We start from the raw sequence: 227,561 nt of genomic DNA, 5'->3' as shown, positions 1-227,561 counted from the left end.
TCGGGCGAATTTCAAAGATGCGTTTGGGGCGCGGGCTGGCGACCACGCGGCGGTATTTGTCGCCGTCGGGCGCGATGGCCCAGCCTTTCTCGGCGGCGAGTTTCTCGGCTTCGGCTTTGGCGTACACCGGGCCGATGGGCTTGGTGGGGTTCTGGAAGGCCGGGTCCTTGGCGTCCACTTCCACTTGGGTGAGCAGGGTGGCGAATGGTACTTCAAAATCCAGCAGGTTGCCCAGTTCCTGTTCGATGATGTAGCCGATCATGCCCTCGGTCTCGGCGCCCAGCACGTCCAGCGGGTAAGGCGAGACGCTGGTGTAGGCCGCTGCCTGCAATGACAGCAGGCCGACTTGCGGGCCATTGCCGTGGGCGATCACCAGTTCGTTGCCGGGGTGGATCTTGGCGATCTGTTCGGTGGCGATACGGATGTTGGCCCGTTGATTGTCTGCGGTCATGGGTTCACCACGACGCAGGAGGGCGTTGCCGCCCAGGGCTACGACGATGCGCATACAGAATGTCCTTTCAGGGAACGCATGAACACCTCGGTCAATGTGGGAGCTGGCTTGCCTGCGATGAGGGCCTGGCAGGCGACCTGCTGTTGCCAGACCCACCGCTATCGCAGGCAAGCCAGCTCCCACACTGACGGTGTTCACACCGTGGAAATTAAATGTCTGCCAACGCCGACACCAGAATCGCCTTGATGGTATGCATGCGGTTTTCCGCTTGCTCGAAGGCGATATTGGCCGGCGACTCGAACACCTCTTCGGTCACTTCCACGCCATTGGCCAGGTGCGGATAGCGCGCCGCAATGTCCTTGCCGACCTTGGTTTCACTGTTGTGGAACGCCGGCAGGCAATGCATGAATTTCACCCGAGGGTTGCCCGAGGCTTTCATCATCTTGGCGTTGACCTGGTACGGCAGCAGTTGCTCGATGCGCTCGTCCCACGCTTCCACCGGTTCGCCCATGGACACCCAGATATCGGTGTGGATGAAGTCCACGCCCTTCACGGCCTCTGCAGGGTCTTCGGTGATGGTGATGCGTGCGCCGCTTTCCTCGGCAAAGGCCTGGCACTCTTTGATGAAATCTTCATGGGGCCACAGCGCTTTCGGCGCGCCGATGCGCACGTCCATGCCGAGCTTGGCGCCGATCATCAGCAGCGAGTTGCCCATGTTGTAGCGGGCGTCCCCCAGGTACGCGTAGCTGATGTCATGCAGCGGCTTGTCGCTGTGTTCGCGCATGGTCAGGGTGTCGGCGATCATCTGGGTCGGGTGGAATTCGGCGGTGAGGCCGTTGAACACCGGCACGCCCGCGAACTTGGCCAGTTCTTCGACGATTTCCTGTTCAAAGCCACGGTATTCAATGGCATCGAACATCCGGCCCAGTACGCGGGCGGTGTCTTTCATGCTTTCTTTGTGGCCGATCTGCGACGACACCGGGTCGATATAGGTGACGTGGGCGCCTTGGTCATGGGCCGCGACTTCAAAGGCACAACGGGTGCGGGTCGAGGTTTTTTCGAAGATCAGCGCGATGTTCTTGCCCTGCAGGTGCGGACGCTCGGTGCCGGTGTATTTGGCGCGTTTGAGGTCGCGGGACAGGTCCAGCAGGTAATGCAGCTCGCGGGTGGTGTGGTGCATCAGCGACAGCAGGCTGCGGTTGCGCATATTGAAAGCCATGATGGAATCTCCTTAGTAGTCGATAGGGTCGCGGATGATCGGGCAGGTCATGCAGTGGCCGCCGCCACGGCCACGGCCGAGTTCACCGGCGCTGATGGTGATCACTTCCACACCGGCCTTGCGCAGTAAGGTGTTGGTGTAGGTGTTGCGGTCGTAGCCAATCACCACGCCCGGTTCCACGGCCACCACGTTGTTGCCGTCATCCCATTGCTCGCGTTCGGCGGCGAAGCTGTTGCCGCCGGTCTCGACCACGCGCAGGGCCTTGAGGTTGAGGGCTGCGGCCACGGTTTCGAGGAAGTTGGTTTTCTCGCGCTGGATGTCGATGCCGTGGGGCTTGCTCTCGTCAGGGCGCAGAGTGAACGGCACGATCTGATTGACCACTTCGGGGAAGACGGTGACCAGGTCGCGGTCGCAGAAGCTGAACACGGTGTCCAGGTGCATCGCCGCGCGGGATTTGGGCAGGCCGGCAACGATGACGCGTTCCACGGCTTTGTTCTGGAACAGGTTGCGCGCCAGTTGGCCGATGGCCTGGTGGGATGAGCGCTCGCCCATGCCGATCAACACCACGCCGTTGCCAATCGGCATCACGTCGCCGCCTTCGAGCGTCGCGGCGCCATGTTCCTGGTCGGGGTCGCCGTACCAGATCTGGAAGTCCGCGTTGGTGAACTCAGGGTGGAATTTATAGATGGCGCTGGTCAGCAGGGTTTCCTGACGTCGCGCCGGCCAGTACATCGGGTTGAGCGTCACGCCGCCGTAGATCCAGCAGGTGGTGTCGCGAGTGAACTGGGTGTTGGGCAGTGGCGGCAGGATGAAACTGGCGTGGCCGAGAAAATCGCGGAACATCTCGATGGTCTTGCCACCGAAGCTGCTCGGCAGGTCGTCGGCCGATACGCCGCCAATCAGGTATTCGCTGATTTTGCGCGGCTCCAGGCTGCGCAGCCACGAGCCGACTTCGTCGACCAGGCCCAGGCCTACGGTGTTGGCGGTGATCTTGCGCTCCAGGATCCAGTCCAGCGCTTCGGGGTTGGCGACGATGTCGGTGAGCAGGTTGTGCATTTCCAGCACATCAATGTCCCGCTCGCGCATCTTGGTGACGAAGTCGAAGTGGTCGCGCTTGGCCTGGGCCACCCACAGCACGTCATCGAACAGCAGTTCGTCGCAGTTGTTGGGGGTCAGCCGCTGGTGGGCCAAGCCTGGGGAGCACACCATGACTTTGCGCAGTTTGCCGGCTTCGGAATGTACGCCGTACTTCACTTTTTCCGTGGTCATTACAGATCCTCCAGTGAACAACAATTACAGGGTCAGGAAGCCGTCGTAGAGCCCATAGGCCGCCACCAGGGCGCCAATGACCACTGCGGCGAAAATCAGCTTCTCGACGGGGGTGAAAATCGGTTTGCCCAGTTCACGCTTGGCCTTGGCGAACAGGATCGCGCCGGGGGCGTAGAGCAGGGCGGAGAGCAGCAGGTATTTGGTGCCGCCGGCATACAGCAGCCAGATCGCATAGATCAGGGCGATGGCGCCGATGAACAGGTCTTTCTTGCGCTCTTTGAGGGCGTTCTCGTAGGTCTCGCCGCGCACCGCCAGCAGCAGGGCGTAGGCCGCCGACCACAGGTAAGGCACCAGAATCATCGAGGTGGCGAGGTAGATCAGCGACAGGTAGGTGCTGGCGGAAAACAGTGTGATCACCAGGAATATCTGCACCATTGCGTTGGTCAGCCACAGCGCGTTGACCGGCACATGGTTGGCGTTTTCCTTGCGCAGGAACTCCGGCATGGTGTGGTCTTTGGCGGCGGCGAACATGATCTCCGCACACAGCAGCACCCAGGACAGCAGCGCGCCGAGCAGCGAGATGATCAAGCCCACGCTGATCAGCACCGCGCCCCAGTGGCCCACCACATGCTCCAGCACGGCGGCCATCGATGGGTTCTGCAGCTTGGCCAGTTCCGGTTGGGTCATGATCCCCAGGGACAGCACGTTCACCAGCATCAGGAACAGCAGCACGGTGATAAAGCCGATCACGGTGGCTTTGCCCACGTCGCTGCGTTTTTCGGCACGGGACGAGAAGATGCTCGCGCCTTCGATGCCGATAAATACCCACACGGTGACCAGCATCATGTTGCGCACCTGGTTCATCACGCTGCCCAGGTCAGGGTTTTTCACGCCCCAGATGTCAGCGGTGAAGATGTCCAGCTTGAATGCGAACAGCGCGATGAGCACGAACAGCAGCAGCGGCACCACCTTGGCGACGGTGGTCACCAGGTTGATGAACGCGGCTTCCTTGATCCCGCGCAGCACCAGGAAATGCACGGCCCACAACAGCACTGACGCAGCGATCACCGCCGTAGGCGTATTGCCTTCGCCAAAGACCGGGAAGAAGTAGCCCAGGGTGCTGAACAGCAAGACGAAGTAGCCGACGTTGCCCAGCCAGGCGCTGATCCAGTAACCCCAGGCAGATGAAAAGCCCATGTAGTCGCCGAAACCGGCCTTGGCGTAGGCGTATACCCCGCCGTCGAGGTCGGGTTTGCGGTTGGCGAGGGTCTGGAACACGAAGGCGAGGGTCAACATACCGATGGCGGTAATCACCCAGCCAATCAACACCGCACCGACATCGGCGCTGGCGGCCATGTTTTGTGGCAATGAAAAGATGCCGCCGCCAATCATCGAGCCGACGACAAGTGCGACCAGGGCGCCTAATCGAAGTTTTCCGGGAGTTTCAGACATTGCATGACTCCAATGCAGGAGAAGAGAGACCACAGAATAATTCCGTGCGCTAATCAAACAGCTGACTCAGATCACTTCATTGGCACATTCCATTGTGAATTAACGACTTAGGGTGAGATTTTGCGGGCGAAGAAATCCCGCAAAGGCGCTTGCTAGAGCGTTATCTGCTTTGTGGTTAATCATTTGGTCGAGGGCATGGGTGTTGACGCTAGTTCTTATTTGCGGATGTGCAAATTTTTTGTACGTTGTTTGACTATCGCTTCATAATTAACGTATTTAAATTCTAAATAAGCCTAAACTTCGTGCCTTTACATATCCTTATGTTATGACAACGTCATTAATCTGAATTACGTGTGTGCGCAGTTGTCGCCCAACCGTTTATTTTGAGGAACCTGCATGTCCCAACCCGCCCAGAAACTTCGGCTCAGTGCCCTGATCGCCCTGGTGGTGGGCTCGATGATTGGCGGTGGGATTTTTTCATTGCCGCAGAACATGGCCGCCCGTGCCGAGGTGGGCGCCATACTGATCGGCTGGGCAATCACCGCTATCGGCATGCTGACCTTGGCCTTTGTGTTCCAGACGTTGGCGAACCGTAAGCCCGAACTGGATTCCGGGGTGTATGCGTACGCCAAGGCAGGGTTCGGCGACTACATGGGTTTTTCGTCCGCCTGGGGTTACTGGATCAGTGCGTGGATGGGCAACGTCGGTTATTTCGTCTTGTTGTTCAGCACCCTCGGCTACTTTTTTCCGGCGTTCGGCCAGGGCAATACCCCGCTGGCCATTGGCTGCGCGTCGCTGTTGCTGTGGGCCGTGCATTTTCTGGTGATGCGCGGCATCAAAGAGGCGGCGTTTATCAACCAGGTGACGACGGTGGCGAAGATTGTGCCGCTGCTGATGTTTATCGTGATCGCTGCGGTTGCATTCAAGGCGGATATCTTCACCCGCGATATCTGGGGCCTGGGCAACCCGCAGATGGGCAGCGTGGTCGAGCAGGTGCGCCACATGATGCTGGTCACGGTGTTTGTCTTTATCGGCATCGAAGGCGCCAGTGTTTATTCGGCACGGGCACAGAAACGCTCGGACGTGGGGCGCGCCACGGTGATTGGCTTCGTGGGCGTGCTGGCCTTGCTGGTGCTGGTGAACGTGCTGTCCCTGGGCATCATGAGCCAGCCGGAGCTGGCGCAGTTGCAGAACCCGTCCCTGGCCGGTGTGTTGGAGCATGTCGTCGGGCCTTGGGGCGCGGTATTGATCAGTATCGGCCTGGCGGTTTCGCTGCTCGGGGCGTTGCTCTCCTGGGCCTTGCTGTGCGCGGAAATCCTCTATGCCACCGCTCAGGACAAGACCATGCCGGCCTTCCTGAAGAAGGAAAACGCCAATCAGGTGCCGGTCAATGCCTTATGGCTGACCAACGTGATGATCCAGGCATTCCTGGTGATCACGCTGTTTTCAGCCAGCACCTACACCACCCTGATCTACTTGGCGTCGTCGATGATCCTGGTGCCTTACCTGTGGTCGGCGGCCTATGCGGTGCTGTTGAGCGCGCGCGGCGAAACCTATGCCGGCTGGCAGCGCCGGCGCATGAAAGATCTGCTGGTGGGGCTGATTGCCCTCGGTTACGCGATCTGGCTGCTGTATGCGGGGGGCTTGAAGTACTTGCTGCTGTCGGCGCTGTTGTACGCACCGGGCGTGATCCTGTTTGCCCTGGCCAAGCGCGAGCAGGGCCAACCCTTGTTTACCACCGTGGAAAAAGGCATTTTCAGCGGCGTGATCGCGGGCGCCGGGTTGGCCGCGTATGGGCTGTATAGCGGGGTATTGTCACTGTGAGGTTGGCGTATCAACCGCCCTACGACTGGGCGGCGATGCTGGGGTTTTTATCGGTGCGAGCGATTACCGGCTTGGAAACCGTGGTCGCTGGCGTGTATCGACGCAGCATCAGTGTGGCAGGGATACATGGCTGGATCAGTGTCGAACCGGGGGCGGGAGACTGGCTGGAGGTGACGGTCGACTTTCCCGAGCCTGGCGCCATGCCTGAGATCGAGCGGCGCTTGCGCAGGATGTTTGATCTGGATGTCGTGCCTGAGGTGATCAACGCGCAATTGTCGCAAGACCCCCTGATGGCGCAACTGGTTGCGGCCCGCCCTGGCCTGCGGTTGCCTGGCACCTGGGATGGGTTGGAACTGGCGATTCGTGCAGTGCTGGGCCAGCAGATCACCGTGGTGGCGGCGATTCGTCTGGCGGGCAAGCTGGTGGCGCAGTATGGCCAGGCGCTGCCAACCCCGCACGCCGGTATTACCCACCTGTTCCCGACACCTGAAGTGCTGGCGGCGGCGGACCTGGCTACCCTGGGCATGCCCAAGGCGCGGGGGCGTACCTTGTCCGGTGTGGCCCAGGCGCTGTTGGATGATCCTCAGCTTTTCCAGCCCAAGGCCAGCCTCAAGGACGGCGTGGCACGGCTGGTGGCATTGCCGGGGATCGGAGAGTGGACCGGGCAGTACATCGCCATGCGCCAGTTGCGCGAGGCGGATGCGTTTGCGACGGGGGACATCGGGCTGATCAATGCTTTGGCGGCTTTGGAAGGTGGGCCGGTGTCGGCCCGGCAGTTATTGGCGCGGGCCGAGGCTTGGCGGCCGTTGAGGGCGTATGCGGCGCAGCATTTGTGGACGTCGTTGAACCGCAATGATTAGCGGCGCCTGTCTAGGCCTCTTCGCGAGCAAGCCCGCTCCCACATTTTGATCGCATTTCAAAGCATTTACTCGGTCAAGTGTGGGAGCGGGCTTGCTCGCGAAAGCGAATGTGAAGTCACCACTGAGGCCGGTGCGAGCCCAGTTCCACCGCCGGCAAATCCCACTGCAGCGGCGTGCCACTGATACTCAGCGGCGCGAGTAGCCGATGGGCCTGGCCCCAGGCTGTCTGCTCCACGACCAGGCCTTGGTCATTAATGTCTTCCTCGCGCAATGCCGCTTGCTGTGCCACTGGCCCGGCCTCCACCAGCAACTTCGCCGTACGCGCCAACGACAAACGCGCCGATCCGCCGCCTCCGGATTCGAGGCGCTCGGTCAACGCCCGGATCGCACTGGCGGCCATCAAGTAGCCGGTGGCGTGATCCAGCGCTTGTACCGGTAGCGGCAGTGGTTTATCCGTCTGTTTCCAGGCCATGCCGGCCTCGGCAATCCCGCTGCCCATCTGCACCAGGCTGTCAAAGCCACGACGATTACGCCATGGGCCGCTCCAGCCGTAGGCGTTGAGGCTGATATCGATGAGGCCGGGGGCGATGTGTTGCCGTTCGCCAAGGGTATAACCCAGTTGTTCCAGGGCATCGGCGCGGTAGCCGTGGAACAGGATGTCGGCGTCCTTGAGCAACGCTTCGAACACCTGCCGGCCTTCCTGGCTCTTTAGGTCAAGGCGGGCGCAGCGTTTGCCCAGCGTCATCTCCGGCACCACGCCAGGTTCGTTCCAGGTAGGCGAGTCGATGCGCAGTACGTCGGCGCCCAAGCCCGCGAGGAAACGACTGGCCACCGGGCCGGCTAGCACCCGGGTCAAATCCAGCACCTTGATGCCGGCCAGTGGGCGCGCTGCGGAACCAAGCCAGGGTTTGTCGATGCCGGGTTCGAAGACCTGGCGTTGGATCAACGCCTCGGCGTTCACTGCCAAGCCTTGAGGATGCTGCTGCCAGGCTTGCCAGCTACGCATCTGCGCCGCACAACCGCCCGCATCGACAATCGCCTGTTCCAGTTCGGCGGCTTTCCAGGTTGCGACTTTGCTCGCCATGGCTGCGCGATCAGCGGCAGGCCCCAGTACCCGCTCGGCCGCTGCACGATGATGGGGCGCGTTGGTGTGCAAGCGAATCCAGCCATCGGCGCTGGCGTAGTCACCCGCTACCGGGTCCCACAAAGGCGGCACTTGCCAACCCACGGGGCGAATCGACGAGGAGAACCACAACGAGGCCAGGCGCCGATCCACGCTGACGCTGGGCAGGCGCCCGGTTTGTTGCTCAATCAACTGCGCGACGGCCTGGCCAGCGGCGCCGATGCTGGCGGCCGCCAGGTCAGTCACGGCAAAGGTCGAAGGCAGGGCGCCGGCCTGGGTCTGGGGCAATGGGGCGTGCGGTAAAGCGAGCGCGGCTTGGATGGGAGTCAGCAGGTCAGTCATCAAAGGCCCTCCGTAAGAGAAGGGCCACTATAGAAGATCATCCCACCGGTGTGGCAACCCCAGGGATCAAGGGCAGTTCGATGCTGGCGATAAAACCGCCCTCGGGATGGTTGGCCAGGATCAGGTTGCCGCCATGGCGCTCGGCGGCGCGACGGGCGATGGCCAGGCCCAGGCCATGGCCTTGGGCGGTTTGGCCGGGCGCACGGTAGAACGGCTCGCCCAATTGGCTCAGGTGCTCGGCTTCAACGCCGGGGCCGTGGTCGCGTACGCTGATCAGAATGCGTCCGCCTTGATGCTGGGCCTGCAATTCAATCGGCTCGCCCGCCGGGTTGAAGCGCTGGGCATTGCGCAGCAGGTTGTCCACGGCGCGTTCGATCATGGTCGGCCAGCCTTTGAGCTGCAGATCATTGGCAGTCGTCAGTTGCACCACTTGCTCGGGGGCACTGAGTTGGGCGTCCTTTTGCAGCGTTTTAAGCAACGGGTTGAGGTCGATGTCTTCGGCGCTGGCGTTGTCGGCGTCGACCCGTGCCAATACCAAAATTTCGCTGATCAAGGCTTCCAGGCGATCGCATTCGCGAGTCAGGCGCGGCCAGAGTTTTTCCCGTTCTTCGGGGCTGGCGCGTTCGGCCAGGGCCAGGGCGATACGCAAGCGCGCCAGGGGCGAGCGCAGTTCGTGGGAGACGTCGCGCAGCAACTGGCGCTGGCTGCCGATCAGGCTTTGCAAGCGCGCGCCCATGCGGTTGAAGTCGTTGGCCAGCACGCCGAACTCGTCACGCCGGTTGGCCAGTTGCGCCAGGCTGTTCTGTTGATAGGTGGTTTGCCCCAGGTCATGCACCGCCCCGCGCAGACGGCTGAGCGGGCGGGTAATGGACAGGGTCACCAGCAGGCTGAACAGGGTCAGTACCACCAGGGTAATCGCCAATGCACTGAGCGGCCACAGCAGGCTGCTGCGGTGCCAGGCGTCCAGCTCCGGGTGAGGAATACGGTAAATCAGCAGATAGGTATCGCCGGTTTTGGCGCTGGTGTACTCGGCGGTCAGGCGCCGCCAGGGCAGGTGGCCGTCCTGGCTGTCGTTCTGGCGGGCTTCGAACGCGGCGGCGCGGCGCGGGAAGGTGCCGCGCACCACCGGGTCGCCGCTTTCGTTAAGCACTTGCACGTCGATGTGGTACTGGCGTTTGCGCTGCTGCAACAAGTCCTGGGCGGCATCTTCGCCCTGGGTTTCGTAAAGCTGCGTCCACTCCTGGGCCAGGTTGTTGAGCCCAGGGTGGCGGCTGAGAATCCAGGCGTCCTGGTTGAGCATGTGCCCAAGCAGGATCGATAAACCGGCCACCAGGGCGATGGCCAGCCAGAAACTCGCCAGGATACGCCAGAACAATGAACGCACAGGAAACCCTCAAACAGGAAAAGCCCAGCGGCGTGAACCACTGGGCTGGGGGTGAAGCTAGGCCATTATTGCGCTTTTTGCGCTTGCTGGGCTTTCCAGGCCTGGAACTCTTTCCATTCGGCGCGGCGCTCGGCTTGCTTCTTGACGATATCGTCGTACTTCTTCTGCTGGTCGGGCTTGAGCACGGCACGGATATCGGCCTGGGTTTTCTGCTTGCCGGCGGCGATTTCGTCCTGCATCGCCTTCTGGTCAGCGGCCGGGAGTTTGTCCAGGTACTTTTGGGTCAGGTCTTTGCGGGCGTGCCATTGGTCACCCATCAGCTTGCGGATCTGTTCGCGCTGTTCCTTGCTCAAGTCCAGCTGGCTGAACGGGCCGCCTTTGCCACGCGGGCCGTGTTCACCGTGGCCTGGGCCACCCATCATGCGGCTTTCAGGCCCACCCATCGGGCCTGGGCCTTCCGGCATTGCCATGGCAACGGTGGGCAGGGCGGTGGCGAACATCAAAGCGATAAGGGTCTTGCGCATGGTGATTCTCCTGTCTCTATTCCGGTGAGTCCGGATGTGAGTAGGTTACGCAGAGCAAGGTCAGCGGCGGTCAGGGGAGGGTAAAGCTTCGGTAAAGACGGGTTTGATAGGAACTGACAAAACCCTTGAGGCTGATGAGAACAATGGTGGGGAGTTGGCTTGCCTGCGATAGCCATAGGTATCTACACAACTGTGCAGTTCGCCGCAGCCGCTGGTAACCACGATGCGAAGCGAGTCGCTCTTGATCTTGATCTGCTTTTGATCTTAGGCGCCCCGTCAAACCACGCTGGCCGGAATTCGACAGGGATTTGGGGGGTAAACCGGCAGGGATGCCGGTTTAGCCGCCCCGCGCCATGGATGGCGCGTGGCGGCGGCCCCCCAAATCACTGGCGGATTACGGGCACACCGAGCCTAAGCGAGGTGCCGAGTGGTGGGGCAAGAGCGTTTTGCTTACTTTTGCGCTGTTCAAAAGTGAGCCGCCGTCAGGGCGGAACCCTAAGTGGCCGTTACCTAAATAACGGATATGTACTCAGTCTGATCTCAGATCCCGGTCGGCTGTCAGGCCGCCTTCGCAGGCAAGCCAGCTCCCACATTTGAATCGCGGCGCGTTAGTTAGATCGGCGCCGGCTGTCAGGCCGTCACGGGAGCAAGCTCCCTCGCCACAGGTTCAGCGTCGCACCACAGTTGTGTAGATACCTATGCTGCGATAGCGGTGTGTCAGTCACGTTTATGCTAACTGGCCCACCGCTATCGCAGGCAAGCCAGCTCCCACAGGGTTGAGTGTGGTGTTTAGAGGCTGTAGTAATAGCCACGACTGCGCAACGCCACGATCCGTGGCCGGCCATCGGGGTGTGGGCCGATCTTTTTGCGCAGGTTGCTGACGTGCATGTCCAGGCTGCGGTCATACAGGGTCAGCTTGCGGCCCAGGGCGATCTGCGCCAGTTCCTGTTTGTCCAGGGGCTCGCCGGGTTGGCGCAGCAGGGCTTCGAGCAGGCGGCTTTCGGAGACGGTAAGGGCGAACTCTTGTTCATCGATGCTGACCACACCGCGCACCGGGCTGAAGCACAGGTCGCCCAGTTCCAGCTGGGTGGACACCGCGGCGGGGTGGCTGCGGCGTAATACGGCGCGTAGGCGCGCCGTCAGCTCGCGGGGGTCGCAGGGCTTGGCCAGGTAGTCGTCGGCGCCCAGTTCCAGGCCGAGGATGCGGTCCAGGGGTTCGCCCCGGGCCGAGAGCATCAGCACCGGCAGCTCCGGGTGGTCGTTGCGCAATTGCTTGAGCAGCTCCAGGCCGCTGCCGTCGGGCAGCATCACGTCGAGCACAACGGCCGCAGGCGCACTGTCGGCCAAGGCTTTACGGGCGCTCAAGCCGTCGTGGCAGGCGCGCACCTGGAAACCTTCCTGGCTCAACCAACTGGTCAGCAGCTCACAGAGCTCCTGGTCATCATCTATCAGTAACAGCTCGCTCATGACTCACTCAATTTAGCCATTGTCGGCGGCGAAGGCCCCACCGGTGACGCCGTGAGCCATTATGAGTACGCCGATACGATTAGGTTCGACGCAGCCGGGCTTAAGGCAAGACTTGCTTGAACGGCTTGATCACCACATCGGTGTAGACCCCTGCTGCAACGTAAGGGTCTGCCTTGGCCCAGGCCTCGGCGTCGGCCAGGGAGGCGAACTCGGCCACGATCAGGCTGCCGGTGAAACCGGCGTCGCCCGGGTCATTGCTGTCGACGGCCGGGTGCGGGCCGGCCAGTACGATGCGGCCTTGGGCTTGCAGCTGTTTGAGGCGCTCGACATGGGCCGGGCGTACGCTCAGGCGTTTTTCCAGGGAGTTGGCAACGTCGGTGGCAATGATGGCGTAGAGCATGTCAGTCCTCGGTTTTTGGTGTGGTAGCTGCGGTGTCATGCAGGTGACGCGACAGGTAGATACCCTGGCCGATCAAAAACAATACGGTCATGCCCAGGCTGCCGAACACTTTGAAGTCGACCCAGTAGTCCTGGAAGGTAAACGCCACGAACAGGTTGGCGGCGCCGCAGAACAGGAAAAACACGATCCAGGCCACGTTCAGGCGTACCCACACCGGCTCCGGCAAGGTCAGCGCATGGCCCATGATCCGCTTGATCAGCAGGCGGTCACCAATGAAGTGGCTGCCGATGAACACCAGGGCGAACAGCCAGTTCACCACCGGGGCTTTCCATTTAAGGAAGGTTTCGCTGTGGAAAGCCAGGGTCAGGCCGCCGAAGACCAGGCAGGCGATAAGGGTGAGCCATTGGCTTTTTTCCAGCTTGCGCTGGGAGATGAAGATGGCGCCGTAGACCACGATGGAGCTGACGATCAGTACGGCAGTGGCACTGTAGATGCCCCCGAACGATAGCTCGTGGCCGGCGATTTCGATGACCCTGGGGTCGAGTTTGGTAACGATGAAAAACAGCAACAGCGGGATGAAGTCGATGAATTGTTTCACAGTAAGAGCCAGAAGCTGGATGTGGCGGCATAATAACAAACATCCTTGGTTGCGATAGCGCCAGCTGACTTGAGGTTACACACTCCCGTGAATGTTGATTTGCACTGCCACAGCACGGCCTCCGACGGCGCCCTGGCGCCCGCGGTACTGGTTGCGCGTGCGTTTGAAAAAGGCGTGCGAGTCCTGGCATTGACCGACCACGACACCCTCGAAGGCCTCGATGAAGCCCGCCAGGCCGCGCAGTCCCTGGGCATGCAGTTGGTCAATGGCGTGGAATTGTCCTGCACCTGGGGCGGCGCCACCATCCATGTGCTGGGCTACGGTTTTGATCAAAAGGCCCCACCCTTGGTGGCGGCGATTGCCCAATTGCACGATGGCCGCTGGCTGCGGTCCGAAGAAATAAGCCGCAAGCTCAGCCTTAAAGGCATGCCGGGTGCCCTAGACGGCGCCCGTGCTATCCAGCAAGAGCTGGGCGACAGCGGCAACGCACCGGCCCGTCCGCACTTTGCCGACTGGATGGTGCGTGAAGGCTATGTGAAGGATCGTGCCGAAGCCTTTCGCAAATGGCTGGGCGCCGGCAAGTTGGGCGACGTGAAGCTGCATTGGCCGACCCTGGAAGACACCGTCCAGACCCTGCGGGCCTCCGGGGCCTGGGTCAGCCTGGCGCATCCCTGGCATTACGATTTCACCCGCAGCAAGCGCCGCAAGCTGATCAGCGACTATATTGGAGCGGGTGGCCACGCCATCGAGGTGGTCAACGGGCATCAACCCGCCGAACAGGTCGGCAGCCTGGCGATCCTTGCCCGCGAATTTGGTCTGCTGGTCAGTGCCGGCAGTGACTTTCATGGCCCAGGCGGTTGGTCCGAGATTGGCGAGTATCGCCAGGTTCCGGAAGATCTGCCGCTGTTGTGGGGGCGATTCAAGCATGACCCCATTATTGCCACCGTCTGAACAGGTAGAGTACGTGAGCCAATTCTTCCAGATTCATCCGGAAAACCCTCAGGCGCGCCTGATCAAGCAGGCCGTGGAGATCATCCGTGCCGGTGGGGTAGTGATCTACCCGACGGATTCTTCATACGCCATTGGCTGCCAGATCGGCGACAAGGGCGCGGTCGAGCGGGTAAGGCGCTTGCGCCAGCTGGACGACAAGCACAACTTTGCGCTGATCTGCAGCGACTTGTCCCAGCTCGGGCTGTTCGCCAAGGTCGACACCGGCACCTTTCGTCTGCTCAAGGCCCACACGCCGGGGCCCTACACGTTCATTCTCAACGCCACCCGCGAAGTGCCGCGCCTGTTGCTGCACCCCAAGAAGCGCACCATCGGCCTGCGCGTGCCGGAACACCCGATTGCCCTGGCGCTGCTGGCCGAGTTGGGCGAACCGCTGATGAGCGTGTCGTTGATCCTGCCCGGCGAAACCGAGCCGTTGTACGACCCTTACGAAATGCGCCGATTGCTGGAAAAACACGTCGACCTGATCATCGACGGCGGCTACGGCGGCAATAAGGCCTCCACGGTGATCAACCTGGCCGACGGTGAGCCAGAAGTGGTGCGTGTGGGTTGTGGCGACCCGGCTCCGTTCATGGTCGAGGCCTGAATGTCGGCCGTGGAAACCGCTGATCCCCAGGCCGGCGCCCAGCAGGAACTGCCGTTTGCCATGGTGTACGGCCAGGCGGTCATGGAAATGCCCCTGGACTTGTACATCCCGCCGGACGCCCTCGAGGTATTCCTTGAAGCCTTCGAAGGCCCGCTGGACTTGCTGCTGTACCTGATCCGCAAGCAGAACATCAATATCCTCGACATCCCGGTGGCGGAAATCACCCGCCAGTACATGGGCTATGTCGAGCTGATGCAGTCGGTGCGCCTGGAACTGGCCGCCGAGTACTTGGTGATGGCGGCCATGCTTGCCGAGATCAAGTCGCGCATGCTGTTGCCGCGCTCGGAGACGGTGGAAGCCGAAGAGGATGACCCGCGCGCCGAACTGATCCGCCGCCTGCAGGAGTACGAACGCTTCAAGGCTGCCGCCGAAGGCATCGACGGCCTGAGCCGTGTGGGCCGTGATGTGGTGGTGCCCAAGCTCGACGCCCCCGAGGCACGCGCGCGCAAATTGCTGCCAGACGTGAGCCTGGAAGAATTGCTGATGTCCATGGCCGAGGTGCTACGCCGTGGCGATATGTTTGAGAGCCACCAGGTCAGCCGTGAAGCGCTGTCTACCCGCGAGCGCATGAGCGATGTGCTGGAACGCCTCAAGGGCGGTGGGTTTGTGCCCTTTGTCGAGTTGTTCACCGCCGAAGAAGGGCGCCTGGGCGTGGTGGTGACCTTTATGGCGATCCTTGAGCTGGTCAAGGAGTCCTTGGTCGAGCTGGTACAGAATGAGCCTTTTGCGGCTATCCACGTGCGGGCGCGAGCCGAATAACGAGCTGAATCGATGAATCTGACTGAACCCCGCGAACTGGCCCCTTTGCTGGAGGCCTTTCTCCTGGCCTCGGGTAAACCGCAATCTTTGGAGCGCCTGTTCGAGCTTTTTGAAGAAGCCGAACGCCCGGAGCCGCCGGTCTTCAAGAAGGCCTTGGAGATCCTGCGCAAGTCCTGCGAGGGCCGTGCCTTTGAACTGCGCGAAGTGGCGTCGGGTTACCGCCTGCAGATCCGTGAGAAGTTTTCGCCGTGGGTCGGGCGGTTGTGGGAAGAGCGCCCGCAGCGCTATTCCCGGGCGATGCTGGAGACCATGGCGCTGATCGCCTATCGCCAGCCCATCACCCGCGGCGAGATCGAAGACGTGCGTGGCGTGGCGGTGAACAGCCATATCGTCAAGACCCTGCTGGAGCGCGAGTGGATCCGCATCGTCGGCTACCGCGACGTGCCGGGCAAACCGGCCATGTTCGCCACCACCAAGGTGTTCCTCGATCACTTCAACCTGAAAAACCTCGACGATCTGCCGCCCCTGGCCGAACTGCGCGAAATGGAAGCCGAGCCGGTGCTCGACTTCGACGACGCGCCGGTGCCGCAAAGCCTGCAGGAACTGGCCGACGCCAGCGCCGAGCCGGAGGAGCCCAAGGACGAGACCAGTTTCCATACGCTGTTGCTGGAACTGGACGACATGGAGCAGGGGATCAAGACCGACTTCGACGATTTGCTGCGTGATGGTGCTGCAGAGCCGCAAACCCAGGTGAACGTTGAATCCGAGCCAGAGGTCCAAACCGAGGAAGATATTCTCGGCGTGGCCGAGGCCCGGGAGAAACTCCTGGCCGCTGTCGCCGCTCTTGAACCGCCGCCTTTGAGCGACGAAGAAGAGGAAGCTCGGGCGCTGGCCGAGGCCATCGAAAACGAACGCCGCCAATTCGAAGACTGACCCGGTATTTCCAAACACCGCAATACCCCATGTGGGAGCGGGCTTGCTCGCGAATGTTGAACCACTGCATTCGCGAGCAAGCCCGCTCCCACATTTAATCAGCGTCGCCTGGGGAAATGTATGAGTTCGACCAAAGACCCGTGCATCAGCATCTGTAAATTCAACGACGACATCTGCGTCGGCTGTGGCCGCAGCAAGCGTGAAATCCGTGCCTGGAAGAAACTCGACAAAGCCGACAAACGCACGGTTCTGGCCGAAGCCGAGCTGCGATTGCTGGCCCTTGGGGCCACCGGTCGGCGGAAAAGCAAATGAGCTGGGCGTTATCGGCTAGTCTGTGATGCGCAACACGCGCCATGCGCGTATGATTCGCGACCCCTTGCCGACCTATTCGGCCAAGGCCCCGCTTTCAATACCCTCAGGCCACGCCTGAATCGACCCACCGGGAGGTGCTTACGATGAATGACCAAGACCAGAAAGACCAGGAAATCGGCCCAGCAGGCGAAAAACTGCAAAAAGTGCTGGCGCGTATCGGCGTGGGCTCGCGCCGCGACGTGGAAGCCTGGATCACCCAGAAGCGCATCAAGGTCAACGGCGTCGAGGCTACCCTCGGCCAGCGTGTCGACCTGCACGATGCAATCACCATTGATGGCAAGGTCATCAAGCGTGAAGAGGCCGCCGAATCGGTGCGCCGCGTGATCATGTACAACAAGCCCGACGGCGAGATCTGCACCCGTGACGACCCCGAAGGCCGTCCGACCGTGTTCGACAAGATGCCCAAGCCTAAAGAAGGCCGCTGGATCAACATCGGCCGCCTGGACATCAACACCACCGGCTTGCTGATGTTCACCACTGACGGTGAGTTGGCCAACCGCCTGATGCACCCGTCCTACGAGATGGACCGTGAATACGCCGTGCGTGTACGCGGTGAAGTCGATGACGAGATGATCGAACGCCTCAAGGCGGGCGTGGTGCTGGAAGACGGCCCGGCCAAGTTCACCGACATCAAGCAGGCGCCGGGTGGCGAAGGTTTCAACCACTGGTACCACTGCGTGGTGATGGAAGGCCGTAACCGTGAAGTGCGTCGTCTGTGGGAATCCCAGGGGCTGGTGGTCAGCCGCCTCAAGCGCGTACGTTTCGGCCCGGTGTTCCTGAACTCCGACCTGCCGATGGGCCGCTGGCGCGAAATGAGCCAGTACGAAGTCGATATCCTCAGCGCCGAAGTGGGCCTGACGCCGGTTGCCATGCCGCAGATGAACGCCAAGAGCAAAGACAAGCTTGAGCGTATGCAGCGTAAATCGTCGCGCCCAGTGCCGCGTACCGAACGTGTTGCCCGCACCCTGCGCCCTGCGCTGGATGCACCGGCCACCGGCGGTCGTATCTCGCGTCAGCCGCACATTGAAGGCGAGCGCCGTCCCACCGCGCCAGCGCGTCAGGAAGGCGAGCGTGCGCCACGTACGCCACGCCCTGCGCCGGCGGGTGGTCGCAGCAACCGTGGTGAATCGGATCGCCCGGCCGACAACGCCAGCACCAAGCGTCCAGCCAAGCCAGCGGCGAACAAGCGCCCTGGCCCGAAACTGGTCGCGGACGAGCCGTCGGGCAAGCGCCGTGGCGCACCGGCCGGTTCCGGCCAGCGCCCTGGTTTTGGTCGCAAGAAGCCGCAGTGATGCGTTAAACGCTGCACAAAAACGCCAACCTTAGGGTTGGCGTTTTTTTTATCTCAACTGTGGTAACCCAATTCAATGTGGGAGCGGGCTTGCTCGCGAAGGCGGTGTATCAGTTGACGCGTGCATCGACTGACCCACCGCCTTCGCGAGCAAGCCCGCTCCCACATTTGAAGCTTCATTTGTTTCGAAAGGGGGCTTAAAAGGCAAAGGCGCCATCAAACACCGGCTTGTCATCCAGCGCCAACACCCCGCTGGCGAAGATCAGGTCCAGGTGATGACTGCCTTTCTGCCCGCCACCCAAGCCCAGGTGCAACCCGCAATGGCGCTCTTCAAACCCGGCATTGCGCGCATACAGGTCCTTGACCCCTTCATTGGTACCAATCCCCAATTCCTCTACGCGACGGTTGGACGGGTTGGCATTCAGGTACTTGTTGAAATCATCCGCCAGCCCCGGCACCTCACTGGCCACGCTGCAAACGGTGGAGTTTTCGATCCATAACTCCAGCGGTGATTGCAGCACGCCGTATTTGCGCGCAAAGGGGATGGTGCTGAGGAAGGTGCCGACAAACCGTACCTGGCCGTTGATGGCTTCGCTGTGGGTGGCGATTTCGCCGGGGGCCAGGTCGTGGTTGCCGACGCCGTTGATATTGGTCCACTTCTTGATGCTGCTCATCGGCGCTTCCAGGCGCGAACCGTGTTTGTCGGTAAAGCTCAGCACGTTGGCCTGGGCCATGCGCCGGATCAGCGTGGCGTTGAGGTCGGCGATGCGTTGGGGCTCGACGCTGAAGGTGTCGTAGAAATAGTCGCCGTAATCCTTGAACAGCAGGGATTTCTTCCAGTGTTCGGCCATCACGCCTTGCAGGGCGCGGATAAAGTCCGGGCCTTCGGCGCGTGGGTTGGGCAGCGTGGAGGAATCGTAGAGAAACAGGTACAGGTCACAGGTTTGAATGGCCTGTGCCAAGGTTTCGCTGGGCGCCAGGTCCAGGCGTTGCAGTTGGAAGTTGAAGCGGGCGGCGCTGCCGTGGGTGATCGCCTGGGCGATGGCGTCATAGCGCTCGGTATGGCCCAGCAACACGGTGGGACGGTTCAGGCCGCTGAGGGCCGGGTGGTGCGCAAGGTAGTAGAGAAAGTGTTCGACGGCGCGGGCCTTGTCCATGACGGGTGTCCTTCTGTGCCTTGGGTAAGGGGGCAGGCGCCGTGCACAGCGCCTGCCGGATGCCTGCCGGGTATTAGAAAGGCCACATCGCGGTGCCAAAAGGCACAACGGCATCGGCTTGCATCATTTCAACGGCGGCCTCATGGGTCGGCGCTTCAAACCAATCGTCGAGTTGCAGTTCGGTTTCCAGGTCGTTTTCCAGTGCTTGCATGGTGTATCTCCTAGAGGACGTTGATTGAGAACGGCTCACCCACGGGCTTCGCGGGCAAGTGCAAAGAACCTAGAAGAGAGTGTTTCGAAATGCAAAAAATTTATTGACACGGTTTCATTTGGATTTTTTCTTCTGTTTTTTGATGGATTTTTTTATTCAGGCAAAACAGTGCATTGGCTGAAGCGATTCTTCAGATGCTGCCTGCCGACAGAATTCCGTTGAGGGCTGCCGAAGTCTGGATGTAACGCAGGTTTTCCGGGGTGTAACGACAGCTTTACGAAAATGTCCTGGCTTTGTTGAGGCTTGCGCTGATGTAAGCATTAGCTGACAGAATCGCCTGTGCACTTTCCCGGTGCGTGCCGAAGCTGTCGAGCGGTGTACAATGCGCCGCGTTTTACTGTGACCCCCCTTGCGTACCCACGCAAAAGGCCAAGACCTCAGGGTTTGATCCCCCTGATCACTCCGCCTGGCCACGAGCCGGACGGGTTCGATTTCGTCACAGATAAAAACAAACAGGTGACGCATGACCATTAGAAAGACGCTGTACTCCTGGTGCCTGCGCTGGGGTTTGAGCGGCGCTGCTTGAGTCGGTAATTCAAGGCAGCAACCTGCATTCACCTCTTCAAACCTTGCGTGAGACCCTTTTCATGAGTGGACCCCATTCTTCTTCAGGCGAGCTGAAACGCGGCCTGAAAAACCGGCATATCCAGTTGATCGCCCTCGGTGGCGCTATCGGCACCGGCCTGTTCCTGGGCTCGGCCGGGGTGCTCAAATCAGCCGGCCCGTCGATGATCCTGGGCTATGCCATCTGCGGCTTTATCGCCTTCATGATCATGCGCCAGCTTGGCGAAATGATTGTCGAGGAGCCGGTTGCCGGCTCTTTCAGCCACTTTGCCCACAAGTACTGGGGCGGTTTCGCCGGCTTCCTGTCGGGCTGGAACTGCTGGATTCTGTACATTCTGGTGGGTATGTCGGAGCTGACGGCCGTCGGCAAGTACGTGCACTACTGGTGGCCGGAGATTCCGACCTGGGTCTCGGCGGCGGCGTTCTTCGTGCTGATCAACGCGATCAACCTGGCCAACGTCAAAGTTTTCGGTGAAGCCGAGTTCTGGTTTGCCATCATCAAGGTGGTGGCGATCGTCGGCATGATTGCCCTGGGCAGTTACCTGCTGGTCAGCGGCAGCGGCGGCCCGCAAGCCTCGGTCAGCAACCTGTGGGAGCATGGTGGTTTCTTCCCCCATGGCGTCGGCGGTTTGGTGATGGCCATGGCGATCATCATGTTCTCCTTCGGCGGCTTGGAAATGCTCGGTTTTACCGCCGCTGAAGCCGATCAACCACGCACCGTGATCCCCAAGGCGATCAATCAGGTGATCTACCGCATCCTGATTTTCTACATCGGTGCCCTGGTGGTACTGCTGTCGCTCACACCGTGGGACAGCCTCTTGGCGACCCTCAACGCCTCCGGCGATGCCTACAGTGGCAGCCCGTTCGTGCAGGTGTTCTCGATGCTGGGCAGTAACACCGCCGCGCATATCCTCAACTTCGTGGTGCTGACGGCCGCGCTGTCGGTGTACAACAGCGGTACCTACTGCAACAGCCGCATGCTCTTGGGCATGGCCGAGCAGGGCGACGCGCCCAAGGCCCTGGCGAAGATCGACAAGCGCGGCGTGCCGGTGCGTTCGATCCTGGCCTCGGCGGCGATCACCCTGGTGGCGGTGCTGATGAACTACCTGATGCCCCATGACGCGCTGGAACTGTTGATGTCGCTGGTGGTGGCCACGCTGGTGATCAACTGGGCGATGATCAGCTTCTCCCACTTCAAGTTCCGCCAGCACATGAACCGCATCGGCCAGGTGCCGCTGTTCAAGGCGCTGTGGTACCCGTATGGCAATATCATCTGTGTCGCGTTTGTGGTGTTTATCCTTGGCACCATGTTGATGATTCCAGGCATTGACCGCTCGGTGTACGCGATCCCGGTGTGGGTGGCGTTCATGGGTGTGTGTTATTGGGTCAAGAACAAGCGTGCGCAGCAGCCCGTCGCAGTCCAAGCCTTGACGGTGAAGTAAGGCCATATACTGCGCTAAATGTGGGAGCGGGCTTGTGTGGGAGCTGGCTTGCCTGCGATAGCATCACCGCGGTGTACCTGTTACACCTCGGTGCCTGCATCGCGGGCAAGCCCGACTCCCACACAAGCCCGCTCCCACATTTTTTACCGCGCTCGGCTTGAGGGGGCGTATCTCTAACTCTCCTAACAAGGCTTGCGCTTTCCATGCTGGTGATTTCCAACAACGTACACTTGCCCGATGCCGAGATCGAGCTGACCGCCATTCGTGCCCAAGGTGCCGGTGGGCAGAACGTCAATAAAGTGTCGAGTGCGGTGCACCTGCGGTTTGATATTCCGGCCTCGTCGTTGCCAGAGTTCTACAAGGAGCGTTTGCTGGCGCTGCGCGACAGCCGGATCACCAGCGAAGGCGTGCTGGTGCTCAAGGCCCAGCAATATCGCACCCAGGAGCAGAACCGCGCCGATGCGCTGGAGCGCCTGGTGGAGTTGATCCAGAGCGCCACCAAGGTCGAGAAAAAAAGGCGTCCGACCAAGCCCACCCTGGGCTCGAAGAAACGCCGCCTGGAGTCCAAGACCAAGCGCGGCAGCATCAAGGCCGGGCGCGGCAAGGTCGACTTCTAGGCGTCGCGTGTTTCGCGGGCCTTGGGCGCCTGCCGGTACAGGTAGACGCTCAGCAGCAAACCGGCGAAAGCGGCGAGGGCGGCGAACAGGAAGATCGAGGCAAAGCCAAAACCTGCCGCCACGGCGCCCGCCAGTGGCCCGGTGATGCCCAGGGACAAATCGATAAACAGCGAATAGGCGCCCACCGCCGAGCCACGGCTGGAGGCCGGCACCAGGTTGACCGCCTCTACCCCCAACGCCGGGAACACCAGGGAAAAGCCGAAACCGCTCAACGCCGCACCCGCCAACGCCAGTTGAGCATCCGGCGCCAGCCACAGCAACAGCAGGCCCAGCACTTCCACCGACAGGCAAGCGATGGCGACGCGAAAACCGCCGATGCGGTTGATCAAGTTGCCAAACAGCAAACGCGCGCCGATAAAACTGGCACCGAACAGGCTCAAGGCCCACACCGCGTTATCCCAGTGCTGGGTGCTGTAATACAGCGTGATAAAGGTGGCGATGGTGCCAAAGCCGATTGAACCCAGCGCCAGCGCGCAACCATGGGGCAGCACGCGGCCCAGCACATTCATGAACGGCAAACGGATGCCGGGCACAATCGGCGCCGCTTGTTTTTTCCAGGCCAACAGCACGCCCAGCACGGCCAATAGAATGATGCTGACGCCCATGCTCCACAGCCCGAACTGGCTGACCAGCAGCACCCCCAAAGGCGCTCCGACCGCCAGCGCGCCGTAGCTGGCGATGCCGTTCCAGGAAATAACCTTGGCCGTGTTCGCCGCGCCGACACGGCCAATGCCCCAGCCAATCGCGCCCGAACCCACCAGGCTTTCAGCGCTGCCCAGCACCAGCCGACCGACCAGCAGGCAGCCAAGGCTCAGAGCCGGCAGGCTGGAAAACCACGCTGCAAACAACATGAACACGCCACTCAAACCGCAGCCCACCAGGCCAATCAGCACGGCGCGCTTGCTGCCCAAGTTGTCGATGATTTTGCCAGCATAGGGGCGGCTCAGCAGGGTAGCCAGGTATTGCACGCTGATCACCAGCCCGGCGATAACGGCGCCATAGCCCAGCTGGCTATGCACATAACCCGGCAATACGGCCAGGGGGATGCCGATATTCAGGTAGCCGATAAAGGTAAACAGCACGATGGAAACGACTTGCAGCGTGACCGCCATGGGGCGCTGGGTATCTGGCATGGGAGAGATCCACTGTCGCAGCAGGTAAAGATAGGCTGCTAATGATACCGGCGCGCAGGCCGGGCAGGGCGGCAAAAATGTAAAACGTCAGATCTAAAGCCGATCAAGCGTGGGCGGGGGCCAGCAATTGGGTGGTCACCAGGGCCGCCAGGGCGTTTTCCTGAGTGCCAAAGCGCTTGAGCAGTGCCGCTTGCTTGTCGGCACTGAGGCGGTTCCAGACTTCGACCATCTGCAAGGCAGCGTCGAGTACAGCGGTGTCCGGCGTGTCGGAAGGGGAAGTGGTCATAGTGAAGGTCTCGGATGATTCAGGCAGTGTGGAAAGCGCTCAAAGGCGCGCTTTCCACACGGTCTGGTACGGCGTCAGTCCCGGCTTTCGCGCTCGACTGGTTTTGCTTCTTTGGCCTCAGGCTGCTTCTCGCTGGCCTGCTGCGGTGTTGGCTGCTCAGTTGGGTGCAGGCTTGGGAAGGGGAGATTAGGTATCTCGTGCATCGTGGTCGCTCCTCGCAAGGTCTGTTTTTTCAATCGCAGGTGATTCCGCGCTCTCAAAAAGCCTTGGCAGGATACAGCACCGTAAATGACAAAAAGACTTTTATCTCGATTGTCCCGCCCATTTTTCTCCTAAAAGACTGTAGGAGCGAGCTTGCTCGGGAAAAGCGTCAACGATAACTCGGTGCGTCAGGTAGCCAGCGGTGTCTGTGCGAGCTTCGCGAGCGAGCTCGCTCCTACAAGGGATTTAGAACGGCACCTTGCCGAGGATCATGTCGCGGTACATCACAAAATCCCCCAGCAAGCTGTAAAACGGGTGCTGAAAGGTGGCGGGGCGGTTCTTTTCGAAGAAGAAGTGGCCTATCCAGGCAAAGCTGTAGCCCGCGAGCGGCAAGGCCAGTAGCAGGACCAATGAGCCTCTGCCGATGGCATAGGCGAGAATGCCGATCACCAGGGTGGTGCCGATAAAGTGCAGGCGCCGACAGGTGCTGTTGCCATGCTCGGCCAGGTAGTACGGGTAGAACTCGGCAAAACTATTGAATTTCTTGATGTTTTCCACGGTCACCGGCCCTCTGGTTGTTGTGCCGCCAACGGGTGCGCGGCGGGGAGCTTATTTGAGTCTAGAGTGAACAGTGCTAACAGCCAGTGACAATAGATGCCACTTTAGTATCCTTGGCTTCCTGGCTGCCGTTTGAGCCTGCTTTCAATAAGAAGACGCCATGAGCGAACGAACAACTTCTGCAAGCTGGGCGATGGGCATCGTCAAGGCGCTGGAAATGGATGGCCTGGATTGCAGGGCCTTGTTCAAGCAGTTGGGCCTGGATTATGCGTCCCTCACTGACCCCGATGCGCGCTTCCCGCAAGACGCCATGACCCGCCTGTGGCAGCGTGCGGTGGAGGTGTCGGGCAACCCGGCGATTGGCTTGAACATGGGCAAGGTGGTACGGCCTGCCTCGTTTCATGTTGCCGGTTATGCGTTGATGTCCAGTAACACCCTGGCCGAAGGCTTTATGCGCTTGGTGCGCTACCAGCGCATCATCGCCGAAAGCGCTGACTTGAGTTTCCGACTTTTACCCGAAGGCTATGCGTTGATTCTGACGGTGCATGGCGATCATCTGCCGCCCACCCGTCAAAGCGCCGAGGCCTCGCTGGCCAGCGCTCTGGCCCTGTGCGGCTGGCTTACCGGGCGCACCCTGCAACCGCGCAAAGTGCTGCTGCAAGGCGACCAGCCGGCGGACTTGGCGCCCTACCAACACGCCTTCCACGCGCCTTTGCAATTCAATGCACCCTATGACGCGTTGATTTTCGAGCAGGCCGACATGGAGGCGCCGCTGCCCACAGCCAATGAAGCCATGGCGCTGCTGCATGATCGCTTTGCCGGAGAATACCTGGCGCGTTTTTCCGAAAGCCGCGTGACCCACAAGGCGCGTCAGGTGCTGTGCCGTCTGCTGCCCCAGGGCGAACCCAAGCGAGAAGCGGTGGCCCAGACGTTGCACCTGTCCCAGCGCACCCTGCAGCGGCGGCTACAGGAGGAGGGCACCAGCTTCCAGGCCTTGCTCGATGACACCCGGCGCGAACTGGCCGAGCAGTACCTGGCACAACCCAACATGACCCTGCTGGAAATCGCCTACCTGTTGGGCTTTGCCGACCCGAGTAACTTTTTCCGCGCCTTTCGCCGCTGGTTCGATGCCACGCCCGGCGAATACCGGGCGCGGTTGCAGCAAATGTCGACCGTCAGTGACGCCAGAACGCCGGAATGCACAACACAAACACGGTGATGATCTCCAGGCGTCCCAGCAACATGCCCAGGGACAGGATCCACTTGGCGGCATCCGGCAGGGTGGCGAAATTGCCGGCCGGGCCGATGGTTTCGCCCAGGCCGGGGCCCACGCCGGATACGGTACTGGCGGCACCGGTCAATGCGGTCATCCAGTCCACGCCCAGCAGTGACAGGGCCAGGGCGATCATGCAGATGGTGATGGCGAAGAAAAACGAAAAGGTCAGAATCGAGCGCACGATCTCTTCATCGAGGCGATGGCCGTTGTACTTCTGCTTGATCACCGCGCGTGGATGAATCAACTGATTCAAGTTGGCCTTGAGCAGGATATAGGCCACCTGGAAACGGAAGATTTTGATACCGCCCGCGGTGGAGCCCGAGCAGCCGCCGATAAAGCCCAGGTAGAAAAACAGCATCAGTGAGAAGTTGCCCCACAGGCTGTAGTCCCCCAGTGCAAAGCCGGTGGTGGTCACCACCGATGTCACGTTCAGCGCCACATGACGCAAGGCATCGAGCCAATGCAGGTTGGTGGTCCACCAGTACCAGGTGCCGAGTACCAGCCAGGTCACCAGCAACAGGCCGAGCAGGCCTTGCACTTGCTGGTCCTTGATCAGCGCCCGACGGTTGCCGCGCAAGGTGGCCACGTACAGGGCGAACGGCAAGCTGCCGAGGATCATCACCACCACCGCGACCCAGTGCACCGCCGGTTGTTTCCAATGGGCCAGGGACTCGTCCGAAGTGGAAAACCCACCGGTGGAGATCGCCGACATGGCATGGTTGATCGAATCGAACACGCCCATTCCGGCCCACCAGAAGGCCAGGCTGCCGAAGATGGTGATGCCCACATACGCCGCCACGATCAAGCGCGCCACCATATGCGAGCGAGGCATGACCTTTTCCGAGCGGTCCGAAGATTCGGTCTGGAACAGGCGCATGCCACCAATGCGCAGCAGCGGCAGGATCGCCACCGCCATGCCGATAAAGCCGATACCGCCGAGCCAGTGCAAAAGCGAACGCCACATCAAAATGCCTGGCGACATGCTGTCCAGGCCGCTCAGCACGGTGGACCCGGTGGCGGTGATGCCGGACATGCTTTCAAAGAACGAGTCGGTGTAGCTGATGTGCTGGGTCAGCAAAAAGGGCAGGGCGGCGAAGATGCACACCACTACCCAACTGCTGACCGTAAGCAGGTACATGTCCCTGGGGCGCAGGTGCACGTGCTCGGGGCGGCCAGGGATGACCAGCGCCAATCCGGCGATAAAGGTGATCAGGCTGGCCCACAGGAACGAGGGGAGGTCGCTGGTGCGTTCGAAGATCACCAGGGTCGCCATCGGGATCACCATGGCGACCGCAAGGGTGATCAGGAAGATGCCGATGATGAAACCGATGATACGCAGGGTCGGCAACGCCATGAAGTTCGCTCGGGTGATTGGGCAGAGGCGCCATTCTACCTGCGGTGCAGGTCTTGTAAACCAAGGGCTGCGGTGGCTTGGTGTCTACACAACTTCGCAGCGACGCTGAAGCTGTGGCGAGGGGGCTTGCTCCCGTGACTGGCGCAGATTTCCTGACACATCACGATCCAACTGTGGGAGCTGGCTTGCCTGCGATGGCGGCCTGACAGCCGATGCTTATCTACCTGACACACCACGATCCAACTGTGGGAGCGGGCTTGCTCGCGAAGGCGGCCTAGCAGTCAGCACAGTTGGATTGTGTACATATCCATTGCTGCGGTAACGGCCACCTAGGGTTCCGCTCTGACAGCGGGTCACTTTTGGAAGGACCCAAAAGTAACCAAAAGGTCCTCGCCCCACCACTCGGCACCTCGCCTAGGCTCGGTGTGCCCGTAATCCGCCAGTGATTTGGGGGGGCCGCCGCCACGCGCCATCCATGGCGCGGGGCGGCTAAACCGGCATCCCTGCCGGTTTACCCCCCAAATCCCTGTCGAATTCCGGCCAGCGTGGTTTGACGGGGCGCTTAAGATCAAAAGCAGATCAAGATCAAGAGCGGCTCGCTTCGCATCGTGGAGTGTGTGGCCGGGCGCGGTCAACTGTGGGAGCAGCAGTTATTGCGCGCATAAAAAAGGCGACCCGCAGGTCGCCTCTTTCAACTGCGCTTGATCAGAACTCGTGATCAGCACTGTCCGGGTTCAGGTCGCTGATGCCCAGCTTGCCGGCAGCGGCTTCGATCGAACCGGTCTGCTTGACCAGGGCGGCGATCGAGTCACGCACGATCTGGTTGCCCTTTTCATTGTCCGCGGCGATCAACTGGTCGTAGTGCTCGCCGTTGTTGGCGTGGTCAACCATCACCTGGATCTTCGCTTCGGTGGCCGCCAGGTCAGCCTTGAGGGCTGCATCGGCTGCCGGGTCGGCCTTGGCCACCAGGGACGACAGGCTGGCGCCGGTCAGCTTGGTGCCGTCAACACGGGTGTATTCGCCCAGGTAAACGTTACGGATGCCCTTGGCGTCGTAGAAGTGCGAGTAATGGGTGTTGTCGCTGAAGCAGTCTTGCTCGTCTTCCGGCGAGTTGGCTTCCAGGGACACTTTCATGCGCTCCCCGGCGAGCTCGCCCAAAGACAGGCTGCCCATGCCGAACAGCATTTTACGCAGGCCGTCGGTGCCCGGTTCCGACTCCAGGGTGGCGCGGTAGTTGTCTTCGACGTTGGGCTTCCAGTTGTCGACCATTTCCTGCAGGTCGCTGACCAGCAGTTGGGTGACGGCACGCAGGTAAGTGCGGCGGCGCTCGTTGTGGCCGCCGGTTGCACCGTCACCGGTCATGTAGTCCGACGCCGGACGGTTGCCCGCGCCTGGGCCGGTGCCGTTGAGGTCCTGGCCCCACAGCAGGAATTCGATGGCGTGGTAGCCGGTGGCGACGTTCGCTTCGGAACCGCCCAGCTCATTGAGGCTGGCGAGTTTTTCCGGGGTGATGTCCTTGACGTCGACCTTGTCTTCGCCCACCTGAATCTCGTTATTGGCGATGATGTTGGCGTTGGCACCGGGGTTACCCAGCGCGTGCTCGTAGGACTTGTCGACGTAGTCGATCAGGCCTTCGTCCAGGGGCCAGGCGTTAACTTGGCCTTCCCAGTCGTCGATGATGGTGTTGCCGAAGCGGAATACTTCGCTCTGCAGGTAGGGTACGCGCGCGGCGATCCAGGCGGTACGGGCCGCTTTCAGGGTTTCGTCGTTCGGGTTGGCGAGGAGGGTGTCGATTGCAGTCTGCAGGGTTTTTGCGGTGGATTCGGCGTCGCTGTACACCGCAAACACCATGTCTGCGTAGTGCGCGACCACGGCCTTGGCGGCCGCTTCGTCGACCTGGCCTGCCGGGGCAGCCGCCGGTGCGGTAGTGCTGGCGGCAGCGGGTGCCTGGGGCGCGGCGGCCTTGTCTTTACCTTCGCCGCAACCGGCGAGAGAAATGGCAATGGCCAGCAGACTGGCGGTGGCCAGGGGCATACGAATCATGGCGAACATCCTGCTTCGGTTGTTGATAGGGCGCGCGGGGAGCGCAAACGCTGCGACATAATGCGAAAGATTTGCATTTTGTGTAAAGGCTTATACGCGGGAAATATTGAGTATCGAAGTGTAAATTCAAAGGCTCACGGCGTTATTGCGCTCTGACTGCTTCAAATAAGCCGTCAACTCCCGGGCCTGCAGCGGTTTGCTGTAGTGATAACCCTGCCCCTCATGGCACCCCTCGGAGATGACGTAGGCCTCCTGTTCGGCAGTCTCCACCCCTTCGGCAATCACCTGCATGCCCAGGCTTTTGCCCAGTTGGATAATGGCGCGCACGATGGTTGCGTCATCGTCGTCGTCCTGCAGGTCCTGGACGAAGCTCTTGTCGATCTTGATCTTGTCCAGGGGCAGGCTCTTGAGATAACTCAAGGAGGAATAGCCGGTGCCGAAGTCATCAATGGCGATCAGTGCCCCGGAGCGACGCAGACTCAGCAGATGCTGGGCGGCGGTGCTGATGTCTTCCATCAGGCCGGTCTCGGTCACTTCCAGCTCCAGGCTGCGCGGTGGCAGGCGATAGATCTGCATCAGGTTGTTGACCACCCGCGGCAACTCGGTGTGGTGCAGTTGCACGGTGGACAGGTTGACGGCCATGCGCAGCGCCGTGAAACCCTGATCATGCCATTCGCGCAATTGCCGGCACGCCTGGTCCAGCACCCATTCGCCAATGGGAATGATGGTGCCGTTCTGTTCCGCCAGCGGGATAAACAAGTCCGGCGGTACCAGCCCGTGCTCAGGGTGCTGCCAGCGCAGCAGGGCTTCCACGCCCACCACCTGATGGTCGCGGTAGCTGATTTGCGGTTGGTACACCAGGTGCAACTGCTCACGGCTTAGGGCATCGCGCAGGTCTTTCTCCAGTTCACGGCGCCGGCGCATTTCGCTGTCGACGCTGGCGATATAAAACTGGTAACGGTTGCGCGAGCGGCTCTTGGCCAGGGTCATGGTTTGCTCGGCTTTTTGCAGCAACTTCTCGGTGCTGTCGCCATCCTCCGGGAACAGCGTAATGCCAATGGTGGCGCGTAGGCGGATCAGGTCGTGGTCGAGGGCGAATTCAGCCTCCAGGTCATCGAGAATGCTTTGCGCCAGTTCGGCGGCTTCGTAGGGCTGGTCGATATCGGCTTGCACCAGGGCGAACTGGTCACCGCCCAGACGGGCGAGCGTACCCAGGCGGCCGCTGTGGGCGCGCAGACGGTCGGCCAGGGCCAGCAGCAGTTTGTCGCCGGCCTGGTAGGTAAACTGCTCGTTGACGCTCTTGAAGTCATCCAGGCCCACGCACAACACCGCGACACGGCGTTGCCGGCGGCCAGCGTCCGTGAGGATCTTGTCCAGTTGCGCCTGCAACTTCTGGCGGTTCGGCAGGCCGGTCAGGAAGTCGTATTGGGCCATGCGCAACAGGCTCGATTCGGCTTCATGGCGCAGGTGGGTATTGCGCTCGATGGATTCGAGCAATTGGTTGGCGGTGTTTATCCACTGCCCCAGTTCGTTGCGTTCGTGGCCCTTGAGCTGAGGGATCTTGTGCTCGCTGGGGCGGTCCGGGTTGATCGAGGTCAGGTGCTCGATCATCCGCGACAACGGCTTGGTCAGCATCCAGTGATACACCAGGTACAGCACCAGCCCCATGGCCAAGGCGCGCAATACGCCCGAGATAAAGATGATGACCGAACTGACCAGGAAACTTCGGCCATAGGTGGCGGTGTCGAGGGTGATACTCAGGTCGCCGTAATATTCGCTGTAGGGGCCCTTGCCCACCAACGCAGTGGTAAAGGAGCGTTCCTGACCAAGAATCAGGTCGGTCAACCAGCGGCTGGGGGACTGCTGTAAAGGGCGGCTTTTTTCCGCCAGCATGGTCTCGTTGGGGTGGCCGATAGAGGCCATGCGCACAGCGTCGTCCTGGAACAGACCTTCGATCACCTGCATGCCCATCTCGCGATCCAGGCTGTACACGGCCTGGGTCGAGGGGTCGCGAAACATGTCGAGGATGCGCTGGGCATCGCCCGCGACGGCCTGGCGCGTCTTGTAGGCATCAAAAACGATCTGCGCCACGCTCAGCGCCACACCCACGATCAAGGCCGACAGCAGCACAACCCGTAGCAACTTCACCGACAAGCTGTTCTTGAGTTCCAGCTTCAAAGGGGCATTCCTTGTCTCATGCGGGTGGCCGTCAATATGCCATGAGTATTGGCAATCTGGTGATGGCAGTCAAAGGGACATTGGGGCTTGGGATAAATTGAGGGTGTTGCTGAATAAAGGTGCCGCGGTGACAACTTATGGTGGGGCTTTCACAGGCGGGCAAAAGGGCACGACGTGCGCAACAGGCTTGGCAGGGGAGAAGGCGGAGCAGATCCGCCTTCCAGTTCGACGACCTTCTTAATAATTGCACTTACCCTCTGACTGGTGTGCGTCCCCGGCGACCTTTGCGTCCTTGCCGACCGTGTCTACGAGCTTGTTCGCCAAGTCCAGAGCGCCTTTTGCCACATCCAGGCCCTTGTCGAGAAGGCCCGATATCATCGGGATTGCGCCTGCTGCCATCGAAATAGGATCCATCGTCATTCTCCACATTCATTCAGGAGGGTTATTCCTCCTGACGGTTGTGTGGTCAATTGTTACGGTTGAGTTCCGGTATCTCTGGGCTGTCTGTCTGGCGTGCATAAAAAAGCCCGGCGATTGCCGGGCTCAAGTTCAGCGAATGCCCTGAGACGGTACGCCAGTCGATCGCTGGCGATTGATGTCAGTATCAGGCGAGGCCAGTGCCCCTGTTTGTCTCAAGGCGCTGCTTCGCTGAGGGCGGTTTACTTCCGAATACTAGTCCATAACTTGTGCCAGCTACCATTCGGCAACCAAGTACCATTACCGATGAGCGTATTCAAACCGTCCACTTTTTCCATTTCACTCAGCGCCCCGGTATTACTCAATACGCCGGTAACACCAAATAGCAGGGTGTTAAAGTCTTGGAATAGTTCGATGCTCGGTGTTTCCTTGAGGACCCCAGTGTATTGATAAGGCTCTATCAGGCGCAGCTTAGATATAGGATCCATATTCTCCGGCAGCTCGCCAAGGCCGGCTCGCATTATTTTTTGCGCCGGCGAAACAGCTGCCGTGCGTCGAAAGACGTTCTTGCCGACAGTGCGTGTCGTATTCCCCAGGTAGTTGGAAAGTCTTGCAAATCTCTGTGGCATATTCTTGATCAGTGCCGTAGCTCCAGAGGCAATACCGAAGAATAGTGAGGCCCAGGCCAGTCCTTGGGACCATTCCGGATGGCTCTCGGCAATAACTACTGCGGTGACCGCCAATACTGCTGAAGTAAGAGCGGCCAAGGCCGCTGCTACTATCAGCGACGCCGGGGCCGTCATAATTGCGGTGAGCACCCCTATACCGCTAAATATTATGGTGGAAATCACCTTACCACTCTCACCAAGGCTGAGAGGCTCGGGCAGATTGTCTCCCCAAATGTTCCTCAGTGCCCGGCTAACCGAGAAGTGACCGCTGGGGTCATGAAAGTTGATCGGGTCGTTACCGACACAATAGCCGTAGGCGTGTGGGCCACCGATGCCAAATGGGCTGCTGGTGTCTGGGGCGTGGAACTGTCGTATCTGGGGCAGGTAGACGCGTTCGCCCAAGGGGATTTGGCCGTTCGTGGCGTCATCGTATTCTCCTTGGTAGCCCAATAAGGAGTGGGTATCTTCGAAGAAGTGTTCGCCGAACGCGGTATAGGCATGAAACTTTGTGGTTTCAGCCACTGCGTCGTAGGTGACACACACCGTGCCATTAAGGTCTCGCCATTCGTACAGGATCCTGTCCACCCCTGAAATCCTGGTTTGTTGGGCGATGCAACTGGCGCTGCCGGGCTGCAATTGCCGGAAATTGCTGTCATTCTCAATGGCATATTCGCCGTTGAGCTGGCTCTCTCTATAGATGAGCTGACGTTGGTCCGGCCCCTCACCGACTGTCATCAGGCTATCATCGGGGGCGTAGCTGTATAGCTTGCTCCCTATCTGCGTCAAGTGCCCCAACCAGTCATAATGGTATTTTCTGCCTTTTTGATCTTGAGAGATGCGGCCGGCGGCGTCATAGGTCAAAGTGGCCGATTTTGTGTAGTCCGCATGCGTGTTCTCGATCTTTTCCAGGCGAACCCCCATTGAGCTGTCGTAGGTATAGGTCGCGATATTGCGCGCGCCAGCGAAGGTGCTGACACACCGGCTGACATTGCCAAGTGCGTCGTAGGTGAACTCTTCTTTGTCTATGAGTTTTCCTTTCGGGTTTTGTGGCCTCCATACCCCTGTTGTCGTGCATGACTTAAGCCTCCCAGCAGCTGTGTAGGTGAAGCTGCGTGAGCCCAGGACGTCGCTGTCTCCTTTCAACTGAACCTGTTTGAACCGGCCGTCACTATAATAAGATGTCATTATTTTAAGGATGATGGAGGTATTGACGGGGTGAAACTCGCGCATGATTTCACGCTGCTGAGCGTCGTATTCATATTTGAGATCAACGTGTTTCGCTGCGTCGGTCTTAACCTCTAGACGTTCATTCTCTGCGAGCCCTTGGTCATTGTATGTGTAGGAGGTGACGAACTCTTTTTTGCTAAAGGTACGCTGTCCACCTGAGTTGTATAGGAACTTCGTTGTCGCGCCGAATACGTCGGTATCAGTGAGTAAACGCCCTGCGGGCGAGTAACTGCAGGATACTTCTTTGGTTTTGCCAGACTGCGTCTGAGCGTGTTGTTGCGTCACGCGCAGTTGGCTGTCATGGTGGTGTTTCAGAATACGCTCTCCCTCACTGGCGGTGGAGATGTTTTGCCTGGCATGGGCATAGCTGAACGTTTTCTGTTTGCTGCCGTCTTCGTTAGTGATTTTGCTCAGCTTATTGCCCAGTTCCGGGATGTACTCATGTTTGAGGACGTGGCCGTCCGCTGTTTTTGTCGAGGCAGGGACCGTGCTGGCGCCAATATAGGTATAGGTTTCGGTCGCGTCGCCCCGGGTCAAGCTAGTGACGCGGCCCCACGCATCAAACGTACGCTTACCCAGCGAGCGTCTTTGCAGGCCAAGCAGGGAGAAACTGATGTCTATGGTTTCAGGTTCGTTGCTCGGAGAAAGAGCGGGGTAGGTGTAATGGTAGGTGTAGGCAAGGTTTAAAAGGGGTAGCAAGCCTTTATCGTCTTCAACGTGGGCCTCCGTGAGTACGCGTCCGAAAGAATCGCGGGTATAGGTGATGGTGGTGACCCCGAACTCGCCATCGGTTTGCAACTGCTCAAGGAGTCGCTCCTCTGTGTAGGTAGCGGTTTGAGTCTGATAGACCGCGCCATTCTGATCGCGAAACTCAACTTTCTTGATTGTTTCGTCCTCGTTGTAGGTGGTTATCTTTCTATGTTTATCAGTGGGTGTTCCGCTCCACTCTGTGCGTGTCATCGCGATGGGGTCGTAGTGGTTAAAGTCTCGCCGGCCGCTGCTATAGTTTCGCTGCTCGACTTCACCCCAACCATCATAGACCACCTCACTCCACTCACTGAACTGCGTGCCGTCTGCGTGGTAATCATATTGGGTGCTGCGCTTCTCCCTTCCGTAAATGTCGTAGCTGACCTCCTTGAGCAGGCGTTGAGTGCCTGGTTCGGGGTAGTCGTACTCTCTGAGGAGTCGGTCCTGCCCATCGTATACTTCTAAGCGAACCTGCCCGTTAGCTTCAGTGATCATGACTTGGCCTGGGGCAGGGTAGGTATAGGCCGTGATTTGCTTATACGTTGGGCTCTGCGCACATAAGGTGAGGGTCGCTAACCTTCCGAACGCGTCGTAAGTGTACTCGGCCCGATTACCGTCCGTGTCTACCTGGCGTATAAGTCGCCCGCTAAGCACGCTTTGAGTGCTTGAGGAAACGCGCGTCTGGGCGTCGATACGCTCGGTGGTTGTGGTGGTTAGCTCGGTATTGTTTATGCCTCCAAGAGCGTAATTGAAGTTTCTATCGGGTAAGCGGAATACGTCTTCTTCGTCCTGAGTGATTTTTTCTGGTTTTCCCTTTCGAAAGCTGTTCTCTTGGTAATACTTAATGTGTTGCCTGGTGATGCGCTGCTTCAGACGTTTATAGGGCGAAAAGATTTGAGTTAATTGGCTAAGTTTTTGCTCGCTCATGCCATTTATTGGAGCATAAGTGAAATATTTGATGCTCTTATATCCGCGAGGTGAACTCAATGAGATCTGAGTTTCTTTATGGAGTAGAGGAGCTTGGCCATTGATAGGAGGGTCGTAAACATATGTGGTTTTTTTCCCCGGTTGTGTGTTCTCGATCAGGGCGGCATGTTGATTAAATCGATTTTTAATTTCTACCTTTCGGCTCTTGGTGTTGTGGCGGTACGTAATAGTTCGGTCGTTTTTTATAGCGGTTGAGTCAGCAGAAATTGTGTGGCTTGTGGTGATAATGAAAGGTACGTTGCGGCTGGATCTTGTCACGGTTTCCAATAAGATTTCATTGGTGTTGTAGTCGTATTTGTATTCTGTTATCGCTTCGTGAAATTCGGTGGTTATGTAGTAATCAAACCTGTCTGAGCGGTCGTATTCATAACGGTGAACAAATGGTAGGACGCCATTACTAGGGTAGATGTAATGTTCGTTCACACATGGCAGTTTTGTTAATTTCGGATTGTCCGGAAAACTCAAACCATTGTCGTTATACAACAACACTTCGACGAGGCCGTCCCAATTGGTGAATTTGTTCAGTAACCAACCAGCGGTCTCATGGTCCAGATACTCAAGCTTGGTTTGGATATCGTCGGCGAGCACTACGGATGTGAGGGCGTAGTCCTCAATGTTCAGTTGATAACGCAGTTTTTCAGCGGGGTGGGTCGGCCAGTAGGTCATGGTGACGGGGGTTATCGCTGGTTGGTCGGTGTCATTGGCGAGTGTGTATTCTATTTCGATCAGGGGGTCTCCCTCGCCGTCACCGTCGCGAATACTTTGTAATTTTGTCTGGTAATAGGTTTTACCCTCTATGATATGAGGTGTGGCTATCCAGTTAAAATGCAGCTTGTTGTAACCATCGTCGGTCAGCCACTCTGGAAAATAAAATAATGTGTCTTCCAATTTTGATAGGAGCTCTACTCTACCTCCGCGCCGGACCTTTAGTTTTCCATCATTATCCCATTCAGCGTCGATCGTAGGGGTGTTCAAGTTTTTGCCCTTTTTCAGGGACAGTGTTTCTCCACTATGGAGCGTCAGCCTTTCATATTCCTCACTGTAGAGGGTCGGGCTGAATTCCCAGCCGTCGCCCAGGGCGGCTTGGTTGTTGGTCAGAGGGCTATAGAATAGGTTCATTTCGAATACGGGGCCATTGCCTGAGTTACCGATAATTGCAGGCATCTTTATATAAGCTTCAAACAACCCGGTACGGGTGTTCACCATATTGGATTTTTGTGTGGTTGCATTAAAGATTGGCTCGCTTTCGTAGTCGGCCGGGTCTTTGCCCATTGGGTTGTGCGCCATGGTTAATCTCCTTATAACGTGATAGTCCTGACCGTTCAGAACGGGGTATGGAGATATGAGCGTATGGAAAAATCAACCGGTTAGAACCTGTGAGTTCTGACAGTTGTTTATAATGATTGGCTATGGCTTGGGTTGTTTGTAAGTATATGTAGGGAGGTGACTAGGCATAAAAAAACCGAAATCCAAAAAGGACTTCGGTTTTTTGAACGGATCACGGATTATTTGATAATCACTCAAATGACCAGCAGTGCGGCAAGCGTTGCTTAGGCAGTGAAGGTCTTGCCTTCGAACTGCTCAGCCACGAACTTCCAGTTGACCAGATTCCAGAACGCTTCCACATACTTTGGACGCACGTTGCGGTAGTCGATGTAGTAGGCGTGTTCCCAGACGTCGCAGGTCAGCAGCGGGGTGTCGCCGTTGGTCAGCGGGTTGCCGGCGCCGATGGTGCTGGCCAGGGCCAGGGAACCGTCAGCCTTTTTCACCAGCCAGCCCCAACCGGAACCGAAGGTGCCGACCGAAGTCTTGGTGAACTCTTCCTTGAACTTGTCGAACGAGCCGAACGCAGCGTTGATGGCTTCAGCCAGTGCGCCGGTGGGTTGGCCGCCGGCGTTTGGCGCCAGGCAGTTCCAGTAGAAGGTGTGGTTCCAGACTTGAGCGGCGTTGTTGAAGATGCCGCCCGAGGAAGACTTGACGATCTCTTCCAGGGTCTTGCCTTCGAACTCGGTGCCAGGCACCAGGTTGTTCAGGTTCACGACATAGGTGTTGTGGTGCTTGTCGTGGTGGTATTCCAAGGTTTCCTTGGAAATGTGCGGCTGCAGGGCATCGTGTGCGTAGGGCAGCGGCGGCAATTCGAAAGCCATGATGATTCTCCTAATCAGGTCAGTTGCGGTGAGCGCAAGGCCGATCACGGGCGGCCAAACATGCGCCGGGGAGTTTGTACTCTTTGCGGCGCAGGGGTCCGATCATAGCACCGGGGGTGCGGCATAACCACGCAACAACTGTGTGGGATAGAGGTTCCAGCGCGTTTTGGAATATTGCTCAGGCGCTGATCAGTTGATAGGCCACCGAGAACATCATCGCGGCCACCAGCAGGTCCAGCAGGCGCCAGGTGGCCGGGCGTGCCAGCCAGGGTGCCAGCCATGCCGCACCCAGCGCCAGGGTGGCGAACCACAGGAACGAAGCACTGGCCGCACCGGCTACGTAGGCACCCGGTTCGGTTTGTTGCGCGCCCAGGGAGCCGATCAACAGGACCGTGTCCAGGTAGACATGGGGGTTGAGCAAGGTCACCGCCAGGGCGCTCAGCAATACGGCGCGCAATGAGCGCGTCTTGAGGCTGTCGCTTTGGTCCAGGCTCTGTTTCGAGCAGGCCCTGCGCAACGCGCATGCGCCGTACCACAGCAGGAACGCAGCGCCGCCCCAGCGTGCCACCGCCAGCAGTATCGGGCTCTGCGCCAGCACGGTGGCCAGCCCGAATACCCCAGCGGCCACTAGCAGTGCGTCGCAGATCACACACAGCGCCGCCACGGGTAAGTGATGTTCACGGCGCAGGCTTTGCGCGAGTACGAATGCATTTTGGCTGCCGATTGCCATGATCAACCCGAGGGCCACCAGCAAACCGTTCATATAGCTTTGCCACATAGAGGGAGATCCTTGTTGATGCTCAAACGATGCTGGCTATGGTGACGCTTGAGGTTGTATAAGAAAAAACAATATTGCTGATCGCTCATTAGAGAAACTGATGTTCGACTATAAATTGCTTTCCGCCCTGGCGGCGGTGGTGGAACAAGCCGGCTTTGAGCGCGGTGCCCAGGTGTTGGGGCTGTCGCAGTCCGCCATCTCCCAACGCATCAAGCTATTGGAGGCGCGCGTCGGCCAGCCGGTGTTGATACGCGCCTCGCCGCCAACGCCCACCGATATCGGCCGGCGCCTGCTCAACCACGTGCAGCAGGTGCGTTTGCTGGAGCGTGACCTGCAAAGCCAGGTGCCGGCCCTGGACGAGGAGGGCATGCCCGAGCGCCTGCGCATTGCCCTGAATGCCGACAGCCTCGCCACTTGGTGGGCCGAGGCAGTCAGCGACTTCTGCGCCGAACAGCATTTGCTGTTGGACCTGGTGGTCGAAGACCAGACCGTGGGCCTCAAACGCATGCGCGCCGGTGAAGTGGCGGCCTGCATTTGCGCCAGCGAGCGCCCCGTGGCCGGTGCCCGCAGCCTGTTGCTGGGCGCCATGCGTTATCGGGCGCTGGCCAGCCCGGCCTTTCTGGCGCGGCATTTTCCTGGAGGTGTGCGGGCCGACCAATTGGCGCGCACGCCTGCGCTGGTGTTCGGCCCGGATGATTTCCTGCAGCACCGCTACCTGGCGTCCTTGGGCGTGGACGGTGGTTTCGAACACCATCTATGCCCGTCATCCGAAGGCTTTATCCGCCTGACAGAAGCTGGCCTGGGCTGGGGCCTGGTGCCTGAATTACAGGTGCGTGACCAGTTGGAAACCGGCGTATTGGTCGAGTTATTGCCAGATAAGCCCATCGATGTGCCGCTGTACTGGCATCATTGGCGCAGTGGCGGGCAACTGTTGGGCTTGTTGACCGACCATCTGGCCGATGTGTGTGGCCATTGGTTGGTGCCGTTGGAGTGATGGCGCGCGTCAAGGCAACAGCGATGAAAAACGAAAGAACACGGAGTACGACATGAAAATTCTGGTCACCGGCGCAAGCGGCTTCATCGGCGGGCGCTTTGCGCGCTTCGCCCTTGAGCAGGGCCTGGACGTGCGGGTCAACGGGCGGCGCGCCGAGGGTGTGGAGCACCTGGTACGGCGCGGTGCCGAGTTTATCCAGGGTGACTTGAATGACGCCGACCTGGTGCGCGACCTGTGCCGCGATGTCGAAGCCGTGGTGCATTGCGCCGGCGCCGTTGGGCTGTGGGGCAAGTACCAGGACTTCCACCAGAACAATGTGCTGGTCACCGAAAACGTCGTCGAGGCCTGCCTGAAACAGCGCGTCGGGCGCCTGGTGCACCTGTCGTCGCCGTCGATCTACTTTGACGGTCGCGACCATCTGGGGCTCACCGAAGAACAAGTGCCCAAGCGTTTCAAGCATCCCTATGCCGCCACCAAATACCTGGCTGAGCAGAAGGTCTTTGGCGCCCAAGAGTTCGGCCTGCAAGTGATAGCCCTGCGCCCACGGTTTGTTACCGGGGCCGGCGATATGAGCATCTTCCCGCGCCTGCTGAAAATGCAGCGCAAGAACCGCCTGGCGATCGTCGGCGACGGCTTGAACAAAGTCGACTTCACCAGTGTGCACAACCTTAACGAGGCGCTGCTCAGCAGTTTGCTCGCCACCGGCTCGGCGCTGGGCAAGGCCTACAACATCAGCAACGGCGCACCGGTGCCGATCTGGGATGTGGTGAACTACGTGATGCGGCAAATGGAGCTGCCCCAGGTGACCCGTTACCGCTCCTACGGTGTGTCTTACAGCGTGGCGGCCTTGAATGAAGCCTTCTGCGCGATGTGGCCGGGGCGGCCGGAACCGGCATTGTCGCGCCTGGGCATGCAGGTGATGAACAAAGATTTCACCCTCGACATCAGCCGCGCCAGGCATTATCTCGACTACGAGCCCAAGGTCAGCCTGTGGGCCGCGCTCGACGAGTTCTGCAGCTGGTGGAAAGCCCAGGACCCGGGCCGCCAATAAGCTCATAACCAGCAACACTTCGGGAACCCAATTCCAGGTTCCGAGTCGATCCATGCGCCGGGAGTGCGGTTTATACTCCTGCCGCTCGGCTTTGCAGCCAGCCATCTCATTGATTCAGGGTAGATTCATGCGTAACGATGCTAAAGACGACTTCGACAACGTTCCCAGCCTGCGGGCCGATATTGGGGATGACGATGATTTCGTGCCGACCGCCGCGACGTCGGTGCGTTCGCGAACGACGCCCGTGGTCAAGGTCAAGAGCGCCAGCACCGGCCCGTTGTGGGCACTGGTCGGCGCGCTGTTGATCGCCTTCGCGGGCCTGGCCTGGTGGAGCTTCCAGCAGATCTCCCTGATGGGCCAGCAGTTGGTCGCCACCCAGGAGAGTTTTGCCCGCATCAGCGAAGAAGCGGCCGGGCGCCTGCAGGCGATTTCCGGCAAGGTCGTGGCCAGCGAAGCCAATGTGAACAACGGCAGCGAAGCCTTGAAACTACAGATCAAGCAGCTGGAAGCCCAGTTGCAGGAGCAGGGCAAGCAACAGTTGGGCGTCGCGGGGCAGGCCACCGAACTGGACAGCCGCCTGGCGCAGATGAGTGCCAGCACCACCGAACTGACAGCGGCCAACACCAAGCTGCAAGGCCAGGTGCAGGCCCTCACTGACGCGGTCGCCAGCCTTACGGCAGCGCAGGCCGAGGTCAAGGGCCTGACCACCGATGTGGCCGCCTTGAAGAAACAAGGCAACCCAAGCGCGGCCATCGCCCGTCTCGAGCAGGACCTGCTGGTACTCAAGAGCGCCCAGGAAAACCAGCCGGCCAACGTCGACGCACCGACCAACAAGGAATTCGACGTGTTCCGCATCCAGACCACGCGCAATATCACCACCTTGCAAAGCCAGGTGCAGAACTTGAATCAGCGCCTCAATGCGCCGGCTGCGGCCACCCCACTGGGCCAATGACCGCAAATCGCCTTGTGTAGGAGCGAGCTTGCTCGCGAAAAACGTTAACGATCACGCGGGTTTCCTGGATAAGCGTGGCGCTTGTTGGCTTTTCGCGAGCAAGCTCGCTCCTACATTAGGATTAGGGTGTTGATTGTCACCACTTGGTGACATTTACCATCCCTTTCGTTACTTGCCCATCCCACGCCCTTGTTTAGACTCCGGTCATCCCAAAAAAACAATAAGGGCCACCGATGACCACCCATCCACTGCCTGCCAGCAGTTGGCTGAATGCACCTGCCCATCACGCTTGGCTCGCCGCCGAAGGCCAGCGGCTGCTGGCGTTCGCCAAGGCATCGCGCCTGCCGGACGGTTTCGGCAACCTTGACGATAAAGGCCAGTTGCCGGCCAATGCCCGCGCCGAAACCATGAACACCGCGCGCATGACCCACAGCTTTGCCATGGCCCATGCCATGGGGTTGCCGGGTTATGCCGAGTTGGTGGCGCACGGTGTGGCGGCGCTCAGCGGCCCGCTGCGCGACAGCGAGCACGGTGGCTGGTTCGCCGCGCCCCGCGCGGCTGATGGCAACACCGGCAAGGCCGCCTACCTGCACGCCTTCGTGGCCCTCGCGGCCAGCTCTGCCGTGGTGGCCGGCGCGCCGGGTGCACAAACATTAATGAACGACGCCATCCATATCATCGACCAGTTCTTCTGGAGCGAAGAGGAGGGCGTCATGCTCGAATCCTTCGCCCAAGACTGGGGCGGCGTCGAAGCCTATCGTGGCGCCAACAGCAACATGCACGCCACCGAAGCCTTCCTGGCGTTGGCCGATGTCAGCGGTGATACACGCTGGCTGGACCGAGCGCTGCGCATTGTCGAGCGAGTGATCCACACCCACGCCGCCGGCAACCAGTTCATGGTGATCGAGCATTTCGACGCGCAATGGAAGCCCTTGCTCGGTTACAACCAAGACAACCCCGCCGATGGCTTTCGCCCTTACGGCATCACACCCGGGCATGGTTTTGAATGGGCGCGGTTGCTGCTGCACCTGGAAGCTGCACGCCTCAAGGCCAAGCTGGCCACGCCGGACTGGCTGGTGAGCGACGCCAAAGGCCTGTTCGCCAGTGCCTGCGAGTACGCCTGGGCGGTGGATGGTGCGCCGGGCCTTGTCTACACTTTGGATTGGAACCAGCGCCCGGTGGTATGCGAGCGCCTGCACTGGACCCATGCTGAAGCCAGCGCCGCCGCTCAGGCGCTGCTCAAACGTAGCGGCGAGCTGCATTACGAAACCTGGTACCGGCGCTTCTGGGAATTTTGCGAAACCCACTTCATCGACCGGCTCCAGGGCAGTTGGCATCACGAACTCAGCCCGCACAACCAACCCAGCAGTAAAATCTGGGGCGGCAAACCTGACCTGTACCATGCCTGGCAAGCGGTCGTGCTGCCTGCATTGCCCTTGGCACCCAGCCTGGCCAGTGCATTGGGCAGCGGATGCTATGTCACCAAGTGGTGACATTTGTGCGTCCCTTTGTTACCTGCGCCCTGAAAATCCATGTTTAAACTCCGTGCAGCGCAAGCTCTAGACTTGCATGCATAACAACAAAAAAAGGTACTCAGATGAACGCGATTAATCGCCTCGCCGTCGCTATTTCCATTGCCTCGTTGTTCCCCCTCAGTGCATTTGCCGCCGACTCCAAAGGTACGGTGGAAGTGGTGCATTGGTGGACCTCCGGCGGTGAAAAAGCGGCTGTGGATGTCCTGAAGGCCCAAGTTGAGAAAGACGGCTTCACCTGGAAAGACGGTGCTGTAGCAGGCGGCGGTGGCGCCACTGCCATGACCGTGCTCAAAAGCCGCGCGGTCGCCGGCAACCCGCCAGGCGTTGCCCAGATCAAAGGCCCTGACATCCAGGAGTGGGCGTCGACTGGCCTGCTCGACACCGACGTGCTCAAAGACGTCGCCAAAGAAGAAAAATGGGATTCGCTGCTCGACAAGAAAGTCTCCGACACCGTGAAATACGACGGTGACTACGTCGCCGTGCCGGTGAATATCCACCGCGTGAACTGGCTGTGGATCAACCCGGAAGTCTTCAAGAAAGCCGGCATCACCAAGAACCCAACCACCCTCGAAGAATTCTACGCAGCGGGCGACAAGCTCAAGGCTGCAGGCTTCATTGCGCTCGCCCACGGCGGTCAGCCTTGGCAGGACAGCACCGTGTTCGAAGCGGTGGTGCTCTCCGTGATGGGCGCCGATGGCTACAAGAAAGCCCTGGTCGACCTGGATAACGGCGCATTGACTGGCCCGGAAATGGTCAAGGCCCTCACCGAGCTGAAGAAAGTCGCGACCTACATGGACGTCGACGGCAAGGGCCAGGACTGGAACCTGGAAGCGGGCAAGGTCATCAATGGCAAGGCCGGCATGCAGATCATGGGTGACTGGGCCAAGTCCGAATGGACCGCCGCCAAGAAAGTCGCCGGCAAGGATTATGAGTGCGTAGCGTTCCCGGGCACCGACAAAGCCTTCACCTACAACATCGACTCCCTGGCGGTGTTCAAGCAGAAAGACAAAGGCACTGCCGCGGGCCAGCAGGACATCGCCAAAGTGGTGCTGGGTGAAAACTTCCAGAAGGTGTTCAGCATTAACAAGGGCTCGATCCCTGTGCGTAACGACATGCTGACCAAGATGGAATCCTACGGCTTTGATTCTTGCGCCCAGACCGCCGCCAAGGACTTTTTGGCCGACGCCAAGACTGGCGGCCTGCAGCCAAGCATGGCCCACAACATGGCCACGACCCTGGCGGTACAGGGTGCGTTCTTTGATGTCGTGACCAACTTCATCAACGACCCGAAAGCCGACCCGGCCGACACGGCCAAGAAGCTTGGCGCGGCGATCAAGTCGGCCAAGTAACAGCTGTGGAGCGGGCTTATGTGGGAGCGGGCTTGCTCGCGAAAGCGGTGTATCAGACAGCATGTTTGGTGACTGACCTGCTGCATTCGCGAGCAAGCCCGCTCCCACACGAGCCGCGTACCAGACGGTTCTGCTGCTAGTCCTTTTTCCCTGTACTGGATTTTCCCATGAGTTCTGTTGCTGTGTTCAGCAAGGCCTCGCCATTCGATGTGCTGCAGCGCTGGCTCCCTAAACTGGTGCTGGCGCCGAGCATGTTCATCGTGCTGGTGGGCTTTTATGGCTACATCCTGTGGACGTTCGTGCTGTCGTTCACCACCTCGACGTTCCTGCCCAGCTACAAATGGGCGGGCCTGGCGCAGTATCAGCGGCTGTTCGATAACGACCGCTGGTGGGTGGCGAGCAAGAACCTGGCCGTGTTCGGCGGCATGTTCATCGGCATCACCCTGGTGATCGGTGTGCTGCTGGCGATTTTCCTCGACCAGAAAATCCGCCGCGAAGGCTTTATCCGCACCATTTACCTGTACCCGATGGCGCTCTCCATGATCGTCACCGGTACCGCCTGGAAATGGCTGCTCAACCCGGGCATGGGCCTGGACAAACTCCTGCGGGACTGGGGCTGGGAAGGCTTCCGTCTCGACTGGCTGATCGACCCGGACCGCGTGGTCTACTGCCTGGTGATCGCTGCTGTGTGGCAAGCCTCGGGCTTTATCATGGCGATGTTCCTCGCCGGCCTGCGCGGCGTTGATCAGTCGATCATTCGTGCTGCGCAGATCGACGGCGCGAGCTTGCCGCGCATCTACTGGAGCGTGGTGCTGCCCAGCCTGCGTCCGGTGTTCTTCAGTGCGGTGATGATCCTGGCGCACATTGCGATCAAGAGCTTCGACCTGGTGGCGGCAATGACCGCAGGCGGCCCGGGCTACTCGTCCGACCTGCCGGCGATGTTCATGTACTCGTTTACCTTCAGTCGTGGCCAGATGGGCATGGGCTCGGCCAGTGCAATCCTGATGCTCGGTGCGATCCTCGCGATCATCGTGCCGTACCTGTATTCCGAGCTGAGGACCAAGCGCAATGACTAGTCTCGCCGCCAAACCTGCCATCAGCCTGAGCCGCATCGCGATCTACGCGGTGCTGATCCTGGCGGTGCTGCTGTACCTGGTGCCGCTGGTGGTGATGCTGCTCACCAGCTTCAAAACCCCGGAAGACATCAGCACCGGTAACCTGCTGAGCTGGCCCACCGTGGTCAGCGGCATCGGCTGGGTCAAGGCCTGGGCCACCGTGGATGGCTACTTCTGGAACTCGATCAAGATCACCGTTCCTGCTGTGCTGATCTCTACCGCCATCGGCGCCTTGAACGGCTACGTGTTGTCGTTCTGGCGCTTTCGCGGTTCGCAGTTGTTCTTCGGCCTGCTGCTGTTCGGCTGCTTCCTGCCGTTCCAGACCGTGCTGCTGCCCGCGTCGTTCACCCTCGGGAAGATGGGCCTGGCCAGCACCACCACCGGCCTGGTGTTTATCCACGTGGTCTACGGCCTGGCGTTCACCACGCTGTTCTTCCGTAACTACTACGTGAGCATCCCGGATGCGCTGATCAAGGCCGCACGCCTGGACGGAGCGGGGTTCTTCACCATCTTCCGCCGGATCATCCTGCCGATGTCGACGCCGATCATCATGGTCTGCCTGATCTGGCAGTTCACCCAGATCTGGAACGACTTCCTGTTCGGCGTGGTGTTCTCCAGCGGCGACTCCCAGCCCATCACGGTGGCGCTGAACAACCTGGTCAACACCAGCACCGGGGCCAAGGAATATAACGTGGATATGGCGGCGGCGATGATCGCCGGGCTGCCGACCCTGCTGGTCTATGTGATCGCAGGCAAGTATTTCGTGCGCGGCCTCACGGCCGGCGCGGTCAAGGGGTAATCATGGCTACGCTTGAACTTCGCAATGTAAACAAGACCTATGGCGCCGGCCTGCCCGACACCTTGAAGAACATCGAACTGTCGATCAAGGAAGGCGAGTTCCTGATCCTGGTCGGCCCGTCGGGCTGTGGTAAATCCACGCTGATGAACTGCATCGCCGGCCTTGAGACCATCACCGGCGGCGCGATCATGATCGGTGATCAAGACGTGAGCGGCATGAGCCCCAAGGACCGTGACATCGCCATGGTGTTCCAGTCCTACGCGTTGTACCCGACCATGAGCGTGCGCGAGAACATCGAGTTCGGCCTCAAGATCCGCAAGATGCCGCAAGCCGACATCGACGCCGAAGTGGCGCGCGTGGCCAAGCTGCTGCAAATCGAGCACTTGCTCAACCGCAAGCCGGGCCAGTTGTCCGGTGGCCAGCAACAGCGTGTGGCCATGGGCCGTGCCTTGGCGCGTCGGCCGAAGATCTACCTGTTCGACGAACCACTGTCTAACCTTGACGCCAAGCTGCGCGTCGAGATGCGTACCGAAATGAAGCTGATGCACCAGCGTCTGAAAACCACCACCGTCTACGTGACCCACGACCAGATCGAAGCGATGACCCTGGGCGACAAAGTGGCGGTGATGAAGGACGGGATCATCCAGCAATTCGGCACGCCGAAGGAAATTTACAACGACCCTGCCAACCTGTTTGTGGCAAGCTTTATCGGTTCACCACCGATGAACTTCGTTCCCATGCGCCTAAAACGCCAGAACGGTGATCTGGTGGCGGTGCTCGACAGCGGCCAGGCCCGTTGCGAGTTGGCGCTGGGCATGAATGACGCCGGGCTGGAAGACCGCGATGTGATCCTGGGCCTGCGCCCGGAGCAGATCGTGCTGGCAGCGGGCGAGGGTAATGGCTCGTCGAGCATTCGTGCCGAAGTGCAGGTGACTGAGCCGACCGGCCCGGACACCCTGGTGTTTGTGCAGCTCAACGACACCAAGGTCTGCTGCCGTTTGGCGCCGGACGTGGCACCGCAAGTGGGCGAGACCCTGACCTTGCAGTTCGACCCGGCCAAGGTATTGCTGTTTGACGCCAAGACCGGCGAGCGATTGGGCACGGCGGCTTCATTGCCGGCACAGGGGCATGCCGACAATGTGACCCAGTTCAAGGGTCGCTAAAGCATCGTGTAGGAGCGAGCTTGCTCGCGAAGGTCGTTAACGATAACGCGGGCATCCTGGATGAGCGCAGTGACCTTGAGTTTTTCGCGAGCAAGCTCGCTCCTACAGTAATGTGGTTAATGGTTAACTCGTTGTTTTAGCTAAAAAAATGTAACCCGCGTTAGATAAAAACAGTTTAATAACAATAAAGACGAGGATGTAGGGATGAAAAAGCAACACAACAACACCCGGCTGATCTGCCAACTGTCAGCGGCAGCAGCCCTTGTATTGTCCGCCAATGCGATGGCGGCCGATGCATTCAGCGCCGATTCCAAGTGGATGACCGGCGATTGGGGCGGCGAGCGTACCAAGCTGATCGAGCAAGGTATCGACATCAAGGCCGACTACGTGGGCGAGATGGGCTACAACGCCCACGGCGGCTACAACGACGACAAGACCGGTCGTTACTCCGACCAGTTCGGTCTGGGCGTGGCGCTGGACCTGCAAAAACTGTGGGGCTGGGATAACACTCAGGCCAAGATCCAGTTGACCAATCGTAATGGCCAGAACATCTCCAATGACCGCATTGGCGATCCGCGTGCCGGCACCTTGAGTTCCTCGCAAGAAGTGTATGGCCGTGGCCACATGGTGCGCCTGACCCAGTTCTGGATTCAGCACCAGATGTTCGACAACAAGTTGGACGTGAAGCTGGGTTACTTCGGTGAAGGCGAAGACTTCAACACCTTCCCTTGCGACTTCCAGAACCTGTCGTTCTGCGGTTCCCAGGTCGGTAACTACGTCAATACCTGGTACAACTGGCCGGTCGCCCAGGCCGCTATCCGCGTGAAGTACAACATCACGCCTGAGCTGTATGCGCAAATCGGTGCCTACAACCAGAACCCTTCGCAGCTGGAGCACGGCAACGGCTTCAAACTCAGCGGCAGTGGTACCAAGGGCACCGTGATCCCGGTGGAATTGGTCTGGTCGCCGAAGGTTAATAACCTGCCGGGCGAATACCGTGTGGGCTTCTATAAAAGTGCTGCCGATGCTCCGGATGTACGTGAAGACGTCAACGGTAACGATGCGGTCCTCAGCGGCGCCGACTTCCGTACCCGCAGCAGCAAGAAAGGTTACTGGTTCGTTGCGCAACAGCAACTCACCACCCATAACGGCGACGCTTCCCGTGGTCTGAACATCGCCGCCAACGCGACCTTCCATGACAAGGAAACCAACCTGGTCGACAACTACCAGTCGTTGATGCTGGTGTACAAAGGCCCATTCGATGCGCGTCCAAAAGATGACGTCGGCATTGGCGTCGCTCGCCTGCATGTCAACAATGATGTGAAGAAGAACTCTGAGCTGCTCAACGACGCCAGGGGCGTGAGCGACTACGACAATCCGCTGTACACGCCGATTCGTGAGACTGAGTACAACGTCGAACTCAACTACGGTTTCCACGTCACCAACTGGCTGACTGTGCGTCCGAACCTGCAGTACGTTGTCCAGCCTGGCGGCGTGGATAAAGTCGACAACGCGCTGGTTGCGGGCCTGAAAATTCAGTCTACGTTCTAACGCTGTTGCGATAAGCTCCTCTCTCTGTGCGCATTTGCGGGTAGCCATGGCTATCCGCTTTTTTTTGCGTGGCACTGTGATATTCGGGACCTGGGCACATGCACGAGCAACCGCTGCAACGCTTTTTCAAATCCCTGCGCGAGCGTCCGGTGTTCGCCTGGGAGCGCTTTCAGATGCGCGACGTGTTGGTGATCGACCATCCGCTGTGCCAGGCGGTGTTCAGTCGCCAGGGCGCACAACTGTTGCACTTTCAGCCCACCGGCCAGAAGCCCTGGCTGTGGTGCGCAGCCAAGTGGCCGCAGGTCGGCGCCATTCGTGGCGGCGTGCCGGTGTGCTGGCCGTGGTATGGCCGCCACCCCAGCGAAAATGCCTGGCCTTCCCACGGTTGGGCCCGCTTGATCGACTGGAAACTGCTCGACAGCAGCACCGATGACGACGGCGTGCGCCTGCACTGGCAATTGCAACTGTGCGACTGGCAGGTGGACTTGCACGCGCACCTGGGCGACACCCTGGAACTGCGCCTGAGCACCGAGCATCACGACGAGTTGCCGTGCCAGTTGAGCCATGCATTGCACGCTTACTGGCGTATTGGTCACGTTGATGAGGTAGCGCTGTCTGGGCTTGAAGGGGCGCAAGGTTATGACCAGCTCAATCGCCAGGTTTGCCAGCAGGAAGGCGAATTGCGGGTCGATGGTGGATGCCAGCGGGTGTTCCAGCATGAGGGTGAACTGCAGCTCAAGGACCACGCCTGGCAGCGTGAACTGTGCATCGACACGGGCGACACTGCCGACACCGTGGTGTGGCACCCGGGGAGCCGACCGCTGTTGGGCGTGAGCTTTAACGAAGCGTCGGGGTTTGTGTGTGTGGAGGCGGCGATGGCGGCGGCGAGCCTGGCGCCGGGGGAGAGGGCGCATCTGAGTTTGCAGGCGCGGGCGGCAGTTTAGTGGTGTAGCTGATGGCCCCTTCGCGAGCAAGCCCGCTCCCACATTAGACTGAGTTCCACTTATGGAATGCAGTCGAGTGTGGGAGCGGGCTTGCTCGCGAAGAGACTGGAACGGCTGGCATAGAGCCCGACTATTTAGTTGAACTCATCCCCCACCGGATACCGACTGTCATTCAAGCTCTCTTTAATCTTGCGCAAATGCGGCTGGAAATCCACCCCACGACGCAAGGTCATGCCGGTCGCCAGCACATCCAGCACGGTCAACTGAATGATCCGAGAAGTCATCGGCATGTAGATATCGGTGTCTTCCGGCAACGGGATGTTCAGGCTCACCGTACTGGCCTTGGCCAGTGGCGAGTTCTCGGCGGTCACGCCCAGCACCGACGCACCGTTTTCCCGAGCGATACGCGCCACTTCCACCAGCTCGCGGGTACGGCCAGTGTAGGAAATGATCACGAACAACTCGCCGGTGTGCGCCACCGAGGCGATCATGCGTTGCATCAGCACGTCGGCGTGGGCGGTCACTGCCAGGTTGAAGCGGAAGAACTTGTGCAGCGCGTCCATGGCCACGGGAGCCGAAGCGCCCAGGCCAAAGAAGTGGATTTGCCGCGCCTGGATCAACAAGTCCACGGCCTTGCTGATCAGCGCCGGGTCCAGGGCCTGGCAGGCGCTGTCCAGAGAGGCAATGGCGCTGCCAAAGATCTTCTGGGTGTAGGCCTCGGGGTTATCATCGGCCTCTACGGCGCGGCTGACATACGCGGCGCCACTGGCCAGGCTTTGCGCCAACTGCAATTTAAGTTCAGGGTAGCCGCTGACACCGAACGAACGGCAGAAACGGTTGACCGTCGGTTCACTGACCGAGGCGGCCTGGGCGAGGGCGGCGATCGAGAAGCGTGTGGCCTGCTGCGGGTTGAGCAGGATCACTTCAGCGACTTTGCGCTCGGCCTTGTTCAATTCTTCGAGGCGGTTCCGGATCTGTTCCAGAAGATTTCGCACGCGGTCCATTCAGTCTTTCCTTCGGGCGACGATGCAAATAAAAAGGCGGTAACCAATCGATGAGTGGCTTTTCGCGGTGGCCTATCCTACTGAGGGTAGCTGAACACCACCACTCGCAATGCGTATTTCCGGAAAATGTTGTGGTTATTACTACATTTTTCCTTGAGTGATGCCTTGAAAAAAGGTATTTGTAGCTTAACTTGATAAAAGAACAAACATCATGCCTTCGATAACCGTGGAACCCTGCACCTTTGCCCTGTTTGGCGCCTTGGGTGATCTGGCGCTGCGCAAGTTATTTCCTGCCCTTTATCAACTCGATGGCGCCGGGTTGCTGCACGACGACACGCGCATCCTGGCCCTGGCCCGTGAAGCAGGCTCCGAGCAGCAACACCTGGCCCACATCGAAAAAGAATTGCGTAAATACGTCGGCAAAGAGCTCGACGAAGCCGTGGCCCAGCGTTTCCTCGCACGCCTGGCTTATGTGCATGTCGACTTCATGAAAGCCGACGACTACGTCGCCCTGGCCGAAAAAGCCGGCAGCGATCAACGCCTGATTGCCTACTTCGCCACCCCGGCGGCGGTGTACGGCGCGATCTGCGAAAACCTGTCAAAGGTCGGCCTGGCGGAAAATACCCGCGTGGTGCTGGAAAAACCCATCGGTTCGGACTTGGAGTCGTCGCGCAAGGTCAATGACGCCGTGGCGCAGTTTTTCCCGGAAAACCGCACCTACCGCATCGACCACTACCTGGGCAAAGAGACGGTGCAGAACCTGATCGCCCTGCGCTTCGCCAACAGCCTGTTTGAAACCCAGTGGAACCAGAACTACATCTCCCACGTGGAAATCACCGTGGCCGAGCAGGTTGGCATCGAAGGCCGTTGGGGCTATTTCGACAAGGCCGGCCAGCTGCGCGACATGATCCAGAACCACCTGTTGCAACTGCTTTGCCTGATTGCCATGGACCCGCCGGCCGACCTGTCCGCCGACAGCATCCGTGACGAGAAGGTCAAGGTGCTCAAGGCCCTGGCGCCAATCAGCCCCGAGGGCCTCACCACTCAAGTGGTGCGCGGTCAGTACATCGCCGGCTACAGCGCCGGTAAAGCCGTGCCGGGTTACCTGGAAGAAGACAATTCCAACACCCAGAGCGACACCGAGACGTTCGTTGCCCTGCGTGCCGATATCCGTAACTGGCGCTGGGCCGGCGTGCCGTTCTACCTGCGTACTGGCAAGCGCATGCCGCAAAAGCTGTCGCAGATTGTCATCCACTTCAAGGAACCGTCCCACTATATCTTCGCCCCCGAGCAGCGCCTGCAGATCAGCAACAAGCTGATCATCCGCCTGCAGCCGGACGAAGGCATTTCCTTGCGCGTGATGACCAAGGAGCAGGGCCTGGACAAAGGCATGCAACTGCGCAGCGGGCCACTGCAACTGAATTTTTCCGACACCTATCGCAGCGCACGCATCCCTGATGCCTACGAGCGGTTGTTGCTGGAAGTGATGCGCGGCAATCAGAACCTGTTTGTTCGCAAAGATGAAATCGAAGCCGCGTGGAAGTGGTGTGACCAGTTGATCGCCGGGTGGAAAAAATCCGGTGATGCGCCCAAGCCGTATGCGGCGGGGTCCTGGGGGCCGATGAGCTCCATTGCACTGATCACGCGGGATGGGAGGTCGTGGTATGGCGATATCTGAATTGAAACTGCCTCAGGGCGTCACTGCCCATGAGTACCGTACGCCTGCGCTGCTGGCCGATGGCCTGGCCAATGACGTGGCCGAGCAACTGCGCGGGGCCATCAGTGCCCGTGGCGAGGCGACGTTGGTGGTGTCCGGTGGCCGCAGCCCCGTGGCGTTTTTCCAGAACCTGGCCAAGCAGGGCCTGGACTGGTCCAAGGTCACCATCACCCTGGCCGATGAACGCTGGGTGCCGGTCGAACACGCCGACAGCAATGCTGGCCTGTTGAAGCAACACTTGCTGCAAGGTCCGGCGGCCAAGGCGAAGTTCTTGAGCCTGTACAGCCCTGCCGCCAACCTAGAAGACGCTGCCGAGCAGGCCGATCGCCTGCTGGGCGAGTTGCCAGCCATTGATGTGCTGGTGCTGGGCATGGGCGATGACGGTCACACCGCATCGCTGTTCCCCAACAGCCCCAACCTGAGTGAAGCGCTGAAGGCCGACGGTACCCGCCGTTGCTGGCCGATGCTGGCGCCCACTGTGCCGCACCAGCGCCTGACCATGAGTCGTGCGTTGCTGGCCACGGCCGACTACACCGTGCTGTCGATTTCCGGCAGTTCGAAATTGACGACCTTGAGCGCCGCCCTGGCCAGCGACGATGTTGCTGCCATGCCGATTCGCGCGTTTTTGCAACCTACTCTAGAGATTTACTGGTGCCCATGAGCCAAGGATCAGCCGCTATGAAAAGCCCTCAACCGACCGTGTCCATGGCGGATAAAGTTGCCTTGATCGACAGCCTCTGCGCCAAGGCGCGGATCCTGCCGGTGATCACCATCGCCCGCGAGCAGGACATCCTGCCGTTGGCCGACGCCCTGGCAGCCGGCGGTTTGACCGCGCTGGAAGTGACCCTGCGTTCCGAGTTCGGCCTTAAAGCCATTCAGGTCTTGCGCGAGCAGCGCCCTGAGCTGTGCACCGGTGCCGGTACCGTGCTTGATCGTCACATGCTCGAAGCGGCAGAAGTGGCAGGCTCGCAATTTATCGTCACCCCCGGCATCACCCGTGACTTGCTGGAAGCCTCGGTGCACAGCCCGATCCCGCTGCTGCCGGGCATCAGCAATGCCTCCGGCATCATGGAAGGCTACGGCCTGGGTTATCGCCGCTTCAAACTGTTCCCGGCTGAAGTCAGCGGTGGCGTTGCGGCCATCAAGGCCCTTGGCGGCCCGTTCGGCGAAGTCAAATTCTGCCCGACTGGCGGTGTTGGCCCGGCCAATATCAAGAGCTACATGGCGTTGAAGAACGTGATGTGCGTGGGCGGCAGCTGGATGCTGGATCCGGAGTGGGTCAAGAACGGCGACTGGGCGCGTATCCAGGAAGTCACTGCCCAGGCGCTGGCGCTGCTGGACTGAACTGATTTATCGAATCGTTGTTGCTGTGCTTAACGGCATTTTTGCGGCGCACTTGGTCGGTGTGCCGCTTTTTTTTGCCTGATGAAAACCCCAAGCCCACCCTGGATCCAAATGTGGGAGCGGGCTTGCTCGCGAATGCGGCGGGTCAGTCAACGCATCTAGTGACGGGTATCGCGCTTTCGCGAACAAGCCCGCTCCCACAGTTTTAAACGGTGTTTAGTTGGGTGATCGCGTGGACCAGCGCATTGATGTCCGCCGCCGACGTCACCAGCCCTGGCGTCACCCGAATACAGGTGCCAAACGCCGCGCCCGTGCGCGTAGTGGTGAACAGACCGTGCTCCTTGAGCAACCGGTCCACCATCACCTGCTGATCGCGCCCGATGAACTTGAAGGCGGTGATCCCGCAATACAGTCGCGGGTCATCCGAAGTCAGCACTTCAATCCCCGGCAACGGCCGCACCTGGTTCACCCACAGGTTGCGCAGGTGATTGACGCGTGCGCCCTTGGCCGCAGCGCCACCCAATTGTCGATGCTCTTCAAACACCAGGGGCAAAGTCATCAGTGCGGGGAAGTTCGGCGTGCTGTAGGACGTACGGGCTCGCACATCGGTGGCCGGGTAGTGGAATTCACCCATGTCCGGGTCGATATCGGCCAGGCGCTCCGGTGCGATGTACAAAAAGCCCAGGGTCAGCGGTGCGCCGATCCATTTGTGCAGGTTGAAGCCTGCGAACTGAATGCCCAGTTCGGCCAGGTTGAATTCGAGCTGGCCCAAGGCGTGGGCGCCGTCGAGGATCACGTCGATTGCGCGTTCGCGCGCGGCCTTGGCAATGGCCGCAACCGGCATGACCAGGCCCGTACGGTGGGTCACATGGGTCAAGGCCATTAATCTAAGACGTGGGTACTGCACAAACGCATCGTGATAAGTCTGCACCAGGCTGTCGAAACTGGCCGGGTGGGTGTGGGCCACCTCTATCACTTCCACGCCGCGAGTCGCTGCCAACCAGCGCATGGCGCCTTTGACCGTGTCGTACTCCAGGTCGCTGATCAGCACCTGGTCGCCCGGTTGCAGGCGGTTGTAGTTGCGGATCAGCGACTGCAAGGCTTCGGTGGCGTTACGGGTGAACGCGACCGACTCCGGGTCGACATCAATCAACCCGGCCAACTGGCGGCGTATCTCGATGTTTTCGCCCTGCTCAAAACGCTGGCGCACATGCACCGCGTTGCTGCGGTTGATAAAGCTGATGTGCTCAAGATATTGGGCCTGCACCGCCCGACTCATGCGCCCGAAGTAGCCGTTTTCCAGGTTGATCGGGCCGGGCTCGCACTCGTAACGCTGAGCGATGGCGTGCCAGTGCGGTTCGTTATCAGCATTCCTTGGCATGGCGAATCTCTTTAGTGGCGGGGGGCGGGTTTACCGTGTTTGGCGCGCAGCGGTTCGAGCAATTCGGACAGGCCGTTGTGGTCTATTTCCTGCATCAAGGCCAGCAAACCACCCAGTTCACCGTGGGGGAAACCTTCACGGGCGAACCAATTCAGGTAGGGTCCAGGCAGGTCGGCAATGATCCGGCCTTTGTATTTGCCGAAGGGCATTTGGCGGGTGATGAGCAGTTCGAGTTTTTCGGGATTCATGAGCGTCGCAGGGTTGAGGCCAGGCTTTCGAAAATACAGGCATTCTGCATGAAGGCCAAATGACAGATCATGCAAATAACCAAGATGCAGATGGTTCAATAATTCGTAACTTATTGAAATTAAACATAAAAATAATTTTTGAAAACCTGGCACGGGCGCTGCAATAACCAAGGCAACCTTCTAACCCGTACAAGGAATTGAAAAATGACTGATATCAACAAAGAATCGATCTCCGTACTGAACGACCTGATCGAGACCAGCATCGACGGCCAAAAGGGTTTCAAGGAATGCGCTGAAGACATCAAGCATCCAGAACTCAAGGCACTGTTTGCCAAGCGTGCCGTTGATTGCGGTACCGCTGCCGAAGAACTGAAAACGGCTGTGCGTGCCTTGGGTGGCGATCCAGAGAAGTCTGGCAGTGTTGCCGGCGCCCTGCACCGTGGCTGGGTCGACGTGAAGTCGATGGTCACCGGCAAGGACGAAGAGGCCGTGTTGAACGAAGCCGAGCGCGGTGAAGACCACGCCCTGAAGGCTTACAAGGAAGCGATCGAGAAGATCAACAAGCACAACCTGGTAGGCATTCGTGATTTGGTTGAGCGTCAGTACCACGGTGTACAACGCAACCACGACCAGGTAAAAGCCCTACGTAACCAGGCTCGCGCTCAGTCGTAAGACCTGTGGGAGCGGGCTTGCTCGCGAAAGCGGTGGATCAGTCACTGTTGTATTGACTGACACACCGCATTCGCGAGCAAGCCCGCTCCCACATTTGTTTTATGCAAAGGCTGGATCAGCCAATGCTGATCGGCGGAAGCTCGGTCAAGGTCACCACTTGCTGCTTACGTGGCGCCAGAATCTCCGCCTCGCCATCCACCACCAACTCATCACGCTGGTTGAACACCCGAGTGGCAATGCGCACGCGAAACTTCGGCAATTTCTCGAGGATTTCCAAGCGCACGGTCAGGGTGTCGCCGATCTTCACTGGCTTCTGGAAGGTCATCTGCTGGCCGATGTAAATCGTGCCCGGCCCAGGCAGCTCGCAGGCCACCGCCGCGCTGATCAGCGCACCGCTGAACATGCCGTGGGCAATCCGCTCCTTGAACATGGTCGCCTTGGCGTATTCAGCGTCCAGGTGCACCGGGTTGTGGTCACCCGACATGGCGGCGAACAGCTGGATATCGCGCTCTTCGACGGTTTTGCTGAAGCTGGCAGTCTGGCCCACTTCAAGCGCTTCGTACGGGGTGTTGGTTACCTGGGTCATCTGAAGGTGCATCCTGTGGCTTAACGGTAATTAATCGGCTGATTTTAAAGCAAAAACTATTCGCAGCGGGTGGGCCTGCGCAACGCCAGCGCCTGGTCGAGCCAGGCCAGCAGGTCGGCGGTGACTTCATCCCGGTTGGTTTCGTTGAACACTTCATGGCGCGCCTGCGGGTAGAGCGTCAATTGCACGTCCTGGCAGCCAGCTTCACGCAGTGCGTGGGCCAGATCCTTGAGACGCTTGCCTTCACTCACCGGATCACAATCGCCGCCCATCACCAGGATCGGCAGGCCGGGGTCGATCTGCGCCAGGTTGGAGACTTTGCTGATCTGCTGCAAGCCGCCCAACAGGTCGATCCACAATTGATTGGTGCAACGAAAGCCACAGAGTGGGTCGTTGATGTAGTTGTCCACTTCAACCGGGTCGCGGCTGAGCCAGTCAAAGGCGGTGCGATTGGGTTTGAAGGCTTTGTTGAATGAGCCGAACGACAGGAAGTCGATCAACGCGCTGCGTCCTCGCTGGCCTTGGCGTGCTCGCTCGATGCGCGCAATGATTTGCGCTGCACGGTAGAGGGCCACCGGCTGGAAATTCGAACCGCTGAGTATTGCGCCATGCAAGCTGGCGCTGTGATGCAGCAAATACGCCTGGGAGATATAGCTGCCCATGCTGTGGCCCAGCAAGATGATCGGCAGCCCGGGATGCTGTTGGCCAATGTGCTGATTGAGGCTGGCCAGGTCGCCCACCACTTTGTTCCAGCCATCCGTCTCAGCATACAGCCCAACGGTGCCGGCCTCTGCAGTGCGGCCATGCCCACGCTGGTCCAGCGCATACGCACCCAGGCCTGCTGCACACAATGCCTGCGCCAGGCGCGCATAGCGACCGCCGTGCTCGGCCATGCCATGGGAAATCATCACCACGGCCCTGGGCGGGCCGTCGGGCAGCCATTGGTTGACGTACAGACGGGTGTGGTCGTTCGCGGTCAGCCAGAAGGTGCTGTGGTTCATGGCGGCTTCCTTTGCTCAGGGTGGTTGCATTGTATAGCTCATCCGGCGTGGGGCGGGGTATCTGCCTACGCGTTAGGTACAAGATTCATACAATCAATGACACAGTCCAGCGTCTTGCCTGTTTGGCCATAGCTGCTAACTTCCCCAAAGCTCCGCTTCTTATTGCTGCACACCTGCATGGCAGCGGCCGGACACACTCAGGTATAGAGGACAAGAATAATGCAACCTGATTTCTGGAATGACAAACGCGCGGCGGGCGTCCCCAATGCCATCGACCTCAGCACCTACAAGTCGGTGATCGAGGTTTTCGAGCGTTCCTGCAAGACCTTCGCCGACCGTCCGGCATTCAGCAGCATGGGCATTACCCTCACCTACGCCGAGCTTGAACGCCAGAGTGCGGCGTTTGCCGGTTACCTGCAGCAGCACACCGACCTCAAGCCCGGCGAGCGCATCGCGGTGCAACTGCCCAACGTGCTGCATTACCCGGTGGCGGTATTCGGCGCACTGCGCGCCGGGCTGATCGTGGTCAACACCAACCCGCTGTATACCCCGCGCGAGATGCGCCATCAGTTCAAGGACGCCGGTGTGCGCGCGCTGGTCTATCTCAACCTGTTCGGTTCGCGGGTGCAGGAGGTGTGCGCTGATACCGAGATCGACTACCTGATCGAAGCCAGGATGGGCGATTTCATGCCCGCCGCCAAAGGCTGGCTGGTCAACACCGTGGTCGACAAAGTCAAGAAGATGGTTCCGGCCTACCACCTGCCGCGGGCAGTGTCGTTCAAGCGCGCCCTGCGCATGGGCGCGGGCCTTGGAGTGACGCGCCACCCGGTGACCCTGGACGATATCGCCGTGCTGCAATACACCGGCGGCACCACCGGCCTGGCCAAGGGCGCGATGCTCACCCACGGCAACCTGGTGGCGAATATGCAGCAGGTGCGGGCGTGCATGTCGCAACTGGGCGACGACGGCCATCCGCTGGTCAAGGAAGGGCAGGAGGTGATGATTGCACCGCTGCCGCTGTACCACATCTATGCATTCACGGCCAATTGCATGTGCATGATGGTCTCCGGCAACCACAACGTGCTGATCACCAACCCACGGGACATCGGCGGGTTTATCAAGGAGCTCAAGCAGTGGAAGTTCTCCGGCCTGTTGGGCCTGAACACACTGTTTGTGGCGCTGATGGACCACCCGGATTTCAAGACCCTGGATTTCTCCCACCTGAAGATCACCAACTCCGGCGGCACCGCCTTGGTCAAGGCTACGGCGGAACGCTGGAAGGCGCTGACTGGCTGCGCCATCGGTGAAGGCTATGGCCTCACCGAAACCTCGCCAGTGGCCAGCACCAACCCCTACGGCGGCCTGTCGCGCCTGGGTACCGTGGGCATCCCGGTGCCGGGTACGGCGATGAAAGTCGTGGATGACCTGGGGCAAGAACTACCCTTGGGCGAGCGTGGCGAGTTGTGCATCCAGGGCCCGCAAGTGATGAAGGGCTACTGGCAGCAACCGGCCGCCACCGCCGAAACCCTGGACGCCGATGGCTGGTTGAAGACCGGTGACATTGCGGTGATCGACACCGATGGCTACATCAGCATTGTGGATCGCAAGAAGGATTTGATCATCGTCTCGGGTTTCAACGTGTACCCCAACGAAATCGAAGACGTGATCATGGCCCACCCGGCCGTGGCCAACTGCGCCGTGATCGGCGTGCCGGACGAGCGCACAGGGGAGGCGGTGAAGCTGTTCGTGGTGGCACGGGCCCAGGGGGTGAGCCTTGAGGAACTGAAAGCGTACTGCAAGGCCAACTTCACCGGGTACAAGGTGCCCAAGCATATTGTGTTGAGGGAGTCGTTGCCGATGACACCGGTGGGCAAGATCCTGCGCCGGGAACTGCGCGACATCGCTTGAATTGAAACCGGGTACAAAAAATGTGGGAGCTGGTTTGCCTGCGAAGGCGGCCTAACAGTCAACACAGTTGGACCGGGTACATATCCGTTATTTAGGTAACGGCCACTTAGGGTTCCGCCCTGACGGCGGGTCACTTTGGAAAAGCCGGAATGCCGGCCCAGCCCAAAGTAACCAAAGGGCTCTTGCCCCACCACTCGGCACCTCGCTTAGGCTCGGTGTGCCCGTAATCCGCCAGTGATTTGGGGGGCCGCCGCCACGCGCCATCCATGGCGCGGGGCGGCTAAACCGGCATCCCTGCCGGTTTACCCCCCAAATCCCTGTCGAATTCCGGCCAGCGTGGTTTGACGGGGCGCCTAAGATCAAAAGCAGATCAAGATCAAGAGCGGCTCGCTTCGCATCGTGGTTACCGTTGGCTGCTACAGCCTACAAAGTTATGTAGATACCTATGCTGCGATAGCAGTGTTTCAGTCACGTGTTGAATTGACTGAGCCACCGCTATCGCAGGCAAGCCAGCTCCCACATCGTCATTCTGCACCCTTGAGAGCTTGTTCTAGAGCCATTCCTGGTGTTATAGAATTTTTGCTCTAAAAGTGACCATTGGATATTCTTGAGTCATGTTTATGACTGTAGGGCCCTCTTTTGGCTCTAGGCGGCCCTTGGCAAAGCTGCTACTCTCGGCGCGCTTTGTGACTTCTAGGCCTGCTTGAAAGCGCCAGACTCACCTAAAAACATACACCAATAATAATCGCATCAAATGCGATGATGAATTCGCGTCGCTGAGGAGTGGGCTTCCATGAATGAAGACTTTTGGAAGGATAAGTACCCCGCCGGGATTGCTGCACAGATCAATCCAGACGAGTATCCGAATATTCAGGCGGTACTGAAGCAGTCCTGCCAGCGCTTCGCTAACAAACCGGCTTTCAGCAACCTGGGCAAGACCATCACCTACGGTGAACTGTACGAATTGTCCGGCGCATTCGCCGCCTATCTGCAACAGCATACCGACTTGAAGCCTGGCGATCGAATCGCCGTGCAACTGCCCAACGTTCTGCAATACCCGGTCGCTGTATTCGGTGCGATCCGCGCCGGCCTGATCGTGGTCAACACCAACCCGCTGTACACCGCGCGGGAAATGGAACACCAATTCAATGATTCTGGGGCCAAGGCCCTGGTTTGCCTGGCCAACATGGCGCACCTGGCTGAAAAAGTCGTGCCCAAGACCGCCGTCAAGCACGTGATCGTCACCGAAGTCGCCGACCTGCTCTCGCCGTTCAAGCGCGTGCTGATCAACAGCGTGATCAAGTACGTGAAGAAAATGGTCCCGGCCTATCACTTGCCTCAGGCCATCAAGTTCAACGACGTGCTCGCCAAGGGCCATGGCCAGCCGGTCAACGATGCCAGCCCGGCCAGCGGCGATGTGGCCGTGTTGCAATACACTGGCGGTACCACCGGCGTGGCCAAGGGCGCGATGCTGACCCACCGCAATCTTGTGGCCAACATGCTGCAATGCAAGGCGCTGATGGGCTCCAACCTCAACGAAGGCTGCGAGATCCTGATCACGCCGCTGCCGCTGTACCACATCTATGCCTTCACCTTTCATTGCATGGCGATGATGCTGATCGGCAACCACAACATCCTGATCAGCAACCCGCGCGACCTGCCGGCGATGGTCAAGGAACTGTCGAAGTGGAAGTTCAGCGGCTTCGTCGGCCTCAACACCCTGTTTGTGGCGCTGTGCAACAACGAAGGTTTCCGCAAGCTGGACTTCTCTGCGCTGAAGGTCACCCTGTCGGGGGGCATGGCGTTGCAACTGGCAGCGGCGGAGCGTTGGAAGGCGGTGACCGGCTGCGCGATCTGCGAAGGCTACGGCATGACCGAAACCAGCCCGGTGGCCACGGTCAACCCGATCCAGCACATCCAGATCGGCACCATTGGCATTCCGGTGCCTTCCACCGCGTGTAAAGTCATCGCCGACGACGGCACCGAGCTTGCACTGGGTGAAACCGGCGAGCTGTGTGTGAAAGGTCCACAAGTGATGAAGGGCTACTGGCAGCGCCAGGACGCCACCGACGAGATGCTCGACAGCGAAGGCTGGCTGAAAACCGGCGACATCGCGATCATCCAGCCAGACGGCTACATGCGTATCGTCGACCGCAAGAAGGACATGATTCTGGTCTCCGGTTTCAACGTCTACCCCAACGAGCTGGAAGACGTGCTCGCGGGCCTGCCGGGCGTGCTGCAGTGTGCGGCCATCGGCGTACCGGATGAAAAATCCGGTGAGCACATCAAGCTGTTCATCGTGGTCAAGCCTGGGGCTACGCTCACCAAGGACCAGGTGATGGAACACATGCGCGCCAACGTCACCGGCTACAAGGTGCCCAAGGCCGTGGAGTTCCGTGATGCGTTGCCGACTACCAACGTGGGCAAGATCTTGCGGCGTGAATTGCGGGATGAAGAGCTGAAGAAACTCGGTCTTAAAAAGTAACCCATAAAAAACCCCGCTGATGCGGGGTTTTTTATGTGGGCGCGGTCGTCACCTTCTGTAGGAGCGAGCAAGCTCGCTCCTACAAAAGGCCTGTCAGGGCAGCCCGCACGGTTTTTACAGGGCGAACTGGGCGAAGCTCACACCCGCACCGGCGGGGCGTACGTCCTTCAAGAACGAATCCTTGTCGGCACTCAGCTCCAGGGTAATCTCAGGCTTGCGCTTGCCCGCATTGCGCACCACCAGCCCTTCGAGTTTTTCACGCAGGAACACGGTCGGCACCTTCAGGTGCAGCAACTGGTCGGTGTCGGCGTTGTGCATCAACAGGTGGATCCACTCGTACTGGCCCACGGCAATGCGCCCCACCGGCAGGTCGAACCACCAGATGTTGCGTTTGCGGTCCAGGTCGGTGAAGTGGCAGTTGTTGACGCCGAGTACGGCACCGCCCAGTTCCTGGTTTCTGCGGGCAATGGCCTGTGCTTTATTGAGTTTCATAACCTTCCTACGGGATCTGTTATTCAGCGTTGCAGCCTGAATGTGCCGGGCATTCTCGTGGGTTGGCTGCAAAACATAAAGCCAAACCTGCCGCATTCGATGAAATGCTTGCGCAAAAATAATTGAAACTCTGCCGTTGCGCTTCAGGTCAACCGCTACGTAGTGACCAAAAACCATTTGATTGTTATCAGGAGTAATACCATGAGCAGCACTTCCGATAAGGTAAAGGGCTTGGCGAACGAAGCTGTGGGTAACATCAAGCAAGGCGTCGGTAAAGTCACAGACAACGACAAACTGCGTGCTGAAGGCGTGATTCAAGAGAAAAAAGGCGAAGCGCAGCAGGCAGTGGGCAAGACCAAGGACGCAGTGAAAAAAGCCACTGAGTAACACGTCCTGGCTGGCTGAACCCAGCAGCCCGACGGCCATCCACGGATGGCCGTTTTTGTATCCGGTGGTGCAACTAAACTTTCGAAATTGTTTCAAAGTCGCCAAATGGGCTACTTTGATGTAGAAAACGGCCCCTGAGTCGCCCACGAACTCAACCTCTTTGCGGCGAAAGGAGACGCTATGCTTTTTCCGGTACTCGATGGTCTCAAGCTGCACAAGGTGCTGGTACGCACCATCAAGGAATTCGTCGATGACGAAATGCCTACCTACGCCTCGGCACTGGCCTACCAGATGCTGTTCTCGTTGTTTCCGTTCCTGCTATTTCTCATTGCCCTGATCGGCTTCCTGCACCTGCCGGACTTCTTCAGTTGGCTGCGCCTGCAATCGGAGCTGGTGTTGCCCCCCCAGGCGCTGGAGCAGGTCAACCCGGTGATCGATCAGTTGCAGCAGTCCAAGGGTGGCTTGCTCTCGGTGGGTATCGTCATCGCGCTGTGGACGGCCTCTGCGGGCGTGCGCCTGATGATGAGCGCCATGAACGCCGCCTACGACGTGGTTGAAGGCCGGCCGATCTGGAAGCGTTTCCCGCTGTCGATCTTCTACACCGTGGGCATCGCCGGCATGCTGCTGGCCGCCGCCGCGCTGATGGTGCTGGGCCCGCAGGTCATGGAGTGGCTGGCCGGGCAGATCGGCATGCAGGAATTCGTGGTCACGCTGTGGACTATCCTGCGCTGGCCGCTGATTGTGATCTTGCTGATGTTCGCCGTGGCCCTCATGTACTACGTGATGCCGGACGTCGAGCAGGAATTTCGCTTTATCACCCCCGGCTCCGTCTTGGCCGTGGTGGTATGGATCGTCGCCTCACTGGGCTTTGGCTACTACGTCAAGACCTTCGCGGACTACAACGCCATGTATGGCAGCATCGGCGCGATCATTGTCTTGCTCCTGTATTTCTACATCTCTGCCGCCGTACTGCTGCTGGGCGCAGAGATGAACGCCGTGATCGAACACATGTCCGCCGAGGGCAAAGACCCCGGTGAGAAGGAAATAGGCGAGCCGGGCCACACCGATGAAAAACAACACGTCTCTGGCCTAGGCCGGGACCACTCCAAGCCCATGACCGAGCCTGAGCAATGATCCGTGAAATCCTGAAAATGGGCGACGAGCGCCTGCTGCGTATCGCCCCGCCGGTACCGCCGGAAATGTTCGACAGCCCGCAGCTGTGGCAACTGATCGACGATATGTTCCAGACCATGGAGCACGTGGGCGGCGTTGGCCTGGCCGCGCCGCAGATTGGCGTGGACCTGCAACTGGTGATCTTCGGTTTCGAAGCCAGCGAACGCTACCCGGACGCGCCGCCGGTGCCGCAGACCATCCTGATCAACCCGCTGATCACACCGCTCAGCCCGGTACTGGAAGAGGGCTATGAAGGTTGCCTGTCGGTGCCCGGCCTGCGCGGCGCCGTGAACCGTTACCAGCAGATCCGCTACGAAGGGTTCGACCCCAAAGGCGAGCCGATCGTACGCTTTGCCGACGGTTTCCATGCGCGGGTGGTACAGCATGAGTGCGATCATTTGATCGGCCGGCTGTACCCGTCGCGGATTACCGATTTCAGCAAATTCGGGTTTATTGAAGTGATGTTCCCGGAGCTGGACCCAACGGCTGACGAATAGCCCCGGCCATAACGCCGATCAACAAGGTGGGAGCGGGCTTGCTCGCGAATGCGCAGTGTCAGTCACTGAGGATATCGACTGGCCCACCGCCTTCGCGAGCAAGCCCGCTGCCACATTGGGATCAGTGTTTATTCAGGACTTGGGGGTGAGCCCCATCGCAATCATCGGCTTATTGCGCTTGTAGCGCACCAGCCGTTCACTCAACGATTGCGGCAAAACCGTGTCCTGGCTGAACCCCATCCCCTGATACAACCGTTCCAGGTCCGGATGGCACAGCAACCAAACCGTCCCCTCAATACCCGCCACGGCCTCGCCGATCAATCGAGCCGCCAGCCCCTGGCCACGATGAGTCGGCGCCACAAACACCCCCGTCAGCCACTGCCCGCCCACCACCGGGCTCAAGCACAAGCCGGCCACGATCTCGCCATCTCGCACTACCCACAAACGGCCGCCCTTGAGCGCCTTCATCGATGAATTGTGGCTGCGGTAAAACTTGTTCAGCAGTGGCCACAGAGGCTCGGCCAGCGGTTCGATGTGCAATGGGGGCATGGGGTTCAGACAAGCGTTATCCAGGGCAGGGGATTATAAGCGCCTTCTGCCGGGCAATAGGTGGTATACCCAGTGCTACGTCCCCTGTTAGTGGAGCACGCATCATGGCCAAAGGTATGGATTCAAAGAAAGCCGCGAAGAAAAAACCGGCAAAGACTGCGGATGAAAAACGCGCGAACAAGAAGACCAAAAAATCCGAAGCAGGCCTGTTCGGTCACTGAGTTACAAGCTTAGAACCCAACGATCTGCAAGATTTTCCCGCCTCATTGCACAGAGCAGGAAACACCTGCTCTGAGCTGCCGATGACCCATTACCTTGATCCGACCCAGCGCCGGGAAATCGAAGCCCTGGCGACGACCTTTGTGGCAAGAACCGAGTGGCCGACCTGGCTGCTGTTGATCGGCGTATATGCCGGCTGGTTCGCGGTGATCCTTGGCAGCTGGTGGCTGGGCCTGTGGCTGAGCATGTTGCTGCTGATTCCGCTGGTGACCCTGTGGCTATCGGTGCAGCACGAATTGCTCCACGGCCACCCGACTCGTTCGTTATGGCTGAATAAACTCCTCGGCTATGCCCCGTTCGCGGTGTGGTATCCCTACACGCTGTACCGCGACAGCCACCTGTTGCACCATAACGACCACGACCTGACTCTACCGGGCATCGACCCGGAAAGCCGCTACCTCAATCAGCAGCAATGGAACAACAGCTCGCTGTTCGAACGTGGCCTGCATTGGCTGACCAAGACCGTGCTTGGCCGCTTCCTGCTGGCAGCGCCGTTGGCGATTGGCCGGTTGGCACGTCACGAATTTCAACGCCTGCCCCAGGTATGGCCGATGTGGCTGGCCCACGGCGCCGTCACGGTGTTGATGCTGAGTTTCATCGCCTACTACAGCGCGCTTGCGGTGTGGCATTACCTGCTGCTGGTCAGCGTGCCAGCATTGTCCCTGGCCTCGGTCCGTTCCTACTATGAGCACCGCCCCCATCCCCGGCCGGAACAGCGCACAGTGCTCAACGAAGCGTCCTGGCCCTGGGCCTGGCTGTTTCTCAACAACAATCTGCACCTGGTACACCACGATCTGCCAAAGTTGCCGTGGTACCTGCTGCCCAGGGTGTACCGTGCCCGGCGCGAGCAGTGGTTGGCGCGCAGCGGTGGTTTCCTGGTGCAGGGCTACGGCCAGTTGATCAGCCGTCACGGACTCAAGGCCATCGACAGTCCCCGGCACCCGTTTGCCTGAGAGGCGACCATGAGTGAGCATTACGCTGACCTGCGCATGTACGTTGCGCCCCAGCCCATCCAGCAGGCCAATCAACGCTGGCTGGCGCGCATCCTTGAGCGCCTGAAGCTGCATCGTCTTGACGCCGACCACCTCGACTTGCCCGGCCTGTGGCTTTCGCCGCAATTGCTCGTCAGCCAAACCTGCGGCTACCCGCTGATGACCCAATTGCGCGGCCAGGTACGCATCATTGGGCGCCCCCGTTACGAGTTGGTCCACAGCAGCCACGGCGAACATTGCAGCCTGCTGTTGACCCGCGCTGACAACCCGCGTAACCGCCTGACGCAGTTCTACCAGAGCCGCGGCGTGATCAACGGTCACGACTCCAACAGCGGCATGAGCCTGCTGCGTCACTGCGTGGCGCCGTTGCAGCGCGACGGGCGGTTCTTCGCCAGCGTCGGCATCAGCGGCGCCCACCGCGAGAGCTTGCGCTGGCTGCGTGAAGACCGCGCCGACCTCGCTGCCATCGACAGCGTCACCTACGACTACCTCGCCCGATTCGCCCCCGAAGAGGTCGCGGGCCTGCGTGTCATCACCCGCAGCGCGCCGAGCCCGACTTTGCCCTACATAGGCGCGCTGGGCTTGAGCGACGTGCAGGTGGCGCAGATTCGTGAGGCGATGAACCTGGCGTTGCAGGACCTGCCGCAGGTGACGCAAACCTTGGGTGTGCAAACCGTGCTCCCTGCCAGCGAAGACGACTATCAGGTGGTGTTGGATTACCAACGGCAGGCCGTCAGCGCCGGCTACCCGAAACTTCAATAAAGTTATATAAAAATGAATTTTAAATATTATTAAAGCATAAGCAGCCTTGCTAGGATGGCTCCACCGGAACACCGGACATACCGCGCAACCTACTCAGAAGGAGCCACTATGTCCGGCGCCGATAGTGCTCACAGCGATTACGTGGGCTCACTGTTTCGCATTCATTACCCTTGGCTGTGCAGCCGCTTGCACCGCTACCTCAACTCCCGTGCCCACGCCGAAGACATCGCCGTCGACGCGTTTGTCCAGCTTCTGAGTGCACCTGAGGTAGCGCCGATACGACAGCCCCGCGCATTGCTTACCACCATTGCCCAGCGCCTGGTGTACCAGGTGTGGCGTCGGCGTGATCTGGAGCGTACCTACCTCGCTGCGCTGGATGACGATGCAGCCTGCGCCGAGGACCGCGCCCAGGTACTCGAAGCCCTGCAAGCCATCGATCTATTGCTCGAGCGCTTGCCGGCCAAAGTCAAGACGACGTTCCTGTTGTCCCGCGTCAATGGCCTGACGTACCCCCAGATCGCCGCCGAACTGGGGATTTCCCAGCGCTCGGTCAGTGACTATATGGCCCGCGCTGTTACCGGCCTTGAATCCCACACCGATCAAATGTGGGAGCTGGCTTGCCTGCGATAGCGGTGAGCCAGCCAACACCTCTGACCCTGACAGGCCGCCATCGCAGGCACGCCAGCTTCCACGCTTACTGTGCTCACTTTGAATCTGATCGAACCACCAAGAGGCAACTTATGAAAGCAATCAAACACCTGCTGGGCAGTTCGCTGCTGGCATTGGCGGTATTGGCGCAGCCCACCTCAGCGGCCGAACCTTCCACGTTGCGCATTGGCTACCAGAAAAGCTCGGTCAGCATGGTGCTCGCCCGTGAGCACAAGCTTTTTGAAGCGGCGCTGCCCGGCACCCAGGTGCAGTGGACCGAATTTCTCGGCGGCCCGCCGCTGATCGAAGCGCTTAACGCCGGCAGCCTGGACATCGGCAATATTGGCGACATCCCGCCGATCTTCGCCCAGGCGGCCGGGATCGACTTGCAGTATTTCGCCGTCGAGCCTAACGAAGGCAAGGCCGAAGCAGTGCTGGTGCCCAAGGCCAGTACGGTGCAGACCGTGGCCGAACTCAAGGGCAAACGCGTGGCGTTGCTCAAAGGCTCCAGTGCGCACAACTTGTTCCTCAAGAGCCTGCTGCGCGCCGGGTTGCAGTGGAAGGATGTGAACGTGGTGTACCTGTCGCCTTCCGACGGCCGTGCCGCGTTCGAACAAGGCAAGGTGGATGCCTGGGTGGTGTGGGACCCGTACTACTCGGCCGCCGTGATCGACGGCTCGGCACGCGTGCTGGGGGATGGGCAAGGGTTGAACTCTGCGGGCAGTTTCTTCGTGGTCAACCACCCGTTTGCCAAGCAGCACCCCGAGGCCATCGCCACGATTATCCAGACACTAGGCAAGGCCCAGCGCCTGTCGCTGGATCAGCCCGACACGAGCATCGCGCTGATGGCCGGCACTTTGGGGCTGCAACCGGCGGTGGTCAAAAGCTACTTCGAACATCGCTCCCCTGAACCGATCCGCCCCTTGGAGGCCATCGACATTGCCAACCAGCAACGCACCGCCGACCTGTTTTTTGCCAACGGCCTGATCCCTAAAAAAGTCGATGTGCAGCAGGTGGTCTTTAAGCCTCTTGATCTTCCATGAGCCAGAGCCCTGAAACGATGCCATCAGCCGACGCTCAACGCGGCGATTCAAGCCGCGCGAGCGGGCGAGCAGGGGGCACCCTTCATTGACGAGTACCCGGAATGTCAAAGGTGTATGCAAACTCAATGGGCGCTTCTGACGTTTCGACAGTGAAGTTAACTGTGCCAGTGAATATTCCTGAAGCTTTATTGTAATAAACAGCGTAGGTACCGCTGTCTGAGTTATAGAATTTTCCAGCGGGTGATTCGATTTTGGCGTAGAACGTGTAGGGGATGGAGCCGTCACCTGTAAACGTGCCCTTTGAGTCTCCTTCTTTGGCCTCCACCACTAAAAGGACTCTTAGTTTTATGCCGTCTGGTTTATCAAGGGATGCGTTTAACTGTAAGTTTGGGCCTACTTCATAAAGAATGACCGTTTCAGCCTTGAAGGCAAATTCTACAGGTCGTGTAACTTCAAGAGATCCCGTTGTGTAATTTTTTAACATGATTAAGTTCTCTCTGTGAGAGTGAGTATCGGAATGCAGCGTTTTCTGCAGGCGAGACGTGATTATGCGCTGGCGTGATAGTATTTCAACTGTCAGGTCTGACAGTGTCGCTGACCACTTGTGTGGCTTATTGTAGGGGGTTTTAATTGCTGTTACTGAGCAGGCTTATTGCTAGTTGCTATAATGACACGGCAGGAAAAACTATTAGTTGCGGGATGTTGTATCAGTAGCGTCGGTCGGTCAGTCAGTCAGTTCGACGCTGCAATTGCAATAACCGAACACTGCGCTGATCCCATGTGAAAAAAGATTCAACTGTGGGAGCGGGCTTGCTCGCGAATGCGGTGCTTCAGCCAACTTATCAGTGACTGACACTCTGCTTTCGCGAGCAAACCCGCTCCCACCGTTGCTCTGCGGTGTGGCTCAGATCGCGGCCAAGGTTTCTTTGAGTGTCTGGGCTGGCGAAGCAGTGGCCTTCGCCGCTGCCTGCTGCTGTTGCTGCTCCTTCAAGCGCTCGGCCACTTGTTTGGCGATGGCGTCTTGTTGTTCCTGGGGCAGCGCCTGCACTTGCTCTTCGGTCAGCCCTTGTTCCTTGAGCAACTGTTCACGAATACGTTCGGCCGGGGATTTGCTCATGTATTCGGTGAACTCGGCACGCGCCCCGTTAGTCGTGGCCTGTAACTGCACGCGAGTCTTGGCGAAGGCTTCGTCGATGCGATCGCTGGCCTTGTCCAATTCCCTCTGCGCGGCCGGCACTGTGACGCTGTGTTGCGCAGCCTGCAAAGCGCCGCTGTACAGCGCACTGGCGGCGGCGTTGGCGGGGTCCATGTCGGGTCGCGTGATCTGTTGCACGTTCGACGCCGCTTGAGTGTTGTTAACCAGCATGATCGGTCACCTATGAAAACAGACGGTGCGACAGCTGGAGCAAATACTGTGCCGGGTGCCGTACCCCAGTGTTACTGGGGCAGGAGTCGTCGGCGCGGCAAGCCTTCTCCTTGTGCGGCCAACCGTTGCCGTCAGTGAGCGATGTTCTCCAGCGCCAGGTTGCGCGTGCGTGGCCCGAACCAACTGATGGTAATCATCACGATCAACATGCTGCTGGCGATAAACGCCAACACACCCGGCGTGCCCAGGTGTTCGAGGATAAAACCGATCAACAAACTGCTGAACACCGTGGATAAACGGCTGAACGAATAACAGAACCCCACCGCCCGTGCACGGATATTGGTGGGGAACAATTCGCTCTGGTAGGAGTGATAACTGAAGCTCAGCCAGGCGTTGCAGAAGGTGATCATCACCCCGCAGAAAATCAGCCCTAACGCGGTGGTTTGCAGGGCAAACAGGCTGCCGAAGATCACCGCCCCCATGGCCGAGCCGACAATCTGCCATTTGTTCTCAAAGCGGTTGGCCACTTTGACGAACAACAGCGGGCCCAGCGGGTAGGCGAGGGTGATGATGAAGGCGTAGAGCAGGCTGTGGGTCACGCTGACCCCCTGGCCCGAGAGCAAGGCCGGCAGCCAGTTGCCAAAGCCGAAGAAGCCGATGGCCTGGAATACATGAAACACGATCAGCATCAAGGCGCGGCGGCGGTAGGGCGGCTGCCAGATATCGGCGAAACGGCCACTGCCTTGCACGCTGATCGCTTCGGGCTCCGGCATCTCCAGCGGCTTGCCGTGATCCTTTTGGCAGCGTGCCTCCAGGTTGTTCAGGATCGTGTCGGCTTCTTCAAAGCGGCCCTGTTGTGCAAGCCAGCGCGGTGACTCCGGCAGGCGCTTGCGCAGTTGCCAGATAAACAGCGCAAACACCGCACTTGAGAGCACCACCCAGCGCCAGCCCGCGATACCGAACGGCGCCTGTGGCACCAACCACCACGACATCAAGGCCACGGCCGGCACCGACAGAAACTGGATAAAAAACGCAAAGGCAAACGCCGAACTGCGCATGCGCTTGGGCACCAGTTCCGAAAGGTAGGCGTCGATGGTCACCAGTTCGATACCTAGGCCAATGCCCACCAGAAAGCGCATGCAAATGATGCCCACGGCCGAGGTTTGAATGCCCATCAACACCGTGGCCACGGTGTACCAGACCAACGCAAAGGTGAAAATCGCGCGGCGCCCGAAGCGGTCGGCGATGGGGCTGAGCAGGCTGGCCCCAAGGAACAGGCCCAGGAATGTGGCCGAGGCGAAAGCGGCCTGGTCCGAGAAGCCGAACACACCTTCGCTGCCGGTATGAAAAATCCCGTCGCTGATCAGGCCAGGGCTGATATAGGCGGTCTGGAACAGGTCATACAGCTCGAAAAAACCGCCGATGGAGAGTAATGCCACCAAGCGCCAAATAGTGGCGACGGCGGGCAGGCGGTCGATGCGGGCGCTGATGTGGGCGGCATGGGTGGGGTCTGAAACGCAGGCGGCGAGTGTGGGCATGAATGACCTTCAGTTAGCGGCAAGTTGTAGGCTTTAAGCCACACCGCTTTTGTTTGGGGGTGCTTAAAGCGCGCAACTGCTTTTCTAATTATGGCCGTCGAGAGCGAAGGTCTTGAAACCGGCGTGTTGGCTGAGGCGCTGGTAATACGCCGCGATGGCGGGGTAGGGTGGCCGCTCCATGGGGGTCATCTGCCATCGATGCACAGAAAGGCCTATCAAGATGTCAGCGAGGGTGAACTCTTCGCCGGCGACGTAGGCGCAGGTTTTGGTCAACTGTTGTTCCAGCAAGGCCATCTTGTCATTCCAGGCCTGCACACCCGCCTGGATGCGTTGCGGGTCCTGATAGTCCGGGTTTTGACGCACCAGTGCGTGGAACGCATAGCCCCACGAAGGGTTGAGTTCGGTGGCTTGCCAGTCCATCCACTGTTCGACCCGTGCACGCAAGGCAGGCTCAACGGGTAGCAAGTCATGGCGCTGATAGAGGCCGACAAGGTAGCGGCAAATGGTATTGGACTCCCACAGCACGCCATGGTCGTCGATCAGCACCGGCACCTGGGCGTTGGGGTTCAAGGCGAGGAAATCGGGGGATTGGGTAGGCTTGAAACCGATGCCCCAGTCTTCGCGCACATAGTCGATGCCCAGTTCCTGACAGGTCCACAGTACTTTGCGCACGTTGATGGAGGAGGTACGGCCCAGGATTTTCAGTGAATGGCCCATGGTGCTTCCCTGAAGATGAAGAGATGACAAGGGCAATTTAGCAGGCGTCGCGGGCTACGACGAGTGTTTGGGTGGTTAGGATTAACGTATCGCTCGCGGGAGTCGAGAAGGCGTTTCAAGAACGTGCAGGCTTTGAATGTTAAAGCCCGCACGTAGCAGCAGGATCATTCTTCACTAAAGTTGTTCACGTTGAAAGTACCCACAAATTCACTTCCCCGAGAGATGAAGGAGAAGTTTCCTGTGAGGTGCTGGGCTTGTCTTATAAGTGTAATGTTGAAGGTTCCGCTTTCGGCATCATAATAGATACCTTCATCACCTATGTAATGGTCGAAATAGGCGAAAGGAATTTTTCCGGGTATAGGGCCAAGTTCCCCTGTGCTCTCGCCATCCGGTGCTGGCAGTGCCAGTCCGACCTGCAGAATTTCATTTTCCTTGTCCTTGATAGAGCAACGGCCCATCACGAGAAGGGTTTGTGTTCTATCGTACAAAAAGATTTGGGTGGCAGCGAACTCGCCATAGGGAGATTTGCTAAGAGTGAAGCTCGCTGTTGATCTGTGACGTTTTCTTTTTTTAGCGTCCATAGTGCAGGCCTCTTTTGACGTAGTAAGGACCACTATTGAGTGCAAGCGGTCATTCGATTAAATGACAACCTTTCAAAGGCGTCTACTGGTAGATCTCACAGTTGTTATGCTGTATTTCAAGGAATAGGGTGAAGGGTTTTGACGCTGCGAGCCGTGATGGCTAACGCGTTAAATTAAGAAGGCTTGCTGCCGATTTCGTAGTCTCAGTCACTGGAAACATCGACTGACGGACGGCGATCGGGAGCAAGCCCCTCCCACTCCATGGCCGATTGAGGTCTTAACAGCGTGGTGTGTGTTGGTCCATGGCCTTGCCCACCAGCAATACGCTCAGCTCGCTCAATTGATGAATGGCCAGGGCTACATCGCGGTGTTTGCCAGTGAGGTCATCGGATAGGTCGAGCAGGAGGGTGCTGACAGAGCAGACGGTTTCGTAGCTGTTGGCCAGTAGGGTTTCGGTGGAGATATCGGGTATGAGCGTGAAGAGGGTGGTTGGCGGCGTATCGATTTGTTTGATCATTAGAGCATCCTGGAATGGGCTGCCGCCGCATCGCTACTAAACGATGGAGGCAACTGTACGCAGGTTAGTAGACCGGTGGACACTCAAAGCCGGCGCACCCGAAAGTGCCCTACGCACAGCCGCCATTAACGCGGGCAGACTTATGCACTTAGAGTGACCGAACTCGGGCTACTAAACCCGATCACCGAGAAATTCAGCGACCGTCAAACTTTAGAGACCGCCACCGAGGCGCACAAGCCGGCGGATTCTGACGTAAGCGTAGGCAGCGGAGCAAGGCGCTTGCTGCAATGTCAGGCACTTCCTACAGGCGTCCCACAGCGCTCTGACTGCTCTTACACGATTACGTAGGAATTCTGAGTTTCAGGTGGTTCAGTTAAAGATTGATTGACTGACCCACCGCCTTCGCGAGCAAGCTCGCCCCCACATTGATTGGGTTTCTTCAGGTGAATCAGGTCAGGCGCCCTGAACATCCCGCGCATCTCGCGCCCGGAACCGTGCGAGCGAATTCGGCCACTGCGGTGGCCTGCGGGGCAGACGACAGGGGCAATTTACCAGACGTTTGGGAGCTGTAGCGAGGTTGGGCAGAGATCAGAAAAGGCAAGCACTTGCCTGACCAGGCGCAGTGCTGCCTTCAGGTGGATGGTTGTGTGGGCGCTTATTGAGGAGCATTGAAATTATTGATGTAGTACACGCCACGTTCGACGGTAATAATGTCGGTTGGGTCGTCGGCGTTGGTGGCTTCGAAGGCAAATTTTGCATCAAGGATATTGTTTTCGTTGTTGACGATTTCAAATGTCCCCGAGGTGGCCGGATATTGATAAGAACCCCCATTAGGATTAGGCACGTTATAAATAACTTGAACATTCCCCTCCTGTTTTGAATCAAGTTTATAGGTGCCTACTGCGAAGTTCTTATCTATTTCAAATGCGATAAAATGGCTGTCCTGTATGAACGCCAGTGTGGTGTTTTTTGTGCCAGGGAAGGTATTCAAGTGGAGAATGTTGTGAGAATCAAAGCTCTGGTTAGCCTCTTTTAAGAAGCCAGTGATTTTGTTGGGCGAATTCATGATGAGTCTCCTTGAGAATTAATGAGCATGCCGGGGGGCTGCGCCTAATATTTAGGCGGTGTACACAGTTCGCGTCTACTGTCATTTATGACAGTTTTCTGTGTCGGCCGATGAGTGGTTGCGTACATTGACAACCGCCTGTTGAAAGGGAAATGGCGATTTCAGGTGGTTTAGTTAAAGATTGATTAACTGACCCACCGCCTTCGCGAGCAAGCCCGCTCCCACAGGGAATCTGTGCCAGGCGCTGATTCTGCGGACACTACATTGATTGTGTTTGGCTCGACGATCAGGTGCTCTCGCGCACCTGCAACTCAAACCCCATATCCACCACCGGCTTGGCCACCTTGTTGCCCGCCATGATCGTCAGCAGATGCTCCGCCGCTCGGCGCCCGATGGCTTCCCGTGGCGTGCTGATGCTGCTCAGGCGCGGCACCATGAAGGAAGAGGCGGGCAGGTCGTTGAAGCCCAGCACGGCTACACGTTCCGGTACCTTGATGCCGTGGCGCAGGGCTTCGAGCAGGGCGCCCTGGGCCAGGTCGTCGTTGCCGAAGAAGATCGCGTCCACATCCGGGTGGGCGGCCAGCAGTTGCAAAAACATTTCGCCACCCAGGCCCACGGAGGAAGGGCGTGGTGTCAGCAGCTCCAGCGCCGGGTCGTACATGCCTGCTTGCTGCAAGGCGCGGCGGAAGCCTTCGCCACGCAGCAAAGTACGTTGGTCCAGTTGTGCGCCGATATAGGCCAGGCGCTTGCGACCCCGGGACAGCAAGTGCGCGGCCGCGGTCTCGCCGGCGGCCAGTTGCGAGAAGCCCACGCAGTTCACCCCGGCATTGGGGTCCAGATCCATCATGTACACGCAGGGCACATTGCTGGCCTCGACCATTCGTCGCGCGCTTTCGGTGCGGTCAAAGCCGGTCAGCAACAACCCTCGTGGCTGGTAGGCCATGTAGTTGCGCAACAGGTCTTCTTCTTCATCGCGTGAATAATGGGAGTTGCCGATCAGTACTTCAAAGCCCTTGGGCCGCAGTACCTGATGGATAGCTTCCAGGGTTTCGATAAACAGCAGGTTGGACAGTGACGGCACCAGCACCACCACCGAATGGCTCTGCGCCGAGGCCAGGGCGCGGGCGGCGGGGTTGACCACGTAGCTCAGTTCGGCGGCGGCCTGTTGCACTTTTTCCACCAGTTCGGTGGCCACCGTGCTGATACCGCGCAGGGCGCGGGAGGCGGTGATCGGGCTGACGCCAGCAAGGCGCGCCACTTCATTGAGGGTAGGGCGGCCCGTTGTGCGGGTATTTTTATCGTTCTTGGAGGTCATCAGGCGGCTTGCCAAACAAAAATCGAGGCACTAAGGTAGCGCTGTCTCCAAAGGGCTGCAAATTATTGAACCTAGGGTTGCCTGATCCGGTTCGAATGATTGGAGCGGATGCACGCGTCACTCCATAAAAATGACAAGTCGGCGCGGGAAAAGCCTGTTTTTGCACTAGCCTTACGCTATGCAAAGGTAGCGCTATCTGCGTCCTGAGGTGTTTCATGAGTCAACCTGTTACCGCCCTGGTCATCATGGGTGTTTCCGGCTGTGGCAAGTCCAGCGTCAGCCAAGCCCTGTGCGCCCTCAACGGCGCCACTGCCATTGAAGGCGACAGCTTTCACCCTGCCGCGAACATCGAAAAGATGAGCGCCGGCCACCCCCTCAACGACGACGACCGCGCCGGCTGGCTCGACATCCTGTGCGATGAACTGCGCCGCGCGTTGAAAGCCGGCGAGCATCCCGTACTGACCTGTTCGGCCCTGAAGAAAAAATACCGTGACCACCTGCGCGAAGCCGCGCCGGGCCTGGGGTTTGTCTTCCTGGAGCTGACCCGCGAAGTCGCCGCCGACCGCGTGTCTCACCGCCCCGGCCATTTCATGCCGGCCAGCCTGATCGACAGCCAGTTCGCCACCCTTGAATCGCCCAAGGGCGAGCCGCTGACCCTGGCGCTCAACGCCAGTGAAGACAGCGTGAAGGAGCTGGCCGAGCAGACCGATACCTGGTGGCGCAAGCACGGCTTTGAACCTACTCATTAATTTTTTGCCGGAAAGATAGCGCTATCCCCGGCAGGAAGTTCAACACCCGCTTTAATAACAACAACAAACAGGAGAGACCCCCCATGTTTGGCATGTCCCACGAGTCTTACCTGCTGCTAGATGCAGTAGTCACTATCATCGGGTTGATCGTACTGATCACCAAGTTCAAGGTGCACCCGTTCATTGCACTGATCATCGCGGCCGGTTTCCTCGGCCTGACCTCGGGCATGCCCGTGGACAAGATCATCAAGGCGTTCCAGGACGGTTTCGGCGGGGTGCTCGGCTTTGTCGGCATCATCCTCGCGCTGGGCACGATGCTCGGCAAGATGATGGCCGAGTCCGGCGGTGCCGATCAGATCGCCCAGACCCTGATCCGCGCCTTCGGCAAAGAGAAGGTCCAGTGGGCGATGATGTTCGCCGCGTTCCTGGTGGGCATCCCGCTGTTCTTCGAGATCGGCTTTGTGTTGCTGATCCCGCTGGTGTTTATCGTCGCCCGGCGTACCGGCGTGTCGCTGATCAAGATCGGTATTCCGCTGCTCGCTGGCCTCTCGGCGGTGCACGGCCTGGTGCCACCGCACCCAGGCCCGCTGCTGGCCATCGGCGTGTTCGGTGCCGATATCGGCAAGACCATCCTGTACGGCCTGATCGTCGCGCTGCCGACCGCCATCATCGCCGGCCCGATCTTCGGTACGTTTATCGCCAAGTACATCCCCGGTAACCCGTCCCAGGAACTGGTGGACCAACTGGCCCGTGAGACCGATAACAAGTCGCTGCCAAGCTTCAGCATCACCCTGATCACCGTGCTGCTGCCGGTGTTTCTGATGCTGCTCAAAACCTTTGCCGACATCGCGTTTGCCGAAGGCAACGTGGTGCGCAACTGGATGGACATGATCGGCCACCCGATCACCGCGCTGTTGCTGGCCTTGCTGTTGTCGCTGTACACCTTTGGCCATCGCCAGGGCATCCACTCCAAGCAGATCCTCAAGCTGCTCGACGCCAGCCTGGCGCCGACCGCCGCGATCATCCTGATCATCGGTGCCGGTGGTGGCTTCAAGCAGATGCTGGTGACCAGCGGTGTGGGTGACGTGATCGGCCATATGGCGGTGAACGCGCAGATCAACCCGATCCTGCTGGCGTGGCTGGTGGCGGCGGTGATTCGGATTGCCACCGGTTCCGCCACGGTCGCGACCATTACTGGCGCAGGCATTGTGGTGCCGGTGGTGGGCATGATCCCTGGGGTTAACCGTGAGTTGCTGGTGCTGGCGACGGGCGCGGGTTCGTTGATCCTGTCTCACGTCAACGATGCGGGGTTCTGGCTGGTCAAGCAGTACTTCAACATGACCGTGGCCGAGACGTTCAAGACCTGGACGGCGATGGAGACCATTCTGTCGATCGTGGCGCTGATCTTCATCATGTTGCTGTCGTTGGTGGTGTAAGCCACACCCCAAAGCAAGAGTGGGAGCTGATCAAATGTGGGAGCTGGCTTGCCTGCGATAGCGGTAGTGAATCCAACACTGCCATCGCAGGCAAGCCAGCTCCCACATTGATTGGGTTTCTTCAGGTAAGGCAGGTCAGGCTTTGCTGACCAACCCATCCGCCCTGAACATCCCGCGAATCCCGCGCACGGCCTGGCGAATCCGGTCCTGGTTCTCGATCAGCGCAAAGCGCACATGATCGTCGCCATACTCACCAAAGCCGATCCCCGGCGACACACACACCTTCGCTTCCAATAGCAGTTTCTTGGCAAACTCCAGCGAGCCCATGGCCGCGTACTGCTCGGGAATCTTGGCCCAGACATACATCGACGCCTTCGGGTTCTCCACCATCCAGCCCAGCTCATGCAGGCCTTTGACCAGCACATTGCGGCGCTGGCGGTACTGCTCGGCGATGTCTTTGACGCACTGTTGGTCGCCTTCCAGCGCCGCAATTGCCGCCACTTGCAGCGGGGTGAAGGTGCCATAGTCGTGGTAGCTCTTGATGCGCGCCAGGGCATTGACCAGTTCCGGGTTACCCACCATGAAGCCGATGCGCCAGCCGGCCATGTTGTAGCTCTTGGACAGGGTGAAAAACTCCACCGCAATGTCCTTGGCGCCGGGTACTTGCATGATCGACGGGGCTTTCCAGCCGTCGTAGACGATGTCGGCGTAGGCCAGGTCGTGCACCACCAGTACGTCGTACTGCTTGGCCAGGGCGATCACCCGTTCGAAGAAGTCCAGTTCCACGCACTGCGCGGTGGGGTTGGACGGGAAGCCGAGGATCATCATCTTCGGCTTGGGGATCGAGCCGCGAATCGCGCGCTCCAGCTCAGCGAAGAAATCCACGCCGGGTATCAGCGGCACCGAACGCACCTGGGCGCCGGCAATCACTGCGCCGTAGATATGAATCGGGTAGCTGGGGTTGGGTACCAGCACGGTATCGCCTTGGTCCAGGGTGGCCAGCATCAAGTGCGCCAGGCCTTCCTTGGAACCGATGGTCACGATGGCTTCGGACTCGGGGTCGATATCCACCGCGTAACGGTCCTTGTACCAGCGCGAGATTGCCCGACGCAGGCGCGGAATGCCTTTGGAGGTGGAGTAGCCGTGGGTGTCGTCACGCTGGGCCACGGTGACCATTTTCTCCACGATATGAGCAGGCGTGGCGCCGTCAGGGTTACCCATGCTCAAGTCGATGATGTCTTCGCCGCGCCGACGCGCAGCCATCTTCAGCTCGGCAGTGATATTGAAAACATAGGGGGGGAGTCGATCTATGCGCGCAAAGCGGCGCGGCGAACCTTGGTCTGCCATTGTTGCCTCGAGGTACGTAAGCGCCCGGAACCGTCCGAGCGACGTCGGCCACTGCGGTGGCCTGCGGGGCAGACAATACGGGCGATGATGGCCCGTTGTCCAGATGCGTAGGAAATTTTTCTACATGGAGTACAACGCGGATATGCCCCTATACTCGATGCGGGTTTGTTCCCTCATAAGAAGGAGACTGTTCGTATGGATCAGCAGACAAAAAAACCGTTGGAGCCACGCCTGGAAGCCGGCAAGGCCCTGGTGATCGCCGGGGTGCAAGGGCGATATTCGAAGGCCACCGTGGGCGATATCCCACGGCTGTGGGAGTTGTTCGATACCTGCATCAAGGACATCAAGAAGCGCGTCGGCGGTGTGACCTACGGGGTGTGCCATAACCCGCATCACGGCGAATTCGATTACCTGGCAGGTGTTGAAGTCCCGGCTAAAAAGGACGTGCCGAGCAATTTCGAGTACATCGAAATCCCGCCGCTCAACTATGCCGTGTTCCCCCACTACGGGCCGGTGCAGGCGCTTGAGCAAACCTACGAGCGCATCATGTTCGAGTGGCTGCCGCACTCGGGCTATAAGGTCATGGGCGCGGATTTCGAGCGCTACAGCGCGGATTTCGATGCCAGGAAGGGCACGGGGACGGTGGAAATCTGGCTGCCGATCGGGGAGCGGGGCTGACACTGCACCGGATGTCACGTAAACAGAACATGTTTACGTGACACTGCCGCTATGGATCAAACCTGAAACTCAACCGGCGCTCATACCCCACGCGGCCCTTGTACGCTTCACCGCGATCCACCCATCCCGCCCCCAGGTACAACCCCATCGCCGCCAGGTTGTGGGCATCCACCGACAACTCCAACCCCATGATCTGCGGCCATGCCTCGCGCGCCACGGCGGGCAACGCCTGCAAACACGCCTTGCCGTAACCACGCCCCTGCTGATGCCGGTCTACCTGTAGCGCGTGGAGGGTGGCGCTGTGTTCATCGGCCCAATGAGGCAGGCACGGTGGGCGCTTGAGCAGCAGGAACGCCACGGGAAGGTCATCGGCCAACAGCGCAAAGCCCTTGACCCCAGGGCTCGGGTTGGTGAGCAGGGTATTGAGGGCGCAATACATATCACCGCAAAACGGCAGTTGTTCAGGGTGAACTTCGATGGCGCCGACGTGCTGTTGTTGCACAGCGTTCAGCGCCTCGTAGGCGACAAGGCGGGTTTGCATCGGGCTGTCCGAACGGCTGCAAGGGAGGTGGCAGTTTATCGGGTTTGGGCCACGGGAAATTATTTTTCAGGAGGATGTCGATTTCCCTCGAGGCCATTCGACTAAGGGTGTCTTCCGTGATTTTCCACCCCAAGGAGTCATCGCCATGAGCACTGCCATCAAGAGCCTGATCGAGCAATGGAAACACGCCGTTTTCAGCCGCGATATCGACCAGATTGTCAGCTTTTACGCCGACGATATCGTCTCGTTCGACGCCGTAACCGCCCTGCAATTCAAAGGCAAGGCGGCCTACCGCGCGCACTGGGAAGCGTGCATGGAGCACTGCCCCGGGCCCGGCATATTCGAGTTTCATGAACTGCATGTCGTCGAAGCGCCAGACAGCGCATTCGCCCATTGGCTGGCCCACTGCGGCGGTGCCGGGCCGGACGGTGAGGTGAAGGCTTGCTGGATGCGCGTGACCGCCGGCTACCAGCGTATCAATGGCCAATGGAAGGTGGTGCACGAGCACTGGTCGGCACCGTTTGATATGCACAGCGGCACGGCGTTGTTCGACCTGAAACCTTGAGCATCGCGAACTATAGTCAGTAGTCCGAAAACGGAGAACGCCATGAAATACCTGTGCCTTATCTACAGCGACGAACAGGTGTTGCACACCTCGCCCGACAGCCCCCATGACTCGGAATGTCTGGCCTACGCCGAGTCCATCCAGGCCAGCGGGCGCATGCTGGCCGCCGAGCCGCTGGAGTCGGTGACCACCGCCACTACCGTGCGCATGCGCAACGGCAAGCTGTCGATCACCGACGGGCCGTTTGCCGAAACCAAGGAGCAGCTCGCCGGGTTCTACCTGATCGATGCCAAGGACCTCAATGAAGCGCTCCAGGTGGCGGGCGGCATTCCGGCTGCCCGGGTCGGCAGTGTGGAAGTGCGCCCCGTGCGCCAATTGGATCTCTCAACACAATAATCAAAAGCCTTGAGGAGGTTTCCCCGTGAACACTCAACCCGCTGAATTTGAACTGTCCAGCAGGCCCACGAGGCCATGGGGCTTTCATGATGGCTGGGGCCGGAGCCTGGAGCGCCTGGTGAAGTGGGTGACCGAGGACATGGCCGATTGACCGCGCAGATCGACGCCATTTACCGCAGCGAATCACGCCGCGTGCTCGCGACGTTGATTCGCGTGCTGGGGGATTTCGACCTGGCCGAGGAGGCGCTGCACGAAGCATTTTTTGTCGCCGTGCAGCGCTGGCCCGGGGATGGCGTGCCGGATAATCCTCGTGCGTGGCTGGTGTCCACGGGCCGCTTCAAGGCCATCGACCGCTTGCGGCGTCAGTCGCGGTTCACCCCGTTATTGGAGGCGCAGGCCGACGCGCTGGAGGCCGCGCCGTGGAGTGATGAAGACGTGGAAGACGACCGCCTGCGCCTGGTATTCACGTGCTGCCACCCAGCGTTGGCAGCCGACGCCCAGGTTGCGCTGACCTTGCGCGAGATCTGCGACCTGAGCACCGAGGCCATCGCCCACGCTTTTCTTGCCACGCCCACCACCATTGCCCAACGCATCGTGCGCGCCAAGGGCAAGATCCGTGAGGCGAAAATCCCCTATCAAGTGCCGTCCCGAGCCAAATTGCCCGAGCGGTTGGACAGTGTGCTGCGGGTGATTTACCTGGTGTTCAACGAGGGCTATTCGGCCTCAGCGGGTGCCGACCTCACCCGTAAAGAGCTGACCCTGGAGGCCATTCGCCTGGGCCGTTTGCTGCTGGAGCTGCTGCCCGAGCCGGAAGTCATGGGCTTGCTGGCGTTGATGCTGCTGCACGAGTCGCGCCGGCCCGCCCGTACTTCTGCCAGCGGCGAACTGGTGCTGTTGGACGCTCAGGATCGTACGCTTTGGGACAGCGCCTTGATCGCTGAAGGCTGCGCACTGGTGGAGCAGGCGCTCACCACGCGGCGCTTTGGACCGTATTGCCTGCAGGCGGCGATTGCCGCCGTACACGCCGAGGCGCCCAGCGCGGGGCAAACCGATTGGCGGCAGATTGTCGGGCTCTACGATGTATTGCTCAGGGCTGTGCCGTCGCCGGTGATCGAGTTGAACCGTGCGGTGGCGGTAGCGATGGAGCAGGGGCCCTTGGCGGGGTTGGCGCTGGTAGACAACCTTTTGCAGCGCGGTGAGTTGCAGGACTACCACTTGGCGCATTCGGCGCGTGGGGAGTTTTGCCGGCAGTTGGGGCGGTTTGACGAAGCCCGCAGCGCGTACGAAAAAGCCTTGGCCCGGACCCAACAGGCGCCAGAAAAACGCTTCATCACGGGACGCCTCGCCGAACTCAATTCCCCCAGACAGTGACGATCCAACTGGGGGAGGGCGTAAGCCTAATACCTGTAGGAGCGAGCGTGCTCGCGAAAAACTCACCGACGCCGCGTTTCTTCAGGAAGCACGCGTTATCGTTGACGTTCTTCGCGAGCACGCTCGCTCCTACAGGCTCATTCCAGCATCTTCTCCAGCAACCAGCTCCCCGCAGGCCCCGGCGGCTGTTGCCGCGACCAAAGCGCATCCACCGCCACTGAACGCGGCCAACTGCGCACCTTGAGTTCAACCAACTGGTTGCCGCCAAAGCGCTCCACCAGCCAGCGCGGTATGGGTGCCCAACCAAAACCCAGCTGCGCCATTTCCATCAGCATCAGGTAACTGGGCGCCGACCAGACGCGTTGCGTGCCGCGGTTTTCATTGGGGTTGATGATGCTCGCCAAGCGCAACTCCCGGTGTTGTTGCAGGGTGTACGGGGCAACTTTTTCCAGGCTCGCCAACGGGTGTTTAGGCGAGACGAACAGCGCGATCTCCGTGCGTTCCTCCACGGGGGAAAACGTCAGGTCCGGCGGGTAGACTTCCTGTTGCTCGATAAACGCGATCTGCGCCCGGCCACTTTGCACCAGCGCGATCAGGTCTTCGCATTCCGCGATCAGGCATTCCAGCTCAAGGTCCGGGTAGCGTTGTTCGAAGGCGGTGAGGGCGACCTCGAACCGATCGGATTGGTAAGTATCGGACATGGCGATACTCAGCTTCGGCTCCAGGCCTTGCGATAACTGACTGGCCGCCAGCTCCAGGCGGCTACTGGCTTCCAGCACTTGCTCCGCCCGTTGCAGCAAAACATGCCCCGCAGGCGTGAGGGTCGGTTTGCGGCTGCTGCGGTCAAACAGCACCACGTCCAGGTCGATCTCAAGGCTGGCCACCGCCGCGCTCACGGTGGACTGGCTCTTGCCCAGCTTGCGCGCCGCCGCGGAAAACGAGCCTTGGGTGGCCGCCTGGACAAACGCCTGGAGCACTTCATGGGAGGCCATGACTATCGCCTTGATCGATGGTTAATGGTTATGAAGTATCGAGACAAAGCCTGATCATGGCAACCATCGTCACTCACGGAGCCGGATCATGACCCCTACCAAATCCCTTACTGAACGCGTTTTTCAAGCCCTTGGTTTCGAAGGGTTGGCCTTGTTGATCTGCACGCCACTGCTGGTGTGGATCACCGGCCGGCCGGCGCTGGAGATGGGCGCAGTGACCTTGGGCATCAGCCTGTTGGCACTGAGCTGGAACGTGGTGTTCAACAGCCTGTTCGACCGCCTTAAAACCCGCCTGCAACTGGCCAACGGCGGTTGGACCCGTGTGCTGCATGCGCTGCTGTTTGAAGGCGGCCTGATCCTCTTGGCGGTGCCGTTGATTGCCGCCTTGATGAAGATCAGCCTGCTGGAAGCCTTCATCCTCGACATTGGCGTGTTGCTGTTCTTCCTGCCGTACACCTACGTGTACCACTGGGGTTATGACGTGTTGCGCGAGAAATTCGCCGGTAAAACCCCAGTCACCCTGTAGGAGCGAGCTTGCTCGCGAAGATCGCCAACGATAACGCGGGACCTCTGGAAACACGCGGCGCTCTTGAGTTTTTCGCGAGCAAGCTCGCTCCTACAGAGGGGAAGCCGTTTAGAGGAACATCCCGCCCGACGCCTCGATCCGCTGGCCGGTGATCCAGTGGCTGCCCTCGGCCAGCAAGATCGAAATCGCGCCGCCAATGTCGTCCGGCAAGCCAGCGCGGCCCAGGGCGGTGTTGTTGGCCACCATCGTATTCACGTCGGTGTTATCGCGTACCGCGCCGCCGCCGAAGTCGGTGGCAATCGCACCCGGTGCCAGGGTGTTCACGGTAATCCCCCGTGGGCCGAGCTCTTTAGCCTGGTAGCGCGACAACACTTCCACCGCGCCTTTCATGGACGCGTAGGCCGCATAACCCGGCAGGCTGAAGCGTGCCAGGCCGCTGGAAATATTGATGATGCGCCCGCCGTCGTTGATCAACGGCAGCAGTTTTTGCGTGAGAAAAAACGGCGCCTTCACGTGGATCGCCACCAACTGGTCGAACTGGGCTTCGGTGGTCTCGACAAAGCTTGCGTGGGTGCCGACTCCGGCGTTGTTGATCAGGAAATCGAAGCGATCCACGGCGAACACATCCTTGAGCAACGTACCGATCTGGCCAACGAACGCATCGAAGGTCGCGCTCTGGCTTACATCCAATTGCAGCATGGCTGCGCGGCCGCCCAAGGCCTCTACTTGAGCAACCACGGCTTGGGCTTCGGCCGCTGCGCTGTGGTAGGTGCCGATGATGTCGATGCCTTGCGCAGCCAGGTGCAGGGCAGCGCTTTTGCCCAGGCCACGGCTGGCGCCGGTGATGAGTGCGATTTTACGGGTCATGGGGCAGTCCTCGAATGGGGTTAGTGGGACTGAGTGTATTTGTCCGGCCATTACGTGATAAACAGCGCTATAACGGAATCACTGGCCGGATAAGGCGAACAATCCATGAACAAGCTAGAGCTACTGCGTACCTTTGTGCGGGTGACGGAATTGTCGAGTTTCACGAAGGCCGGTGAAAGCCTCGGCCTGCCGCGCTCCACCGTGTCCGAGCATGTGCAGGCGCTGGAAGAACTGCTGGGTGCGCGGCTGTTGCAACGCACCACACGCAAGGTGCAAGCGACCCAGGATGGTCGTGTGCTGTACGAACGCAGCAAGGACCTGCTGGCGCACATGGAGGAATTGGAGGGCTTGTTTCGCCAGGATGAAACCCAACTGGCCGGGCGCATACGGGTGGACATGCCCAATGTCATGGCGCGAGGTTTGATTTTGCCGAACCTGCCCACCTTCATGGCGCGCCACCCGCTGATCGACATGGAGATCAGTTGTTCGGACCGCCAAGTGGACCTGATTGCCGAAGGGTTCGACTGCGTGGTGCGCGTCGGCGCCCAGCCCGATCAAACCGTGGTAGCGCGTCGGGTGTGCAGCATGCCGATGGTCAACTGCGCGAGCGCGGCGTACCTGCAACGGTATGGCGTGCCCAAAACCCTGGCAGACCTGGCGCATCACCAGTTGGTGCATTACGTGCGGCCACTGGGCGCACGCTCGGCCGGGTTCGAGTACCTGGTGGGCAACAAGGTGCAGCGGTTACCGATGGCAGGCCGAGTGACGGTCAACAGCACCGACGCCTATCAGTCGGCATGCCTGGGCGGGTTTGGCATCACCCAGGTGCCGCAGCTCGGGATACGCGACTTGTTGGCCAGCGGCGAGTTGGTGGCGGTGTTGCCCGACTACCAGGCGCCGCCCCTGGATGTGTCGTTGCTGTACGCCGGCCAGCGGCATTTGCCATTACGAGTGCGGGTGTTCATGGACTGGTTGGCCGCCACCCTGCACGCCCATCTCTAGCGGCGTGCCGACAACTGCTGCGGTGCCAGGAACGCGTCGTGGAAGTAATCCCGGAACGCTTGCATCGCTGGGGTAAACGCACGCTCGCGGTGCCAGGCCAGGCCGACGCTCATGGGCGTGACCGGGTCGGTGACGGTCAGGGTTTCGATGCGCTTGCCTTCCAGGGACCAGGGCCGGTGCACCAGGTCTGACAGGATCGCCACGCCGCTGCCGTTGGCAACCATGCTGCGCACCGCTTCCACCGAACTGGTGCGCAGCCGCACCTTGGGCGTTTGCCCGGCCTGTTCCCAGTAGCGCATGGCGCTGTGTTCGGCTTCATCGACGGTGAGCAAAATGTAGGGTTCTTGGGCCACGTCGGCCAGGCTCACGGCATCGCGTTCGCACAACGGGTGATGGCTGGGCAACCACAGGCGGCGCTCGGAGTTGAATAGAATTTCCGAGACGATATCTGCGTGGGTGAGGTTGGCGGTGAGCACCACGGCCATGTCGAACTGGCCATCGAGCAGGCCCTGTTCGATGGCCTGGCGTTCCTGTTCGAACACCTCGATGGTCACGTCCGGATGCCAGTGCTCCATGCGCTGTAAATGGTGCGGCAGGAAATAACCCAACACCGTGTAACTGGCCGCCACCCGCAGCACGCCGCTGGCGCGGTAGTCCGGCAACGGGCTGTTGAGGGCGTCCTCCACGCTGCGCACGATCACATAGGCACGGTTGAGAAAATGCCGCCCGGCGTCGGTGAGGTTCATGCCCTGGGCCGAGCGCACGAACAACTGCGCGCCGAGCATGGCTTCCAGCTCCTTGATCGCCGTGGTCACCGCTGATTGGGAGATGTTCAGGTGAATCGCCGCCTGAGAAATCTGGCCGATCTCGGCGGTGGCGACGAAGTAGCGAACCTGGCGCAAGGTAAGGGACATGAGCGATATCTGATTTTCAGAAGATGGGCCATCTGATAATAGATCTTCCCAAGGGGTCAAGCCCCAGCCTACTTTGCGGGCATCACCTTTGGCGGAGCGACCTCGATGCAGGCAGTGGATTTCAATTCAGACATGGGCGAAGGCTTTGGCCCCTGGACCATCGGCGACGGCGTCGACGCAGAGCTGATGGCCTACATCAGCTCGGCCAATATCGCCACCGGCTTTCACGCCGGCGACCCCGGCACCATGCGCCGCACCGTCGAGCGCGCCAAGCAACTGGGTGTGGCGATTGGCGCGCACCCAGGCTTTCGTGACCTGGTGGGTTTCGGTCGCCGGCATATCAACGCACCAGCCCAGGAACTGGTGGACGACATGCTCTACCAGCTCGGAGCCCTGCGTGAAATGGCCCGTGCCCAAGGCGTGACCCTGCAACATATCAAGCCTCACGGCGCGCTCTACATGCACCTGGCCCGCGATGAAGAGGCCGCCCGGCTGTTGGTGCAAAACCTGCAAATCATCGAGCCCACATTGTTGCTGTACTGCATGCCCAACTCGGTGGTCTGGCGCATTGCCAAGGAACTGGGGCAGCCGGTGGTGCGCGAGTTCTATGCCGACCGTGAATACGACCTGAGCGGCTCCATCGTGTTTACTCGCAACGTGCGGGCGCTGGACCCCGCCACGGTTGCAGCGCGGGTCTTGCGCGCCTGCCAGACCGGCCTGGTGCGTACCGTCGAAGGCGAAGACCTGGCGATTGAATTCGATTCCATCTGCCTGCACAGCGACACCCCCGGCGCCCTGGAACTGGTGGAGGCCACCCGTGCAGCCCTGGACCAGGCGTGCATCGACGTCAGAACACCCCAATAAGATCCAACCCTTACTTTTTTGCCTGCCTTTCTACAATGATTCCAAGAGGAACAGACATGGCTGAAACGTCCCCCATCCGCTACAGCTTCGGCGGTGATGAACACCTGTTTGCCGAGGTCAGCGACAGCATGTCCCTGGAGGCTTTTTTCAAGGGCATGGCGGTGACCCGCGCCGTGGAGCGCCTGGCGCTGGAAGGCGTACTGGATGTGTGCCTGGCCAATGCATCGTTCCAGATTCGCTTCGACCCCGACCGCATCGCCCCTCACGCGCTGCTCGACGCCGTGCAAAGCGCTGAAGCCCAGGCCGTGGCCGAGCGCACCTTGCGCACGCGCATCATCGAAATCCCGGTGCTCTATAACGACCCCTGGACTCACGAAACCCTGATGCGCTTTCGTGACCGCCACCAAGACCCCAGCGGCACCGACCTGGAATACGCCGCACGCATCAATGGCCTGGCCGACGTAAACGCGTTCATCGCCGCCCACAGTGGCGCGCCGTGGTTTGTGTCGATGGTCGGCTTTGTCGCGGGCTTGCCGTTCATGTTCCAGATGGTCGAACGCGAGCGGCAATTGCAGGTACCCAAATACCTGCGGCCACGCACCGACACACCGAAACTGACCCTGGGCCACGGCGGCTGCTTTGGCTGTATCTACTCGGTGCGAGGGGCGGGTGGTTACCAGATGTTCGGCGTTACCCCGGCACCGATCTACGACCCGGCGCAGCAGTTGGCGTACCTCAAGGCGCACATGGTGTTCTTCCGCCCTGGGGATATCGTGCAGTTCAAGCCGATAGACCGCGAGGCTTATGACCGGGCCGTCGCCGAGGTGGACGCCGGGCGTTTCGATTTACGCATTCGCCCGGTGGAATTTTCCCTGGATGCCTTTCTCGCCGACCCCATCGGCTATCCGAAAACCCTGCAGGAGGCGCTGGCATGATCAAGGTCCTCAAACCTGGCCTCGCCACCTCCGTGCAGGACCTGGGCCGTGAAGGCTATTACCACTTGGGCATCCCACCGTCGGGGGCGCTGGACCAATACGCGTTGAGTGCGGCCAACCACCTGGTGGGCAATCCCGTGGGTGCGGCGGGCCTGGAATGCACGTTGATCGGGCCGCAGCTGCAGTTCCAGCAGGACGCGCTGGTGGCCTTGAGCGGCGCCTTGATGTCGCCGCGCCTGGACGGCGAAGTGGTGCACCAGGACACCGCCTTTGCCGTGCGCGCCGGGCAGGTGCTGCGGTTCGAGTTTCCCAAGGCCGGCGCACGTACTTATCTTGCCGTCGCCGGCGGTATCGATGTGCCGTTGGTGCTCGGCAGCCGCTCCACCTACACCCTCGGCGCCCTCGGCGGGTTTAATGGCCGGCGCTTGCAGGAGGGCGATCAATTGCCGATCGGCACCGCCAGCGGTGCGGGGCGTGCGGGCAACAGCTTGCCGATGGCGTTGCGGCGTTCGGTCGGCGGCGACGTGACGTTGCGGGTGGTGCCGGGGCTGTATTACGAGCGCTTGACTGACGAAGCCAAAAGCAGCTTTTTTGCCGAACCGTGGACGGTGGGCTCCGAGGCCGATCGCATTGGCTATCGCTTCAAGGGCGGCAGCGCGTTGAGCTTCCAGCCACGGGAACAGCCGTTTGGCGCGGGCTCCGATCCATCCAACATCGTCGACAGTTGCTACCCGATTGGCTCGATTCAGGTACCGGCGGGGCTCGAACCGATTGTGCTGCACCGCGATGCGGTATCGGGCGGTGGCTACGCGATGATTGGCACGGTGATCAGCGCCGACCTGGACTTGATTGGGCAAATGCAGCCTAACCAGCGGGCGGGGTTTGTGGCGGTGAGTCTGGAGGAAGCTTTGGAGGCGCGGCGGGTGTACAAGAAGCGGCTCAAAGCGATGGCTGGACTCTTCAATCACTGAACATACGCATAACCCCTGTGGGAGCAGGCAAGCCAGCTCCCACAGTTGGGCTTATTTCAATTTGAGAATTTGCGAAAGGCCCAGCGCCCGGCGATCAGGGTGAAGGTTGCGACCAATGCCACCAATATCCAGAAGCCTTCCGGGTCTTGAGACAGGGGCACCCCCCCCACATTCATGCCAAAAAAGCCGGCAATGATGTTGATCGGCAGCGCCAGTACCGTCACCACCGTGAGGGTAAACAGCGTGCGGTTGCTCTGCTCATTGAGGTTGGCGGCGATCTCTTCCTGCAACAGCTTGATGCGCTCGCCCAGGGCGGTCAGGTCGTTGATGATCAGCGCAAACTCCTCGGTGGATTTGCGTAACTCCTTCACGTCTTCCTTTTGCAGCCATTGCGGCGGGCGATTGAGCAGGCGCAGCAGCGAGCCCGGTTCCAGCGCCAGCAGGCGTTGCAGGCGCACCAGCACGCGGCGGGCGGCGCCCAGTTCGGCACGGTTGGTGGACAGGCGCGAAGACAACAGCTGATCTTCGATATGGTCGACGCTGATACTGGTCTTGCGCACGATCTGCGTCAGCACTTCGCCTTGGTCGCGCAGCAGGTGCACCAACAGCTCCAAGGGAGAACGAAAGTGTTCGCCGGCCTTCACCGACGAGCGCAATTTGTCCACCGAGTGCAAAGGCTGCAGGCGCGCACTCACCAGCAAGCGGCTGCGGGCGCACACCCACAGCGTGGAAATATCCGACGACACCATGCTGCTGAAGTTGAACACCACATCGTTGACCACAGCCAGCAAGGCCGAGTCCACATGCTCGATGCGTGTGGAGCGCGAGCCCTCGTGCAGGGCTTCAAAAAACTCTTCCGGCAGCGACAAATGCGCCTGCATCCAGCGCTCGCAGGCGGCGTGCGCCAGGTTCAGGTGCAGCCACAGGAATTCTTCCGGGTCTGGCGGTTGCTGCAAGGCGGCGAGGGCGGTGGCGGAATCAATTTGTTGGCCTTTTTCGCCGGGGCGAAAGCGGAAACCGTAAAGCAGGCCAAACAGATCGGAATCCTGGTGGGCGTGGTCGATGCTGTGGTTCATGGCGACTCGCAGAGAAAGGGCCTGTAGGACGTTTCACAGGTTCCTAGGCGAATCATTGCAAGGCGGTATGACGGTTATGTGACGGTTTGAGGCGCGCATAAAAAAACGCGCCACCCGAAGGTGGCGCGTTTTTTGGGGATGCAACTCAGGTGTCTTGCTTGTTTTCCAGCACGGCACCGGTTTTGGCATCGAGCTTCACTTCAAAGCGCTTGCCGGTGGTATCGGTCAGGTCCACTTCGTAGACATACTGGTCGGCGACGCCGTGTTTGGTGTCCAGCTCAGTGTCAGTGATCGAAGCACCAGGGTGAGTTGCCACGGCTGCTGCGTTGAGCTTGTCGAAAGACATCACGGCGCCAGACTTGAGCAGGGCTTCGATATGATCCGGACGAACATCCGCCTGGGCCAAACCGGCAGTCAGGGTCAGGGCGGTGGCAGCGAACAGGGCAGTCAAAGTTTTCATGGTGTGTCCTCTTGGGTGAGCTGTTTAAGTGGCGCCAGATTAACCGGCGCAACTTAACTCATCCTTAATGGCTCACTGACACCAACGCCTTTAGTACTTATGGTCGTTGAGCAGGTCTTGCACGCTGGACGACGGCCAGCGCTTGTAGAACTTCAGCAGCTCGGCGGCGCGGTTGGTGAAGATGCCGTCGACGCCGGCTTTCATGACTTTCTCGAAGTCCACCGGCTCATCCACGGTATACACATGCACCAGCAGCCCTTTGTCGTGGGTCAGCTTGTTCATTTCCGGTTTCACCAGGTCGGTGTAGCTCTGGTCGCCGTGGTCGGTCAACTCTGCCGAGGGGCCGGTGCCGATGGCGCCGAGGCTTTTGGCTTCATCGACCCACTTTTCGAATTCGGCGGCGTCTTTGGGCTCTTGCTTGGCGTAGTAGGCGGCCTTGGTGGTTTCGCCAGACTCGGCGAAGGTCACTTTGGATTTGGGCTCGATACTGCCTTCACCCACCCACAACAGCAGGATTTTCGGGGTATTGGGCATTTCCTTCTGCAGCTCTTTGAGGCTGGCGGTTTCGAAGGTTTGCAGCACCACGCGGCCTTTGCCCTGGCCGACACCGGTATTGCTCTTGCCCAGCTTGGAACCGGCGGAGCTCAGCCAGCCTTTGTCCAGCAGCTTGTTTTTCAGGTCGGCTTCGATACCCGGGAACTGCTTGGGCTCTTTGGTCTCGATGTACAGGCCGGGTTTGTGCGAGGGGTTGCCTTCGGCGATCTTGATGATGTCGTCCAGGCTCTGAATCTTCAGGCCAACGAAACCAGGGCGCGCGCGGTCCGGGTAGGCGGCGTTGAACCAGCTGCCGGCGTCGAGGGTTTGCAGTTCTTTCCAGGTGAACTCGTTGGCGGGCGCGTCTTTGCGCTCGGGGAACTTGGTGGCGACGTCGGTGGTGCGCTGCAGGTTGTTGTCGTGCAGGGCGAACAGCACGCCATCTTTGCTGCGTTGCAGGTCCAGTTCCAGGTAGTCGGCGCCCAGGTCGCGTGCAACCTTGTAGGCCGCGGCGGTGGATTCAGGCGCGTCATAGGAAGCGCCACGGTGAGCGATCACGGCGGGATAGGGGATGCCTTCGTTTGTCGCCAATTCGGCCGGGCTGACCGGCTCGGCGGCCTGTGCCTGGCCAAGGCCGAGCATCAGCGCCAGCAGCAAGGCGCTTTTGGAAAACGTGACAGGCATATGCGAAGTCCTTTCGTGGAGGTAACTTTGAGAAGGTGTCCTTTTTAACAATTGATTGCGAACGGCGCTATCACCAAACCGACATTAACGTGCGCACCGGCCAATTTTGTGGACTTTTTTGCAGGGCGTTGCAGTATTCTTACGGGTAGCTGCCCCGTCAGAGGGCGGTATTTTTTGCCACGCGTGTAAACCATCTTTCCAGTCCCTGTGGGACTTTTCAGTGAGGTTTACCATGCGCATCACTTCCGAGCTTATCTGCCAGGCCGCCGACCAACTCCAGGGATTTGTCGGCCTCAACCGCAAGACCGGCCAGTACATCGTACGTTTCAGCGAAGACTCATTCGGCATGGACGTGGCTGATGACGGCATCATCCCTACAGCCGAGTTCGTCTGGCTGCCGGCCGCCGACCACACCATGACTCTGTGCCGAGCGCGCCTGCAGTTGTTGCTCGACCAGAATATCGACGACCGCATCAACATCACCGAGCCGCTACGCGTGTATATGCGCCGGGTAGAGATCCCGCAGATCAGCGCGTTGCGTAGTTTGGTGAGCTAGTCGTCCGTCATTTTGCAAGCGATGACGAGCAAATGTGGGAGCTGGCTTGCCTGCGATGGCGGCCTGCCAGCCGACACTTATCTACCTGACACCCCGCGGTCAAAACTGTGGGAGCGGGCTTGCTCGCGAAGGCGGTCTGGCAGTCAACACAGTTGGACCGGGTACATATCCGTTATTTAGGTAACGGCCACCTAGGGTTCCGCCCTGACGGCGGCTCACTTTCGAAAAGCGCGAAAGTAAGCAAAGCGCTCTTGCCCCACCACTCGGCACCTCGCTTAGGCTCGGTGTGCCCGTAATCCGCCAGTGATTTGGGGGGCCGCCGCCACGCGCCATCCATGGCGCGGGGCGGCTAAACCGGCATCCCTGCCGGTTTACCCCCCCAAATCCCTGTCGAATTCCGGCCAGCGTGGTTTAACGGGGCGCCTGAGATCAAGATCACAAGCAGATCAAGAGCAAGATCAAGAGCGGCTCGCTTCGCATCGTGGTTACCGTTGGCTGCTACAACCTACAAGATTGTGTAGATACCTGTGGTCATCGCAGGCAAGCCAGTTCACACAAGGGGCAGTATTTCAAGTGGGGAAGGTGTAGGCCCGCTCTACCTTGCACACTCGCGTGTGAAACGCCGCATACCAAGTGGCCCGCCCTTGCTCGCGCACCTGCCGATGCTCGGCCTGCTGTTTCCAGGCCAGGATCGCCGCCTCGCTGGTCCAATAGGACACGGTGATTCCCAGCCCATCCTCCCGCGCTGATTCCACCCCCAGAAACCCCGGTTGTTGCCTGGCCAGTTCCAGCATACGTGTGGCGGCTTCGCCATAACCCTGATCGCCATCCGTACGCAGCGAGCTAAAAATCACCGCGTAATACGGTGGGGCGGGTGTCTTGGCGATCATGCCGATACGTCCTGGCAGGCGTTGAGCAGCGCAATCGCCAGCGGCGGCGTGATGCCCTTGAGCGCGGCGCGTTCGGGCTGGAACAGGGTGGCGACGAAGAACGGGTGGTCGAGCAGTTCCACCGCGCGCAGGTCGCCCGCCGAATCGTGGCCGGTGGGGATCAGGTTGGCTTGCAGCAGGGCGTCGGCGAAGGTGGGGTTGATGCCGTAGCGGCAGCGGTATCCTTCGTGGATAGCCAGGCTGCCGTAGGCCTGGGCAATGCGCGTGTATGGGGCCAGGCGCACGGTGTCGCTCACTTCCACCAGGGAGCAGTCCAGCGGCGTGATGACGGCGCGCTCAGCATCCGGTACTAATTCGCCGTGCTGGGCATCGGCCCAACCGAGCACGTTGCGGGCATATTCCAGCACGGCATGTTGAAAACCGCCGCAGGTGCCGAGGAAAGGCCGACCTTGTTCGCGGGCAAAACGGATCGCCCGCAGGGCGCCGTCGACATCGCGATAGGGGCTGCCGGGCACGCACCAGAAGCCGTCAAAGTCGTGCAGGGCAGAAGTGCAGGTGAGGGTGTCGGTGGCCAGCCATTGCACCTGGACACTCAGGCCCAGAGCGTCGGCGGCCTGTTGCAGGGCCACGGGAATGGCCTGGTGGGCGGTCACATCGGGGTGGTAGTCACCGATCAGGGCAAGGTGCAGCGCGGGGGTTGGCATCGTGTACGTCCCATGGCTTGTGGTGGGTTGATACCCACTATAGATTGGCGCTCACGCAATCAATATTGGCATTTGCCCACATGTTCAATGCAGCCACGCACTATCAAATCGACTACGCTGACCTGTCATTGATCCTGGCCCTGGTGCGCGGCGGCACTCTGGCGCGGGCGGCGGCGTTGCTGCGGGTGGATGTGTCCACGGTGTTCCGTGCGGTGCGACGGCTGGAGGCGGCGCTGGGCCAGACCCTGTTTGAAAAAAGCCGTGCCGGTTATTTGCCCACCAGCCTGGCGAGCAACCTGGCACAACAGGCCGAGCGTGCCGAGCAGGCGCTGGAGGCGGCGCGCATTGGCGTGGAGCAGGGCGGTGAAGTGATCAGCGGCACCGTGCGCCTGACCTGCACCGACTCGGTGTTGCAAGGCTTGCTGTTGCCGGCCCTCGCGCAGTTCATGCCGGCCTACCCGGCGTTGACCCTGGAACTGAGCACCTCCAATGACTTCGCCAACCTCAGCCGCCGCGATGCGGATATCGCCCTGCGCCTGACGAAGGCGCCGCCAGCGCATCTTGTCGGACGCTGCCTGGGGCCGGTGACCTATCAGGTGTGTGCCAGTGCCGACTATGCGCGCCAGCACCCAGGCCATGACTGGGCCGACCTGGCCTGGATCGCGCCAGACGACTTTTTACCCGATCACCCCACCGTCATCTGGCGTCGTGAACATTTGCCGGGCGTGCGTCCCCGTTATCGGTGCAACAGCATGCAGTCTGTGACCGAGTTGGTAAGGGCTGGATTGGGCGTGGCGGCACTGCCGGATTTTCTCATGGGCGATGGCCTTCAACCGCTGGGCCCTGCGCTGGCAGGGCACGATACGGCGCTGTGGTTGTTGACGCGGCCTGATTGCCGGGCGTTGCGCTCGGTGGTGACGCTGTTTGATGAGCTGGGGCGGCATGTGCGCTGGCTGCGAAGTTAACCTTCAGACAGCCAGCGCCAATGGGTCAGCGATTACCTCGCTCGTTCGCAAACGCGCTCACCGCTTGTACCGCCTCGCCGGTGCCTTCGCGAATCTGCAGGATCACCGTGCCGGCCTGGTTGGCCAGTTCCACACCCTGGGCGGCGCGGTCGCGGGTGGCGTCCATGCTGTCGATGGCTTGGCGGGTTTCGTCCTGGATCATGGCGATCATGCCGGAGATTTCGGCGGTGGAGCCGCTGGTGCGCGCCGCCAGTTGCCGTACTTCATCGGCCACCACGGCAAAGCCACGGCCCTGCTCGCCGGCGCGGGCCGCTTCAATAGCCGCGTTGAGGGCCAGCAGGTTGGTCTGGTCAGCAATGCCGCGAATGGTATTGACGATGGCGGTGATCTGTTGCGAGCGCTCGCCCAGCTTGGCGATCAGTTGCGAAGAGGTGTCGATATCCACGGCAATTTCGCGCATGCCGGTGGCGGTTTTCTGAATCACCTCGGCGCCTTTTTCCGCCATCTCCTGGGTGTTCAACGACAGGTGATAAGCCTGTGCGGCGCTTTGTGCGTCGGCGGCATGCTGTAGCACGCGGGCGGTGACGTCCGAGGCGAACTTCACCACTTTGCACAGGCGCCCGCTGGCGTCGTACACCGGGTTGTAGTTGGCTTCCAGCCACACCACCTGGCCGTGTTTGTCCACCCGCTCGAACTGGCCATTGAACAGCTCGCCCTGGTTCAAGCGCTTCCAGAACTCGCTGTAGGCCGCACTGTTGGCCAGCTCGGGCGTGCAAAACAGGCGATGATGCTTGCCCTGGATCTGCGCCAGGCTGTAGCCCATGCGCTGCAGGAAATTGCCGTTGGCGGTGATGATGGTGCCGTCGAGGTTGAACTCGATCATCGCCATGGCGCGGTCGATGGCTTCGAGCTTGGCGTTGGCTTCGCTTTCGGCCTGCAGGCGCGGGGTGACGTCCATGGCGTATTTCACCACTTTGATCACGTTCCCCGCTTCATCCCGTACCGGGTTATAGCTGGCTTCCAGCCACACCGAGGCACCGTTGGCGCCTACTCGTTCAAAGGTGCCCGACTGGAATTGGCCGTTGCGCAGGTGTGTCCACAGCTGGTTGTAATCCGCGCTGCGGGCGAACGCCGGGGTACAGAACATCCGGTGGGGCTGGCCCAGGATCTGTTCGGCGCGGTAACCCATGGTCTTGAAGAAGTTGTCATTGGCGCGCAGCACGGTGCCTTGCAGGTCGAATTCGATCACGGCCATGGAGCGCTCAATGGCGTCCAGCAGGCTGGTCTGTTGGGCAAGGCTGTGTTGCAGGGTACTGATGGTTTTCTTGTGAGTGTGAAATAGCATGGTGGAGGGCTCGGGCATGCAAGCGTATGCGGGGTCCATGTATTTGCGCCTGACCCCGTAGGGCCCCTGGCCTTACGGTTGACTTGCTCATTGCCAGCTTCCTGATGCTGACAGAGGGGGTGGAACAACGGTCTCAGAGTGATCAATCGGCCTGGAAGTTCGCCCATCAGGCAGGACTATTTTGGCCAGGCGACCAATGGCGGCATTATGCTATTGCAGCAGGTGGACGGAGCAAGATTCGGACGAGTTGTCATCAGACAACTCAGGCTGAATGAGCGGCCGTGCATTCGCTGACCTTGACGCGGTTGCGGCCGCTGTTTTTGGCGGTGTACAACGCGCGATCCGCCGCATCGAGCCACATGACCGCGTCCTTGAACGACGGGTGGAAATCCGCCAGGCCAATGCTCAGGCTGACGCGCAGGTCGGGGATCTGCGCATGACGATAGCCGCTGAAGGTTTCGCGTAGATGTTCCATCACCTGGGCAGCGGCGTGCAGGGGCATTTTCGGCAGAATCACACAGAACTCATCGCCGCCGTAGCGGCCGGCCAGGTCTTCTTCGCGCAAGTGTTCGCGCAGCGCTTGGCTCAACTGGCGCAGTACCGCGTCACCGACGGTGTGGCCATGCACGTCGTTGATGTGCTTGAAGTGGTCGATATCGATCAAGGCAATGGTCGCTTGGCCCTGTTGCTGCTGGCACTTGTGAAACTTGAGGTTGAGCAGGTCTTTCCATGAACCATGGTTGAGCAGGCCGGTAAGGCTGTCGACGCGGCTCAGGGCGCTGAGGGCGCGTTTGTGTTCCGACAGTTTGATCGCCAACTGGTAACAGACCATGCCGATGGCCATCGGGTAGAGCGTCAGCATCGGCAGGCAGGTGTAGACCTCGGTGAGGCTGACGCTGGGGTCGAACTTGACGCCGAACAGACCCCAGGCCACCGCGATACCGGCCGCCTGTGCCAGCAACCCGCGCAGGAACAGGCGTTTGCCACCGGCTGCGACGTTGTTCATGGCCATCATCGACAGAATGGTCACCGCTGTCAGTGGTGAAAACTGGGCGGCAGCGGCCCAGAAACCGCCCAGCACCGAGTCATACAGCAGGTTGCGTTGTTCGGCCTGGTAGGGAAACGGCGAGTGGGTGGAAATCAGGTACGCCACGTGCGGCCAGGCAATGCCGTTGAACAACAGCAACGCCCAGACCCAACTGGGCATCGACAAGGGATACAACGCGCCGATCACGCTGATGCTGCCGATACCCAGGCCGATAATCCTTGGCGTGTAGATTCGCCTGGCAAATGAAAGCCCTTTGCCTCGTCTGTTTTCCATAGTGTCCTGGGTCAACTTTTTTTTGCGGGTGCAACAGCACGCGTCAACGGGCAGAGCCGGTGGTCGGATAAGAAAGGTGAATTGTCGATTATTCCCGTGGGATTAATCAGTGTCCTTCCAGGCCATTTGCGCAAAACAGCGGGTAAATACGCCAGAAACGACCTTAAATGTCGCGCCTGCAACAGGGCTTACTGGGGCGGGCGCTGCGTGCTGGCTTCGTAACCGGCGAGAAACAGGTCGATGGCCGATTCGATGACGTGGGCCTGTGCGACAAGGTCGAGGGTGGGCTGGCCGAGGGTGATTTGCGGCCAGAACGCAAAAGCCTTGAGCAGGCTTTGGATCTGATGGGCAGCGAACGCCGGGTCGGTGCAGGTGAGGCGGCCGTCTTCCTGAGCGGCGCGTACCCATTGGGTAAAGCCTTCTTCCCGTGCGCTGAGGCGGTTGACCATGTCTTGCGCACGCTCCGGCGAATGGATGGTGGCAGCAATGGCCACGCGTGCCAGGTCGAGGAAGTTGGCGTCCGACATCATCTGCATTTTCGCTTCCAGCAACGTGCGCAGTTGGTCGCGCAGGGGGCGGTCGCTGGTGTAGATCACGTCCAGTTGGGCAACACTGCTGGCCCACAACTGGTGGAGGATCTCAGCGAACAGTTCTTCCTTGCTGGGGAAATGGTTGTACACCGTGCGCTTGGAAACGCCCGCAGTGGCGGCGATTTTGTCCATGCTGGTGACCTCGAAGCCGTTCTCGCGAAATTCGGCAATCGCCGCCGCCACGATGGCTTCGCGTTTACGCTCGGTGAGGCGTTTGGGGGCAGTCATGGAAGGCATTCGACTCAACAATGAAATTACACCGGGCAGTTTACTTGCTCCGGATTTTGTTGCAATCTAGAAACTACACTGTGCAGTGTAATACTTGAGCGGACCGCAGGAGTCACTTCGTCATGGCCACTATTTCAACCCGTCTCGACCCTGCGCCCTCGGCGCCCAAGCCTGCCGAGCAGGGCCTGGGGCACTTCAGCAACGACGCCCCGGTGCAGCACGGTGGCTTGGGCAAGACCCTGCGTATTTTCTGGAACATGCTGTTCAACAAACCGCGCACCACCCGGCCGGTGGGGCAGATTCCGGTACAGCCACTGACTCGCGAGCAGTTATTGGCCGCACCTGATCACAGCGTGTATCGCCTGGGCCATTCAACGGTGTTGCTGAAAATGCGCGGTAAATTCTGGGTCACCGACCCGGTGTTTGCCGAGCGCGCCTCGCCATTGCGTTGGGCCGGCCCCAAGCGTTTTCATCAGCCGCCGATCAGTCTTGAAGAGCTGCCAGCGCTGGAAGCGGTAATCCTTTCCCACAATCATTACGACCATCTCGACCGCAAAGCAGTGGTCCAATTGGCCGAAAAGACCCGCTACTTCCTGGCGCCCTTGGGCGTGGGTGACACGCTGGTCAAATGGGGCGTAGACGCCAGCAAAGTACGCCAACTGGAGTGGTGGCAGGGTACCGAAGTCGATGGCGTTCGTTTTGTCTGCACGCCGGCCCAGCACTTTTCCGGGCGCGGCCTGTTTGATGGCAACCAGACCCTATGGTGCTCCTGGGTGATGATCGACGACACGCGACGTATCTTTTTCAGTGGCGACACCGGCTATTTCGACGGTTTCAAACGCATCGGCGAGCAATACGGGCCGTTTGACCTAACCCTGATGGAAACCGGCGCTTACAATGTTGATTGGCCCCATGTGCACATGCAGCCTGAGCAGACACTGCAGGCGCATATCGATCTGAAAGGGCGCTGGCTGCTGCCGATTCACAACGGTACCTTCGATCTGGCCTTCCACGCCTGGCACGAACCGTTCGACCGCATCATGGCCCTGGCCTGGGAGCGCAATGTCTCGATCACCACCCCGGCAATGGGCCAGGCATTTCGCTTGAATCAGCCCGAGCGTGGGCATGCCTGGTGGTTGGAAGTCGAGCCTCAACCGGTTAACGAACACGCAGCAGGCTGAGCCGAAAACCCGCTTGGAAAAGAGTTTTTCAGCGGATTTCAGCTCTGCGACAAACGCCAAATGAGAGTGCGATGATCCCGCGGGAATTTTATCTCCGGGAGGACGTTTCGATGGACAGCCACTGTAAGAAGCTTTGGAGAATGGGGTTACCTTGCGCCCCAGCCCAGCCACTGCCCGCGCCAATAAACGCCGCCGACGTGCCCGCTTCACCACCCCATGCAGCCCCCACTTCTATTGTCTTTGGCGCCGAACAGGCTGCGGGCGCCACGCTCGTCCCTGGGTATAACGCCCTGGCGCCCCATATACGGCCAGTACGTGACCCGGCGCTATCACTTGTCGCCATCAGCGGCGTGGACCCTACCGAACCGGTAATGGTCGAAGTACCGCTAGTATTGAATAACACCACCTTCACCGCCACGCGGGCGTTGACCGGGTATCGGATCGGCTATGCCGAGCGCTATGTACAGGGCAATCAGGTAGAGCCGGTTGAGCGCAGCGCGGCTTTGCAGCGGGTCTTCGACACCCTGCGTCACGCCGGTGTGCAATGGGTAGCGGTGGACATGCAGCGCAGTGGCGACAGTCAGCAGGCCTGTCGTGAAATCGATGAACTGGTGGCAGGTCTTCGCCTGGATGCCCTGGTGTCGGAGGACCCGGAAGCCGCCTTCCATCACGCCTCCAGAAGCGGATACCCCACGGCGTGTGAAACCCTGGAGGATGGCTCCCAAGTCTGGTTTTACGGCGCGCGCTGGGCAGGTGATCGTTTGGCGGCACTGGTGCGCGCTTACCGCGTGCTGCGGCCATAGACGGTATAGATGCCTACACCGGGCTGGGAAGGGTAGGACGCGGTGGCAGGATTCGCCTGAAATAACGGTGGGGTGTCGGCTCTTAGACTGGTGCGGTGTTATCGGCAGATAGCGCTCACACTCAGTCAAAAAGAGGGGCATTTGATGATCGGACCAGTTTCGGCAGGTGGATGGGCGACAGGCCTGCTTCAGGAGCTTTCAAACCCTGTGCAAGGTTTCAAAAGTGCCTGCCAGATGTCAGTGGAGATGGGCCAGGGAGGCGGCGTCACCTCAGAGTCACTGTTGAAGGACTCGCTCAAGCAAATTGCCAATATTGATCGCGGGCTACAGGGCGGCAATGCATTCTTGGAAACCAACCCGGATGCCCTCAGTGAGGCGAAGGCCCGCGATAAGGAGCGTGCCGATGGCCGTGTTCGCGGGCATTTGCATGGTGTGCCGATAGCGCTGAAGGATGTCTTTGAAACCAACGACCGCATGCAGACCAGCGCAGGCTCAAAGGCTTTGGTGGGCGCGCCGGCCACTAAAAATGCCAAGGTCGTCGACAATTTGCTGAAAGCCGGAGTGGTGATTGTAGGCAAAACCAATATGAGTGAGCTGTCCAACTTTCGCTCACTATCACCTGCCGATGGCTGGAGTTCCCGAGGTGGCCAGACGTTGAACCCGCATCGACTTGGCGGGCCGGTGGCAGGCTCAAGTTCTGGCTCGGCAGTAGCTGTAGCGCAAGGGCATGTGCCTGTGGCGTTGGGGCTGGAAACCAACGGCTCGATCATCAGCCCGGCAGCCCACAACGGTGTGTTTGGCCTGAAAACCACGACCGGCCTGGTCAGCACCGAAGGCATCATGACCAGCACCCGCATGGATGCGGTGGGGACTTTCACTCGCAATATCTGCGATGCGGCAGAAGCGCTTAACGCAATGACCGAGACCACTGTGTATACCAAGGGCCTGCGTTCCGACGCCTTGAAGGGTAAGCGAATTGGCTATACCCCTTTACCTGAGCTGTCTGCTGAGGAGGCCAAGGACCCAGCCAAGCGAGCAGACCGCAAGCACTATGAGCAGGCGCTGGAGGTATTGAAGGCCCAGGGTGCGATCCTGGTGCCAGTGGAGGCGCTGGAAGATAGCGTGTCAGATGAAGCTTTTGAAGCATATAACGAAGCGCTTTTCTCCGAGGTCAAGCAGCAACTGGACGACTATCTGGCCGGGCGGGAGGGCTTGCCGGTCAAATCACTTTCTGAGCTGATTGCTTTTATCAAACGCACGCACAAAGCGGGTGAGCCAGACCAGAAACTGTTGGAGATGATCAATGACCTGGAGACCACCCCGCAAAAACGCGAGGCGTTGTGGGAAGCGATCCTTCCTGTATTTCAGAAAACCGTTGATGACCCCTTGAAGGAGCACAAGCTCGACGCCATGGTGTCGAACTTTCTGTCCCACAAATATTTTTACAGTGCTGCGGCCGGGTACCCCGGTATATCCGTTCCATCAGGCATGGATGATGAAGGTATGCCGACAGCACTTTATTTTTATGGCTCCGGCAATAGTGAAGCCACCTTGCTCTCTGTCGCCTATGGTTATGAACAAGCCTCGCAGGCCATCCGAGAACCGGCTTTTCTCCCAGGTATTCCTTTTACGCAAACACCAGCCAGTCCAGATAAAACGGTTGAGGCCACCAACGGCTGAAATTGAGTCAGCCTCTGCTGGTTGCCACTGTTGAACCCATCAATTGAGAAATGAGGCCTTGCACAGAAGGTTGCGCCGCCGGGGTATCAAACCGGCGCGCACTCATCCCCCACCCCGGTGCGAACCCCGGGAAAAACACCAGCCCTTCGGCCTCCAGGCGAAACGCCAGGATCAAACGGGTTTCATCGTCCACGTCGCCGTGGCCTTCCAATTGCTCAATTGCTGGTACCGTCACGCCAGCCTGGCGAGCCAGCTCTTCGCGGCTCCAGCCCAGCATGACGCGCGCCTGCGCGCAGTGTTTGGCGGTGAATTGATGCAGGACGATCTGTTGTTCTACGAAAGAACTCATTGCCAGAGAGGACATGGGGTTTTCTCCAGGTTCGACAGGGGAGGTGCAACTATACTGTGTTTTTGTACAGTTGTTTCTACCGCTCATCCACTGGCGATGCAACCCCTTATGATTCCAGCGCTGGCGCCTCACGAATAATCAGGTGGTCCAGGTTCTCGATCCTGGCGCTGAATACCCCGAACGTTTGCTCGGGGTTTTTCTTACTGGGCACCTGCATAAGCTGCGGTGTGACCCCATAGAAAAAGCAATACAGCGGCCGTTCACTGCTGGCCGCCGCCTTGATCTGCTCCAGGAATGCCGTGCGCTTGCGGTAGTTTTCGATGAGCTTTTTGCTCAGGTAGACGTTCACCGAATAAGGCTTCTTGTCGAGCCACACCTTCTTCTCGAAGTCGATGCGAAAGCTGCTGGTGTAGTCCTTGATGGCCTTGATCTTGCCCCAGTAGATCAAACCTTGGTTGTCTTGCAGGTATTCGATCCTCTTGAAGAATGCCCAGTAGGTCGCCGTGTGCTCACCGATCTTCAAGGGCATGGCCTTGAGCTTGTCCTTGTCATCGATGTTGGACACGTAGCACTCCACCGGGTGTGCGAACACGCTGGTTTTGTCCGGGGTTGTGTCACTGTTGCCAGAGGATGTCGACGCGCGGTTTGCAGGTACTTTCGTCGGTTCTTGCAGGGCGCTTGCGTTGTTGCCGACTACCGGCGTTTTAGGCGCGTACAGTCGTCGCGTCAGCACAAACTCCGATGGGAAATTTTCCTCACGCTCGTCATCACTTTCACCCGTCGCCGATTTATGGCTGCCGGCATAGCGGCAGCCATCGATATGCCGAGTGCCGGGTTTGTTCTTGAAGTGCGGCGTGCGCTGGTAGTTGACGTTCTTGGCGTTGAAAGTGCTCAACGCATTGGTGCTATCGAAGGCCGCGCGGCAGGCGTCGTTGGGGCACAGGAAGCTGTCCTTGTCGGAATCGAAGCCGGTGGTTTCGTCGAAATTCAGGTCTCGCACGTCATAGATCGACAGCTTGTCGTCGAGACTCAGGCTGTAGGCCGTGTCGAATTTCATGGGGCTCGGGTCCGTCAGAGGTTTGGCTATTAATAGCCGGATCTTGGGTAAATATCAGCAAGAACCTGCCACGCGGCGCCCGCTCAAGAAACACAGGGTGCCGCCTATGGCAGTGAGTGCGGCCAGGGCAAAGAACATGCTGGTGGGTGCTGCGTTGATCAGCAGGTAGCCACAAATCACCGGACTCATGGCCCCGCCAAACGCGGCCAGGTTCTGGGCACCGTAGTAACTGCCCCGTAGTGCATCCGGCGCAATGGTGTCGATAAACAGAAATTCCGAGGGGTAAATGATCATCTCGCCCAAGGTGAACACGAACATCGCCAGGCACCAGCTCAGCAGACTGTTCGCCTGGCTGAAGCCGACCAACCCGGCAATAAACAATAAGGTACCCAGCACGATCCAATGGCGCAGTTGCTCGCGCTTGAGGAATCGACCGATTTGGTACTGCATCAAAATCACGGTGATGGCGTTGCAGGCCAGCACCGCCGACAGAATTTTCAGTGCCTGGTCGGGTGTGTAGGCCACTAGCAAAAACTGCGACAGATACAGGGTGTAGCGCCCATGGACGATGGTGCTCAACAGGCTGCCGCTGGTGAACAGGATCAACGTGCGGTCGCTGCGCAAGGTGCGCAGGGTGCTGAGAAAGCTCTGGGGTTTATGACTGTCGTCCCGTTGAGTCGGCGCAATACCGATCATCAGGAACAGGCTGCCAAAGGCAATGGCACTGGCAATCAGGAACGGCGCCCACGGCAGTTGGCCAGCAATCAATACGCCCAGCATCGGGCCGGTCGCATAGCCCACATTGGTCAGGGTGTAGCGCAGTGAAAACACCTTGGCGCGCTCACCCACCGGCAGGTTCTCGCTGATGATCGCCTTGGAGCCGATCAGGAACAACGCCGACGCGGCTTCAGTGATGACCAGGGTCAGGGTGGTGAGGTAGAGGTTGCTGGCAAAGGTCAGCAACAAAAAACCGATGGAGCTGGAGAGCATGGCCAGGATCAGCAGCTTGCGCTTTTCCAGGCGGTCGATGATGTAGCCGCCGTACAACCCCAGGAGCGTGGCGATAAACACGGCAATCCCCATCAGCAGGCCGATGTCCTGCTGGTTGAGGCCCAGGCGTGTGCTCAGCCAGAGGGCCAGCAACGGGCTGGTCATGGCGCGGCTGACCACGATGGTCACCGAGCAGATCATCAGGCGACGGATTACCAGGGAGTAGGTGGCCACAGTGGGGGCGGGCATCCTTGTTATTTCTCGATACAGATGGAGATCCATGTGGGAGCGGGCTTGCTCGCGAAGGCGGTGTGTCAGTCACCAAGTGTGCTGACTGATCCAGTGCCTTCGCGAGCAAGCCCGCTCCCACTGCTAGAGCAAATTATTGGCCGGCATTGATGCTGATCTTCTCGACCGCCCCCTGCTCCAGATCCCACTTCTTCAGGATCTTGGCATAGGTCCCATCATCAATCATGCCCTGCAACGCCTCACTGATCGCCGCGACCAACTCGGTATTGCTCTTCTCAATCCCAAGCCCGGTGAACTGCTTGGAAATCGCCAGCCCCACCGGCTTGTACTTACCCTTGTCCAACGACATCAAATAAGGAATGGTCTCGCTGCCCTGCATCGCCGCATCCAGGCGGTTTTGCTGCAACTGCGCGCGAGCATCTGCCGAGCCTTCGGTGCCGATCACCACGATTGCCGGCTTACCCGTCGCTTCGCAGTTTGCCTTGCTCCAGGCGGTAATTTCCGACGGCCAGGTGGTGCGGCGGCTGGTGCCGACTTTTTTACCGCACAGGTCGGTCAATTCCTTGATCTCTTCACGCTTGGCCAGGGTGTACAGCTGTGGGCCGCTGGTGAAGTAGTCGACGAAGGTCACGGCCTTCTGGCGCTCGGCGGTGTCGGTCATGCCTGACAGCACGATGTCCACACGCTTGGTGGTCAAGCCGCTGAGCATCTGCTCGAAGCCGGTTTCCTGCCACTTGATCTTCACGCCCAGGCGCTCGGCGAGGGCGTTGCCCAGGTCGAAGTCAAAACCGGTGAGTTTGTTGGTGGCCGGGTCCTTGAAGTCCATCGGCGGGTAGTTCGGCACGATGGCCGCGCTGATCTCACCCTTGTCCTTGATGGCTTGCGGCAAGGCTGCCAATACACACGAGGAGGCCATCAGGCCTGCAAGCAAGGTAGGGATAAACATCTTTTTCATGGGGGCGTTCTCGTTAGTTTTTTAGTTAAGTGCGAACGGCAGAAATAAAGCTTTGGGTACGCGGGTTTTGTGGGCTTATTAGAATGTCTTCGGGGCTGCCGGCTTCCACAATCTGGCCGGCGTCCATAAACACCATGCGGTTGGACACTTCGCGAGCGAAGCCCAATTCATGGGTGACCACGATCATGGTCATGCCGGTGGTGGCCAAATCGCGCATCACCGACAGCACTTCGCCTACCAGCTCTGGGTCGAGGGCTGACGTGGGTTCGTCAAACAGCATCAACTTGGGACGCATCGCCAAGGCCCGGGCGATTGCCACACGCTGTTGCTGGCCACCGGACAATTCCACCGGGTAGGCATTGCGCTTGTCCGCCAGGCCAACGCGGGCCAGCAATTCCAGCGCATCTTCGATGGCTTCCTTGGGCGAGCGCTTGAGCACCTGGCACGGGCCTTCGATGATGTTTTGCAACACGGTCATGTGCGGGAACAAATTGAACCGCTGGAACACCATGCCGGTGGCCAGGCGCTGGCGGGCGATCTGCGCTTCGTTCATTTCGTGCAGCTTGTTGCCGACCACCCGGTAACCGACCAGTTCGCCATCGACCCACAGGCCGCCCTTGTCGATTTTTTCCAGCTGGTTGACGCAACGCAGCAGGGTACTTTTGCCCGAGCCGGACGGGCCGATGATGCACATCACCTCGCCTTGCTCGACCTCGATATTGATGTCACGCAGGGCGTGATACTGGTCGTAATACTTGTTCAGGTTGACGGCCTTGACGATGCTTCTCATGGGGCAAATCTCCTCAACCCAGACTTACGAACGCTTGCCGGCGCCGCGGGCAAAACGACGCTCGAGGCGGCTTTGACCAAATGAAAGAACAGTCACCACCGCCAGGTACCAGATGCCCGCCACAATCAGCAGCTCCATCACCCGGGCGTTGGCGTAGTAGATGTTTTGCGCGTTGTGCAGCAGCTCCGAGTACTGGATCACACTGGCCAGGCTGGTCATTTTCACCATGCTGATGAATTCGTTGCCGACCGGCGGGATGATCACGCGCATGGCCTGCGGCAGAATGATCCTGCGCAGCGCCTGCAGGCTCGGCATGCCGATGGACTTGGCCGCCTCGTATTGGCCTGTGTCCACCGACAGCAAGCCAGCCCGCACCACCTCGGCGGTGTAGGCGCCCTGGTTGATGCTCAAGCCGAGCAGGGCGGCCACGAAGGGCGTCATCAGGTCGACGGTGTCGATGCTGAACAGGCCCGGAATCGCGATCACCGGGAAGATCAACGCCAAGTTGAACCACAGCAGCAACTGCAAAATCAGCGGTGTACCGCGAAACAGCCAGGTGTAGGTGATGGCCACGTAACGCAGGATCGGGTTGGCCGACATGCGCATGATCGCCGTGATCACCCCGATCACCACGCCCAATGCCATCGCCAGGATCGACATGACGATGGTGTTCACCAGGCCCCACAGGATGGCTTGCGATGTGAGGAACTGGCCAATGTAGGACCATTCGATCTGGCCATTGGCAAACGCGCGCAACAGCGCCGCCAACACAATTACGATCAACGTGGCAAAAAACATCCGCCCGTAATAGCGCCGCGGCACGTGCTCGTACTGCGTGATATCGAACTGGTTCTCGGACAACTTGCGCTCGGCTTCCAAGCGCTCTGCTGGGGTTTGGCTCATGCTGCTACTCCAAATGCTGTACACAACCGCCCACTGTAGGAGCGAGCGCGTTCAAATTCTGAAACCGGTGTAGGTGTCGGCCCATTGCTGCTGAGCGACCAGTGCCGTCTTCAACCGCCCAATCTGCTCCTTCACCCGCTCCGGCGCCGTGCCACCCCAGCCACTGCGCGCCGCAATCGCCGCCTCCAGGGTCAGGCAATCGCGCACGTCCGGGGTGAGCCGCCCATCCACCTCGGCCAACATCGCCGGCGAGGCTTGCCACAACTCAATCTCATGCTGCTCACAAGCCTGCACCAGCGCGCCGGTTATTTCATGGGCCTCCTTGAACGGCACCCCACGGGTGGCCAACCAATCCGCCACCTCAGTCGCCAAGGTAAAACCCATCGGTGCCTGGCGTCGCAACTCCTCTACCTGCACCTTCATGGTCGCCACCATCCCGGCCATCGCCGGCAACACCAGCAGCAAGGTGTCCACACTGTCCAACACGCTGTGCTTGTCTTCACTCAAATCGCGGTTGTACGACAGTGGCAACGACTTGAGCGTCGACATCAGCCCGGTCAGGTTGCCGATCAAACGCCCGGCCTTGCCCCGCGCCAGTTCGGCAATGTCCGGGTTCTTTTTCTGCGGCATGATCGAACTGCCAGTGGCGTAGGCATCGTCCAACACCACCCAGCGAAACTGGCGCGACGACCACAGGCAAAATTCCTCCGACAGTCGCGAAATATTCACCCCGAGCATGCCCGCCACAAACAGGAACTCCGCCACATGGTCACGGCTGGCGACAGCGTCGATGGAGTTTTCACACGGCCCGGTGTAGCCCATTTCCTTGGCCGAGTGCTGCGGCTGACGTGCTATCGCCGAACCTGCCATGGCGGCCGCGCCCAATGGCGACAGCGCCGTACGCGCATCCCAATCCACCAGGCGCTGCACATCGCGCAGCATCGACTGCGCGTGAGCCAGCAAGTGATGGGCGAACACAATGGGTTGCGCCTGCTGCAAATGGGTAAAGCCCGGGCAGATGCTCTGCACATGTTGCTCGGCCTGTTCAACCAACGCCTGCTGCAAGCCCAACACCTCGGTGGCGATGGTGCGCGCATGGTCACGCAGGAACAGGCGCAGATCGTTGGCCGTCTGGTCATTGCGCGAGCGCCCGGCGCGCAACTTGCCGCCCAGGGCACCGAGGCGCTCGGTCAATACGCGTTCGATAAAGGTGTGCACGTCCTCATCATCCAGGGTGGGATGCAGACGACCGGCAGCGAAATCCTCACCGATACGGTCCAGGGCTTCGAGGGTGCTCAGGGTTTCTGACTCATCCAGCAAACCGGCGCGCTGCAACTCACGGGCATGGGCGCGGGAGCCGGCCAGGTCGTAGGGCGTCAGGCGAAAATAGCGCTCAGGGCAACGCGACAACGCGGCCAATGCCGCAGACGGACCGGTCTTGAAACGAGCGCCCCAAAGGCGGTCGGTGGGCTGGGACATGGGTGTTCCTCACGCTTGTTTTTAGAAGAGTCGGAGGCAGTTTCAACAGAAGTTTATCGGTGTAGAACCGGCATCTGACGCGCCGTATTCAAGGTTGCCAAGGGCGGATGTTTATGTTCATTATCGCCGCCTGGCTATGTTCAAGGATTGGGTTCAAGCCTGTTGAATATGGCACTCGAGGTCAACGCGCATTATGGAAACCCCACTTTCCACTTCTGGAAACCTGCCGCCAAAACCTGGCAGCCGAGCACCACTGCAACTGAGCGGGCTGGACTTCAAATTGCTGCGGGTATTTATGGCCGTGGTCGAAGCAGGCGGCTTCAGTGCTGCGCAAAATGAGCTGAACGTGGGCCTGGCCGCCATCAGCAAACAGATCTCCGACCTGGAGATTCGCATCGGCATGCGCCTGTGCACACGGGGCCGCGAAGGGTTCGGGCTGACCGAAGAAGGCAAGTTGGTGTATCAGGCCTCCATCGAGTTATTTAACTCGGTGGACAGTTTTCGCGACAAGCTTAGTTCGGCGCAGAATGAACTCATCGGCGACCTGAGTGTGGGCGTTATCGATAACACCGTCTCCGACGTTAATTCCCCACTGATTACCGCCCTGGGCAACTTACATCGCCAATCGCCAAAAATAAGATTGCGCCTACACGCCTCGCAATTGGACGAAGTTGAACGTGGCGTCGTGGAAGGGCGCCTGGTCGTCGGCATCGTCCCGGTGTACCAACGCCGTGAAGAATTCGACTACTTCCCGCTCTACGAAGAAAAGGCCCACGCCTACTGCGCTGTAGGGCATCCACTGTTCACCGCCAGCGACATCACCCCCGATGCCCTTCGCCAATATGAAGTGGTGAACCATCGGTATGCGATCCATCGCGACAAGGCCAACTTCGTCAACCACGACAGCCAGTCCGCCTCGGCCTCACAAGTGGAAGCCGTCGCCATCCTGATCCTCACCGGCCGCTTCCTGGGCTTTCTGCCAGAACACTACGCCACGCCACTGGTAAGGGAAGGACGCCTGCGCGCACTGTGCCCGGAGCAGGTACAACTGAGCACCGCGTTCAACCTGATCCTGCGTCACAACGCGCCGAGAAGCCCGATGGTAAAAGCCTTTGCAACAGCGCTGGGTGTAGACCTGAAGACGCCGGCCTAAGCCTCAACAAAGCTCAAATGTGGGAGCTGTCGAGCCCCAGCGAGGCTGCGATGGGATCGCCTCAGTCTCCCCGCCAACTCCACCCACCCGCATCACCGCTGCAACCGAGCCCGCTTTTTCTTCTTCGCATGAAAATGCCGAAAATGCGCATCCTGCGCCGCCGCCAACAACTCCCGGTCTCCACGCGTATCGCCCCAGGCCCTGAGCCGATACTCCCCCAGGTCGCCGTACACCGCCTCAAGCCGCAGCACCTTGTTCTCACAACGGCAATTATTCCCGGTGAGCTTGCCGGTCAGCACCCCATCCACCACCTCAAGCTCAGTGCCGATCAAACGAATGCCGAGCCGGTCGGCAAACGGCTGCAACACCAACGCCGGCGACGCCGAACACAGCGTCACCACCGCCCCGGACTTCACCTCATCCGCCACCGACTGCAAACCGCTCGGGCGCATCAACTTGCTCCAGCGCGCCTGGCAATATTCCTGTGCTTGCTGCTCAACCCAAGCCTTCTTCACCCCGGTCATAAAGGTGCGAATCAACTGCGCCTTCAACTCATCCCGGCTGATCTGCCGCACCAAAAACCGCAGCCCCGGCACCGCCAGCTTGACCATCCGGCCATAAAACTCACCGGTGCCGAAGGCAAACTTGAGGAAGGGCACAAAACTGTCGTGGTGGGTGAGGGTGCCGTCGAAGTCAAAGACGGAAAGTACTTTGGCGTCTGCGGGGCCGGCTTCGAGCATGTCTGGGTTCACGGGTTGGCCTCGGTCCTATCTAATAGTTTTTAAGCTGACATCAGCTGTGACAACGGGAGTCTACTCCCGTGCCAATCTTCCAATCTTGGCGTAAAGCTCTTCGGTGAAAGCTTCCCGATCACTTGACTGGTGACAACGCTGATAGCAATTGGGGCACAAGGCTACAGCATTGGGGTTGCGATCCGAACCCTTCCGGGCCAGGTGCTTGACGTGATGTACTTCAAGAAATGGCAAATTCCTTTTTCACCGACGAAAAAAAGCCCTGAACATGTCAGGGCTTCCTTTAGTGCTTAATCTGGATCAATCCCAGCTCAACGCCCCACCCGTCTGGTACTCGATCACGCGGGTCTCGAAGAAGTTTTTCTCTTTCTTCAAGTCCATGATCTCGCTCATCCACGGGAATGGATTGGTGGTGCCTGGGTACTCTTCCTTCAAGCCAATCTGCGTCAAACGACGGTTAGCAATGAATTTCAAATAATCTTCCATCATCGCCGCATTCATGCCCAACACCCCACGAGGCATGGTGTCGCGAGCGTATTCGATCTCCAACTGCGTCCCCTGCAGAATCATCTGGGTCGCTTCTTCCTTCATCTCGGCATCCCACAGGTGCGGGTTTTCGATTTTGATCTGGTTGATCACGTCGATACCGAAGTTCAGGTGCATCGACTCATCGCGCAGGATGTACTGGAACTGCTCGGCCACGCCGGTCATTTTGTTGCGGCGGCCCATGGACAGGATCTGGGTGAAGCCGCAGTAGAAGAAGATGCCTTCCAGTACGCAGTAGTAGGCGACCAGGTTGCGCAGCAGTTCTTTGTCGGTGTCGACGGTGCCGGTTTCGAACTTCGGATCGGAGATCGAGCGGGTGTATTTCAGGCCCCAGGCGGCCTTTTTGGCCACCGATGGAATCTCGTGGTACATGTTGAAGATCTCGCCTTCATCCATGGCCAGCGATTCGATGCAGTACTGGTAGGCGTGGGTGTGGATCGCTTCTTCGAAGGCCTGGCGCAGGATGTACTGGCGGCACTCCGGGTTGGTGATCAGGCGGTACACGGCCAGCACCAGGTTGTTGGCCACCAGGGAATCGGCGGTGGAGAAGAAGCCCAGGTTGCGCATGACGATGCGGCGTTCGTCGTCGGTCAGGCCTTCGGGGTTTTTCCACAGCGCGATGTCGGCGGTCATGTTGACCTCTTGCGGCATCCAGTGGTTGGCGCAGCCGTCGAGGTACTTCTGCCAGGCCCAGTCGTACTTGAACGGCACGAGTTGGTTGAGGTCGGCGCGGCAGTTGATCATGCGTTTTTCGTCAACGGCGACGCGGGCGGAGGCGCCTTCCAGCTCGGCGAGGCCTTCGGCGACGTCGAGTTTGTCCAGGGCGGCCTTGGCGCGCACGATGGCGGCGGAGTCGTTGGCGGTGACGGCGCGGGCTTCCACGGCGGCAGCGGCGCCGGCACCGTCGAGGCGGTCCATGTTGGCTTCGGTGGCGTGGCCGGCGTTGGCGCCTTTAGCTGCTACTTCGCCTTCTTCTTCTTTGTCGAATTCGTCCCAGCTCAGCATGACGTGTCGTCTCCTGCGTGAGGGCTCAAAGGTGCCCGTGTGAAACCGGATGGTTGGGTGTTCACACGGCCCTTGGGCCGCGGTGGATCTTAAGGAATCGTTTGTTGCAACAGCTCGCGCAGGCAAATAAACGGAATCAGGTTACGGGTGCTGCATGAGGCTTGAGGGGCGCAGCGATGCGTGCTTGCTGCAGCGCAGGCTCAAGGTCTGGCTCTTTATCCCTGTGTAAAGGGATATTGCAGGCCCGATTTACCCGCGCATTATAGGGAAAAAATTGGGTTTGTGTTGCGGCGGATGGTCACTTGGGAGCGCCAAAATGACGTGGTTTTCGGCCAAAGCGAGTGTTTGCAAGGCTTTGCTGGACGTGGTTTTTTTTGACGGGCGGGGGATGTTTTTTTGGGGGGAGGGGAAGAGGACGTAGGAAGAGTGATCGTGGCCTTAATCGCCATCGCAGGCAAGCCAGCTCCCACAGTTGATGCGTGGTGTATTCAAGGCGGGTTCTTGGCCGCAAGAACGATTTCTTGCGGCAATTAAGAATCCAACTTCAGAAGTTGTTAGCCGTTAGAGCAACCATTGCCCATCACTTGATAGTTAAGAATATGCCGCTGGCCTTGCGAATCTTCATATTCCATCTTCGCCGGTACAACTTCGCAGACTTCTGGAATGCTGCTCATGGACAAGACTTTGGCCACATCCAAGTGTGTGCTGTAGGTGTAGTCCTCAACGATCGGGGCGTTCTGGCCGGCCAGTTCAGTCGGGGCTTCGTCAGCCAGGGCGGCGGTGGCGCACAGGCTGCTCAGGGCCATCACTAATAACGCTTTCATTGCTTCATTACCTTCTTCAGGGCGAAAGGGGGCACGGGGCCCTTGTGAGGCCGCGTGTGTCACTTGAAAGTTGGGAAGTTCGGATTAACGTTGCCTTCGTGGGGGCTGTTGCGTTGTTAATCAGAGTGCCTTGTTGGCGGAGTTGATTTTAGGCGCCTCGGTTATATTCATATACCCGTGGTTTTGATAAACACTTTTGGCGGTTTTTGTAACAATCCCTCGATTAAGATTTTTTCAGAAAGCTGCCAAGCGCCGCAGCACGCGGGCCAGAGCGGTGAAACGGCATAGCAGGGCAATTTGTAGGGTCTTGTTACTACCATCGTCGAATGGTTCTATAGGCCCACCCCGGCTACAACAGGGGCCATACAACAACAACTATGTCACCGAGGTAAGAAAGATGAGTGCGGCTTCCCTGTACCCCGTTCGCCCCGAAGTAGCAGCCAACACGCTGACCGACGAGGCGACCTACAAGGCCATGTACCAGCAGTCGGTGGTCAACCCCGATGGCTTCTGGCGTGAGCAAGCCAAGCGCCTTGACTGGGTCAAGCCTTTCACCGCGGTCAAGCAGACCTCTTTCGACGACCACCATGTCGACATCAAATGGTTCGCCGATGGCACCCTGAACGTTTCCTACAATTGCCTGGACCGTCACCTCGCCGAACGTGGCGACCAGATCGCGATCATCTGGGAGGGCGATGACCCTGCCGAGAGCCGCAACATCACCTACCGCGAGCTGCATGAAGAAGTCTGCAAGTTTGCCAACGCCCTGCGCGGCCAGGATGTGCATCGCGGCGACGTGGTGACTATCTATATGCCGATGATCCCCGAAGCCGTGGTCGCCATGCTGGCCTGTACCCGCATTGGCGCGATCCATTCGGTGGTGTTTGGCGGTTTCTCGCCGGAAGCCCTGGCTGGTCGCATCATCGACTGTAAGTCGAAAGTGGTGATTACCGCAGACGAAGGCATCCGTGCCGGTAAGAAGATTCCGCTGAAGGCTAACGTCGACGACGCACTGACCAACCCGGAAACCAGCAGCATCCAGAAGGTGATCGTGTGCAAGCGCACCAATGGCGCGATCAAGTGGAACCAGCATCGCGACATCTGGTACGAAGACCTGATGAAAGTGGCGGGCACCGTCTGCGCGCCAAAAGAGATGGGCGCCGAAGAAGCGCTGTTCATCCTCTATACCTCCGGCTCTACCGGCAAGCCTAAGGGCGTGCAGCACACCACCGGTGGCTACCTGCTCTATGCGGCCCTGACCCACGAGCGCGTATTCGACTATCGCCCGGGCGAAATCTATTGGTGCACCGCCGACGTCGGTTGGGTCACTGGCCACACCTACATCGTCTACGGCCCGCTGGCCAATGGCGCGACCACGCTGCTGTTCGAAGGCGTGCCGAACTACCCGGACATCACCCGCGTGGCGAAGATCGTCGACAAGCACAAGGTCAACATCCTCTACACCGCACCAACCGCGATCCGCGCCATGATGGCCTCCGGCACCGCGGCCTGCGAAGGCGCCGATGGCAGCAGCCTGCGTCTGCTGGGTTCGGTGGGCGAGCCGATCAACCCGGAAGCCTGGGACTGGTACTACAAGAACGTCGGCCAATCCCGTTGCCCGATCGTCGACACCTGGTGGCAGACCGAAACCGGCGCCACGCTGATGAGCCCGCTGCCGGGCGCCCATGCGCTGAAGCCGGGTTCGGCAGCGCGGCCGTTCTTCGGGGTGGTGCCGGCGCTGGTGGATAACCTGGGCAACATCATCGAAGGCGCCGCCGAGGGCAATCTGGTGATTCTGGATTCCTGGCCAGGCCAGGCGCGTACCCTGTACGGCGACCATGACCGTTTTGTCGACACCTACTTCAAGACCTTCCGCGGCATGTACTTCACCGGTGACGGCGCGCGTCGCGATGAGGACGGCTACTGGTGGATCACGGGCCGTGTGGATGACGTGTTGAACGTGTCCGGCCACCGCATGGGCACCGCCGAGATCGAGAGCGCCATGGTTGCCCACCCGAAAGTCGCCGAGGCGGCGGTGGTGGGCGTGCCCCACGACATCAAGGGGCAGGGCATCTATGTGTACGTCACCCTGAAAAATGGCGAAGAGCCCAATGAAGCGCTGCGCCTGGAGCTGAAAAACTGGGTGCGCAAGGAAATCGGGCCGATTGCCTCGCCGGATGTAATCCAGTGGGCACCAGGGCTGCCGAAAACGCGCTCGGGGAAAATCATGCGGCGCATTTTGCGCAAGATCGCCACGGCTGAATACGATGGCTTGGGGGATATCTCTACCCTGGCAGATCCGAGCGTGGTGGCGCATTTGATTGAAACGCACAAGACCATGAACGTCGCTTAAGCGGGGTAGGTGGGACACGGGCCCCATTCGGTGCAAGCCGGGTGGGGCTTTTTTTGGTACTCATGAAATACCGAGGTTCAGTGTGGGAGCTGGCTTGCCTGCGATGAGGTCGTGTCAGGCAAAGGTTGGCTGGCTGACACACCGCTATCGCAGGCAAGCCAGCTCCCACAGTTCAGATCGTATTTCATAAGGGGGGTATGGGCGGTGGTCTGACAGAGCCGCATTCCAACCAAACCAATAAATATCGGTTTTCATCGTAGGACGTTTCTGAATGTTACCGACCCGCTCAAATGTGTAACCGCCCGCACAAACCTGGGGCGATGGACCACGCCTACGCCCCGAAAAACCGCGTTCTAGACACCCTGAAAAATAAGATTAAACGCCAGACTTGCCGTGCTAGAAGGGTTTGCGAATAATAGGCCCGCAATTTGCAGCATCATCAGGTTTAATATCTTTTGTCTCTGCATAAAATTCAGAGGCTGTCAATGAGCTGGAACCGCTTTCTCAGTGCTTCTGTAAATTGTTGTCGCATTGAGGAAATATCGGCTTCCGGCCTGTCGTTAGAATGCCGATCACTCGCTCGTCGTCGCAGGTGTCGCCCGCGCAGGACGCAGCACCGCTATTCGGTTACACCTTCGCCGCATCGTGGGCCATGGCTCATACTGCTGTTTTTGCCCTATACCGATGGAGTCCCAAGATGAAGAAACTCGTGCTGTTGGGCGCCCTGGCGCTGTCCGTGCTGTCCATGCAGGCTTTCGCCGAAGGCAAGCCGCTGAAAATTGGTATCGAAGCGGCTTACCCTCCGTTTGCCTCGAAGGCGCCGGATGGCAGCATCGTCGGTTTTGACTACGATATCGGCAACGCCCTGTGCAAGCAGATGGACGTCAAGTGCACCTGGGTCGAGCAGGAATTCGATGGTCTGATCCCGGCACTCAAAGTGCGCAAGATCGACGCGATCCTGTCGTCCATGTCGATCACTGACGACCGCAAGAAATCCGTGGACTTCACCACCCGCTACTACCTGTCCCCAGCGCGCCTGGTGATGAAGGAAGGCACCGCCGTCAGCGACGGCTTGGATGAGCTCAAAGGCAAGACGATCGGTGTGCAGCGCGGTTCGATCCACGACCGTTTCGCCCGTGAAGTCCTGGCGCCAAAAGGCGCGAATATCAAGGGCTACAGCACCCAGAACGAAATCTACCTGGATGTGGCCGCCGGTCGTCTCGACGGTACCGTGGCTGACGCCACCCTGCTGCAAGACGGTTTCCTGAAAACCGACGCCGGCAAAGGCTACGCGTTTGTAGGCCCATCGTTCACCGAAGCCAAATACTTCGGTGACGGTATCGGCATCGCAGTGCGCAAAGGCGACAAGGAAAACCTTGAGCGCATCAATGCGGCCATCGCTGCGATCCGTGCCAACGGCGAATACAAGAAAATCCAGGACAAGTACTTCGACTTCGATATTTACGGCGCTGACGCCAAGTAACTCATCGCAGCTGTCCGTCCGAAATGGCGCAAGCAACAGTCATCCTGAAGTTTGCGCCATTTTTTCATCCCCCTTTTCGAGGACCTGAATCATGTTGAAAGGCTACGGGGCCGTCATCCTCGATGGCGCATGGTTGACGCTTCAGCTCGCCTTGTCGTCCATGGCCTTGGCCATTGTTCTGGGTCTGATCGGGGTCGCGCTACGCCTGTCGCCGGTACGCTGGCTGGCTTGGCTGGGCGACCTGTACTCCACGGTGATCCGCGGGATCCCCGACCTGGTGCTGATCCTGCTGATTTTCTACGGCGGTCAGGACTTGCTCAACCGCGTCGCGCCCTTGCTGGGCTTTGACGACTATATCGACTTGAACCCCCTGGCCGCCGGTATCGGCACCCTGGGTTTCATCTTTGGCGCCTACCTGTCGGAAACTTTCCGTGGCGCCTTCATGGCCATTCCCAAGGGCCAGGCTGAAGCCGGCCTGGCGTATGGCATGAGCAGCTTCCAGGTGTTTTTCCGGGTGATGGTGCCGCAGATGATTCGGCTGGCGATCCCCGGGTTTACCAACAACTGGCTGGTATTGACCAAGGCCACCGCGCTGATTTCGGTGGTGGGTCTGCAAGACATGATGTTCAAGGCCAAGCAGGCGGCAGACGCCACCCGCGAGCCTTTTACCTTCTTCCTCGCAGTGGCGGCGATGTACCTGGTGATCACCAGCGTGTCGTTGCTGGCCTTGCGTTACCTTGAGAAGCGCTACTCGGTAGGCGTAAGGGCGGCTGATCTATGATCTTCGACTACAACGTCATCTGGGAGGCCATGCCGCTGTACCTTGGCGGCTTGCTGACCACCCTGAAACTGCTCGCCATCTCGCTGTTCTTCGGCCTGCTCGCCGCCTTGCCCCTGGGCTTGATGCGAGTGTCCAAGCAGCCTGTCGTCAACGGCGTGGCCTGGCTCTATACCTATGTGATCCGCGGCACGCCGATGCTGGTGCAGTTGTTTTTGATCTACTACGGCCTGGCGCAGTTCGAAGTGGTGCGCGAGAGCTTCCTGTGGCCGCTGCTGTCCAGTGCCACGTTCTGTGCGTGCCTGGCGTTTGCCATCAACACCAGCGCCTACACCGCCGAGATCATCGCCGGCAGCCTCAAGGCCACGCCTAACGGTGAGATCGAAGCGGCCAAGGCCATGGGCATGTCGCGCTACAAGCTGTACCGCCGCATCCTGTTGCCGTCGGCCCTGCGCCGCGCGCTGCCGCAGTACAGCAACGAAGTGATCATGATGCTGCAGACCACCAGCCTGGCCTCCATCGTCACGCTGATCGACATCACCGGTGCCGCGCGCACGGTGAACGCCCAGTACTACCTGCCGTTCGAAGCCTATATCACCGCTGGCGTGTTCTACCTGTGCCTGACCTTCATCCTGGTGCGCCTGTTCAAGTTGGCCGAGCGCCGCTGGCTGAGCTACCTGGCTCCACGGAAGCACTGATATGGAACGTATCGATCATCTGCTGCCCTGGGGGCACCTGGGCTGCGAGCGCCAACTGAGCGTGTTTCGTTTCGGCAGCGGCGAGCGCAAGGCCTATATCCAGGCCAGCCTGCACGCCGATGAATTGCCTGGCATGCGCGCCGCCTGGGAACTGAAAAAGCGCCTTGTGGCGCTGGAACAGCAAGGCGCGCTCAATGGCGTGATCGAGTTGGTGCCGGTCGCCAACCCGATGGGCCTCGGCCAGTTGTTGCAGGGCAGCCACCAGGGGCGTTTCGAAGTCGGCAGCGGCAAGAATTTCAACCGCGATTTTGTCGAGCTGAGCGAGCCGGTGGCCGAGTTGCTGCAAGGCAAGCTGGGTGATGACCCGCACGCCAATGTGCGCCTGATCCGCCAGGCCATGAGCGATGCGCTCGACGCCTTGCCCGAACCGAGCAGCCAGTTGCAAGGCATGCAACGCGTCCTGCTGAGCCACGCCTGCACCGCCGATGTGGTGCTTGACCTGCATTGCGACGCTGAAGCCGCGCTGCATATGTACGCGCTGCCCCAGCATTGGCCGCAGTGGTGTTCGTTGTCGGCACATTTGAATGTGAAGGTCGGCCTGCTGGCGGAAGATTCCGGCGGCAGTTCATTTGACGAAGCGTGCTCGTTGCCATGGCTGCGTTTGTCGCGCATGTTCCCCGAGGCGCAGATTCCGCTGGCCTGTCTGGCGACGACCTTGGAGCTGGGCGGCCAGGCTGATACCGGCCGTGATGAAGCGATCTTCCACGCCGAAGGCATCCTGGCCTTTCTCGCCGAGCAGGGCCTGATCAAAGGCCAATGGCCGGCGCCGCAGTTTGAGCCGTGCGAAGGCGTGCCGTTCGAAGGCACCGAGTTGTTGTTCGCGCCCCACGCCGGGGTGATCAGTTACCTGCGTAAAGCTGGCGACTGGGTAGAAACCGGCGATGAGATTTTTGAAGTGATTGACCCCCTCACCGACCGCGTAAGCACTATTTGCGCGGGCACCTCGGGGGTGTTGTTTGCCGTTGAACGGCTACGTTATGCCCAAGCGGGTTTCTGGCTGGCCAAGGTGGCGGGGCGCGAAGCGCTGCGCTGCGGGCGCTTGCTCAACGACTGACCACCTGTTTTTGTGAGAACCGACCGCATGTACAAGCTTGAAGTCCAAGACCTGCATAAACGCTATGGCAGTCATGAAGTGCTCAAAGGCGTATCCCTGGCCGCCGCCGCCGGTGATGTGATCAGCATCATCGGCTCCAGCGGTTCGGGCAAAAGTACTTTTTTGCGCTGCATCAACCTGCTCGAGCAACCCCACGCCGGCAAGATTCTGCTCAATAACGAAGAGCTCAAACTGGTCGCCAACAAAGACGGCGCCATGAAGGCCGCCGACCCCAAGCAGTTGCAGCGCATGCGTTCGCGCCTGTCCATGGTGTTCCAGCATTTCAACCTGTGGTCGCACATGACCGCGCTTGAAAACGTGATGGAAGCCCCGGTGCACGTGCTGGGCGTATCGAAGAAAGAAGCGCGTGAAAAGGCTGAGCACTATCTGGCCAAGGTCGGCGTGGGCCATCGTAAGGATGCGTTCCCCGGCCATATGTCCGGCGGTGAGCAGCAGCGCGTAGCGATTGCCCGCGCCCTGGCGATGGAGCCGGAGGTAATGCTGTTCGACGAACCGACCTCGGCACTCGACCCGGAGCTGGTAGGCGAAGTACTCAAGGTGATGCAGGACCTGGCCCAGGAAGGCCGCACCATGGTGGTGGTGACCCACGAAATGGGCTTTGCCCGCGAAGTGTCGAACCAACTGGTGTTTTTGCACAAAGGCGTGGTTGAAGAGCGTGGCAACCCGCGGGAAGTGCTGGTGAACCCGCAGTCGGAGCGTTTGCAGCAGTTTCTCTCTGGCAGTTTGAAATAATCAAGGTGGCCACCCACCCCCTGTAGGAGCGAGCTTGCTCGCGAAGATCGTCAACGATAACGCGGCAAGCTTGATACCCCGTGGCGTTCTCAGGTTTTTCGCGAGCAAGCTCGCTCCTACAGTAGGGCAGGCCTTCATTGTTTTTGAGATTTGTGTTGGTTTACGGGCTAGCATTGGCCCACAGCTTCTTTCACTGTTTTCGCTCCGGATAGCACTCCATGACCGCCCACAAAATTGGTTTCCTGATTTGGCCCAGCACAAAAGCCCTTACGCTTGCGCTGGCTGAGGAGGCCTTGCGCGTTGCCCAGCGGGTGCATCCGGATGTGATCTACGAGCTGTCGTTTTTGCTCGCCGAACCCGCCGTCGAAGGTGCCTGGCAACTGCCGGGTGAGCCGTGGGCCGGTAAGCTGGAAGGCTTTCAGAAGCTGTTCCTGTTGGCCGACGAACCGCCGACGGTCATCGCTTCGCCACTGAGTTCCGCGCTCAAGCAGCTTGTTCGGGCAGGGTGTGTAATCGGCGGCTTGTCGGCGGGTGTGTACCCGTTGGCCCAACTGGGCCTGCTCGATGGCTACCGCGCCGCCGTGCACTGGCGCTGGCAGGACGATTTCGCCGAGCGGTTCCCCAAGGTCATTGCCACCAGCCATTTGTTCGACTGGGATCGTGATCGCCTCACTGCCTGCGGCGGCATGTCGGTACTCGACCTGCTGCTGGCGGTATTGGCCCGTGACCACGGTGCGGAGCTGGCCGGTGCGGTGTCCGAAGAATTGGTAGTAGAACGCATCCGCGAAGGCGGCGAGCGCCAGCGTATTCCATTGCAAAACCGCCTGGGTTCCAGCCATCCGAAGCTGACCCAGGCGGTTTTGTTGATGGAGGCCAATATCGAAGAACCGCTGACCACCGACGAAATCGCCCAGCACGTGTGCGTCTCACGACGACAGCTTGAACGGATCTTCAAGCAATACCTCAACCGCGTCCCCAGCCAGTACTACCTGGAATTGCGCCTGAACAAGGCGCGCCAGATGTTGATGCAAACCAGCAAGTCGATCATCCAGATCGGCCTGTCGTGCGGCTTCTCCTCGGGGCCGCACTTCTCCAGCGCCTACCGCAATTTCTTCGGCGCCACCCCTCGCGAAGACCGTAACCAGCGGCGCAGCAGCAGCCCGTTCGAGTTATCGTCGGTGCCCTCCGAGCGCGGTTGAGCGGCGCTCAGGGTTCGTTGTCTGTTTCGGATGAAGTCGCAGAGCTTGAGCCAGCGTCGTCTGGCGCCGGTTGCCTGGCTTGCGCGACGTCGAAATCCACCGCCGTGCGGTTGTAATAGCGACGCAGCGTGGCAAGCGCCTCGGGTGAGAAGGGGTTGTCGCTCAGATCAAAGCCTGCCGCTGCGTCCGGGTCCACTTCAATCAGGTCGGTGGGCAACTCGGTGATACGGTTATCGCTCAGGTTCAGTTGGGTGAGCGACGTCAGGTTGAATGCGCCGCGCGGCACTTCAGTAAGCCCGGCGTTTTCCATCATCAAGGTCTCCAGGCCGGACATGTTGCTGACATCGGGGGTCAGCCCCAGTGGGTTATCGCCCAGGTCCAGGTAGTTCAGGTCGTGCAGGTCGCTCAACGCGGCGACACTTTCGGGGGTCAGCCGCAGTTGGCATTGCGTCAAGCTGAGCGTAGTGAGCTTGGGCAGCTTGAAGACGGCCGCGGGTATGTCTTTCAGGGCATAGCGGTCAATCAGCAGGCTCTCCAGGTTGGGGAAACGTTCCAGAAAGCCTTCGGGTATCGAGGTGGTTTCTTGCGCCCTCAGTTCTAGCTTGGAAACGTGCTTGAAATCCACATTCAGTTTCGGCAGGTCGCCCAACAGTGGCAACGTCAGGACCATTTGATGGGTTTGGGCCAGCGTGTCATGACTGAAGTCCAGGTCGCTCTCGCGTCGCCACACTTGCTCCAGCAGGCCTCTTATTTCCCCGCGCATGAGCTGCTGCTGTGCGCGAACCTGTTCATCCATAGGCACGTCCGTGAACGGGTAGCGCGCGGGCACATCCGCCACCCATTCTTGCAGGTCGGCCTGCAGGCGTTCGTAGTCGGCCTTGAGGCGCACCAGTGTCGCCATTGAATCGTCCAGCCCGCCTGGCAACCTGAAGATAAATTGATGGGTCTCGTAGGTGCTGTAGGTCGGGTAAAGCGCGTGAGCCAGGCGCACCTCGGCTGGGTTGGCGTCGGCGCCAAAGTGTTCCCCGGTGTTCTGGCAGTAGGTTTTTATCCGTTCAAGCGTCGTGCGTGAGAGTGGGTTGCCGGAAAGGTCGAAGGCCCTGGCGGCGCCGGCGGGCAGGGAAAACAGGGCGTCGGGCAGTCTGCGCAGGAGGTTGTTGCTGAGGTTGGCGCTGACCAGCCGAGGTCGACTGAGCAGGCCGGAGGGGAAGACGGAAATCCCGCAGTGGGCCAGGTTGAGCGTACGCAGGTTGGTCATGTTTTCCAGATTGGGCGCCAGCGCCAGCGGGTTGTTGGACAGGTCCAGGATGTGCAGCTCGGCCAGGTTGGCCAGGGCTGCACGGCTTGGGGTGGTGAGGTTGAGTTCGCAATTGCGCAATACCAGAGCATTGAGGCGAGTTAAAGCGCTGACCTCCTCGGGCAGTGTTCTGAGGGCGATGTCGCTGATAGCCAGCCGGCGTAGCCCGGGAAAGCGCCCCAGGAAGGCCGGCGTGCCACGGGTGGTCAGGTAGCCCAGCAACTCCAGGCTGGTGATGTGCCCGAAGCTGGCCTCCAGTGTCGGCAGTTCGCCGTAAATGGGTTGGTTGAGTTGCAACAGGTGCCCGTTATCAAACGCGGCGTCCCGGGGTGTGTCGTGGCGCCAGGCGCTGATCAGCCGTTGCGCCCAGAGCCGACGATTCTGCTGTTCAGAAGCAATTCGCCAGCGGCTCAGGGGTAGGTCAGTGCCCACAAGGGTTTGTGGCACGTTCTGCTGCCAGGCTCTGAGGCTGGCGTCCAACTGCGAGAACTCGTTCTTCAGGAATTGAAGGGTACCCAATGGCGTACCGGGGTCGTTGTGCATGGCAGCGAGTACGGCGGTCAGCTCGTTGGGGCTCAGTTGCGGGTACAACTCGTGTAGCCGCGCCTCAAGCGAGGCAGCGCCGCTGCTGCCACCGGCAGTGGATGGGCTGGCATCGTAACCTTCCATGCCGCCGGGCAGGCGCATCAGGGTGGGGTCGTAGGACGGTTTGAGCAGCGGCACTTCGGCCAGCAGAGGGCCAAGCTCGTCACGTGCCAGCGCATGTTGGCGCAGGGTTTCTCGCAGGTGCGTACCTTGGCCGATCTGCATATTCAGTGCGTCGCGCTGCGCATCGGGCAGCGCCTGGAGCACGGCGGTGTAGAAGTCGGTTTCGCCAAGCAGGGTGCCCTTGCTGTCTTCGGGAATGTAATCACCCTCGATGGTGCGCACCAACAGGCGTCGGATGGGCGCCTGGGCAGGGCCGATGGCATCGTGCAACTGGCCGGTGCGCTTGAAATCGCGCACTTCCAGGCGCACCTGGGGCGACCAGCCCGGCAGTTTTTCCAGGGAGTGCAGGGCGAGTCGGTGGGTGTCGCCGCTCTCCAGCGCGCTCATGTACAAGCCTTCATACGCCCGGCTGATTCTGACCTGATGGGCTGCCCAGCGTGCACGTTCGACCAGGTGCGAAGGCAGTGTGCCCTGGTCGATGTCGAGCAGATCCTGGCCGCTGGCGCCGCGCAGCACTTCCTCGGCCGCGCTGACCGGCAGGCCGGGCGTGCTGTCGATGACCTTCTGAACGCGCGCATCGGTGGTCAGCTCCAGGCCTCGGTAGCGTGAGTCGAACATCGAAGCGCGTTTATCCGCGGCTCTGCGTGCCAGCTGTTTGCGCAGCTTGGCGGCGCGCACATGCAATTGGGTGGTGGGGGTGCCAAAGTCTTCTTCCAGCAAAGTCTTGCGCTCTGGCTCGTCGAGGGTTTCCAGCAGGGTCTTGAGCAGGTCGCCGTTGTTCATCTGCGCTTCATGGATTTGCGCCACTGCCGCATTTTCTCGGCCAGGGTGTTCCCATACCGTTTCGCCTTTGGCGTTTAGAAAACGCAGGGTTTTGGTTTCGGGCCACAGGCCGGTCTGGCTGAGCAGCCAGAGTTGGGTCTGCGTGTCGGCTTTTCGATAAACCTGCGGGTCATCGCTGTTCATCTGGTCGATGAAGTCTTGCAGTTGCTGGTCGATGTGAATGCGCTTGAGGCTGTCGGCCAGTAACGGCGGTGGCGGCTGGCGGTCCATGTAGAGTTTGCGCAGGGCGCCATCGTCGGTGCTGCTGATACGCTGTGCCTGTTCCAGGCCGGTTTCGCTGAGGCTCTCGGCGGGCGGGCCGAGGCGGCGCAGCAAGGTGCTGCGGTCCCAGGTCAGCGGGCGATCCAGTGGGGTCAACCAGGCACCCTTGCCATTACCGATAATGGGCGGTTGGTAGGCATGCATGTGGCTTGGGTGCACCAGCACGGTGTTGTCCGCTTGTTGCTTGACGGCGAAGTGTTGCCCATCGAGGGGCAGGATTTGTTTGTCCGCGTAGGTATGCAATCCATCGGTCTGGGGGCGGGAGGCGGCGGGCAACTGAAGGTCGTGGGCGTAGGGGCTCAGGTCCGGGTTCCACAGGCGCGTTTTGCCGTCGTGCGAGGTGACCGGGTGCAGGCGCTCGAAAAACGCCCAGACTTCCCGAGGCAGTGCCTGGCGTAGCAGCCCTTCGGCAATCGGTGCGCCGACCGCGAACATACCCAATTGCACCATTTGCTCCAGGATCGACATCAGGTGCCCGAACGCCTGGCGCTTGAGGCCTTCAGCCCAGTCGACGATGCCTTCGAACACGTCGTCGAGCAGTTGATAGGCGGTGTAGCCAAGCATCAGCAGGCCCAGGGGGGGAATGAACGGCGTGGCGATGAAGGTGACGATTTCGAGCAGGGTTTTGCCGATTTTTGCCACGACGTCCCAACGTTGCCAGCGTGCCTTGCTGTCGGCGTCGGCGGTGGACACGGCAATATTGCGTGCGTCATTGAGCAGCCTGCTGAGTTTGCTTTCATAGAGGTGTTCGTACAGCTCGCCCGTGATTTTCGTCGCGTGCAATTGCAGCTTGGGGTTGGCCACCGGTTCAGCGCGCCAGGTCGGCCTGGGGTCGCCGGGGATGGGGGGGTGCCAGGTTATCTGGGACAAGCGGTTATTGAGGTTGGCAAAGAAGTAGGCGCGGTGTTCGTGGCTGATAAAGCGGCTGAAGAACGCTTGGTAATCGGCGTCGCGCAATTTGCGGGTCAGGTCTTGAATGAAGGCAATGCCGTCGCGGTAATACTTGAGCGGTGCCTGCGGATCGCCGGGGATGTACGCCACCACGGGCACTGCGCTGTGGTGCAGTTCTAGGTCGGCGGCGAACAGCACAATGCCGGCCAGTGGCGCGTCCATCAGGCTCAGGTCGTGGCTGAGCAGGGTCTTGCCTTCCAGTGTCAGGCTGCTGATGCCTTTGAGCTGGGCCTGGAGCGTGCGCAGTACGGCTTCGCTGCCGTCCTTTTTCAGGCGCGCCAGGTGCACGGCGGCTTGTGCCTCGGCCTTCAGGCTTTCGATGACGGTACTGCGCAGCGCGCTCTTGCGGGTGGCGTCCTGGAAACCGAAAAATGTCTTGAGGTAGGCCTGGTATTGCGTGCCGATGTCCAGTTCACGGCAGAGCCGGATGAAGGCCTGGATGCTGACTTTGCTGTTTACTGAGGGCAGGGTGTCGAATTGCCCGGTGGCAGAGGGTTGGGTGATGAAGCTGGAGTCTGCGGTGTAGGCAGCTTTCTTGCTTTCTGCTGCATCAAAGTTGTGCAGCGCGGCATCCACCAGCGACACGGTCCAGGCTTTGACGCCGCCGGTTTCTATGGGGAACAGTGGGATCGTCAGGGGCGCATACAGGCGCAGATGGGTGGTGCTGACATCGATGTCCACGCCCCAGCGGGTCTTGAGCGCCTGTTGCAAAAGCGGCGCGGCGAAGGCCTGCGGTGTCTTGAGGTCGGCGAGTGCCGCGTCTACTTTGCTTTGCGCGGTCCAACTCTGCTCCACCGCCTGCTTGAGGGGCGCGTGTTGCTGGCGGCTGGCGTCGGCCTGCCAGTCGGCGACATCCAGTGGCGCAGTTTTCAACGCTTGGCGCTTGTCATCCGAGGCGTTTGCCAGCCAGGCCGGCAGGCGTGTGTGAAACCCAGCAGGCACTTGGGTGGCGGCGACTGCGAGGCGTTGGCTGATTGTCGTGGGCACGGGGCTGATCCTTCAGTGGGGGTGAGTCACTGTCATCACAGCAAGCCTGATGGGTTCACGGGCAGCAGATAGTTAAGGCATTAGGCGAAAATCAGCGGGCCGTGCCTCTGCCTCTCACTGAGCGCAGCGTTTACACTGCGCCATTGCGACGCAATATGTCGCATTGCCGTAAACCCGCGTAAAACCGGGGTTGGCGCTATAAGAAGTTGTCGCTTGGCGACAAGGTGGCGCTGAAAACTGTCCTTACAATCCCTGCATCGCTTGCCAGTTCCAGGCAGGCGTTCCTCTTCAGGAGACTCCGATGTCCGTTGAGCAAGCCCCGGTGCAACGTGCCGATTTCGACCAAGTGATGGTGCCCAACTACGCACCTGCTGCCTTTATCCCCGTGCGCGGCGCAGGCTCGCGCGTATGGGACCAGGCCGGTCGCGAGCTGATCGACTTTGCCGGCGGCATCGCGGTCAACGTATTGGGCCATGCGCACCCGGCGCTGGTCGGTGCACTGACCGAACAGGCCAACACGCTGTGGCATGTCTCGAACGTGTTCACCAACGAGCCGGCCTTGCGCCTGGCCCACAAGCTGATCGATGCCACCTTTGCCGAGCGCGTGTTCTTCTGCAACTCCGGCGCCGAAGCCAACGAAGCCGCCTTCAAGCTCGCCCGTCGCGTGGCGTTCGACCGTTTTGGCAGCGAGAAGTACGAGATCATTGCCGCGCTGAACAGCTTCCACGGCCGTACCCTGTTCACCGTCAACGTCGGTGGCCAGTCGAAGTACTCCGATGGTTTCGGGCCTAAAATCACCGGCATCACCCACGTTCCTTATAACGACCTGGCTGCGCTGAAAGCGGCGGTGACCGATAAGACCTGCGCCGTGGTGCTGGAACCGATCCAGGGCGAAGGCGGTGTACTGCCGGCCGAGCTGGCTTACCTGCAAGGCGCTCGCGAGCTGTGCGACGCTCACGACGCACTGCTGGTATTTGACGAAGTGCAAACCGGCATGGGCCGCACCGGCCACCTGTTTGCCTACCAGCACTACGGCGTGACGCCCGACATCCTCACCAGCGCCAAGAGCCTGGGCGGCGGTTTCCCGATTGCGGCGATGCTGACCCGTGAAGACTTGGCCAAGCACCTGGTGGTCGGTACCCACGGCACCACCTACGGCGGCAACCCGCTGGCGTGCGCGGTAGCGGAAGCGGTGATCGACGTGATCAACACCCCAGAAGTGCTGGCGGGTGTGAATGCCAAGCACGACCTGTTCAAGGCGCGCCTGGAGCAGATCGGCAAGCAGTACGGCATCTTCACTCAGGTTCGCGGCATGGGCTTGTTGATCGGTTGCGTACTCAGTGATGCCTTCAAAGGCAAGGCCAAGGACGTGTTCAACGCGGCCGAAAAAGAGAACGTGATGATCCTGCAAGCCGGCCCCGACGTGGTGCGTTTTGCGCCGAGCCTGGTGGTGGAAGAGGCGGACATCAATGAAGGCCTGAATCGTTTTGAGCGTGCTGTGAAGACGTTGACGCAAGCCTGATAGACCGTTCGGTGCCTGGCGATCCCGGTACCGAGCACAAATTTTGTATGCCGGACCCTTGGTTGGAGCTGTGGAAGATCAAATGTGGGAGCGGGCTTGCTCGCGAAAGCAGTGGTTCAGTCACCTGAAATGTTGAATGACACCCTGCATTCGCGAGCAAGCCCGCTCCCACACGTGACCTCACTGTTTTCAGCAGTGTGTTTGGCTTTTTTTTCTGTGAGTTTTCGAGTTAAGGAGTGACACCATGCTGGTGATGCGCCCCGCGCAAATGGCTGATCTGGGCGAGGTACAGCGTCTGGCTGCGGACAGCCCGATTGGTGTCACCTCCTTGCCGGATGATGTGGAACGCCTGAGCGACAAGATCGCGGCCAGCGAAGCGTCCTTCGCCGCCGAGGTGAGTTTCAACGGTGAAGAGAGCTATTTCTTCGTGCTGGAAGACACCGAGACCGGCAAGCTTGCCGGCTGCTCGGCCATCGTGGCCTCGGCCGGTTACTCCGAGCCGTTCTACAGCTTTCGTAACGAAACCTTCGTGCACGCCTCCCGCGAGCTGAAGATCCACAACAAGATCCACGTGCTTTCCCAGTGCCACGACCTTACCGGCAACAGCCTGCTCACCAGCTTCTATGTGGTGCCTGAGCTGGTCGGTTCGCCGTGGTCGGAACTCAACTCCCGTGGCCGCCTGCTGTTTGTTGCCAGCCATCCCGAGCGCTTTGCCGACTCGGTGGTGACCGAGATTGTCGGCTACAGCGACGAGAACGGTGACTCGCCGTTCTGGGATGCCATCGGCCGCAACTTCTTCGACCTCAACTACGCCGCCGCCGAGCGCCTGTGCGGGCTGAAAAGCCGCACCTTTCTCGCCGAGCTGATGCCGCACTATCCGATCTACGTACCGCTGCTGCCGGACGAAGCGCAAGAGGCCATGGGCCAGGTGCACCCGCGTGCGCAAATCACCTTCGACATCCTGATGCGTGAAGGCTTTGAGACAGACCATTACATCGACATCTTCGACGGTGGCCCGACGCTGCACGCCCGGGTCTCGGGCATTCGCTCGATCGCCCAGAGCCGCGTGGTGCCGGTGAAGATCGGCGAGATGGTCAAGGGTGTTGGCCGCCAGTACCTGGTGAGCAACGCGCAGTTGCAGGATTACCGTGCGGTGATGCTGGAGCTGGACTACGCGCCCGGCAAGCCGGTGACCCTGGACCTGGCAGCAGCCGAAGCGCTGGGTGTTGGCGAAGGCGCCAGCGTGCGCCTGGTTGCGGTTTAAAAAGAGAGTTTCGCGGGTGGCTGACAACAGCGGCCCGTTCGAGGAGATAGCATGATCGTTCGTCCCGTACGCAGCAGCGATTTACCGGCCCTGATTGATCTGGCGCGCAGCACTGGCACCGGCCTTACCACCTTGCCGGCCAACGAAGAGCGCCTGACCCACCGGGTGGGCTGGGCGGAAAAAACCTTTCGCGGCGAAGCCGGGCGCGGCGATGCCGACTACCTGTTCGTGCTGGAAAACGACGAAGGCCGCGTGGTGGGCATTTCCGCCATTGCTGGCGCCGTCGGCCTGCGCGAGCCGTGGTACAACTTCCGGGTGGGGCTGACCGTCAGTGCGTCCCAGGAACTGAATATCTACCGTGAGATTCCGACGCTGTTCCTGGCTAACGACCTCACTGGTAATTCCGAGTTGTGCTCGTTGTTTTTGCACGCCGATTACCGCAACGGCCTCAACGGTCGCATGCTGGCCAAGGCGCGCATGTTGTTTATCGCCGAGTTCCCGCAACTGTTCGGCAACAAGATCATTGCCGAGATGCGCGGTGTGTCCAACGACGCCGGGCGTTCGCCGTTCTGGGAAAGCCTGGGCCGGCACTTCTTCAAGATGGAGTTCAGCCAGGCCGACTACCTCACCGGCGTGGGCAACAAGGCGTTTATCGCTGAGCTGATGCCCAAGTTTCCGCTGTACAGCTGCTTTCTCTCCGAAGACGCACGCAATGTGATCGGCAAGGTCCACCCGGACACCGAGCCGGCCCTGAGCATGCTCAAGAGCGAAGGCTTCAGCTACCAAGGCTATGTGGATATTTTCGACGCTGGCCCGGCGGTGGAATGTGAAACCAGCAAGATTCGTGCGGTGCGCGACAGCCAGTCACTGGTGTTGGCCATCGGCACACCGGGGGACGACGCCACGCCGTTCCTGATTCATAACCGCAAGCGCGAGGAGTGCCGTATCACCGCCGCTCCGGCCCGGCTGGCGGCAGGCACCCTGGTGGTCGATCCGCAGACCGCCAAGCGCCTGCAACTGGTGGTGGGTGATCAAGTGCGTGCTGTTGCGTTGTCTGCTGCTCGGGAGTCGAAATAATGAATTCGCTGTATATCGCAGGTAGCTGGCTGGCTGGCCAGGGTGAACTGTTTGAATCGCGCAACCCGGTGACCCAGCAAGTGCTGTGGGCCGGCAATGGCGCCAGCGCCGAACAGGTCGAATCCGCCGTGCAGGCTGCGCGCCAGGCATTCCCGGCATGGGCCAAGCGCTCGCTCGAAGAACGCATCAGCGTGCTGGAAACCTTCGCCGCCACGCTTAAAAGCCGTGCCGACGAAATCGCCCGCTGCATTGGCGAAGAGACCGGTAAGCCATTGTGGGAATCAGCCACCGAAGTCACCAGCATGGCCAACAAGATTGCGATCTCGGTGCAAAGCTACCGCGAACGTACCGGCGAGAAGAGCGGCCCCCTGGGCGACGCCACCGCTGTGTTGCGCCACAAACCCCACGGTGTGGTGGCGGTGTTCGGCCCTTACAATTTCCCTGGGCACTTGCCCAATGGGCACATCGTCCCGGCGTTGCTGGCGGGTAATACCGTGCTGTTCAAGCCGAGCGAACTGACTCCCAAGGTCGCCGAGCTGACCGTACAGTGCTGGGTCGAAGCCGGTTTGCCGGCGGGCGTGCTGAACCTGCTGCAAGGCGCGCGGGAAACCGGCATCGCCCTGGCGGCCAACCCAGGCATCGACGGCCTGTTCTTCACCGGTTCCAGCCGCACCGGCAACCACTTGCACCAGCAGTTCTCCGGGCGCCCGGACAAGATCCTGGCCCTGGAAATGGGCGGTAATAACCCGCTGGTCGTGGACGAAGTCGCCGACGTGGATGCGGCGGTGTACACCATCATCCAGTCGGCGTTTATCTCGGCAGGCCAGCGTTGCACCTGTGCCCGCCGCTTGCTGGTGCCTGAAGGTGCCTGGGGCGATGCCTTGCTGGCGCGCCTGGTGGCGGTGAGTGCGAGCATTGAAGTAGGTGCTTTCGACCAGCAACCGGCGCCGTTCATGGGCTCGGTGATTTCACTTGCTGCGGCCAAAGCGTTGATGCAAGCCCAGGAACTGATGTTGGCCAATGGCGCCGTGGCGCTGCTGGAGATGACCCAGCCTCAGGCTCAGGCCGCGTTGCTGACCCCTGGCATCATCGACGTGACCGCTGTGACGGAACGTGAAGACGAAGAGCTGTTTGGCCCGCTGCTGCAGGTGATCCGCTACGCGGATTTTGCCGGTGCCATCGCTGAGGCCAACAACACCCAGTACGGCCTGGCCGCTGGCCTGTTGTCGGACTCCGAAGCGCGTTACCAGCAGTTCTGGCTGGAAAGCCGCGCCGGTATCGTCAACTGGAACAAGCAGTTGACCGGCGCCGCCAGTACCGCGCCGTTCGGTGGTGTCGGGGCGTCGGGCAATCATCGCGCCAGTGCCTATTACGCGGCGGATTATTGCGCGTACCCGGTGGCGTCGCTGGAGACGCCAAGCCTGATAGTCCCGGCAACGCTCACGCCAGGTATAACGCTGATCTAAATGTGGGAGCGGGCTTGCTCGCGAAAGCGGTGGTTCAGTCACTTCAAATGTTGAATGACATACCGCATTCGCGAGCAAGCCCGCTCCCACAATGGATCTGTGGTGTATTCAAGTGATTTGATGCCTATAAAAACAGATGTTCGTGGAGCCTCGCCGATGAAATCCTGTGAAGTCAATTTTGACGGTCTAGTGGGGCCGACCCATAACTACGGCGGTTTGTCCTTCGGCAACGTCGCGTCCCAAAGCAACAGCCAGCAGTCTTCCAACCCGAAGGAAGCGGCGTTGCAGGGCCTGCAGAAAATGAAAGCCCTGATGGACATGGGCTTTGTGCAAGGTGTATTGGCGCCCCAGGAACGCCCGGATGTGGCCGCCTTGCGCAGCTTGGGTTTCAGCGGCACCGACGCCCAGGTGATCGAGCAGGCTGCCAAGCAGGCCATGCCTTTGCTGGTAGCGAGCTGCTCGGCATCCAGCATGTGGGTAGCCAACGCCGCCACCGTCAGCCCAAGCGCCGACACCGCAGACGGCCGCGTGCATTTCACTGCCGCCAACCTCAATTGCAAATACCACCGCAGCATCGAACACCCCACCACCAGCCGCGTGCTGGGGGCGATGTTCGCCGATGGCAAGCATTTCGCCCACCACGCTGCCTTGCCGGCCGTGGCGCAGTTTGGCGATGAAGGCGCGGCCAACCACACGCGTTTCTGCCGTGAGTACGGTGAGGCGGGCGTGGAGTTTTTCGTCTTCGGCCGCAGTGCTTTCGACCCCCGTTACCCGGCCCCGCAGAAGTACCCGGCGCGCCAGACCCTGGAAGCCTCCCAGGCCGTTGCGCGCCTGCATGGCTTGAAGGATGACGGTGTGGTCTACGCCCAGCAGAACCCGGCGGTGATCGATGCGGGTGTGTTCCACAATGATGTGATCGCGGTGGGCAACGGCGAAGTGCTGTTCTATCACGAGGATGCGTTCCTCAACACTGAACAGATGCTCGCCGAACTGCACGGCAAGTTGGGCAAGCTGGGCGGCAACTTCCAGTCGGTGTGTGTGCCTCGCGCGTTGGTCAGTGTCGAGGACGCGGTGCGTTCCTACCTGTTCAACAGCCAGTTGCTGACTCGGCCTGACGGTTCGATGCTGCTGATCGTGCCGGAAGAGTGCCGCGCCAATGAGCGTGTGTGGCAGTACCTGCAAGGTTTGACCGCTGCCGGCGGGCTGATTCGCGAGGTCAAGGTCTTCGACCTCAAGCAAAGCATGCAGAATGGCGGTGGGCCGGCGTGCCTGCGTCTGCGCGTGGCGTTGAACGAAACCGAGCTGGCGGCCGTGAACCCAGGGGTTATCATGACCGCGCCGTTGTACGAAACCCTGACCCAATGGGTAGGCAAGCACTACCGTGACAGCCTGCGCGAAACCGACCTGGCTGACCCGCAGTTGCTGCTTGAGTGCCGGACGGCACTGGATGAACTGACGCAAATCCTTAAACTGGGCTCGGTTTATCCTTTCCAGATCAATTAATGCCACACGGCTGAGATATTTTATTTATGACCGACACCCTGAAACTCATCCTTGAAGACACCGACGGCACCCAGCTGGAAACCTCCTGCACCCGCGTCGCCGTGGTCTGGCAGGGCAAGGAGATCTGGATCCAGCACGATGGCCGCGGCCAACTGCTGATTGGCGTGGACGTAGAAGAAGGCGACGCCGAGTACGCCAACCTGCTGATGCGCCCATTGGCCACTAACCTGATGAGCCTGCAACTGGAAATGGAACCGGCCGACGTTGAAGGTGACGACGACGATCACGTCCACGGCCCAGGCTGCAACCACTAAGGAAGCTGCTTATGCTCGCCCTCGGCAAACTGCTTGAACTGACCCTCGCCGGTCGTGAACCGGCGCAAAAAATTCAACTGACTGTCGACGGCGTGCAGATGCGCTGGCTCAGCGAAGGCGCGCTTGAAGTGCGTCCTCCTGAAGCTTTGGACAACGGCAGCGACTTGCTGCTGTCGTCCGGCATCCATGGCAACGAAACCGCGCCGATCGAACTGCTCGACCGCCTGTTGCATGGCATCGCCCGCGGGGAGATCAAGCCCCGCACCCGTATTCTGTTCCTGTTCGGCAATACCGAGGCCATGCGCCGCGGTGAGCGTTACCTCGAACTGGACGTCAACCGGCTGTTCAACGGCCGTCATGAACAAAACATCGGCCCCGAAGCGATGCGCGCCGCTGAGCTTGAGCAATTGGCCCGCAGCTTTTTCAGCCAGCCTGGCCGCTCGCGCCTGCATTACGACCTGCATACCGCGATTCGTGGTTCGAAAATCGAGCAGTTCGCGTTGTACCCGTGGAAGGAAGATCGACAGCATTCGCGCCGTGAGCTGGAGCGCTTGAACGCTGCCGGCATGCAGGCGGTGCTGTTGCAGAACAAAACCTCGATTACCTTCACCGCGTTTACCTACGAGCAACTCGGCGCCGAGGCGTTCACCCTGGAGTTGGGCAAGGCGCGGCCGTTCGGACAGAACGACGGTGTGGACGTGTCGCGCCTGGAAGCGCGTCTGAAGCAGATCATCGAGGGCAACGAGCCCGAGACCGATAGCCTCGACGGCCTGCAACTCTTCGCCGTTGCGCGAGAAGTGATCAAGCACAGCGACGCCTTCCTGATGCACCTGCCCGCAGATGTGGAAAACTTTTCGGAATTGGAAAAGGGCTACCTGCTGGCCGAAGACGTGGCCAAGACCCGCTGGGTGATCGAGGAGGAGGGCGCCCGCATCATCTTCCCCAACCCTAAGGTGAAGAACGGCTTGCGCGCCGGGATATTGATCGTGCCAACCACGGATGCTGGCCTGGTGTAGATCTCAAGGCCTGACCCGATGTAAATGTGGGAGCTGGCTTGCCTGCGATAGCATCACCTGGGTATCACTGATACACCCAGGTGTCTGCATCGCAGGCAAGCCAGCTCCCACACTGGGTTTAGACCGCTACCGCACGCGGCTCGCTACGACGGATCGCGCGCACCTTGTGCAGCGTATCGGCGCAGGTGCGCGCTGCTTCCTGGCCCTTGTGCACGAAGTGCTCGTAGAAGAACGTGGTGTGCTCGCTGCCGGCGTGGAAGTGGTGCGGCGTCAGGGACACCGAGAACACCGGCACTTCAGTTTCCAGCTGCACCTGCATCAGGCCGCTGACCACCGATTGCGCGACGAATTCGTGGCGGTAGATGCCACCGTCCACCACCAGCGCGGCAGCGACGATGCCGGCGTAACGGCCGGTCTTGGCCAGCAGCTTGGCATGCAGGGGCATTTCAAAGGCGCCGCCGACTTCGAAGAAGTCGATGTCCGATTCCTGATAACCCTGGGCGATCATTTCGGCGAGGAAGCCTTTGCGCGATTGGTCGACAATATCCTTGTGCCAGCAGGCCTGGATAAACGCGACGCGCTCGCCGTGATGGTTTTTGCTTTTGCTGTCGATTGCGGTGGGTTGCATGTTCTGACTCCTGTTTAAGAAAAAAACAGGGCGTTATGAATCGAATGGGATTTAAGGGTACGCATGCGCAAACAGGCGCGCGGCCCTTAGGTGCCAATCCCGTTCTCTCTTCATCCGGACTATGACCGTCGGCCCCGGGATCACACCGGGTCTGCTGACCTTGTCGCCGTCCTGCCTGAGCAGTTCGAGGCGCCAAGCGCTCGCGGGCTATGCACATTGCGTGCAATTACCGCCGGTGGGGAATTGCACCCCGCCCTGAGAACGTTGCCGCCAGAACCCTGGCGGCGCAGAGTTTTTAACATGGTTTTTCAAAAACTGCACGGTTGCCGTCTCGATAACTTATATCGGTTTGTTTGGTTGGTATTCGATTGAATGTAATCGGGGCTTGATATTCCGTGGCTTTGCCCGCAGTAATCACACACAAAAGGACTTATCCATTCCGTTAGAGGCCCCCTTGATGACCGTGATCGACCTGCGCAGCGACACCGTGACCCAACCCACCCCCGGCATGCTCGACGCGATGGCCAGCGCCGTCAGTGGCGACGATGTCTACGGTGAAGACCCCAGCGTCAACCGCCTGGAGGCCGAACTGGCCCAGCGCCTGGGCTTTGCCGCGGCGCTGTTCGTACCCACCGGCACCATGAGCAACCTGCTGGCGTTGATGGCTCACTGTGAGCGCGGCGAGGAATACATCGTCGGCCAGCAGGCCCACACCTACAAATACGAAGGCGGCGGCGCGGCGGTGCTGGGGTCGATCCAGCCGCAGCCCCTGGAAGTCCAAGCTGATGGCTCCCTTGATCTGAACCAGGTGCTTGAAGCCATCAAGCCCGACGACTTCCACTTCGCCCGCACACGCCTGCTGGCGCTGGAAAACACCATGCAGGGCAAAGTGCTGCCGCTGGATTACCTGGCCAAGGCCCGTGCATTTACCCACGAGCATGGCCTGGCCCTGCACCTGGATGGCGCGCGCCTCTACAACGCGGCGGTCAAACTGGGGGTGGATGCGCGAGAAATCGCCCAGCATTTCGATTCGGTGTCGGTGTGCCTGTCCAAGGGCCTCGGTGCGCCGGTCGGCTCGGTGTTGTGCGGCTGCGCGGCACTGATCGCCAAGGCACGGCGACTGCGCAAGATGGTCGGCGGCGGCATGCGCCAGGCCGGCTCCCTGGCGGCGGCGGGGCTGTATGCCCTTGACCACCAGGTACAGCGCCTGGCTGACGACCATGCCAACGCCCAATGGCTGGGCGATGAGTTACGCAAGGCCGGCTACAGCGTCGAGCCGGTGCAGACCAATATGGTGTATGTGCAGGTAGGCGATCAGGCGCAGGCGCTGAAGGCCTTTGCGGCTGAGCGTGGGGTCAAGTTGAGCGCTGCGCCGCGCCTGCGCATGGTCACCCATCTGGATGTGAGCCGGGCGCAGATCGAGCAAGTGCTGCAGACATTCGTCGCGTTTTCGCAGAAATGACAGTGCAGGCCGTCTAATTGACTGTTTCTATCACATAAACACGCTGTACCACCGGCAAAGGGCCGATATAATGCGGCCCTTTGCCGTCGCTCCGTCTGATGATGTTGCGCACTGGCCTTTGGCCGCAGCCTCCGTGGAAGAACCTAATGAAAAGCGCAGAAATCCGTGAAGCCTTCCTTCGCTTCTTCGAAGAGCAAGGTCACACCCGTGTAGCCTCAAGCTCCTTGATCCCAGGCAATGACCCAACCCTGCTGTTCACTAACGCGGGGATGAACCAGTTCAAGGACTGCTTCCTGGGCCAGGAAAAGCGCGCCTACACCCGCGCCACCAGCAGCCAGAAGTGCGTACGCGCCGGCGGCAAGAACAGCGACCTGGAAAACGTCGGCTATACCGCCCGTCACCACACCTTTTTCGAGATGCTGGGTAACTTCAGCTTCGGCGACTATTTCAAGAAAGACGCGATCACCTTCGCCTGGACCTTCCTCACCGGCGTGCTGAAGCTGCCCAAGGAAAAACTCTGGGTCACCGTGTACGCGACGGACGACGAAGCGTATGACATCTGGACCCAGCAAATCGGTGTACCTGCCGAGCGCATGATCCGTATCGGCGACAACAAAGGCGCGCCTTACGCCTCCGATAACTTCTGGACCATGGGCGATACCGGCCCGTGCGGCCCGTGCACCGAGATTTTCTACGATCACGGCGCCGATATCTGGGGTGGCCCGCCAGGCTCGCCGGAAGAAGACGGCGACCGTTACATCGAGATCTGGAACAACGTGTTCATGCAATTCAACCGCACCGCCGACGGTGTGTTGCATCCGCTGCCGGCACCGTCGGTGGACACCGGCATGGGCCTGGAGCGGATCAGTGCGGTGATGCAGCACGTTCACTCCAACTACGAAATCGACCTGTTCACCAACCTGCTGAGCGCCTCGGCGGCGGCCATTGGCTGCGCCAATGAAGGCCAGTCTTCGCTCAAGGTGGTGTCGGACCACATCCGTTCCTGCGGTTTCCTGATTGCCGACGGCGTGCTGCCATCCAACGAAGGCCGTGGCTATGTGCTGCGTCGCATCATCCGTCGCGCGTGCCGTCACGGTAACAAGCTGGGCGCTACCGGCAGCTTCTTCTACAAGATCGTGGCCGCGCTGGTTGCCGAGATGGGCGATGCCTTCCCGGAACTCAAGCAACAGCAAAGCAACATCGAGCGGGTGCTCAAGGCTGAAGAAGAGCAATTCTCCAAGACCCTGGAGCACGGCCTGAAGATTCTCGAACAGGACCTGGCTGAGCTCAAAGGCACCGTGGTGCCGGGTGATGTCGTGTTCAAGCTGTACGACACCTATGGTTTCCCGATGGACCTGACCGCCGACATCGCCCGCGAGCGCGAGCTGACCGTCGACGAAGCCGGTTTTGAGCGTGAAATGGAAGCCCAGCGCGTGCGTGCACGTTCGGCCAGCTCCTTTGGCCTGGACTACAACACCCTGGTCAAGGTCGACGTACCGACCGAGTTCACCGGCTACAAGTCCACTGCGGGCTCGGCCAAGATCGTCGCCATCTATAAAGACGGCAAGTCGGTCGACGTATTGAGCGAAGGCGAAGAGGCGGTTGTGGTGCTGGACCAGACGCCGTTCTATGCCGAGTCGGGTGGCCAGATTGGCGATTGCGGTTTCCTGAGCTCGACATCCGGTCGTTTTGACGTGCGCGACACCACCAAGACCGGCGGCGCGTTCCTGCATCACGGTGTGCTGGTGCTGGGCAACTTGACCGTGGGCGCGCCGGTAGACACCCAGGTCGATGCCGACGTGCGGCATGCCACGGCGTTGAATCACTCGGCCACTCACTTGCTGCATGCCGCGTTGCGCCAGGTACTGGGCGAGCACGTGCAGCAAAAAGGTTCGTTGGTGGACAGCCAGCGCCTGCGCTTTGACTTCAGCCACTTTGAAGCGATCAAGCCTGAGCAGATCAAGGCACTGGAAGACATCGTCAACGCCGAGATTCGCAAGAACACCCCGGTTGAAACCGAAGAAACCGATATCGAGACCGCCAGGAACAAAGGCGCCATGGCGCTGTTTGGCGAGAAGTACGGCGACGAAGTCCGCGTGCTGAGCATGGGCGGCAGCTTCTCGGTAGAACTCTGTGGTGGTATCCACGCCAACCGTACCGGCGATATCGGCCTGCTGAAGATCATCAGCGAAGGCGGTGTGGCCTCGGGTGTGCGTCGTATTGAAGCGGTGACCGGTGCTGCGGCCCTGGCTTACCTCAATGCAGCCGAAGAACAACTCAAGGAAGCGGCCGGCCTGGTCAAGGGCAGCCGTGACAATCTGATCGACAAACTGTCTGCCGTGCTGGAGCGCAACCGTGCGCTGGAAAAACAGCTGGAGCAGTTGCAGGCCAAGGCGGCCAGCGCTGCAGGTGATGACCTGTCGGCAGCGGCGGTTGACGTCAAGGACGTAAAGGTCCTGGCGGCGCGCCTGGACGGCCAGGACGGCAAGGCGCTGTTGGCCTTGGTCGATCAGTTGAAGAACAAGCTCGGCCGCGCAGTGATCCTGCTCGGCAGTGTCCATGAGGATAAGGTCGTTCTGGTTGCTGGTGTAACCAAGGACCTGACTGGCCAACTCAAAGCCGGTGATTTGATGAAGCAAGCCGCTGCGACAGTGGGCGGCAAGGGCGGTGGTCGTCCGGACATGGCGCAAGGCGGTGGTGTCGATGCCGCAGCTCTGGACGCGGCGCTGGCCTTGACCGTGCCATTTGTCGAGGCAGGTATTTAAGGCACTGTTAACCGGCCCGTGGTTTAGTCACGGGCTTGTTCAGTGCGGGTGGATTGATATTAGGCGCCCCTTTACGGGCTGAGGCGGCTTGGAAATGGCTTTGATCGTACAGAAATTTGGAGGCACCTCGGTCGGTTCTGTCGAAAGAATCGAGCAGGTCGCCGACAAGGTTAAGAAGTTCCGCGATGCCGGTGATGACCTGGTAGTGGTGCTGTCGGCCATGAGTGGCGAGACCAATCGCCTGATCGATCTGGCCAAGGCCATCAGTGGTGATCAACAGCCGCTGCCGCGTGAGCTGGATGTGATCGTCTCCACGGGCGAGCAGGTGACCATTGCGCTGTTGGCCATGGCGCTGAACAAGCGTGGCGTGCCAGCGGTGTCCTACACGGGTAGCCAAGTGCGCATTCTTACAGACAGCGCACATACCAAGGCGCGGATCCTGCAAATTGATGATCAGAAAATTCGTACTGATCTGAAAGCAGGGCGCGTGGTAGTTGTAGCGGGTTTCCAGGGCGTGGATGAACACGGCAACATCACCACGCTCGGTCGTGGCGGTTCGGACACCACCGGTGTGGCCCTGGCAGCAGCGCTCAAGGCTGACGAATGCCAGATCTATACCGATGTGGATGGCGTCTACACCACTGACCCACGCGTCGTGCCAGTGGCCCAGCGCCTGGACAAGATCACCTTTGAAGAAATGCTGGAAATGGCCAGCCTTGGTTCCAAGGTGTTGCAGATTCGCGCGGTGGAGTTCGCCGGCAAGTACAACGTTCCGCTGCGCGTATTGCACAGCTTCAAGGAGGGTCCGGGCACCCTCATTACTATTGATGAAGAGGAATCCATGGAACAGCCGATCATTTCCGGCATCGCTTTCAATCGCGATGAAGCCAAGCTGACGATCCGTGGCGTGCCAGACACCCCGGGCGTGGCTTTCAAGATTCTGGGCCCTGTCAGCGATGCGAATGTTGAAGTCGACATGATCGTGCAGAACGTTTCGCACGATAACACCACCGATTTCACCTTCACTGTGCACCGCAACGAATACGATGCGGCATTGAAAATCCTGCAGAACACGGCGAGCGAGATTGGCGCCCGTGAAGTGGTCGGCGATACCAAGATTGCCAAGGTGTCGATCGTAGGGGTGGGCATGCGCTCCCATGCTGGCGTTGCCAGCCGTATGTTCGGGGCCCTTGCCAAGGAAGGTATCAACATCCAGATGATTTCCACCTCGGAAATCAAAGTCTCGGTAGTGCTCGAAGAGAAGTACCTGGAACTGGCTGTACGCGCGCTGCATACCGCTTTTGAGCTGGATGCTCCGGCCCGACAGGGCGAGTGATGCGTTGCCAGGAAGGCGCGGTTTACCGCGCCTTTCATTTTTTTGTGGGGTACATGGTCTTTTGCATGGGCTCGACAATACTTAGCGAGTAGGGCTACGACCTTTTGGTTGTAGGTTGAATGCTTTTTTTTTGCAGACTGTTGTTCCTGAACTGAAATGCGTGAGGTGAAAGGTATGCTGATTCTGACTCGTCGTTGCGCAGAAAGCCTGATTATCGGTGATGGCGAAATCACCGTGACCGTGCTCGGCGTCAAAGGTAATCAAGTACGTATTGGGGTTAATGCTCCGAAAGAGGTGGCGGTCCACCGCGAGGAAATCTACCTGCGGATCAAGAAAGAGAAGGACGAAGAACCAAGCCTTTAATTTTTATCGTTTTTTATGTTTGCAAACGGGGAGGAACGTGGTTAATATACGCCCCGTGTTGCGGAGAGCTGGCCGAGTGGCCGAAGGCGCTCCCCTGCTAAGGGAGTACACCTCAAAAGGGTGTCGGGGGTTCGAATCCCCCGTTCTCCGCCATTATTTGCTTAGTACGTTGCAATCTGGTTTTTTCGGTAAGTTGTTGAAAATACTCGAAAAAATAGCTTTACATAGAGATTGAACGGCCTATAATGCGCGGCAACAAATGCACTCGTAGCTCAGCTGGATAGAGTACTCGGCTACGAACCGAGCGGTCACAGGTTCGAATCCTGTCGAGTGCACCATTTAAGAGTTAGTTGCAGCGATGCAGGTAGCTTGGCTTCAACCAGTTGTGATCTGGTCTAAAAACACAATCTGCACTCGTAGCTCAGCTGGATAGAGTACTCGGCTACGAACCGAGCGGTCACAGGTTCGAATCCTGTCGAGTGCACCATACAAACAAAAAGCCCGCCTAGTGCGGGCTTTTTGCCGTCTGGGGTTTGTGTAGCTTTTATCCGGTGTTCTCCTTTTTCTCCCTCCTCATGTGTTTTCCCTCGCGCCTGCGTCGTCGCAGTTCATAGATGCAGACAATACTGAGCTTTAGCGTGCAAGCGCTTGTTCTTTCCAGTTTTTTAACGTTTAAAACGTCCGGGCGGTGTATCATGCGCCCGTCAGCCCCGCCGGGGCTTGTGGAATACCTCCATGGACTTACCCAGTAGTTACTCAGTACCCCGTTTTACCAATCATGAATTGACTGATTGATCCTTCCGGCGTGCCCCGCTGCTGGGAGTGGAGTTCGCCTATGACCGAAGTAGAAGTAAAGAAAACACAAGAAAGCCTGCAGGATCGTCTGGCTCAAGTTATCGAGCTGCTGCAGCGCCAGCGCGTGGTCGAAGACCTCACGCACCGCCAGGAAGGTCCGAACCACGACCGCGTCGAAAACCTGGTTCACCGGCAAAACCTCGTCGAGTTGCAACGCAAGCTCGATGACCTGCACTCCGCCGACGTCGCTTATATTCTTGAAGCCTTGCCGCTGGATGACCGACTGACCCTGTGGCAGTTGGTCAAGGCTGACCGCGACGGTGACATCCTGCTGGAAGTGTCGGACTCGGTGCGTGAGACGCTCATCGCCGACATGGATGACCACGAACTCCTGGCTGCCGCCAAGGAGATGGATGCGGACGAACTGGCTGACCTGGCCCCTGAGCTGCCCCGTGATGTTGTCCATGAGTTGATGGAGGCGCTCGATACGCAGCAGCGTGAGCGTGTGCGTTCTGCGCTGTCGTACGACGAGGACCAGGTCGGCGCCCTGATGGACTTCGAGATGGTCACCATCCGCGAAGACGTCAGCCTTGAAGTGGTGTTGCGTTACCTGCGCCGTCTCAAAGAATTGCCCGGCCACACCGACAAACTGTTTGTGGTCGACTATGAGGGGATCCTCAAGGGCGTTTTGCCGATCAAGCGCCTATTGGTCAATGATCCGGAGAAGAAAGTTGCTGACCTGATGGCCAGTGATACCGTGAGTTTCCATCCGGACGAAGATGCCTACGACGCGGCCCAGGCATTCGAGCGTTACGACTTGATCTCGGCGCCGGTGGTGGATAAGAACGGCAAGTTGATCGGTCGTCTGACCATCGATGAAATCGTCGACTTGATCCGTGAGGAAAGTGAAACCGAAGTCCTCAACATGGCAGGTTTGCGTGAAGAGGAAGATATTTTCGCGTCGGTCTGGCGTTCACTGCATAACCGCTGGGCCTGGCTGGCTATCAATCTGATTACCGCGTTTATCGCATCTCGCGTGATCGGGTTGTTTGAAGGCTCCATCGAGAAACTGGTGGCCTTGGCGGCGTTGATGCCGATTGTGGCGGGCATTGGCGGTAACTCCGGGAACCAGACCATCACCATGATCGTGCGCGCCATGGCGCTGGACCAGGTCAGTACCGCCAATTCTTCACGACTGCTGCGCAAGGAACTGGCGGTAGGCCTCATAAACGGATTGGTGTGGGGCGGCGTGATTGGCGTGGTGGCCTACTTGCTCTACGGCAGTTGGTCCCTGGGCGTGGTCATGACTGCAGCCATGACCCTTAACCTGTTGCTGGCGGCCTTGATGGGAGTGTTGATCCCTATGACCCTGGCGCGTCTAGGTCGCGATCCCGCCATGGGGGCCAGTGTGATGATCACGGCCATGACTGACAGTGGTGGCTTCTTCATCTTCCTGGGCCTGGCAACGATCTTCCTGCTCTGACCCTTCCAGCGGGGGCAAACCTGCCCTCGCTTTGCTTCTTATTCCCAAATGCCAGGCAAAAAAAAGCCAGCACATGGCTGGCTTCGGCTTTCAGGTGTCAATCAATTGGCTTCTGCGGCCGCCTCCACGTCATGCGCGATAAGCGAGACGAGAGCATTTTGCTGGCGGTGGGAGAGCTGACGAAAACGCTGCAGCAGTTCGCGTTCGTGCAGTGACAGCTCGGGGCTGTCCAGGCGCATGCTCAACTCTTCACCCAAGGCACCTTCCTGAATAAGGCTTTGTTCCAGGCGTGCGATGATTTCGGAGTTCATGCTGCGGTGATGATTGCGAGCCACCTCGGCAATGCGTTCCCGCATTCCGTCTGGCAGACGTACGACGAATTTGTCAGCCGTACGGCTGGAATAAATTGCCTGTTTCAATGGGCGCATATATTTAACCGGTTAGTTCAGGGGAGCGGTTTCTGGAATTGGCCGCAAGATGAGTGTTAAGACAAGGCTCACGACCAAAGTTCAACCCGAATTGCAAAGAGGCCGCATCATGCCTCAGATTTGACATTTCATTGGCGTCAATTCTGTGACAAATATTGAACCGCCTACAGGCTTTATGCCAGCACTGATTTGCGTTTTTGCGGACTGGTTGGAAAAAATCCCGCGAGTGCAGCGAAGCTCGTCAATCTTCGCCCAAGCCTGCACGGCATCCGGGTTGAAGGGCGCCCGTCCTATAGCGATATGGCCTTTTGCCCTCAAGCTTAAGGTTAGTAGCTGTTCGCCTATTTACGAGTGTCAGGCGACATAAGGTAGGGGGGGAGATGGGGAAGGGGGTTAGCGCAGGAGCGGATCGAATTTGATTCGGCGACCCTTGATGAGTGTCAGTACCAGTAGGCTGCCCAGCACGGCGCTGGCGACGAAGGCTAGGGTTTGAGTTTGTTGTGATGTAGCTCCCAGGCCTAGCGCAACAGATAGGAGCGTCAGGCACAGAAACAACCAGGCAGATTTCGACATGAATAGTGTTCTCAGAAAACCCAATGCTCGGCCGCTGGCGCTGATTGTGTATCTTGGGTCAGGCGGATGGGGGACTGGGGGTTTGCAGTCATCAGTGCCAACTGAGGGCGCTGTTGCAGATGGTGGGGAATGGCTTGGCTGATTTGCGCACTGTCTTCAGTATTGGTCGGCTGAAAATGAAACGTCACCACCGTAGCCAGTGCCACAGCGTTCAGTGCTAGTAGAAGGGCGCTGTTCATCATCATAGTCTCCACGGTGCCTGGAACGATTGGTTTTGTGCTTATGACTTTGCAGATGTCGTGCCAATCTATTATTCCAATAAAAACAAGGAGTTAAGTTTGTTTTTTGAGGGCGCTGGGTTGCAGTTTGCAATGATGGCATATTGGCGCAGTGCAATTTGCACGATGAGGACGAAAGTCTTGGCATGCTGAATGAGGCTATGAACGTACGCGCAAGGATTGGCCTACAGTCAAAATGCCAACGGACGACATGACAAAACCAGCCTCGGCCGTTAAGATGCACGCCGTCTGTCGCTAGCCCTTCAGGGTAAGCGTGGCATTTGTCCCAGTAGCTCAATTGGATAGAGCATCCCCCTCCTAAGGGGAAGGTTGGCCGTTCGAACCGGCCCTGGGACACCATCTCTGTAAAGCTTTCCCCTCCTGGTATTCGCCGGTCTCAACAACAGTCATCCTCGTTCCTCGCCTGTGCGGGATCCAGCCGCGCTTCTTTCGGTTGAGATCCAGATGCATTTGTGTGGGTGGGAATAATTCACGTCCCTAGGTTGTGCGCTCCTTCTATATAGAAGAGGCGGTGGGGCACCCTGGTTTTTATAGGCGAGTAAGTGTTTCGCTTTTTTTAAGATAAGGGGGTTGACGTTCATGGTGATCCCTGTAGAATTCGCCTCCCGCTTACGAGAGATCGCAAGCGCAAGTGGTTGAAGTTGTTGAAGAAATCTTCGAAAACTTCTGAAAATAACCACTTGACAGCAAATGAGGCTGCTGTAGAATGCGCGCCTCGGTTGAGACGAAAGATCTTAACCAACCGCTCTTTAACAACTGAATCAAGCAATTCGTGTGGGTGCTTGTGGAGTCAGACTGATAGTCAACAAGATTATCAGCATCACAAGTTACTCCGCGAGAAATCAAAGATGTAACCAACGATTGCTGAGCCAAGTTTAGGGTTTCTTAAAAACCCAAAGATGTTTGAACTGAAGAGTTTGATCATGGCTCAGATTGAACGCTGGCGGCAGGCCTAACACATGCAAGTCGAGCGGTAGAGAGAAGCTTGCTTCTCTTGAGAGCGGCGGACGGGTGAGTAATGCCTAGGAATCTGCCTGGTAGTGGGGGATAACGTTCGGAAACGGACGCTAATACCGCATACGTCCTACGGGAGAAAGCAGGGGACCTTCGGGCCTTGCGCTATCAGATGAGCCTAGGTCGGATTAGCTAGTTGGTGAGGTAATGGCTCACCAAGGCGACGATCCGTAACTGGTCTGAGAGGATGATCAGTCACACTGGAACTGAGACACGGTCCAGACTCCTACGGGAGGCAGCAGTGGGGAATATTGGACAATGGGCGAAAGCCTGATCCAGCCATGCCGCGTGTGTGAAGAAGGTCTTCGGATTGTAAAGCACTTTAAGTTGGGAGGAAGGGTTGTAGATTAATACTCTACAATTTTGACGTTACCGACAGAATAAGCACCGGCTAACTCTGTGCCAGCAGCCGCGGTAATACAGAGGGTGCAAGCGTTAATCGGAATTACTGGGCGTAAAGCGCGCGTAGGTGGTTTGTTAAGTTGGATGTGAAATCCCCGGGCTCAACCTGGGAGCTGCATTCAAAACTGACTGACTAGAGTATGGTAGAGGGTGGTGGAATTTCCTGTGTAGCGGTGAAATGCGTAGATATAGGAAGGAACACCAGTGGCGAAGGCGACCACCTGGACTAATACTGACACTGAGGTGCGAAAGCGTGGGGAGCAAACAGGATTAGATACCCTGGTAGTCCACGCCGTAAACGATGTCAACTAGCCGTTGGAAGCCTTGAGCTTTTAGTGGCGCAGCTAACGCATTAAGTTGACCGCCTGGGGAGTACGGCCGCAAGGTTAAAACTCAAATGAATTGACGGGGGCCCGCACAAGCGGTGGAGCATGTGGTTTAATTCGAAGCAACGCGAAGAACCTTACCAGGCCTTGACATCCAATGAACTTTCTAGAGATAGATTGGTGCCTTCGGGAACATTGAGACAGGTGCTGCATGGCTGTCGTCAGCTCGTGTCGTGAGATGTTGGGTTAAGTCCCGTAACGAGCGCAACCCTTGTCCTTAGTTACCAGCACGTAATGGTGGGCACTCTAAGGAGACTGCCGGTGACAAACCGGAGGAAGGTGGGGATGACGTCAAGTCATCATGGCCCTTACGGCCTGGGCTACACACGTGCTACAATGGTCGGTACAGAGGGTTGCCAAGCCGCGAGGTGGAGCTAATCCCATAAAACCGATCGTAGTCCGGATCGCAGTCTGCAACTCGACTGCGTGAAGTCGGAATCGCTAGTAATCGCGAATCAGAATGTCGCGGTGAATACGTTCCCGGGCCTTGTACACACCGCCCGTCACACCATGGGAGTGGGTTGCACCAGAAGTAGCTAGTCTAACCTTCGGGAGGACGGTTACCACGGTGTGATTCATGACTGGGGTGAAGTCGTAACAAGGTAGCCGTAGGGGAACCTGCGGCTGGATCACCTCCTTAATCGACGACATCAGCTGCTCCATAAGTTCCCACACGAATTGCTTGATTCATTGAAGAAGACGAAAGAAGCAGCCCGAAATTGGGTCTGTAGCTCAGTTGGTTAGAGCGCACCCCTGATAAGGGTGAGGTCGGCAGTTCGAATCTGCCCAGACCCACCAATTTTGTGTGGGAAACGCCTGTAGAAATACGGGGCCATAGCTCAGCTGGGAGAGCGCCTGCCTTGCACGCAGGAGGTCAACGGTTCGATCCCGTTTGGCTCCACCACTACTGCTTCTGTTTGTATAAAGCTTAGAAATGAGCATTCCATCGTGGTGATGGTGAATGTTGATTTCTAGTCTTTGACTAGTTCGTTCTTTAAAAATTTGGGTATGTGATAGAAAGATAGACTGAACGTTACTTTCACTGGTAACGGATCAGGCTAAGGTAAAATTTGTGAGTTCTCTTAACTGAGAAATTCGAATTTTCGGCGAATGTCGTCTTCACAGTATAACCAGATTGCTTGGGGTTATATGGTCAAGTGAAGAAGCGCATACGGTGGATGCCTTGGCAGTCAGAGGCGATGAAAGACGTGGTAGCCTGCGAAAAGCTTCGGGGAGTCGGCAAACAGACTTTGATCCGGAGATGTCTGAATGGGGGAACCCAGCCATCATAAGATGGTTATCTTGTACTGAATACATAGGTGCAAGAGGCGAACCAGGGGAACTGAAACATCTAAGTACCCTGAGGAAAAGAAATCAACCGAGATTCCCTTAGTAGTGGCGAGCGAACGGGGACTAGCCCTTAAGTGGCTTTGAGATTAGCGGAACGCTCTGGAAAGTGCGGCCATAGTGGGTGATAGCCCTGTACGCGAAAATCTCTTAGTCATGAAATCGAGTAGGACGGAGCACGAGAAACTTTGTCTGAATATGGGGGGACCATCCTCCAAGGCTAAATACTACTGACTGACCGATAGTGAACTAGTACCGTGAGGGAAAGGCGAAAAGAACCCCGGAGAGGGGAGTGAAATAGATCCTGAAACCGTATGCGTACAAGCAGTGGGAGCCCACTTTGTTGGGTGACTGCGTACCTTTTGTATAATGGGTCAGCGACTTATTTTCAGTGGCGAGCTTAACCGAATAGGGGAGGCGTAGCGAAAGCGAGTCTTAATAGGGCGTCTAGTCGCTGGGAATAGACCCGAAACCGGGCGATCTATCCATGGGCAGGTTGAAGGTTGGGTAACACTAACTGGAGGACCGAACCGACTACCGTTGAAAAGTTAGCGGATGACCTGTGGATCGGAGTGAAAGGCTAATCAAGCTCGGAGATAGCTGGTTCTCCTCGAAAGCTATTTAGGTAGCGCCTCATGTATCACTGTAGGGGGTAGAGCACTGTTTCGGCTAGGGGGTCATCCCGACTTACCAAACCGATGCAAACTCCGAATACCTACAAGTGCCGAGCATGGGAGACACACGGCGGGTGCTAACGTCCGTCGTGAAAAGGGAAACAACCCAGACCGTCAGCTAAGGTCCCAAAGTTATGGTTAAGTGGGAAACGATGTGGGAAGGCTTAGACAGCTAGGAGGTTGGCTTAGAAGCAGCCACCCTTTAAAGAAAGCGTAATAGCTCACTAGTCGAGTCGGCCTGCGCGGAAGATGTAACGGGGCTCAAACCATACACCGAAGCTACGGGTATCACGTAAGTGATGCGGTAGAGGAGCGTTCTGTAAGCCTGTGAAGGTGAGTTGAGAAGCTTGCTGGAGGTATCAGAAGTGCGAATGCTGACATGAGTAACGATAATGGGTGTGAAAAACACCCACGCCGAAAGACCAAGGTTTCCTGCGCAACGTTAATCGACGCAGGGTTAGTCGGTCCCTAAGGCGAGGCTGAAAAGCGTAGTCGATGGAAAACAGGTTAATATTCCTGTACTTCTGGTTATTGCGATGGAGGGACGGAGAAGGCTAGGCCAGCTTGGCGTTGGTTGTCCAAGTTTAAGGTGGTAGGCTGGAATCTTAGGTAAATCCGGGATTCTAAGGCCGAGAGCTGATGACGAGTTAACTTTTAGTTAACGAAGTGGTTGATGCCATGCTTCCAAGAAAAGCTTCTAAGCTTCAGGTAACCAGGAACCGTACCCCAAACCGACACAGGTGGTTGGGTAGAGAATACCAAGGCGCTTGAGAGAACTCGGGTGAAGGAACTAGGCAAAATGGCACCGTAACTTCGGGAGAAGGTGCGCCGGTGAGGGTGAAGGACTTGCTCCGTAAGCTCATGCCGGTCGAAGATACCAGGCCGCTGCGACTGTTTATTAAAAACACAGCACTCTGCAAACACGAAAGTGGACGTATAGGGTGTGACGCCTGCCCGGTGCCGGAAGGTTAATTGATGGGGTTAGCTAACGCGAAGCTCTTGATCGAAGCCCCGGTAAACGGCGGCCGTAACTATAACGGTCCTAAGGTAGCGAAATTCCTTGTCGGGTAAGTTCCGACCTGCACGAATGGCGTAACGATGGCGGCGCTGTCTCCACCCGAGACTCAGTGAAATTGAAATCGCTGTGAAGATGCAGTGTATCCGCGGCTAGACGGAAAGACCCCGTGAACCTTTACTATAGCTTTGCACTGGACTTTGAATTTGCTTGTGTAGGATAGGTGGGAGGCTTTGAAGCGTGGACGCCAGTCTGCGTGGAGCCATCCTTGAAATACCACCCTGGCAACTTTGAGGTTCTAACTCAGGTCCGTTATCCGGATCGAGGACAGTGTATGGTGGGTAGTTTGACTGGGGCGGTCTCCTCCTAAAGAGTAACGGAGGAGTACGAAGGTGCGCTCAGACCGGTCGGAAATCGGTCGTAGAGTATAAAGGCAAAAGCGCGCTTGACTGCGAGACAGACACGTCGAGCAGGTACGAAAGTAGGTCTTAGTGATCCGGTGGTTCTGTATGGAAGGGCCATCGCTCAACGGATAAAAGGTACTCCGGGGATAACAGGCTGATACCGCCCAAGAGTTCATATCGACGGCGGTGTTTGGCACCTCGATGTCGGCTCATCACATCCTGGGGCTGAAGCCGGTCCCAAGGGTATGGCTGTTCGCCATTTAAAGTGGTACGCGAGCTGGGTTTAGAACGTCGTGAGACAGTTCGGTCCCTATCTGCCGTGGACGTTTGAGATTTGAGAGGGGCTGCTCCTAGTACGAGAGGACCGGAGTGGACGAACCTCTGGTGTTCCGGTTGTCACGCCAGTGGCATTGCCGGGTAGCTATGTTCGGAATAGATAACCGCTGAAAGCATCTAAGCGGGAAACTAGCCTCAAGATGAGATCTCACTGGAACCTTGAGTTCCCTGAAGGGCCGTCGAAGACTACGACGTTGATAGGTTGGGTGTGTAAGCGCTGTGAGGCGTTGAGCTAACCAATACTAATTGCCCGTGAGGCTTGACCATATAACACCCAAGCAATTTGACTACTCTAACGAGCATCAGATTGCGGTGTGTGAAGACGAAGATGAACCGAAAGTTCGACGCTCACAAAACACCGAAAGCTGTCACATACCCAATTTGCTGAAGCGAGGCCAGCTGGCCGCGACTCAGTACCCGAATTTCTTGACGACCATAGAGCATTGGAACCACCTGATCCCATCCCGAACTCAGCAGTGAAACGATGCATCGCCGATGGTAGTGTGGGGTTTCCCCATGTGAGAGTAGGTCATCGTCAAGATTAAATTCCGAAACCCCAATTGCGAAAGCAGTTGGGGTTTTGTTTTGGGCGCTCGAAAAGAACGCCAACTTCCAAAGCCTGCATAGCGTTCCATTGAAGCCTTTTGTACAGATACCTGAATACCAGTCGAACCTTGCGTGTGATCAAGGTTCACAGGTGGTGCGCCGTGTATTTATCTCCACGGTTATGTACCTCACAGACACTCACGTAGCGTCTGAGCTGTGAAACAAAATAATCCCCGTAAACAGGCCCTGCCGCCTGTCCGGATTCAACTGCCCCGGACTATCATGCTGATAGCCCTACCCCTTACCGCAAGGAGCCGCTCGGAACGCCGATGCGCCAGATCTGGAAATCTTTTCGAGCCCTTTATTTCGCCTCCTTGATGATGCTGATCGGCTCCGGCCTGCTTAGTACTTATCTGGCTTTGCGCCTGGCAGCAGACAATGTCGACAGCCTGTGGGTGGGTGCACTGATGGCTGCCAACTATTTTGGCTTGGTGTTGGGCGGCAAGCTCGGGCACCGCCTGATTGCCCGGGTCGGGCATATTCGTGCCTACGCCACCTGCGCGGGGATCGTCGGCGCAGCAGTGCTGGGTCACGGTTTGGTTGATTGGCTGCCAGCCTGGATTGTGCTGCGGATGATCGTGGGCCTGGGGATGATGTGCCAGTACATGGTTATCGAGAGTTGGCTCAATGAGCAGGCAGATGCCAAGCAGCGTGGCGTAGTGTTCAGCGGCTACATGATTGCGTCCTACCTTGGGCTGGTACTGGGCCAGTTGATCCTGGTCATGCATCCCCATCTGGGGCTTGAGCTGTTAATGCTCGTGGCGCTGTGCTTCGCGCTGTGCCTAGTCCCGGTGGCCATGACCCGGCGCATTCACCCGGCCCCACTGCACCCTGCCCCGATGGAGCCGCGCTTTTTTATCAAGCGCGTGCCGCAGTCGCTCAGCACCGTGTTGGGTGCTGGGTTGATCGTCGGTTCGTTCTACGGCTTGGCACCGCTCTACGCCTCTCAGCAGGGCCTGACGACCGAGCAAGTCGGCCTGTTCATGGGTAGCTGCATTTTTGCCGGATTGGTCGTGCAGTGGCCGCTGGGCTGGTTGTCGGACCGCTATGACCGCGCACTGCTGATTCGTTGCTTTGCCTTGTGCCTGGCGGTGACGGCCTTGCCGTTGGCAATCATGACGCAGGTTCCGCTGGAAGTGTTGTTCGTGGCCGGCTTCTTCTGTTCGCTGGTGCAGTTCTGCCTTTACCCTTTGGCAGTGGCCTTTTCCAATGATCACGTGGAAGGCGATCGCCGGGTGTCACTGACGGCCATGTTGCTGGTGACCTACGGGATCGGCGCCAGCGTGGGGCCGCTGTTGGCCGGCGTGGTGATGAAGCTATTCGGCAGCCAGATGCTCTACGCGTTTTTCAGCCTGTGTGCGTTGATCCTGGTGTGGCGCATTCGACCCAAGGCTGTGACCAACCTGCATCAGGTCGACGACGCACCGCTGCATCACGTGGCAATGCCCGACAGCATGTCCAGTTCGCCCTTGGTGGCTGCCCTTGACCCGCGGGTGGATGAGCAGGTGGTACAGGAGCAGATGCAAGTGACTGTGCCTGATCCAGAGGCTGCCCCTGAAACCGAGGAGCCGACGAGCGAAGAACCGCACGAGCCACCCGACCCGGACGAACATCCTCATGACTTGAGCAGGGCGCGCCCCTGAACGAAAAACGGGCAGATCCCATCAGGATCTGCCCGTTTTTTTATCTCAGCGTCTAACGCTTAAAGATCGTCGTCTTTATCGAAGCGCCGAGCTTCACGCTGTAATTGGTAGACAAAGCGCTCCACTTGACGCTGCACCAAACCACTCATGTTGTGAAAGCGCACGCCGGCAAAGGTGGTATTGATCTTGTCTTCAAAGTGCAGGTAGCGCAGTTCCACGGAGGTGGTCATGCTGCCGAAGGGCAGGGCAGCGATAAAGCGGTCATAGACCTGGCCCAACTGCAAACGCTCGGAGATATCGCCTTCAAAGCGCAATTTGCAGCCGGTTGCCGAGATATCCAGCAGCTTACCGCTGATTGGCGCCTTGAGCTTCTCGCCACCCAACTGAATGTCCACCAATTGCGCGAGCTTGAGAGCGGCGCGGAAGGCATTGCGTCGTTGATGGTAAACCACTTCGCCGGGCAGGCTGCCGCTGTAGATACGGTGGCCGGCTTTTTCGCTGATGGTCAAGGTGCCGTTGCTTTCCCAGGCAACCCGCACACCCTCATGGAAACCTTCGATACGGAAAGCTTCGCCATTCTCAAGATAGCGTTCACCGTCACGGGGAATCATTTCGTCCAGCACCAGCGTCTTGCTGTCCCGGTCGATGTCCACCAGGTAGCTCTGGAAGCGCTGGCTGCGTTCGTGGAAAGTAATGATCAGTGGGTCATGGCTTTCTTGCAGCATCCGCAACGTGCTGGCGATTTCCAGAGGCGTGGTGAGCACCTTGGGTGGCTGCGGTGCATCTTCCGCATTAAGGGCGTTGAACACGGTTCTTCCATCTCCAGGCAAAATACGACTACACGCAAGAACCGGCATTTTGCCAGTATGTAGCGCGCCTTGGATAGGTCACGCTGTAAACCGGCGTCAGGCTTGGCTGCGGGTGCTTGGCTTGACCAGGCGTGAGGTGGAGCCTTGGGCGTTATACAGGGCCGGAGGCTCTCCGCCGTGCAATATGCGCAGCTGATTGGCGGTGGTGGCTTGCTGGAGCTGGATCGACTGACCGTTGAGCAGGTTGGCTTCCTGGCACTGGGCAAGCAAATGATTGAGCTCTTTGCTTTGTGCCAGCAGTTGATCGCCAACTGAAGAGTGGCTGGCCAGTTGTGCCAGGCCGTCATGATCGGCAGGCAGGCCCAGGCTGATCAGAATCTCACTGCGCTTCTTGCCATGCTGTTCGAGCAAGACAATCAGCGACTGTTTGCGCGCCAGGATTTCTTCCAGCAAGGGCATATCCCGGCCGTACAAGGCCAGGGATTCTTCCTTGAGCAACTCGAGCAATTGTTGCGTCGGTGCCAGATCATCAATGATCAGTTGGAGCAAATGTTCGTCGTGGTGCATGGCTGGCCTTGGGTTTTAAGCGTCCAAAAGCCCTGCGCAGGCCTTTGCCTAGCGCTCGGCTTCGAAGTTGAGCAGCTTGCTGGCTACACGGTTGCTGTCGACTTTATAGCTGCCATCGGCGATCGCCTGTTTCAACTCGGCCACGCGGGCTTTATTGACGACGGGTTGATCGCGCAGCGAGTCAGTGACCTTCTGCAACTGTTGAGCCTCATTGCTCAGGTGTACCGATTCCCCACTCTGGCTGGCGGCGGCCTGCTCTGCTTTGGCAGGCAAGGGCTGCGGCTTGGCTTCTACGCTGTCCTTGGCACCGCCGGTGCGCGTATTGCCGGGCAAGGCCGGGGCGTTATTCAAACGACTGAAATCAATGACCATGTTGAAAAACCTCTGGGTATTTGGACGCTTGCCATGTTTTCGGCCATACCCGGGCAAACTTTAGGCTCGATTGACAATAAACCTGTTCGGCTCAATATCCAGCACACAGTGTAGGAAAAGCTGGCATTTGATTCCAGTCATCTATAGCGCCACCTCGACCTGGCCTGGCGCGGTGACTCTCGCCTTGATCACGCGATTGGAGTTGAGGTTCTTGACGCGGATCTGTTCGCTCATGCCGCCGTTGGACAACGCCTCGCCCGGCATTCTGACGTTCAGGCCGCCACTGCTGGCGGAAATCACCACCTGGTCACCTTTGCGAATCACCTCGGCCTGTTCCAGATGAACCAGCGTGAGGACTTGGTCGGTGACCACCGGTCGCGTGAGTTTCTGCCCGACGGCCTGGTCCAGCGACGTCAGGTAGCCCTGGTTGATCAGGCTGATGTCCCGCTCGCGCAACGCCACATCTTCGTAGCCGATGATGCCGGTGCGCTTCAACGGTCGCGCCACGACCACCACGTCGCGAAACAGCTTGACCTGAGCCGGTACAAAAACCGTCCAGGGCGAGGCGCCCTCACAGCGCACCTTTACGGTCACACGGCCGATGGGCTGGGCGGGGCTTTCCAGGGTGGCTGTCAATTCCTTGTCGCACAGTGGCATGCGCAAGCGTGGGTCCAACTGGTTGACCTGAATCTCATAACGCCCCGGCGTCTGGGTGGTCGCCAGATAATCTTCTACAGTGAACTCAAGAAAGCCTTGGGTGACGCCGATAAGTAGATCAGGCAGGGTAACGTTGTCGGCGCGGGCCGTGACGCCCAGGCCCGAGACAAGCAGCGCCAGCGCGGCGCAGAGCAGTCTGCGGTAGCGTGAGCGGCCAGGGTGTCGGGAAACTGTCGTTTTAATATCCATACTCAGTAAATAGCAAAGCTCGTGCCGTTTAGTGTTGGGTACGCGTCGTACCCCTAGGATTTAGGAGTCTGGGCATGGCAGGTGTAATGGATTCAGTAAACCAGCGCACACAGCTGGTAGGGCAGAATCGCCTGGAGTTGTTGCTTTTCCGCCTGGATGGCAATCAGTTGTATGGCATCAACGTGTTTAAAGTGCGTGAAGTGCTGCAATGTCCCAAGTTGACGATCATGCCCAAGTCCAGTCCGGTGGTGTGTGGCGTGGCCAACATTCGTGGCGCGACCATTCCGATTCTTGACCTGGCAATGGCCACAGGGGCCGCGGGTTTGCAAGACCGCCAGAACCCTTTCGTGATCATCACCGAATACAACACCAAGACCCAGGGTTTCCTGGTGCGCTCGGTGGAGCGCATCGTCAATATGAACTGGGAAGAGATCCATCCGCCGCCCAAGGGCACGGGGCGCGATCACTACCTGACGGCGGTGACGCGGGTCGATAACCAGTTGGTGGAAATTATCGACGTGGAGAAGATCCTCGCCGAAGTGGCCCCTACCTCGGAAACCATCTCCGTTGGCGTGGTGGATGCCGAAACGGCACACAAGGCGGTTTCGCTGCGCGTGTTGACCGTGGACGACTCTTCCGTGGCGCGCAAGCAGGTCACACGTTGCCTGCAAACCGTCGGGGTGGAGGTGGTAGCCCTCAATGACGGCCGACAAGCCCTGGATTACCTGCGCAAGCTGGCGGACGAAGGCAAGAAGCCCGAAGAAGAATTCTTGATGATGATCTCTGACATCGAGATGCCGGAAATGGATGGCTACACGCTCACGGCCGAGATACGTAACGATCCACGCATGCAAAAATTGCATATCATCCTGCATACTTCGTTGTCGGGGGTATTCAATCAGGCAATGGTCAAGAAGGTCGGTGCGGATGACTTTCTGGCCAAATTCCGTCCTGATGACCTCGCATCCCGGGTAGTCGACCGGATCAAGGCAGCAGATCACGGCTAGGGGATGTCCCCTGGCGGTCACACGATTTAAGAGGCGGCATCATTGTCTACGGGTAATTTGGATTTCGAACAGTTCCGGGTCTTCCTGGAAAAAGCCTGTGGCATATTGCTCGGTGAAAACAAGCAGTACCTGGTATCCAGCCGCCTCAACAAGCTGATGGAACAGCAGGGCATCAAATCCCTGGGTGAGTTGGTCCAGCGGATCCAGGGTCAGCCGCGCAGTGGGCTTAAAGAAATGGTGGTTGATGCCATGACCACCAACGAAACCTTATGGTTTCGCGATACCTATCCCTTTGAAGTGCTCAAGAACAAAGTGTTGCCGGAAGCCATCAAGGCCAGCCCGGGCCAGCGCCTGCGTATCTGGTCGGCGGCCTGTTCTTCGGGGCAGGAGCCGTACTCGATCTCGATGTCCATCGACGAGTTCGAGCGAACCAACATGGGCCAGTTGAAAGCCGGCGCGCAAATTGTGGCCACGGATTTGTCCGGCACCATGCTCACCAACTGCAAGACCGGTGAGTACGACAGCCTGGCGCTGGGCCGAGGGTTGTCTCAGGAACGCCTGCAACGCTACTTCGATCCCAAAGGGGCAGGGCGTTGGGCGATCAAGGCGCCGATCAAGAACCGCGTCGAATTTCGCTCGTTCAACCTGCTCGACAGCTACGCCAGCCTGGGCAAGTTCGACATGGTGTTCTGCCGCAACGTGCTGATCTATTTCTCGGCTGAAGTGAAGAAAGACATCCTGTTGCGCATCCACGGCACCCTCAAGCGCGGAGGTTATCTGTTCCTCGGTGCTTCCGAGGCGCTCAATGGGCTGCCGGATCACTTCCAGATGGTGCAATGCAGCCCGGGGATCATCTACCAGGCCAAGTAAGCCGCACCCGATCAAAAATGTGGGAGCGGGCTTGCTCGCGAATGCGTTCTGTCAGCCAGAGATAAATTGGCTGACCCACCGCATTCGCGAGCAAGCCCGCTCCCACATTTGTTATGCGCCAGCCCTACTGAAAGCGGCAAGCCCCATTGCCGCTTTACTGGCACTACGCGGAAATCGCTTGCCGCTTTTCTGGCAGAGTCGCCGGCAACTCCCCTGGAAACCCTTGATATACGGGCTCCCGCAAGATTGGCATGCACCTTGCTATAACCCTGCTAACGAACAGCAGGTCAGCCTAAAGGTTTCCGCCATGAGCATCAGCTTCGATAAAGCGCTCGGTATCCACGAACAAGCTCTGGGCTTCCGCGCCCAGCGTGCCGAGGTCCTGGCCAACAACATTGCCAACGCCGACACCCCGAACTACAAGGCTCGGGACTTGGACTTCTCCGCTGTGCTCGCCGCACAACAGGACAAGACCAAGAACGGCACCTTCGCCTTGAATATGACCAACAGCCGTCACATTGAAGCGCAAGGCCTGAGCAAGGGTGACGAGTCGCTGCTGTATCGCACACCGATGCAGCCGTCGATCGACCAGAACACCGTCGACGCCCAGCTGGAGCAATCGAACTACGCCGAAAACTCGGTGAACTTCCAGGCCAGCTTCACCCTGCTCAACAGCAAATTCAAAGGGCTGATGTCAGCCCTGCGTGGAGAGTAAGCCATGTCCCTGTCCAGTGTTTTCAATATTGCCGGCAGTGGCATGAGCGCGCAGACCACGCGTTTGAACACCGTCGCCAGTAACATCGCCAACGCCGAAACCGTCTCCTCGAGCATTGACCAGACCTATCGCGCCCGCCACCCGGTGTTCGCCACCATGTTCCAGGGGGGGCAGGCAAGCGGCAGCGATTCGTTGTTCCAGAACCAGGACGCCGCCGGCTCCGGTGTGCAGGTGTTGGGCGTGGTCGAAGACCAGAGCAATCTGGAGGCCCGTTACGAGCCCAACCACCCGGCCGCGAACGAAAAGGGCTACGTCTACTACCCCAACGTCAACGTGGTTGAGGAAATGGCTGACATGATCTCCGCCAGTCGCTCGTTCCAGACCAACGCGGAAATGATGAACACCGCCAAAACCATGATGCAGAAGGTTCTGACCCTGGGTCAGTGATAAGGGGCGCCAAATAATGGCCATCGTTGATACGTCTAACAACACGGCGGTTCAGGACCTTTTCAATTCCAAGGTCAAGACCGCGACGAACAACAGCAGCGTCAGCGACGCTTCCAAGACGGCGACGGGCAATCAGTCGCTGGGCAAGGATGCGTTCCTGCAACTGCTCGTCACCCAACTGAAAAACCAGAACCCGCTGTCGCCCCAGGACAACGGCGCGTTCGTGGCGCAGCTTGCACAGTTCAGCAGCCTGGAAGGCATCAACACCCTGAACGACTCGGTGAACAACATCTCCAGCAACTTCAGCTCGTCGCAGGCGCTGCAGGCTTCGTCGCTGGTGGGGCGCTCGATCATCATCCAGACCGACAAGGCCATGGTGGATACCAGCAAGAGCATGACCGGTTCGGTGGCAGTAACCTCGGCGGTGGGCAATGTCTCTGTCAAGATCACCGACAAAGACGGCAATGTGGTGCGCACCGTTGACATGGGCGCCCAGAGTGCCGGTACCCAGAGCTTTATCTGGGATGGCAAGAACGACAAGGGCGAGGTTGCCCCAGCTGGCACCTACACCTTCAATGCCACCACCAAGAACGACAAAGGCGACGCAGTGGCCTTGACCACTTCGCTGCCCGCCACGGTCACCAGCGTGACCCTGAGCAAGACCGGCGGCGAAATGCTGCTCAACCTTGCAGGCGGCATGGGCAGCGTCAAGCTGTCGCAAATTCAGACTATCGGTACATAGAGCCGGCTAAATACGGCAGAGGGAGAGAAACATGTCTTTTAATATCGGCCTTAGCGGCCTCTATGCGGCCAACAAACAACTGGACGTGACCGGCAACAACATCGCCAACGTCGCGACCACTGGCTTCAAGTCATCCCGCGCGGAATTCGCCGATATCTACGCGGCTTCCAAGCTGGGCACCGGCCAGAACAGCATCGGCAACGGCGTGAACCTGGCGGCGGTGTCGCAGCAGTTCACCCAGGGCGACGTCAACGGCAGCGGCGGCATCCTCGACATGGCGATCCAGGGTGGTGGTTTCTTCGTACAGAAGGGCAGCGACGGTTCGCTGGAGTACACCCGTAGCGGTGCTTTCCGCGCGGACAAGGATGGCTACATCACCAACAACACCGGCACTTCCCGCCTGCAAGGGTATGCCGCAGACGATAATGGCAAGATCAGCAAGGGTGGCTTGGTCGACCTGCAACTGAATCTGGCGAACCTGCCGCCCAAGGCGTCCACCAAGGTCGACTCCACCAGCAACCTGAACTCCTCGGAGCCGGTGATCGACCAGACGGCCAAGCCGTTTGATCCAACCAAGACCGAAACCTTCACTACCCAGTACAGCACCACCTTGTACGACTCCCAAGGTAACGCGCACCCGATGGTGCAGTACCTGGTGAAAACCGACGGCAACAAGTGGAATGCCTATACCCTGATCGACGGTCGCAACCCTGATGGTTCGGCACCGACCGGCACCCCTTCGACGCCACCTGTGCCGTCGACATTGACCTTTGACGGCGCTGGCAATCTGACTACCGTCGTCACCAATGGTGTGTCCGACAAGACCCTGACCGTTGCCGGTTGGGTTCCCGGCAAGGTAACTGACGGCGTATGGAAGGCTAACGGTGCGGATGCCAACCCGGGTGGTATCGCCATCAACATGGCCAACATTACCCAGTACAACTCGGCCACCTACCGTAACCCTCCGGTCACCGATGGCTATGCCACCGGCCAGATCACCGGCCTGAAGATCGACGGCAGTGGCGTCCTGTTCGCCACCTTCAGCAACCAGCAGAGCAAGGCCATCGGCCAAATCTCCTTGGCCAGCTTCAACAACGAGCAGGGCCTGCAGCCAGCCGGTGCAACCACCTGGAAAGAGACCTTCGCCTCGGGCCAGCCGGGTTATGACAACCCGCAAGCCGGTACACTGGGTTCGATCGTGGCCAACTCCCTGGAGAACTCCAACGTCAACCTGACCAGCGAGCTGGTTGACCTGATCAAGGCCCAGAGCAACTACCAGGCGAACGCCAAGACCATCTCCACCCAAAGCACCATCATGCAGACCATCATTCAGATGACCTGATGCCACCGCGCTAATACCCGCACACAAAAAGGCCCCTCGATCGAGGGGCCTTTTTGTGTGCGCGCGTTAATGGTTTACCGCCTGTTTCATCTCGCCTTGCTGCTGGAACGCCCAGCGCCCATTGCGCCACGTACGGGGCACGGGCGCCTGTCGCCCATCGACCAGCGGGAGAGAGGCATGGCGATGTACAAGCAGTGGGAAGGGGCATCAGCAGGCAGCCATTGGTTTGTCCCGAGTGATTTCAGCGCCGGTGTATACGGACGCAAAAGTCAGTCGGATGAACCCGGGGGAGGCAAGTCCTCTGATGCTGAGTCGGTCAGGCAACTGCTCGATCAACTGAGGGATGCCGAGAAAACATCCAAGAGCCAGACCGTCCAATACCTTCGTGACCAGTTGAACGCGAAGCGCGAAGAACTGGGTGACGAAAAATTCAAAGAGATCATGCAGGAGTTGATCGCGAAGGCGGACGTCTCGTGGCTGGAGATGCTGCGGCGTCTGATGAGGGAATGGTTTCCGGAAACCGACGATACATCACCCAAACCTTCGCCACCTTCTCCTGGCCCGTCGCCAGGTGGGGGAGGCGGTGGTGGCAGGCCAAGCCCCGGCAATTTCGGGCCCAGTGAGCCCATGAGTAATCTGCCGATTACCGAAGGCTCCAAGCATTTCAACTACAAGCCTGATCAAAGTAACCCAGGAAAAAAGCCGGACAACATCTGGAGCGGATTCAGCCAGGGCCCCGATGGCAATTGCGTCACGGTTTCAGCAATAAAGGGCGCAATGATGAAGTTTGGCCAGAAACCCACCGACGTTTTCAAGGAGGTAAAAGAGACGGCAGACGGTTACCACGTGAAGATGCGCGACGGCTTCGAACTTGATCTATCCAAGGATGAATTAAAGCAGGCGGCCAGGTATGCGCAGTTCAAGGGGGACAATCCGAGCATGCTGACCGATGCCAACTTCATGTTCGCAGCGAGCGCCAAGCGGGCACAGATGGAAGGGAATGGCCTGGACGACAACCCGAGTCAATCCAAAAGAAGCTTCGCCCATGCGATGCAAAGTTTGAACAACGGCGAAATGCCCCACGAAGCATTGGATCGCCTGGGTTTGAAAGGGCTTTACCGGCAGTCTTCAAGCGGTGAGCTGGCGAGCGGCAAGCTCGGTGTCGTGGCCTACGATCGCCATTCGATGGCGGTCATCGACGGGCGCGTGGAGTTGTGGGGGCGCCGAGGTGGCGCGCCCAAGCAGGGCATTGCGTACGCGTTCCTCTAAGGCGATAAGCAAAAAGCCCGATAAACCCTATGCAGTCGGGGTCTATCGGGCTTTTTCAATCCAGGGGGACAATACCCCTGAACTGGCTCAGCTTATTGGCAAGCTTCGCAATCCGGCTCGTCAATCGCGCAGGCCTTTGGCACCGGTGCCGGGCCGGCTGGCGCTGCGAGTACCGAGTCATCACCGTGGTTGCCGCTGGACACTGCGTTCAGCTTGCCGGTGTTGATGGTCGACTTCTCGGTGCTGGTGGCGGCCAGGGCACGGAGGTAGTAAGTGGTTTTCAGGCCACGGTACCACGCCATGCGGTAGGTCACGTCCAGCTTCTTGCCCGAAGCGCCGGCGATGTACAGGTTCAGGGACTGGGCCTGGTCGATCCACTTCTGACGACGGCTGGCGGCGTCAACGATCCACTTGGTGTCCACTTCGAACGCGGTCGCGTAGAGCTCTTTGAGTTCTTGCGGGATGCGCTCGATCTGCTGCACGGAACCGTCGTAGTACTTCAGGTCGTTGATCATGACCGAGTCCCACAGGCCGCGGGCCTTGAGGTCGCGAACCAGGTACGGGTTGATCACGGTGAATTCGCCCGACAGGTTCGATTTCACATACAGGTTCTGGTAGGTCGGTTCGATCGACTGCGACACGCCAGTGATGTTGGCGATGGTGGCGGTCGGTGCGATGGCCATGATGTTGGAGTTACGAATACCTTTCTGCACACGGGCACGTACCGGCGCCCAGTCCAGGGTTTCGTTCAGGTCAACGTCGATGTATTTCTGGCCACGGGCTTCGATCAGGATCTGTTGCGAATCCAGCGGCAGGATACCCTTGGACCACAGTGAACCCTGGAACGTCTCGTAGGCGCCACGCTCGTCGGCCAGGTCGCAGGAAGCCTGGATCGCGTAGTAGCTGACCGCTTCCATGGACTTGTCGGCGAACTCGACGGCTGCGTCCGAACCGTAAGGAATGTGCTGCAGGTACAAAGCGTCCTGGAAGCCCATGATGCCCAAGCCAACCGGACGGTGCTTGAAGTTGGAGTTCTGCGCCTGTGGCACCGAGTAGTAGTTGATGTCGATCACGTTATCGAGCATGCGTACAGCGGTGTTGACGGTGCGTTCCAGCTTGGCGGTGTCCAGCTTGCCGTTGACGATGTGGTTCGGCAGGTTGATCGAGCCCAGGTTGCAAACGGCGATCTCGTCCTTGTTGGTGTTCAAGGTGATCTCGGTGCACAGGTTCGAGCTGTGGACCACGCCCACGTGCTGCTGCGGGCTGCGCAGGTTGCATGGGTCCTTGAAGGTCAACCATGGGTGGCCGGTTTCGAACAGCATGGACAGCATTTTGCGCCACAGGTCTTTGGCCTGGATGGTCTTGAACAGCTTGACCTTGCCTGGGTACTCGGTGAGGGCTTCGTAGTACTCGTAGCGCTCTTCGAAGGCCTTGCCGGTCAGGTCGTGCAGGTCCGGTACTTCGGATGGCGAGAACAGGGTCCACTTGCCGTCATCGAAGACGCGCTTCATGAACAGGTCCGGGATCCAGTTGGCGGTGTTCATGTCGTGGGTACGACGACGGTCATCACCGGTGTTCTTGCGCAGCTCGATGAACTCTTCAATGTCCATGTGCCAGGTTTCCAGGTAGGCACACACAGCGCCTTTGCGCTTGCCACCCTGGTTCACGGCAACGGCGGTGTCGTTCACCACTTTCAGGAACGGTACGACGCCCTGGGACTTGCCGTTGGTGCCCTTGATGTACGAACCCAGTGCGCGCACCGGTGTCCAGTCGTTACCCAGGCCGCCGGCGAATTTGGACAGCATGGCGTTGTCGTGGATCGCGTGGTAGATGCCCGACAGGTCATCCGGCACGGTGGTCAGGTAGCAGCTCGACAGCTGTGGACGCAGGGTACCGGCGTTGAACAGGGTCGGGGTCGACGACATGTAGTCGAAGGACGACAGCAGGTTGTAGAACTCGATAGCGCGGTCTTCTTTGTTCTTCTCTTCGATCGCCAGGCCCATGGCCACGCGCATGAAGAACACTTGCGGCAGTTCGAAGCGGATACCGTCCTTGTGGATGAAGTAACGGTCGTACAGGGTTTGCAGGCCCAGGTAGGTGAACTGCTGGTCACGCTCGTGGTTGATCGCCTTGCCGAGTTTTTCCAGGTCGAAGGTGGCCAGGACCGGGTTCAGCAATTCGAATTCGATACCTTTGACGATGTAGGCCGGCAGGGCCTTGGCGTACAGGTCGGCCATCTCGTGGTGAGTGGCACTGTCGGCGACTTTCAGGAAGCCCAGGCCTTCGGCGCGCAGGGTGTCCATCAGCAGGCGCGCGGTCACGAACGAGTAGTTCGGCTCACGCTCGACCAGGGTACGGGCGGTCATCACCAGGGCGGTGTTGACGTCGGTCAGGGCCACGCCGTCGTACAGGTTTTTCAGGGTTTCGCGCTGGATCAGGTCACCGTCGACTTCTTCCAGGCCTTCGCAGGCCTCGGTGATGATGGTGTTCAGGCGGCCCAGGTCCAGCGGTGCGAAGCTGCCGTCGGCCAGGGTGATGCGGATCGACGGGTGCGCTTGAACGGCGGCTTCTTCGGCCGGGGAACGTACGGCACGTTCCTTGGCGCGCGAGTCACGGTAGATCACGTAGTCGCGGGCCACTTTCTGCTCGCCGGCACGCATCAGGGCCAGTTCAACCTGGTCCTGGATTTCTTCGATGTGGATGGTGCCGCCCGATGGCATGCGACGCTTGAAGGTCGCGGTGACCTGTTCGGTCAGGCGGGCAACGGTATCGTGGATGCGCGACGAAGCGGCAGCGGTGCCGCCTTCAACTGCAAGAAACGCTTTGGTGATGGCGACGGTGATTTTGTCATCGGTATAAGGAACGACAGTGCCGTTACGCTTGATCACGCGCAGTTGGCCAGGTGCGGTGGCGGACAGATCCAGGTTCGAATCAGCGGCCTGCGGCACGGAGCCTTGCGGGTTCTCGCGAGTTGTGTCGGTTTGCATGAGGGGGTGTCTCCACATTCTATATTTATTTGGGCACCATCACGGTGCCCACCGTTCCGTCCTGAAGCACTTACAGCAGGCCTGGGCCTGGCATAACAACTTCGGGACAGGAGGAAGGGAGCTCATCGCGCCGCTTCCATGCCGAAGTCTTTGGTTCGGGGCCGGGGAGCCCTTCGCCGTATTCCTGGTGGGTGACAGTGGCCCCATTCAAGCCCTGCAACACCCGTACCGTTTTCTGCCAATCGGGCTGGAAAACGGTTGCCATCCGCGTGCGCGGTTTGGGCTTTCAAAAAATGCTTTGGTTCAACCAGACGCGAGCAAGAAAGCGCTTGAGTTTCTTGCCGGATATGTGTTTGGTCTTTTCGCTGAAAACCCTACATGTAGGGTTTTTTTAGCGCCGAGGTACAAGATAATGCGTTTTGGGGGGCTTAGCAACGCACTACCTGTGGATAACGCTGTGGGTAAAATGTGTATGAATCATGGAACACCCGTGTAGGCCGCATTACTACTGGATTACACCGTTTGTCACCGAATATTCCCGGGTAGAAACTGCCGGCGGGAATTTTGAGGGCGCGAACCCTACCACAAAAAATCGCCATGGCCGAATGGATTTCCCGGCTTGTGTTCAAGGGCCTGTGCATGGCTACAATCGGCCTTTGTTATGCCCTCAAAACATGACAAACAGGCTATGGGGCGGTGGAGGTCTAATTGTGGGAGCGGGCTTGCTCGCGAAAGCAGTGGGTCAGTTGGCACATGCATCGACTGACCCACCGCTTTCGCGAGCAAGCCCGCTCCCACATCCGACCGTGTGAGCCAAAGAAATTCTAATAACAACGAGGTAGCGCATGGAGCAAGAAGCCTGGCAGATACTGATCGTCGAGGACGACGAGCGACTCGCCGAGTTGACCCGTGAGTACCTGGAAAGCAACGGCCTGCGCGTGTCGGTAGAAGGCGATGGTGCCAAGGCCGTGGCGCGCATCATCGCCGAGCAGCCGGACCTGGTGATCCTCGACCTGATGCTGCCCGGCGAAGACGGCCTGAGCATCTGCCGCAAGGTGCGCGAGCGCTATGACGGCGTGATCCTGATGCTCACCGCGCGCACCGACGACATGGATCAGGTGCTGGGCCTGGACATGGGCGCCGACGACTATGTGTGCAAACCCGTGCGCCCGCGCTTGTTGCTGGCGCGTATCCAGGCGCTGCTGCGCCGCAGCGAACCGGTGTTGCCCGTTGCAGTGGAAACCCAGCGCCGCCTGCAGTTTGGCCCGCTGGTGGTGGACAATGCCTTGCGCGAAGCCTGGTTGCAGGAAGGCAGCATCGAACTGACTAGCGCTGAATTCGACCTGCTGTGGCTGCTGGTTGCGAACGCCGGGCGCATCCTGTCCCGCGAAGAAATTTTCATCGCCCTGCGTGGTATTGGTTATGACGGCCAGGATCGCTCGATTGACGTGCGTATCTCGCGCATTCGACCGAAGATCGGCGACGATCCGATCCACCCACGCCTGATCAAGACCATTCGCAGCAAAGGCTACCTGTTCGTCCCCGAAGCCGCTGCCGATATGCCGCTGTGAACTCGATCTTCCTGCGCATCTACGGCGGCATGTGCGCCGCGCTGATCCTGGTGGCGCTGCTCGGCGCCCTGGCGCTGCACCTGCTCAACGACGTGCGCAGCGGCCAGTACCGTGAGCGCCTGGCCCACGGCACCTTTGCGTTGATGGGCGATAACCTGCAACCCATGAGCGCCATTGAACGCCAGCGCGCCTTGGCGGTGTGGGAGCGTTTGCTCGGTATTCCGCTGGAGCTGCGCACGTTCACCGACGCGCAATTGGACCTGAGCCAGCGCAACCGCCTGCAACGCGGCCAGGTCCTGGTGGAACAGACCGGCCCCCACGCGGCGCGGGTGCTGCGGTTGGTCAGCGAGCAAGAGCAACTGGTGCTTACCGGCGAGGTGCAGCAGATCAGCGAGCAATTGGCCCGTGCGACTATTTACCTGCTGGCCGACGAACTGGTGCGTTTCCCGGTGGCCGAACAACCCCAGCGCCTGGCCGACATCAAGCACGCCAAGGGTTTTGGTTTTGAAATGCACTTGACGGCCCTTGACCAGGCCGACATGGACGACGACCAGCGCCGTCGTGTGGCGGAGGGCGATACGGTGATGGCGCTGGGCAAGGGCGGCGATTCGATTCGCGTGTTTGCCGGCATGGTCGGTACCCCGTGGGTTCTGGAGATCGGCCCGCTGTACCAGATGAACCCGTACCCGGCGCAATGGCTGATCCTGATCACCTTGATTGGCCTGACCCTGATCGGCTTGATCGTCTATCTGCTGGTGCGACAACTTGAGCGCCGGCTCAAAGGCCTGGAGGCGGCGGCCACGCGTATCGCCAAGGGCAACCTGGAAGTGCGCGTGCCGGCTCGCGGTGCCGACTCGGTCGGGCGCCTGGCGTCAGCTTTCAATGGCATGGCTGAGCACTTGCAGCAATTGCTGGCGATTCAGCGCGAGCTGGTGCGCGCGGTGTCTCACGAGCTGCGCACACCGGTCGCGCGCCTGCGCTTTGGCCTGGAGATGATCGGTGACGCTGCCACGCCCGAAGCCCGGCGCAAATACCTGGAAGGCATGGATGGCGATATCCAGGACCTCGATGGCCTGGTGGACGAGATGCTCACTTATGCCCGCTTGGAGCAGGGCGCGCCGGAGCTGAATTTCCAGCGCGTGGACCTTAATGCATTGCTCGACCAGGTGATTGGCGAATTATCGCCATTGCGCCCGCAGGTCACCGTCACCCGGGGTATTTGCCTGTCCTCGGCGCATTGGGATGACGCCTGGGTCGACGCTGAACCGCGCTACTTGCACCGCGCCCTGCAAAACCTGGTGAGTAACGCCATGCGCCATGCCAAGGGCCAGGTGCTGATCAGTTATCAGGTAGGGCAGGTGCGTTGTCGCATCGATGTGGAAGACGACGGCCCCGGCGTGCCGGAAAGCGCCTGGGAGCGGATCTTCACGCCGTTCCTGCGCTTGGATGACAGCCGTACCCGCGCTTCTGGCGGGCATGGCCTGGGCTTGTCGATCGTGCGGCGGATTATCTATTGGCACGGCGGGCGGGCGTTGATCAGCAAGAGCAACAACCTGGGCGGGGCGTGCTTTAGCCTGAGCTGGCCCAGGGATCAGGATAAACCCTGAAACCCAACTGTAGGAGCGAGCTTGCTCGCGAAAAACCTCAACGATAACGCGTGCTGCCTGAATAAACGCGGCGCCTGTGAGTTTTTCGCGAGCAAGCTCGCTCCTACATTGCGACAGCCACCAGGCTCAACAACTGCTCCCGTTGCACCACAAACTGCCCTTCCAGCTCTTTGCCATGCTTCCATTCTTGCGAAAGATCGGTCAGCAACCGCAACCGCACCCTCCCAGCCGCTGACCACTCCAACACCTCGGCATGCTCGAAATAAAAGCGCTTGTGCACGATCGGATAGAGCGCCTTGAACAGGCTTTCCTTCACCGAAAACGTCAGCGTCACCAGCAAGGCGTGTTGCTCACGGGGTAGGGCAGCCATGCGCTGCAGCTCATCGGCCGTCAAAATTTCCCCGGCCAGACGGTCCGCCCTTTCCGGTGACAGCAGGTGCTCCAAGTCCATGCCCAGCCCGCGCCATTGCGCCTTGTGCCCGACAATCGCCGCGGCGTGCCCGGTGCTGTGGGTGATGGAACCACTGATATGCCCTGGCCAGACCGGGGCGCGGTCTTCGCCGATGGCCGGGATGCAGTGCAGATGATCGAGTCGTTGCAGCGCTTCGCGCGCGCACAGGCGGCCGGCGAGAAATTCCGCCTGGCGCTTGGCGACCGAGCGCTGGATGCTCGCGGGCGGCGGCACATCGCAGCGCTGGAAATCGCCCGGGCTCAATAAAGTTGGGTCGAATCGCGTGCTCAAAAACACCGTGCCCGGCAAGGGAACCGGCAACGGCCAATGATCATCGAGTGGGGTGCAGCAAGCGGGTAGGGGCGTCATGCGCGGTATTTTGCCGAGTTGGCACGCCAGTGGATAGCCCGGTGCGGTTCAGCTGCGGTTCAGAGCCTGTTCAGGGGGAGTTCAGGGGCGCCTGCGTAGTCTGGACCCCACAGCCTAAACGCGTATGAGGTAACCACCATGACTGCGATCAAAAAGCTGATGTTGGCCTTGACCATGCTTGGCGCCACTGCCGGCGTGCAGGCGTCCGATGGCGCCTTTGCGGCCTTTGGCAGCGAGAAAACCAAGAAATCCAGCAACCTGATCCATCGTGTCAGCTTCGAAGACGCCGGCACCCAGGCCGCGCCTTGGGGCCAGGCCCTGGGCGCTACCCCTGCGCAACCCGACTATCGCAGCGGCTACGCGCACCTGACCGGCCACTACAATGGCATAAAACTGCGCCCCCAAGAGCTGCAGGGCCGCTATGATATCCCCCTGTCGGCTAGTTGAATTGCAGTGGAGAACCTTATGAAATTGCTGGTGGTGGAAGATGAGGCGCTGTTGCGTCATCACCTGTTTACCCGCCTGACCGACAGCGGGCATGTGGTCGAAGCCGTGGCCAACGCCGAAGAAGCCCTGTACCAGACCGGCCAATTCAACCATGACCTGGCGATCATCGACCTTGGCCTGCCCGGTATGGGCGGCCTGGACCTGATTCGCCAGTTGCGCACCCAGACCAAGACCTTCCCGATCCTGATCCTCACCGCCCGCGGCAACTGGCAGGACAAGGTGGAAGGCCTGGCGGCCGGGGCCGACGACTACGTGGTCAAACCGTTCCAGTTCGAAGAGCTGGAGGCGCGCATGAACGCTTTGCTGCGCCGCTCCAGCGGTTTTACCCAATCGACTATTGTTGCCGGGCCGCTGCTGCTAGACCTCAACCGCAAGCAAGCCTCCCTGGACGAGCAACCCCTGGCGCTGACCGCCTACGAGTATCGGATCCTCGAATACTTGATGCGTCATCATCAGCAAGTGGTCGCCAAGGACCGCTTGATGGAGCAACTGTACCCGGATGACGACGAGCGCGATCCAAACGTGATCGAAGTGTTGGTCGGCCGTCTGCGCCGCAAGCTGGAAGGCCCGGCCGGGTTCAAGCCGATCGATACCGTGCGTGGCCTTGGCTACCTGTTCAATGAGCGCTGCCGTTGATTCGTTCGCTACGTGTGCGCCTTATGCTGGCGGCCGCCACCCTGGCCGTGCTGTTTATGCTCGGCTTGTTGCCGGCCATGCAAGGAGCATTCAGCCTGGCGCTGCAGGATTCCATCGAACAGCGCCTGGCGTCGGATGTGACCACCCTGATTTCCGCGGCGCGGGTCGACAATAACCGCCTGCTGATGCCGGCGCAGTTGCCCGATGAGCGTTTCAACCTCACCGACAGTCGGCTGTTGGGCTATATCTACGACCGTGAAGGCCATCTGGTATGGCGCTCGCGGGCGACCCAGGAAGAAAACATCAACTACAAACCGCGCTACGACGGGCGCGGCAACGAGTTTGCGCGCATTCGCGAGGCCAATGGCCAGGAATTCTTCGTGTATGACGTCGAGGTCCGGCTGCTGGGAGGCAAGAGCGCGGCGTTCAGCATTGTCGCCTTGCAGCCGGTACGCGAATACCAACTGACCCTGGAAGGCCTGCGCGAGAACCTCTACCTCGGGTTCGGCGCGGCCTTGCTGGTGCTGTTGACGCTGTTGTGGCTGGGCCTGACCTGGGGCCTGCAGGCCCTGCGACGCCTGAGCCATGAACTCGACCAGATCGAAGGCGGCACCCGCGAAAGCCTCAGCGAAGAACACCCCCGCGAACTGCTGCGCCTGACCGGCTCCCTCAACCGCTTGCTGCACAGCGAGCGCGAACAGCGTGCGCGCTACCGCGACTCCCTGGATGACTTGGCCCACAGCCTGAAAACGCCGTTGGCGGTGTTGCAGGGCGTGAGCGAAGACATGGCCCAGCGCCCCGAAGAACGTAGCCAGGCGTGGGTGCTGCAATCGCAGATCGAACGCATGAGCCAGCAGATCGGCTACCAGTTGCAGCGTGCCAGCCTGCGAAAAAGTGGCCTGGTGCGTCACCAGGTACGCCTGGAACCGGTGGTGCAAAGCCTGTGCGATACGCTGGAAAAGGTTTATCGCGACAAGCGGGTCACCGTGACGTTTGATCTGCCGCAGGCCTGCGAGGTGCCTATCGAAAAGGGCGCGTTGCTTGAAATGCTCGGCAACCTGCTGGAAAACGCCTACCGCCTGTGCCTCAAGCAAGTGCGTATCAGCCTGGTGGAAAACTTCGACGGCATCGAGCTGTGTATCGAAGACGACGGCCCTGGTGTGCCACCGGACCAGCGTGCACGGATTCTGCAGCGCGGCGAACGGCTCGACCGCCAGCACCCGGGGCAGGGGATAGGGCTGGCGGTGGTCAAGGACATCATTGAAAGCTATCACGCGCGGTTGACGTTGGGGGATTCAGCGTTGGGTGGGGCGGCGTTCAGGATTCACTTTCCTGCCTTGTGATCTGCACTGCCCTCATCGCAGCATGGGTATCTACACAACTTCGGTACGACGCTAAACCTGTGGCGAGGGAGCTTGCTCCCGTGACGACCGGACAGCCGATGCTTATCTACCTGACGCCCCGCGATCCAAATGTGGGAGCTGGCTTGCCTGCGAAGGCGGCCTAACAGTCAACACAGTTGGACCGGGTACATATCCGTTATTTAGGCAACGGCCACTTAGGGTTCCGCCCTGAGGGCGGCTCACTTTCGAAAAGCGCGAAAGTAAGCAAAACGCTCTTGCCCCACCACTCGGCACCTCGCCCAGGCTCGGTGTGCCCGAACGCAGGCAAGCCACACATTGGATGTATGCTTGCCGCCAGTGTGCTTTAGGCCTCGATGCCGAGCATATCCCGCGCCAGCGCCTCGGCGATCCGGATCCCGTCGACACCCGCCGACAGAATCCCACCGGCATACCCTGCGCCTTCACCGGCCGGGAACAAGCCTTTGACGTTCAGGCTCTGCATCGACTCATTGCGGGTAATGCGCAACGGGGACGAGGTACGGGTCTCGATGCCGGTCAGCACCGCATCGTGCAGCGAGTAGCCTTTGATCTGCTTCTCGAACGCCGGCAAGGCTTCGCGGATGGCTTCGATGGCGAAGTCCGGCAAGGCCAGGGCCAGGTCGCCCAACGACACGCCAGGTTTGTAGGACGGCTCCACACTGCCTAGGGCGGTGGAGGGCTTGCCGGCGATGAAGTCGCCCACCAGTTGCGCGGGGGCCTCGTAGTTACTGCCGCCGAGGATGTAGGCGTGGGATTCCAGGCGTTCCTGCAACTCGATACCGGCCAGCGGGCCGCCCGGGTAATCCACCTCGGGGGTGATGCCTACCACGATGCCCGAGTTGGCATTGCGCTCGTTACGCGAGTACTGGCTCATACCGTTGGTCACGACGCGATGGGGTTCCGAGGTCGCGGCCACAACGGTGCCGCCCGGGCACATGCAGAAGCTGTAGACCGAACGGCCATTCTTGGCGTGGTGCACCAGCTTGTAGTCCGCTGCGCCCAGCTTGGGGTGGCCAGCGTATTTGCCCAGGCGTGCGGCGTCGATCAGCGACTGCGGGTGCTCGATACGGAAACCCACCGAGAACGGCTTGGCTTCCATGTACACGCCGCGGTCGTGGAGCATGCGGAAGGTGTCACGGGCGCTGTGGCCCAGGGCAAGAATCACGTGCTTGGAGAGGATCTGCTCGCCGCCGTCGATGACCACGCCGTTCAACTGGCCGTCTTCGATCAGCACGTCGGTGACCCGCTGTTCGAAGCGCACTTCACCGCCCAGGGCGATGATCTGCTCGCGCATGTTTTCCACCACGCCGGTCAGGCGGAAGGTGCCGATGTGCGGCTTGCTGACGTAGAGGATTTCTTCCGGCGCGCCGGCCTTGACGAACTCGTGCAGCACTTTGCGACCGTGGAATTTAGGGTCCTTGATCTGGCTGTACAGCTTGCCGTCGGAAAAGGTACCGGCGCCGCCTTCACCGAATTGCACGTTGGACTCGGGGTTGAGCACGCTTTTGCGCCACAGGCCCCAGGTGTCCTTGGTGCGTTGGCGTACTTCCTTGCCGCGCTCGAGGATGATCGGCTTGAAGCCCATCTGTGCCAGCAGCAGCCCGGCGAAAATCCCGCAGGGGCCAAAGCCCACCACGATTGGCCGCTCAGCCAGGCCTTCCGGCGCCTGGCCCACCACCTTGTAGCTGACGTCCGGTGCCGGATTGACGTTGCGATCATCGGCAAACTTGAGCAGCAGAGGGGCTTCACCCTTCACGTTCAGGTCAACGGTGTAGATGAAGCACAGCTCAGAGGTCTTTTTACGCGCATCGTAGCTGCGCTTGAACAGGGTGAAATCGAGCAGGTCATCACTGGCGATGCCCAGGCGCTGCACGATGGCAGTGCGCAGGTCTTCTTCGGGATGGTCGATGGGCAGCTTGAGTTCAGTGATTCGTAACATGACAGGATCCGGTAGGCGGCGGGCAAGAAGGCCGGCTGTTTTGCAAACCGGCGATTATAAGCCCCAATGGCGACTTTCCGTCAGGTTAATCGTCCCGCGAGCCGCCGAACGCCGCGCAACCGCGCTGCACCTGGCCGTTCACGCGCAACTCGGCGCTCATGTGTTGCAGGCTGCCGCTCACACTGTCGACGCAGCGCTGGGGCGCCACCCACAGTTCGATGTGCTGGTTATTGGCTTCGGTCATCAGGTTGAAACGGCCGTCGCCCAGTTGTTCCTCGACGTACGGCACTGCCAAAGGTGGCTGGCCTTCGCGTTCCAGCACCATGCCCTTGGCCGTGACATTCATTGCCCAGGCGGGTTTATGGCCATTGGCCCGCAGGATCATGCGCTTGAAGTCCGGGTCGGAGCAGGCTGAGGTCGAGCGTTCGACGCGATACAGCTGTTGCAGGTCCACTGAGCCCTGGGTGCCGCTGGCGACCCCGGAAAACTTGCCACGCAGGTCGGCAAACAGCATGCCCTGCTGGCCGGCCAGCGAGGCCGCTTCCTGCAGGACGCTGGTGCCGCCGGTGTCGTTGACCACGTAGCTACGCTGGTCGCCACACGGCTGGAACAGCAGTTTGCCGTCCACCGCCGTCAACTCACCCTGCATACGGGTCAGCCCGACAGTCGATGGCTTGGCCGGCTCGCTTTCAAACAATTGGCAGGCGGCGAACAGAGGAAGCAAGGCAAACAGGGCGAGGGTACGGGCGGCGCGCATTATCGGGTCTCCAGGCAAGTGCCGCCACGTTACGCAGGCTGGCCGTGCATCACAAGCCCGCTTGCCAGCTTCAGGCGTTTCTTACAGATATCACCTTCAACCTACGATAAAGGTCTGACCGGTTTGCAGGCCCTCGACGCTTTTCGCGTAAGCCAGCGCCACATCGGCGGCGGGGGCAGGTTTATAGCCGCGGAAATAAGGGGCATAGCTGCCCATGGCTTCCAGCAACACCGTCGGGCTGACCGAGTTGATGCGCAGGCCGCGTGGCAACTCAATGGCCGCCGCTTTGACGAAGGCGTCCAATGCACCGTTGACCAGGGCTGCTGAAGCGCCGGTGCGGATCGGATCACGGTTCAGAATGCCGCTGGTGAACGTGAACGAAGCGCCATCGTTGGCGTACTCACGACCGATCAACAGCAGGTTGACCTGGCCCATCAGCTTGTCACGCAGGCCCAGTTCGAAATCGCTGTCGTTCATGTCTGCCAGGGGCACGAAGTTGACGTTGCCTGCCGCGCAGATCAGGGCGTCGAACTTGCCGGTCTGCTCGAACAGCCTGCGGATCGAGGCGCTATCTCTGATATCCACCTGAAAGTCGCCGCTGGTGCGGCCGATGCTGATCACTTCGTGGCGCTGGGCCAGTTCCGCCTTGACCGCTGAACCGATGGTGCCGCTGGCACCGATCAATAGGATTTTCATCGTGCTGTTCCTCTGGGCTGATTCCCTGTAGGAGCGAGCTTGCTCGCGAAGAACGTCAACGATCACGCGATAAAACTGACTACACGGCGGCGATCTTGAGTTTTTCGCGAGCAAGCTCGCTCCTACAGTGGTATGGGTTTGCATTCAGTCTAGTGTGGCTTTTTAGTTGGATAAACGCGCTAATAGGCAACCTTTGGTTCTCAAATGGAAACAATCCATGAGCGAAATGGATGACCTGGCGGCGTTCGCCGTGCTGATCGAAGCCGGCAGTTTCACCGTGGCGGCTGCACAATTGGGCTGCAGCAAAGGGCAGTTATCCAAGCGCATCAGCCAGTTGGAAGCGCAGTTCGCCGTGGTACTGCTGCACCGCACCACGCGCAAGCTGAGCCTCACCGCTGCCGGCGCGGCGTTGCTGCCCCAGGCACAAGCGTTGGTGGTGCAGGTGGAACGCGCCCGCCAGGCCTTGGCGCGACTCAAAGATGATTTGGCCGGCCCTGTGCGTATGACCGTTCCGGTGTCGTTGGGCGAAACCTTCTTCGATGGTTTGTTGCTGGAATTCTCCAAGCAATATCCCCAGGTGCAGATCGAGCTGGAGCTCAATAACAGCTACCGAGACTTGGCACGCGATGGCTTTGACTTGGGCGTACGCTCCGGCGCCATCGAGCATGAACGCCTGGTGGCCAAACCCTTGCTGGCCTGGCATGAAATGACCTGCGCCAGCCCGGCTTATCTGGAACAGCATGGCGAACCACTGACCCCGGCGGACCTGGCGGCGCACAGCTGTCTGCTCAACAGCCATTACAGCGGCCGCGAGGAATGGTTGTACCACCAGCAACACGAACTGCTGCGGGTAAAGGTGAGCGGCACCTTCGCCTCCAACCACTACAACCTGCTGAAAAAAGCCGCGTTGGTCGGCGCCGGTATTGCCCGCCTGCCGTCCTACGTTCTACCTGCGGAACTGGCTGACGGCCGATTGCGCTGGCTGCTGCGCGACTATCAGACACGCAGCATGCCGATGTACCTGGTGCATCCCTATCAGGGCGGCCTGCCACGGCGTACCCAGGTGTTGGCCGACTACCTGGTGGACGGGTTCAAGCGCAGCGGCGAGGCACTGGACCGACTTCAGCGATAACGACGGGCAATCAGGTGGTCGACGGACAGCCAACCCGGCCCTTTGGCAAGCAACAGCAATAACAGCGCCAGCCAGGTGCCGTGAGTGGGATAGGCGTCGGGGTAGACGAACAGCTGGATGGTCAGGGTCATACCGATCAAGGCCAGGGCCGAAAACCGCGTGGCGAACCCCAGCAGGATCAATACCGGAAAAAAGTGCTCGGCAAAGGTTGCCAAGTGCGCGGCCACCTGCGGCGACAGCAGAGGCAGTTGGTATTCGCTGCGAAACAAAAACAGGGTCGAGGCGGCAAGTTTGGGCTCGCCCCATTGGAAGGTGCCGCTGATCAGGTCGATGGCAAAGCCCTCGACCTTGGTCTGCCCGGACTTCCAGAACACCGCCGCAATGGAGAAGCGCGCGATAAAGGCGATCAGGCTGTAGGGGATTTTTTCAAACAGTGCGACGGTTCGCTTTACCAGACAGGGAGCGGGAATGTTCATGGCAATACCTCGGGTGGCAGGTGCAAATGGGTAATGGCGTCGTGGCTGATCAACAGCGTGAGACATTGGTGCAAATCGAATTCGGTGGAGGCTTCCAGAGCATCAGCTATGGCCATCTCCAACCCAGCGCCTTGGTTGAGGCGGTTGATAAAGGTCACTGATCCGCTGTCGACGGCGAATACCTTGACCGCCAACCCTTGGCGCAAGACCAGCGCGCCTTGGGCATACCAGGGGTTCAAGCTGGCGACGGCCCCGTCGGTCTGGTGCGCCGCCCAAACCGATACCACCGCGTAGGAAGATTCCAGCGTGGCGAGTGACGGATGCAGTCGTACACGCAGTTGCCCCAGTTGCGCGCAACCTTGCAGTTGCTCAAGTACGCTGTGCTGATCCAGTACCTGGCAATCCGCCGCGTGATAAGCGCGAACCCGTAAGCGTTCCAGCCGAGCGACATCGGCCAGGTAGGGCACGCTCGAGGCCGGTTCGAAAGCCTGGATAAAGTCGGCGAACGTGCCGCCGTACTCACTGATCAACGGGCTGATAGGCGGGTGGGCCTGGACATACAGGCCGGCCATGGCGCGGAAAAACTCATCGCCGACCAGTTGCCGCGCCACCGGGTAGGCGGCTACCAAGGCATTGATCAACGCGCTATGGACATTGTTGCGATACACCGCAAAGCGGCTCGCCGGCTCGGCACCGTTGCTGCTGAACACGCCCTCGGGGCAGGTTGCTTGCGGGGCCAGTAAAGCCTGGGCAAATGCCTGCTGAATACTCATCGGGCCACCTGCGACAAATACCCTTCGGCCTGTCGAGCCTCTGCTTGCAAAACGCTGAACGCGGGCACCTGGTTATCCCGCTCGATCAGCGTGGCCACAGCTCCCGTCCGCGCCAATACCTGTGCGTACAGCTGCCACACGGCGTTATCGATCGGCGCGCCGTGGTCATCGATCAGCAGGCGGTCGCCCAGGCTGTCAGTGTCTTCGGCAAAGCCGGCCAGATGAATCTCACCCACTGCGTGCAATGGCAGGGCATCGATGTAGGCCAGCGGGTCGCGCTGATGATTGATGCAGGACACGTAGACGTTGTTGACGTCGAGCAGCAGGCCGCAACCGGTACGGCGGATGATCTCGCTGATAAAGTCGGTTTCGTCCAGGGTAGAGCGCTGGAACTGCAGATAAGTGGACGGGTTTTCCAGCAGCATCGGACGCTTGAGCGTGCTTTGTACTTGGTCGACGTGTGCGCATACCCGCTCCAGGGTGCTGGCGTCGTAGGCCAGGGGCAGCAGGTCGTTGAGAAACACCGGGCCGTGGCTGGACCAGGCCAGGTGTTCAGAAAAAGACTGGGGTTGGTAGCGTTCGATCAGCGTGGCCAGGCGAGCCAAGTGCTCGCGGTCCAGAGGGCCTTCGCCGCCGATGGACAGGCCGACGCCATGCAGTGACAGGGGGTACTGCGCACGAATCAACCCCAGATAGTGGTGAAACGGGCCGCCGGCCACCATGTAGTTTTCGGCGTGTACTTCGAAAAAACCGATGTCGGGGCGGGTCTCGAGCACCTCGGTGAAGTGCTCGGTCTTGAGCCCCAGCCCGGCCCGATAGGGCAGGCCGGGCGCCTGAGCCGGTGAGACCGCGTGTTGGGCTGTAAGTGTCATCATCAGTACTCAGGCTGCGCGGGGGTCAGGATTGGGCGGTGAAGGCCGCTTCCTGGCCAAAACCGGTCGGCGAGGTGGTGCTTGGGGTCTGGGTGCACGTGCCGGCGGGGACCAGTTTCCAGGCATTGGCCTGGTCTTTGGTTTTGGAGGTGCCAGCGCAGGAAGTACCGGCGCCCGCGGCGCAGTCATTCTTGCCGGCTTCAGCCACGCCGAAGCATTTCTGCATGTCGTCGGCCGCGTGGGCGGTGGTGGTCAGGGCGGACAGGCTCAGGGCAGAACCAAGGGCCAGAACGAGGGTGGCAGCGGACAGTTTGGTGGTCATGGTGTGTCTCCAGCAGTGGTTGAATGCGCAGGCTTGATTGCCTGCATGCACCACTAGAGAGAGCTCGACGAATTGCGTTACACAAACCTCGAAAATAAATTAAATATTAGGGTTCACACCAAACAAATGTGGGAGCGGGCTTGCTCGCGAATGCAGTGTGTCAGCCAACAGTTTCCTGGCTGATTCACCGTATTCGCGAGCAAGCCCGCTCCCACATTTTTGATCCGGTTTCTATGGCCGCCTGTGTTTAGCCGCCCAGGTACGCCTCCCGCACTTTCGGATCGGTCAGCAATTGCTCACCGGTGCCCTGCATCACCACTCGGCCATTCTCCAGCACATAGGCACGGTCAGCGATTTTCAGCGCCTGGTTGGCGTTCTGCTCTACCAAAAACACCGTCACCCCGTCCTTGCGCAGCTGTTCGATGATGTCGAAGATCTGCTGGATGATGATCGGTGCCAGGCCCAGGGAAGGCTCGTCCAGCAGCAACAGCTTTGGCTTGCTCATCAGCGCCCGGCCGATGGCGAGCATTTGCTGCTCGCCGCCGGACATGGTGCCGCCGCGCTGGCTGAAGCGTTCCTTGAGACGGGGGAACAGGTGCAGCACCTTGTCCATCTGCTCCTGGTAATCGCCCTTGTCGGTAAAGAACCCACCCATGGCCAGGTTCTCTTCGACGGTCAGGCGCGAGAACACCCGACGGCCTTCCGGCACCACCGCAATGCTCTTGCGCATGATCTCGGCGGAGTGCTTGCCCACCAGTTCTTCACCCATGTAGCGGATGCTGCCACTGTAGGCTTGCGGCGAACCGCACAAGGTCATCAGCAAGGTCGATTTGCCGGCGCCGTTGGCGCCGATCAGGGTGACGATCTCACCCTGGCGCACTTCCACATTGACGCTGTGCAGGGCCTGGATCTTGCCGTAGAAAGTGGAAACGTTTTCGAATTGCAGCATTTTACGCTTCCCCCAAATAGGCTTTGATCACTTCAGGATTGTCGCGGATCTGCTCCGGCGTCCCGTTGGCCAGCGGCGTGCCCTGGTTGATCACCACGATGTGGTCGGAGATGCTCATGACCAGTTTCATGTCGTGTTCGATCAACAGCACCGTGGCGTTGTTTTCCTCGCGCAGCACGCTGATCAGCGCCTTGAGGTCTTCGGTTTCCTTGGGGTTCAGGCCGGCGGCGGGTTCGTCGAGCATCAGAATCCGCGGGCGGGTCATCATGCAACGGGCGATTTCCAGGCGACGTTGCTGGCCGTAGGCGAGGGTGCCGGCGGGGCGGTTGGCGAACTCGGTCAGGTTGACCTTGTCCAGCCAGTACGCCGCGTATTCCATGGCCTCGCGCTCGCTCTTGCGGAACGCCGGGGTCTTGAACAGGCCGGCGAAGAAGTTGGTGTTCAAGTGACGGTGCTGGGCGATCAACAGGTTCTCGACCGCCGTCATGTCCTTGAACAACCGCACGTTCTGGAAGGTACGCACCACGCCTTTGCGCGCGATTTCGTGGCCGGCCAGGCCCTGGATCGGCTGGCCGTCCAGCAGGATGCTGCCACCGCTCGGCTTGTAGAAACCGGTGAGGCAGTTGAACACCGTGGTCTTGCCGGCGCCGTTGGGGCCGATCAGGGCTACCACTTGCTTCTCTTTGACGGTCAGGGCCACGCCATTGACTGCCAGCAAACCGCCGAAGCGCATGCTCAAATTTTCGACTTTCAGGATCTCGCGGCTCATTTGCGCAGCTCCATGTGTGGACGTTGCATGGGCAGCAGGCCTTGAGGGCGCCAGATCATCATCAGCACCATCATGGCGCCGAACATCAACATGCGGTATTCGCTGAACTCACGCATCATTTCCGGCAGCAGGATCATCACGATGGCCGCAAGGATCACGCCCAATTGCGAGCCCATGCCACCCAATACCACGATGGCGAGAATGATCGCCGACTCGATAAAGGTGAACGATTCCGGCGTCACCAGGCCTTGGCGAGCGGCGAAGAAGCTGCCGGCAAAACCTGCAAACGCAGCGCCCAGGGTGAATGCGGAAAGTTTGATGATGGTCGGGTTCAGGCCCAGGGCGCGACAGGCGATTTCATCTTCGCGCAACGCTTCCCAGGCGCGCCCGATGGGCATACGCAGCAGGCGGTTGATCACGAACAGGGCCGCCAATGCCAGCAACAGCGCGACCAGGTACAGGAACACCACTTTGCTCACCGGGTTGTAGGCAATCCCGAAGTACTCGTGGAAGGTCTGCATGCCTTCGGCGGCGCTGCGGTCGAACGACAGCCCGAAGAATGTCGGCTTGGGGATGCTGCTGATGCCGTTGGGGCCACCGGTGATGTCGGTAAGGTTACGCAGGAACAGGCGAATGATTTCGCCGAAGCCCAGGGTCACGATGGCCAGGTAGTCACCGCGCAGGCGCAGCACCGGGAAGCCCAGCAGGAAGCCGAACGTGGCCGCTGCCATACCGGCCAGTGGCAGGCAGATCCAGAAGCTCCAGCCCAGGTAATGCGAGAGCAGCGCGTAGGTGTAGGCACCCACGGCGTAGAAGCCCACATAACCCAGGTCGAGCAGGCCGGCCAGGCCCACCACGATGTTCAGGCCCAGGCCCAACAACACGTAGATCAGGATCAGGGTGGCAATGTCGACCGCGCCGCGCGAGCCAAAGAACGGCCAGATCAGCGCCGCGATGATCAACCCGATGATGATGTAGCGCTGGGTGCGCGGCAGGGTCAGAAATTGGCTGACCTTGGGCGACACCAACGGGCCACGGTTGCCCTTGAACAAGGCTCCGACCTGCTGGGTGAACAGTACACGCAGGAACATCAGCACCGAACACAGCGCGATGACAGTCAGGGTGACAGGCCCGGTGCCATGCACTTCCAGGTTGATGCCGACAATGCTCAGTTTGAGACCGAGTACCGGAAAGGCCACGGCCCAGACCAGCAAGGCGCTGAAAAACGCCGATTTAAGATATCTGCTCATACTTTCTCAACCTCCGGACGGCCCAGGATGCCGGTCGGACGGAACAACAACACCAGAACCAACAGGCCGAACGCGACGACGTCCTTGTACTGGTCACCGAAGATATCGGCGCCAAAGGCTTCGGCCACACCCAGCACCAGCCCGCCGAGCATGGCGCCCGGAATGCTGCCGATGCCGCCCAATACCGCTGCGGTAAAGGCCTTGAGGCCCACCAGGAAACCGGCGTTGGGGTTGATCACGCCGTATTGCATGCTCAGCAACACGGCCGCCACGGCCGCCAGCGCAGCACCAATGACGAAGGTCAGGGCGATGATGTTGTTGGTGTTGATGCCCAGCAGGTTGGCCATCTTGATGTCTTCGGCACAGGCCCGGCAGGCGCGCCCCAGACGGGAGCGGGAGATGAACAGCGTCAGGCCCAACATGGCCACCAGGGTGACCACGAAAACCAGAATCTGCATGTACGAAATCAGCACTTCCTGTGCGCCACCCGGGCCGAAGGAGATGCTCCCCGGAATCAGGTTGGGAATGGACTTGTCCTTGGAGTCCTGGGACAGCAATACGGTGTTCTGCAGGAAAATCGACATGCCGATGGCAGAAATCAGCGGGATCAAACGGTTGCTGCCCCGCAGGGGACGGTAGGCAACCCGCTCGATGCTGTAGCCATAGGCACTGGTCACGATGATCGACGCCAAAAACGCAGCGGTCATCAACAGCGGCAGGGAGTGGATCCCCATCATGGCCAGCCCGGCGAGGGCGATGAAGGCCACGTAGGAACCAATCATGTACACCTCGCCATGGGCGAAGTTGATCATTCCAATGATGCCGTAAACCATTGTGTAGCCAATGGCTATCAAGGCATAGGTGCTGCCAATGGTCAGGCCATTAACCAGCTGTTGGAAAAAATGATAGATCTCAGGCATTACAGCGCTCCTAAAAACCCGATACGCATTTCACTGGTGGAGTCATTTCCGGCTCGGTGCCCTGTTCTGTGACCAGGTTGCACAAAGCGTTTGCCAGCGAACCGCTGGTGACGGTTTTAAGATTTTCAGGTGAGCCAGCGCCCGGATCGCGGGTGACATGGCCCATAAACCTCGTAAAACAAAGCCCACTGCTTGCACAGTGGGCTTGTTGACCAGTAACGCCTGGCTTACTGAGGGGAAACTTCGGTTTTTGGTTTACCGAAGTGCCATTCGTAGACCACGAACTTGAAGTCCTTCAGGTCGCCCTTGGCGTCGAAGCTCAGGTCGCCCGTAGGGGTCTTGAAGGTACCGGCGTGGATGGCCTCGGCCACTTTGGCGGTGTCTTCGCTTTTGGCCGCAGCAATACCACCGGCAATCACTTCAACTGCCGAGTAGGCCGGGAACACGAACGGACCGGTTGGGTCCTGCTTGTTCTTGGCGAACTCTTCAACGATGGCTTTGTTGGCTGGGTCGGTGTCGAAGGATTTCGGCAGGGTTACCAGCAGCCCTTCGGAAGCGCCCTGGGCGATTTGCGAGATCGAGTCGTTACCCACGCCCTCTGGGCCCATGAACTTGGCGTTCAGGCCTTTTTCCTTGGCTTGGCGCAGGATCAGGCCCAGCTCAGGGTGGTAGCCGCCGTAGTAAACGAAGTCGACGTTGGCTTGCTTGAGTTTCTGGATGATCGAGGAGAAGTCTTTGTCACCGGCGTTCAGGCCTTCGAAGACGGCAACCTTGGTGCCTTTTTCTTCAAGGGTCTTCTTCACGGCGCTGGCGATGCCTTCACCGTATTGCTGCTTGTCGTGCAGTACGGCAACGATTTTCGGCTTCACGTGGTCGGCGATGTAGTTGCCGGCCGCTGGGCCTTGCGCGCTGTCCAGGCCGATGGTGCGGAAGATCAGCTTGTAGCCACGGGACGTGATTTCAGGGCTGGTGGCAGCCGGGGTAATCATGATGACACCTTCGTCTTCATAGATATCCGACGCTGGCTGAGTGGAGCTGGAGCAGAGGTGGCCGACGACGAACTTGACGCCGTCATTGACCACTTTGTTGGCAACGGCCACGGCTTGTTTAGGGTCGCAAGCGTCGTCGTATTCCTTGGCTTCAAGCATCTTGCCGTCTACGCCGCCCTTGGCGTTGATGTCTTTGATGGCTTGCTTGGCACCCATGAATTGCATGTCGCCGTATTGCGTCACCGGACCGGTCTTGGGACCGGCGATGCCGATCTTGATGGTGTCGGCTGCGAACGAATGGCCGGCAACCCCAGCCAGGACCATAGCGGCAAACAGTTTGGAAATCTGCTTAGTAGCCTTATTCATAGTGCTCCACTCTTACTGTTGTATTTTTTATAGTTCTAGCGGCCTTGTGAGCTGCAGAACCGGATCAGATATCGCGGATATCCCCCCGGCATTGCCCTGGCAACTGTACCGGTACAGTGTAGAGCGCTGGCTGATCGCTTGAAAAGCTGGCAGCTGGGGGCAAAACCTGGGTATGTCGCTTAAATGAAAGAAAAAGACAGAATCGCGGCGGGTTGCTAACAGCTTTCAAGGCATTCCTTGGCTTTCCTGGCACTTTCAATCGCTACTTCATTTGCTACTGGGTTTTTCTGCCTGAGCGACGGGGCTATGATTGCGCCGATTTTTTACTCAGGTGAATTCCCATGACGCAAGAACCAAGCACCCTCTATGCCAAGCTGCTCGGTGAAACCGCCGAAATTTCCTGGAAGGAGCTTGAGCCGTTCTTTGCCAAGGGTGCCCTATTGTGGGTCGATGCCAGCCTGGATTTGATCGAGGCTGCCGAGGGAATGGCCGAAGACAACCGGGACAAAGTCGCCGCCTGGCTAGCCGCCGGGAGCCTTGGCGAAGTGTCTGCGACGCGGGCATTGGACCTGGTTGAACGGGATCCGAGTTTATGGGCGGTGGTGGTCTCGCCCTGGATTCTGATCCAGGAAAGGGCACGACTCTGAGGCGCTGCACTTATTTGGCGCGAACTTACGGAGGGTTAAAGTGTGTAATCGAGTAGCGTGATGGCTCTTTGCCGTGAAGAAACGTCACACGCCAGGGTGACGTTAACGTCACGGGCACAGTTGTATGCCTTCTGCCACGCCGTTTTAATTGTTATAGGGTATGTCAGGATCTTCCCGGTAAGTATGTAACGCTGTTTCCAGCGACACATCCGTAATTCTCAGCCCTGAAATCATTGACTCAGGGCTCGACCATGCAACCGACTTACCGATTGTCCTCCACGCCTGCCGCAAGCCTTGCGGCGACGCAGGACAACGAATACAAGACCCATTACCGCGACCAGCTCCAGGGCATCGACACCACACTGCAGTTCCTGCGGTCTCGCCCCACCTTCTCGGCCTTTATCAATGAACGGGTAAATGCGACGTTCACATCGCCCGCAAACCTGGACGCGTCTCGGGTATTTATCAAAAGCGATCCGAGCGACGTTGTGGTTGCGCAGGACGCCGTTCAGGCGACTCGGCTGCTTCCTAGCGTGATGGATGCTGTCATCAGACGAATCGTTGACCAGCAACCCGCGTCTTTTGCCAGCCGCAGCACTACTTTTACCTTTGACCGCGACAAGGACGCCGACGAGCAGTTGCCCTCATCGCTGACACCGGCTGCATTTGACACGTTTCTCGATGAACTGTCGGCTTCGCTGCAGACGGCCTATCGGGCGTGCCTGGATACTTTCTGGAAACAGGCAGTCAGTACGACCGACCCGCGCTTGCCCCAGGATTCTGTGATCTCGGCACGTAGCAAACAGATCAGCGTAGAGGCTTCGTTGCTCAGGGCCGATGGGACGCTTAACACCAACGGCTTGCGCCTGGTCGAGACGTTCGTGGCATATCCCGATGCGGTCGCACGGCAAGCACGGCCCAACAGGCCAGCGGCTTACGCCGTGGTGTTGAAGGGCGCAGGTACTGGCGCTGATATGCCTTTGCAGGGTGCGGTGATGCTGACCGCTAGGGACCCTTTCGATTCGTCCTCCAACAGGAGTAAGCCGCTTGCACCGCTCGTGGCTCGCCCGGTAACAACCAGCGTCAATGTGGGTATCGTCGTTTTGTTTACACCTAATCGCGGCCTCGAGGCGTTCCAGTCCTTGGCGCTTCTGGATCAGGAACTGCATCGGCGAATAAACACCGACTACGAGTTCGATGGCCTCTTCTCCCTGCTTGCGGACAAACACTACGAACCCGCGACGGCCCTGCGTGACAAGGCACAGACCACCGGTTGCTTTGACTACAAAGAAATCCTTGAATCAGTCTTCAGCGCCAGCGTGGCGGCGCAGTATGAAAAGCTGGTCGATGATTTTGCGTTCATGGTGAGTCGGTATCAGCGCCGGGGCACGGATGAAGACTTCAGCCAGCTGCCAGTCAGCCTGGATCGAACCATGGACATGCAAAAGTGCTTCGGCGTCAGCGAGGTGTTGCGCGCTCGTGAAACCAAACGCTCCAAAGCCGAACTCGAGCAGTTTTTAAGCGCGGCCTCAGAGGCCGACAAACAGGCCTGGGCAGCGGCCGCGCGTGACTACCTGGGCGAACTTGAACGTGCTTATACCGGGGAGGGGCTGCCCTCGGTTTTACAGTATGGTGACCAGCAGGCGCTATTGGCCTACAGCAGTGAGCAACTGGCGCAGGCGCTGGAAAACCAGTACGGCATCGAGACGGACCCGTGCGATATTCAGGTCACTGTTCGTCGGCCCAACCCCGCGCCAGGTCTTTATTTTCCCGGCGCCAGGCCCAATCCGCAGAGTGGCCAGCCGCACTATTCCACTGACACTAAAAGCCTGGCGGCGCTGGCCCTGGAAAATGTCGACTATCTGGACGAGGTGTTTGTGGCCAAGTCCCAATTGAGCCTGTACGGGGAACCCTACACGGCGTTGACCACGCAACAGGTCAAGGACCTGGTACGTGACGTGGATATTGGCGGCTCCTACATTGAGTTTCTCAATAAACGTCTTCTGACATCGGCCGAAGCCAAGCAGCTCAAGCAGAGTTTCGTCGACGTCATGTGCAAGCAGCTCAGGGTCGATGGGATTGAAGCCAAGATTGCCAAGGACTTTACGAGCGACAGTTATGCACGGGTCAAAAGCGTGCTTGACCACCCCACCGAGACTGCGGAGCGGGCCAAGGTGGGGGGCTATAAAGTCAGCGTTTCGGCGCTTTATATACGTGATATTCACGTGCGCGGTGTCCTGGCGGTTACCTGCGCCAACCCGAAAAACAATGTGATCGCCTTGTATACCCCACGGTCCCCGGATGGGCGCGCCTTTCGCGAATACACCGGTATGACGCAACTGCTGGATCAATTCGTCAATAACAATGCGTGGCAGGATTATTTATTTGAGCGCATGGATGGTTCTGCGCTGCCACGACTGCGAACCACATTCAGAAGAGGGATTTTTCGAAGCGAGATCTCTCTGTGGGGCATCAAGGGCAATTTTCTGGAGCGGGCCTACGATTTCGAGGCCCGCGCTGCCATCGCTCAGGCTGACCGCAAGACCACCAGTACCCATGAGTCAAATGTGCGCAGCACCTGGACGGTAATCGAAGGGTTGGTAGAAGTGGCGTTAGCGGTTTTCCCGGTCAAGGTGACGTTTGTCATTGGCTTGGTGCGCAGCGCAATGGCGTTGAGTGCCGCCCTGGATGCTTTGCAAAATGATGACAGCGTGGGGGCGACTCATGAGTTTGTCAGGGCATTCGGCTATATGGTGGGGGCGTTGATTGACGGTGCGGTGGGGTTCGCGCCTGTGCGCCTTCCTTCGGCGCGGCCAGGCTTGCCGCACCAGATGGCGCTCAACGCGGCGCCCAAGGACGTCACGCCATTGGCCGGCTGGGAAAGCCAAGGGTTTTATACCCGCGCGGGAAAAGGCTCGACGCCCGGACAGCATTTCCTTAAGGAAAAGGACCAGTGGTTCAAGGTCATCTATGACGAGACGACGGCAATCGGAACCTGGCGTTTGCAGAACCCACGTCGAGACGGTCGGCATCACTATCACCTGCCGCCTATTACTCGCAACACGGCTAACGAATGGATCATACGCTCGCCCGAGATTGGCCTGAGGGGCGGTTATCACTCGCGTATGGCACGTGATGACCTGATGCGGCTCTACCCAGACCTGGGTGAGGTGCAAGCGGCGCGGGTCTTGGATTCGTTCGAGTTTCCTGCCGGGCGGGAGCGGGCCATGGAGCTTCGTCTGGTGCGGCGTCTGGGGGATGGCCCACTGGAATTGCAAGCCATTGGGCTGCGCGATATTCCTGTCGAATTTCGTCAATACCTCAATGCGACCACGACACTCGATCAGGCCAGGCTGCGGCTACAGGGTATAGACCCCGGGCGTACCGCCCCTGTTGCCCTGCCGGCGGCGCGCGCGAGTGTCATCGTGACTCAGCAATGGAAGTCCTGGGGCACGAAGATTGATCCTGCCTTGCTGCAACGTAAGTCTGATATGTTCAGTATCTGGGAGTACAAACCGGTTTACAGCCAGCAATCGGGTTGGTCTCAGCTCGAAGGCAACTTTATTAAAATCGATGATCTTTACTATCGCACCCATGAGAATCCGCTGTGGTTTGCCGACAATGTAAGTATCTACAAGCCGGGTACCACCTATGACGACTTTGACAGCTTTGAACTGATGTTGCGCAACAACCCCACCGAACAACCGATGATCGCCACCTATGATCGGGCCGCCTACTTACGGGGAGCACAAAGCTGGCAGGTCATCGAAAGAAGACCGTTTGAGAAAACCATCACGGCCTATGTTCAAGAGGCGTTTCCAGACTTGACTTCAGTGAGCCACACGCAGATCGCTCGGGCTGTATTCAATAAGTATCGCAAGGACTACAAGTATGTGGACATGCTGCGGGTATGGCGTACTGGGCAGACAGCCTTGGATACCCCTTTGTCACTGCTCGAACCGACGCGGCACACGATAGGATCGAACCCGAGGATTCCTCTGGGGCGCGCGCGCGAAGGTACGCAGCCAGCAGCCTGGCGGCGTGTGGATTTTGCTTCGGATCGCTTTGAACCGCACTTCAATCACGCCGTCACGCGTCCGGGGCCGGTGACGCTGCGGTCATTGATGACCGAAGTAATGGCCAAGGTTGCCCAAGGAGAGCTTCTGGAGGTGTCAGGCACCAAACTGCTGTTCAGGCGAGCAGGGGACGATAGGTTGTATTGTTTGCACCTGGTCGATACGTCGGGGGCGTTTATCGCTGACCGGGCGTTCCGAAGAACCTTACATCGATCCCGGGACTATCGGGGGGTGAATAGGGGGCAATTTGGGCTGCAGTACACCAGTTTCACAAATACGGACTTCGGTACGGCGCTGCATCACCAAAAGGTCATGAATCTGATTGGCGGACTCCAACACAACAGGCGTAGCGTCCAGCCCTCTCAGCTGTTCATTATCAGGTTGGATACCTAGCGCTTGGTTCTACGTGTATCCCCTGCACACGGCTTGTTTTGGGCAGCAGACGCTATCAGCGAATCGGCCTGACAATAGACTGCGAACCCACTCGTTCCGTAGCGGGATCCTTGGGGGCAGGGGTTTCGCTGTTGGTTTCCACGCTGAGCGGGTACAGGGGATTGCGCATGGCAATCCCCTGCATCACGCCGATGATGGCGTCGAAGGGCACCGCCGGGCTGAGCAGGTAGCCCTGGATGTAGTCACAGCCATGCTTGAGCAACAGCTCGAACTGCGCCTGGGTTTCCACCCCTTCGGTGACCACCTGCAAGTGCAGGGTGTGGGCCATGCCAATAATCGCCTGGACAATTTCACTGTCTGCGGTGGATTTGGGGATGTCCTGGATAAACGAGCGGTCGATCTTCAAGGTGTTGAGCGGCAAGCGCTTGAGGTAAGCCAGCGACGAATAGCCAGTGCCGAAGTCATCGATGGCCAGTGAAACACCCAGGGCGCGAATCTGCCGCAACAGAGCCAGGGTGCTGCTGATATTGCCCATCAACGCGTTTTCAGTGACTTCCAGTTCCAGGCGGTTGGTGCCGATGCCGGCGAAGCGCAGCGCGTCTTCGATTTCATCGGCCAGTTCGTCACGCGCCAGGTTCAACGCCGAGCAGTTCACCGCCATGATCAACTCGGTGTAGCCCCGGTCAGACAACAGGCTCAGGTCGTGACAGGCCTGGCGCAGTACCCAGTGGTCCAGTTCGGCGATCAGCCCGTTGTTCTCGGCAATGCCGATAAAGCGGTCCGGGGCCAGCAGCCCGTGTTGGGGGTGTTGCCAGCGCACCAGGGCTTCCAGGCGCGTGACCTTGCCCAGCTTCATGTCGAATATCGGTTGATAAAACAGCACCAACTGGCTGCGCGTACGCAAGGCGGCGCGCAGCTCTTCTTCCAGTTGCAGCTCAAGAAAGGCGCGGGTTTTAAGGTTGGAACTGAAGAAGTTCAGACAATTGCGCCCGGCATCCTTGGATTGGTACAGCGCCAGGTCGGCGGTTTTAAGCAGTTCTTCGCAGGTGTGGCCGTCTTCGGGAAACAGGCTGATGCCGATGCTGGTGGTCATCACCATGCGCCGGCCGGCCAGTTCGATGGGTTCTTTCATCTTCTGCATGATGCGCTGGGCCATGTTCCGGGCTTCGTCGCGGTGATGAATATTGACCAGGATGCAAAACTCATCGCCGCCAAAGCGTGCCACCACATCTTCATGGCTGCGTATCGAGCCCTTGATATGCCCGGCCAGCACCGTGAGCAACTGGTCGCCGGCATCATGGCCCAGGCTGTCATTGATACGCTTGAAGTGGTCGATATCGAGGAAGATCACCGCCATCATGCCCTGAGTGCGGGTTTTTTCCGCGACTTTCTCCGCGAAGATCTGATTGAAACCACGGCGGTTGAGCAGGCTGGTCAACGCGTCGAAATGGGCCACTTGTTGCAGCGAGGCGCGGGCCTGGTCGAGTTCGCTGAGCAGCGCGTTGACCCGGCGCAGGTCGCGCTCCTTGTGTTGCAGCTTCTTGTCGGCCAGGGCTGCGCTGACGCTGCTGCCGATCACCAGCAAGGTGATCATCGCGACTGAAAGGCCCAGTTGAATCGGGTTGTCATCGGCCCGCAACGACAGGTCCGTGCCGCTGGGCACCAGCATTTGCATGGCCGCCATGCCGGTGAAGTGCATGCTCAGGATCCCGGCACCCAGCACCAGGCTGGCGGCGTATTTGAGCAGTTGGTGAAACACGCCGGCCCCATTGCGCAGGTAACTGGACAGCAACAACGCCGCCAGGCTGGCGCCCATGGCAATCGCCACCGAGGCCAAAAACAGCCGTGTTTCGAAGTACACCTGGGCCTGGGAACGCATGGCCGACATGCCCACGTAGTGCATCAACGCGATACCCAGCCCCATCCACACTGAAGCCACCAGGTACTGATGAAAACGCAGGTGGGTATGACTGAGGGTCTGCATGGCGAGCAACGAAGCGATCAGAGCGATCAGCAGCGAGGCGAAGGTCAAGATCAATTCGTAGTGAATGGCAATGGGCGCTTGGAAGGCCAGCATGCTGATGAAGTGGGTCGACCAGATGCCACCTGCCAGGCATCCCGCACCCAGCCAGCGCCAATGGCGGCGGGCGGTGGGGTTTTCGACATGGCCGACACGTTCGGCCATGTCCAGGGTACCGAAACCCGCCGCGCAGGCGACCAGGTACGCCAGCAACACCAGAAACGGGTTATGACTGCAATTGAGCAATAAATGCCCGCTGTCTGGAAGGTCGGTAAAAAAATGCTGCCCCAGCCATTCCATAGCTTATCCCGTCACAGAGCCCTGTCACTGCCAGCGGCGATGACCTATGAGCTCGAGTATAGGAGTCTCTCGAGCTTTGCCATCGGTAATGGCGTTTTGATCTCAAATTATTTTGATATGCCTTCCATAGCGTTTGGTGCTAAGCGCTGATCGGCAGGTCGAGTTCGAAGTGTGGAGCCTCCAGCGGGGCCAGGCCAAATGCGGCACGGGCGGCGTCGCAATCGACATTTTGTACGCCCTGGCTCCAGGACGCCTCGAACTCACGGCATACACTGGAGCGTTGCTCATAAATTGAGCAACTGGTGGCCTGTCCGACTTCACCTTCAAGGCTGGCGCAGCGTGCCGGCTTGCGGTCGGTGCCGATCATCGCCACGCGGCTGGGGTTGATCTGCACCACCAGCTCATCGGGCACGGTGCCCCCGGACGAGGCGCACTCACCCCAAAAGAAAGACACGCGAAAGTGTGAACAGCAGGCACCGCAATTCAGACACGGACTGGCTTCGGACATGGGCGTCATCAATAAGAAAAGTAGGAGGAGGGTGCTGCGAAAGGCTCGCCATTCTATCCGTGCCATGGCCGTTGGGAAGAGGGGCACGCACTTATATTTTCGTGGGCAAAATCCCCGGTTGTCTGGGTGAAATCATGCCCTATCAGCTTTACGAATCATTACAGACAATCACCGCCAGCCTGACTATGTTGCAGTGACCTGAGCAGGATGCATCGGGCATCGCAGCTCTCATAACAATAAAAGAGACGGACCCATGCAGAACTCGACCCAAGCGGCGAATGCCTGGCGCATTCTGTTCCTGCTGTTCCTCGCCAACCTGTTCAATTTCTTTGACCGTACCATTCCCGCGATCATCATCGAGCCCATCCGCATGGAATGGCACTTGAGCGACTTCCAGCTCGGTATCATCGGCACCGCCTTTACCATCGTCTACGCCATTGCCGGGCTACCGCTCGGGCGCCTGGCCGATACCGGTTCACGCAGCAAGTTGATGGGCTGGGGCTTGTTCGCCTGGAGCGGGCTGACGGCGGTCAATGGCATGGTCGGCAGTTTCTGGACCTTCCTGTTGGTGCGCATGGGCATTGGCATCGGCGAAGCCAGTTATGCACCGGCGGCCAATTCGCTGATTGGCGACCTGTTTCCCGCCCACCGCCGCGCCCGGGCCATGGGGATTTTCATGCTCGGCCTGCCGTTGGGCCTATTGCTGGCGTTCTTCACCATCGGTGCGATGGTCAAGGCGTTCGACAGCTGGCGCGCGCCCTTCTTTATCGCGGCGGTGCCGGGGCTGATCCTGGCGGTGTTCATGTTCTACATAAAAGAACCCAAGCGGGGGGCAGCGGAAACCGTGCAAGTTTCCCAGGAGCGCGTCGACCGCCCGATCCGCCGCGTGCTGGCCGTGCCGACCTTTCTGTGGCTGGTGCTGGCCGGGCTGTGTTTTAACTTTGCCACCTATGCGTGCAACTCATTCCTGGTGCCGATGTTGCAACGCTATTTCCTCATGCCGTTGCAGGACGCGGCCGTCGCAACCGGCGTCATCGTCGGCCTGACCGGCCTGGTGGGATTGACGCTGGGCGGCTGGATTGCCGACAAGATTCATCAACGGGTCGCCAATGGTCGATTGTTGTTTGCTGCGTTCAGCTTGATCATCTCCACGGTCACCACCGCCTGGGCATTGCACGCCGGGCGTGTTGAGATCGGGGTGTTTGTTGCGCTGTTCAGTGTGGGTTGGTTGTTTGCCTACAACTTCTACACCTGCGTGTATACCGCGATCCAGGACGTGGTCGAGCCGCGTTTGCGCGCGACAGCGATGGCGCTGTTTTTTGCCGGGCTGTATCTGCTCGGCGGTGGCATGGGGCCGGTGGTGGTCGGGGCGCTGTCCGATCATTTTGCCCATTCGGCGATGTATGCGGCCGGGGCGCAGCAGATGACCGAGGCTTATAAAGCGGTGGGCTTGCATGACGCCATGTACCTGATTCCGGTGGCGCTGTTCTTGACCATGCTGTTTCTGTTCCAGGCCTCGCGCAGTTTTGTGCGCGATGCCAAGCGGATGAAGGAAGGGTTGAGTGCGGTTGAGGTGCCGGCGGCTGCGGCTACAGCTTGAGATCGAGGTGACCCTTTCGCAGGCAAGCCAGCTCCCACCTTTGACCGAGTTGACTGAACCTTGTGTGGTCAACTGTGAGAGCCGGGCTTGTTCGCGAAGGCCGGATAGCCGTCCCGCGATCCACCTGTGAGAGTTGGCTTGCCTGTTCAGCTCTGGCACCCCACCGTCCAACTGTGGGAGCGGGCTTGCTCGCGAAGGCGGCCTCACAGTCAACACAGTTGGGCCGGGTACGTATCCGTTATTTAGGTAACGGCCACTTAGGGTTCCGCCCTGACGGCGGCTCACTTTTGAACAGCGCAAAAGTAAGCAAAACGCTCTTGCCCCACCACTCGGCACCTCGCTTGGGCTCGGTGTGCCCGTAATCCGCCAGTGATTTGGGGGGGCCGCCGCCACGCGCCATCCATGGCGCGGGGCGGCTAAACCGGCATCCCTGCCGGTTTACCCCCCAAATCCCTGTCGAATTCCGGCCAGCGTGGTTTGACGGGGCGCTTAAGATCAAGATCAAAAGCAGATCAAGAGCGGCTCGCTTCGCATCGTGGTTACTGTCGATTGCTTCAGAGTTGTGTAGATACCTATGCCGCGATGAGGCCTGCAAGGCCAATAAAAAAGCCCGCATTGCGCGGGCCTTTTATGTTCAGCGGATTATCAACCCGCCACCAACACTCGAATTGCTTCCAGTCGCAACGCGGCTTTATCGAGCATGGCCAGGCCTTGCTCGCGTTGGTTGCGCAGGGCTACCAGCTCGCTGTCGCGCACGGTCGGGTTGACCGCTTGCAACGCGGTCAGGCGCGCCAGTTCTTCGTCGGTGTCTGCCGCGAGGCGACGCTTGGCTTCGGCCACGCGTTCGGCGTGACGCGGGGCGATCTTCTCTTCACCGGCGTTGATGCGCGGTGTGAGTTGGTCACGCTGGGCCTGCACGAATTTGTTCGCGCTGGCCCGTGGCACGCTTTCCAGCTGGTCATTCAAGGTCACGAACGACACGCGGCCCGACAGGTCATTGCCGTTGGCATCCAGCAGGCAGCGCAAGGCGGCCGGTGGCAGGTAGCGGCCCAGTTGCAGGGAGCGCGGGGCGACTACTTCGCTGACATACAGCAGCTCAAGCAATACGGTGCCTGGCTTGAGCGCCTTGTTCTTGATCAGCGCCACGGCGGTGTTGCCCATGGAGCCGGACAGCACCAGGTCCATGCCGCCTTGCACCATCGGGTGCTCCCAGGTGATGAACTGCATGTCTTCGCGCGACAGCGCCTGGTTACGGTCGTAGGTGATGGTCACACCTTCGTCGTCGCCCAGGGGGAAGCTGGCGTCGAGCATTTTTTCGCTGGGCTTGAGGATCAGCGCGTTTTCCGAATGGTCTTCGCTGTCGATGCCGAACGCGTCGAACAGGGTTTCCATATAGATCGGCAGGGCGAACTGGTCGTCTTGTTCGAGGATGTCCTCGACCAGCGCATCACCTTCCCCAGCGCCACCGGAATTGAGTTCCAGCAAGCGGTCGCGACCGGTGTGCAGCTCCTGCTCCAGGCGCTCGCGCTCGGCACGCGCTTCGTCGATCAGGGCTTGCCACTCGCCGTCGTCGGCAGCTTCCAGCAAGGGCAGCAGGCGTGGGCCGAACTGATGCTGCAAGGCGTTGCCAGTCGGGCAAGTGTTGAGGAAGGCATTGAGCGCTTCGTGGTACCACTGGAACAGGCGTTCTTGCGGGCTGGTTTCCAGGTAGGGCACGTGCAGTTCGATCACGTGTTTCTGGCCGATCCGGTCCAGACGCCCGATGCGCTGTTCCAGCAGGTCGGGGTGGGACGGCAGGTCGAACAGCACCAGGTGATGGGAAAACTGGAAGTTACGGCCTTCACTGCCGATTTCCGAGCAGATCAGCACCTGGGCACCGAACTCTTCATCGGCAAAATAGGCCGCGGCGCGGTCACGCTCCAGAATGTTCATGCCCTCGTGGAACACCGTGGCCGGAATGCCGGAGCGCACGCGCAGGGCGTCCTCCAGGTCCATGGCGGTTTCGGCGTGGGCGCAGATCACCAGGACCTTGGTGCGCTTGAGCATTTTCAACTGGTCGATCAGCCACTCGACCCGTGGGTCGAAGCGCCACCAGCGGTTCTCTTCCTCGATGTCCGGTTGCGCCTGGAAGCTGACTTCCGGGTACAGCTCGGCGTGTTCGCCCAGGGGCAGTTCGAGGTATTCGTCCGGGTTCGGCAGCGGGTAGGCGTGCAGCTTGCGCTCGGGGAAGCCTTGCACCGCGGCACGGGTGTTGCGAAACAGCACGCGGCCGGTGCCGTGGCGGTCCAGCAGCTCACGCACCAGGCGGGCACTGGCTTCGGTGTCGCCATCGTTGACGGCGGTGAGCAGGGCTTCACCTTCGTCGCCGAGGAAGCCTTGAATGGTCTTGTGTGCGGTCGGCGACAGGCGGCCCTTGTCCAGCAGCTCCTGCACGGCTTCGGCCACCGGGCGATAGTTTTCGCTCTCGGCGCGGAAGGCTTGCAGGTCGTGGAAGCGGTTCGGGTCCAGCAGGCGCAGGCGCGCAAAGTGGCTGTCCTGGCCCAGTTGTTCCGGGGTAGCAGTCAGCAACAGCACGCCGGGAATCACCTCGGCCAGTTGTTCGACCAGCGAGTATTCGGCGCTGGCCTTGTCTTCGTGCCACACCAGGTGGTGGGCTTCGTCGACCACCAGCAAGTCCCAGCCGGCGGCAAACAGCGCATCCTGGGCCTTCTCGTCGTCCACCAGCCATTCCAGCGCAACGAGTGCAAGCTGGGTGTCTTCGAACGGGTTGGTGGCATCGCTTTCGATAAAGCGCTCTTCATCGAACAGCGCAACCTGCAGGTTGAAGCGGCGGCGCATTTCCACCAGCCATTGGTGCTGCAGGTTTTCCGGGACCAGGATCAGTACGCGGCTGGCGCGGCCCGAGAGCAGTTGGCGATGGATCACCAGGCCTGCTTCGATGGTCTTGCCCAAACCCACTTCGTCCGCCAGCAACACGCGTGGCGCGATACGGTCAGCGACTTCGCGGGCGATGTGCAGTTGGTGGGCAATCGGTTGGGCGCGTACGCCACCCAAGCCCCACAGCGAGGACTGCAACTGGCGGCTGGTGTGTTCCAGGGTGTGGTAGCGCAGCGAGAACCACGCCAGCGGGTCAATCTGCCCGGCGAACAGACGGTCGCTGGCCAGGCGGAACTGGATGAAGTTGGACAGTTGGGTTTCCGGCAGGGTGACCTGCTCGTTCTGCCCATTGAGGCCGTGGTAGACCAGCAGGCCATCGACGTCGTCGACTTCCTGTACGGTCATTTTCCAGCCTTCGAAATGGGTGATGGTGTCACCCGGCGAAAACCTCACGCGAGTGAGGGGCGCATTCCGTAGCGCATACTGGCGCGTGTCGCCAGTGGCCGGATAGAGCACGGTCAACAAGCGGCCGTCCTGTGCCAGAACGGTGCCTAACCCCAGCTCTGCTTCGCTGTCACTAATCCAGCGTTGCCCCGGTTGATACTGCTGCGCCATGCTGCCTGACTCCCGCCGTGAAAAAGCCGACTATGTTAACGGAACACGGCCCGGCGCCCAAGAACTCTGACAAAAACTACGCTGTTTATACGGGCCGGCGGAAATTGAATCGACGGATGGCGGGCACTTGAGAGTGTCGACTGAGTCACAGCTTGGCACGCGGGTGCTCAAGTCACCCTGCCACCCGCCGACAGCCTGTTGATCAGGAGAATAATTATCATGCTGCCACCCATGCTGCCCGTCAGTGTTGTGCCGGTCACGTCGCAACTCGACCCGGCACGCCAGAAGCCGGATATCCCGCCGGTGGTGCCCGTTCAAGCGGGTTCCAACGAGAGCACGATCGACCTGAAAAAAGGCGATGCCGAGCAATCGACCTTTCTGTTGCGCGAAGAGCAGCGGCGCCAGCAGGAGCAACACAAGCGTCGGCGCGAAGCTGACGACGACGCGCAGCAGCATTTGCCGATTCCCGGCGACTTGCTCAACGCTGATAACACCGTGCCCGTGGCGCCGCTGATCGAAGACGCGCCGCGCCAGGGCCTGTGGGTGGATATCGAGGTTTAACCCTTCAGTTCGCGCAAGGCCTTCACCAGCAACTCAATCTCGTCATCGGTGTTAAGCGGGCTGACGGAGATGCGCGCAACGCTGCTCAACCCACGCGCTTGCATGTCCAGCGGGGTGTAGGCCACGCCATTGGCGCCGATGTTGATGCGCTTTAACCCCAGGCGTTGCTTGAGTTCAAAACTATCCCAGCCGGCCAGGTTGAACGCGATCAAGCCTGAATGCGTGTTGCCCAAGTCGTGCAAGCTGATCTCCGGTATCTGACGCAGTGCTTCGCGGATTCGCGCGCTGGTCTGCAAGACTCTTTGCCATACCCGCTCAATCCCCAGTTGACTGATCTCGTGCAACGCATTGCCCAGGCCGGCCAGCAGGGCGAAGGACACTTCGCTGGTTTCAAAGCGTCGCGCGTCGTTGCGCAGGTCGAAGCCTTCGGCGGTCCAGGGCGCTGAAAATACGTCGCGTTGGGCCGGGTTCAGGTGCGGGAGAAACTCCGGCCGGATGTACAGCAGTGCGGTACCGCGAGGCCCGCGCAGGTGTTTGCGGCCGGCGGACTTGAGCACATCGCACTGCAACGCTTGCACATCCACCGGCAGCTGGCCGACGGCTTGGCCCGCGTCGATGAAGTAGGGAATGGTATGCCGCCTGGCCACATCGCCGATGGCCTGGGCCGGGTTGATCAAACCACCGTTGGCCGGCAGCCAGGTGAGGTCGATCAGCTTCACCTTGGCATCGAGCATTGCCTCCAGTGCCACAGGGCAGGCGGCGCCGCTGGCATCGCACGGGATGACCTCCACCCGCGCCCCGGCTTGAACGGCCAGTTCCATGCTCGCCAGGTTACCGCCCCATTCATGGCGCCCCACTAGAATTCGATCGCCCGGTTGCCACGGCCCCAGCGCCTGGAAGGCCATGCTCCAGGCCGTGGAGCCACTGCTGGCGAAGGCAATCGACGACGCGGGCGCATTGAGCAGTTGCCCGGCGGCTCGGCGGGCCTTTTCCACTAAGACGGCACCTTGTTCGCCGGCCTCCATTGGGCCGTCGCGAGCTTCGCGTTGCAGCTGTTCGATGATGGCGTCGAGCGTCGCCTGGCTGGGCAAGGATGCCCCGGCGTGATTGAAGTGCACGATGCCGGATTGGCAACCGGGCGTGGCCTCTCGCAAGTGCTGCACTTGCAGCGGGCTCATGGCTGCAACTCGAAAATGGCATCGACCTCCACGGCGACGCCAGCCGGCAAACTGCAGACCCCTACGGCAGTGCGCACGTGTCGACCCTTGTCGCCGAGGGCGTTGACCAGCAGGTTCGAGGCGCCATTGGCGACCACGCTCTGGCGCTGGAAATCGGCGCTGCTGGCAATGAACACGCCCAGACGCAGGACGCGCACCACCCGCGACAGGTCATCGCCCAGCGCGTCGCTTAGTTGCCCCAGCAGGCCCAGTGCCGCCAGTTCTGCCGCTTGGGCGCCGTCTTCATCGCTGAGGGAGTCACCCAGGCGGCCAAGGTAGGCGGGTTTGCCATCGAGCATGGGAATTTGCCCGGAGATGAACAGTTGATGCTGGCTGCTCACATGATTGATGTAGTTGGCCGCGGGTTGGCTGGGCGTGGGCAGTGTCAGGCCGAGGGCGTGTACGCGCTGGCGGATGGAGTCGGTCATGGTGAAACCCTCTGGTGTCAGAAGGTTCCAGCATGTTGGCGGTGGCGAGGGGCGACAAACGGATAGATCTCACTCGACGTATCGAAAAAACTCACGCGTCGGCACACGCCTGCTTCAGCCACTGGCTGAAGCATTCAGCCGTCTCACTGAGCGGGCCCTGGGGGGCGATCAGCCAATAGCCGATGTCGCTGTGATAGGGCGGCCAGTCAAAAGCCTCCACCAGGCTGCCGTCCTGGAGCCTGCGTTCGATCAGGCGATGGCGGCCCATGGCGATCCCCTGGCCGGCCACGGTCGCTTCGACCACGATGTTGTAGTCATGCAGCATCACGCGGGGGTGGCGATCGAGGTTGACCTGGTAATGGGCGGACCAATAGGTCCACTCGAAAGGACGGTGAGAGGTCGCCATCAACAACGGGCCACTGGCGACCTGCCGGGCTTTGAATGCAGGGCTGCATACTGGTGACAGGGTTTCGGCCATCAGGCGCGTGGCGTGCACGTCGGGCCAGTCGCCCTTGCCGTAGCGGATGGCCAGGTCAACCTCGGCCGTGGCGACATTGGCCAATTGAATCGCGGGCAGCAACTCCACCTGGATATGCGGGTAGCGCTGTAGAAACTCGGCCAGGCGCGGCGCCAGCCACAACGTGGCAAAGGACGCCAGCAAGCCGATACGCAACACATTGGCGCTGGGCGCACCCCGTTGGTTGCGCGTCGCAGCGGCGATAGCGTCCAGGGCAGGGCGGATCTGCTCGTAGTACGCTTGCCCGGCCAACGTCAGGTCAATCGCACGGGTTCGCCGGATAAACAGCGGCTTGCCCAAGTGGTGTTCGAGCTTATGCACCTGGTGGCTCAGCGCACTTTGGGTCACCGACAACTCGTTGGCCGCCTTGATAAAACTCAAGTGCCGCGCCACGGCTTCGAAGGCGCGCAGGGCCAACAGTGGCGGAAGGTCGTTGTGCAAGGCCACTTGGATGCGCCTCCTGGGCAGGGTAGAAAGCGCCGATTCTGGTCGATGGCCTGCATTTTGTCGCTCGCTTAATTGCCGTCGGGCGAGGCAGGCCGCATTATTGAGGCATTACCGCCACGACGTAAGCCAAGCCATGAGTGATGACGACAAGCTGATCGACCTGAACGCCGAACGCGCCAAGCGCGTGCACGACCTCAATGACAAACGCTTGAATGAAGTGCGCCAAGCCTTCGAACAAGCCATGCCCCTGGGCAAACCCAAGAAAAAGCCCAAGAACAAACCGAAAAAGCGTTGAAACACCCTGCATCCGTTGATGCAGGTCAGTTATTCCCCTTCTTTACGCCCCGTTGTGGGCGACATTGATCCTGGTCAATTTCCCACTGTGCCTTCTCCATTAACTTAGCCCTATCGCAACAGGGCAAGTGCAGGAGGCCGGTCATGTTTTTCGATAATGTGGTTTTCGCCGGAGTGCTGACTGTTAGCCTCATGGTGCTGTTTTTTGTAGGGTTTGGATTTTTTATCTGGAAAGACGCGAACAAGCGTAAAAAACCTTAAGTCTTTCCGGGTTACATGAGCACGCAAGGCATTTTGGGCGACTTCGGTCGCCCTTTTTTTGTCTGTCAATTGATGGATGAAGAGCTCCCTCGCCACAGGTCCAGCGTCGTACCGACGTTGTGTAGATACCTATGCGCATCGCAGGCAAGCCCCACATTTGTCATGCGCTGCTCGAACTGGCGTAGAACCTGCATCCCACGCCCCATTCGCCGGTTTCCTGTCACCGGCCTCTGGAGGATTAGGATGCGTAGTCTGGTTTTGCTGCTGGCGTCATTGGCCCTGGGCGGTTGCATGACCGTCAGTGATATGGCCGAAGGCACCCGCTATCAGATGAGCGATGCCGGGCTGCTCGACCACAGCGATACGCGGCGTACTGCCTCGGTGCGCATACAGCCGGACTCCTTTGTGTTTATCGCCCAAGGCGCCTTCGTGCCGCCGGGCAGCGCTTACCCGCGGCCCAATGTGGTGGCCGAGGAAGCATTCAATGGCTTCGTCGAATATTTCCCCATGGTGCGTCGCGCCCGTCAGCCCGAAGGGCTGGAACAGGCCATGGCCGAAGCCCGCGACGCCGGTGCTCACTACCTGCTGTATTGCCGCTTTGCGGCAGCCGATGACCGTATCGGCAACGCCGACGAGTGGACCGACCAACAAGCTCTGGACCGCCTTGGCTTGGACAGCGGGGTGATCCAAGTCATGTTGATCGAGACCAGCACCCAGTATTTGATTGATACTGCACGTATTCGCAGTCGTGGCGGTTTACTGACGTTCCACGACACATCGCCACAAGATTTGATTGCCCGTCCCCTGGCGCAATATGCCCGCGGTTTACTGGGCATGAGCAATCAGTAAACAGAGGAGCCCGTCATGACCGATTCCGCCAAGGCCAATGATTTATTGGCCCAACTGCCCAAGGGCAAAGGGCCGGCACCGGTGCATCTGTGGAACCCGGCTTTCTGCGGCAATATCGACATGCGCATCGCCCGTGACGGCACCTGGTTCTACCAGGGCACGCCCATCGGGCGAAAGCCGATGGTCAAGCTGTTCTCCAACATCATCCGCCGCGATGGCGATGATTATTTCCTGGTGACGCCAGTGGAGAAGGTCGGCATCCAGGTCGATGATGCGCCCTTTGTCGCCGTGACCCTGGACGTGCAAGGGCAGGGCGAAAGCCAGGTTTTGCGCTTTACCACCAATGTCGATGAACAGGTCGAGGCAGGCCTCGAACACCCGCTGCGGGTGGTGATCGACCCCGTCACCCAGGAACCCGCACCCTACGTGCGCGTTCGCACCAATCTTGAAGCCCTCGTGCATCGCAACGCTTTTTACCAGTTGGTGGAGCTGGCCGTGAGCCGTCCGATCAACGGTCAGAACTGGCTTGGCGTATGGAGCAGCGGGGAGTTTTTCCTCATTGGCCTGGAGCCCTGAGGCGGGTTTTGTCTTCAGCCTGAAATAATCCTCTTGCGGTAAACGCGCGCTTTCGGTTATCAATTTGTACATGATTAGACATGTTCGATTTGATAAGAAAAAACGCGTCGTCGATGAACTCATCCGCCGTATCGAGGGTGGGGTCATGGCCGACGGCTTCCTGTTGCCGGGCGAGCATCAACTGGCCGAGGAATTTGCGGTCAGTCGTGGCACGCTGCGTGAGGCGCTGGCCGAACTCAAGCGTCGCAACTACATCGCCACCCAGAGTGGGGTCGGCTCGATCGTCACCTTTGACGGCATGGTGCTGGACCAACGCAGCGGTTGGGCTCAGGCCTTGGCCGATACGGGCGCCCAGGTAAGCACCGACATCCTGCGTTTCGAGGCCGTCACGCGCCCGGATCTGTTCAGCCGTTCGGCACCGACCAGTTCATTACCCTCGACCGCCTTCGGCGCACCGCAGACGGCACAGCGGTGTCCCTGGAACGCTCGCTGATGCCGGCCGTTGGCGACCTGGAAAGCCTGCCGCGCATTGGCCTGATCGATAACTCCTTGACCATCACCCTGGCCGCCTACGGCTACGTCGGGGCCGAGGGCGATCAGTGGATCGGTGCCGAGCCGCTGAGTGATGAAGATGCCGAATTACTCGGGCGTCCCAGCGGCACAGTATTTCTCAAGGCTGCGCGCACCACCTATGATCGTCGCGAGCGGTTCATGGAGCATGTCGAAAGCCTGCTCGACCCGCTGCACTTTCGCCTGCATCTGCAGTTTGGAGCGTCGAAATGACCCGCGAAAATCGCGCCCTTGGCGCCTTCTATGGCCTGGCCCTGGGCGATGCTTTGGGTATGCCCACCCAATCCTTGAGCCGCGAGCAGGTACAAAAGCGCTTCGGTGCCATCACCGCTCTGGAAGACGCCGACGCCGACCAGCCCATTGCACCGAACATGCCTGCCGGCTCCATCACCGATGACACCGAGCAAGCCATCCTGGTCGCCGAGTTACTGGTGCAAGGCCAGGGCCAGATCCAGCCCGCTGTGCTTGCCCAACGCTTGATCGATTGGGAAGCGGGCATGCGCGCCAAAGGCTCCCAGGACTTGCTCGGGCCGTCCACCAAGCGCGCTATCGACATGATCCTCGCCGGCCATACCCCGGAGGAATCCGGGCGCTACGGCACCACCAATGGCGCGGCCATGCGCATCACCCCGGTGGGCATCGCCGCCGATGTCGGCGACCCGGGGCGGTTTATCCAGGCGGTGATCCAGGCGTGCCAGGTCACCCATAACACCAGCCTGGGTATTTCCAGCGCTGCGGCCGTGGCGGCGGTGGTCTCGGCTGGCATCAATGGCGTGGACCTGGGGGAAGCCTTGAATATCGGGACCCAGATTGCCCGCCAGGCCGAAAGCCATGGTCACTGGATCGCGGGCGGACGCATTTCTACCCGCATCAGTTGGGCCCGCACCCTGAGCGTCGGCAGCGGCGACAAAGCGTTGTTTGCCGACCTGCTTTACGAGTTGATCGGTACTTCGGTGGCTTCCCAGGAGTCGGTGGTGGTGTCGTTTGCCCTGGCCCAGCAAGTGGCCTCGGGCGACATGAACGCCTTCGAAGCCCTGTGCCTGGCCGCCAGCCTGGGCGGCGACACCGACACCATTGCCGCGATCCTCGGCGCCATGCTGGGGGCGTGCCTGGGCATGCAATGCTGGCCTGAGGTGATGGTTGAACAGGTCAAGCGGGTCAATGGCCTGGACTTGCAGCCGCTGGTCCACGGGTTATTGGCCTTGCGATAAACACGGAACTAAATGTGGGAGCTGGCTTGCCTGCGATAGCGGTTTTCCAGTGGCTGCGGGGCTGGTTGACCCACCGCAATCGCAGGCAAGCCAGCTCCCACATTAAAAAGCGTTGGGTCAGGAAGACCGGATAAAGATTCGACTCGCTGCCACAACCACAACAATACAGGCACCAGGAGCACCCTTTCATGAGCAGCCCCTCTTCCGGCCAAAGCGCCGGGCAATTGGAAACACGCGGCATTGAGCCGGTCCCGGAAAGCGAGTGCAACGGTCATCCGCTGCAATTGTTCTGGGTGTGGTTCGCCGCCAATATCAGCATCCTCGGCTTGCCCCTTGGTGCGACGCTGGTGGCGTTTCGTGGCCTGGCCATCTGGCAGGCGATCATCGTCGCGATTCTTGGCGCCGCCGGCTCATTTGCCGTGGTGGGCATCATCTCCATCGCCGGCCGCCGTGGTCGCGCGCCCAGCCTGACCTTGTCCCGCGCCATCTTCGGGGTGCGCGGCAATATCGGCCCGACCTTGGTGTCGCTGATGTCGCGCCTGGGTTGGGAAACCGTCAACACCACCACCGCAGCCTTCGTGTTGTTGTCGTTAAGCTCCATCCTGTTCGGCTCGGCCGTGGAGGCCAAGAGCGCGCCGGTGCTTACCCTGATCTTCATCGCTATCTTCGTGCTGCTGACCCTGGCCGTATCGGGCCTGGGCCACGCCACGCTGCTGGTGATTCAGAAGTGGGCCACCTACGTCTTCGGCGGCTTGAACATTCTGGTGGGCGGCTTTCTGTGCGCCACCATCGACTGGAGCGCGGTGTTCAACGCCACCCCGGCGCCGTTGAGCGCGATGATCATTGGCGTGGGCACCATGGCTGCCGGTACCGGTATTGGTTGGGCCAACGCCGGTGCAGACATGTCGCGTTACCAGCACCGCAGCGTCAAGGCCGTACGCCTGGTGGCCTCCGCCGCGTTTGGCGCGGGCATCCCGCTGGTGCTGTTGATCACCCTCGGCGGCCTATTGTCGGTGGGTAACAATGACCTGGCGTCGGCCACCGACCCCATCGTCGCGATCCGCGACATGCTGCCGACCTGGATGGCCGTGCCTTACCTGATCACCGCGTTCGGCGGGCTGTTGCTGTCGAACAACCTGTCGGTGTATTCGGCCGGCCTCACCACCTTGACCCTGGGTTTGAAGGTCAAGCGTGTGCATGCGGTGATTGTCGATATCGTCGCGATCTTTGCCGGCTCCATCTACTTCATGCTGATCGCCGACAGCTTCTATGGCCCGTTCATTACCTTCATTTCGCTGCTGGCGGTGCCGATCACGGCGTGGGTCGGGATCTTCGTGGTCGACTTGATTCACCGGCATTACTACAGCCCCACCGACCTGCTGGACGTCAGCCCCAGCAGTGCCTACTGGTATCGCGGCGGTGTGGAGTGGCGTGCATTTGGCGCCTGGGCCGTGGCCATCGTGCTGGGGTTCAGCTTCACCACCATCGGCACCACCGCCGAAAACATCTGGTTTGCCGGGCCGCTGTCCGACTCCTGGCTGGGCCATAACGGCCTGGGCTGGATCGTGACCTTCCTGGTGGCGGGCGGCATATATGCAGTATTGGGCGGGGCGTCTGACCGTCGTCCTGCTTTAGCAGAGAGCGCCAATGTCTAGATTGCTGCACACCGGCCAGGTCATTGTTGACCTGGTCATGGGCCTCGACACCCTGCCGGCAAGCGGCGGTGACGTGCTGGCCAACTCCGCCAGTTTCCAAGTCGGTGGCGGTTTCAATGTAATGGCTGCGGCGCGGCGTAATGGGTTGCCGGTGGTTTACCTGGGCCGCCATGGCGAGGGGCGCTTTGGCGAGCTGGCGCGTGCCGCGATGCAGGGCGAGGGTATTGAAATGGCCTTGGCGGCCAGCGCTGGCAAAGATACCGGCTTGTGCGTGTCGCTGACTGAAGCGAGCACCGAACGCACCTTCATCTCCCATCTCGGCGCCGAGGGTGAGTTGAGCGCCGACGATTTGGCTCAGATCGTCCCGCGTGTCGATGACTACGTATACGTCAGTGGCTACAGCTTGCTGCTTGAAGGTAAGGCGCAGCCGTTGCTTGACTGGTTGCAGGCGCTACCGCGAGAGATCGTGGTGGTGTTCGACCCAGGCCCGCAGGTCAAGGCGCCGGACTCCGCGTTGATGCGCGCGTTGTTGCCGCGTATCGACATCTGGACCAGCAATGGCCCTGAAGCGTTGGCGTTTACCGGGGCGGCGGATATGAGTCAGGCGCTGCCCATGCTCAATCAGCACTTGCAGGCACTGCTGGTTGTGCGTGATGGGCCAAAGGGTTGCTGGGTAGGGCGAGGGGCTCAGATCGAGCATGTCCCTGGATTCAAGGTTCAGGCCGTGGACAGCAATGGCGCGGGGGATGCACATGCGGGAGTATTTATTGCCGGGTTGGCGAATGGCTTGAAACCGGTTGAGGCGGCGCGTCGAGCGAACGCAGCGGCGGCATTGGCGGTAACGCGCTGGGGGCCGGCGACCTCGCCTGGCACCGCTGAGGTCGATGCATTAGTAACTGAATAAACAAAGCCCAAAAATGTGGGAGCGGGCTTGCTCGCGAAGGCGGTGTGTCAGTTAAAGCATGTGCTGACTGATACACCGCCTTCGCGAGCAAGCCCGCTCCCACAATGGGTTCTGCGTTTAGCCTGCTTTTTTCAGGGCTTGGATCAACTCATCTTTGCGCATGGTTGAGCGTCCTGAAATATTCTTTTCCCGCGCCTCTTTCATCAAGCTTTCCTTGGTCTGCGTACCCAATGAAGCGCGACTGCTGCGCGGGTGGCCTTCACGGCTGGCAGCGGCGCGCTTGGCTGATTCCTGCCGGTCCTGGGCCTTCTTGGCCGGTGCTTTGCGCCTGCCTGATCCGCCGGTTTTCTCACCGCCGCCAGACTGTTTGTTCACGGTGGCCCAGGCACGGGCTTCGGCTTCGTCCTTGGGCAACCCTTTGTGCTCATAACTGTCTTCGATATGAGCGGCCTTGCGTTTCTGTTCGTCGGTGTATTTGGCTTTGCTTCCACGAGGCATCGCTAAAACTCCTTCTGGCCCCAGTCGCGGGGCCAGGCCAGAAATGGATTACTGAGTGCTTTGAGCGTCGAGCTTGCGCGCCTCATCCACACCAGAAGCGGTGAGCTTGATCGGCAGGTTCAACGCGTATTCGCCGGCGTCGTCGGTGGTCACATGCCCATCCTTGATCAGCCCGCGGTCCTGCAGGAACGCCAAGACACTGGCGACCTCTTTTTCACCGCGGTAATTGTCCAGCACCTCCTTGCCCAAGCCTTGCGGGTGAGCGTGCAACAGGCGGGTGAGGACTTCTTTTTCAAGGTTTCTATCGACGTTCATGCGTACCTCTTCACGGGGAAATGGTCGGGTGTAGGTCGTACCAAGGGTGCATCAAGGCGCTGGTTGTTTCTGCGCGCCCGGAATGTTCGAGTCGTCGCCCTTGTTGATCTTCGGCTCATTGTTGCTCGTGCCTGGGCCCATCTTGCCGTTGCCCACGGCCGCCGGTGCCTGGCGCTGGGTGTCGTTGCCGTTGGTGCGTGGGTCAGCGCTGTTGTCGATGATCGCGCCACCGTTGGTGTCCATGCCGGTGCCCATGGATTTTTGCGACTCGGTGGTGGCGTCCGGCGTTGGATCGGTGGGGCCGGTGGTCGAGCTGGCCGCGAAGGCGCTCAGGGACGCGGCAGACAACAGGCCGGTGAGGGCGAGGGCAGCAAATTTGGAATTTTTCATCAGGGTGTCTCCATATGATTAATGTCCTTACCCTGTATTGGTCTGCCCGCGATTGTTGATCGTGCCGGGAGGGCGACGAACGGTATCAGCTCACCTGTATCACTTTGTGTGCTGATACTCGGCGCGCTATCAAGCGTGCCACCGTGATCGCCCAGTTGAGGGCCGCGATCACCAATACGCTCAGCATCATTGTCGCAAGGCCGAAGTCGACGATGATCTTGCCTGCGAGCCAGGGAAATCCGAAGACGCCGATAAAGTACGCCAGGCTGAACAACAACAACGCCTGGGAAGTGGTGCCGCTGGGCGCTTCGTTGGCCACCAGGCCGTTGATCACTGAATACGTCAGGCCATACCCGATCCCTAGCGTGGCGGCGGCGAGCACATAACTGAGGTTGCCGCTGACACCAAACGCGAACAGCGCGATCGCGCCGAACATCACCCCCGATAACACACAGGCAGCCTGGTACGCATCGCGCTTGACCACGAAGCCGGCTATCAGCAAGCGGCTGGTGATTGCTGCTGTCAGGAAGCCCGCGAAGAACAGTGAATAATCGAGCTTATGAGCCACGGCATAGCTGGTCTGGAACGAAGACAGCCCCCCGAATACGCAGCCACCCAGGCCGACCATCAGGATGGCGAACGCCGCCTTGGAAGACAGTATGCGGCGGCTTGCGCGCCAGGAAATCCTGGCGGTTGGCATATTCGCGTGCTGTCGCAACCGGGAGCCCATGCGCCAGAACATCACCACCCCGGCGAGGCTGGCGAGCCCGGCGATATAGAACGCGGTGGTCAGGGGCAGGTCCAGCGCAGTGGCGGCGCGTCCCAGCAAAGGGCCGGAACCTATGCCGCTCAACATACTGCCCGAGAGCAAGGCGAAATATTTGGCCCGCTGGCGTGGTTCCACTAGCAGCGTCACGATGATTGGGCCCAGGGTATAGAACACGCCCCAGCCCAAGCCAAGGGACAATCCAAACAGCATCAAGCCTTGGCCAAACCCCGGCGTCAGGGCAAACCCCAGGCAGGCCACCACCAACAATAGGCCGGTGCTCGCAATTGCTCGCGCCGCGCCCAGCGCATCAGCCAGGTGCCCGGAAAACACGACCGCCACAAAAGTGCTGAGCATCGCCGTGGCAATGACACTGCCCGCGTCGTGTTCATTACCGCCACGGGCATGGATCAGCAGTGACAACAAAAAGGTCGAACCGTAAGACAGTGACAGCAGGAAGCTGGCTAGGCAGAACAGCGCGAATGTCTTGGTGCCCACGGGTGGCGTGGCGTGCATGAGCAGGTCTCTGATCGTTGGATTTATGCCCATTGTTTACCATGGGCGTGCGCAGGCTTTGTTCTGTGGTTGCCGATGCTTGCATCACCCCGCACCGGAGTGAAACGCGCTAGTCGGCATCAATTGCACTGCAAACGGCCATCAAATCGCCTTAGTATGTGGCCTTTGAATTTGCCCAAGGCTCGCCCATGACCATCGAGATTCGCCCCGCCGTGCCCAGCGATGCTGCGCAGATCCTGACCTTTATCACTGAGCTGGCCGAGTACGAGAAAGCCCGGCATGAAGTGATCGCCAGCGTGGTGGACATCGAACGCAGCCTGTTCAGCGAAGGCGCCACGGCCCATGGCCTGATCTGCTTGCGCGACGGCTTGCCGATTGGCTTTGCGGTGTTCTTTTTCAGCTACTCGACGTGGCTGGGCAGCAACTGCCTGTACCTGGAAGACCTGTACATCAACCCGGAGCAACGCGGCGGCGGGGCCGGCAAGAAGTTGTTGCGTCACCTGGCCAAGATCGCCTGCGACAACGGTTGCGGGCGCTTTGAATGGAGCGTGCTGGACTGGAACGAGCCCGCGATTGCCTTCTACAAATCCATCGGCGCCCAGCCGCAGGAAGAATGGGTGCGTTATCGCATGGAAGGCGACGCCTTGCGCGACTTCGCCCTGGGCTGAAGCCTTTTTCTATAGACACCACAGATCCAATGTGGGAGCGGGCTTGCTCGCGAATGCGGTGTATCAGTCAGCCATGCTTTAACTGACACACCGCATTCGCGAGCAAGCCCGCTCTCTCATTTTTTTAAGCTTTGTCCATTATATGGGATGATAATTTATATATTGAGATATTTCAGGCGATGGGTTTATAGTCGCCAGCATCAGCACTCACTACTAAAAATAAAAAGGTGAAGCGATGCAGGCACAACCGTTGTCCCTACCCGCCGTGCCCGAGCCCACTTACGGCGAGCGCCTGAAGAACAAGGTGGTGATCATCACCGGCGCCGCCCAAGGCATTGGCGAAGCCATCGTTGCCTGTTTCCAGGCTCAGCAGGCGCGGTTGATCATTGCCGATATCCAGGGCGACAAAGTCGAGAAAGTCGCCGCCCATTGGCGCGAACGCGGCGCGCAGATTTACGCCCAACCGATTGATATCACCTCCAAGGATCAATGGCAGGCACTGGTCAACCTGGCCATCGAGCGCTTTGGCCGCGTGGATGTGCTGGTCAACTGTGCCGGGGTCAATGTGTTCCGTGACCCGCTGGAGATGAGCGACGAGGACTGGCGCCGCTGTTTCGCCATCGACCTCGACGGCGCCTGGTACGGCTGCCGGTCGGTGTTGCCGCACATGATCGAGCAGGGCGTCGGCAACATCATCAATATCGCGTCCACCCATTCCAGCCACATCATTCCCGGCTGCTTTCCTTACCCTGTCGCCAAGCACGGCCTGCTCGGCCTCACCCGTGCCCTGGGCATCGAGTACGCGCCCAAAGGCATCCGCGTGAATGCCATCGCCCCCGGCTATATCGAAACCCAGCTCAACGTCGATTACTGGAACGGTTTCCCGGACCCCCACGCCGAACGCCAGCGCGCGTTCGACCTGCACCCGCCCAAACGCATTGGCCAGCCCATCGAAGTGGCCATGACGGCTCTGTTCCTGGCGACCGACGAGGCGCCCTTTATCAATGCCACTTGCCTGATGATCGATGGCGGGCGGTCTGTGATGTACCACGACTAAAGCGTTTTTCAATAACAAGAAGGAGGTGGTCCATGTTCAAGCAAACACTCGGTGCCGTGGCACTGGCGATGGCGTTCAGCGGCTGGGTATCGGCTGAAGAAGTGAAGATCGGTTTCCTGGTCAAACAGGCTGAGGAACCCTGGTTTCAGACGGAGTGGGCATTCGCGGAAAAGGCCGGCAAAGAGCATGGTTTTACTGTGATCAAAATCGCCGTGCCCGATGGCGAAAAGACCCTGTCGGCCATCGACAGCCTGGCCGCCAACGGCGCGAAAGGCTTTGTGATCTGCCCGCCAGACGTGTCCCTGGGCCCGGCCATCGTCGCCAAGGCCAAGGTCAACGATTTGAAAGTGATGGCCGTGGATGACCGATTTGTCGATGCCAAAGGCAACTTTATGGAAGAGGTGCCGTACTTGGGCATGGCCGCATTTGAGGTGGGCCAGAAGCAGGGCGCTGCCATGGCCGCCGAAGCGAAAAAGCGCGGTTGGGACTGGAAGGACACCTACGCGGTGATCAACACCTTCAACGAGCTCGACACCGGCAAGAAACGCACTGACGGCTCGATCAAATCCCTGGAGGAGGCCGGTATTCCCAAGGACCACATCCTCACCGCTGCGCTGAAAACCCTCGACGTACCTGGCAGCATGGACGCCACCAACTCGGCCCTGGTCAAGCTGCCGAGCGGGGCGAAGAACCTGATCATCGGCGGCATGAACGACAACACCGTGCTCGGGGGCGTGCGCGCCACCGAAAGTGCCGGCTTCAAGGCCGCCAACGTCATCGGCATCGGCATCAATGGCACCGACGCCATCGGCGAATTGAAAAAAGCCGACAGCGGCTTCTTCGGTTCCATGCTGCCCAGCCCGCATATCGAGGGCTACAACACCGCGCTGGCGATGTACGAATGGGTCACCACCGGCAAGGAACCGGCTAAATACACCGCCATGGACGAAGTGACCTTGATCACGCGCGCCAATTTCCAGGAAGAACTGACCAAGATCGGCCTGTGGAAATGAGCGGCGCAGCCCTGCGTTTCAATGGCATCGGCAAGGAGTTTCCCGGTGTGAAAGCCCTGGCGCAGATCAGCTTTGAAGCGCGGCCGCACTCGGTGCATGCGCTGATGGGCGAGAACGGCGCCGGCAAATCGACCCTGCTGAAAATCCTCGGCGGCGCCTACATTCCTTCCAGCGGCACCGTGCAGATCGGCGCGCAAACCATGGCGTTCAAATGCGCCGCCGACAGCATTGCCAGCGGTGTGGCAGTGATTCACCAGGAGCTGCACCTGGTGCCGGAAATGAGCGTAGCCGAGAACCTGTTCCTCGGGCATTTGCCCACGCGCTTTGGCGTGGTCAACCGGGGCCTGCTGCGCAAGCAGGCCCTGGCCTGCCTCAAGGGCCTGGCCGATGAAATCGACCCTGACGAGAAGCTCGGGCGCCTGTCCCTGGGCCAGCGCCAATTGGTGGAAATCGCCAAAGCGCTGTCTCGCGGCGCCAACGTGATCGCCTTTGATGAACCCACCAGCAGTTTATCGGCGCGGGAAATCGACCGCTTGATGGCGATCATCGCGCGCCTGCGCGACGAGGGCAAAGTGGTGCTTTACGTGTCGCACCGTATGGAAGAGGTGTTCCGTATTTGCGATGCGGTGACGGTGTTCAAGGACGGCCGCTACGTGCGCACGTTCGAGGACATGAGCACACTGACCCATGACCAGTTGGTGACCTGCATGGTCGGTCGCGATATTCAGGATATCTACGATTACCGACCGCGTGAGCAGGGCGAAGTGGCGCTCAAGGTGGACGGCTTGCTCGGCCCGGGCCTGCGTGAGCCGATCAGTTTCCAGGTGCGCAAGGGCGAGATCCTGGGCCTGTTCGGGCTGGTGGGCGCGGGGCGTACCGAGCTGTTTCGCTTGCTCAGTGGGTTAGAGCGCGCCAGCGCCGGCAGCCTGGAACTGTGCGGGCAAGCGCTGCAACTGCGCTCACCCCGCGACGCCATTGCCGCTGGCGTGCTGCTGTGTCCGGAGGACCGCAAGAAAGAGGGCATCATCCCGCTGGGCAGCGTGGCGGAAAACATCAACATCAGCGCCCGTAGCGCCCATTCCACCTTTGGCTGGCTGTTGCGCGAAGGCTGGGAGAAAGGTAACGCCGACCGACAGATCCAGGCGATGCGGGTCAAAACGCCGAACGCGGCGCAGAAGATCATGTACCTGTCCGGCGGCAATCAGCAGAAAGCCATCCTTGGCCGCTGGTTGTCGATGCCGATGAAGGTGTTGCTGCTCGACGAACCTACTCGCGGTATCGACATCGGCGCCAAGTCGGAGATCTACCAGATCATCCATAACCTGGCGGCCAGCGGCATTGCGGTGATCGTGGTGTCCAGCGACCTGATGGAGGTGATGGGCATCTCTGACCGCATCCTGGTGATGAGTGAAGGCGCTTTGACCGGTGAGTTGCCCCGCGCCCAAGCGGATGAAGCGCGCCTGCTGCAACTGGCGCTGCCACAGTCGCGGGCTTGAACAAGAACAAGAGGGTTTGGCTATGTCTCAGGTAAAAACAGCAAAGGGCTTCTGGCCGGGTTTCAATCAGCGCAAATTTCTCGATGATTGGGTGATGCTGTTGGCGGCGCTGGGCATTTTTGTGCTCAGTGCGGTGTTCATCGATAACTTCCTGTCGCCGTTGAACATGCGCGGCCTCGGTCTGGCGATTTCAACCGTGGGCATTGCCGCGTGCACCATGCTGTTCTGCCTGGCGTCGGGGCACTTCGATTTGTCGGTGGGTTCGGTGATCGCCTGTGCCGGGGTGGTGGCGGGCATCGTGATGCGCGACACCGACAGCGTGCTACTCGGCGTGTCGGCGGCCTTGGCCATGGGCCTGGTGGTCGGGCTGATCAACGGCATCGTGATTGCCAAGCTGCGCATCAGTGCGTTGATTGCCACCCTGGCGACCATGCAGATCGTGCGCGGCCTGGCCTACATCTTCTCCAACGGCAAGGCGGTGGGGGTGATGAATGAAGGGTTCTTCGTATTCGGCAACGGCCAACTGCTGGGCGTGCCGGTGCCGATCATCATCACCGTGTTGTGCTTTGTGTTCTTTGGCTGGCTGCTCAATTACACCACCTACGGGCGCAACACCATGGCCATTGGCGGCAACCAGGAAGCCGCGTTGCTCGCCGGGGTGAATGTCGATCGCACCAAGATCATCATCTTTGCCGTGCACGGTTTGATCGGCGCCCTGGCCGGGGTGATCCTCGCGTCACGCATGACCTCGGGCCAGCCGATGATTGGCCAGGGGTTCGAGCTGACGGTGATTTCGGCGTGCGTGCTGGGCGGCGTGTCGTTGAGCGGCGGTATCGGCATGATCCGCCATGTGATTGCCGGGGTGTTGATTCTGGCGATCATCGAGAATGCGATGAACCTGAAGAACATCGATACCTTTTACCAGTATGTGATTCGTGGCTCGATCCTGTTGCTGGCGGTGATAATCGACCGCATGAAACAACGCTGATGTTCACCCTGTGAAGATCAAACTGTGGGAGCTGGCTTGCCTGCGATAGCGGTGTGTCAGCCAGGCCATGTTTAATTGACCCACCGCCATCGCAGGCAAGCCAGCTCCCACATTGGATCTCCTGTGTTCAGGAGGGCGGTATTTGCCATAATGCCCCCGCTTTCATACTTATAGGCCCGATATGCAGGAAAACGCCCACACCCCCGTCAAAGACGCCGCCCCCACCGGCACCCAGACCCTGTTGCGCGGCCTGGGCGTGGTGCAAGCGGTGGCGGCCGGTGCGCGGGATCTCAAGGAGATCGCCCGGCGCATCGGCACCACGCGCAGCACGACGCACCGCCTGGCCAGTTGCCTGGTGGACGAGCGTTACCTGCGCGTGGTGCCCCAGGTCGGTTACCTGCTGGGCCCCAAGCTGATCGAGTTGGGGTTCCAGGCCCGTGAAGAGTTGCCCTTGGTGAACCTGGCAGTGCCGTACCTGGACGAGTTGTCGGCGCTGACCGGCGACACCATTCACCTGGCGATTCGTGAATACGACGAGGTGCTTTACCTGCACAAGAACCCCGGCCGCAACGGCCCGGAAATGCGCTCGCGGGTCGGCCATCGCATGCCGCTCGCGCGCACCGGTATCGGCAAGGCGTTGATGCTCGATGACTCACCGCAGGAGTGGCAGCGCTTGTACGAGGCCAGCTTGCCGGCGGCGGGCAAGAGCCTGCAATGGCCGCAGCACCCGGAGCAATCCTGGGCGCAGTTCGAACAGCGCATGCATGAGTATGTGGAGGGGGGCTATGCGTTTGACCTTGAAGACAACGAGCCTTCGATCCGCTGCGTGGCGGCACCGGTGCGTGATGCCAGCGGGCGCATTGTCGCCGGCATCAGCATCGCCAGTACGGTGCCCTACATGCCGCTGGAGAAAATGGCCGAGCTGATCCCTGTGATCAAACAGGTCGCAGCCCGGCTGTCCGCGGAGTTGGGCGCCAAGGCCTGATCAGGCTTTGAGGCTCGCCATGTCGATGACAAAGCGGTACTTCACATCACCGGCAATCATGCGCGCGTAAGCTTCGTTGATCTGCCGGATGTCGAGCATCTCGATGTCGCAGGTAATGCCATGCTCGGCGCAGAAATCCAGGACTTCCTGGGTTTCGGCAATACCGCCGATCAGCGAACCGGCCAACACTTTACGGCCCAGCACCAGCTTGGCGGCGTTGACGGGTGGGTCCACCGGCTCGATCAGGCCGACCAGGATATGCACGCCGTCAAAGCGCAGCACATCGAGGTAGGGGTTCAGGTCGTGCTGCACCGGGATGGTGTCGAGCAGGAAGTCGAAGTGCCCGGCAGCGGCTTTCATCTGCTCGGCATCGGTGGACACGATCACATGGTCGGCGCCCTGGCGACGGCCTTCCTCGGCCTTGCTGGCCGAACGGGTGAACAGCGTGACTTCGGCGCCCATGGCCTTGGCGAACTTGATGCCCATGTGGCCCAGGCCGCCCATGCCGAGGATCCCGACTTTATCGCCGGCCTTTACGCCGTAGTGCTTGAGTGGAGAGTAGGTGGTGATGCCTGCGCACAGGATCGGCGCAGCGCTGGCCAGGTCAAGCTTGGCCGGGATCTTCACCACAAAGTGCTCACTGACCACGATGCTGTCGGAGTAGCCGCCCATGGTGTTGCTGCCATCCACGCGGTCCGGCGTGGCGTAGGTCATGGTCGGGCCTTCGAGGCAATACTGCTCAAGGTCTGATTGGCAGGCTTGGCAGTGGCGGCACGAGTCCACCATGCAACCCACGCCAACCAGATCACCGACTTTATGCGCGGTCACGTTGGCGCCGACGGCGGTGACTTTGCCGACAATCTCGTGGCCCGGCATCAGCGGGTACACGGCGATGCCCCATTCGTTGCGTGCCTGGTGGATGTCGGAGTGGCACACGCCGCAGTAGAGAATCTCGATGGCCACGTCATCGACGCGCGGGCTGCGGCGTTCAAATGACATCGGGGCGAGGGGCGTGGTGGCCGACTGGGCGGCGTAACCGATGGCGGTGTACATAGTAAACCTCACAAAAGCTTGGACTGCAGAGGCGGCAAAGTCTGCGCGCCGGCCCCTGGCGCGAACATGGCAATTGCTCCGAGTCTCATGCCTATTCGTCCGGCAGTGCCTGAGGTTTGGATATATTGGCCGCCAGACCTGCGATGATGCTGTCATCCCTCATTCGCGAAGTTTTTTGCCATGCTGTTGACCCGCCATTTGGACGCCAATGCCACGCTGGTTGCCTTGATCGAAGGGCTCACGCCCCGCGACGGTTTTTCCCCGACTCACCTGCCCGGCGTGCAGGTGCTGCGCGCCAGTTGCGATGTGGCGCGTGGGCCGCAGATCTATGAGCCAAGCCTGATGTTCGTGGCCCAAGGCAGCAAAGTCGCCTACCTTGGCCCGCGCACACTGGAGTATGGCGCCGGGCATTACCTGATCCAGGCCATGCCGGTGCCGTTCGAATGCGAGACCTTTGCCATGGCCCCCGAGGCGCCGCTGTACGGCGTCACGGTCGGCATCGACCGCGTGGTGTTGGGCGAGTTGGTGATTGCCATGGGCATGCAGGCCGGGCCGCCGCCGACCGCGCAGACCCTGGAGTCGATGAGTTCGGTGGTGCTGGACGATGCGATGCGCGGCTGCGTCGAGCGGTTGTTGCAGTGCCTGCACGATCCGCTGGAAAGCCGGATCATGGGCCCGGCGCGGGTGCGCGAATTGTTGTTCACCGCCTTGCGTGGGCCTCAGGCCGATGTGTTGCGTGCGCTGGTGGAACAGCAGGGGCAGTTTTCGCGCATCGCCACCTCATTGAACCACCTGCATGCCCATTACGCCGAGCCGCTGAATATCGAGACCTTGGCCGGATTTGCGCACATGAGTGCCTCGACCTTTCATGAGCATTTCAAGCGCTGCACCTTGTTATCGCCGGTGCAGTACCTCAAGCGCTTGCGGTTATTGAAGGCCCAGCAGTTGTTGCTGGTGGAAGGCATGAGTGTGGCGCAGGCGGCGCACAAGGTGGGGTATCAGAGTACGTCGCAGTTCAGTCGGGAGTACAAACGCTACTTCCTGCGCAACCCAGGCGAAGAGCGGGCCGCCTGACACCACGCGGTCATTGTGGGAGCTGGCTTGCCTGCGATGACGGCCTGCCAGCCGCCCCCTATCTACCTGACACCCCAACGATCCAACTTGTGGGAGCGGGCTTGCTCGCGAAGGCGGCCTGTCAGTCAACACAGTTGGATTGTGTGCATATTCATTGCTGCGGTAACGGCCGCTTAGGGTTCCGCCTGACGGCGGGTCACTTTGGAAAAGAGCCCCAAAGTAACCAAAGGGCTCTTGCCCCACCACTCGGCACCTCGCCTAGGCTCGGTGTGCCCGTAATCCGCCAGTGATTTGGGGGGCCGCCGCCACGCGCCATCCATGGCGCGGGGCGGCTAAACCGGCATCCCTGCCGGTTTACCCCCCAAATCCCTGTCGAATTCCGGCCAGCGTGGTTCAACGGGGCGCCTGAGATCAAAAGCAGATCAAGATCAAGAGCGGCTCGCTTCGCATCGTGGTTACCGGTGGCTGCGGCGAACTACACAATTGTGTAGATACCTATGGCCATCGCAGGCAAGCCAGCTCCCACATTTTGATCGATGTCGCCCACAAAAAAGGCCCCCGTCTCGGGAGCCTTTTCTGGTTAAGCGAACGACTTACATATTCGGGTAAGTCGGCCCGCCCGCACCTTCCGGCGTTACCCAGGTGATGTTCTGCGAAGGGTCCTTGATGTCACAGGTCTTGCAGTGCACGCAGTTCTGGGCGTTGATCTGGAAGCGCTTCTCGCCGTCTTCCTTGGTCACCACTTCATACACGCCAGCCGGGCAGTAGCGCTGCGCCGGTTCATCGTAGAGCGGCAGGTTGGTGCCGATCGGGATGCTTGGGTCCTTGAGCTTCAAGTGGCACGGCTGCTCTTCTTCGTGGTTGGTACCAGAGATGAACACCGAGCTCAGCTTGTCGAAGCTCAACTTGCCGTCGGGTTTGGGGTAGTCGATCTTCTGGCTGTCTTTGGCCAGCTTCAGGCAGGCGTAGTCCGGCTTGGTGTCGTGCAGGGTGAAAGGGATCTTGCCGCCGAAAATGTTCTGGTCGAGCCAGTTGAAACCGCCGCCGATGATTGCGCCGAACTTGTGCACGGCCGGGCCGAAATTACGGCTGGCGAACAGTTCTTCGTACAGCCAACTGGCTTTGAAGCTGTCGACATAGGTGGTCAGTTCATCACCGCCCTCGGATTCGGCAAACAGGCGGTCGGCCACGGCGTCGGCGGCGAGCATGCCGGACTTCATCGCGGTATGGCTGCCTTTGATCTTGGCGAAGTTCAGGGTGCCCAGGTCGCAACCGATCAGCGCGCCGCCCTTGAAGACCATCTTCGGCAGCGAATTCAGGCCGCCTTTGCAGATCGCACGGGCGCCGTAGCTGATGCGCTTGCCGCCTTCCAGGTACTGGGCCAGCACCGGGTGATGCTTGAGGCGCTGGAATTCATCGAACGGCGACAGGAAGGTGTTGCTGTAGGACAGGTCGACGATCAGCCCGACCACCACCTGGTTGTTTTCCAGGTGATAAAGGAACGAGCCACCGGTGTTCTCGTTACCCATGATGTCCAGCGGCCAACCGGCGGTGTGCACCACCAGGCCCGGCTGGTGCTTGGCCGGATCGATTTCCCAGATTTCCTTCAGACCGATGCCGTAGTGCTGGGCGTCGGCGTCGCTGTCCAGGTTGAAGCGCTGGATCAGTTGCTTGCCGATGTGGCCACGGCAGCCTTCGGCGAACAGCGTGTACTTGCCACGCAGCTCCATGCCAGGGGTGTACAGGCCGTCTTTTGGCTTGCCTTCACGGTCAACGCCAAGGTCGCCGGTGATGATGCCGCGCACCACGCCGTTCTCGTCGAACAGCGCTTCCTGGGCGGCGAAGCCTGGGTAGATTTCCACGCCCAGGTTCTCGGCCTGCTGGGCCAGCCAGCGGCACAGGTTGCCCAGGGAAATGATGTAGTTGCCCTCGTTGTGCATGGTCTTGGGCACAAAGAAGTCGGGCACCTTGGTGGAAGCTTCCGGGCTGCGCAGCACATAGATGTCGTCGCGCACCACCGGCGTGTTGAGCGGGGCGCCGAGTGCTTTCCAGTCCGGGAACAGTTCATTCAGGGCACGTGGCTCAAACACCGCACCGGAGAGGATGTGGGCGCCGACTTCGGAGCCTTTCTCGACCACGCAGACGCTGATTTCCTTACCGGCTTCGGCGGCCTTCTGCTTCAGTCGGCAGGCGGCAGACAGGCCCGCCGGGCCAGCGCCGACGATGACCACGTCGAATTCCATGTATTCGCGTTCCACAGGCTATCTCCTACTCAAGGCTCAACAGGCTTTTTTTTCTAATGGGTGGAGGTTCGGTGTGGTTCTGCGCGAAGGCAGCACCCACCTGTCTCTCTAGGTGGCGCATTATATATAGACCACTGACAGCGTCCAATACAAACGTTTGTTTGAATTGCCTGCAGCCTAGATAAATCAAAGCAACGGGGCTTATGACTGACCATTTTGCCGTATTGACCAGAATAGGCGTTCCGGTCAAGATACGGTCGGTTTTGCGCTTCCCGTAGGCAGACTGCAGGTTTCAAGAGCACGTCCAAAGACAGGCCGAAGGCAATAAAGGTGATGCGCACCCAAACGTTGGGGCGCAGTTTACACGCCGCGATAAAGAATGACCTCTCAGTCACCACTGACGAACGGTCGTCATTTCCCGTGTGCAAGGCCACTGCCGAGGTCTTTGGAGGTGCCCTTGTGTGCCGATGAGCATCAACCGCCAGGTTCGCCTAGGCGACTTTCTTTTCACCGGAGAGTAACGAGGAATCCATGAAGGTTCTTGTAGCTGTCAAACGCGTTGTCGATTACAACGTGAAAGTTCGCGTCAAGGCGGACAATTCCGGCGTCGACCTTGCTAACGTCAAGATGTCGATGAACCCTTTCTGCGAAATCGCTGTGGAAGAAGCCGTACGCCTGAAAGAGAAAGGCGTGGCGACGGAAATCGTCGTGGTGTCCATCGGCCCGACCACTGCCCAAGAGCAGTTGCGTACCGCTCTGGCCCTGGGCGCCGACCGCGCCATTCTGGTGGAGTCCGCTGAAGAGCTGACCTCCCTGGCCGTGGCCAAGCTGCTCAAGGCCGTTGTCGACAAGGAACAGCCACAACTGGTGATCCTGGGCAAACAAGCCATCGACAGCGACAACAATCAGACTGGCCAGATGCTGGCTGCACTGACCGGTTACGGCCAGGGCACCTTCGCTTCGAAAGTCGAAGTGAGCGGCGACAGCGTTGCGGTCACCCGTGAAATCGACGGCGGCGCGCAGACGGTTTCCCTGAAACTGCCAGCCATCGTCACCACCGACCTGCGTTTGAACGAGCCGCGTTATGCGTCCCTGCCAAACATCATGAAAGCCAAGAAGAAGCCCCTGGAGACGCTGACTCCGGATGCTTTGGGCGTTTCTACCGCCTCTACCAACAAGACCGTCAAAGTCGAAGCGCCGGCTGCGCGCAGCGCGGGTATCAAGGTCAAGTCGGTGGCTGAACTGGTCGAGAAACTGAAAAACGAAGCGAAGGTGATCTGATCATGACTATCCTCGTAATCGCCGAACACGATAACAAGGTGCTGGCCCCGGCCACCCTCAACACCGTGGCCGCCGCCGCTAAAATCGGTGGCGACATCCACGTCCTGGTAGCAGGGCAGGGCGCTGGCGCCGTGGTTGAAGCCGCTGCGAAAATCGCGGGCGTGAGCAAAGTCCTGAACGCTGACAATGCCGCTTACGCGCATCAGCTGCCGGAAAACGTTGCACCACTGGTCGCAGAGTTGGGCAAGAGCTACAGCCACATCCTGGCTGCCGCCACCTCCAACGGCAAGAACATCCTGCCACGCGTTGCCGCGCAGCTGGACGTTGACCAGATCTCCGAGATCATCTCGGTAGAAAGCGCCGACACTTTCAAGCGCCCGATCTACGCCGGTAACGCCATCGCTACCGTACAGTCCAACGCTGCGGTCAAGGTTATCACCGTGCGCGCCACCGGTTTCGACCCGGTTGCCGCCGAAGGTGGCTCGGCTGCCGTTGAAGCCGTCTCCGCTGCCCACGACGCTGGCACTTCCAGCTTTGTCGGCGAAGAGCTGGCCAAGTCGGACCGTCCTGAACTGACCGCTGCCAAGATCGTCGTCTCGGGCGGTCGTGGCATGCAGAACGGTGATAACTTCAAGCACCTGTACGCCCTGGCCGACAAGCTGGGCGCTGCGGTCGGCGCTTCTCGCGCAGCCGTTGACGCAGGTTTTGTACCCAACGACATGCAGGTCGGCCAGACCGGCAAGATCGTTGCGCCACAGCTGTACATCGCCGTCGGTATCTCCGGCGCGATCCAGCACCTGGCTGGTATGAAAGACTCCAAAGTGATCGTAGCGATCAACAAGGACGAAGAAGCGCCGATCTTCCAGGTTGCCGATTATGGCCTGGTAGCGGACTTGTTCGAAGCCGTACCGGAGTTGGAGAAGCTGGTCTAATCCAGCTGCTTCACTTATAAAGAGCCCGGTCTTATGACCGGGCTTTTTTATTCCCTGTAGGCGCGAGCTCGCTCGCGAAAAACCCACAGGCGCCGCATTTATTCAGAAAGCACGCGTTATCGTTGACGTTTTTCGCGAGCACTTTAGGAAGGAACATGCCATGGCGCTGCGCCCCTGGACTGTACTGCTGGGCCTTACGCTGCTGCCGAGCCTGACACTCGCCGCCGGCAAGTGCGAGCGCCTGGTGATCACCGGCAGCCCGGACGCACCGCCTTTACTCTGGCGCGACCCTCAGGACCCTACGCACCTGATCGGCGCGACCGCTGACGTGCTGCAACAAGTGGGCAAGGAGCTCGGGCTGAAAATCGACCTGCTCTACGGCGGCAAACGCTCCCTGGCCCTGGAGGAAGCGCGTAGCGGGCGCATGGACATCCTCGCCGACGCACCGCTGAACCTGGGCGAGCTGGACCACTTCGACTACATTCATCCAGCGCTGATGCAGACCGACTACCTGGTGTGGACGCGTAAGGATTCCGCTCTGGTTTATTCCACCGCCGCCGATTTGCACGGCCACAAAGGTGCGGTATCGGAGCGTGCGCGCTTGAGCGCCGAATTCGAGACCTTTGCCGGCCAGCAACTCAACCTGCAACGCCTGCCCAACTTGACGCCGGCCTTCCAGAAACTGTTGTTGGGTGAGGTGGACTACGTGCTGGCCGGGCGCTATTCCGGCATGGCCATGGCCCAGACGCTGGGCATGAGTAATGACCTGGTGGCCCATGCGGTGCCTGTCGATCAGCCGGGCCTGTACCTGGCGATTTCCCACAACTCGGCCTGCAATGATCCTTGGCTGCGCGGACAGCTGACGAAAAAGATGACAGAATTGCCCGCCTCCGGTGTCGCGCAAGCCGCGCTGCAGCGCAATCTGGAGCGCTGGAAGGCGCAACTGCAACAACCTGTCGGCACCCCAACAAAGTAGGGATTTACAGTGATTTTTCGAGCTCTTTTCGCGGCCCTCGCCGTTGTCGCGCTGGCGGGATGTGCAACCGATCCTGCGCCGATCGAACAAATGCGCCTGACCCAGCAAGCCTTGGAACAAGCCACCGCGGTCGGGGCCAACACCGATGAATCCCCCGAACTGAAACTGGCCGAAGAAAAATTCGCCCGGGCCAAGGGCAACATGGCCGACCAATCCTACAAGCGTGCGCGTATGCGCGCCGAGCAGGCTGAGCTGGACGCGCGTCTGGCCGAGGCCAAAGTGCTGACCGGCAAGAGCCAGGAACAATTGAACGTGCTCAATACCCGTATCACTCGCCTGCGTAAGCAGCTGCAGTTGGGAGAGGCACAATGAGCCCGATGATCCGTGGTTTGAGTTGTGTACTGCTGCTGGGCAGCGTGGCCTTGGGCGGTTGTGCCAGCCAACCCTCCAGCGAGCAGGCGTTGCAGCAGGCCGGCGATGACTTTCAGAAGGTCAAGGAAGACGCCAACGTGCTGCGCTTCGCCCCCAAAGACGTGATCCGCGCCGGCGAGTCCCTGGCTCGCGCAGACCGCCTGTCCAGCTACTGGGGCAGCGGCGCCGACGTGGTGCATTACGCCTACCTGAGCCAGCGTTACAGCGCCATCGCCCGAGAGCACACCCAGCAGGGCCTGAATGCCGAGCGCGGTACCCAACTGGAACTGGAGCGTCAGCGTCTGCAACTGGCCTTGCGCGAAAACAAGTTGGCCAGCGTGCAACAGCAGGGCAAGTGGGTTGAAGCGCAGATCGCCAGCCTCACCACCCAGACCGACCGTGGCCTGGTGATGACCCTGGGGGACGTACTGTTCGACACCGGCGAAGCTGAACTGCAGAACTCGGCCAACCGCACAGTGCTCAAGATCGTGCAATTCCTGCAACTGAACCCCAAGCGTCGGGTGCGCGTCGAGGGCTACACCGACAACACCGGTGGCGAGCAGGAAAACCTGAAACTGTCCCGCGACCGGGCTCAATCGGTGGCCGACCTGTTGATGGACCTGGGTATCGATGACAAGCGCATCGAAGTCGAAGGTTATGGCGATCAATACCCGGTGGAAGCCAATGCCTCCGAGCGTGGTCGTGCGCAGAACCGCCGCGTGGAAATTGTATTCTCCGACGAAAAAGGCCAATTGGGCGCTGCCCGCTAACATCCAGAACCGGATCAAATGTGGGAGGGGGCTTGCCCCCGATAGCGGTTGTTCAGTTGGTACATCCTTGACTGACACACCGCAATCGGGGGCAAGCCCCCTCCCACATTTTTTTGTGCTCTATGAATGCTGTCCCAGCCCCCTTACAGTTTTTACTGTCACTCCCGCACGCGCTCGACTATTGTGGCAACTGTCCCCGTACACTTCTAAACTGTGCCGGTATGTTTCACACAAAAATAAAATACCCGTGAAATCGAGTGCTGCGTCATGACCAATCTGTTGCTTTACCAACGTATTGCCCAGCAACTGGCTGAGGACATCCGGCGCGGTGTCTATCAACCGGGGGAGCGCGTGCCGTCGGTGCGCAAAATGAGCTCCCAGCTCAATGTGAGCCATGCCACGGTGCTGCAGGCCTACGCCAACCTGGAAGACCAGGGGCTGATCCGGGCGCGGCCGCAGTCGGGCTATTACGTGCATCAGACGCCAGCACTCACGGCGCCTACGCCCGATATCGCACGGGTCGAGCGCCCAGGGTTGGTTACCCGTAGCAGCATCATCCAGCAGGTGTTGGTCGAGTCGCGCCGTGAAGGGGTGTTTCCCCTGGGGGCGGCGGTGCCAAGTGTCGACTACTTGCCGGTGCGGGCCCTGCATCAGCAGTTGGCCAAGGTCACGCGTTTCCAGAGCCCACGGGCCTTCAGCTACATGTTCAGCCCTGGCTTTGAACCCCTGCGCCGCCAGGTGGCGATCCGCATGCGCGATGCCGGGGTGGTCGTGGACCCTTCCGAAGTGGTGATCACCCATGGCTGTGTCGATGCATTGCAGATGTCGCTGCGCGTGCTGACGCGCCCTGGCGACCTGATCGCGGCTGAATCACCCACCTATTACGGCTTGCTGCAATTGGCTGACCTGCTGGGCCTCAAGGTGATCGAAATCCCCAGCGACCCCGCCACGGGCATGAGCCTGGAGGCCTTGCAACTGGCCGCCAACCAATGGTCGATCAAGGCGCTGGTGCTGACCACGCGCCTGAGTAACCCGCTGGGCGGCACCATGCCGGAGGAGCGGCAGAAACAGTTGCTGCGCCTGGCGTCGGACTTCGATATCCAGATCGTCGAAGATGACATTTACGGCGAGTTGATGTTCGAACTTGGCCGCACCAAAGCCCTGAAGGCCTACGACCGCCTTGACCGGGTGATCTATTGCTCAAGCTTTTCCAAGACCTTGTCGCCGGGTGTGCGCATTGGCTGGATGATTGCCGGCAAATACCAGCAGGAAATCCAGCGCCTGCAGATGTTCAGCACGCATTCTGCTTGCAGCGTCACCCAGATGGGCGTCGCGGCCTATCTGGAAAACGGTGGCTACGACCGTCATTTGCGCTACATCCGCCAGGAATACCGCAAGAACCTCAGCGCCTTCCAATTGGCGGTGCAGCAATATTTCCCCGAAGGCACCCAGATGACCCGCCCGACCGGCGGCTTTATCTTGTGGGTCAGTTTGCCGGGGCGGGTCAATACCCAGGAGCTGCATGTGCGTGCCCTGCAACAAGGCATCAGCATTGCGCCAGGGCTGATTTTCAGTAATACCGAACAGTTCAACCACTGTATTCGCCTCAATTGCGGCACGCCATGGAACCGCGAGGCAGAGCGGGCGTTGATGACCCTGGGAATGCTTGCCAGCCAGCTGTGCCAGGAGGCCGCAGCGGGTTTTTGAGGTATGCAAAGGGGACAAGACTGATCTGTGCCCTTGTCATGCCGCGCACAACAAGCGAGCATATGGCCTTCTGCCGTTAATGCTGTTGGCGATATGACTTCTATTTTTCGCGTTACGTTGATGCTTGGTCTGCTGAGCCTGTGCAATGCCGGCAGCGTGCTGGCTGCAGCGCCGGTGGCCGATGGCAAGCCTGCTGTGAGTGCCGAGCAGAAGACCTCAGCCAAGCAGCCAGCGCCTGCGAAAAAATCCCCCACCGCACAAAAGAAAGCCGCCTCGACCAAAAAGCGTGCACCCGTGGCGAGCAAGTCCAAGTCGGCCCATGAAGTCGCCCAGACCAAACTGCCACCGGCACAGTTGGACCTGTCCCTGCCTTCGGACATGGTCAGGCACCTGCAACCCATCGGCACCATGCCCAAGCCCAAGAGCGTGCCCTTGTTGCCGCCAATGTTTGGCGAAAAACCCACCGACAACAGCGCGTTCCAGATCAACGGCCGCTTGCTCAGCAATGAGATGAAGCTGCAACTGCGTAACGAGGAGCGCCGTGATGTTGAAGGCGCTGCGCTGGATTTCGAATTCAAGCAATAAACTTTCTGAGCTCAGGTGACCCGGGTCCCCGACCATCTGTCGCAGACTGGTCGGTCACTTTTGTTTTGTGCGAAAAACCCCTGTTGGGCCATTTTAAAACGGCTGTTTAAGGGCGTACTCTAGCCCGGCCATCCCTATTGAGTCGTCGAGGACCTGCTGGTCATGAAATGCCGTGAAGGCTGTGGCGCATGCTGCATTGCCCCCTCCATCAGTTCACCATTGCCGGGAATGCCCCTGGGCAAACCCGCTGGCGTTCGCTGCGTGCACCTGTCGGCGGAACAACTGTGCCAGTTGTTCGGTCAACCGCAGCGGCCCGCCGTGTGCAGTGATTTCAAGGCGGATATCGACGTCTGTGGCAACGACCAGGCCGATGCCATCCGGCTGATCGGCTGGTGGGAGCAGATGACGGCGGCTTGATGGGCTTTACTATCGGAACTTCAACAATAAGGAATACAACGATGGGTTCGCTGAAACGAGTGGCTGTGCTGTGCGGTTTTACGCTGTTGTTTGCGGCCACTGCCCAGGCTGAAGATTGGCAAGTCGCCAAGGACGAAGACGGTATCAAGGTGTCCCTGAGCGAGATTGCCGGTTCCAAGTACAAGGCGTATCGCGGTGTGACGGTGATCAAGGCGCCTTTGGCCAAGGTCCAGGCGCTGCAGGAAGATGTGGCCGGTGCTTGCGCATGGATCCATGAATGCAAATCCCAGAAACTCGTCGACAAGAAAGGCGACGAGGCCTGGACCTACACCCAGTTCAAGGCGCCGTTCCCCGTGACGGACCGCGACTCGTACATCCACGTCACCACCACCAAAGCCGCAGACGGCACCGTCACGCGCAAACTGGAAGGTGTGCCGACCTACAAGCCCGAAGCAAAAGGCTACGTGCGGGTCGCCCAGGTGGAGGGTTTCTGGAAACTGGTGCCAAAGGGCGATAACCAGACCGAAGTCACCTATCAGGTACACACCGAGCCAGGCGGCAGCGTA

207 protein-coding genes, 6 tRNA genes, 3 rRNA genes, 3 pseudogenes and 1 riboswitch (2 of these 220 running past the window's edge) are annotated in these 227,561 nt (G+C 59.6%); of the genes and pseudogenes, 123 read left to right on the top strand and 96 right to left on the bottom strand.

The window, feature by feature from the left end:
• The 4 genes from arcC to arcD (N2A98_RS20810) form a co-directional block, all read right to left on the bottom strand.
• Positions 1-505 carry the 5' portion of a carbamate kinase gene (gene arcC, locus N2A98_RS20825; RefSeq protein WP_032895541.1) on the bottom strand. Its footprint begins 425 nt before the window's first position, so 505 of the gene's 930 nt are visible here — the first part of the coding sequence; the start codon lies at positions 503-505; its stop codon lies off the left edge, out of view.
• A gap of 154 nt (positions 506-659) precedes the next feature.
• Positions 660-1,670 carry an ornithine carbamoyltransferase gene (locus N2A98_RS20820; RefSeq protein WP_003193818.1) on the bottom strand — a complete coding sequence of 337 codons (1,011 nt, stop codon included), beginning with the start codon at positions 1,668-1,670 and terminating at the stop codon, positions 660-662.
• Between the two features lie 12 nt (positions 1,671-1,682).
• A complete protein-coding gene (gene arcA, locus N2A98_RS20815) occupies positions 1,683-2,939 on the bottom strand; it encodes an arginine deiminase (RefSeq protein WP_014719694.1) in 1,257 nt (418 codons plus the stop codon).
• A gap of 24 nt (positions 2,940-2,963) precedes the next feature.
• A complete protein-coding gene (arcD, locus tag N2A98_RS20810) occupies positions 2,964-4,391 on the bottom strand; it encodes an arginine-ornithine antiporter (protein WP_032895542.1) in 1,428 nt (475 codons plus the stop codon).
• Between the two features lie 396 nt (positions 4,392-4,787).
• On the opposite strand from arcD (N2A98_RS20810), the gene arcD (N2A98_RS20805) reads away from it, so the two are divergent.
• A complete protein-coding gene (arcD, locus tag N2A98_RS20805; protein ID WP_044273371.1) occupies positions 4,788-6,215 on the top strand; it encodes an arginine-ornithine antiporter in 1,428 nt (475 codons plus the stop codon).
• On the top strand, positions 6,212-7,075 hold the full coding sequence (locus tag N2A98_RS20800) for a DNA-3-methyladenine glycosylase (protein ID WP_275622585.1): 864 nt from the start codon (positions 6,212-6,214) through the stop codon (positions 7,073-7,075). Before arcD (N2A98_RS20805) ends, N2A98_RS20800 begins: the two co-directional genes overlap by 4 nt.
• Before the next feature lie 115 nt (positions 7,076-7,190).
• On the opposite strand, the gene N2A98_RS20795 is transcribed toward N2A98_RS20800, so the two are convergent.
• From N2A98_RS20795 to N2A98_RS20770, 6 genes are all read right to left on the bottom strand, one after another.
• Positions 7,191-8,540: a CoA transferase gene (locus N2A98_RS20795; protein ID WP_275622584.1), complete on the bottom strand. Its 1,350-nt coding sequence runs from the start codon at positions 8,538-8,540 to the stop codon at positions 7,191-7,193.
• Positions 8,541-8,577: 37 nt separating this feature from the next.
• Complete coding sequence (locus N2A98_RS20790; protein ID WP_275622583.1) at positions 8,578-9,924, bottom strand: HAMP domain-containing sensor histidine kinase; 1,347 nt, start codon at positions 9,922-9,924, stop codon at positions 8,578-8,580.
• A 65-nt stretch (positions 9,925-9,989) separates the two neighbouring features.
• The gene (locus N2A98_RS20785; protein ID WP_032895550.1) at positions 9,990-10,448 is read right to left on the bottom strand and encodes an LTXXQ domain protein; all 459 of its coding nucleotides are present in this window, start codon (positions 10,446-10,448) and stop codon (positions 9,990-9,992) included.
• Positions 10,449-11,237: 789 nt separating this feature from the next.
• Positions 11,238-11,915: a response regulator transcription factor gene (locus tag N2A98_RS20780; protein WP_003193803.1), complete on the bottom strand. Its 678-nt coding sequence runs from the start codon at positions 11,913-11,915 to the stop codon at positions 11,238-11,240.
• 100 nt (positions 11,916-12,015) lie between these two features.
• Positions 12,016-12,315: a YciI family protein gene (locus tag N2A98_RS20775; protein ID WP_078803686.1), complete on the bottom strand. Its 300-nt coding sequence runs from the start codon at positions 12,313-12,315 to the stop codon at positions 12,016-12,018.
• A 1-nt stretch (position 12,316) separates the two neighbouring features.
• Positions 12,317-12,913, bottom strand: a complete 597-nt coding sequence (locus N2A98_RS20770; protein WP_044267795.1) for a septation protein A — start codon at positions 12,911-12,913, stop codon at positions 12,317-12,319.
• A gap of 87 nt (positions 12,914-13,000) precedes the next feature.
• Here N2A98_RS20770 and N2A98_RS20765 point away from each other — a divergent pair, with 87 nt between their 5' ends.
• The 6 genes from N2A98_RS20765 to rluB all read left to right on the top strand — a co-directional run bounded on the left by N2A98_RS20765 (position 13,001) and on the right by rluB (position 17,923).
• Entirely contained in the window at positions 13,001-13,864 is an 864-nt protein-coding gene (locus tag N2A98_RS20765; RefSeq protein ID WP_034134362.1) for a PHP domain-containing protein, read from the top strand.
• 13 nt (positions 13,865-13,877) lie between these two features.
• Positions 13,878-14,507, top strand: a complete 630-nt coding sequence (locus N2A98_RS20760) for an L-threonylcarbamoyladenylate synthase (RefSeq protein ID WP_003193796.1) — start codon at positions 13,878-13,880, stop codon at positions 14,505-14,507.
• A 60-nt stretch (positions 14,508-14,567) separates the two neighbouring features.
• A complete protein-coding gene (locus N2A98_RS20755; RefSeq protein ID WP_171905498.1) occupies positions 14,568-15,326 on the top strand; it encodes a ScpA family protein in 759 nt (252 codons plus the stop codon).
• Positions 15,327-15,338: 12 nt separating this feature from the next.
• Complete coding sequence (scpB, locus tag N2A98_RS20750) at positions 15,339-16,259, top strand: SMC-Scp complex subunit ScpB (protein WP_275622582.1); 921 nt, start codon at positions 15,339-15,341, stop codon at positions 16,257-16,259.
• Positions 16,260-16,379: 120 nt separating this feature from the next.
• Complete coding sequence (locus N2A98_RS20745) at positions 16,380-16,571, top strand: DUF1289 domain-containing protein (protein WP_044267786.1); 192 nt, start codon at positions 16,380-16,382, stop codon at positions 16,569-16,571.
• Positions 16,572-16,714: 143 nt separating this feature from the next.
• Positions 16,715-17,923 (top strand): 23S rRNA pseudouridine(2605) synthase RluB, encoded by a 1,209-nt coding sequence (gene rluB, locus N2A98_RS20740; protein WP_044267783.1) that lies wholly within the window; start codon positions 16,715-16,717, stop codon positions 17,921-17,923.
• A gap of 196 nt (positions 17,924-18,119) precedes the next feature.
• On the opposite strand, the gene N2A98_RS20735 is transcribed toward rluB, so the two are convergent.
• Both N2A98_RS20735 and N2A98_RS20730 read right to left on the bottom strand, forming a co-directional pair.
• Positions 18,120-19,079, bottom strand: coding sequence for a hypothetical protein (locus N2A98_RS20735; RefSeq protein WP_044267780.1), 960 nt, complete (start codon positions 19,077-19,079; stop codon positions 18,120-18,122).
• Between the two features lie 73 nt (positions 19,080-19,152).
• The gene (locus N2A98_RS20730; RefSeq protein ID WP_003175756.1) at positions 19,153-19,290 is read right to left on the bottom strand and encodes a hypothetical protein; all 138 of its coding nucleotides are present in this window, start codon (positions 19,288-19,290) and stop codon (positions 19,153-19,155) included.
• 647 nt (positions 19,291-19,937) lie between these two features.
• On the opposite strand from N2A98_RS20730, the gene N2A98_RS20725 reads away from it, so the two are divergent.
• Together N2A98_RS20725 and arfB are read left to right on the top strand one after the other, a co-directional pair.
• Positions 19,938-21,356 carry an amino acid permease gene (locus N2A98_RS20725; protein ID WP_069558754.1) on the top strand — a complete coding sequence of 473 codons (1,419 nt, stop codon included), beginning with the start codon at positions 19,938-19,940 and terminating at the stop codon, positions 21,354-21,356.
• Between the two features lie 203 nt (positions 21,357-21,559).
• Positions 21,560-21,973, top strand: a complete 414-nt coding sequence (gene arfB / locus N2A98_RS20720; RefSeq protein ID WP_032895560.1) for an alternative ribosome rescue aminoacyl-tRNA hydrolase ArfB — start codon at positions 21,560-21,562, stop codon at positions 21,971-21,973.
• Here the strand turns inward: arfB and N2A98_RS20715 are convergent.
• From N2A98_RS20715 to N2A98_RS20705, 3 genes are all read right to left on the bottom strand, one after another.
• On the bottom strand, positions 21,970-23,166 hold the full coding sequence (locus N2A98_RS20715; RefSeq protein WP_078803683.1) for an MFS transporter: 1,197 nt from the start codon (positions 23,164-23,166) through the stop codon (positions 21,970-21,972). The genes arfB and N2A98_RS20715 overlap by 4 nt on opposite strands.
• Before the next feature lie 103 nt (positions 23,167-23,269).
• Entirely contained in the window at positions 23,270-23,452 is a 183-nt protein-coding gene (locus tag N2A98_RS20710; protein ID WP_044267771.1) for a hypothetical protein, read from the bottom strand.
• A gap of 447 nt (positions 23,453-23,899) precedes the next feature.
• Complete coding sequence (locus N2A98_RS20705; protein WP_003193783.1) at positions 23,900-24,211, bottom strand: DUF962 domain-containing protein; 312 nt, start codon at positions 24,209-24,211, stop codon at positions 23,900-23,902.
• Positions 24,212-24,371: 160 nt separating this feature from the next.
• Here N2A98_RS20705 and N2A98_RS20700 point away from each other — a divergent pair, with 160 nt between their 5' ends.
• On the top strand, positions 24,372-25,430 hold the full coding sequence (locus tag N2A98_RS20700; RefSeq protein WP_003193782.1) for an AraC family transcriptional regulator: 1,059 nt from the start codon (positions 24,372-24,374) through the stop codon (positions 25,428-25,430).
• Here N2A98_RS20700 and N2A98_RS20695 read toward each other — a convergent pair.
• The 7 genes from N2A98_RS20695 to N2A98_RS20665 form a co-directional block, all read right to left on the bottom strand.
• Entirely contained in the window at positions 25,387-26,841 is a 1,455-nt protein-coding gene (locus N2A98_RS20695; RefSeq protein ID WP_275622581.1) for a TrkH family potassium uptake protein, read from the bottom strand. The genes N2A98_RS20700 and N2A98_RS20695 overlap by 44 nt on opposite strands.
• A 705-nt stretch (positions 26,842-27,546) precedes the next feature.
• Positions 27,547-28,884, bottom strand: coding sequence for an imelysin family protein (locus N2A98_RS20690; RefSeq protein WP_275622580.1), 1,338 nt, complete (start codon positions 28,882-28,884; stop codon positions 27,547-27,549).
• Positions 28,885-29,010: 126 nt separating this feature from the next.
• Complete coding sequence (locus N2A98_RS20685) at positions 29,011-31,062, bottom strand: bifunctional diguanylate cyclase/phosphodiesterase (RefSeq protein WP_047711652.1); 2,052 nt, start codon at positions 31,060-31,062, stop codon at positions 29,011-29,013.
• 237 nt (positions 31,063-31,299) lie between these two features.
• Entirely contained in the window at positions 31,300-31,476 is a 177-nt protein-coding gene (locus N2A98_RS20680) for a hypothetical protein (protein ID WP_153475495.1), read from the bottom strand.
• A 245-nt stretch (positions 31,477-31,721) separates the two neighbouring features.
• Positions 31,722-36,395, bottom strand: coding sequence for an RHS repeat-associated core domain-containing protein (locus tag N2A98_RS20675; RefSeq protein WP_275622579.1), 4,674 nt, complete (start codon positions 36,393-36,395; stop codon positions 31,722-31,724).
• 263 nt (positions 36,396-36,658) lie between these two features.
• Positions 36,659-37,255: a Fe-Mn family superoxide dismutase gene (locus N2A98_RS20670; protein ID WP_003175739.1), complete on the bottom strand. Its 597-nt coding sequence runs from the start codon at positions 37,253-37,255 to the stop codon at positions 36,659-36,661.
• Positions 37,256-37,433: 178 nt separating this feature from the next.
• The gene (locus tag N2A98_RS20665) at positions 37,434-38,033 is read right to left on the bottom strand and encodes a LysE/ArgO family amino acid transporter (RefSeq protein WP_032895568.1); all 600 of its coding nucleotides are present in this window, start codon (positions 38,031-38,033) and stop codon (positions 37,434-37,436) included.
• A 100-nt stretch (positions 38,034-38,133) separates the two neighbouring features.
• On the opposite strand from N2A98_RS20665, the gene N2A98_RS20660 reads away from it, so the two are divergent.
• The 10 genes from N2A98_RS20660 to N2A98_RS20615 all read left to right on the top strand — a co-directional run bounded on the left by N2A98_RS20660 (position 38,134) and on the right by N2A98_RS20615 (position 49,486).
• Positions 38,134-39,027, top strand: a complete 894-nt coding sequence (locus tag N2A98_RS20660; protein WP_047711650.1) for a LysR family transcriptional regulator ArgP — start codon at positions 38,134-38,136, stop codon at positions 39,025-39,027.
• Positions 39,028-39,079: 52 nt separating this feature from the next.
• Positions 39,080-40,078, top strand: coding sequence for an NAD(P)-dependent oxidoreductase (locus N2A98_RS20655; RefSeq protein ID WP_044267744.1), 999 nt, complete (start codon positions 39,080-39,082; stop codon positions 40,076-40,078).
• A 127-nt stretch (positions 40,079-40,205) separates the two neighbouring features.
• Entirely contained in the window at positions 40,206-41,030 is an 825-nt protein-coding gene (locus N2A98_RS20650) for an ATPase (RefSeq protein ID WP_275622578.1), read from the top strand.
• 233 nt (positions 41,031-41,263) lie between these two features.
• On the top strand, positions 41,264-42,523 hold the full coding sequence (locus N2A98_RS20645; protein WP_275622577.1) for an AGE family epimerase/isomerase: 1,260 nt from the start codon (positions 41,264-41,266) through the stop codon (positions 42,521-42,523).
• A gap of 104 nt (positions 42,524-42,627) precedes the next feature.
• Entirely contained in the window at positions 42,628-43,914 is a 1,287-nt protein-coding gene (locus tag N2A98_RS20640; protein WP_003193767.1) for an ABC transporter substrate-binding protein, read from the top strand.
• A gap of 167 nt (positions 43,915-44,081) precedes the next feature.
• Positions 44,082-44,990 (top strand): sugar ABC transporter permease, encoded by a 909-nt coding sequence (locus N2A98_RS20635; protein ID WP_003193765.1) that lies wholly within the window; start codon positions 44,082-44,084, stop codon positions 44,988-44,990.
• A complete protein-coding gene (locus tag N2A98_RS20630; RefSeq protein WP_003193763.1) occupies positions 44,983-45,828 on the top strand; it encodes a carbohydrate ABC transporter permease in 846 nt (281 codons plus the stop codon). The genes N2A98_RS20635 and N2A98_RS20630 overlap by 8 nt, the downstream gene beginning before the upstream one ends.
• Before the next feature lie 2 nt (positions 45,829-45,830).
• A complete protein-coding gene (gene ugpC / locus N2A98_RS20625) occupies positions 45,831-46,991 on the top strand; it encodes a sn-glycerol-3-phosphate ABC transporter ATP-binding protein UgpC (protein WP_044267736.1) in 1,161 nt (386 codons plus the stop codon).
• A 204-nt stretch (positions 46,992-47,195) separates the two neighbouring features.
• Entirely contained in the window at positions 47,196-48,542 is a 1,347-nt protein-coding gene (locus N2A98_RS20620; RefSeq protein ID WP_003193760.1) for a carbohydrate porin, read from the top strand.
• A 98-nt stretch (positions 48,543-48,640) separates the two neighbouring features.
• Positions 48,641-49,486 carry a D-hexose-6-phosphate mutarotase gene (locus tag N2A98_RS20615; RefSeq protein WP_032895574.1) on the top strand — a complete coding sequence of 282 codons (846 nt, stop codon included), beginning with the start codon at positions 48,641-48,643 and terminating at the stop codon, positions 49,484-49,486.
• Positions 49,487-49,620: 134 nt separating this feature from the next.
• Here the strand turns inward: N2A98_RS20615 and N2A98_RS20610 are convergent, their stop codons facing one another.
• Positions 49,621-50,481, bottom strand: coding sequence for a MurR/RpiR family transcriptional regulator (locus N2A98_RS20610; protein ID WP_169856377.1), 861 nt, complete (start codon positions 50,479-50,481; stop codon positions 49,621-49,623).
• A gap of 220 nt (positions 50,482-50,701) precedes the next feature.
• On the opposite strand from N2A98_RS20610, the gene zwf reads away from it, so the two are divergent.
• The 3 genes from zwf to N2A98_RS20595 are packed head-to-tail and all read left to right on the top strand — an operon-like array spanning position 50,702 to position 53,551.
• Entirely contained in the window at positions 50,702-52,168 is a 1,467-nt protein-coding gene (zwf, locus tag N2A98_RS20605; protein WP_044267731.1) for a glucose-6-phosphate dehydrogenase, read from the top strand.
• Positions 52,155-52,868 carry a 6-phosphogluconolactonase gene (gene pgl, locus N2A98_RS20600; protein WP_032895576.1) on the top strand — a complete coding sequence of 238 codons (714 nt, stop codon included), beginning with the start codon at positions 52,155-52,157 and terminating at the stop codon, positions 52,866-52,868. Before zwf ends, pgl begins: the two co-directional genes overlap by 14 nt.
• 17 nt (positions 52,869-52,885) lie before the next feature.
• The gene (locus N2A98_RS20595; protein ID WP_026067364.1) at positions 52,886-53,551 is read left to right on the top strand and encodes a bifunctional 4-hydroxy-2-oxoglutarate aldolase/2-dehydro-3-deoxy-phosphogluconate aldolase; all 666 of its coding nucleotides are present in this window, start codon (positions 52,886-52,888) and stop codon (positions 53,549-53,551) included.
• Between the two features lie 205 nt (positions 53,552-53,756).
• Here the strand turns inward: N2A98_RS20595 and N2A98_RS20590 are convergent, their stop codons facing one another.
• Together N2A98_RS20590 and N2A98_RS20585 are read right to left on the bottom strand one after the other, a co-directional pair.
• A complete protein-coding gene (locus N2A98_RS20590) occupies positions 53,757-54,932 on the bottom strand; it encodes an aminotransferase class V-fold PLP-dependent enzyme (RefSeq protein ID WP_044267723.1) in 1,176 nt (391 codons plus the stop codon).
• An 11-nt stretch (positions 54,933-54,943) separates the two neighbouring features.
• A complete protein-coding gene (locus N2A98_RS20585; protein WP_008056784.1) occupies positions 54,944-55,180 on the bottom strand; it encodes a DUF3820 family protein in 237 nt (78 codons plus the stop codon).
• Between the two features lie 204 nt (positions 55,181-55,384).
• On the opposite strand from N2A98_RS20585, the gene N2A98_RS20580 reads away from it, so the two are divergent.
• Positions 55,385-55,852 (top strand): PA2169 family four-helix-bundle protein, encoded by a 468-nt coding sequence (locus N2A98_RS20580; protein ID WP_034128518.1) that lies wholly within the window; start codon positions 55,385-55,387, stop codon positions 55,850-55,852.
• Positions 55,853-55,967: 115 nt separating this feature from the next.
• Here N2A98_RS20580 and N2A98_RS20575 read toward each other — a convergent pair whose 3' ends face one another.
• Both N2A98_RS20575 and N2A98_RS20570 read right to left on the bottom strand, forming a co-directional pair.
• Positions 55,968-56,438, bottom strand: coding sequence for a MaoC family dehydratase (locus N2A98_RS20575; RefSeq protein ID WP_003193747.1), 471 nt, complete (start codon positions 56,436-56,438; stop codon positions 55,968-55,970).
• A gap of 56 nt (positions 56,439-56,494) precedes the next feature.
• Positions 56,495-57,439 carry an alpha/beta hydrolase gene (locus N2A98_RS20570; protein ID WP_275622576.1) on the bottom strand — a complete coding sequence of 315 codons (945 nt, stop codon included), beginning with the start codon at positions 57,437-57,439 and terminating at the stop codon, positions 56,495-56,497.
• A 219-nt stretch (positions 57,440-57,658) separates the two neighbouring features.
• On the opposite strand from N2A98_RS20570, the gene fadD2 reads away from it, so the two are divergent.
• Together fadD2 and fadD1 are read left to right on the top strand one after the other, a co-directional pair.
• Positions 57,659-59,347: a long-chain-fatty-acid--CoA ligase FadD2 gene (gene fadD2 / locus N2A98_RS20565; protein WP_044267710.1), complete on the top strand. Its 1,689-nt coding sequence runs from the start codon at positions 57,659-57,661 to the stop codon at positions 59,345-59,347.
• A 793-nt stretch (positions 59,348-60,140) separates the two neighbouring features.
• Positions 60,141-61,832 carry a long-chain-fatty-acid--CoA ligase FadD1 gene (fadD1, locus tag N2A98_RS20560; protein WP_032895580.1) on the top strand — a complete coding sequence of 564 codons (1,692 nt, stop codon included), beginning with the start codon at positions 60,141-60,143 and terminating at the stop codon, positions 61,830-61,832.
• 114 nt (positions 61,833-61,946) lie between these two features.
• Here fadD1 and N2A98_RS20555 read toward each other — a convergent pair whose 3' ends face one another.
• Positions 61,947-62,324, bottom strand: a complete 378-nt coding sequence (locus tag N2A98_RS20555) for a hypothetical protein (RefSeq protein ID WP_003193739.1) — start codon at positions 62,322-62,324, stop codon at positions 61,947-61,949.
• 201 nt (positions 62,325-62,525) lie between these two features.
• Here N2A98_RS20555 and N2A98_RS20550 point away from each other — a divergent pair, with 201 nt between their 5' ends.
• The 3 genes from N2A98_RS20550 to def all read left to right on the top strand — a co-directional run bounded on the left by N2A98_RS20550 (position 62,526) and on the right by def (position 64,381).
• Positions 62,526-62,711: a CsbD family protein gene (locus N2A98_RS20550; RefSeq protein ID WP_003193737.1), complete on the top strand. Its 186-nt coding sequence runs from the start codon at positions 62,526-62,528 to the stop codon at positions 62,709-62,711.
• Positions 62,712-62,891: 180 nt separating this feature from the next.
• Positions 62,892-63,845, top strand: a complete 954-nt coding sequence (locus tag N2A98_RS20545) for a YihY/virulence factor BrkB family protein (RefSeq protein ID WP_032895581.1) — start codon at positions 62,892-62,894, stop codon at positions 63,843-63,845.
• On the top strand, positions 63,842-64,381 hold the full coding sequence (def, locus tag N2A98_RS20540) for a peptide deformylase (protein WP_044273159.1): 540 nt from the start codon (positions 63,842-63,844) through the stop codon (positions 64,379-64,381). Before N2A98_RS20545 ends, def begins: the two co-directional genes overlap by 4 nt.
• Positions 64,382-64,513: 132 nt before the next feature.
• On the opposite strand, the gene N2A98_RS20535 is transcribed toward def, so the two are convergent.
• On the bottom strand, positions 64,514-64,930 hold the full coding sequence (locus N2A98_RS20535) for a GNAT family N-acetyltransferase (protein ID WP_078803672.1): 417 nt from the start codon (positions 64,928-64,930) through the stop codon (positions 64,514-64,516).
• Between the two features lie 302 nt (positions 64,931-65,232).
• On the opposite strand from N2A98_RS20535, the gene N2A98_RS20530 reads away from it, so the two are divergent.
• The 4 genes from N2A98_RS20530 to N2A98_RS20515 all read left to right on the top strand — a co-directional run bounded on the left by N2A98_RS20530 (position 65,233) and on the right by N2A98_RS20515 (position 68,654).
• Positions 65,233-66,162, top strand: a complete 930-nt coding sequence (locus N2A98_RS20530) for a fatty acid desaturase (protein WP_275622575.1) — start codon at positions 65,233-65,235, stop codon at positions 66,160-66,162.
• A gap of 9 nt (positions 66,163-66,171) precedes the next feature.
• Positions 66,172-66,963 (top strand): PhnD/SsuA/transferrin family substrate-binding protein, encoded by a 792-nt coding sequence (locus N2A98_RS20525; RefSeq protein WP_078467710.1) that lies wholly within the window; start codon positions 66,172-66,174, stop codon positions 66,961-66,963.
• A gap of 108 nt (positions 66,964-67,071) precedes the next feature.
• A complete protein-coding gene (locus N2A98_RS20520) occupies positions 67,072-67,593 on the top strand; it encodes a sigma-70 family RNA polymerase sigma factor (protein ID WP_044273163.1) in 522 nt (173 codons plus the stop codon).
• A gap of 110 nt (positions 67,594-67,703) precedes the next feature.
• Complete coding sequence (locus N2A98_RS20515) at positions 67,704-68,654, top strand: aliphatic sulfonate ABC transporter substrate-binding protein (RefSeq protein ID WP_078803671.1); 951 nt, start codon at positions 67,704-67,706, stop codon at positions 68,652-68,654.
• An 82-nt stretch (positions 68,655-68,736) separates the two neighbouring features.
• Here N2A98_RS20515 and N2A98_RS20510 read toward each other — a convergent pair whose 3' ends face one another.
• The 8 genes from N2A98_RS20510 to N2A98_RS20475 all read right to left on the bottom strand — a co-directional run bounded on the left by N2A98_RS20510 (position 68,737) and on the right by N2A98_RS20475 (position 75,757).
• On the bottom strand, positions 68,737-69,138 hold the full coding sequence (locus N2A98_RS20510; protein ID WP_044273165.1) for a hypothetical protein: 402 nt from the start codon (positions 69,136-69,138) through the stop codon (positions 68,737-68,739).
• A gap of 420 nt (positions 69,139-69,558) precedes the next feature.
• Positions 69,559-70,020 (bottom strand): hypothetical protein, encoded by a 462-nt coding sequence (locus tag N2A98_RS20505; protein WP_275622574.1) that lies wholly within the window; start codon positions 70,018-70,020, stop codon positions 69,559-69,561.
• A 131-nt stretch (positions 70,021-70,151) separates the two neighbouring features.
• A complete protein-coding gene (locus tag N2A98_RS20500; protein WP_275622573.1) occupies positions 70,152-71,558 on the bottom strand; it encodes an MFS transporter in 1,407 nt (468 codons plus the stop codon).
• A gap of 84 nt (positions 71,559-71,642) precedes the next feature.
• Positions 71,643-72,275 carry a glutathione S-transferase gene (locus N2A98_RS20495; protein WP_044273168.1) on the bottom strand — a complete coding sequence of 211 codons (633 nt, stop codon included), beginning with the start codon at positions 72,273-72,275 and terminating at the stop codon, positions 71,643-71,645.
• Between the two features lie 164 nt (positions 72,276-72,439).
• Complete coding sequence (locus tag N2A98_RS20490) at positions 72,440-72,856, bottom strand: hypothetical protein (protein ID WP_275622572.1); 417 nt, start codon at positions 72,854-72,856, stop codon at positions 72,440-72,442.
• Positions 72,857-73,133: 277 nt separating this feature from the next.
• Positions 73,134-73,373, bottom strand: coding sequence for a DUF6124 family protein (locus N2A98_RS20485; protein ID WP_044273170.1), 240 nt, complete (start codon positions 73,371-73,373; stop codon positions 73,134-73,136).
• A gap of 655 nt (positions 73,374-74,028) precedes the next feature.
• Positions 74,029-74,439 carry a hypothetical protein gene (locus N2A98_RS20480; protein WP_044273171.1) on the bottom strand — a complete coding sequence of 137 codons (411 nt, stop codon included), beginning with the start codon at positions 74,437-74,439 and terminating at the stop codon, positions 74,029-74,031.
• A gap of 286 nt (positions 74,440-74,725) precedes the next feature.
• Positions 74,726-75,757, bottom strand: a complete 1,032-nt coding sequence (locus tag N2A98_RS20475; RefSeq protein WP_275623626.1) for a LacI family DNA-binding transcriptional regulator — start codon at positions 75,755-75,757, stop codon at positions 74,726-74,728.
• A gap of 212 nt (positions 75,758-75,969) precedes the next feature.
• Here N2A98_RS20475 and N2A98_RS20470 point away from each other — a divergent pair, with 212 nt between their 5' ends.
• Entirely contained in the window at positions 75,970-76,503 is a 534-nt protein-coding gene (locus tag N2A98_RS20470; RefSeq protein WP_044273172.1) for a gluconokinase, read from the top strand.
• Positions 76,504-76,586: 83 nt separating this feature from the next.
• Entirely contained in the window at positions 76,587-77,939 is a 1,353-nt protein-coding gene (locus tag N2A98_RS20465; RefSeq protein WP_032895592.1) for a GntP family permease, read from the top strand.
• A gap of 135 nt (positions 77,940-78,074) precedes the next feature.
• On the opposite strand, the gene alaC is transcribed toward N2A98_RS20465, so the two are convergent.
• On the bottom strand, positions 78,075-79,286 hold the full coding sequence (gene alaC, locus N2A98_RS20460; RefSeq protein ID WP_044273173.1) for an alanine transaminase: 1,212 nt from the start codon (positions 79,284-79,286) through the stop codon (positions 78,075-78,077).
• A gap of 195 nt (positions 79,287-79,481) precedes the next feature.
• Between alaC and N2A98_RS20455 the strand changes: the two genes are divergently transcribed.
• Entirely contained in the window at positions 79,482-79,964 is a 483-nt protein-coding gene (locus N2A98_RS20455; RefSeq protein ID WP_275622571.1) for a GyrI-like domain-containing protein, read from the top strand.
• A gap of 49 nt (positions 79,965-80,013) precedes the next feature.
• On the opposite strand, the gene N2A98_RS20450 is transcribed toward N2A98_RS20455, so the two are convergent.
• Positions 80,014-80,505, bottom strand: coding sequence for a GNAT family N-acetyltransferase (locus N2A98_RS20450; protein ID WP_275622570.1), 492 nt, complete (start codon positions 80,503-80,505; stop codon positions 80,014-80,016).
• A 145-nt stretch (positions 80,506-80,650) separates the two neighbouring features.
• On the opposite strand from N2A98_RS20450, the gene N2A98_RS20445 reads away from it, so the two are divergent.
• The 4 genes from N2A98_RS20445 to N2A98_RS20430 are packed head-to-tail and all read left to right on the top strand — an operon-like array spanning position 80,651 to position 82,837.
• Positions 80,651-81,070, top strand: coding sequence for a nuclear transport factor 2 family protein (locus N2A98_RS20445; RefSeq protein WP_275622569.1), 420 nt, complete (start codon positions 80,651-80,653; stop codon positions 81,068-81,070).
• A 42-nt stretch (positions 81,071-81,112) separates the two neighbouring features.
• Positions 81,113-81,466: a YciI family protein gene (locus N2A98_RS20440; RefSeq protein ID WP_003193695.1), complete on the top strand. Its 354-nt coding sequence runs from the start codon at positions 81,113-81,115 to the stop codon at positions 81,464-81,466.
• Between the two features lie 25 nt (positions 81,467-81,491).
• The gene (locus tag N2A98_RS20435) at positions 81,492-81,617 is read left to right on the top strand and encodes a hypothetical protein (RefSeq protein WP_256557798.1); all 126 of its coding nucleotides are present in this window, start codon (positions 81,492-81,494) and stop codon (positions 81,615-81,617) included.
• Complete coding sequence (locus N2A98_RS20430; RefSeq protein ID WP_275622568.1) at positions 81,614-82,837, top strand: RNA polymerase sigma factor; 1,224 nt, start codon at positions 81,614-81,616, stop codon at positions 82,835-82,837. The genes N2A98_RS20435 and N2A98_RS20430 overlap by 4 nt, the downstream gene beginning before the upstream one ends.
• A gap of 137 nt (positions 82,838-82,974) precedes the next feature.
• Here the strand turns inward: N2A98_RS20430 and N2A98_RS20425 are convergent, their stop codons facing one another.
• Complete coding sequence (locus N2A98_RS20425; protein WP_044273178.1) at positions 82,975-83,829, bottom strand: LysR family transcriptional regulator; 855 nt, start codon at positions 83,827-83,829, stop codon at positions 82,975-82,977.
• Positions 83,830-83,917: 88 nt separating this feature from the next.
• Here N2A98_RS20425 and N2A98_RS20420 point away from each other — a divergent pair, with 88 nt between their 5' ends.
• The gene (locus N2A98_RS20420) at positions 83,918-84,355 is read left to right on the top strand and encodes a multidrug/biocide efflux PACE transporter (RefSeq protein WP_044273180.1); all 438 of its coding nucleotides are present in this window, start codon (positions 83,918-83,920) and stop codon (positions 84,353-84,355) included.
• A 108-nt stretch (positions 84,356-84,463) separates the two neighbouring features.
• Here the strand turns inward: N2A98_RS20420 and N2A98_RS20415 are convergent, their stop codons facing one another.
• Complete coding sequence (locus N2A98_RS20415) at positions 84,464-85,222, bottom strand: SDR family oxidoreductase (protein ID WP_044273181.1); 759 nt, start codon at positions 85,220-85,222, stop codon at positions 84,464-84,466.
• Positions 85,223-85,327: 105 nt separating this feature from the next.
• Here N2A98_RS20415 and N2A98_RS20410 point away from each other — a divergent pair, with 105 nt between their 5' ends.
• Positions 85,328-86,224: a LysR family transcriptional regulator gene (locus N2A98_RS20410; RefSeq protein ID WP_044273182.1), complete on the top strand. Its 897-nt coding sequence runs from the start codon at positions 85,328-85,330 to the stop codon at positions 86,222-86,224.
• Here the strand turns inward: N2A98_RS20410 and N2A98_RS20405 are convergent.
• Positions 86,221-87,138, bottom strand: a complete 918-nt coding sequence (locus tag N2A98_RS20405; protein WP_275622567.1) for a LysR family transcriptional regulator — start codon at positions 87,136-87,138, stop codon at positions 86,221-86,223. The genes N2A98_RS20410 and N2A98_RS20405 overlap by 4 nt on opposite strands.
• A gap of 105 nt (positions 87,139-87,243) precedes the next feature.
• Here N2A98_RS20405 and N2A98_RS20400 point away from each other — a divergent pair, with 105 nt between their 5' ends.
• The 3 genes from N2A98_RS20400 to N2A98_RS20390 are packed head-to-tail and all read left to right on the top strand — an operon-like array spanning position 87,244 to position 89,908.
• Positions 87,244-88,002 (top strand): 5-oxoprolinase subunit PxpA, encoded by a 759-nt coding sequence (locus tag N2A98_RS20400; RefSeq protein WP_275622566.1) that lies wholly within the window; start codon positions 87,244-87,246, stop codon positions 88,000-88,002.
• Positions 88,003-88,058: 56 nt separating this feature from the next.
• Complete coding sequence (locus N2A98_RS20395) at positions 88,059-88,937, top strand: allophanate hydrolase subunit 1 (RefSeq protein WP_003193682.1); 879 nt, start codon at positions 88,059-88,061, stop codon at positions 88,935-88,937.
• A complete protein-coding gene (locus N2A98_RS20390) occupies positions 88,934-89,908 on the top strand; it encodes a biotin-dependent carboxyltransferase family protein (RefSeq protein ID WP_044273185.1) in 975 nt (324 codons plus the stop codon). Before N2A98_RS20395 ends, N2A98_RS20390 begins: the two co-directional genes overlap by 4 nt.
• A gap of 56 nt (positions 89,909-89,964) precedes the next feature.
• On the opposite strand, the gene N2A98_RS20385 is transcribed toward N2A98_RS20390, so the two are convergent.
• The 3 genes from N2A98_RS20385 to N2A98_RS20375 all read right to left on the bottom strand — a co-directional run bounded on the left by N2A98_RS20385 (position 89,965) and on the right by N2A98_RS20375 (position 92,662).
• On the bottom strand, positions 89,965-90,984 hold the full coding sequence (locus N2A98_RS20385; protein WP_003193678.1) for a transporter: 1,020 nt from the start codon (positions 90,982-90,984) through the stop codon (positions 89,965-89,967).
• Positions 90,985-91,129: 145 nt separating this feature from the next.
• A complete protein-coding gene (locus N2A98_RS20380; protein ID WP_032895608.1) occupies positions 91,130-91,444 on the bottom strand; it encodes a PepSY domain-containing protein in 315 nt (104 codons plus the stop codon).
• A 90-nt stretch (positions 91,445-91,534) separates the two neighbouring features.
• A complete protein-coding gene (locus N2A98_RS20375) occupies positions 91,535-92,662 on the bottom strand; it encodes a glycerophosphodiester phosphodiesterase family protein (RefSeq protein WP_044273186.1) in 1,128 nt (375 codons plus the stop codon).
• Between the two features lie 232 nt (positions 92,663-92,894).
• On the opposite strand from N2A98_RS20375, the gene N2A98_RS20370 reads away from it, so the two are divergent.
• A complete protein-coding gene (locus N2A98_RS20370) occupies positions 92,895-93,218 on the top strand; it encodes a DUF2025 family protein (RefSeq protein ID WP_032895610.1) in 324 nt (107 codons plus the stop codon).
• Positions 93,219-93,787: 569 nt separating this feature from the next.
• Here the strand turns inward: N2A98_RS20370 and N2A98_RS20365 are convergent.
• Positions 93,788-94,108 (bottom strand): antibiotic biosynthesis monooxygenase, encoded by a 321-nt coding sequence (locus N2A98_RS20365; RefSeq protein WP_047711623.1) that lies wholly within the window; start codon positions 94,106-94,108, stop codon positions 93,788-93,790.
• Complete coding sequence (locus tag N2A98_RS20360; RefSeq protein WP_275622565.1) at positions 94,105-94,812, bottom strand: CTP synthase; 708 nt, start codon at positions 94,810-94,812, stop codon at positions 94,105-94,107. The genes N2A98_RS20365 and N2A98_RS20360 overlap by 4 nt, the downstream gene beginning before the upstream one ends.
• A gap of 80 nt (positions 94,813-94,892) precedes the next feature.
• On the opposite strand from N2A98_RS20360, the gene N2A98_RS20355 reads away from it, so the two are divergent.
• Positions 94,893-95,777 (top strand): LysR family transcriptional regulator, encoded by an 885-nt coding sequence (locus N2A98_RS20355; protein WP_044273615.1) that lies wholly within the window; start codon positions 94,893-94,895, stop codon positions 95,775-95,777.
• A gap of 25 nt (positions 95,778-95,802) precedes the next feature.
• On the opposite strand, the gene N2A98_RS20350 is transcribed toward N2A98_RS20355, so the two are convergent.
• The 3 genes from N2A98_RS20350 to N2A98_RS20340 all read right to left on the bottom strand — a co-directional run bounded on the left by N2A98_RS20350 (position 95,803) and on the right by N2A98_RS20340 (position 99,261).
• Positions 95,803-97,122, bottom strand: coding sequence for a PAS domain-containing methyl-accepting chemotaxis protein (locus N2A98_RS20350; RefSeq protein WP_069558635.1), 1,320 nt, complete (start codon positions 97,120-97,122; stop codon positions 95,803-95,805).
• A gap of 262 nt (positions 97,123-97,384) precedes the next feature.
• A complete protein-coding gene (locus N2A98_RS20345; RefSeq protein ID WP_275622564.1) occupies positions 97,385-98,443 on the bottom strand; it encodes a diguanylate cyclase in 1,059 nt (352 codons plus the stop codon).
• A 188-nt stretch (positions 98,444-98,631) separates the two neighbouring features.
• On the bottom strand, positions 98,632-99,261 hold the full coding sequence (locus N2A98_RS20340; protein ID WP_032895616.1) for a TetR/AcrR family transcriptional regulator: 630 nt from the start codon (positions 99,259-99,261) through the stop codon (positions 98,632-98,634).
• A 122-nt stretch (positions 99,262-99,383) separates the two neighbouring features.
• On the opposite strand from N2A98_RS20340, the gene N2A98_RS20335 reads away from it, so the two are divergent.
• The 3 genes from N2A98_RS20335 (at position 99,384) to N2A98_RS20325 (ending at position 102,925) form a co-directional block, all read left to right on the top strand.
• Positions 99,384-100,442, top strand: coding sequence for an MBL fold metallo-hydrolase (locus N2A98_RS20335; protein WP_078803661.1), 1,059 nt, complete (start codon positions 99,384-99,386; stop codon positions 100,440-100,442).
• Between the two features lie 140 nt (positions 100,443-100,582).
• Complete coding sequence (locus N2A98_RS20330; RefSeq protein WP_275622563.1) at positions 100,583-101,245, top strand: hypothetical protein; 663 nt, start codon at positions 100,583-100,585, stop codon at positions 101,243-101,245.
• 234 nt (positions 101,246-101,479) lie between these two features.
• Positions 101,480-102,925, top strand: coding sequence for an amidase family protein (locus N2A98_RS20325; protein ID WP_275623625.1), 1,446 nt, complete (start codon positions 101,480-101,482; stop codon positions 102,923-102,925).
• A 7-nt stretch (positions 102,926-102,932) separates the two neighbouring features.
• Here the strand turns inward: N2A98_RS20325 and N2A98_RS20320 are convergent, their stop codons facing one another.
• From N2A98_RS20320 to argH, 7 genes are all read right to left on the bottom strand, one after another.
• Positions 102,933-103,289, bottom strand: coding sequence for a helix-turn-helix transcriptional regulator (locus N2A98_RS20320; protein ID WP_275622562.1), 357 nt, complete (start codon positions 103,287-103,289; stop codon positions 102,933-102,935).
• 91 nt (positions 103,290-103,380) lie between these two features.
• Entirely contained in the window at positions 103,381-104,331 is a 951-nt protein-coding gene (locus tag N2A98_RS20315; RefSeq protein ID WP_275622561.1) for a hypothetical protein, read from the bottom strand.
• Between the two features lie 54 nt (positions 104,332-104,385).
• Complete coding sequence (locus N2A98_RS20310; protein ID WP_069558630.1) at positions 104,386-105,555, bottom strand: MFS transporter; 1,170 nt, start codon at positions 105,553-105,555, stop codon at positions 104,386-104,388.
• A gap of 148 nt (positions 105,556-105,703) precedes the next feature.
• Positions 105,704-106,525, bottom strand: coding sequence for an ABC transporter substrate-binding protein (locus N2A98_RS20305; RefSeq protein WP_275622560.1), 822 nt, complete (start codon positions 106,523-106,525; stop codon positions 105,704-105,706).
• 25 nt (positions 106,526-106,550) lie between these two features.
• A complete protein-coding gene (locus N2A98_RS20300) occupies positions 106,551-107,315 on the bottom strand; it encodes an amino acid ABC transporter ATP-binding protein (protein ID WP_003193648.1) in 765 nt (254 codons plus the stop codon).
• Positions 107,316-107,339: 24 nt separating this feature from the next.
• A complete protein-coding gene (locus N2A98_RS20295) occupies positions 107,340-108,218 on the bottom strand; it encodes an amino acid ABC transporter permease (protein WP_044273622.1) in 879 nt (292 codons plus the stop codon).
• A 51-nt stretch (positions 108,219-108,269) separates the two neighbouring features.
• Positions 108,270-109,697 (bottom strand): argininosuccinate lyase, encoded by a 1,428-nt coding sequence (gene argH / locus N2A98_RS20290; protein WP_069558628.1) that lies wholly within the window; start codon positions 109,695-109,697, stop codon positions 108,270-108,272.
• A gap of 193 nt (positions 109,698-109,890) precedes the next feature.
• On the opposite strand from argH, the gene N2A98_RS20285 reads away from it, so the two are divergent.
• Complete coding sequence (locus N2A98_RS20285) at positions 109,891-110,850, top strand: LysR family transcriptional regulator (RefSeq protein WP_275622559.1); 960 nt, start codon at positions 109,891-109,893, stop codon at positions 110,848-110,850.
• 92 nt (positions 110,851-110,942) lie between these two features.
• On the opposite strand, the gene N2A98_RS20280 is transcribed toward N2A98_RS20285, so the two are convergent.
• From N2A98_RS20280 to N2A98_RS20265, 4 genes and pseudogenes are all read right to left on the bottom strand, one after another.
• The gene (locus tag N2A98_RS20280; RefSeq protein WP_044273627.1) at positions 110,943-111,590 is read right to left on the bottom strand and encodes an HAD-IB family hydrolase; all 648 of its coding nucleotides are present in this window, start codon (positions 111,588-111,590) and stop codon (positions 110,943-110,945) included.
• A 72-nt stretch (positions 111,591-111,662) separates the two neighbouring features.
• A pseudogene (locus tag N2A98_RS20275) lies at positions 111,663-111,836 on the bottom strand (HNH endonuclease); the annotation flags it as partial.
• Positions 111,837-111,902: 66 nt separating this feature from the next.
• Positions 111,903-113,153, bottom strand: coding sequence for a ribonucleotide-diphosphate reductase subunit beta (locus tag N2A98_RS20270; protein WP_032895630.1), 1,251 nt, complete (start codon positions 113,151-113,153; stop codon positions 111,903-111,905).
• A 554-nt stretch (positions 113,154-113,707) separates the two neighbouring features.
• Positions 113,708-113,977 carry a DUF2790 domain-containing protein gene (locus N2A98_RS20265; RefSeq protein ID WP_003193635.1) on the bottom strand — a complete coding sequence of 90 codons (270 nt, stop codon included), beginning with the start codon at positions 113,975-113,977 and terminating at the stop codon, positions 113,708-113,710.
• Between the two features lie 397 nt (positions 113,978-114,374).
• Here N2A98_RS20265 and acs point away from each other — a divergent pair, with 397 nt between their 5' ends.
• From acs to argR, 8 genes and pseudogenes are all read left to right on the top strand, one after another.
• Entirely contained in the window at positions 114,375-116,330 is a 1,956-nt protein-coding gene (gene acs / locus N2A98_RS20260) for an acetate--CoA ligase (protein ID WP_005790645.1), read from the top strand.
• A 697-nt stretch (positions 116,331-117,027) separates the two neighbouring features.
• A complete protein-coding gene (locus N2A98_RS20255; protein WP_275622558.1) occupies positions 117,028-117,813 on the top strand; it encodes an ABC transporter substrate-binding protein in 786 nt (261 codons plus the stop codon).
• A gap of 91 nt (positions 117,814-117,904) precedes the next feature.
• Complete coding sequence (locus N2A98_RS20250; protein ID WP_003193627.1) at positions 117,905-118,594, top strand: ABC transporter permease; 690 nt, start codon at positions 117,905-117,907, stop codon at positions 118,592-118,594.
• Entirely contained in the window at positions 118,591-119,289 is a 699-nt protein-coding gene (locus tag N2A98_RS20245; RefSeq protein WP_005790641.1) for an ABC transporter permease, read from the top strand. Before N2A98_RS20250 ends, N2A98_RS20245 begins: the two co-directional genes overlap by 4 nt.
• Before the next feature lies 1 nt (position 119,290).
• Complete coding sequence (locus N2A98_RS20240; protein ID WP_275622557.1) at positions 119,291-120,403, top strand: succinylglutamate desuccinylase/aspartoacylase family protein; 1,113 nt, start codon at positions 119,291-119,293, stop codon at positions 120,401-120,403.
• Positions 120,404-120,430: 27 nt separating this feature from the next.
• Positions 120,431-121,195 carry an ATP-binding cassette domain-containing protein gene (locus N2A98_RS20235; protein ID WP_003193620.1) on the top strand — a complete coding sequence of 255 codons (765 nt, stop codon included), beginning with the start codon at positions 120,431-120,433 and terminating at the stop codon, positions 121,193-121,195.
• A 34-nt stretch (positions 121,196-121,229) separates the two neighbouring features.
• Positions 121,230-121,316 (top strand): annotated as a pseudogene (locus tag N2A98_RS20230) (outer membrane lipoprotein carrier protein LolA); the annotation flags it as partial.
• A gap of 97 nt (positions 121,317-121,413) precedes the next feature.
• On the top strand, positions 121,414-122,394 hold the full coding sequence (gene argR, locus N2A98_RS20225) for a transcriptional regulator ArgR (RefSeq protein ID WP_014719597.1): 981 nt from the start codon (positions 121,414-121,416) through the stop codon (positions 122,392-122,394).
• 7 nt (positions 122,395-122,401) lie between these two features.
• On the opposite strand, the gene N2A98_RS20220 is transcribed toward argR, so the two are convergent.
• Positions 122,402-127,441 (bottom strand): DUF6543 domain-containing protein, encoded by a 5,040-nt coding sequence (locus N2A98_RS20220; RefSeq protein WP_275622556.1) that lies wholly within the window; start codon positions 127,439-127,441, stop codon positions 122,402-122,404.
• A 301-nt stretch (positions 127,442-127,742) separates the two neighbouring features.
• Here N2A98_RS20220 and N2A98_RS20215 point away from each other — a divergent pair, with 301 nt between their 5' ends.
• From N2A98_RS20215 to astE, 7 genes are all read left to right on the top strand, one after another.
• A complete protein-coding gene (locus N2A98_RS20215) occupies positions 127,743-128,963 on the top strand; it encodes an aspartate aminotransferase family protein (RefSeq protein WP_275622555.1) in 1,221 nt (406 codons plus the stop codon).
• A gap of 244 nt (positions 128,964-129,207) precedes the next feature.
• The gene (aruF, locus tag N2A98_RS20210; protein ID WP_003175655.1) at positions 129,208-130,227 is read left to right on the top strand and encodes an arginine/ornithine succinyltransferase subunit alpha; all 1,020 of its coding nucleotides are present in this window, start codon (positions 129,208-129,210) and stop codon (positions 130,225-130,227) included.
• A gap of 51 nt (positions 130,228-130,278) precedes the next feature.
• A complete protein-coding gene (gene astA / locus N2A98_RS20205) occupies positions 130,279-131,304 on the top strand; it encodes an arginine N-succinyltransferase (protein WP_003193612.1) in 1,026 nt (341 codons plus the stop codon).
• Positions 131,301-132,770, top strand: a complete 1,470-nt coding sequence (gene astD, locus N2A98_RS20200) for a succinylglutamate-semialdehyde dehydrogenase (RefSeq protein WP_161794298.1) — start codon at positions 131,301-131,303, stop codon at positions 132,768-132,770. Before astA ends, astD begins: the two co-directional genes overlap by 4 nt.
• A gap of 156 nt (positions 132,771-132,926) precedes the next feature.
• The gene (gene astB, locus N2A98_RS20195; RefSeq protein WP_003193608.1) at positions 132,927-134,273 is read left to right on the top strand and encodes an N-succinylarginine dihydrolase; all 1,347 of its coding nucleotides are present in this window, start codon (positions 132,927-132,929) and stop codon (positions 134,271-134,273) included.
• Positions 134,274-134,299: 26 nt separating this feature from the next.
• On the top strand, positions 134,300-134,587 hold the full coding sequence (locus N2A98_RS20190) for a hypothetical protein (RefSeq protein ID WP_003175651.1): 288 nt from the start codon (positions 134,300-134,302) through the stop codon (positions 134,585-134,587).
• Positions 134,588-134,598: 11 nt separating this feature from the next.
• Positions 134,599-135,603 carry a succinylglutamate desuccinylase gene (gene astE / locus N2A98_RS20185; protein WP_275622554.1) on the top strand — a complete coding sequence of 335 codons (1,005 nt, stop codon included), beginning with the start codon at positions 134,599-134,601 and terminating at the stop codon, positions 135,601-135,603.
• Positions 135,604-135,721: 118 nt separating this feature from the next.
• On the opposite strand, the gene N2A98_RS20180 is transcribed toward astE, so the two are convergent.
• Complete coding sequence (locus N2A98_RS20180) at positions 135,722-136,231, bottom strand: 6,7-dimethyl-8-ribityllumazine synthase (protein ID WP_003193604.1); 510 nt, start codon at positions 136,229-136,231, stop codon at positions 135,722-135,724.
• 97 nt (positions 136,232-136,328) lie between these two features.
• A riboswitch (FMN riboswitch) is annotated at positions 136,329-136,498 on the bottom strand.
• 190 nt (positions 136,499-136,688) lie between these two features.
• On the opposite strand from N2A98_RS20180, the gene ltaE reads away from it, so the two are divergent.
• The 8 genes from ltaE (at position 136,689) to mgtE (ending at position 144,435) form a co-directional block, all read left to right on the top strand.
• Entirely contained in the window at positions 136,689-137,693 is a 1,005-nt protein-coding gene (gene ltaE / locus N2A98_RS20175) for a low-specificity L-threonine aldolase (RefSeq protein ID WP_044267667.1), read from the top strand.
• A 146-nt stretch (positions 137,694-137,839) separates the two neighbouring features.
• Entirely contained in the window at positions 137,840-140,458 is a 2,619-nt protein-coding gene (gene alaS, locus N2A98_RS20170) for an alanine--tRNA ligase (protein WP_044267664.1), read from the top strand.
• Between the two features lie 94 nt (positions 140,459-140,552).
• Entirely contained in the window at positions 140,553-141,794 is a 1,242-nt protein-coding gene (locus N2A98_RS20165; RefSeq protein ID WP_003193595.1) for an aspartate kinase, read from the top strand.
• 174 nt (positions 141,795-141,968) lie between these two features.
• Complete coding sequence (gene csrA / locus N2A98_RS20160) at positions 141,969-142,157, top strand: carbon storage regulator CsrA (RefSeq protein ID WP_003175645.1); 189 nt, start codon at positions 141,969-141,971, stop codon at positions 142,155-142,157.
• Positions 142,158-142,219: 62 nt separating this feature from the next.
• Positions 142,220-142,310, top strand: a tRNA-Ser gene (locus N2A98_RS20155).
• A gap of 108 nt (positions 142,311-142,418) precedes the next feature.
• Positions 142,419-142,495, top strand: a tRNA-Arg gene (locus tag N2A98_RS20150).
• 72 nt (positions 142,496-142,567) lie between these two features.
• Positions 142,568-142,644, top strand: a tRNA-Arg gene (locus N2A98_RS20145).
• 348 nt (positions 142,645-142,992) lie between these two features.
• Positions 142,993-144,435 (top strand): magnesium transporter, encoded by a 1,443-nt coding sequence (gene mgtE / locus N2A98_RS20140; protein ID WP_003193593.1) that lies wholly within the window; start codon positions 142,993-142,995, stop codon positions 144,433-144,435.
• 101 nt (positions 144,436-144,536) lie between these two features.
• On the opposite strand, the gene N2A98_RS20135 is transcribed toward mgtE, so the two are convergent.
• From N2A98_RS20135 to N2A98_RS20125, 3 genes are all read right to left on the bottom strand, one after another.
• On the bottom strand, positions 144,537-144,863 hold the full coding sequence (locus N2A98_RS20135; RefSeq protein WP_003193592.1) for an Arc family DNA-binding protein: 327 nt from the start codon (positions 144,861-144,863) through the stop codon (positions 144,537-144,539).
• A gap of 393 nt (positions 144,864-145,256) precedes the next feature.
• Entirely contained in the window at positions 145,257-145,436 is a 180-nt protein-coding gene (locus tag N2A98_RS20130) for a PA3371 family protein (protein ID WP_003193590.1), read from the bottom strand.
• Between the two features lie 11 nt (positions 145,437-145,447).
• Positions 145,448-145,675: a hypothetical protein gene (locus N2A98_RS20125; RefSeq protein WP_078803655.1), complete on the bottom strand. Its 228-nt coding sequence runs from the start codon at positions 145,673-145,675 to the stop codon at positions 145,448-145,450.
• Between the two features lie 322 nt (positions 145,676-145,997).
• On the opposite strand from N2A98_RS20125, the gene N2A98_RS20120 reads away from it, so the two are divergent.
• From N2A98_RS20120 to N2A98_RS20090, 7 genes are all read left to right on the top strand, one after another.
• Positions 145,998-146,074: transfer RNA gene (locus N2A98_RS20120), tRNA-Arg, on the top strand.
• Between the two features lie 566 nt (positions 146,075-146,640).
• Positions 146,641-148,177 (top strand): 16S ribosomal RNA (locus N2A98_RS20115).
• Between the two features lie 81 nt (positions 148,178-148,258).
• Positions 148,259-148,335, top strand: a tRNA-Ile gene (locus N2A98_RS20110).
• Between the two features lie 30 nt (positions 148,336-148,365).
• Positions 148,366-148,441: transfer RNA gene (locus N2A98_RS20105), tRNA-Ala, on the top strand.
• 247 nt (positions 148,442-148,688) lie between these two features.
• Positions 148,689-151,580, top strand: a 23S ribosomal RNA gene (locus tag N2A98_RS20100).
• A gap of 158 nt (positions 151,581-151,738) precedes the next feature.
• Positions 151,739-151,854: ribosomal RNA gene (rrf, locus tag N2A98_RS20095) — 5S ribosomal RNA — on the top strand.
• Together the 16S, 23S and 5S rRNA genes with 2 tRNA genes alongside form the textbook arrangement of a ribosomal RNA operon.
• A gap of 334 nt (positions 151,855-152,188) precedes the next feature.
• Positions 152,189-153,562 carry an MFS transporter gene (locus N2A98_RS20090; protein WP_044267601.1) on the top strand — a complete coding sequence of 458 codons (1,374 nt, stop codon included), beginning with the start codon at positions 152,189-152,191 and terminating at the stop codon, positions 153,560-153,562.
• A gap of 59 nt (positions 153,563-153,621) precedes the next feature.
• Here the strand turns inward: N2A98_RS20090 and N2A98_RS20085 are convergent, their stop codons facing one another.
• The 4 genes from N2A98_RS20085 to flgA form a co-directional block, all read right to left on the bottom strand.
• Positions 153,622-154,371 carry a flagellar brake protein gene (locus N2A98_RS20085; protein ID WP_275622553.1) on the bottom strand — a complete coding sequence of 250 codons (750 nt, stop codon included), beginning with the start codon at positions 154,369-154,371 and terminating at the stop codon, positions 153,622-153,624.
• A gap of 96 nt (positions 154,372-154,467) precedes the next feature.
• Positions 154,468-154,938 carry a flagellar protein FlgN gene (locus N2A98_RS20080; RefSeq protein WP_014719584.1) on the bottom strand — a complete coding sequence of 157 codons (471 nt, stop codon included), beginning with the start codon at positions 154,936-154,938 and terminating at the stop codon, positions 154,468-154,470.
• Between the two features lie 48 nt (positions 154,939-154,986).
• Positions 154,987-155,310, bottom strand: a complete 324-nt coding sequence (flgM, locus tag N2A98_RS20075; RefSeq protein WP_003193581.1) for a flagellar biosynthesis anti-sigma factor FlgM — start codon at positions 155,308-155,310, stop codon at positions 154,987-154,989.
• A gap of 141 nt (positions 155,311-155,451) precedes the next feature.
• A complete protein-coding gene (gene flgA, locus N2A98_RS20070; protein ID WP_044267596.1) occupies positions 155,452-156,216 on the bottom strand; it encodes a flagellar basal body P-ring formation chaperone FlgA in 765 nt (254 codons plus the stop codon).
• 74 nt (positions 156,217-156,290) lie between these two features.
• Here flgA and N2A98_RS20065 point away from each other — a divergent pair, with 74 nt between their 5' ends.
• The 7 genes from N2A98_RS20065 to N2A98_RS20035 all read left to right on the top strand — a co-directional run bounded on the left by N2A98_RS20065 (position 156,291) and on the right by N2A98_RS20035 (position 162,608).
• Positions 156,291-157,223, top strand: a complete 933-nt coding sequence (locus tag N2A98_RS20065; RefSeq protein WP_003193578.1) for a chemotaxis protein CheV — start codon at positions 156,291-156,293, stop codon at positions 157,221-157,223.
• Between the two features lie 42 nt (positions 157,224-157,265).
• Positions 157,266-158,093, top strand: coding sequence for a protein-glutamate O-methyltransferase CheR (gene cheR, locus N2A98_RS20060; RefSeq protein ID WP_014719581.1), 828 nt, complete (start codon positions 157,266-157,268; stop codon positions 158,091-158,093).
• Positions 158,094-158,400: 307 nt separating this feature from the next.
• Positions 158,401-158,808, top strand: a complete 408-nt coding sequence (flgB, locus tag N2A98_RS20055; RefSeq protein WP_003193573.1) for a flagellar basal body rod protein FlgB — start codon at positions 158,401-158,403, stop codon at positions 158,806-158,808.
• A gap of 3 nt (positions 158,809-158,811) precedes the next feature.
• Entirely contained in the window at positions 158,812-159,255 is a 444-nt protein-coding gene (flgC, locus tag N2A98_RS20050; RefSeq protein ID WP_044267590.1) for a flagellar basal body rod protein FlgC, read from the top strand.
• 16 nt (positions 159,256-159,271) lie between these two features.
• Positions 159,272-159,997 (top strand): flagellar hook assembly protein FlgD, encoded by a 726-nt coding sequence (flgD, locus tag N2A98_RS20045; protein WP_003193570.1) that lies wholly within the window; start codon positions 159,272-159,274, stop codon positions 159,995-159,997.
• Between the two features lie 31 nt (positions 159,998-160,028).
• A complete protein-coding gene (flgE, locus tag N2A98_RS20040) occupies positions 160,029-161,339 on the top strand; it encodes a flagellar hook protein FlgE (protein ID WP_003193569.1) in 1,311 nt (436 codons plus the stop codon).
• Between the two features lie 177 nt (positions 161,340-161,516).
• Positions 161,517-162,608, top strand: coding sequence for a hypothetical protein (locus tag N2A98_RS20035; RefSeq protein ID WP_275622552.1), 1,092 nt, complete (start codon positions 161,517-161,519; stop codon positions 162,606-162,608).
• Positions 162,609-162,700: 92 nt separating this feature from the next.
• Here the strand turns inward: N2A98_RS20035 and N2A98_RS20030 are convergent, their stop codons facing one another.
• A complete protein-coding gene (locus N2A98_RS20030) occupies positions 162,701-165,595 on the bottom strand; it encodes a ribonucleoside-diphosphate reductase subunit alpha (protein ID WP_275622551.1) in 2,895 nt (964 codons plus the stop codon).
• Between the two features lie 845 nt (positions 165,596-166,440).
• On the opposite strand from N2A98_RS20030, the gene N2A98_RS20025 reads away from it, so the two are divergent.
• A complete protein-coding gene (locus N2A98_RS20025) occupies positions 166,441-167,166 on the top strand; it encodes a response regulator (protein WP_032895658.1) in 726 nt (241 codons plus the stop codon).
• Positions 167,163-168,773: an ATP-binding protein gene (locus N2A98_RS20020; RefSeq protein ID WP_275622550.1), complete on the top strand. Its 1,611-nt coding sequence runs from the start codon at positions 167,163-167,165 to the stop codon at positions 168,771-168,773. The genes N2A98_RS20025 and N2A98_RS20020 overlap by 4 nt, the downstream gene beginning before the upstream one ends.
• 103 nt (positions 168,774-168,876) lie before the next feature.
• Here N2A98_RS20020 and N2A98_RS20015 read toward each other — a convergent pair whose 3' ends face one another.
• Complete coding sequence (locus tag N2A98_RS20015) at positions 168,877-169,593, bottom strand: 4'-phosphopantetheinyl transferase superfamily protein (RefSeq protein ID WP_275622549.1); 717 nt, start codon at positions 169,591-169,593, stop codon at positions 168,877-168,879.
• A gap of 138 nt (positions 169,594-169,731) precedes the next feature.
• Between N2A98_RS20015 and N2A98_RS20010 the strand changes: the two genes are divergently transcribed.
• The 3 genes from N2A98_RS20010 to N2A98_RS20000 are packed head-to-tail and all read left to right on the top strand — an operon-like array spanning position 169,732 to position 172,079.
• Complete coding sequence (locus N2A98_RS20010; protein WP_003193560.1) at positions 169,732-170,040, top strand: hypothetical protein; 309 nt, start codon at positions 169,732-169,734, stop codon at positions 170,038-170,040.
• 18 nt (positions 170,041-170,058) lie between these two features.
• Positions 170,059-170,736, top strand: a complete 678-nt coding sequence (locus N2A98_RS20005) for a response regulator (protein WP_003193559.1) — start codon at positions 170,059-170,061, stop codon at positions 170,734-170,736.
• A complete protein-coding gene (locus N2A98_RS20000) occupies positions 170,733-172,079 on the top strand; it encodes an ATP-binding protein (protein WP_044267577.1) in 1,347 nt (448 codons plus the stop codon). Before N2A98_RS20005 ends, N2A98_RS20000 begins: the two co-directional genes overlap by 4 nt.
• A 364-nt stretch (positions 172,080-172,443) precedes the next feature.
• On the opposite strand, the gene N2A98_RS19995 is transcribed toward N2A98_RS20000, so the two are convergent.
• From N2A98_RS19995 to N2A98_RS19985, 3 genes are all read right to left on the bottom strand, one after another.
• Positions 172,444-174,057 carry an NAD(P)/FAD-dependent oxidoreductase gene (locus N2A98_RS19995; protein WP_003193556.1) on the bottom strand — a complete coding sequence of 538 codons (1,614 nt, stop codon included), beginning with the start codon at positions 174,055-174,057 and terminating at the stop codon, positions 172,444-172,446.
• An 85-nt stretch (positions 174,058-174,142) separates the two neighbouring features.
• On the bottom strand, positions 174,143-174,814 hold the full coding sequence (locus tag N2A98_RS19990; RefSeq protein ID WP_032895666.1) for a membrane protein: 672 nt from the start codon (positions 174,812-174,814) through the stop codon (positions 174,143-174,145).
• 96 nt (positions 174,815-174,910) lie between these two features.
• Complete coding sequence (locus tag N2A98_RS19985; RefSeq protein WP_275622548.1) at positions 174,911-175,510, bottom strand: short chain dehydrogenase; 600 nt, start codon at positions 175,508-175,510, stop codon at positions 174,911-174,913.
• A gap of 217 nt (positions 175,511-175,727) precedes the next feature.
• Between N2A98_RS19985 and N2A98_RS19980 the strand changes: the two genes are divergently transcribed.
• Positions 175,728-176,642: a LysR family transcriptional regulator gene (locus tag N2A98_RS19980; RefSeq protein WP_069558412.1), complete on the top strand. Its 915-nt coding sequence runs from the start codon at positions 175,728-175,730 to the stop codon at positions 176,640-176,642.
• Here N2A98_RS19980 and N2A98_RS19975 read toward each other — a convergent pair.
• From N2A98_RS19975 to N2A98_RS19935, 9 genes are all read right to left on the bottom strand, one after another.
• Complete coding sequence (locus tag N2A98_RS19975) at positions 176,633-177,118, bottom strand: DoxX family protein (RefSeq protein WP_044267569.1); 486 nt, start codon at positions 177,116-177,118, stop codon at positions 176,633-176,635. The two genes, N2A98_RS19980 and N2A98_RS19975, sit on opposite strands and share 10 nt — an antisense overlap.
• On the bottom strand, positions 177,115-177,891 hold the full coding sequence (locus tag N2A98_RS19970; protein ID WP_044267567.1) for a DNA-binding domain-containing protein: 777 nt from the start codon (positions 177,889-177,891) through the stop codon (positions 177,115-177,117). Before N2A98_RS19970 ends, N2A98_RS19975 begins: the two co-directional genes overlap by 4 nt.
• Entirely contained in the window at positions 177,888-178,766 is an 879-nt protein-coding gene (locus N2A98_RS19965; protein ID WP_044267564.1) for a DUF692 domain-containing protein, read from the bottom strand. The genes N2A98_RS19970 and N2A98_RS19965 overlap by 4 nt, the downstream gene beginning before the upstream one ends.
• 22 nt (positions 178,767-178,788) lie before the next feature.
• Complete coding sequence (locus N2A98_RS19960; protein ID WP_044267561.1) at positions 178,789-179,085, bottom strand: DUF2282 domain-containing protein; 297 nt, start codon at positions 179,083-179,085, stop codon at positions 178,789-178,791.
• 247 nt (positions 179,086-179,332) lie between these two features.
• Entirely contained in the window at positions 179,333-180,034 is a 702-nt protein-coding gene (locus tag N2A98_RS19955; protein WP_003193540.1) for an ABC transporter ATP-binding protein, read from the bottom strand.
• Position 180,035: 1 nt separating this feature from the next.
• Positions 180,036-180,803: a high-affinity branched-chain amino acid ABC transporter ATP-binding protein LivG gene (livG, locus tag N2A98_RS19950; protein ID WP_003193538.1), complete on the bottom strand. Its 768-nt coding sequence runs from the start codon at positions 180,801-180,803 to the stop codon at positions 180,036-180,038.
• Complete coding sequence (locus N2A98_RS19945; protein ID WP_003193536.1) at positions 180,800-182,053, bottom strand: high-affinity branched-chain amino acid ABC transporter permease LivM; 1,254 nt, start codon at positions 182,051-182,053, stop codon at positions 180,800-180,802. Before N2A98_RS19945 ends, livG begins: the two co-directional genes overlap by 4 nt.
• Entirely contained in the window at positions 182,050-182,973 is a 924-nt protein-coding gene (livH, locus tag N2A98_RS19940) for a high-affinity branched-chain amino acid ABC transporter permease LivH (protein ID WP_003193535.1), read from the bottom strand. The genes N2A98_RS19945 and livH overlap by 4 nt, the downstream gene beginning before the upstream one ends.
• Before the next feature lie 227 nt (positions 182,974-183,200).
• On the bottom strand, positions 183,201-184,328 hold the full coding sequence (locus N2A98_RS19935; RefSeq protein WP_003193533.1) for a branched-chain amino acid ABC transporter substrate-binding protein: 1,128 nt from the start codon (positions 184,326-184,328) through the stop codon (positions 183,201-183,203).
• Between the two features lie 341 nt (positions 184,329-184,669).
• Between N2A98_RS19935 and N2A98_RS19930 the strand changes: the two genes are divergently transcribed.
• Both N2A98_RS19930 and N2A98_RS19925 read left to right on the top strand, forming a co-directional pair.
• Positions 184,670-184,975: a DUF2288 domain-containing protein gene (locus N2A98_RS19930; RefSeq protein ID WP_032895676.1), complete on the top strand. Its 306-nt coding sequence runs from the start codon at positions 184,670-184,672 to the stop codon at positions 184,973-184,975.
• A 251-nt stretch (positions 184,976-185,226) separates the two neighbouring features.
• Entirely contained in the window at positions 185,227-189,444 is a 4,218-nt protein-coding gene (locus tag N2A98_RS19925; protein WP_275622547.1) for a DUF6543 domain-containing protein, read from the top strand.
• A 55-nt stretch (positions 189,445-189,499) separates the two neighbouring features.
• On the opposite strand, the gene N2A98_RS19920 is transcribed toward N2A98_RS19925, so the two are convergent.
• A complete protein-coding gene (locus N2A98_RS19920; RefSeq protein WP_047711600.1) occupies positions 189,500-191,764 on the bottom strand; it encodes an EAL domain-containing protein in 2,265 nt (754 codons plus the stop codon).
• 139 nt (positions 191,765-191,903) lie between these two features.
• Positions 191,904-192,272: a YkgJ family cysteine cluster protein gene (locus N2A98_RS19915; RefSeq protein WP_032895678.1), complete on the bottom strand. Its 369-nt coding sequence runs from the start codon at positions 192,270-192,272 to the stop codon at positions 191,904-191,906.
• A gap of 253 nt (positions 192,273-192,525) precedes the next feature.
• Here N2A98_RS19915 and N2A98_RS19910 point away from each other — a divergent pair, with 253 nt between their 5' ends.
• Positions 192,526-193,872 (top strand): MFS transporter, encoded by a 1,347-nt coding sequence (locus N2A98_RS19910; protein ID WP_034125959.1) that lies wholly within the window; start codon positions 192,526-192,528, stop codon positions 193,870-193,872.
• 645 nt (positions 193,873-194,517) lie between these two features.
• Here N2A98_RS19910 and rapA read toward each other — a convergent pair.
• Positions 194,518-197,364 carry an RNA polymerase-associated protein RapA gene (gene rapA / locus N2A98_RS19905; RefSeq protein WP_032895680.1) on the bottom strand — a complete coding sequence of 949 codons (2,847 nt, stop codon included), beginning with the start codon at positions 197,362-197,364 and terminating at the stop codon, positions 194,518-194,520.
• 219 nt (positions 197,365-197,583) lie between these two features.
• On the opposite strand from rapA, the gene N2A98_RS19900 reads away from it, so the two are divergent.
• Positions 197,584-197,925: a hypothetical protein gene (locus N2A98_RS19900; RefSeq protein ID WP_044267485.1), complete on the top strand. Its 342-nt coding sequence runs from the start codon at positions 197,584-197,586 to the stop codon at positions 197,923-197,925.
• On the opposite strand, the gene N2A98_RS19895 is transcribed toward N2A98_RS19900, so the two are convergent.
• The 3 genes from N2A98_RS19895 to N2A98_RS19885 all read right to left on the bottom strand — a co-directional run bounded on the left by N2A98_RS19895 (position 197,922) and on the right by N2A98_RS19885 (position 200,534).
• Complete coding sequence (locus tag N2A98_RS19895) at positions 197,922-199,103, bottom strand: aminotransferase class V-fold PLP-dependent enzyme (protein WP_275622546.1); 1,182 nt, start codon at positions 199,101-199,103, stop codon at positions 197,922-197,924. The two genes, N2A98_RS19900 and N2A98_RS19895, sit on opposite strands and share 4 nt — an antisense overlap.
• Entirely contained in the window at positions 199,100-199,570 is a 471-nt protein-coding gene (locus N2A98_RS19890; protein WP_044267479.1) for a RidA family protein, read from the bottom strand. Before N2A98_RS19890 ends, N2A98_RS19895 begins: the two co-directional genes overlap by 4 nt.
• A 91-nt stretch (positions 199,571-199,661) precedes the next feature.
• Positions 199,662-200,534, bottom strand: a complete 873-nt coding sequence (locus N2A98_RS19885; RefSeq protein ID WP_275622545.1) for a LysR substrate-binding domain-containing protein — start codon at positions 200,532-200,534, stop codon at positions 199,662-199,664.
• A gap of 133 nt (positions 200,535-200,667) precedes the next feature.
• Here N2A98_RS19885 and N2A98_RS19880 point away from each other — a divergent pair, with 133 nt between their 5' ends.
• The 8 genes and pseudogenes from N2A98_RS19880 (at position 200,668) to N2A98_RS19850 (ending at position 206,854) form a co-directional block, all read left to right on the top strand.
• On the top strand, positions 200,668-200,829 hold the full coding sequence (locus tag N2A98_RS19880; RefSeq protein ID WP_003193515.1) for a hypothetical protein: 162 nt from the start codon (positions 200,668-200,670) through the stop codon (positions 200,827-200,829).
• Positions 200,830-200,972: 143 nt separating this feature from the next.
• The gene (gene ccoM, locus N2A98_RS27185) at positions 200,973-201,089 is read left to right on the top strand and encodes a cytochrome c oxidase subunit CcoM (protein WP_019817835.1); all 117 of its coding nucleotides are present in this window, start codon (positions 200,973-200,975) and stop codon (positions 201,087-201,089) included.
• Positions 201,090-201,332: 243 nt separating this feature from the next.
• Entirely contained in the window at positions 201,333-201,938 is a 606-nt protein-coding gene (locus N2A98_RS19875) for a DUF4823 domain-containing protein (RefSeq protein ID WP_003193513.1), read from the top strand.
• 15 nt (positions 201,939-201,953) lie between these two features.
• Positions 201,954-202,514, top strand: a complete 561-nt coding sequence (locus N2A98_RS19870) for a DUF1285 domain-containing protein (protein ID WP_275622544.1) — start codon at positions 201,954-201,956, stop codon at positions 202,512-202,514.
• 70 nt (positions 202,515-202,584) lie between these two features.
• Positions 202,585-203,297, top strand: a pseudogene (locus N2A98_RS19865) (GntR family transcriptional regulator).
• A complete protein-coding gene (locus N2A98_RS19860; RefSeq protein WP_275622543.1) occupies positions 203,294-204,295 on the top strand; it encodes an ADP-ribosylglycohydrolase family protein in 1,002 nt (333 codons plus the stop codon). The pseudogene N2A98_RS19865 and the gene N2A98_RS19860 overlap by 4 nt, the downstream one beginning before the upstream one ends.
• Positions 204,296-204,483: 188 nt before the next feature.
• A complete protein-coding gene (locus tag N2A98_RS19855) occupies positions 204,484-205,950 on the top strand; it encodes a cytosine permease (RefSeq protein WP_044267462.1) in 1,467 nt (488 codons plus the stop codon).
• Complete coding sequence (locus N2A98_RS19850) at positions 205,943-206,854, top strand: PfkB family carbohydrate kinase (RefSeq protein WP_275622542.1); 912 nt, start codon at positions 205,943-205,945, stop codon at positions 206,852-206,854. Before N2A98_RS19855 ends, N2A98_RS19850 begins: the two co-directional genes overlap by 8 nt.
• A gap of 117 nt (positions 206,855-206,971) precedes the next feature.
• Here N2A98_RS19850 and N2A98_RS19845 read toward each other — a convergent pair whose 3' ends face one another.
• The 4 genes from N2A98_RS19845 to N2A98_RS19830 form a co-directional block, all read right to left on the bottom strand.
• The gene (locus tag N2A98_RS19845; RefSeq protein ID WP_034135338.1) at positions 206,972-207,352 is read right to left on the bottom strand and encodes a Rho termination factor N-terminal domain-containing protein; all 381 of its coding nucleotides are present in this window, start codon (positions 207,350-207,352) and stop codon (positions 206,972-206,974) included.
• Positions 207,353-207,400: 48 nt separating this feature from the next.
• Positions 207,401-207,667, bottom strand: coding sequence for a hypothetical protein (locus N2A98_RS19840; RefSeq protein ID WP_032895690.1), 267 nt, complete (start codon positions 207,665-207,667; stop codon positions 207,401-207,403).
• 51 nt (positions 207,668-207,718) lie between these two features.
• Positions 207,719-208,057 (bottom strand): hypothetical protein, encoded by a 339-nt coding sequence (locus N2A98_RS19835; protein WP_275622541.1) that lies wholly within the window; start codon positions 208,055-208,057, stop codon positions 207,719-207,721.
• Positions 208,058-208,142: 85 nt separating this feature from the next.
• On the bottom strand, positions 208,143-209,339 hold the full coding sequence (locus N2A98_RS19830) for an MFS transporter (RefSeq protein WP_003193498.1): 1,197 nt from the start codon (positions 209,337-209,339) through the stop codon (positions 208,143-208,145).
• A 188-nt stretch (positions 209,340-209,527) separates the two neighbouring features.
• On the opposite strand from N2A98_RS19830, the gene N2A98_RS19825 reads away from it, so the two are divergent.
• The 6 genes from N2A98_RS19825 (at position 209,528) to N2A98_RS19800 (ending at position 215,546) form a co-directional block, all read left to right on the top strand.
• The gene (locus tag N2A98_RS19825; protein ID WP_003193496.1) at positions 209,528-210,007 is read left to right on the top strand and encodes a GNAT family N-acetyltransferase; all 480 of its coding nucleotides are present in this window, start codon (positions 209,528-209,530) and stop codon (positions 210,005-210,007) included.
• Between the two features lie 235 nt (positions 210,008-210,242).
• Positions 210,243-211,064 carry an SDR family oxidoreductase gene (locus N2A98_RS19820; RefSeq protein ID WP_044267441.1) on the top strand — a complete coding sequence of 274 codons (822 nt, stop codon included), beginning with the start codon at positions 210,243-210,245 and terminating at the stop codon, positions 211,062-211,064.
• Between the two features lie 32 nt (positions 211,065-211,096).
• Positions 211,097-212,077 carry a substrate-binding domain-containing protein gene (locus N2A98_RS19815; RefSeq protein WP_003193492.1) on the top strand — a complete coding sequence of 327 codons (981 nt, stop codon included), beginning with the start codon at positions 211,097-211,099 and terminating at the stop codon, positions 212,075-212,077.
• On the top strand, positions 212,074-213,573 hold the full coding sequence (araG, locus tag N2A98_RS19810) for an L-arabinose ABC transporter ATP-binding protein AraG (RefSeq protein WP_275622540.1): 1,500 nt from the start codon (positions 212,074-212,076) through the stop codon (positions 213,571-213,573). Before N2A98_RS19815 ends, araG begins: the two co-directional genes overlap by 4 nt.
• Positions 213,574-213,595: 22 nt before the next feature.
• The gene (gene araH, locus N2A98_RS19805; protein WP_275622539.1) at positions 213,596-214,561 is read left to right on the top strand and encodes an L-arabinose ABC transporter permease AraH; all 966 of its coding nucleotides are present in this window, start codon (positions 213,596-213,598) and stop codon (positions 214,559-214,561) included.
• Positions 214,562-214,742: 181 nt separating this feature from the next.
• The gene (locus N2A98_RS19800) at positions 214,743-215,546 is read left to right on the top strand and encodes an IclR family transcriptional regulator (RefSeq protein ID WP_032895696.1); all 804 of its coding nucleotides are present in this window, start codon (positions 214,743-214,745) and stop codon (positions 215,544-215,546) included.
• Here N2A98_RS19800 and N2A98_RS19795 read toward each other — a convergent pair whose 3' ends face one another.
• Positions 215,547-216,599, bottom strand: coding sequence for an NAD(P)-dependent alcohol dehydrogenase (locus tag N2A98_RS19795; protein WP_044268473.1), 1,053 nt, complete (start codon positions 216,597-216,599; stop codon positions 215,547-215,549).
• 180 nt (positions 216,600-216,779) lie between these two features.
• Between N2A98_RS19795 and N2A98_RS19790 the strand changes: the two genes are divergently transcribed.
• Entirely contained in the window at positions 216,780-217,673 is an 894-nt protein-coding gene (locus tag N2A98_RS19790; RefSeq protein ID WP_003193483.1) for an AraC family transcriptional regulator, read from the top strand.
• A gap of 593 nt (positions 217,674-218,266) precedes the next feature.
• On the opposite strand, the gene N2A98_RS19785 is transcribed toward N2A98_RS19790, so the two are convergent.
• Entirely contained in the window at positions 218,267-219,931 is a 1,665-nt protein-coding gene (locus N2A98_RS19785; protein WP_003193481.1) for an electron transfer flavoprotein-ubiquinone oxidoreductase, read from the bottom strand.
• A 516-nt stretch (positions 219,932-220,447) separates the two neighbouring features.
• On the opposite strand from N2A98_RS19785, the gene N2A98_RS19780 reads away from it, so the two are divergent.
• The 9 genes from N2A98_RS19780 to N2A98_RS19740 all read left to right on the top strand — a co-directional run.
• Positions 220,448-221,197 carry an electron transfer flavoprotein subunit beta/FixA family protein gene (locus tag N2A98_RS19780; RefSeq protein WP_014719538.1) on the top strand — a complete coding sequence of 250 codons (750 nt, stop codon included), beginning with the start codon at positions 220,448-220,450 and terminating at the stop codon, positions 221,195-221,197.
• Positions 221,198-221,199: 2 nt separating this feature from the next.
• Positions 221,200-222,129, top strand: a complete 930-nt coding sequence (locus tag N2A98_RS19775; protein WP_032895698.1) for an FAD-binding protein — start codon at positions 221,200-221,202, stop codon at positions 222,127-222,129.
• A gap of 160 nt (positions 222,130-222,289) precedes the next feature.
• The gene (locus tag N2A98_RS19770; RefSeq protein ID WP_044275149.1) at positions 222,290-223,105 is read left to right on the top strand and encodes a transporter substrate-binding domain-containing protein; all 816 of its coding nucleotides are present in this window, start codon (positions 222,290-222,292) and stop codon (positions 223,103-223,105) included.
• Between the two features lie 9 nt (positions 223,106-223,114).
• On the top strand, positions 223,115-223,477 hold the full coding sequence (locus tag N2A98_RS19765; protein WP_003193475.1) for a DUF4398 domain-containing protein: 363 nt from the start codon (positions 223,115-223,117) through the stop codon (positions 223,475-223,477).
• Positions 223,474-224,286 carry an OmpA family protein gene (locus N2A98_RS19760; protein WP_044275148.1) on the top strand — a complete coding sequence of 271 codons (813 nt, stop codon included), beginning with the start codon at positions 223,474-223,476 and terminating at the stop codon, positions 224,284-224,286. Before N2A98_RS19765 ends, N2A98_RS19760 begins: the two co-directional genes overlap by 4 nt.
• Before the next feature lie 267 nt (positions 224,287-224,553).
• Complete coding sequence (locus tag N2A98_RS19755; protein WP_003193472.1) at positions 224,554-225,993, top strand: PLP-dependent aminotransferase family protein; 1,440 nt, start codon at positions 224,554-224,556, stop codon at positions 225,991-225,993.
• Between the two features lie 93 nt (positions 225,994-226,086).
• Positions 226,087-226,578 (top strand): hypothetical protein, encoded by a 492-nt coding sequence (locus N2A98_RS19750; RefSeq protein ID WP_044275146.1) that lies wholly within the window; start codon positions 226,087-226,089, stop codon positions 226,576-226,578.
• A 162-nt stretch (positions 226,579-226,740) separates the two neighbouring features.
• Positions 226,741-226,995, top strand: a complete 255-nt coding sequence (locus N2A98_RS19745; protein WP_047711588.1) for a YkgJ family cysteine cluster protein — start codon at positions 226,741-226,743, stop codon at positions 226,993-226,995.
• A 41-nt stretch (positions 226,996-227,036) separates the two neighbouring features.
• Positions 227,037-227,561, top strand: the 5' portion of a protein-coding gene (locus N2A98_RS19740; RefSeq protein WP_044275142.1) for an START domain-containing protein. Its footprint extends 81 nt past the window's final position; only the first 525 of its 606 coding nucleotides appear in the window; its start codon is at positions 227,037-227,039; the stop codon falls past the right edge of the window.

The organism is Pseudomonas sp. FJ2-5-13 (assembly GCF_029201605.1).
In the GTDB taxonomy this organism is placed as follows: Bacteria; Pseudomonadota; Gammaproteobacteria; order Pseudomonadales; family Pseudomonadaceae; genus Aquipseudomonas; species Aquipseudomonas lactis.
This window is presented reverse-complemented; position numbering and strand designations above follow the sequence as displayed.

What these genes read in the sequence shown, in the direction of transcription:
- N2A98_RS20820 (WP_003193818.1), bottom strand. Translation starts at nt 1,670, where the DNA reads ATGGCTTTCAATATGCGCAACCGCAGCCTGCTGTCGCTGATGCACCAC.
- arcA (WP_014719694.1), bottom strand. Translation starts at nt 2,939, where the DNA reads ATGACCACGGAAAAAGTGAAGTACGGCGTACATTCCGAAGCCGGCAAA.
- arcD (WP_032895542.1), bottom strand. Translation starts at nt 4,391, where the DNA reads ATGTCTGAAACTCCCGGAAAACTTCGATTAGGCGCCCTGGTCGCACTT.
- arcD (WP_044273371.1), top strand. Translation starts at nt 4,788, where the DNA reads ATGTCCCAACCCGCCCAGAAACTTCGGCTCAGTGCCCTGATCGCCCTG.
- N2A98_RS20795 (WP_275622584.1), bottom strand. Translation starts at nt 8,540, where the DNA reads ATGACTGACCTGCTGACTCCCATCCAAGCCGCGCTCGCTTTACCGCAC.
- N2A98_RS20785 (WP_032895550.1), bottom strand. Translation starts at nt 10,448, where the DNA reads ATGCGCAAGACCCTTATCGCTTTGATGTTCGCCACCGCCCTGCCCACC.
- N2A98_RS20780 (WP_003193803.1), bottom strand. Translation starts at nt 11,915, where the DNA reads ATGAGCGAGCTGTTACTGATAGATGATGACCAGGAGCTCTGTGAGCTG.
- N2A98_RS20775 (WP_078803686.1), bottom strand. Translation starts at nt 12,315, where the DNA reads ATGCTCTACGCCATCATTGCCACCGACGTTGCCAACTCCCTGGAAAAA.
- N2A98_RS20755 (WP_171905498.1), top strand. Translation starts at nt 14,568, where the DNA reads ATGGTGTACGGCCAGGCGGTCATGGAAATGCCCCTGGACTTGTACATC.
- scpB (WP_275622582.1), top strand. Translation starts at nt 15,339, where the DNA reads ATGAATCTGACTGAACCCCGCGAACTGGCCCCTTTGCTGGAGGCCTTT.
- N2A98_RS20745 (WP_044267786.1), top strand. Translation starts at nt 16,380, where the DNA reads ATGAGTTCGACCAAAGACCCGTGCATCAGCATCTGTAAATTCAACGAC.
- rluB (WP_044267783.1), top strand. Translation starts at nt 16,715, where the DNA reads ATGAATGACCAAGACCAGAAAGACCAGGAAATCGGCCCAGCAGGCGAA.
- N2A98_RS20735 (WP_044267780.1), bottom strand. Translation starts at nt 19,079, where the DNA reads ATGGACAAGGCCCGCGCCGTCGAACACTTTCTCTACTACCTTGCGCAC.
- N2A98_RS20730 (WP_003175756.1), bottom strand. Translation starts at nt 19,290, where the DNA reads ATGCAAGCACTGGAAAACGACCTGGAAACCGAACTGCAACTCGACGAT.
- N2A98_RS20725 (WP_069558754.1), top strand. Translation starts at nt 19,938, where the DNA reads ATGAGTGGACCCCATTCTTCTTCAGGCGAGCTGAAACGCGGCCTGAAA.
- arfB (WP_032895560.1), top strand. Translation starts at nt 21,560, where the DNA reads ATGCTGGTGATTTCCAACAACGTACACTTGCCCGATGCCGAGATCGAG.
- N2A98_RS20715 (WP_078803683.1), bottom strand. Translation starts at nt 23,166, where the DNA reads ATGCCAGATACCCAGCGCCCCATGGCGGTCACGCTGCAAGTCGTTTCC.
- N2A98_RS20710 (WP_044267771.1), bottom strand. Translation starts at nt 23,452, where the DNA reads ATGACCACTTCCCCTTCCGACACGCCGGACACCGCTGTACTCGACGCT.
- N2A98_RS20700 (WP_003193782.1), top strand. Translation starts at nt 24,372, where the DNA reads ATGAGCGAACGAACAACTTCTGCAAGCTGGGCGATGGGCATCGTCAAG.
- N2A98_RS20695 (WP_275622581.1), bottom strand. Translation starts at nt 26,841, where the DNA reads ATGGCGTTGCCGACCCTGCGTATCATCGGTTTCATCATCGGCATCTTC.
- N2A98_RS20690 (WP_275622580.1), bottom strand. Translation starts at nt 28,884, where the DNA reads ATGATTCGTATGCCCCTGGCCACCGCCAGTCTGCTGGCCATTGCCATT.
- N2A98_RS20680 (WP_153475495.1), bottom strand. Translation starts at nt 31,476, where the DNA reads ATGGATCCTATTTCGATGGCAGCAGGCGCAATCCCGATGATATCGGGC.
- N2A98_RS20675 (WP_275622579.1), bottom strand. Translation starts at nt 36,395, where the DNA reads ATGGCGCACAACCCAATGGGCAAAGACCCGGCCGACTACGAAAGCGAG.
- N2A98_RS20670 (WP_003175739.1), bottom strand. Translation starts at nt 37,255, where the DNA reads ATGGCTTTCGAATTGCCGCCGCTGCCCTACGCACACGATGCCCTGCAG.
- N2A98_RS20665 (WP_032895568.1), bottom strand. Translation starts at nt 38,033, where the DNA reads ATGTGGCAAAGCTATATGAACGGTTTGCTGGTGGCCCTCGGGTTGATC.
- N2A98_RS20660 (WP_047711650.1), top strand. Translation starts at nt 38,134, where the DNA reads ATGTTCGACTATAAATTGCTTTCCGCCCTGGCGGCGGTGGTGGAACAA.
- N2A98_RS20655 (WP_044267744.1), top strand. Translation starts at nt 39,080, where the DNA reads ATGAAAATTCTGGTCACCGGCGCAAGCGGCTTCATCGGCGGGCGCTTT.
- N2A98_RS20650 (WP_275622578.1), top strand. Translation starts at nt 40,206, where the DNA reads ATGCGTAACGATGCTAAAGACGACTTCGACAACGTTCCCAGCCTGCGG.
- N2A98_RS20645 (WP_275622577.1), top strand. Translation starts at nt 41,264, where the DNA reads ATGACCACCCATCCACTGCCTGCCAGCAGTTGGCTGAATGCACCTGCC.
- N2A98_RS20640 (WP_003193767.1), top strand. Translation starts at nt 42,628, where the DNA reads ATGAACGCGATTAATCGCCTCGCCGTCGCTATTTCCATTGCCTCGTTG.
- N2A98_RS20635 (WP_003193765.1), top strand. Translation starts at nt 44,082, where the DNA reads ATGAGTTCTGTTGCTGTGTTCAGCAAGGCCTCGCCATTCGATGTGCTG.
- N2A98_RS20630 (WP_003193763.1), top strand. Translation starts at nt 44,983, where the DNA reads ATGACTAGTCTCGCCGCCAAACCTGCCATCAGCCTGAGCCGCATCGCG.
- ugpC (WP_044267736.1), top strand. Translation starts at nt 45,831, where the DNA reads ATGGCTACGCTTGAACTTCGCAATGTAAACAAGACCTATGGCGCCGGC.
- N2A98_RS20620 (WP_003193760.1), top strand. Translation starts at nt 47,196, where the DNA reads ATGAAAAAGCAACACAACAACACCCGGCTGATCTGCCAACTGTCAGCG.
- N2A98_RS20615 (WP_032895574.1), top strand. Translation starts at nt 48,641, where the DNA reads ATGCACGAGCAACCGCTGCAACGCTTTTTCAAATCCCTGCGCGAGCGT.
- zwf (WP_044267731.1), top strand. Translation starts at nt 50,702, where the DNA reads ATGCCTTCGATAACCGTGGAACCCTGCACCTTTGCCCTGTTTGGCGCC.
- pgl (WP_032895576.1), top strand. Translation starts at nt 52,155, where the DNA reads ATGGCGATATCTGAATTGAAACTGCCTCAGGGCGTCACTGCCCATGAG.
- N2A98_RS20595 (WP_026067364.1), top strand. Translation starts at nt 52,886, where the DNA reads ATGAAAAGCCCTCAACCGACCGTGTCCATGGCGGATAAAGTTGCCTTG.
- N2A98_RS20590 (WP_044267723.1), bottom strand. Translation starts at nt 54,932, where the DNA reads ATGCCAAGGAATGCTGATAACGAACCGCACTGGCACGCCATCGCTCAG.
- N2A98_RS20585 (WP_008056784.1), bottom strand. Translation starts at nt 55,180, where the DNA reads ATGAATCCCGAAAAACTCGAACTGCTCATCACCCGCCAAATGCCCTTC.
- N2A98_RS20580 (WP_034128518.1), top strand. Translation starts at nt 55,385, where the DNA reads ATGACTGATATCAACAAAGAATCGATCTCCGTACTGAACGACCTGATC.
- N2A98_RS20575 (WP_003193747.1), bottom strand. Translation starts at nt 56,438, where the DNA reads ATGACCCAGGTAACCAACACCCCGTACGAAGCGCTTGAAGTGGGCCAG.
- N2A98_RS20570 (WP_275622576.1), bottom strand. Translation starts at nt 57,439, where the DNA reads ATGAACCACAGCACCTTCTGGCTGACCGCGAACGACCACACCCGTCTG.
- fadD2 (WP_044267710.1), top strand. Translation starts at nt 57,659, where the DNA reads ATGCAACCTGATTTCTGGAATGACAAACGCGCGGCGGGCGTCCCCAAT.
- fadD1 (WP_032895580.1), top strand. Translation starts at nt 60,141, where the DNA reads ATGAATGAAGACTTTTGGAAGGATAAGTACCCCGCCGGGATTGCTGCA.
- N2A98_RS20555 (WP_003193739.1), bottom strand. Translation starts at nt 62,324, where the DNA reads ATGAAACTCAATAAAGCACAGGCCATTGCCCGCAGAAACCAGGAACTG.
- N2A98_RS20550 (WP_003193737.1), top strand. Translation starts at nt 62,526, where the DNA reads ATGAGCAGCACTTCCGATAAGGTAAAGGGCTTGGCGAACGAAGCTGTG.
- N2A98_RS20545 (WP_032895581.1), top strand. Translation starts at nt 62,892, where the DNA reads ATGCTTTTTCCGGTACTCGATGGTCTCAAGCTGCACAAGGTGCTGGTA.
- def (WP_044273159.1), top strand. Translation starts at nt 63,842, where the DNA reads ATGATCCGTGAAATCCTGAAAATGGGCGACGAGCGCCTGCTGCGTATC.
- N2A98_RS20535 (WP_078803672.1), bottom strand. Translation starts at nt 64,930, where the DNA reads ATGCCCCCATTGCACATCGAACCGCTGGCCGAGCCTCTGTGGCCACTG.
- N2A98_RS20530 (WP_275622575.1), top strand. Translation starts at nt 65,233, where the DNA reads ATGACCCATTACCTTGATCCGACCCAGCGCCGGGAAATCGAAGCCCTG.
- N2A98_RS20525 (WP_078467710.1), top strand. Translation starts at nt 66,172, where the DNA reads ATGAGTGAGCATTACGCTGACCTGCGCATGTACGTTGCGCCCCAGCCC.
- N2A98_RS20520 (WP_044273163.1), top strand. Translation starts at nt 67,072, where the DNA reads ATGTCCGGCGCCGATAGTGCTCACAGCGATTACGTGGGCTCACTGTTT.
- N2A98_RS20515 (WP_078803671.1), top strand. Translation starts at nt 67,704, where the DNA reads ATGAAAGCAATCAAACACCTGCTGGGCAGTTCGCTGCTGGCATTGGCG.
- N2A98_RS20510 (WP_044273165.1), bottom strand. Translation starts at nt 69,138, where the DNA reads ATGTTAAAAAATTACACAACGGGATCTCTTGAAGTTACACGACCTGTA.
- N2A98_RS20505 (WP_275622574.1), bottom strand. Translation starts at nt 70,020, where the DNA reads ATGCTGGTTAACAACACTCAAGCGGCGTCGAACGTGCAACAGATCACG.
- N2A98_RS20500 (WP_275622573.1), bottom strand. Translation starts at nt 71,558, where the DNA reads ATGCCCACACTCGCCGCCTGCGTTTCAGACCCCACCCATGCCGCCCAC.
- N2A98_RS20495 (WP_044273168.1), bottom strand. Translation starts at nt 72,275, where the DNA reads ATGGGCCATTCACTGAAAATCCTGGGCCGTACCTCCTCCATCAACGTG.
- N2A98_RS20490 (WP_275622572.1), bottom strand. Translation starts at nt 72,856, where the DNA reads ATGGACGCTAAAAAAAGAAAACGTCACAGATCAACAGCGAGCTTCACT.
- N2A98_RS20485 (WP_044273170.1), bottom strand. Translation starts at nt 73,373, where the DNA reads ATGATCAAACAAATCGATACGCCGCCAACCACCCTCTTCACGCTCATA.
- N2A98_RS20480 (WP_044273171.1), bottom strand. Translation starts at nt 74,439, where the DNA reads ATGAATTCGCCCAACAAAATCACTGGCTTCTTAAAAGAGGCTAACCAG.
- N2A98_RS20470 (WP_044273172.1), top strand. Translation starts at nt 75,970, where the DNA reads ATGAGTCAACCTGTTACCGCCCTGGTCATCATGGGTGTTTCCGGCTGT.
- N2A98_RS20465 (WP_032895592.1), top strand. Translation starts at nt 76,587, where the DNA reads ATGTTTGGCATGTCCCACGAGTCTTACCTGCTGCTAGATGCAGTAGTC.
- alaC (WP_044273173.1), bottom strand. Translation starts at nt 79,286, where the DNA reads ATGGCAGACCAAGGTTCGCCGCGCCGCTTTGCGCGCATAGATCGACTC.
- N2A98_RS20455 (WP_275622571.1), top strand. Translation starts at nt 79,482, where the DNA reads ATGGATCAGCAGACAAAAAAACCGTTGGAGCCACGCCTGGAAGCCGGC.
- N2A98_RS20450 (WP_275622570.1), bottom strand. Translation starts at nt 80,505, where the DNA reads ATGCAAACCCGCCTTGTCGCCTACGAGGCGCTGAACGCTGTGCAACAA.
- N2A98_RS20445 (WP_275622569.1), top strand. Translation starts at nt 80,651, where the DNA reads ATGAGCACTGCCATCAAGAGCCTGATCGAGCAATGGAAACACGCCGTT.
- N2A98_RS20440 (WP_003193695.1), top strand. Translation starts at nt 81,113, where the DNA reads ATGAAATACCTGTGCCTTATCTACAGCGACGAACAGGTGTTGCACACC.
- N2A98_RS20425 (WP_044273178.1), bottom strand. Translation starts at nt 83,829, where the DNA reads ATGGCCTCCCATGAAGTGCTCCAGGCGTTTGTCCAGGCGGCCACCCAA.
- N2A98_RS20420 (WP_044273180.1), top strand. Translation starts at nt 83,918, where the DNA reads ATGACCCCTACCAAATCCCTTACTGAACGCGTTTTTCAAGCCCTTGGT.
- N2A98_RS20415 (WP_044273181.1), bottom strand. Translation starts at nt 85,222, where the DNA reads ATGACCCGTAAAATCGCACTCATCACCGGCGCCAGCCGTGGCCTGGGC.
- N2A98_RS20410 (WP_044273182.1), top strand. Translation starts at nt 85,328, where the DNA reads ATGAACAAGCTAGAGCTACTGCGTACCTTTGTGCGGGTGACGGAATTG.
- N2A98_RS20405 (WP_275622567.1), bottom strand. Translation starts at nt 87,138, where the DNA reads ATGTCCCTTACCTTGCGCCAGGTTCGCTACTTCGTCGCCACCGCCGAG.
- N2A98_RS20400 (WP_275622566.1), top strand. Translation starts at nt 87,244, where the DNA reads ATGCAGGCAGTGGATTTCAATTCAGACATGGGCGAAGGCTTTGGCCCC.
- N2A98_RS20395 (WP_003193682.1), top strand. Translation starts at nt 88,059, where the DNA reads ATGGCTGAAACGTCCCCCATCCGCTACAGCTTCGGCGGTGATGAACAC.
- N2A98_RS20390 (WP_044273185.1), top strand. Translation starts at nt 88,934, where the DNA reads ATGATCAAGGTCCTCAAACCTGGCCTCGCCACCTCCGTGCAGGACCTG.
- N2A98_RS20385 (WP_003193678.1), bottom strand. Translation starts at nt 90,984, where the DNA reads ATGAACCACAGCATCGACCACGCCCACCAGGATTCCGATCTGTTTGGC.
- N2A98_RS20380 (WP_032895608.1), bottom strand. Translation starts at nt 91,444, where the DNA reads ATGAAAACTTTGACTGCCCTGTTCGCTGCCACCGCCCTGACCCTGACT.
- N2A98_RS20375 (WP_044273186.1), bottom strand. Translation starts at nt 92,662, where the DNA reads ATGCCTGTCACGTTTTCCAAAAGCGCCTTGCTGCTGGCGCTGATGCTC.
- N2A98_RS20370 (WP_032895610.1), top strand. Translation starts at nt 92,895, where the DNA reads ATGCGCATCACTTCCGAGCTTATCTGCCAGGCCGCCGACCAACTCCAG.
- N2A98_RS20365 (WP_047711623.1), bottom strand. Translation starts at nt 94,108, where the DNA reads ATGATCGCCAAGACACCCGCCCCACCGTATTACGCGGTGATTTTTAGC.
- N2A98_RS20360 (WP_275622565.1), bottom strand. Translation starts at nt 94,812, where the DNA reads ATGCCAACCCCCGCGCTGCACCTTGCCCTGATCGGTGACTACCACCCC.
- N2A98_RS20355 (WP_044273615.1), top strand. Translation starts at nt 94,893, where the DNA reads ATGTTCAATGCAGCCACGCACTATCAAATCGACTACGCTGACCTGTCA.
- N2A98_RS20350 (WP_069558635.1), bottom strand. Translation starts at nt 97,122, where the DNA reads ATGCTATTTCACACTCACAAGAAAACCATCAGTACCCTGCAACACAGC.
- N2A98_RS20345 (WP_275622564.1), bottom strand. Translation starts at nt 98,443, where the DNA reads ATGGAAAACAGACGAGGCAAAGGGCTTTCATTTGCCAGGCGAATCTAC.
- N2A98_RS20340 (WP_032895616.1), bottom strand. Translation starts at nt 99,261, where the DNA reads ATGACTGCCCCCAAACGCCTCACCGAGCGTAAACGCGAAGCCATCGTG.
- N2A98_RS20335 (WP_078803661.1), top strand. Translation starts at nt 99,384, where the DNA reads ATGGCCACTATTTCAACCCGTCTCGACCCTGCGCCCTCGGCGCCCAAG.
- N2A98_RS20330 (WP_275622563.1), top strand. Translation starts at nt 100,583, where the DNA reads ATGGGGTTACCTTGCGCCCCAGCCCAGCCACTGCCCGCGCCAATAAAC.
- N2A98_RS20325 (WP_275623625.1), top strand. Translation starts at nt 101,480, where the DNA reads ATGTCAGTGGAGATGGGCCAGGGAGGCGGCGTCACCTCAGAGTCACTG.
- N2A98_RS20320 (WP_275622562.1), bottom strand. Translation starts at nt 103,289, where the DNA reads ATGTCCTCTCTGGCAATGAGTTCTTTCGTAGAACAACAGATCGTCCTG.
- N2A98_RS20315 (WP_275622561.1), bottom strand. Translation starts at nt 104,331, where the DNA reads ATGAAATTCGACACGGCCTACAGCCTGAGTCTCGACGACAAGCTGTCG.
- N2A98_RS20305 (WP_275622560.1), bottom strand. Translation starts at nt 106,525, where the DNA reads ATGAAAAAGATGTTTATCCCTACCTTGCTTGCAGGCCTGATGGCCTCC.
- N2A98_RS20300 (WP_003193648.1), bottom strand. Translation starts at nt 107,315, where the DNA reads ATGAGAAGCATCGTCAAGGCCGTCAACCTGAACAAGTATTACGACCAG.
- N2A98_RS20295 (WP_044273622.1), bottom strand. Translation starts at nt 108,218, where the DNA reads ATGAGCCAAACCCCAGCAGAGCGCTTGGAAGCCGAGCGCAAGTTGTCC.
- argH (WP_069558628.1), bottom strand. Translation starts at nt 109,697, where the DNA reads ATGTCCCAGCCCACCGACCGCCTTTGGGGCGCTCGTTTCAAGACCGGT.
- N2A98_RS20285 (WP_275622559.1), top strand. Translation starts at nt 109,891, where the DNA reads ATGGAAACCCCACTTTCCACTTCTGGAAACCTGCCGCCAAAACCTGGC.
- N2A98_RS20280 (WP_044273627.1), bottom strand. Translation starts at nt 111,590, where the DNA reads ATGCTCGAAGCCGGCCCCGCAGACGCCAAAGTACTTTCCGTCTTTGAC.
- N2A98_RS20270 (WP_032895630.1), bottom strand. Translation starts at nt 113,153, where the DNA reads ATGCTGAGCTGGGACGAATTCGACAAAGAAGAAGAAGGCGAAGTAGCA.
- N2A98_RS20265 (WP_003193635.1), bottom strand. Translation starts at nt 113,977, where the DNA reads ATGAAAGCGTTATTAGTGATGGCCCTGAGCAGCCTGTGCGCCACCGCC.
- acs (WP_005790645.1), top strand. Translation starts at nt 114,375, where the DNA reads ATGAGTGCGGCTTCCCTGTACCCCGTTCGCCCCGAAGTAGCAGCCAAC.
- N2A98_RS20255 (WP_275622558.1), top strand. Translation starts at nt 117,028, where the DNA reads ATGAAGAAACTCGTGCTGTTGGGCGCCCTGGCGCTGTCCGTGCTGTCC.
- N2A98_RS20250 (WP_003193627.1), top strand. Translation starts at nt 117,905, where the DNA reads ATGTTGAAAGGCTACGGGGCCGTCATCCTCGATGGCGCATGGTTGACG.
- N2A98_RS20245 (WP_005790641.1), top strand. Translation starts at nt 118,591, where the DNA reads ATGATCTTCGACTACAACGTCATCTGGGAGGCCATGCCGCTGTACCTT.
- N2A98_RS20240 (WP_275622557.1), top strand. Translation starts at nt 119,291, where the DNA reads ATGGAACGTATCGATCATCTGCTGCCCTGGGGGCACCTGGGCTGCGAG.
- N2A98_RS20235 (WP_003193620.1), top strand. Translation starts at nt 120,431, where the DNA reads ATGTACAAGCTTGAAGTCCAAGACCTGCATAAACGCTATGGCAGTCAT.
- argR (WP_014719597.1), top strand. Translation starts at nt 121,414, where the DNA reads ATGACCGCCCACAAAATTGGTTTCCTGATTTGGCCCAGCACAAAAGCC.
- N2A98_RS20215 (WP_275622555.1), top strand. Translation starts at nt 127,743, where the DNA reads ATGTCCGTTGAGCAAGCCCCGGTGCAACGTGCCGATTTCGACCAAGTG.
- aruF (WP_003175655.1), top strand. Translation starts at nt 129,208, where the DNA reads ATGCTGGTGATGCGCCCCGCGCAAATGGCTGATCTGGGCGAGGTACAG.
- astA (WP_003193612.1), top strand. Translation starts at nt 130,279, where the DNA reads ATGATCGTTCGTCCCGTACGCAGCAGCGATTTACCGGCCCTGATTGAT.
- astB (WP_003193608.1), top strand. Translation starts at nt 132,927, where the DNA reads ATGAAATCCTGTGAAGTCAATTTTGACGGTCTAGTGGGGCCGACCCAT.
- N2A98_RS20190 (WP_003175651.1), top strand. Translation starts at nt 134,300, where the DNA reads ATGACCGACACCCTGAAACTCATCCTTGAAGACACCGACGGCACCCAG.
- astE (WP_275622554.1), top strand. Translation starts at nt 134,599, where the DNA reads ATGCTCGCCCTCGGCAAACTGCTTGAACTGACCCTCGCCGGTCGTGAA.
- N2A98_RS20180 (WP_003193604.1), bottom strand. Translation starts at nt 136,231, where the DNA reads ATGCAACCCACCGCAATCGACAGCAAAAGCAAAAACCATCACGGCGAG.
- ltaE (WP_044267667.1), top strand. Translation starts at nt 136,689, where the DNA reads ATGACCGTGATCGACCTGCGCAGCGACACCGTGACCCAACCCACCCCC.
- alaS (WP_044267664.1), top strand. Translation starts at nt 137,840, where the DNA reads ATGAAAAGCGCAGAAATCCGTGAAGCCTTCCTTCGCTTCTTCGAAGAG.
- N2A98_RS20165 (WP_003193595.1), top strand. Translation starts at nt 140,553, where the DNA reads ATGGCTTTGATCGTACAGAAATTTGGAGGCACCTCGGTCGGTTCTGTC.
- csrA (WP_003175645.1), top strand. Translation starts at nt 141,969, where the DNA reads ATGCTGATTCTGACTCGTCGTTGCGCAGAAAGCCTGATTATCGGTGAT.
- mgtE (WP_003193593.1), top strand. Translation starts at nt 142,993, where the DNA reads ATGACCGAAGTAGAAGTAAAGAAAACACAAGAAAGCCTGCAGGATCGT.
- N2A98_RS20135 (WP_003193592.1), bottom strand. Translation starts at nt 144,863, where the DNA reads ATGCGCCCATTGAAACAGGCAATTTATTCCAGCCGTACGGCTGACAAA.
- N2A98_RS20130 (WP_003193590.1), bottom strand. Translation starts at nt 145,436, where the DNA reads ATGTCGAAATCTGCCTGGTTGTTTCTGTGCCTGACGCTCCTATCTGTT.
- N2A98_RS20125 (WP_078803655.1), bottom strand. Translation starts at nt 145,675, where the DNA reads ATGAACAGCGCCCTTCTACTAGCACTGAACGCTGTGGCACTGGCTACG.
- N2A98_RS20090 (WP_044267601.1), top strand. Translation starts at nt 152,189, where the DNA reads ATGCGCCAGATCTGGAAATCTTTTCGAGCCCTTTATTTCGCCTCCTTG.
- N2A98_RS20080 (WP_014719584.1), bottom strand. Translation starts at nt 154,938, where the DNA reads ATGCACCACGACGAACATTTGCTCCAACTGATCATTGATGATCTGGCA.
- flgM (WP_003193581.1), bottom strand. Translation starts at nt 155,310, where the DNA reads ATGGTCATTGATTTCAGTCGTTTGAATAACGCCCCGGCCTTGCCCGGC.
- flgA (WP_044267596.1), bottom strand. Translation starts at nt 156,216, where the DNA reads ATGGATATTAAAACGACAGTTTCCCGACACCCTGGCCGCTCACGCTAC.
- N2A98_RS20065 (WP_003193578.1), top strand. Translation starts at nt 156,291, where the DNA reads ATGGCAGGTGTAATGGATTCAGTAAACCAGCGCACACAGCTGGTAGGG.
- flgB (WP_003193573.1), top strand. Translation starts at nt 158,401, where the DNA reads ATGAGCATCAGCTTCGATAAAGCGCTCGGTATCCACGAACAAGCTCTG.
- flgC (WP_044267590.1), top strand. Translation starts at nt 158,812, where the DNA reads ATGTCCCTGTCCAGTGTTTTCAATATTGCCGGCAGTGGCATGAGCGCG.
- flgD (WP_003193570.1), top strand. Translation starts at nt 159,272, where the DNA reads ATGGCCATCGTTGATACGTCTAACAACACGGCGGTTCAGGACCTTTTC.
- flgE (WP_003193569.1), top strand. Translation starts at nt 160,029, where the DNA reads ATGTCTTTTAATATCGGCCTTAGCGGCCTCTATGCGGCCAACAAACAA.
- N2A98_RS20035 (WP_275622552.1), top strand. Translation starts at nt 161,517, where the DNA reads ATGGCGATGTACAAGCAGTGGGAAGGGGCATCAGCAGGCAGCCATTGG.
- N2A98_RS20030 (WP_275622551.1), bottom strand. Translation starts at nt 165,595, where the DNA reads ATGCAAACCGACACAACTCGCGAGAACCCGCAAGGCTCCGTGCCGCAG.
- N2A98_RS20025 (WP_032895658.1), top strand. Translation starts at nt 166,441, where the DNA reads ATGGAGCAAGAAGCCTGGCAGATACTGATCGTCGAGGACGACGAGCGA.
- N2A98_RS20015 (WP_275622549.1), bottom strand. Translation starts at nt 169,593, where the DNA reads ATGACGCCCCTACCCGCTTGCTGCACCCCACTCGATGATCATTGGCCG.
- N2A98_RS20010 (WP_003193560.1), top strand. Translation starts at nt 169,732, where the DNA reads ATGACTGCGATCAAAAAGCTGATGTTGGCCTTGACCATGCTTGGCGCC.
- N2A98_RS20005 (WP_003193559.1), top strand. Translation starts at nt 170,059, where the DNA reads ATGAAATTGCTGGTGGTGGAAGATGAGGCGCTGTTGCGTCATCACCTG.
- N2A98_RS19995 (WP_003193556.1), bottom strand. Translation starts at nt 174,057, where the DNA reads ATGTTACGAATCACTGAACTCAAGCTGCCCATCGACCATCCCGAAGAA.
- N2A98_RS19990 (WP_032895666.1), bottom strand. Translation starts at nt 174,814, where the DNA reads ATGCGCGCCGCCCGTACCCTCGCCCTGTTTGCCTTGCTTCCTCTGTTC.
- N2A98_RS19985 (WP_275622548.1), bottom strand. Translation starts at nt 175,510, where the DNA reads ATGAAAATCCTATTGATCGGTGCCAGCGGCACCATCGGTTCAGCGGTC.
- N2A98_RS19980 (WP_069558412.1), top strand. Translation starts at nt 175,728, where the DNA reads ATGAGCGAAATGGATGACCTGGCGGCGTTCGCCGTGCTGATCGAAGCC.
- N2A98_RS19975 (WP_044267569.1), bottom strand. Translation starts at nt 177,118, where the DNA reads ATGAACATTCCCGCTCCCTGTCTGGTAAAGCGAACCGTCGCACTGTTT.
- N2A98_RS19970 (WP_044267567.1), bottom strand. Translation starts at nt 177,891, where the DNA reads ATGAGTATTCAGCAGGCATTTGCCCAGGCTTTACTGGCCCCGCAAGCA.
- N2A98_RS19965 (WP_044267564.1), bottom strand. Translation starts at nt 178,766, where the DNA reads ATGATGACACTTACAGCCCAACACGCGGTCTCACCGGCTCAGGCGCCC.
- N2A98_RS19960 (WP_044267561.1), bottom strand. Translation starts at nt 179,085, where the DNA reads ATGACCACCAAACTGTCCGCTGCCACCCTCGTTCTGGCCCTTGGTTCT.
- N2A98_RS19955 (WP_003193540.1), bottom strand. Translation starts at nt 180,034, where the DNA reads ATGCTGCAATTCGAAAACGTTTCCACTTTCTACGGCAAGATCCAGGCC.
- livG (WP_003193538.1), bottom strand. Translation starts at nt 180,803, where the DNA reads ATGAGCCGCGAGATCCTGAAAGTCGAAAATTTGAGCATGCGCTTCGGC.
- N2A98_RS19945 (WP_003193536.1), bottom strand. Translation starts at nt 182,053, where the DNA reads ATGAGCAGATATCTTAAATCGGCGTTTTTCAGCGCCTTGCTGGTCTGG.
- livH (WP_003193535.1), bottom strand. Translation starts at nt 182,973, where the DNA reads ATGCCTGAGATCTATCATTTTTTCCAACAGCTGGTTAATGGCCTGACC.
- N2A98_RS19935 (WP_003193533.1), bottom strand. Translation starts at nt 184,328, where the DNA reads ATGAATAAGGCTACTAAGCAGATTTCCAAACTGTTTGCCGCTATGGTC.
- N2A98_RS19930 (WP_032895676.1), top strand. Translation starts at nt 184,670, where the DNA reads ATGACGCAAGAACCAAGCACCCTCTATGCCAAGCTGCTCGGTGAAACC.
- N2A98_RS19925 (WP_275622547.1), top strand. Translation starts at nt 185,227, where the DNA reads ATGCAACCGACTTACCGATTGTCCTCCACGCCTGCCGCAAGCCTTGCG.
- N2A98_RS19920 (WP_047711600.1), bottom strand. Translation starts at nt 191,764, where the DNA reads ATGGAATGGCTGGGGCAGCATTTTTTTACCGACCTTCCAGACAGCGGG.
- N2A98_RS19915 (WP_032895678.1), bottom strand. Translation starts at nt 192,272, where the DNA reads ATGTCCGAAGCCAGTCCGTGTCTGAATTGCGGTGCCTGCTGTTCACAC.
- N2A98_RS19910 (WP_034125959.1), top strand. Translation starts at nt 192,526, where the DNA reads ATGCAGAACTCGACCCAAGCGGCGAATGCCTGGCGCATTCTGTTCCTG.
- rapA (WP_032895680.1), bottom strand. Translation starts at nt 197,364, where the DNA reads ATGGCGCAGCAGTATCAACCGGGGCAACGCTGGATTAGTGACAGCGAA.
- N2A98_RS19900 (WP_044267485.1), top strand. Translation starts at nt 197,584, where the DNA reads ATGCTGCCACCCATGCTGCCCGTCAGTGTTGTGCCGGTCACGTCGCAA.
- N2A98_RS19895 (WP_275622546.1), bottom strand. Translation starts at nt 199,103, where the DNA reads ATGAGCCCGCTGCAAGTGCAGCACTTGCGAGAGGCCACGCCCGGTTGC.
- N2A98_RS19890 (WP_044267479.1), bottom strand. Translation starts at nt 199,570, where the DNA reads ATGACCGACTCCATCCGCCAGCGCGTACACGCCCTCGGCCTGACACTG.
- N2A98_RS19880 (WP_003193515.1), top strand. Translation starts at nt 200,668, where the DNA reads ATGAGTGATGACGACAAGCTGATCGACCTGAACGCCGAACGCGCCAAG.
- ccoM (WP_019817835.1), top strand. Translation starts at nt 200,973, where the DNA reads ATGTTTTTCGATAATGTGGTTTTCGCCGGAGTGCTGACTGTTAGCCTC.
- N2A98_RS19875 (WP_003193513.1), top strand. Translation starts at nt 201,333, where the DNA reads ATGCGTAGTCTGGTTTTGCTGCTGGCGTCATTGGCCCTGGGCGGTTGC.
- N2A98_RS19870 (WP_275622544.1), top strand. Translation starts at nt 201,954, where the DNA reads ATGACCGATTCCGCCAAGGCCAATGATTTATTGGCCCAACTGCCCAAG.
- N2A98_RS19860 (WP_275622543.1), top strand. Translation starts at nt 203,294, where the DNA reads ATGACCCGCGAAAATCGCGCCCTTGGCGCCTTCTATGGCCTGGCCCTG.
- N2A98_RS19855 (WP_044267462.1), top strand. Translation starts at nt 204,484, where the DNA reads ATGAGCAGCCCCTCTTCCGGCCAAAGCGCCGGGCAATTGGAAACACGC.
- N2A98_RS19850 (WP_275622542.1), top strand. Translation starts at nt 205,943, where the DNA reads ATGTCTAGATTGCTGCACACCGGCCAGGTCATTGTTGACCTGGTCATG.
- N2A98_RS19845 (WP_034135338.1), bottom strand. Translation starts at nt 207,352, where the DNA reads ATGCCTCGTGGAAGCAAAGCCAAATACACCGACGAACAGAAACGCAAG.
- N2A98_RS19840 (WP_032895690.1), bottom strand. Translation starts at nt 207,667, where the DNA reads ATGAACGTCGATAGAAACCTTGAAAAAGAAGTCCTCACCCGCCTGTTG.
- N2A98_RS19835 (WP_275622541.1), bottom strand. Translation starts at nt 208,057, where the DNA reads ATGAAAAATTCCAAATTTGCTGCCCTCGCCCTCACCGGCCTGTTGTCT.
- N2A98_RS19830 (WP_003193498.1), bottom strand. Translation starts at nt 209,339, where the DNA reads ATGCACGCCACGCCACCCGTGGGCACCAAGACATTCGCGCTGTTCTGC.
- N2A98_RS19825 (WP_003193496.1), top strand. Translation starts at nt 209,528, where the DNA reads ATGACCATCGAGATTCGCCCCGCCGTGCCCAGCGATGCTGCGCAGATC.
- N2A98_RS19820 (WP_044267441.1), top strand. Translation starts at nt 210,243, where the DNA reads ATGCAGGCACAACCGTTGTCCCTACCCGCCGTGCCCGAGCCCACTTAC.
- N2A98_RS19815 (WP_003193492.1), top strand. Translation starts at nt 211,097, where the DNA reads ATGTTCAAGCAAACACTCGGTGCCGTGGCACTGGCGATGGCGTTCAGC.
- araG (WP_275622540.1), top strand. Translation starts at nt 212,074, where the DNA reads ATGAGCGGCGCAGCCCTGCGTTTCAATGGCATCGGCAAGGAGTTTCCC.
- araH (WP_275622539.1), top strand. Translation starts at nt 213,596, where the DNA reads ATGTCTCAGGTAAAAACAGCAAAGGGCTTCTGGCCGGGTTTCAATCAG.
- N2A98_RS19800 (WP_032895696.1), top strand. Translation starts at nt 214,743, where the DNA reads ATGCAGGAAAACGCCCACACCCCCGTCAAAGACGCCGCCCCCACCGGC.
- N2A98_RS19795 (WP_044268473.1), bottom strand. Translation starts at nt 216,599, where the DNA reads ATGTACACCGCCATCGGTTACGCCGCCCAGTCGGCCACCACGCCCCTC.
- N2A98_RS19790 (WP_003193483.1), top strand. Translation starts at nt 216,780, where the DNA reads ATGCTGTTGACCCGCCATTTGGACGCCAATGCCACGCTGGTTGCCTTG.
- N2A98_RS19780 (WP_014719538.1), top strand. Translation starts at nt 220,448, where the DNA reads ATGAAGGTTCTTGTAGCTGTCAAACGCGTTGTCGATTACAACGTGAAA.
- N2A98_RS19775 (WP_032895698.1), top strand. Translation starts at nt 221,200, where the DNA reads ATGACTATCCTCGTAATCGCCGAACACGATAACAAGGTGCTGGCCCCG.
- N2A98_RS19770 (WP_044275149.1), top strand. Translation starts at nt 222,290, where the DNA reads ATGGCGCTGCGCCCCTGGACTGTACTGCTGGGCCTTACGCTGCTGCCG.
- N2A98_RS19760 (WP_044275148.1), top strand. Translation starts at nt 223,474, where the DNA reads ATGAGCCCGATGATCCGTGGTTTGAGTTGTGTACTGCTGCTGGGCAGC.
- N2A98_RS19755 (WP_003193472.1), top strand. Translation starts at nt 224,554, where the DNA reads ATGACCAATCTGTTGCTTTACCAACGTATTGCCCAGCAACTGGCTGAG.
- N2A98_RS19750 (WP_044275146.1), top strand. Translation starts at nt 226,087, where the DNA reads ATGACTTCTATTTTTCGCGTTACGTTGATGCTTGGTCTGCTGAGCCTG.
- N2A98_RS19745 (WP_047711588.1), top strand. Translation starts at nt 226,741, where the DNA reads ATGAAATGCCGTGAAGGCTGTGGCGCATGCTGCATTGCCCCCTCCATC.